The organism is Sphingobium sp. EM0848, from assembly GCF_013375555.1.
GTDB lineage: Bacteria > Pseudomonadota > Alphaproteobacteria > Sphingomonadales > Sphingomonadaceae > Sphingobium.
The window spans coordinates 1,447,672-1,678,357 of sequence record NZ_JABXWB010000005.1 but is presented as its reverse complement, the minus strand read 5'-3'; the positions used below and the strand labels follow the sequence as shown (position 1 = coordinate 1,678,357).

Annotated in this window: 195 protein-coding genes, 8 pseudogenes, 2 riboswitches and 1 other annotated feature (2 of these 206 running past the window's edge); of the genes and pseudogenes, 94 read left to right on the top strand and 109 right to left on the bottom strand. The window is 61.3% G+C overall.

The features are described 5' to 3' along the window. The 10 genes from cobT to HUK73_RS25630 form a co-directional block, all read left to right on the top strand. Window positions 1-989: the 3' portion of a nicotinate-nucleotide--dimethylbenzimidazole phosphoribosyltransferase gene (gene cobT, locus HUK73_RS25675; protein WP_176594548.1), read on the top strand. 28 nt of this gene lie to the left of the window's left edge; 989 of the gene's 1,017 nt are visible here — the last part of the coding sequence; its start codon lies off the left edge, out of view; its stop codon occupies window positions 987-989. Continuing rightward, the gene (locus tag HUK73_RS25670; protein WP_176594547.1) at window positions 986-1,552 is read left to right on the top strand and encodes a histidine phosphatase family protein; all 567 of its coding nucleotides are present in this window, start codon (window positions 986-988) and stop codon (window positions 1,550-1,552) included. Before cobT ends, HUK73_RS25670 begins: the two co-directional genes overlap by 4 nt. After that, complete coding sequence (locus HUK73_RS25665; RefSeq protein WP_176594546.1) at window positions 1,549-2,259, top strand: adenosylcobinamide-GDP ribazoletransferase; 711 nt, start codon at window positions 1,549-1,551, stop codon at window positions 2,257-2,259. Before HUK73_RS25670 ends, HUK73_RS25665 begins: the two co-directional genes overlap by 4 nt. Then, window positions 2,256-3,230, top strand: coding sequence for a threonine-phosphate decarboxylase (locus tag HUK73_RS25660; protein WP_176594545.1), 975 nt, complete (start codon window positions 2,256-2,258; stop codon window positions 3,228-3,230). Before HUK73_RS25665 ends, HUK73_RS25660 begins: the two co-directional genes overlap by 4 nt. Next, window positions 3,223-4,158: an adenosylcobinamide-phosphate synthase CbiB gene (cbiB, locus tag HUK73_RS25655; RefSeq protein ID WP_176594544.1), complete on the top strand. Its 936-nt coding sequence runs from the start codon at window positions 3,223-3,225 to the stop codon at window positions 4,156-4,158. The genes HUK73_RS25660 and cbiB overlap by 8 nt, the downstream gene beginning before the upstream one ends. Next, complete coding sequence (gene cobU / locus HUK73_RS25650) at window positions 4,155-4,664, top strand: bifunctional adenosylcobinamide kinase/adenosylcobinamide-phosphate guanylyltransferase (RefSeq protein WP_369805618.1); 510 nt, start codon at window positions 4,155-4,157, stop codon at window positions 4,662-4,664. Before cbiB ends, cobU begins: the two co-directional genes overlap by 4 nt. A gap of 331 nt (window positions 4,665-4,995) precedes the next feature. Next, complete coding sequence (locus HUK73_RS25645; RefSeq protein ID WP_150294189.1) at window positions 4,996-5,286, top strand: NAD(P) transhydrogenase subunit alpha; 291 nt, start codon at window positions 4,996-4,998, stop codon at window positions 5,284-5,286. Between the two features lies 1 nt (window position 5,287). Then, window positions 5,288-6,682, top strand: coding sequence for an NAD(P)(+) transhydrogenase (Re/Si-specific) subunit beta (locus HUK73_RS25640; RefSeq protein ID WP_176594542.1), 1,395 nt, complete (start codon window positions 5,288-5,290; stop codon window positions 6,680-6,682). 331 nt (window positions 6,683-7,013) lie between these two features. Beyond that, the gene (locus HUK73_RS25635; protein WP_369805617.1) at window positions 7,014-7,298 is read left to right on the top strand and encodes a type II toxin-antitoxin system RelE/ParE family toxin; all 285 of its coding nucleotides are present in this window, start codon (window positions 7,014-7,016) and stop codon (window positions 7,296-7,298) included. A gap of 12 nt (window positions 7,299-7,310) precedes the next feature. Next, a complete protein-coding gene (locus HUK73_RS25630; RefSeq protein ID WP_176594541.1) occupies window positions 7,311-7,598 on the top strand; it encodes a HigA family addiction module antitoxin in 288 nt (95 codons plus the stop codon). Between the two features lie 712 nt (window positions 7,599-8,310). Here the strand turns inward: HUK73_RS25630 and HUK73_RS25625 are convergent. From HUK73_RS25625 to HUK73_RS25615, 3 genes are read right to left on the bottom strand one after another with little or no spacing between them, the layout of a single operon-like run. Continuing rightward, entirely contained in the window at window positions 8,311-9,657 is a 1,347-nt protein-coding gene (locus tag HUK73_RS25625; RefSeq protein ID WP_176594835.1) for an efflux transporter outer membrane subunit, read from the bottom strand. Between the two features lie 26 nt (window positions 9,658-9,683). Continuing rightward, window positions 9,684-12,827, bottom strand: a complete 3,144-nt coding sequence (locus HUK73_RS25620; RefSeq protein WP_176594540.1) for an efflux RND transporter permease subunit — start codon at window positions 12,825-12,827, stop codon at window positions 9,684-9,686. A gap of 13 nt (window positions 12,828-12,840) precedes the next feature. After that, the gene (locus tag HUK73_RS25615) at window positions 12,841-13,971 is read right to left on the bottom strand and encodes an efflux RND transporter periplasmic adaptor subunit (RefSeq protein ID WP_176594539.1); all 1,131 of its coding nucleotides are present in this window, start codon (window positions 13,969-13,971) and stop codon (window positions 12,841-12,843) included. Between the two features lie 247 nt (window positions 13,972-14,218). On the opposite strand from HUK73_RS25615, the gene HUK73_RS25610 reads away from it, so the two are divergent. From HUK73_RS25610 to HUK73_RS25585, 6 genes are all read left to right on the top strand, one after another. Next, window positions 14,219-14,938 (top strand): response regulator, encoded by a 720-nt coding sequence (locus tag HUK73_RS25610; RefSeq protein WP_176594538.1) that lies wholly within the window; start codon window positions 14,219-14,221, stop codon window positions 14,936-14,938. A gap of 18 nt (window positions 14,939-14,956) precedes the next feature. Further along, entirely contained in the window at window positions 14,957-16,327 is a 1,371-nt protein-coding gene (locus tag HUK73_RS25605; protein WP_176594537.1) for an ATP-binding protein, read from the top strand. 346 nt (window positions 16,328-16,673) lie between these two features. Beyond that, window positions 16,674-18,617, top strand: a complete 1,944-nt coding sequence (locus tag HUK73_RS25600; protein ID WP_176594536.1) for a PrkA family serine protein kinase — start codon at window positions 16,674-16,676, stop codon at window positions 18,615-18,617. Between the two features lie 64 nt (window positions 18,618-18,681). Next, window positions 18,682-20,016: a YeaH/YhbH family protein gene (locus HUK73_RS25595; RefSeq protein ID WP_369805616.1), complete on the top strand. Its 1,335-nt coding sequence runs from the start codon at window positions 18,682-18,684 to the stop codon at window positions 20,014-20,016. Continuing rightward, a complete protein-coding gene (locus tag HUK73_RS25590; RefSeq protein ID WP_176594535.1) occupies window positions 19,940-21,481 on the top strand; it encodes a SpoVR family protein in 1,542 nt (513 codons plus the stop codon). Before HUK73_RS25595 ends, HUK73_RS25590 begins: the two co-directional genes overlap by 77 nt. A gap of 139 nt (window positions 21,482-21,620) precedes the next feature. Continuing rightward, window positions 21,621-21,827, top strand: a complete 207-nt coding sequence (locus tag HUK73_RS25585; RefSeq protein WP_176594534.1) for a hypothetical protein — start codon at window positions 21,621-21,623, stop codon at window positions 21,825-21,827. Window positions 21,828-21,846: 19 nt separating this feature from the next. On the opposite strand, the gene cobF is transcribed toward HUK73_RS25585, so the two are convergent. From cobF to cbiE, 5 genes are read right to left on the bottom strand one after another with little or no spacing between them, the layout of a single operon-like run. Then, entirely contained in the window at window positions 21,847-22,608 is a 762-nt protein-coding gene (gene cobF, locus HUK73_RS25580; protein ID WP_176594533.1) for a precorrin-6A synthase (deacetylating), read from the bottom strand. Further along, the gene (locus HUK73_RS25575) at window positions 22,605-23,918 is read right to left on the bottom strand and encodes a cobyrinate a,c-diamide synthase (RefSeq protein WP_176594532.1); all 1,314 of its coding nucleotides are present in this window, start codon (window positions 23,916-23,918) and stop codon (window positions 22,605-22,607) included. The genes cobF and HUK73_RS25575 overlap by 4 nt, the downstream gene beginning before the upstream one ends. Further along, window positions 23,915-24,697: a precorrin-4 C(11)-methyltransferase gene (gene cobM / locus HUK73_RS25570; protein WP_176594531.1), complete on the bottom strand. Its 783-nt coding sequence runs from the start codon at window positions 24,695-24,697 to the stop codon at window positions 23,915-23,917. Before cobM ends, HUK73_RS25575 begins: the two co-directional genes overlap by 4 nt. Then, window positions 24,694-25,059, bottom strand: coding sequence for a cobalamin biosynthesis protein (locus tag HUK73_RS25565; protein ID WP_176594530.1), 366 nt, complete (start codon window positions 25,057-25,059; stop codon window positions 24,694-24,696). Before HUK73_RS25565 ends, cobM begins: the two co-directional genes overlap by 4 nt. After that, window positions 25,056-26,261: a precorrin-6y C5,15-methyltransferase (decarboxylating) subunit CbiE gene (gene cbiE, locus HUK73_RS25560; protein WP_176594529.1), complete on the bottom strand. Its 1,206-nt coding sequence runs from the start codon at window positions 26,259-26,261 to the stop codon at window positions 25,056-25,058. Before cbiE ends, HUK73_RS25565 begins: the two co-directional genes overlap by 4 nt. On the opposite strand from cbiE, the gene HUK73_RS25555 reads away from it, so the two are divergent. Further along, the gene (locus tag HUK73_RS25555; RefSeq protein WP_176594834.1) at window positions 26,260-27,009 is read left to right on the top strand and encodes a cobalt-precorrin-6A reductase; all 750 of its coding nucleotides are present in this window, start codon (window positions 26,260-26,262) and stop codon (window positions 27,007-27,009) included. The genes cbiE and HUK73_RS25555 overlap by 2 nt on opposite strands. On the opposite strand, the gene cobJ is transcribed toward HUK73_RS25555, so the two are convergent. The 10 genes from cobJ to HUK73_RS25505 form a co-directional block, all read right to left on the bottom strand. After that, window positions 26,985-27,734, bottom strand: a complete 750-nt coding sequence (gene cobJ / locus HUK73_RS25550; RefSeq protein ID WP_176594528.1) for a precorrin-3B C(17)-methyltransferase — start codon at window positions 27,732-27,734, stop codon at window positions 26,985-26,987. The genes HUK73_RS25555 and cobJ overlap by 25 nt on opposite strands. Further along, window positions 27,731-28,450: a precorrin-2 C(20)-methyltransferase gene (gene cobI, locus HUK73_RS25545; RefSeq protein ID WP_176594527.1), complete on the bottom strand. Its 720-nt coding sequence runs from the start codon at window positions 28,448-28,450 to the stop codon at window positions 27,731-27,733. Before cobI ends, cobJ begins: the two co-directional genes overlap by 4 nt. Beyond that, complete coding sequence (locus tag HUK73_RS25540) at window positions 28,447-29,076, bottom strand: precorrin-8X methylmutase (protein ID WP_176594526.1); 630 nt, start codon at window positions 29,074-29,076, stop codon at window positions 28,447-28,449. The genes cobI and HUK73_RS25540 overlap by 4 nt, the downstream gene beginning before the upstream one ends. Next, window positions 29,076-30,134, bottom strand: coding sequence for a cobalamin biosynthesis protein CobG (locus HUK73_RS25535; protein WP_176594833.1), 1,059 nt, complete (start codon window positions 30,132-30,134; stop codon window positions 29,076-29,078). The genes HUK73_RS25540 and HUK73_RS25535 overlap by 1 nt, the downstream gene beginning before the upstream one ends. Window positions 30,135-30,306: 172 nt before the next feature. After that, window positions 30,307-30,536, bottom strand: a riboswitch (cobalamin riboswitch). Between the two features lie 66 nt (window positions 30,537-30,602). Then, on the bottom strand, window positions 30,603-31,232 hold the full coding sequence (gene bluB / locus HUK73_RS25530) for a 5,6-dimethylbenzimidazole synthase (protein WP_218036781.1): 630 nt from the start codon (window positions 31,230-31,232) through the stop codon (window positions 30,603-30,605). Beyond that, complete coding sequence (gene cobO, locus HUK73_RS25525; RefSeq protein WP_176594525.1) at window positions 31,229-31,834, bottom strand: cob(I)yrinic acid a,c-diamide adenosyltransferase; 606 nt, start codon at window positions 31,832-31,834, stop codon at window positions 31,229-31,231. Before cobO ends, bluB begins: the two co-directional genes overlap by 4 nt. Continuing rightward, window positions 31,831-35,565 carry a cobaltochelatase subunit CobN gene (gene cobN, locus HUK73_RS25520; protein WP_176594524.1) on the bottom strand — a complete coding sequence of 1,245 codons (3,735 nt, stop codon included), beginning with the start codon at window positions 35,563-35,565 and terminating at the stop codon, window positions 31,831-31,833. Before cobN ends, cobO begins: the two co-directional genes overlap by 4 nt. Then, window positions 35,565-36,605, bottom strand: a complete 1,041-nt coding sequence (cobW, locus tag HUK73_RS25515) for a cobalamin biosynthesis protein CobW (RefSeq protein ID WP_176594523.1) — start codon at window positions 36,603-36,605, stop codon at window positions 35,565-35,567. The genes cobN and cobW overlap by 1 nt, the downstream gene beginning before the upstream one ends. Further along, window positions 36,602-37,681, bottom strand: coding sequence for a HoxN/HupN/NixA family nickel/cobalt transporter (locus tag HUK73_RS25510; protein ID WP_176594522.1), 1,080 nt, complete (start codon window positions 37,679-37,681; stop codon window positions 36,602-36,604). Before HUK73_RS25510 ends, cobW begins: the two co-directional genes overlap by 4 nt. A gap of 154 nt (window positions 37,682-37,835) precedes the next feature. Next, window positions 37,836-38,066, bottom strand: a riboswitch (cobalamin riboswitch). A gap of 68 nt (window positions 38,067-38,134) precedes the next feature. Continuing rightward, window positions 38,135-39,058, bottom strand: coding sequence for a LysR substrate-binding domain-containing protein (locus tag HUK73_RS25505; protein WP_176594521.1), 924 nt, complete (start codon window positions 39,056-39,058; stop codon window positions 38,135-38,137). Window positions 39,059-39,349: 291 nt separating this feature from the next. On the opposite strand from HUK73_RS25505, the gene HUK73_RS25500 reads away from it, so the two are divergent. Genes HUK73_RS25500 through HUK73_RS25490 form a run of 3 tightly spaced genes read left to right on the top strand, consistent with a single transcriptional unit; the run spans window position 39,350 to window position 45,114 of the window. After that, complete coding sequence (locus HUK73_RS25500; protein WP_176594520.1) at window positions 39,350-42,541, top strand: efflux RND transporter permease subunit; 3,192 nt, start codon at window positions 39,350-39,352, stop codon at window positions 42,539-42,541. Beyond that, a complete protein-coding gene (locus tag HUK73_RS25495; RefSeq protein ID WP_176594519.1) occupies window positions 42,534-43,730 on the top strand; it encodes an efflux RND transporter periplasmic adaptor subunit in 1,197 nt (398 codons plus the stop codon). Before HUK73_RS25500 ends, HUK73_RS25495 begins: the two co-directional genes overlap by 8 nt. Next, window positions 43,720-45,114, top strand: coding sequence for an efflux transporter outer membrane subunit (locus HUK73_RS25490; protein ID WP_176594518.1), 1,395 nt, complete (start codon window positions 43,720-43,722; stop codon window positions 45,112-45,114). The genes HUK73_RS25495 and HUK73_RS25490 overlap by 11 nt, the downstream gene beginning before the upstream one ends. Before the next feature lie 42 nt (window positions 45,115-45,156). Here the strand turns inward: HUK73_RS25490 and HUK73_RS25485 are convergent, their stop codons facing one another. The 3 genes from HUK73_RS25485 to HUK73_RS25475 form a co-directional block, all read right to left on the bottom strand. Next, window positions 45,157-45,399: a hypothetical protein gene (locus HUK73_RS25485; protein WP_176594517.1), complete on the bottom strand. Its 243-nt coding sequence runs from the start codon at window positions 45,397-45,399 to the stop codon at window positions 45,157-45,159. Between the two features lie 22 nt (window positions 45,400-45,421). Next, complete coding sequence (locus tag HUK73_RS25480; protein ID WP_176594831.1) at window positions 45,422-46,345, bottom strand: formylglycine-generating enzyme family protein; 924 nt, start codon at window positions 46,343-46,345, stop codon at window positions 45,422-45,424. Between the two features lie 134 nt (window positions 46,346-46,479). Next, window positions 46,480-48,909, bottom strand: a complete 2,430-nt coding sequence (locus tag HUK73_RS25475) for a TonB-dependent receptor (protein WP_176594516.1) — start codon at window positions 48,907-48,909, stop codon at window positions 46,480-46,482. 346 nt (window positions 48,910-49,255) lie between these two features. Here HUK73_RS25475 and HUK73_RS25470 point away from each other — a divergent pair, with 346 nt between their 5' ends. From HUK73_RS25470 to HUK73_RS25430, 9 genes are all read left to right on the top strand, one after another. Further along, window positions 49,256-52,309 (top strand): CHAT domain-containing protein, encoded by a 3,054-nt coding sequence (locus HUK73_RS25470; protein WP_176594830.1) that lies wholly within the window; start codon window positions 49,256-49,258, stop codon window positions 52,307-52,309. Between the two features lie 2 nt (window positions 52,310-52,311). Beyond that, a complete protein-coding gene (locus tag HUK73_RS25465) occupies window positions 52,312-54,351 on the top strand; it encodes an adenylate/guanylate cyclase domain-containing protein (RefSeq protein WP_176594515.1) in 2,040 nt (679 codons plus the stop codon). Beyond that, window positions 54,338-55,084 (top strand): hypothetical protein, encoded by a 747-nt coding sequence (locus HUK73_RS25460; RefSeq protein ID WP_176594514.1) that lies wholly within the window; start codon window positions 54,338-54,340, stop codon window positions 55,082-55,084. The genes HUK73_RS25465 and HUK73_RS25460 overlap by 14 nt, the downstream gene beginning before the upstream one ends. A 150-nt stretch (window positions 55,085-55,234) precedes the next feature. Further along, window positions 55,235-57,028 (top strand): ShlB/FhaC/HecB family hemolysin secretion/activation protein, encoded by a 1,794-nt coding sequence (locus HUK73_RS25455; protein ID WP_176594513.1) that lies wholly within the window; start codon window positions 55,235-55,237, stop codon window positions 57,026-57,028. After that, window positions 57,028-63,909, top strand: coding sequence for a histidine kinase (locus HUK73_RS25450; RefSeq protein ID WP_176594512.1), 6,882 nt, complete (start codon window positions 57,028-57,030; stop codon window positions 63,907-63,909). The genes HUK73_RS25455 and HUK73_RS25450 overlap by 1 nt, the downstream gene beginning before the upstream one ends. 122 nt (window positions 63,910-64,031) lie before the next feature. Continuing rightward, window positions 64,032-65,423: a multiheme c-type cytochrome gene (locus HUK73_RS25445; protein WP_176594511.1), complete on the top strand. Its 1,392-nt coding sequence runs from the start codon at window positions 64,032-64,034 to the stop codon at window positions 65,421-65,423. Further along, entirely contained in the window at window positions 65,420-67,387 is a 1,968-nt protein-coding gene (locus HUK73_RS25440; protein ID WP_176594510.1) for a heme-binding protein, read from the top strand. The genes HUK73_RS25445 and HUK73_RS25440 overlap by 4 nt, the downstream gene beginning before the upstream one ends. Window positions 67,388-67,390: 3 nt before the next feature. Then, window positions 67,391-69,214 carry a hypothetical protein gene (locus HUK73_RS25435; RefSeq protein ID WP_176594509.1) on the top strand — a complete coding sequence of 608 codons (1,824 nt, stop codon included), beginning with the start codon at window positions 67,391-67,393 and terminating at the stop codon, window positions 69,212-69,214. Beyond that, window positions 69,214-73,233, top strand: a complete 4,020-nt coding sequence (locus tag HUK73_RS25430; RefSeq protein ID WP_176594508.1) for an LVIVD repeat-containing protein — start codon at window positions 69,214-69,216, stop codon at window positions 73,231-73,233. The genes HUK73_RS25435 and HUK73_RS25430 overlap by 1 nt, the downstream gene beginning before the upstream one ends. Before the next feature lie 107 nt (window positions 73,234-73,340). Here the strand turns inward: HUK73_RS25430 and HUK73_RS25425 are convergent, their stop codons facing one another. Genes HUK73_RS25425 through HUK73_RS25410 form a run of 4 tightly spaced genes read right to left on the bottom strand, consistent with a single transcriptional unit; the run spans window position 73,341 to window position 79,444 of the window. Beyond that, on the bottom strand, window positions 73,341-74,189 hold the full coding sequence (locus HUK73_RS25425; protein ID WP_176594507.1) for a metallophosphoesterase: 849 nt from the start codon (window positions 74,187-74,189) through the stop codon (window positions 73,341-73,343). Between the two features lie 4 nt (window positions 74,190-74,193). Beyond that, window positions 74,194-76,014: a cytochrome c3 family protein gene (locus HUK73_RS25420; protein ID WP_176594506.1), complete on the bottom strand. Its 1,821-nt coding sequence runs from the start codon at window positions 76,012-76,014 to the stop codon at window positions 74,194-74,196. An 8-nt stretch (window positions 76,015-76,022) separates the two neighbouring features. Further along, entirely contained in the window at window positions 76,023-76,919 is an 897-nt protein-coding gene (locus tag HUK73_RS25415) for a hypothetical protein (RefSeq protein ID WP_176594505.1), read from the bottom strand. Next, entirely contained in the window at window positions 76,919-79,444 is a 2,526-nt protein-coding gene (locus tag HUK73_RS25410; RefSeq protein ID WP_369805615.1) for a cyclic nucleotide-binding domain-containing protein, read from the bottom strand. Before HUK73_RS25410 ends, HUK73_RS25415 begins: the two co-directional genes overlap by 1 nt. Window positions 79,445-79,603: 159 nt before the next feature. Between HUK73_RS25410 and HUK73_RS25405 the strand changes: the two genes are divergently transcribed. Then, a complete protein-coding gene (locus HUK73_RS25405) occupies window positions 79,604-80,515 on the top strand; it encodes a tetratricopeptide repeat protein (protein ID WP_255326549.1) in 912 nt (303 codons plus the stop codon). A gap of 24 nt (window positions 80,516-80,539) precedes the next feature. On the opposite strand, the gene HUK73_RS25400 is transcribed toward HUK73_RS25405, so the two are convergent. After that, entirely contained in the window at window positions 80,540-81,472 is a 933-nt protein-coding gene (locus HUK73_RS25400) for a LysR family transcriptional regulator (protein WP_176594503.1), read from the bottom strand. Window positions 81,473-81,602: 130 nt separating this feature from the next. Between HUK73_RS25400 and HUK73_RS25395 the strand changes: the two genes are divergently transcribed. The 4 genes from HUK73_RS25395 to benD are packed head-to-tail and all read left to right on the top strand — an operon-like array spanning window position 81,603 to window position 85,271. Then, window positions 81,603-82,955, top strand: coding sequence for a Rieske 2Fe-2S domain-containing protein (locus HUK73_RS25395; RefSeq protein WP_176594502.1), 1,353 nt, complete (start codon window positions 81,603-81,605; stop codon window positions 82,953-82,955). Beyond that, window positions 82,952-83,452 (top strand): benzoate 1,2-dioxygenase small subunit, encoded by a 501-nt coding sequence (benB, locus tag HUK73_RS25390; protein WP_176594501.1) that lies wholly within the window; start codon window positions 82,952-82,954, stop codon window positions 83,450-83,452. Before HUK73_RS25395 ends, benB begins: the two co-directional genes overlap by 4 nt. A 23-nt stretch (window positions 83,453-83,475) precedes the next feature. Continuing rightward, window positions 83,476-84,498 carry a benzoate 1,2-dioxygenase electron transfer component BenC gene (gene benC, locus HUK73_RS25385; protein ID WP_176594500.1) on the top strand — a complete coding sequence of 341 codons (1,023 nt, stop codon included), beginning with the start codon at window positions 83,476-83,478 and terminating at the stop codon, window positions 84,496-84,498. Beyond that, complete coding sequence (gene benD, locus HUK73_RS25380; protein WP_176594499.1) at window positions 84,495-85,271, top strand: benzoate diol dehydrogenase BenD; 777 nt, start codon at window positions 84,495-84,497, stop codon at window positions 85,269-85,271. Before benC ends, benD begins: the two co-directional genes overlap by 4 nt. 6 nt (window positions 85,272-85,277) lie before the next feature. On the opposite strand, the gene HUK73_RS25375 is transcribed toward benD, so the two are convergent. Continuing rightward, window positions 85,278-85,544 (bottom strand): hypothetical protein, encoded by a 267-nt coding sequence (locus HUK73_RS25375; RefSeq protein ID WP_176594498.1) that lies wholly within the window; start codon window positions 85,542-85,544, stop codon window positions 85,278-85,280. A 284-nt stretch (window positions 85,545-85,828) separates the two neighbouring features. Between HUK73_RS25375 and HUK73_RS25370 the strand changes: the two genes are divergently transcribed. Further along, window positions 85,829-86,434 carry a class I SAM-dependent methyltransferase gene (locus HUK73_RS25370; protein WP_218036726.1) on the top strand — a complete coding sequence of 202 codons (606 nt, stop codon included), beginning with the start codon at window positions 85,829-85,831 and terminating at the stop codon, window positions 86,432-86,434. Window positions 86,435-86,436: 2 nt separating this feature from the next. Here the strand turns inward: HUK73_RS25370 and HUK73_RS25365 are convergent, their stop codons facing one another. From HUK73_RS25365 to cysD, 3 genes are read right to left on the bottom strand one after another with little or no spacing between them, the layout of a single operon-like run. Next, complete coding sequence (locus HUK73_RS25365; RefSeq protein ID WP_176594828.1) at window positions 86,437-87,183, bottom strand: 3'(2'),5'-bisphosphate nucleotidase CysQ; 747 nt, start codon at window positions 87,181-87,183, stop codon at window positions 86,437-86,439. A 17-nt stretch (window positions 87,184-87,200) separates the two neighbouring features. Beyond that, window positions 87,201-89,108, bottom strand: a complete 1,908-nt coding sequence (cysN, locus tag HUK73_RS25360) for a sulfate adenylyltransferase subunit CysN (protein ID WP_176594497.1) — start codon at window positions 89,106-89,108, stop codon at window positions 87,201-87,203. Further along, window positions 89,108-90,019 (bottom strand): sulfate adenylyltransferase subunit CysD, encoded by a 912-nt coding sequence (cysD, locus tag HUK73_RS25355; protein ID WP_176594496.1) that lies wholly within the window; start codon window positions 90,017-90,019, stop codon window positions 89,108-89,110. Before cysD ends, cysN begins: the two co-directional genes overlap by 1 nt. Window positions 90,020-90,150: 131 nt before the next feature. Here cysD and HUK73_RS25350 point away from each other — a divergent pair, with 131 nt between their 5' ends. Further along, the gene (locus tag HUK73_RS25350) at window positions 90,151-91,194 is read left to right on the top strand and encodes a helix-turn-helix transcriptional regulator (protein ID WP_255326547.1); all 1,044 of its coding nucleotides are present in this window, start codon (window positions 90,151-90,153) and stop codon (window positions 91,192-91,194) included. An 18-nt stretch (window positions 91,195-91,212) separates the two neighbouring features. Beyond that, window positions 91,213-92,157, top strand: a complete 945-nt coding sequence (locus HUK73_RS25345; RefSeq protein WP_176594494.1) for a LysR substrate-binding domain-containing protein — start codon at window positions 91,213-91,215, stop codon at window positions 92,155-92,157. 223 nt (window positions 92,158-92,380) lie between these two features. On the opposite strand, the gene HUK73_RS25340 is transcribed toward HUK73_RS25345, so the two are convergent. The 3 genes from HUK73_RS25340 to HUK73_RS25330 form a co-directional block, all read right to left on the bottom strand. Then, window positions 92,381-93,796 carry an ISNCY family transposase gene (locus tag HUK73_RS25340; RefSeq protein ID WP_176592847.1) on the bottom strand — a complete coding sequence of 472 codons (1,416 nt, stop codon included), beginning with the start codon at window positions 93,794-93,796 and terminating at the stop codon, window positions 92,381-92,383. A 221-nt stretch (window positions 93,797-94,017) separates the two neighbouring features. Continuing rightward, window positions 94,018-94,656 (bottom strand): 3-isopropylmalate dehydratase small subunit, encoded by a 639-nt coding sequence (gene leuD / locus HUK73_RS25335; RefSeq protein ID WP_176594493.1) that lies wholly within the window; start codon window positions 94,654-94,656, stop codon window positions 94,018-94,020. After that, entirely contained in the window at window positions 94,653-96,059 is a 1,407-nt protein-coding gene (locus HUK73_RS25330) for a 3-isopropylmalate dehydratase large subunit (protein ID WP_176594492.1), read from the bottom strand. Before HUK73_RS25330 ends, leuD begins: the two co-directional genes overlap by 4 nt. A gap of 122 nt (window positions 96,060-96,181) precedes the next feature. Between HUK73_RS25330 and HUK73_RS25325 the strand changes: the two genes are divergently transcribed. Then, entirely contained in the window at window positions 96,182-96,973 is a 792-nt protein-coding gene (locus HUK73_RS25325) for a GntR family transcriptional regulator (protein ID WP_176594491.1), read from the top strand. Here the strand turns inward: HUK73_RS25325 and HUK73_RS25320 are convergent. Beyond that, window positions 96,922-98,118 (bottom strand): CaiB/BaiF CoA-transferase family protein, encoded by a 1,197-nt coding sequence (locus HUK73_RS25320; protein WP_176594490.1) that lies wholly within the window; start codon window positions 98,116-98,118, stop codon window positions 96,922-96,924. The genes HUK73_RS25325 and HUK73_RS25320 overlap by 52 nt on opposite strands. Before the next feature lie 69 nt (window positions 98,119-98,187). Between HUK73_RS25320 and HUK73_RS25315 the strand changes: the two genes are divergently transcribed. From HUK73_RS25315 to HUK73_RS25300, 4 genes are read left to right on the top strand one after another with little or no spacing between them, the layout of a single operon-like run. Then, on the top strand, window positions 98,188-99,177 hold the full coding sequence (locus HUK73_RS25315) for a hydroxymethylglutaryl-CoA lyase (RefSeq protein WP_176594489.1): 990 nt from the start codon (window positions 98,188-98,190) through the stop codon (window positions 99,175-99,177). After that, window positions 99,174-99,854 carry an isochorismatase family protein gene (locus tag HUK73_RS25310; RefSeq protein ID WP_176594488.1) on the top strand — a complete coding sequence of 227 codons (681 nt, stop codon included), beginning with the start codon at window positions 99,174-99,176 and terminating at the stop codon, window positions 99,852-99,854. The genes HUK73_RS25315 and HUK73_RS25310 overlap by 4 nt, the downstream gene beginning before the upstream one ends. Continuing rightward, window positions 99,854-100,747, top strand: a complete 894-nt coding sequence (locus HUK73_RS25305; RefSeq protein ID WP_176594487.1) for a polysaccharide deacetylase family protein — start codon at window positions 99,854-99,856, stop codon at window positions 100,745-100,747. The genes HUK73_RS25310 and HUK73_RS25305 overlap by 1 nt, the downstream gene beginning before the upstream one ends. Then, window positions 100,744-101,661 carry a polysaccharide deacetylase family protein gene (locus tag HUK73_RS25300; protein WP_176594486.1) on the top strand — a complete coding sequence of 306 codons (918 nt, stop codon included), beginning with the start codon at window positions 100,744-100,746 and terminating at the stop codon, window positions 101,659-101,661. The genes HUK73_RS25305 and HUK73_RS25300 overlap by 4 nt, the downstream gene beginning before the upstream one ends. 43 nt (window positions 101,662-101,704) lie before the next feature. Here the strand turns inward: HUK73_RS25300 and HUK73_RS25295 are convergent, their stop codons facing one another. From HUK73_RS25295 to HUK73_RS25285, 3 genes are all read right to left on the bottom strand, one after another. Beyond that, complete coding sequence (locus HUK73_RS25295; RefSeq protein WP_176594485.1) at window positions 101,705-101,920, bottom strand: hypothetical protein; 216 nt, start codon at window positions 101,918-101,920, stop codon at window positions 101,705-101,707. Window positions 101,921-101,927: 7 nt separating this feature from the next. Then, window positions 101,928-102,524: a hypothetical protein gene (locus HUK73_RS25290; RefSeq protein WP_176594484.1), complete on the bottom strand. Its 597-nt coding sequence runs from the start codon at window positions 102,522-102,524 to the stop codon at window positions 101,928-101,930. A 323-nt stretch (window positions 102,525-102,847) separates the two neighbouring features. Continuing rightward, on the bottom strand, window positions 102,848-103,078 hold the full coding sequence (locus HUK73_RS25285; RefSeq protein WP_176594483.1) for a hypothetical protein: 231 nt from the start codon (window positions 103,076-103,078) through the stop codon (window positions 102,848-102,850). Window positions 103,079-103,107: 29 nt separating this feature from the next. On the opposite strand from HUK73_RS25285, the gene HUK73_RS25280 reads away from it, so the two are divergent. After that, window positions 103,108-105,486, top strand: coding sequence for a TonB-dependent receptor (locus tag HUK73_RS25280; protein ID WP_176594482.1), 2,379 nt, complete (start codon window positions 103,108-103,110; stop codon window positions 105,484-105,486). A 117-nt stretch (window positions 105,487-105,603) separates the two neighbouring features. On the opposite strand, the gene putA is transcribed toward HUK73_RS25280, so the two are convergent. Then, entirely contained in the window at window positions 105,604-109,212 is a 3,609-nt protein-coding gene (putA, locus tag HUK73_RS25275) for a trifunctional transcriptional regulator/proline dehydrogenase/L-glutamate gamma-semialdehyde dehydrogenase (RefSeq protein ID WP_176594481.1), read from the bottom strand. 98 nt (window positions 109,213-109,310) lie between these two features. On the opposite strand from putA, the gene HUK73_RS25270 reads away from it, so the two are divergent. Continuing rightward, entirely contained in the window at window positions 109,311-109,775 is a 465-nt protein-coding gene (locus HUK73_RS25270) for an Lrp/AsnC family transcriptional regulator (RefSeq protein ID WP_176594480.1), read from the top strand. A 106-nt stretch (window positions 109,776-109,881) separates the two neighbouring features. Further along, entirely contained in the window at window positions 109,882-110,532 is a 651-nt protein-coding gene (locus tag HUK73_RS25265) for a protein-L-isoaspartate(D-aspartate) O-methyltransferase (RefSeq protein WP_176594479.1), read from the top strand. Between the two features lie 49 nt (window positions 110,533-110,581). Here HUK73_RS25265 and HUK73_RS25260 read toward each other — a convergent pair whose 3' ends face one another. Together HUK73_RS25260 and HUK73_RS25255 are read right to left on the bottom strand one after the other, a co-directional pair. Continuing rightward, entirely contained in the window at window positions 110,582-111,445 is an 864-nt protein-coding gene (locus tag HUK73_RS25260; RefSeq protein WP_176594478.1) for an SDR family NAD(P)-dependent oxidoreductase, read from the bottom strand. A 13-nt stretch (window positions 111,446-111,458) separates the two neighbouring features. Continuing rightward, window positions 111,459-112,538, bottom strand: a complete 1,080-nt coding sequence (locus tag HUK73_RS25255) for a Rieske 2Fe-2S domain-containing protein (protein WP_176594477.1) — start codon at window positions 112,536-112,538, stop codon at window positions 111,459-111,461. 251 nt (window positions 112,539-112,789) lie between these two features. On the opposite strand from HUK73_RS25255, the gene HUK73_RS25250 reads away from it, so the two are divergent. After that, window positions 112,790-113,578 carry an SDR family oxidoreductase gene (locus HUK73_RS25250; protein WP_176594476.1) on the top strand — a complete coding sequence of 263 codons (789 nt, stop codon included), beginning with the start codon at window positions 112,790-112,792 and terminating at the stop codon, window positions 113,576-113,578. Window positions 113,579-113,607: 29 nt separating this feature from the next. Here the strand turns inward: HUK73_RS25250 and HUK73_RS25245 are convergent, their stop codons facing one another. Further along, window positions 113,608-114,075 (bottom strand): nuclear transport factor 2 family protein, encoded by a 468-nt coding sequence (locus tag HUK73_RS25245; RefSeq protein ID WP_176594475.1) that lies wholly within the window; start codon window positions 114,073-114,075, stop codon window positions 113,608-113,610. Between the two features lie 261 nt (window positions 114,076-114,336). Between HUK73_RS25245 and HUK73_RS25240 the strand changes: the two genes are divergently transcribed. The 6 genes from HUK73_RS25240 to HUK73_RS26605 all read left to right on the top strand — a co-directional run bounded on the left by HUK73_RS25240 (window position 114,337) and on the right by HUK73_RS26605 (window position 118,740). Continuing rightward, window positions 114,337-115,503, top strand: a complete 1,167-nt coding sequence (locus HUK73_RS25240) for a sulfotransferase (RefSeq protein ID WP_176594474.1) — start codon at window positions 114,337-114,339, stop codon at window positions 115,501-115,503. Window positions 115,504-115,550: 47 nt separating this feature from the next. Continuing rightward, window positions 115,551-116,312 carry an SDR family NAD(P)-dependent oxidoreductase gene (locus tag HUK73_RS25235; protein WP_176594473.1) on the top strand — a complete coding sequence of 254 codons (762 nt, stop codon included), beginning with the start codon at window positions 115,551-115,553 and terminating at the stop codon, window positions 116,310-116,312. Between the two features lie 15 nt (window positions 116,313-116,327). Next, window positions 116,328-116,726, top strand: coding sequence for a hypothetical protein (locus HUK73_RS25230; protein WP_176594472.1), 399 nt, complete (start codon window positions 116,328-116,330; stop codon window positions 116,724-116,726). A gap of 220 nt (window positions 116,727-116,946) precedes the next feature. Next, the gene (locus tag HUK73_RS25225) at window positions 116,947-117,663 is read left to right on the top strand and encodes an EthD domain-containing protein (RefSeq protein WP_176594471.1); all 717 of its coding nucleotides are present in this window, start codon (window positions 116,947-116,949) and stop codon (window positions 117,661-117,663) included. 80 nt (window positions 117,664-117,743) lie between these two features. After that, complete coding sequence (locus tag HUK73_RS25220) at window positions 117,744-118,013, top strand: hypothetical protein (RefSeq protein WP_176594470.1); 270 nt, start codon at window positions 117,744-117,746, stop codon at window positions 118,011-118,013. Window positions 118,014-118,353: 340 nt separating this feature from the next. Beyond that, window positions 118,354-118,740, top strand: a complete 387-nt coding sequence (locus HUK73_RS26605; RefSeq protein ID WP_218036725.1) for a hypothetical protein — start codon at window positions 118,354-118,356, stop codon at window positions 118,738-118,740. A 71-nt stretch (window positions 118,741-118,811) separates the two neighbouring features. Here the strand turns inward: HUK73_RS26605 and istB are convergent, their stop codons facing one another. The 3 genes from istB to HUK73_RS25200 all read right to left on the bottom strand — a co-directional run bounded on the left by istB (window position 118,812) and on the right by HUK73_RS25200 (window position 121,754). Next, window positions 118,812-119,579: an IS21-like element helper ATPase IstB gene (istB, locus tag HUK73_RS25210; protein ID WP_054944222.1), complete on the bottom strand. Its 768-nt coding sequence runs from the start codon at window positions 119,577-119,579 to the stop codon at window positions 118,812-118,814. Beyond that, window positions 119,576-121,072 (bottom strand): IS21 family transposase, encoded by a 1,497-nt coding sequence (istA, locus tag HUK73_RS25205; protein ID WP_082430708.1) that lies wholly within the window; start codon window positions 121,070-121,072, stop codon window positions 119,576-119,578. Before istA (HUK73_RS25205) ends, istB begins: the two co-directional genes overlap by 4 nt. 508 nt (window positions 121,073-121,580) lie before the next feature. Continuing rightward, complete coding sequence (locus HUK73_RS25200; RefSeq protein ID WP_176594469.1) at window positions 121,581-121,754, bottom strand: DUF6771 family protein; 174 nt, start codon at window positions 121,752-121,754, stop codon at window positions 121,581-121,583. A 701-nt stretch (window positions 121,755-122,455) separates the two neighbouring features. Between HUK73_RS25200 and HUK73_RS25195 the strand changes: the two genes are divergently transcribed. Beyond that, on the top strand, window positions 122,456-123,511 hold the full coding sequence (locus HUK73_RS25195) for a cytochrome P450 (RefSeq protein WP_255326546.1): 1,056 nt from the start codon (window positions 122,456-122,458) through the stop codon (window positions 123,509-123,511). Between the two features lie 111 nt (window positions 123,512-123,622). Here HUK73_RS25195 and HUK73_RS25190 read toward each other — a convergent pair whose 3' ends face one another. Together HUK73_RS25190 and HUK73_RS25185 are read right to left on the bottom strand one after the other, a co-directional pair. Continuing rightward, on the bottom strand, window positions 123,623-124,465 hold the full coding sequence (locus HUK73_RS25190) for an NAD(P)-dependent oxidoreductase (protein ID WP_176594467.1): 843 nt from the start codon (window positions 124,463-124,465) through the stop codon (window positions 123,623-123,625). A gap of 129 nt (window positions 124,466-124,594) precedes the next feature. Then, window positions 124,595-127,057 (bottom strand): TonB-dependent receptor, encoded by a 2,463-nt coding sequence (locus HUK73_RS25185; RefSeq protein ID WP_176594466.1) that lies wholly within the window; start codon window positions 127,055-127,057, stop codon window positions 124,595-124,597. A gap of 459 nt (window positions 127,058-127,516) precedes the next feature. On the opposite strand from HUK73_RS25185, the gene HUK73_RS25180 reads away from it, so the two are divergent. Beyond that, a complete protein-coding gene (locus tag HUK73_RS25180; RefSeq protein ID WP_176594465.1) occupies window positions 127,517-128,401 on the top strand; it encodes a helix-turn-helix domain-containing protein in 885 nt (294 codons plus the stop codon). Between the two features lie 103 nt (window positions 128,402-128,504). On the opposite strand, the gene HUK73_RS25175 is transcribed toward HUK73_RS25180, so the two are convergent. Next, complete coding sequence (locus tag HUK73_RS25175; protein ID WP_176594464.1) at window positions 128,505-129,728, bottom strand: cytochrome P450; 1,224 nt, start codon at window positions 129,726-129,728, stop codon at window positions 128,505-128,507. Between the two features lie 116 nt (window positions 129,729-129,844). On the opposite strand from HUK73_RS25175, the gene HUK73_RS25170 reads away from it, so the two are divergent. After that, window positions 129,845-130,210, top strand: coding sequence for a hypothetical protein (locus tag HUK73_RS25170; RefSeq protein ID WP_176594463.1), 366 nt, complete (start codon window positions 129,845-129,847; stop codon window positions 130,208-130,210). Window positions 130,211-130,246: 36 nt separating this feature from the next. Here HUK73_RS25170 and HUK73_RS25165 read toward each other — a convergent pair whose 3' ends face one another. The 3 genes from HUK73_RS25165 to HUK73_RS25155 all read right to left on the bottom strand — a co-directional run bounded on the left by HUK73_RS25165 (window position 130,247) and on the right by HUK73_RS25155 (window position 134,547). Then, on the bottom strand, window positions 130,247-131,047 hold the full coding sequence (locus HUK73_RS25165; RefSeq protein ID WP_176594462.1) for an SDR family NAD(P)-dependent oxidoreductase: 801 nt from the start codon (window positions 131,045-131,047) through the stop codon (window positions 130,247-130,249). A gap of 79 nt (window positions 131,048-131,126) precedes the next feature. Beyond that, window positions 131,127-133,520, bottom strand: coding sequence for a TonB-dependent receptor (locus HUK73_RS25160; RefSeq protein ID WP_176594461.1), 2,394 nt, complete (start codon window positions 133,518-133,520; stop codon window positions 131,127-131,129). Window positions 133,521-133,668: 148 nt separating this feature from the next. Beyond that, window positions 133,669-134,547 (bottom strand): AraC family transcriptional regulator, encoded by an 879-nt coding sequence (locus HUK73_RS25155; RefSeq protein WP_176594460.1) that lies wholly within the window; start codon window positions 134,545-134,547, stop codon window positions 133,669-133,671. Between the two features lie 159 nt (window positions 134,548-134,706). Between HUK73_RS25155 and HUK73_RS25150 the strand changes: the two genes are divergently transcribed. Further along, window positions 134,707-136,080 (top strand): MFS transporter, encoded by a 1,374-nt coding sequence (locus HUK73_RS25150; RefSeq protein WP_255326545.1) that lies wholly within the window; start codon window positions 134,707-134,709, stop codon window positions 136,078-136,080. Window positions 136,081-136,133: 53 nt separating this feature from the next. On the opposite strand, the gene HUK73_RS25145 is transcribed toward HUK73_RS25150, so the two are convergent. The 4 genes and pseudogenes from HUK73_RS25145 to HUK73_RS25130 form a co-directional block, all read right to left on the bottom strand. Then, the gene (locus HUK73_RS25145) at window positions 136,134-136,529 is read right to left on the bottom strand and encodes a carboxymuconolactone decarboxylase family protein (protein WP_176594459.1); all 396 of its coding nucleotides are present in this window, start codon (window positions 136,527-136,529) and stop codon (window positions 136,134-136,136) included. Beyond that, entirely contained in the window at window positions 136,526-137,374 is an 849-nt protein-coding gene (locus tag HUK73_RS25140; protein ID WP_176594458.1) for an NAD(P)-dependent oxidoreductase, read from the bottom strand. The genes HUK73_RS25145 and HUK73_RS25140 overlap by 4 nt, the downstream gene beginning before the upstream one ends. Window positions 137,375-137,501: 127 nt before the next feature. Then, on the bottom strand, window positions 137,502-137,735 hold the full coding sequence (locus HUK73_RS25135; RefSeq protein ID WP_255326544.1) for a hypothetical protein: 234 nt from the start codon (window positions 137,733-137,735) through the stop codon (window positions 137,502-137,504). A 17-nt stretch (window positions 137,736-137,752) separates the two neighbouring features. Beyond that, window positions 137,753-138,534 (bottom strand): annotated as a pseudogene (locus HUK73_RS25130) (IS5 family transposase). Between the two features lie 319 nt (window positions 138,535-138,853). Between HUK73_RS25130 and HUK73_RS25125 the strand changes: the two are divergent. Then, window positions 138,854-139,501, top strand: coding sequence for a spermidine synthase (locus tag HUK73_RS25125; RefSeq protein WP_255326543.1), 648 nt, complete (start codon window positions 138,854-138,856; stop codon window positions 139,499-139,501). On the opposite strand, the gene HUK73_RS25120 is transcribed toward HUK73_RS25125, so the two are convergent. From HUK73_RS25120 to HUK73_RS25110, 3 genes are read right to left on the bottom strand one after another with little or no spacing between them, the layout of a single operon-like run. Continuing rightward, window positions 139,484-139,651 (bottom strand): hypothetical protein, encoded by a 168-nt coding sequence (locus tag HUK73_RS25120; protein ID WP_176594457.1) that lies wholly within the window; start codon window positions 139,649-139,651, stop codon window positions 139,484-139,486. The genes HUK73_RS25125 and HUK73_RS25120 overlap by 18 nt on opposite strands. Window positions 139,652-139,653: 2 nt before the next feature. Then, the gene (locus tag HUK73_RS25115; protein ID WP_176594456.1) at window positions 139,654-139,896 is read right to left on the bottom strand and encodes a hypothetical protein; all 243 of its coding nucleotides are present in this window, start codon (window positions 139,894-139,896) and stop codon (window positions 139,654-139,656) included. Next, window positions 139,893-140,108: a hypothetical protein gene (locus tag HUK73_RS25110; RefSeq protein WP_176594455.1), complete on the bottom strand. Its 216-nt coding sequence runs from the start codon at window positions 140,106-140,108 to the stop codon at window positions 139,893-139,895. The genes HUK73_RS25115 and HUK73_RS25110 overlap by 4 nt, the downstream gene beginning before the upstream one ends. Before the next feature lie 93 nt (window positions 140,109-140,201). Between HUK73_RS25110 and HUK73_RS25105 the strand changes: the two genes are divergently transcribed. From HUK73_RS25105 to HUK73_RS25095, 3 genes are all read left to right on the top strand, one after another. Further along, on the top strand, window positions 140,202-140,450 hold the full coding sequence (locus HUK73_RS25105; RefSeq protein ID WP_176594454.1) for a hypothetical protein: 249 nt from the start codon (window positions 140,202-140,204) through the stop codon (window positions 140,448-140,450). Window positions 140,451-140,509: 59 nt separating this feature from the next. Next, window positions 140,510-141,196 carry a CDP-alcohol phosphatidyltransferase family protein gene (locus tag HUK73_RS25100; RefSeq protein WP_176594453.1) on the top strand — a complete coding sequence of 229 codons (687 nt, stop codon included), beginning with the start codon at window positions 140,510-140,512 and terminating at the stop codon, window positions 141,194-141,196. 65 nt (window positions 141,197-141,261) lie between these two features. Next, the gene (locus tag HUK73_RS25095; RefSeq protein ID WP_176594452.1) at window positions 141,262-141,444 is read left to right on the top strand and encodes a hypothetical protein; all 183 of its coding nucleotides are present in this window, start codon (window positions 141,262-141,264) and stop codon (window positions 141,442-141,444) included. 112 nt (window positions 141,445-141,556) lie between these two features. Here HUK73_RS25095 and HUK73_RS25090 read toward each other — a convergent pair whose 3' ends face one another. From HUK73_RS25090 to HUK73_RS25070, 5 genes are all read right to left on the bottom strand, one after another. Then, window positions 141,557-141,790: a hypothetical protein gene (locus tag HUK73_RS25090; RefSeq protein WP_218036724.1), complete on the bottom strand. Its 234-nt coding sequence runs from the start codon at window positions 141,788-141,790 to the stop codon at window positions 141,557-141,559. Next, entirely contained in the window at window positions 141,783-141,989 is a 207-nt protein-coding gene (locus HUK73_RS25085) for a hypothetical protein (protein WP_176594451.1), read from the bottom strand. The genes HUK73_RS25090 and HUK73_RS25085 overlap by 8 nt, the downstream gene beginning before the upstream one ends. 491 nt (window positions 141,990-142,480) lie before the next feature. Continuing rightward, entirely contained in the window at window positions 142,481-142,687 is a 207-nt protein-coding gene (locus tag HUK73_RS25080) for a cold-shock protein (protein ID WP_176594450.1), read from the bottom strand. Between the two features lie 294 nt (window positions 142,688-142,981). Then, window positions 142,982-143,221, bottom strand: a complete 240-nt coding sequence (locus HUK73_RS25075) for a hypothetical protein (protein ID WP_176594449.1) — start codon at window positions 143,219-143,221, stop codon at window positions 142,982-142,984. An 81-nt stretch (window positions 143,222-143,302) separates the two neighbouring features. Next, window positions 143,303-143,701, bottom strand: a complete 399-nt coding sequence (locus HUK73_RS25070; protein ID WP_176594448.1) for a YegP family protein — start codon at window positions 143,699-143,701, stop codon at window positions 143,303-143,305. Window positions 143,702-143,954: 253 nt separating this feature from the next. Here HUK73_RS25070 and HUK73_RS25065 point away from each other — a divergent pair, with 253 nt between their 5' ends. The 4 genes from HUK73_RS25065 (at window position 143,955) to HUK73_RS25050 (ending at window position 146,427) form a co-directional block, all read left to right on the top strand. Next, the gene (locus HUK73_RS25065) at window positions 143,955-144,185 is read left to right on the top strand and encodes a hypothetical protein (protein ID WP_176594447.1); all 231 of its coding nucleotides are present in this window, start codon (window positions 143,955-143,957) and stop codon (window positions 144,183-144,185) included. Between the two features lie 173 nt (window positions 144,186-144,358). Further along, window positions 144,359-144,613, top strand: coding sequence for a hypothetical protein (locus tag HUK73_RS25060; RefSeq protein ID WP_176594446.1), 255 nt, complete (start codon window positions 144,359-144,361; stop codon window positions 144,611-144,613). Continuing rightward, window positions 144,606-144,962 (top strand): hypothetical protein, encoded by a 357-nt coding sequence (locus tag HUK73_RS25055; RefSeq protein WP_176594445.1) that lies wholly within the window; start codon window positions 144,606-144,608, stop codon window positions 144,960-144,962. Before HUK73_RS25060 ends, HUK73_RS25055 begins: the two co-directional genes overlap by 8 nt. A gap of 236 nt (window positions 144,963-145,198) precedes the next feature. Beyond that, window positions 145,199-146,427, top strand: a protein-coding gene (locus HUK73_RS25050; protein ID WP_176594444.1) for an IS3 family transposase whose coding sequence is annotated in 2 segments (ribosomal slippage) — window positions 145,199-145,487 and window positions 145,487-146,427 — 1,230 coding nt in all. Because the reading frame shifts where the segments join, the coding sequence is not laid out codon by codon here. Beyond that, window positions 145,480-145,596, top strand: a sequence feature (AL1L pseudoknot). It overlaps the preceding gene by 117 nt. Before the next feature lies 1 nt (window position 146,428). Here the strand turns inward: HUK73_RS25050 and HUK73_RS25045 are convergent. Beyond that, window positions 146,429-147,277 (bottom strand): recombinase family protein, encoded by an 849-nt coding sequence (locus HUK73_RS25045; protein ID WP_176594443.1) that lies wholly within the window; start codon window positions 147,275-147,277, stop codon window positions 146,429-146,431. A gap of 95 nt (window positions 147,278-147,372) precedes the next feature. Between HUK73_RS25045 and HUK73_RS25040 the strand changes: the two genes are divergently transcribed. Beyond that, the gene (locus tag HUK73_RS25040; protein WP_176592148.1) at window positions 147,373-148,572 is read left to right on the top strand and encodes an IS256 family transposase; all 1,200 of its coding nucleotides are present in this window, start codon (window positions 147,373-147,375) and stop codon (window positions 148,570-148,572) included. Between the two features lie 30 nt (window positions 148,573-148,602). Here HUK73_RS25040 and HUK73_RS25035 read toward each other — a convergent pair whose 3' ends face one another. Further along, the gene (locus HUK73_RS25035) at window positions 148,603-149,181 is read right to left on the bottom strand and encodes a recombinase family protein (protein WP_218036723.1); all 579 of its coding nucleotides are present in this window, start codon (window positions 149,179-149,181) and stop codon (window positions 148,603-148,605) included. A gap of 184 nt (window positions 149,182-149,365) precedes the next feature. Further along, complete coding sequence (locus HUK73_RS25030; RefSeq protein ID WP_176594442.1) at window positions 149,366-149,764, bottom strand: type II toxin-antitoxin system VapC family toxin; 399 nt, start codon at window positions 149,762-149,764, stop codon at window positions 149,366-149,368. 205 nt (window positions 149,765-149,969) lie between these two features. On the opposite strand from HUK73_RS25030, the gene HUK73_RS25025 reads away from it, so the two are divergent. After that, window positions 149,970-151,004 carry a hypothetical protein gene (locus tag HUK73_RS25025; RefSeq protein ID WP_218036721.1) on the top strand — a complete coding sequence of 345 codons (1,035 nt, stop codon included), beginning with the start codon at window positions 149,970-149,972 and terminating at the stop codon, window positions 151,002-151,004. On the opposite strand, the gene HUK73_RS25020 is transcribed toward HUK73_RS25025, so the two are convergent. Beyond that, window positions 150,991-151,413 carry a hypothetical protein gene (locus HUK73_RS25020; protein WP_176594440.1) on the bottom strand — a complete coding sequence of 141 codons (423 nt, stop codon included), beginning with the start codon at window positions 151,411-151,413 and terminating at the stop codon, window positions 150,991-150,993. The genes HUK73_RS25025 and HUK73_RS25020 overlap by 14 nt on opposite strands. A gap of 54 nt (window positions 151,414-151,467) precedes the next feature. On the opposite strand from HUK73_RS25020, the gene HUK73_RS25015 reads away from it, so the two are divergent. The 7 genes and pseudogenes from HUK73_RS25015 to HUK73_RS24985 form a co-directional block, all read left to right on the top strand. Beyond that, window positions 151,468-151,803: an Arc family DNA-binding protein gene (locus HUK73_RS25015; RefSeq protein WP_218036720.1), complete on the top strand. Its 336-nt coding sequence runs from the start codon at window positions 151,468-151,470 to the stop codon at window positions 151,801-151,803. After that, window positions 151,803-152,222: a type II toxin-antitoxin system VapC family toxin gene (locus tag HUK73_RS25010; RefSeq protein WP_176594439.1), complete on the top strand. Its 420-nt coding sequence runs from the start codon at window positions 151,803-151,805 to the stop codon at window positions 152,220-152,222. Before HUK73_RS25015 ends, HUK73_RS25010 begins: the two co-directional genes overlap by 1 nt. 11 nt (window positions 152,223-152,233) lie before the next feature. Then, window positions 152,234-152,778: pseudogene (locus tag HUK73_RS25005) on the top strand (hypothetical protein). Window positions 152,779-153,045: 267 nt separating this feature from the next. Then, window positions 153,046-154,260, top strand: coding sequence for a TetR/AcrR family transcriptional regulator (locus tag HUK73_RS25000; protein WP_176594438.1), 1,215 nt, complete (start codon window positions 153,046-153,048; stop codon window positions 154,258-154,260). A 303-nt stretch (window positions 154,261-154,563) separates the two neighbouring features. Beyond that, entirely contained in the window at window positions 154,564-156,714 is a 2,151-nt protein-coding gene (locus tag HUK73_RS24995) for a TonB-dependent receptor (RefSeq protein ID WP_176594437.1), read from the top strand. Window positions 156,715-156,722: 8 nt separating this feature from the next. Further along, entirely contained in the window at window positions 156,723-157,790 is a 1,068-nt protein-coding gene (locus HUK73_RS24990; protein WP_176594436.1) for a tyrosine-protein phosphatase, read from the top strand. Between the two features lie 381 nt (window positions 157,791-158,171). Next, window positions 158,172-158,627 (top strand): annotated as a pseudogene (locus tag HUK73_RS24985) (transposase); the annotation flags it as partial. Window positions 158,628-160,031: 1,404 nt separating this feature from the next. Here HUK73_RS24985 and HUK73_RS24980 read toward each other — a convergent pair. The 6 genes from HUK73_RS24980 to HUK73_RS24955 all read right to left on the bottom strand — a co-directional run bounded on the left by HUK73_RS24980 (window position 160,032) and on the right by HUK73_RS24955 (window position 162,888). After that, complete coding sequence (locus tag HUK73_RS24980; protein WP_369805613.1) at window positions 160,032-160,706, bottom strand: spermidine synthase; 675 nt, start codon at window positions 160,704-160,706, stop codon at window positions 160,032-160,034. A gap of 36 nt (window positions 160,707-160,742) precedes the next feature. Next, the gene (locus tag HUK73_RS24975) at window positions 160,743-160,964 is read right to left on the bottom strand and encodes a hypothetical protein (protein WP_100238911.1); all 222 of its coding nucleotides are present in this window, start codon (window positions 160,962-160,964) and stop codon (window positions 160,743-160,745) included. Between the two features lie 349 nt (window positions 160,965-161,313). Beyond that, complete coding sequence (locus HUK73_RS24970) at window positions 161,314-161,649, bottom strand: DUF6481 family protein (protein ID WP_176594434.1); 336 nt, start codon at window positions 161,647-161,649, stop codon at window positions 161,314-161,316. A 63-nt stretch (window positions 161,650-161,712) separates the two neighbouring features. Beyond that, on the bottom strand, window positions 161,713-161,919 hold the full coding sequence (locus HUK73_RS24965; protein WP_176594433.1) for a cold-shock protein: 207 nt from the start codon (window positions 161,917-161,919) through the stop codon (window positions 161,713-161,715). A gap of 279 nt (window positions 161,920-162,198) precedes the next feature. After that, entirely contained in the window at window positions 162,199-162,426 is a 228-nt protein-coding gene (locus tag HUK73_RS24960) for a hypothetical protein (protein WP_176594432.1), read from the bottom strand. 243 nt (window positions 162,427-162,669) lie between these two features. Continuing rightward, window positions 162,670-162,888: a hypothetical protein gene (locus HUK73_RS24955; protein WP_176594431.1), complete on the bottom strand. Its 219-nt coding sequence runs from the start codon at window positions 162,886-162,888 to the stop codon at window positions 162,670-162,672. 397 nt (window positions 162,889-163,285) lie between these two features. Between HUK73_RS24955 and groL the strand changes: the two genes are divergently transcribed. The 3 genes from groL (at window position 163,286) to HUK73_RS27060 (ending at window position 166,243) form a co-directional block, all read left to right on the top strand. Beyond that, window positions 163,286-164,944, top strand: coding sequence for a chaperonin GroEL (groL, locus tag HUK73_RS24950; protein ID WP_176594430.1), 1,659 nt, complete (start codon window positions 163,286-163,288; stop codon window positions 164,942-164,944). 597 nt (window positions 164,945-165,541) lie between these two features. Next, a complete protein-coding gene (locus HUK73_RS24945) occupies window positions 165,542-165,769 on the top strand; it encodes a hypothetical protein (RefSeq protein ID WP_218036719.1) in 228 nt (75 codons plus the stop codon). Between the two features lie 345 nt (window positions 165,770-166,114). Next, on the top strand, window positions 166,115-166,243 hold the full coding sequence (locus HUK73_RS27060) for a hypothetical protein (protein WP_255326542.1): 129 nt from the start codon (window positions 166,115-166,117) through the stop codon (window positions 166,241-166,243). A 1,302-nt stretch (window positions 166,244-167,545) separates the two neighbouring features. On the opposite strand, the gene HUK73_RS24940 is transcribed toward HUK73_RS27060, so the two are convergent. Both HUK73_RS24940 and HUK73_RS24935 read right to left on the bottom strand, forming a co-directional pair. Then, window positions 167,546-168,598 carry a TonB-dependent receptor gene (locus tag HUK73_RS24940; protein WP_255326633.1) on the bottom strand — a complete coding sequence of 351 codons (1,053 nt, stop codon included), beginning with the start codon at window positions 168,596-168,598 and terminating at the stop codon, window positions 167,546-167,548. 113 nt (window positions 168,599-168,711) lie between these two features. Continuing rightward, window positions 168,712-170,379: a class I adenylate-forming enzyme family protein gene (locus HUK73_RS24935; protein ID WP_176594427.1), complete on the bottom strand. Its 1,668-nt coding sequence runs from the start codon at window positions 170,377-170,379 to the stop codon at window positions 168,712-168,714. Between the two features lie 93 nt (window positions 170,380-170,472). Between HUK73_RS24935 and HUK73_RS24930 the strand changes: the two genes are divergently transcribed. Next, window positions 170,473-171,233 (top strand): IS5 family transposase gene (locus HUK73_RS24930; RefSeq protein WP_100238421.1). Its coding sequence is split into 2 segments (ribosomal slippage): window positions 170,473-170,797 and window positions 170,797-171,233, totalling 762 coding nucleotides; the frame shifts between segments, so codons are not numbered across the junction. Window positions 171,234-171,347: 114 nt separating this feature from the next. Here the strand turns inward: HUK73_RS24930 and HUK73_RS24925 are convergent. Continuing rightward, window positions 171,348-171,938 (bottom strand): SMP-30/gluconolactonase/LRE family protein, encoded by a 591-nt coding sequence (locus HUK73_RS24925; protein ID WP_176594426.1) that lies wholly within the window; start codon window positions 171,936-171,938, stop codon window positions 171,348-171,350. 72 nt (window positions 171,939-172,010) lie between these two features. Between HUK73_RS24925 and HUK73_RS24920 the strand changes: the two genes are divergently transcribed. Both HUK73_RS24920 and HUK73_RS24915 read left to right on the top strand, forming a co-directional pair. Further along, entirely contained in the window at window positions 172,011-172,271 is a 261-nt protein-coding gene (locus HUK73_RS24920; RefSeq protein ID WP_176594425.1) for a hypothetical protein, read from the top strand. Between the two features lie 98 nt (window positions 172,272-172,369). Beyond that, entirely contained in the window at window positions 172,370-172,720 is a 351-nt protein-coding gene (locus tag HUK73_RS24915; protein WP_176594424.1) for a hypothetical protein, read from the top strand. A gap of 79 nt (window positions 172,721-172,799) precedes the next feature. Here the strand turns inward: HUK73_RS24915 and HUK73_RS24910 are convergent, their stop codons facing one another. From HUK73_RS24910 to HUK73_RS27050, 4 genes and pseudogenes are all read right to left on the bottom strand, one after another. Further along, window positions 172,800-173,012 (bottom strand): hypothetical protein, encoded by a 213-nt coding sequence (locus HUK73_RS24910; protein WP_176594423.1) that lies wholly within the window; start codon window positions 173,010-173,012, stop codon window positions 172,800-172,802. A gap of 42 nt (window positions 173,013-173,054) precedes the next feature. After that, on the bottom strand, window positions 173,055-173,408 hold the full coding sequence (locus HUK73_RS24905; RefSeq protein WP_176594422.1) for a hypothetical protein: 354 nt from the start codon (window positions 173,406-173,408) through the stop codon (window positions 173,055-173,057). A gap of 142 nt (window positions 173,409-173,550) precedes the next feature. Continuing rightward, window positions 173,551-173,760, bottom strand: coding sequence for a hypothetical protein (locus HUK73_RS24900; RefSeq protein ID WP_218036718.1), 210 nt, complete (start codon window positions 173,758-173,760; stop codon window positions 173,551-173,553). A gap of 34 nt (window positions 173,761-173,794) precedes the next feature. Continuing rightward, window positions 173,795-173,983: pseudogene (locus HUK73_RS27050) on the bottom strand (IS110 family transposase); the annotation flags it as partial. Window positions 173,984-174,183: 200 nt separating this feature from the next. Between HUK73_RS27050 and HUK73_RS27350 the strand changes: the two are divergent. From HUK73_RS27350 to HUK73_RS24870, 5 genes are all read left to right on the top strand, one after another. Beyond that, complete coding sequence (locus HUK73_RS27350) at window positions 174,184-174,717, top strand: PHB depolymerase family esterase (RefSeq protein WP_176594421.1); 534 nt, start codon at window positions 174,184-174,186, stop codon at window positions 174,715-174,717. Between the two features lie 19 nt (window positions 174,718-174,736). Further along, window positions 174,737-176,011: a sodium:proton antiporter gene (locus tag HUK73_RS24890; RefSeq protein ID WP_176594420.1), complete on the top strand. Its 1,275-nt coding sequence runs from the start codon at window positions 174,737-174,739 to the stop codon at window positions 176,009-176,011. 573 nt (window positions 176,012-176,584) lie between these two features. Then, window positions 176,585-176,797 carry a hypothetical protein gene (locus HUK73_RS24885; RefSeq protein ID WP_176594419.1) on the top strand — a complete coding sequence of 71 codons (213 nt, stop codon included), beginning with the start codon at window positions 176,585-176,587 and terminating at the stop codon, window positions 176,795-176,797. A gap of 237 nt (window positions 176,798-177,034) precedes the next feature. Next, the gene (locus tag HUK73_RS24880) at window positions 177,035-177,364 is read left to right on the top strand and encodes a hypothetical protein (protein ID WP_176594418.1); all 330 of its coding nucleotides are present in this window, start codon (window positions 177,035-177,037) and stop codon (window positions 177,362-177,364) included. Window positions 177,365-178,441: 1,077 nt separating this feature from the next. Next, a complete protein-coding gene (locus tag HUK73_RS24870) occupies window positions 178,442-179,377 on the top strand; it encodes a helix-turn-helix domain-containing protein (RefSeq protein WP_176594416.1) in 936 nt (311 codons plus the stop codon). On the opposite strand, the gene HUK73_RS24865 is transcribed toward HUK73_RS24870, so the two are convergent. Then, the gene (locus tag HUK73_RS24865; protein ID WP_176594415.1) at window positions 179,301-183,710 is read right to left on the bottom strand and encodes a chemotaxis protein CheB; all 4,410 of its coding nucleotides are present in this window, start codon (window positions 183,708-183,710) and stop codon (window positions 179,301-179,303) included. The two genes, HUK73_RS24870 and HUK73_RS24865, sit on opposite strands and share 77 nt — an antisense overlap. A gap of 402 nt (window positions 183,711-184,112) precedes the next feature. On the opposite strand from HUK73_RS24865, the gene HUK73_RS24860 reads away from it, so the two are divergent. The 6 genes from HUK73_RS24860 to HUK73_RS24835 all read left to right on the top strand — a co-directional run bounded on the left by HUK73_RS24860 (window position 184,113) and on the right by HUK73_RS24835 (window position 187,068). Next, window positions 184,113-184,472 (top strand): response regulator, encoded by a 360-nt coding sequence (locus tag HUK73_RS24860; RefSeq protein ID WP_336953247.1) that lies wholly within the window; start codon window positions 184,113-184,115, stop codon window positions 184,470-184,472. Between the two features lie 103 nt (window positions 184,473-184,575). Continuing rightward, window positions 184,576-184,974, top strand: coding sequence for a glycine zipper 2TM domain-containing protein (locus HUK73_RS24855; protein WP_176594414.1), 399 nt, complete (start codon window positions 184,576-184,578; stop codon window positions 184,972-184,974). A 72-nt stretch (window positions 184,975-185,046) separates the two neighbouring features. Next, window positions 185,047-185,211: a DUF3309 family protein gene (locus HUK73_RS24850; RefSeq protein ID WP_176594413.1), complete on the top strand. Its 165-nt coding sequence runs from the start codon at window positions 185,047-185,049 to the stop codon at window positions 185,209-185,211. Between the two features lie 81 nt (window positions 185,212-185,292). After that, window positions 185,293-186,075 (top strand): SH3 domain-containing protein, encoded by a 783-nt coding sequence (locus HUK73_RS24845; protein WP_176594412.1) that lies wholly within the window; start codon window positions 185,293-185,295, stop codon window positions 186,073-186,075. Window positions 186,076-186,129: 54 nt separating this feature from the next. After that, window positions 186,130-186,270 carry an entericidin A/B family lipoprotein gene (locus tag HUK73_RS24840; protein WP_176594411.1) on the top strand — a complete coding sequence of 47 codons (141 nt, stop codon included), beginning with the start codon at window positions 186,130-186,132 and terminating at the stop codon, window positions 186,268-186,270. A gap of 183 nt (window positions 186,271-186,453) precedes the next feature. Next, complete coding sequence (locus HUK73_RS24835; RefSeq protein WP_176594410.1) at window positions 186,454-187,068, top strand: DUF1003 domain-containing protein; 615 nt, start codon at window positions 186,454-186,456, stop codon at window positions 187,066-187,068. A 111-nt stretch (window positions 187,069-187,179) separates the two neighbouring features. Here HUK73_RS24835 and HUK73_RS24830 read toward each other — a convergent pair whose 3' ends face one another. The 4 genes and pseudogenes from HUK73_RS24830 to HUK73_RS24815 form a co-directional block, all read right to left on the bottom strand. Continuing rightward, window positions 187,180-188,157, bottom strand: coding sequence for a cation diffusion facilitator family transporter (locus tag HUK73_RS24830; protein WP_255326540.1), 978 nt, complete (start codon window positions 188,155-188,157; stop codon window positions 187,180-187,182). A gap of 72 nt (window positions 188,158-188,229) precedes the next feature. Next, a pseudogene (locus HUK73_RS24825) lies at window positions 188,230-189,087 on the bottom strand (IS630 family transposase); the annotation flags it as partial. A gap of 42 nt (window positions 189,088-189,129) precedes the next feature. Continuing rightward, window positions 189,130-190,342 (bottom strand): annotated as a pseudogene (locus HUK73_RS24820) (IS256 family transposase). A gap of 55 nt (window positions 190,343-190,397) precedes the next feature. Then, a pseudogene (locus tag HUK73_RS24815) lies at window positions 190,398-190,646 on the bottom strand (helix-turn-helix domain-containing protein); the annotation flags it as partial. A gap of 353 nt (window positions 190,647-190,999) precedes the next feature. On the opposite strand from HUK73_RS24815, the gene HUK73_RS24810 reads away from it, so the two are divergent. Next, window positions 191,000-191,197, top strand: coding sequence for an AlpA family transcriptional regulator (locus HUK73_RS24810; RefSeq protein ID WP_176594408.1), 198 nt, complete (start codon window positions 191,000-191,002; stop codon window positions 191,195-191,197). Here HUK73_RS24810 and HUK73_RS24805 read toward each other — a convergent pair. After that, window positions 191,182-192,468: an integrase arm-type DNA-binding domain-containing protein gene (locus HUK73_RS24805; protein WP_176594407.1), complete on the bottom strand. Its 1,287-nt coding sequence runs from the start codon at window positions 192,466-192,468 to the stop codon at window positions 191,182-191,184. The genes HUK73_RS24810 and HUK73_RS24805 overlap by 16 nt on opposite strands. 518 nt (window positions 192,469-192,986) lie before the next feature. Between HUK73_RS24805 and HUK73_RS24800 the strand changes: the two genes are divergently transcribed. After that, the gene (locus HUK73_RS24800; RefSeq protein ID WP_176594406.1) at window positions 192,987-193,184 is read left to right on the top strand and encodes an AlpA family transcriptional regulator; all 198 of its coding nucleotides are present in this window, start codon (window positions 192,987-192,989) and stop codon (window positions 193,182-193,184) included. Between the two features lie 90 nt (window positions 193,185-193,274). Further along, window positions 193,275-194,232 (top strand): IS630 family transposase gene (locus HUK73_RS24795; protein ID WP_176591283.1). Its coding sequence is split into 2 segments (ribosomal slippage): window positions 193,275-193,616 and window positions 193,618-194,232, totalling 957 coding nucleotides; the frame shifts between segments, so codons are not numbered across the junction. 4 nt (window positions 194,233-194,236) lie between these two features. Here the strand turns inward: HUK73_RS24795 and HUK73_RS24790 are convergent. Further along, the gene (locus HUK73_RS24790; RefSeq protein WP_176594405.1) at window positions 194,237-195,499 is read right to left on the bottom strand and encodes an integrase arm-type DNA-binding domain-containing protein; all 1,263 of its coding nucleotides are present in this window, start codon (window positions 195,497-195,499) and stop codon (window positions 194,237-194,239) included. 233 nt (window positions 195,500-195,732) lie between these two features. On the opposite strand from HUK73_RS24790, the gene HUK73_RS24785 reads away from it, so the two are divergent. Then, a complete protein-coding gene (locus tag HUK73_RS24785) occupies window positions 195,733-196,053 on the top strand; it encodes an EthD domain-containing protein (RefSeq protein WP_255326538.1) in 321 nt (106 codons plus the stop codon). A 148-nt stretch (window positions 196,054-196,201) separates the two neighbouring features. Here HUK73_RS24785 and HUK73_RS24780 read toward each other — a convergent pair whose 3' ends face one another. The 23 genes and pseudogenes from HUK73_RS24780 to HUK73_RS24665 form a co-directional block, all read right to left on the bottom strand. Further along, window positions 196,202-196,849 carry a TetR/AcrR family transcriptional regulator gene (locus HUK73_RS24780; RefSeq protein ID WP_176594404.1) on the bottom strand — a complete coding sequence of 216 codons (648 nt, stop codon included), beginning with the start codon at window positions 196,847-196,849 and terminating at the stop codon, window positions 196,202-196,204. A gap of 2 nt (window positions 196,850-196,851) precedes the next feature. Further along, window positions 196,852-199,173, bottom strand: a complete 2,322-nt coding sequence (locus HUK73_RS24775) for an arylsulfatase (protein WP_255326537.1) — start codon at window positions 199,171-199,173, stop codon at window positions 196,852-196,854. 410 nt (window positions 199,174-199,583) lie between these two features. Then, window positions 199,584-200,471: a Coq4 family protein gene (locus tag HUK73_RS24770; RefSeq protein ID WP_176594403.1), complete on the bottom strand. Its 888-nt coding sequence runs from the start codon at window positions 200,469-200,471 to the stop codon at window positions 199,584-199,586. Continuing rightward, complete coding sequence (locus tag HUK73_RS24765; RefSeq protein WP_176594402.1) at window positions 200,468-201,577, bottom strand: Gfo/Idh/MocA family protein; 1,110 nt, start codon at window positions 201,575-201,577, stop codon at window positions 200,468-200,470. Before HUK73_RS24765 ends, HUK73_RS24770 begins: the two co-directional genes overlap by 4 nt. 92 nt (window positions 201,578-201,669) lie before the next feature. Then, window positions 201,670-202,329, bottom strand: a complete 660-nt coding sequence (locus HUK73_RS24760; RefSeq protein WP_176594401.1) for a TetR/AcrR family transcriptional regulator — start codon at window positions 202,327-202,329, stop codon at window positions 201,670-201,672. Window positions 202,330-202,607: 278 nt separating this feature from the next. Further along, window positions 202,608-203,516, bottom strand: a complete 909-nt coding sequence (locus HUK73_RS24755; protein WP_176594400.1) for a phosphodiesterase — start codon at window positions 203,514-203,516, stop codon at window positions 202,608-202,610. 59 nt (window positions 203,517-203,575) lie between these two features. Then, window positions 203,576-204,286 (bottom strand): hypothetical protein, encoded by a 711-nt coding sequence (locus tag HUK73_RS24750; protein ID WP_176594399.1) that lies wholly within the window; start codon window positions 204,284-204,286, stop codon window positions 203,576-203,578. A 25-nt stretch (window positions 204,287-204,311) separates the two neighbouring features. Further along, window positions 204,312-206,351: an adenylate/guanylate cyclase domain-containing protein gene (locus HUK73_RS24745; RefSeq protein ID WP_176594398.1), complete on the bottom strand. Its 2,040-nt coding sequence runs from the start codon at window positions 206,349-206,351 to the stop codon at window positions 204,312-204,314. Further along, a complete protein-coding gene (locus HUK73_RS24740) occupies window positions 206,348-209,437 on the bottom strand; it encodes a CHAT domain-containing protein (RefSeq protein WP_176594397.1) in 3,090 nt (1,029 codons plus the stop codon). The genes HUK73_RS24745 and HUK73_RS24740 overlap by 4 nt, the downstream gene beginning before the upstream one ends. After that, window positions 209,434-215,934, bottom strand: a complete 6,501-nt coding sequence (locus HUK73_RS24735) for an MBG domain-containing protein (protein WP_176594396.1) — start codon at window positions 215,932-215,934, stop codon at window positions 209,434-209,436. Before HUK73_RS24735 ends, HUK73_RS24740 begins: the two co-directional genes overlap by 4 nt. Next, window positions 215,934-217,577 carry a ShlB/FhaC/HecB family hemolysin secretion/activation protein gene (locus HUK73_RS24730; protein ID WP_176594395.1) on the bottom strand — a complete coding sequence of 548 codons (1,644 nt, stop codon included), beginning with the start codon at window positions 217,575-217,577 and terminating at the stop codon, window positions 215,934-215,936. Before HUK73_RS24730 ends, HUK73_RS24735 begins: the two co-directional genes overlap by 1 nt. Before the next feature lie 437 nt (window positions 217,578-218,014). After that, window positions 218,015-218,610: pseudogene (gene istA, locus HUK73_RS27035) on the bottom strand (IS21 family transposase); the annotation flags it as partial. 19 nt (window positions 218,611-218,629) lie between these two features. Next, window positions 218,630-219,244: a TetR/AcrR family transcriptional regulator gene (locus HUK73_RS24715; RefSeq protein ID WP_176594392.1), complete on the bottom strand. Its 615-nt coding sequence runs from the start codon at window positions 219,242-219,244 to the stop codon at window positions 218,630-218,632. Window positions 219,245-219,406: 162 nt separating this feature from the next. Continuing rightward, window positions 219,407-220,549: an acyl-CoA dehydrogenase family protein gene (locus tag HUK73_RS24710; RefSeq protein ID WP_176594391.1), complete on the bottom strand. Its 1,143-nt coding sequence runs from the start codon at window positions 220,547-220,549 to the stop codon at window positions 219,407-219,409. A 26-nt stretch (window positions 220,550-220,575) separates the two neighbouring features. Next, entirely contained in the window at window positions 220,576-221,751 is a 1,176-nt protein-coding gene (locus tag HUK73_RS24705; RefSeq protein ID WP_176594390.1) for an acetyl-CoA C-acetyltransferase, read from the bottom strand. Between the two features lie 25 nt (window positions 221,752-221,776). Then, window positions 221,777-223,030: an acetyl-CoA C-acetyltransferase gene (locus HUK73_RS24700; protein ID WP_176594389.1), complete on the bottom strand. Its 1,254-nt coding sequence runs from the start codon at window positions 223,028-223,030 to the stop codon at window positions 221,777-221,779. Between the two features lie 17 nt (window positions 223,031-223,047). Beyond that, window positions 223,048-225,090, bottom strand: a complete 2,043-nt coding sequence (locus HUK73_RS24695; protein ID WP_255326536.1) for a 3-hydroxyacyl-CoA dehydrogenase NAD-binding domain-containing protein — start codon at window positions 225,088-225,090, stop codon at window positions 223,048-223,050. A 60-nt stretch (window positions 225,091-225,150) separates the two neighbouring features. Next, window positions 225,151-225,933, bottom strand: coding sequence for an SDR family NAD(P)-dependent oxidoreductase (locus tag HUK73_RS24690; RefSeq protein ID WP_176594387.1), 783 nt, complete (start codon window positions 225,931-225,933; stop codon window positions 225,151-225,153). Window positions 225,934-226,201: 268 nt separating this feature from the next. Further along, window positions 226,202-227,155: an alpha/beta hydrolase gene (locus HUK73_RS24685; protein ID WP_176594386.1), complete on the bottom strand. Its 954-nt coding sequence runs from the start codon at window positions 227,153-227,155 to the stop codon at window positions 226,202-226,204. A gap of 10 nt (window positions 227,156-227,165) precedes the next feature. Then, entirely contained in the window at window positions 227,166-227,939 is a 774-nt protein-coding gene (locus HUK73_RS24680) for an EthD domain-containing protein (protein WP_176594385.1), read from the bottom strand. A gap of 33 nt (window positions 227,940-227,972) precedes the next feature. Continuing rightward, window positions 227,973-228,977 (bottom strand): NAD(P)-dependent alcohol dehydrogenase, encoded by a 1,005-nt coding sequence (locus HUK73_RS24675; protein ID WP_176594384.1) that lies wholly within the window; start codon window positions 228,975-228,977, stop codon window positions 227,973-227,975. Window positions 228,978-229,020: 43 nt separating this feature from the next. Continuing rightward, entirely contained in the window at window positions 229,021-230,211 is a 1,191-nt protein-coding gene (locus HUK73_RS24670) for an amidohydrolase family protein (protein ID WP_176594383.1), read from the bottom strand. A gap of 87 nt (window positions 230,212-230,298) precedes the next feature. Further along, window positions 230,299-230,686, bottom strand: the 3' portion of a protein-coding gene (locus HUK73_RS24665; RefSeq protein WP_176594382.1) for a VOC family protein. Its footprint extends 56 nt past the window's final position; only the last 388 of its 444 coding nucleotides appear in the window; the start codon falls outside the window, past its right edge; its stop codon occupies window positions 230,299-230,301.

The following is a 230,686-nucleotide window of genomic DNA, read 5'->3' as shown; positions in this document are numbered from 1 at the left end:
TTGCCGCGGCATTGGCGCATTTGCCGGAGCCGGATGCGGCTGCGACGGAGGCTGCGGCGGCCCGGCAGGCGGTGCTGACCAAGCCGGCTGGGTCGCTGGGACGGCTAGAGGAGATCGCGCTGTTCATGGCCGGTTGGCAGGGGAGGGAACGGCCCCGTGCGGATCGGCTTCGGGCGGCGATCTTCGCGGGCAACCACGGCGTGGCGGCGCGGGGGGTCAGTGCTTTCCCGGTTGAGGTGACGGCGCAGATGGTCGCGAATTTCCGCAATGGCGGTGCGGCGATCAACGCGCTGGCTGGCGCATGTGGCGCCGAATTGTCGGTGGTGGCGCTCGATCTGGAGCGGCCGACCGGGGATATTTGCACCGAACCGGCGATGAGCGAGGCGGAATGTCTGGAGGCGCTTAACGCAGGCGCAGCAGTGGTTGAGCGGGGCGTCGACCTGCTGATGCTCGGCGAGATGGGGATCGCCAATACGACGCCGGCGGCGGCGCTGTGCGCCCAGGCTTTTGGCGACTCGGTGGATCAATGGGTCGGGCACGGCACGGGCGTCGATGCGCATGGACTGGCGCGCAAGGCGGAGGCGGTGACGCTGGCACTGGCCTTGCACTGCGGGGCGTGTGGCGATGCGTTCGAGACGCTGCGGCGGTTGGGCGGCCGGGAAATAGCGGCGATGGCGGGCGCCGTGCTGGCGGCACGGATGATGCGCGTGCCGGTGATGCTGGACGGCTTTATCGGCTGCGCGGCGGTGGCGCCTTTGGCAAAGGAGGCTCCGGCGATCACCGCGCATTGTCTGGCGGCACATGTGTCGGCTGAGGCCGGTCATGGACGATTGCTGGAAGCTCTGGGGCTGGAACCGCTATTGCGGCTTCAGATGCGGCTGGGAGAAGGGAGTGGGGCGGCGGTCGCGGCGCAGATCGTCCGGTCCGCGCTGGCGATGCATGACGGCATGGCGACCTTTGCCGAAGCGGCGGTGGCGGGAGCGCTGTGAGCGCTTTCATACTCCACCTCATGCGTCATGGCGTGCCGCAAGGGGCCGGGCGTTTGCTGGGGCATCTGGACGCGCCGCCCGAGGCCGAAGGGGTCGCAGCTTGTGTCGGGCGGGCGCAGGAGCTGGTTTTTTCGCGGGTGGTGACGTCGGACCTGTCGCGAGCGATGGTGCCCGGCGCGCTCGTCGCCAATGAGCGGGGCGTCACGCACGATGTCGATGCGCGCTGGCGGGAATTGCATTTCGGGAACTGGGAGGGCGTCGATCCGGCGGATTTGCCGGGCGAGGCGCTGGCGCGCTTCTGGGACGATCCGGACGGCTTTCCGCCGCCGAAGGGTGAGCGATGGGCCGATCTGCAGGCGCGGGTGGCGGCGGCGCTGACCGATTGGACCGATCCGGCGCTGGTGATCTCTCATGCAGGTGCGATGCGGGCGGCGTTGTCGATATTGTGCGGCTTTGATCTACGGCAGGCCTGGGCGATTGACCTGCCCTATGGCGCGCTGCTGAGTCTGCGTCTCTGGCCGGGAGAGCGGCTGTCCGGCCAGATCATCGGACTTGCGGCGTGAAGCGGCTGGTTCTTGCACTGCAGCTCATGACACGTCTGCCCTTGCCAGCGGTCGATGTCGATGAAGCGGACTTTGCCGCAGCGATCCGCTGGTTCCCGGCGGCAGGCATCGCGGTGGGACTGATCGTGGCGGGGGCGTCGGGTTTCGGCCTGCGGGTCGATCCCTGGATGGGCGCTTTGTGCGGGCTGATGGCATGGGTTGCCGTGACGGGCGCGCTGCATCTGGACGGGCTGGGCGATATTGCCGATGGCGTGGGCGCGGCGCATGGTGACAGAAAGCGACTGTCGGCGGTGCTGGCCGATCCGCATATCGGCAGCTTTGGCGTTGTCGCCATCGTCCTGCAATTGCTGGCGAAGCTTGTGTTCCTGCGTTTTTGGCTGGAATTCTTTCCCGTCTGGATGCTGGTGCCTCTGGCGATGACGGCGCGGATCGGACCACTGGTCTGGACGCGCTGGCTGCCTCCGTTACACGAGGGACTGGCAAGCCGTTTCCGGGCCGGATGGCGGGTCGGTCCCCTGCTTCTCTGGTCTGCCTTGGCACTGCTCTCGAGCCTGTGGGTGCCGGGCCTGCTGGCGGCGATAGTCCTGATTCCGCTCTGGGGATGGTGGCTGCGGTCGCGCATCGGCGGGATTTCCGGAGACGGGCATGGCGCGGGCATCGAATTGCTGGAGAGCGTGCTGCTGTTTGTCATGATGATGGCGCGATGAGCGGCTTTACATGGCATGGCGGGCGGTTGGCCGAAGCACGGGCACTCTATGGCGGGGAAGATTGGCTCGACCTGTCGACCGGCATCAGCCCGCTGGTCTGGCCAGGGGTGGAGCAGATCGCGCTCGATTGGCGGGCCTTGCCGGAGCCGGATGATCTGACGGCTCTGGAAGCAGCAGCGGCTGCGCATTTCGGGGTGGAGCCGGATCATGTCTGCACCGTTCCGGGGAGCGAAATGGGGCTGCGGCTGGTGGGAAGGATGCTCGCCATGCCGGCGCGCTGGCTGGTGCCGAGTTACCGGACGCATGGGGAGGTGTTCGCGGATGGCGCCCCCGTGGAGCATTGGGATGGCGCGGCAGAGCCGATCGCACTGTTGCTTGCCAATCCGAACAATCCCGATGGCCGCATGATCACACCCGAACGCCTCCAGCAATGGTTGGCGGCGCTGGAACAGGCCGGCGGGTGGCTGGTGATCGACGAAGCCTATGCCGACGCCGCGCCCTCATGCAGTCTGGCCCGTGAAGTAGGGGATAGGCGGCGACTGATCCTGTTGCGGTCCTTCGGCAAGTTTTTCGGGCTGGCGGGAGTGCGGCTGGGCTTTCTGGTCGGGCCGAGGGCGATTGTCGCGCAGGCCAGGCGGATGATGGGGGAATGGCCGGTTTCGGCAGCGGCTCTTGGCTTCGGACGGGCGGCCTATCGGGATCGGGAGTGGATTGCGAAGGCGCGCGGATCTCTCGATGAGCGGGCTACGGAACTGGATGCGGTGCTGGCGCGCCATGGTCTGGATGCACGCGGAAACTGCCCGTTGTTTCGGCTGGTAGAGGTTGAGGACGGGTTCTGCCTGTTCGATCGGTTGGCACAGCGCGCGATCCTGACTCGGCCTTTTGAGGAAAATCACCGATGGTTGCGGCTGGGGCTTCCCGGCGATGAGGCAGCGTTGACGCGGCTCGACCGAGCCTTGGCAAATGGCTGAGCCAGTCGCCCTCGCTGCGTTGGTGCTGGATGCGGCGCTAGGCTGGCCGGGGTGGCTCCATGCGCGGATCGGGCATCCGGTGGGGGGCTTCGCGTGGATCATCGACGCAATGGAGCGGAGATGGAACCGGCAGGAGCGGCGTGACCTTGCGCGGCGATGGGCGGGGGTCGGACTGCTGGCCATGCTGCTCTGCATCGGTGGAGGCGTAGGTTTCGCGATGGATCGGACGATCCGTGGGATCGCCGGGAATTGGCTGTGGTTCTGGCTGGCACTGGCCGCTTGGCCGGCTTTGGCGCAGCGTAGCCTTTATGCGCATGTCCTGCCGGTGATGCGCGCGCTGACCGCAGGCGATCTTGGTGCGGCGCGCCGGACGGTGGGCTGGATCGTCGGGCGGGATACGGAGCCGCTGGATGAAGCAGGGGTGGCTCGGGCCGGTATCGAGAGCCTGGCGGAGAGCTTTTGCGATGGCGTGGTGGCGCCGCTTTTCTGGCTGCTGCTGCTCGGGCTGCCGGGGGTATGGGCTTATAAGGCAGTGAATACGGCGGACAGTCTGATCGGGCATAAGGAAGCGCCATTTACCGATTTCGGTTGGGCATCGGCGCGGTTCGACGATCTGTTGAACTGGATTCCGGCGCGACTGGCGGGGTTGTTGCTTTGCGTTGCGGGGGGTGGAGGATGGGGCGTGCTGTGGCGAGACCATAGGCGACATGCCTCCCCCAATGCAGGCTGGCCGGAAGCGGCCATGGCAGGGGCGTTGGCTGTCAGGCTTGCCGGACCGGTGCGCTATGACGGGATGCTGCATGACAAGCCGTGGATCGGTGAGGGTGGCGAGGCGGATGCGCGCGCGATGCAGGCTGGCCTGCGCATCTATATGAGGGCATGCCTGATCCTGTGGGGGCTGGCGGCGCTGTGGGAGGGAATAGGGTGACGACATTACTGGTGCTCGGCGGCGCGCGTTCGGGCAAGAGCCGCTATGCGCAGTTGCGATGCGAGGCGGTGGTGGGGCAACTCGCCTATATTGCCACGGCGCAGGCCTTCGACGCGGAAATGACTGAACGCATCGCCCGCCACCGGGGCGAACGCGGAGCACGCTGGCTGACCGTTGAGGCACCGCTGGATCTGGCCGGAGCGATCCGCGACGCCGGACACCGGACAGCGGGGGTGCTGATCGATTGCCTGACCCTGTGGCTGTCCAATCTTATCCTGGCGGAGGCGGATGTGGTCACAGCGCGATCCGAATTGATCGACGCCGTGGCGACCTGTCCCGCGCCTGTCACATTGGTGGCCAATGAAGTGGGCCTCAGCATCGTGCCGGACAATGTGCTGGCGCGGCGGTTTCGGGATGAGGCGGGCTGGCTCAATCAGAAAATGGCTGCATTATGTCAGGAAGTTGTGCTGGTGACGGCAGGGTTGCCCCTGACGCTCAAAGCTTAATATTGCACAAATGTGCATTATTAAGCTATTCAGCAATGTCAGCGAAATGTTACGCCACGGCAATGTTTGAACGGAAACGCGACCTAGACGGGGGTATAAGAAAACTTCGTTGCGCGAACTGCCGGGTTGATATTTGGGATTGTACGTCTTGCCTGTCCAAAGTGGAGGCAATAGGGGCAACGCCGCTGAAGAGCTGTGGAGGGGATCATGGGCAACAGCCGGTCCAGCGAAGGATCAGGGCATTGTGAACTCTACCATCCATTAGGATTTGCTCATCGTGAAGAGCGGCTTTTCCGCCTTGCTATGGATATGCTGAATCAGGGGATTGTCGGTGAGCGCACTTAATCCGGATTATTTGTTCGTCTTCATTCTGGCGGGCTTTGTAGGTTTTCAGCTGATCAAGAAGGTGTCGCCGCTTTTGCACTCGCCTTTGATGTCGCTGACCAATGCGATCGCGGCGGTGGTGATTGTCGGCGCGATCACGATCACGGGTGAGGAAGGCGCGACGCCGCTGGCCAAGACGCTGGGCTTCATCGCGGTCTTCTGTGCGACGGTGAACCTGGTTTCGGGCTTCATGATCACCGACCGCATGCTCAAGATGTTCAAGCCGCGGGGGAAGTAAGATGAACGCGTTCGTACCCTTCGCCGCGATCCTCTCGTCCTCGCTGTTCATCCTCGCGCTCATGTGGATGAGCCACCCTTCGACCGCGCGCCGGGGCGTGCGCGCCGGTGAGATCGGCATGCTCGTCGCGATTATCGGCGCTTTGGTCCAGCATGAGGTCGTCGACTATAACCTCATCCTCATCGCCATGATCGCTGGCGCGGCGGTGGGCATTCCCATGGCGCTGCTGATGCCGATGACGGCGATCCCGCAGCGGACGGCGATTTCCCACGCTTTCGGCGCGCTGGCGGTCGGCCTGATCGGCGCGGCGGAATATTACAAGCATGCCCATGCGCAATATGCGGGCAGCTTCATCCTGTGGGCGCTGATGTTCGAGATGCTGCTGGGTTTCCTGACCTGCACCGCCTCGGTCATCGCCTTTGCCAAGTTGCAGGAACTGATGGGCAGCCGTCCGGTGTCCTTCCCCGGTCAGCGCATCGTCAATGGCGGCGTGGCGCTGGCGGCGGTGGTGATCGGGACGATGCTGGCCATCGATCCGACGCAGACTTACCTGTTCCCGGCCTTTGTCGCGCTGGCGCTGCTCTTTGGTATCCTGCTGGTGATCCCGATCGGCGGCGCGGACATGCCGACCGTGATCGCGCTCCTGAACAGCTATGCTGGTCTGGCGGCGAGCGCCATGGGCTTTGCGCTGGGCAACAAGCTGCTGATCGTGGCGGGCGCGCTGGACGGGGCTTCGGGCTTCATCCTGGCGGTGATCATGTGCAAGGCGATGAACCGCAGCTTCGCCAACGTCATGTTCGGCGGCTTCGGCAAGGTCGTGGCGGGCGCGGCCGGTGGCAAGGACGACCGCGTGGTGCGTTCCGCCTCGGCCGAGGAAGCGGCGATGCAGCTGGAGAATGCCAGCAATGTCGTCATCATTCCGGGCTATGGCATGGCCGTGGCGCAGGCCCAGCACAAGGTCAGCGAACTCTATCAGGCGCTCACCAAGAAGGGCGTGGACGTCAAGTTCGCGATCCATCCGGTGGCGGGTCGCATGCCGGGGCATATGAACGTGCTGCTGGCAGAGGCGAACGTGCCCTATGAGCAGCTGGTCGAGCTGGACGACATCAACCCGGAACTGCCGCAGGCGGACGTGGCGCTGATCATCGGCGCGAACGACACGATCAACCCGTCGGCGCGCGACGATCCGCAGAGCGCGATCGCGGGCATGCCGATCATCGAGGCGGATCGCGCCAAGTCGGTGTTCGTGATCAAGCGCAGCATGAATGCGGGCTTCGCCGGGATCGACAATCCGATCTATTACAACAGCAACACCCAGATGCTGTTCGGCGATGCCAAGGACATGGTCGGAACCATCGCCAAGGAACTGGCGGGAGGCGGATCAGGGCTGCACTGAGCCACGGCGGATGGGAGTATCCTCGTCAACGTCATCAGCCCTGGAGCGTTCGGGGGGCCTTGTCCTCGAACGCCCGATCCAGGCACCACCAAGATGGATGAACTCGCAAACATACCTTCACCGGCTTATAGCATCGTGCTCGATCTTCGACCGAGCACATGTGGGTTTCGTTCAGGCGCCGCGCGGGCTTTACCAAGGTCTCCGGGTGATAATAAATCCTTGGCTGACGCAGATTCCGCCGTCACGATCAGGCCGTCCCGCCCAGCGGGCTTTTCGTGCCTACCTGTAAAAAAGCACCTTGCCTGATGTATCGTGGAATGATACGTATCATATGATGATACAGGTCGTCAAAGGGAAGCTAATCGAACAAGTGCTGGCCGGTAAAGCTGCCAAGGGCTTCCCGGCCGATCTGTTCAGGGTTGCTGTGCGCAAGGTCGCGATGCTGGAGGCTGCGGTGAAGCTGGACGACCTTCGTGTCCCACCAGCTAATCGGTTGGAAGCGCTGTCCGGCGATCGGGCGGGTCAACATTCGATCCGCATCAACGGTCAATGGCGCATCTGTTTTGTCTGGACCGATAACGGCCCGGATCAAGTCGAGATCGTGGATTATCACTGAAAGGACAACGCCATGACCATGCTGCAAGTGCCGGTCCATCCCGGCGAAATCCTCCGCCATGAATTTCTGGAGGAAATGGGGATTAGCGCCGGGAAGTTGGCCAAGCATATCCATGTACCCCGCACGCGCATTGAGCGTCTGTGTTCGGAGAATACCGCGGTGACGGTCGATACCGCCATGCGGCTGTCGCGGGCGCTGGGCACGACGCCAGAGTTCTGGCTGAACCTCCAGGCGCATTATGATCTGCTGATAAGCCGCCCCGCCGATATAGAGGATATAGAGCCATTGCTGGCCGCCTGAACAGCAGACGTTGCAAAAGATGGGGCGGGCTTCGGCTCACCCTCTTTCATGCCCAGCAAGAGAGATTGCGGAATGCTATCGCCTAGGGCCAATATCGTTCATTTAATAATTTGAATGGCTGCTTGGATATCGCCTGTGCAATCGGCCACGCGAGCAGGAACGTAACAAAGAGCAAACCGATAAGAAGCAAGGTAATGACCGTTGAAACGATTATGCCGTCGTCCAACCCGGCGCGAGAAGCATAAACTAAAACAGCCAAGCTGGATAATATCAGTACGAACATCAAGATCGTCACGGCCGTAGATTTGACAAAGCCAACTACAGATGACGGCTATCGAACCATCGTCATCGTCATTGTATATGCTGCTGCCAGCCACGGCATATTACGACACCAAGAAGGGCGTAGTCCAATCCGCCGAGTTTCGCGCCCAAGCCCCAATGCATTAGGTCAGTTATTGCCGAGAGCACACCTGCTATCCCAACGTAGATCAGCCCACGCCTAGGAACAGCGCCAAACTCTCTCATCGTTTGCGTGAAGAAGTCTTGAAATGGCCCCCCCGATCATTTCGGTAGCATGAACGACAACGTCTGCGCTGCAATCCGAGCTTTACCGAATCTGTCGAAACCTCCTTTCCGGTTCCTGTTGGGAACCCGGCCTTCCATGTCGGCTCACCCGACGCCATCGCCCCATAGCGGACCGTCCTTAGTCCAGTCACGCACCCGCAAAATCAGCCCCGATCACGCGGTAGAGCAAAATGCGGTTCTGGACCAGCGCCAGGTTGGTCACGATGGCGCTTTGCTGGGCGCTGTAGAGGCTACGCTGGCTGGTCAGGCTGTTGAGGAAGGTGTCTATGCCCGCGCGATAGCGTTGATCGGCCAGCGCGTAGCTGCGCTGGTTGGCGAGGACCAGCCGTTGCTGGGCGGCTTGCTGACCGTCGATCGTGCCTTCGCGGGCGAGGGCGTCGGATACCTCCTGAAAGGCGGTCTGGATCGCCTTTTCATATTGGGCCAGATAGAGGTCGCGCTGCGCCTTGCTGTAGTCGAGGTTGCCGCGCGCGGCACCACCGAAGATCGGCAGGCTCGCGGACGGCGCGGCGGACCACACGAAGGCGCCACCGGTGAAGAGCGAGGACAGCGCCGAACTCGCGACGCCGATGGCGGTGGTGAGGCTGATCTTGGGGAACATGGCCGCACGGGCTGCGCCGATATCGGCATTGGCGGCCTTGAGCTGATGTTCCGCCCGGAGTACGTCCGGGCGCTGGAGCAGAACGTCGGAGGACAGGCCTGCGGGCGTCTTGGCGATGCTGGCGGTCAGGCTTTCCAGCGATTGGGGCAGGAGGCCATTCTCGACCGGCGCGCCGACCAACAGGTCGAGGGCATTCCGGTCCTGCGCCACCTGCGTCACATTGGCGGCGATATCGCTGCGCGCCTGTTCCACCGTGGTTTCAGCCTGATGGACGTCGAGCTTGCCGATCAATCCCGAGCCGTTGAGCGACTGGGTGAGAGCGAGCGTCCGTTCGGCGCTGACCAGGGTCTGGCGGGAGAGGGTAAGCAGTTCCTGATCGGCGGCGAGAGTGGCATAGGCGTTGGCCGTTTCCGCGATCAGGGTGATGCGGGTGGCGCGGGCACCTTCCTCCGTCGCCAGATAGGATTCGAGCGCGGATTGGGTCAGATTTTTCACCCGGCCGAACAGGTCGATCTCGAACGCGCTGAAACCGATATCGGTGCTGTAGCTGTTCTGTCGCTGGTCGTTCTGGCGAGAGAAACTCGCGGCGGCGCTTCCGGCGATGACGGGAAGCTGGGCGGCGCGCTGGACCCGATATTGGGCGCGGGCCGACTGCACATTGGCCAGGGCTGCGCGCAGGTCGCGATTATTGACAAGGGCGCGTTCGATCACCGTCTTGAGGCGCGGGTCGCCGATCAGCGCGGTCCAGGGCAGGCCGGGCTTTTCCGTGGCCGCTGCTGGGGCGTAGGCCGGACCGCTGGGGAAGTTTGTGGGAACCGGGGGCGTCGGACGGACATAATGCGGCGCCATGTTGCAGGCCGACAGCGCCGCCATGGAGGTCAGGGTCAGGAGAGCGCGCTTCAAGCCGGAACCTCCTCGGCAGATGTGGTGGCGGGCGGCTGCCCCTTGCGGTTGAAGAGGCGCATGATCGTCAGGAAGAAGAGAGGAACATAGAAGATGGCGAGTATTGTCGCGGTCAGCATCCCGCCGATGACCGCCGTGCCGATGGCAACGCGGCTCTGCGCGCCCGCCCCCGTGGCGATGGCGAGGGGGATGACGCCCGCGACGAAGGCAAGCGAAGTCATCAGGATCGGGCGAAAGCGCAGGCGTGCGGCCTCCAGTGCGGCGGTCATCGCATCCTTGCCCTGCAGATAGGCGAGTTCGGCGAACTCCACGATCAGGATCGCATTCTTCGCGGCGAGGCCCATGGTGGTGAGCAGACCGACCTGGAAATAGATATTATTCTCCAGCCCGCGCAGCGTCACCGCCAGCACCGCGCCGATCAGGCCGAGCGGGATGACCAGCAGCACCGCGAGCGGGATCGACCAGCTTTCGTAGAGCGCGGCCAGGCAGAGGAATACCACCAGTACCGAAAGGCCGTAGAGCAGGGGAGCCTGTCCGCCGGACAGTTGCTCCTGATAGGACAGGCCGCTCCAGGCGAAGCTGGTGCCGGGGGGGAGCTGTTTCTGAAGCTTCACCAACTCGTCCATCGCTTCGCCGGAACTGGCGCCGGGCGCGGCCTGGCCCTGGATTTCATAGGAGGACTGGCCGTTGAAACGCGACAGGGTGGTCGGTCCCATCGTCCAATGGGCGGTCGCGAAGGCGGAGAAGGGCACCATCTCGCCCGTGGTGGATGATCGCACCTGCCAGTTGTCGAGATCGGTCGGCAGGGCGCGGAAAGGCGCATCGGCCTGCATATAGACGCGCTTCACACGGCCGCGATCGACGAAATCGTTGATATAGGTGCTGCCCCAGGCGGCGCTCAGCACATTGTTCACGCTGCTCTGGGTGAGGCCCAAGACCGCAAGTTTCTCGGAATCTATGTCCACCTTGAGCTGCGGGGTATCCTCCAGCGTGGCGGCACGCACCCCGGCCAGCTTCGGATCGTCGGAGGCAGCCTTCATGAGCTGGTTGCGCAGTTCAAGGAAGCGTTCGCGACTGAGGCCACCCGTGTTGAGCAGTTCGAAGGTGAAGCCGTTCGATTGACCAAGGCCCCGAATGGGCGGAGGGGTCATGGACTGAGCCTTGGCGTCGCGGATCGCGGCGAGTTGCTTGGTCGCGCGGTTCGCGATGCTGGTCGCGGTGTTCGTCGCCCCCTTGCGCTCATCCCAGGGTGCAAGGTTGATGAAACCCTGCGCCGTGTTTTCACCTTGTCCCGCGAAGCTGAAACCCTGCGTCACGAAGATGAAGGCGACATTGTCCTTCTCATCGTTGAGGAAATAATTCTGGATGCGTTCCAGGGCAGCGCTGGTGCGTGAGGATTTGGCGCCGGCGGGCAGCGTGACCTGCACCATCACCTGTCCCTGATCCTCCACCGGCAGGAAACTGGTGGGCAAACGCACAAACAGCAGCCAGAGCAGGGCGAGCACTACGGCATAACCGATCCAGAACAGGGTCCGGCGGCCGATAAAGCCCCTGAGCCGCGCCATGTAGCCGTGCGTGACCCCTTCGAAGAAGCGGTTGAACTTGCCGGCCCAGCCACGGTCGCGATGTTCCTCCGCTATGGGCTTCAGGATCGTGGCGCACAGCGCGGGTGAAAGGATCAGCGCGACCAGCACGGAAAGCAGCATCGAGGACACGATGGTGATCGAGAACTGGCGATAGATGACGCCGGTCGAACCACCAAAAAAGGCCATGGGTAGCAGCACAGCGGACAGGACGAGCGCGATGCCGACGAGCGCGCTGCCGATTTCCTCCATCGACTTGATCGTGGCCTCTCGCGGAGAAAGGCCCTCTTCCTCCATGAGGCGCTCGACATTTTCGACCACGACGATCGCGTCGTCGACCAGCAGGCCGATGGACAGCACCATGCCGAACAGCGTCATGGTGTTGATCGAATAGCCAAAGAGCGCCAGCACGCCGAACGTGCCGAGCAGCACCACCGGCACGGCGATGGCCGGCACCAACGTCGCACGCCAGCTTTGCAGGAAGACGAACATCACCACCACGACCAGTGCCACGGCTTCGATCAGCGTCTGGACAACTTCCTCGACCGACAGTTTGATGAAGGGTGTGGTGTCGCGCGGATAGTTGACGACATAGCCATGGGGGAGATTGGTAGAGAGCTGCTGGACCTTCGCTTTGACCAGTTCCGCGGTCTTGAGGGCGTCGGCACCAGGCGCAAGCTGGATCGCCATGCCGGATGCGGGATGGCCGTTCATGCGGGCCGAAGAGGTATAGCTTTCATTGCCCAGCTCGACCCGTGCCACGTCGGACAGGTGGACGACCGATCCGTCGCTCTGCGTCTTGACGACGATGTTGCGGAATTGCTCGGGTGTTTGCAGCCGGGACTGAGCAGTGACGGTCGCGTTGATCTGCTGCCCTTCGGGGGCGGGATCGGCGCCGATCTGGCCGGCGGACACCTCGACATTTTGGGCGGCGATGGCACTTTGCACATCAGACGGCATCAGTTTGACGGTGGCGAGCTTATAGGGGTCGAGCCAGATGCGCATCGCATATTGCGATCCGAAAATCTGCGACGATCCAACGCCATCGATACGGGCGATCGGATCCTGGAAATTATTGACCAGATAGTCAGCAATATCGGTCTGGGACGCCGTGTCCGTCTTGTCATAAAGGCCGACCAGCATCAGGAAGTCGGTCTGCGACTTGGTGACCGTCAGCCCCTGCTGCTGCACGGCATTGGGCAGGCGGCTCAGCGCCTGTTGCACCTTATTTTGCACCTGCACCTGCGCGGTGTCGGGGTCGGTGCCCTTCTTGAAGGTGACGGTAATCCGCGCCTGGCCGTTCGCGGTCGACGAGGAGGAGAAATACATGAGTCCATCGATGCCGGTCAGCTGCTGCTCGATGACCTGAGTGACGCTGGTTTCGACCGTTTCGGCTGAAGCGCCCGGATAGTTGGCGTTGATATTGACGGAAGGCGGGGCGATGTCGGGATATTGGGCTATCGGCAGCGTCAACATCGCGCCAAGGCCCGCCATCATGATACCAATGGCGATGACCCAGGCGAAGATCGGCCTTTCGATGAAAAAGCGGCTGAGCAAGGTCCGGCCTCCCTTACTTCGCGGCCTGATCGACCGGGACGGCCTTCACCGCGTCGCCGGGCTGCACCTTGTCGGTGCCTTCGACGATCAGCCGGTCGCCCTTTTGGAGTCCGTTGGTGATCAGCCATTTGTCGCCCACAGCCTGAGCGGCGTTGACGACGCGGCGTTCGACCTTGCCCGCCTTGTCGACGACCAGAGCGGTGGCGTTGCCCTTCGGATCGCGGTTGATGCCCTGTTGCGGCGCCAGGATGGCATTCGGGACGATTGATTGCGGCGCAACGACGCGCACGAACATGCCGGGCAGCAGCAGGCTGTCGGGATTGGAGAATCGGGCGCGCAGCGTGACAGTGCCACTGTCGGGATCGACAATCGGTTCAGCAAATTCGATGCGGCCTTCCAACGGATAGTCGGTGCCATCGTCCAGTTTCAGGCGGATGGTGGCGCTGGCGGGCAGGGCCTTGCCCGCTGCGAGCGCGCGGCGCAGCGCCAGCAGCTTGGTGCTGGACTGGGTGATGTCCACGAAGATCGGGTCGAGTTGCTGGATGGTGGCGAGCGCGGTCGCCTGGCTGGCCGTCACCAACGCGCCCGGCGTGACCGAGGAGCGGCCGATGCGACCGCTGATGGGGGCACGGACCTGCGTGAAATTGAGGTTGATGCCGGTCGTCTGGAGCGTGGCGCGGGCCTGTTGCACGGCGGCGGCGGCCTGCCGCGCGGTGGCGATCACATCGTCGCGGTCCTGCGCGCTGACGGCCTCGCTTTGGCCCAGTGTCCGGTAGCGGCTGGCCTTGGCCTGCGCAGCGGCGGCGGTCGCCTGCGCGCTGGCCAGCGTGGCCTGCGCCTCGTCGCGGGAGGCGCGGTAGAGCGAGGAATCGATCTGGTAAAGTGGCTGTCCCGCCTTCACGAAGGAGCCTTCGGTGAAGAGGCGCTTCTGGACAACGCCGGCGACCTGGGGCCGGACATCGGACATCATGGTGGAGGCGGTTCGGCCGGGCAATTCGGTCGACACTGTCACATCCTGCGTCGTCAGCGTCACCACGCCAACTTCGACCGGACCTTTTTTCGGTGCTTCCTTATGGCCGCAGGCGGCGACCAAGACACAAAACGCAACGGGAGCGGTCCGAAGGGCAGGGATGCGGCTGAACATGGTCGGCTGACGGGTCCACTATCATGAAACAAGGAAACTTCGCCCGGCGCAGGGGGAGGGGAAGGGCGCGCCGGGCGAAGGTCGGCTCCATCGCAGGGCGCCGACCTTGTCCTCATGATCTTTTGGCAGGGTGCGTGATAGCGCAACTTATTGTCGCCATGGATCAGTCTGTAGCGGATTGTATCTTTATGTATCTGCACGGGCCGCAGGCGCAGACTTGGCCGGGAAATATGGTTAGAAGAGCGTCATGCCCGATCTTTCCCGTTCGCCCTGCGTGATTGTCGTCGACGATGATGAGGATATTCGGGACCTGATCGTCGGTCAGCTTGCCCAGGAACAATATGAGATGCTGGCGGCGGGCAGCCTCAGCGAACTGCACGCAGCCATGGCGGCGCGGACGATCGATCTGATCGTGCTGGACCTCAATCTGCCCGATGGCGATGGCCTGTCGCTGTGCCGGGAATTGCGTGCGCAGGGCAAGGCTACACAGATCATCATGGTGACGGCGCGGGGCAGCGCCATCGATCGGGTGCTTGGGCTGGAACTGGGCGCCGACGATTATCTGACCAAGCCCTTCGAACCGCGCGAATTGCTGGTGCGCATCCGCAACCTGCTGCGCCGGTCGCGGGGTGAGGAGATGGCGCAGCAGAAGACGGCACGGATCGCACGCTTTGGTCCCTGGCGGCTGGATTTGTTCCAGCGCCGACTGATCGCCAGCGACGACCGGCTGGTCATGCTCTCCTCCGCCGAATTCCGGTTGCTGTCGCGCTTCATCGAGGAGCCCAATATCGTACTCTCGCGCGAGGAGCTGGTGCCTGAAAGACGGGCGACGGCGGCCTTCGACCGTTCCATCGACCTGCAGGTCAGCCGGTTGCGGCAAAAGCTTGGCGAAGGATCGGGCGGCGGGCTGATCCTGACGGTACGCGGTGAGGGCTATGTGCTGGCCAGTACGGTGACATATGAGTGAGGGGCGAGAGAAGCGCGCATGATCGCGTCGGTGCTGGCGCGCGCGCGCAATTTCTTCCGGTCTCTGGTGGGGCATATCTTCCTGCTGCTGACGGTTGGCATGACGGCGGCGGCGGTTGTGGCGTTGGCGATCGCGGAACAGACCCGTCATCTCGATTTCGAGCGCTGGCGCCTGCAACGCGTCGTCGCGAGCGCCGCCGATATCGCCCAGCGGCTCAGCCACGATCCGGTCAGGATCGAGGCGATGTTGAACGACAAGCGGATCATGGGGGCCAGGATCGCGCCCGGCGGCATTGCCCTGACCGATCCCGATCTGGCGTTGGCCGGCGCGTTGAAGGCGCGTTTCGGTGAGCATTCAGATCCGGAGGCCGGCCAGGTACCCACGGGGCTGTGTTTTCCCTCCAACAAGGCCGACCCCGATAATCGGGCGGCGGGCCTGATCGGCGCTCCGCGACCGGACTGCTGGGTGGTGCGCTTCACGGACGGCACGGGCGAGCGGCGATCTCTGGCGCTCTATCTGCCGCGCCTGGTCAAGCCGCCCAGCACGCTTGCCAACCCGGTCTATCTGTTGCTGATCCTGCTGTCCTCGGCCGGGCTGGCGATCATTGTCGCGCGTTTCGTCGCCAAGCCCTTACGGCGGCTGGAGCAGGCGGCAGAGGCCTTTTCCGTGTCGCTGGACCCGGAGGAAATTCCCGAGCGGGGGCCAGAAGAGGTGCGGGCGGCGCTTTCCACCTTCAACCTGATGCAGCGCCGGGTCAGAGCGGGTTTTGCCGAGCGGACGCAATTGCTGGCGGCGATCAGCCACGACCTCCAGACGCCGCTCACCCGGCTGCGGCTACGGTTGGAACTGGTCGAGAATGAGGAACTGCGCACCCGGCTGTTGCAGGATCATCAGGCGATGATGACGCTGGTGCGCGAGGGGCTGGACCTGGCGGCCAGCACGGAATCGCAGGAGGACTGGTCGGTCATCGACATCGATTCGCTGCTGACCAGCATGGTGGAGGATGCGCAGGATCTGGGCGCACCGGTGCGGTTCCTGTCCGGCTGTGGCGGCACCGTAAGGGTCAAGCCCAATGCCCTCACCCGCTGCATCGCCAATCTGGTGGACAATGCGGTCAAATATGGCGGCAGCGCCGATATCCGTTGCAAGCGGCAGGCCGGACGGGTGCTGATCGACGTACGCGACCATGGCGTGGGCATTCCGCAGGATCAACTCGACCAGATGTTCGAACCCTTCACCCGCGGCGCGGCCGGGCAGCCGGGCGGACGGCCGGGGACGGGCATCGGCCTTACCATCGCGCGGTCGCTGGCGCTGAGTTTCGAGGCGTCGGTCAAACTGGCGAATGCTGCCGGCGGCGGGCTGATCGCCACCATTGACATGAAGGCCTGAGGGAAGTTCGGCGGGGTTGGGGGCAATTGTTCCCAATACCCCCTTTCCTCGCACGGCTTCAGGTGACACTATGCGCAAATCGCGGCGGGGGTTCGTCGCGCCGATTTGAAGATGCTGCACGATGGCGGCGTGGCAATGACGATGTCGCCCGCATGATCGCCAGTCGTGCACGAACCGGAACTGCTCTTGCATGGCCGGATAAGCATCGTGCGTTCTTTTGACAGAACTTTGCAGATTAAACTTTGGACAGTTTTGGATTTTTATCTTCGCAGCTTTCTATTTCACTGTTTTTACAGGCCATAAGGGTCTATATTCATTTCCATGGCTACTTTAGCGGGAGTCGCCAGTGACGAAAAATGAGCTGTTTTCCAGCTTCACGCGGAAATATGACGACCGGCGTCAGGCCGAAATGTCCGTCGAGGATTATCTGCTGGGATGTCGCAACGATCCGCTGATGCATGCATCGGCACCGGAAAGGCTACTCGCCGCGATTGGCGAGCCGCAGATCATCGACACCTCGCGCGACCAGCGGTTGGGCCGGATTTTCATGAACCGGACGATCCGGCACTATCGCAGCTTCGCCAATTTCTACGGCATGGAAGGGACGATCGAGCACATCGTCAGTTTCCTGCGCCATGCCAGCCAGGGATTGGAGGAGCGCAAGCAGATTCTCTATTTGCTGGGGCCAGTGGGCGGCGGCAAATCCTCCCTGGCGGAGCGGCTGAAGGCGCTGATGGAAGTCCATCCCATCTATGTGCTGAAGGCAGGGGAGGAGATCAGCCCGATCTTCGAAAGCCCGTTGGCGCTGTTCGATGCAGAAACGCATGGCGAGTTTATCGAGGGGAATTACGCGATTCCTCGTCGGCGGCTGACCGGCATGATCAGCCCCTGGTGCCGCAAGCGGCTGGACGAGTTTGGCGGCGATATTTCCCAGTTCAAGGTCGTCAAGATGATGCCCTCGCGGATGCGGCAGATCGCCATCGCCAAGACCGAACCGGGCGACGAGAATAATCAGGACATCAGCTCGCTGGTCGGCAAGGTCGACATCCGCAAGCTGGAGATGCTCTCCCAGAACGATCCCGACGCCTACAGCTATTCGGGCGGCCTCAACCGGGCGAACCAGGGGATGCTGGAATTCGTCGAGATGTTCAAGGCGCCGATCAAGATGCTCCACCCGTTGCTGACCGCGACGCAGGAGGGTAATTATATCGGTACAGAAAATATCGGCGCCATTCCCTTTAATGGGATCATCATGGCCCATTCCAATGAATCGGAATGGGCGAATTTCAAGAACAACAAGAATAATGAAGCCTTTATCGACCGCATCTATGTCATCAAGGTGCCCTATAGCCTGCAGGCGACCGAGGAGCGGCAGGTTTATGAAAAGCTGCTAAGGGAATCCGATCTCAGCAAGGCGCCCTGCGCGCCGGGGACGCTCGACATGTTGGCACGTTTTTCGGTGCTGACGCGGCTGCGCGAGCATGAGAACAGCAATCTCTACTCCAAGATGCGTGTTTATGACGGCGAGATGCTGCGGGAGATCGATCCGCGCGCCAAAAGCATGCAGGAATATCGCGATGCGGCGGGCGTGGATGAGGGCATGTCAGGCATTTCCACCCGCTTCGCCTTCAAGGCGCTGTCGGCGACCTTCAACCATGACACCAATGAGATTGCCGCCGACCCTGTGCACCTCATGTATGTGCTGGAAGGCATGGTGCGGCAGGAACAGTTCCCTGCCGAGGTCGAGGCCCGTTATCTAGAGTTCATCAAGGGCGAACTGGCGCCACGTTATGCCGAGTTCATCGGCAATGAGATTCAGAAGGCCTATCTGGAATCCTATAATGACTACGGTCAGAATCTCTTCGATCGCTATGTCGCCTATGCCGACGCGTGGATCGAGGACTTGGACTTCAAGGACCCCGATACCGGCCAGTTGCTGGACCGGGAGGTCATCAACCAGGAGCTGACCAAGACCGAAAAGCCCGCGGGTATCGCCAATCCCAAGGATTTCCGGAACGAGGTGGTGAAGTTCGCCCTGCGCATGCGGGCCAGCAATGACGGACGCAACCCGAGCTGGACCAGCTATGAGAAGATCCGCGAGGTGATCGAGAAGCGGATGTTCAGCCAGGTTGAGGATCTGCTGCCGGTCATCAGCTTCGGGACGAAGAAAGATGGCGATACCGCCAGCAAGCATGACGAATTCGTCGCGCGGATGATCGAAAGGGGTTATACTGAGCGGCAAGTGAGACGGCTTGTCGAATGGTATATTCGGGTCAAGCAGGCCGGTTGATGGAGGGCAACTGAGCCCCATGCACATAGTCGACAGACGTTTGAACCCGGGAGGCAAGAGCCTGGTGAACAGGCAGCGCTTCCTGCGGAGGGCAAGGGCTTATGTGCAACAGGCCGTGCGCGACAGCCTGAAGGACCGCAGCATCAAGGATCTGGACAAGGAAGGCCAGGTCACGATCCAGCGAGATGTCATCCACGAGCCGACGCTGCATCGCGCCGCGCAGGGCGGCAATCGGGAACGCGTCTTTCCCGGCAATCATGACTATATGGAGGGTGACCGGATCAAGCGGCCCGATGGCGGGCAAGGCGCCGGGTCGCAGGCCGGGCAGGGCGAGGGGAATGACGATTTCCAGTTCGTGCTGAGCCGGGAAGAGTTTCTGGGGCTGTTTCTGGACGATCTGGAATTGCCCGACCTCGCCAAGCGGCGGTTGATCGGCGGAAAGGTCGACGGGATCAGACGGGCGGGCTATTCAGTTGTCGGCAACCCGTCCAATCTCTCCGTGCCGCGCACGATGCAGAAAGCGATGTCGCGACGGCTGGCGCTGCGGCGGCCGAGCAGCCGCGAACTCCAGCGGGTCGAGGATGAAATTGCGGAGATCGAGGCGCGCGAACCGCCGGGACCCGACGATGCGGTGCTGCTGGAAAATCTGCGCGAGGAGCGATCGACGATCATCCGGCGGCGCAATCTGATTGCCTATATAGATCCGGTGGACCTGCGCTATCGCCGTTTCGAGACGGTGCCCAAGCCTGTCGCGCAGGCGGTGATGTTCTGTCTGATGGATGTTTCCGGTTCCATGACCGAGCATATGAAGGACCTCGCCAAGCGCTTCTTCGCGCTGCTGCACCTGTTCCTGTCGCGTTGCTACGAGCATGTTGAGGTGGTGTTCATCCACCATACCGACCGCGCGGCCGAGGTCGATGAGCAGACTTTCTTCTACAGCACGGTCACAGGTGGCACGCTGGTGTCGAGCGCGCTCGACAAGCTGCTGGAGGTGGTCAAGGAACGCTATCGGCCCGACGACTGGAACATCTACGTCGCGCAGGCCTCCGATGGCGACACGATGCAGTCGGACAATGGCCGGGTGGTCAGTCTGATGCAGGACGAAATTCTGCCTATCAGTCAATATGTTGCCTATCTGGAGGTCGGCCGGGAGGAATTTGCCGATATAGAGACGGTCGGCACGATGACCGGTCTGTGGCAGGCCTATGCCCCGGTTTCGGAGGCACGCCGCAATTTCGTGATGCGCAAGGTGCACCACCGGCGGGAAATCTACCCGTGTTCCGCGAACTGTTCCAGCGCAAGGGTGTGGCGGAGCGGACTGCATGACGGGAAAGCACGCAAAAGCGCCGCTGTTCACCGGGAGCGATTGGGACTTTTCGCTCATCAACCGGATCTATGAAACGATCGAGCCGATCGCGCTCAAGGAAATGAATCTGGATATCTATCCCAATCAGATAGAAATCATCAGCGCGGAGCAGATGCTGGACGCCTATTCTTCCATAGGTATGCCACTTTTCTACAAGCATTGGTCCTTCGGAAAACAGTTTGTTACCAATGAAATGATGTACCGTAAGGGGCTGAGGGGACTCGCCTATGAACTGGTCATCAACAGCGATCCCTGCATCAACTATCTGATGCAGGAAAACAGCGCGACGATGCAGACCCTGGTCATCGCGCATGCAGCCTTTGGTCACAATCATTTCTTCAAGAATAATTATGTCTTCCGCCAATGGACCGATGCCGAGGGCATTCTCGATTATCTGGAGTTTGCCAAGCGATACATCGCGGAATGTGAGGAGCGCCACGGCCAGTTGGCGGTCGAGCGGGTTCTGGATGCCGCCCATGCGCTGATGAACCAGGGTGTACATCGCTATCCGCGCATCCGCCCGCGTGATCTGAAGGGCGAGGCGGCGCGGGAGGCGGAGCGGCAGGCCTATCGTGACCGCATCTATGACGATCTGTGGCGCACGGTGCCCGTGGGAGCGCGGGCGGACGCCGTGCCCAATGAGGAACGGCGGGCTGCGCTCGGGCTACCGCAAGAGAATATCCTCTATTTCCTGGAGAAAACTGGCCCGCGCCTGCAAAGCTGGCAGAGGGAAGTGCTGCGCATCGTCCGGCTGATCGCACAATATTTCTACCCGCAACGCCAGACCAAGGCGATGAATGAGGGCTGCGCGACCTATACCCATTATCGGATCATGACGCTGCTGCATGAGCGCGGGTGGATCACCGACGGCGCGTTCATGGAATTCCTGTCGTCACATACCAATGTCGTCTATCAACCCACTTATGATTCAGGGCATTTTGGTGGTTTCAATCCCTATGCGCTGGGTTTCGGCATCATGTCCGATATCGAGCGGATATGCCTTGAGCCGACCGAGGAGGACCGGGAATGGTTCGGCGACATCGCTGGCTCAGGCGATCCGGTGGAGGTGCTGAAGGATATCTGGGCCAATTACCGCGATGAAAGCTTTGTGTCCCAGTTCCTCAGCCCGCACATGATCCGGCATTGGCGCCTGTTCAAGATCAACGACCGGGCAAGCGAGTCGGAGCTGCGCGTCGATGCCATCCATGATGAACGCGGCTATCGGCGGATAAGGCGGGCGCTGGCGCGGGAATATGATATCGGGCGGCAGGAGCCGGATATTCAGGTGGTCGACGTGGATCTTGTCGGGGACCGCAAGCTGATCGTCGAACATGGCGTGGTCGACGGGGTCCTGCTCGATCCGGCTGATGCCGCTATGGTGTTGCAAAATCTGGCAAATCTCTGGGGCTATGAGGTGATGCTGAAGGAAATCGACACCGAAAGCCGTAAGGAATTGAAAAGCCACGCCGCACAGCCCAGGGAGGGTTGGCTGCGCTGAGCCGGTTCGGGGGATCGACGGATACCGCCGCCCTGGAAGATTCCATTTTCATTCGGACATTGGAAAGGCTAAGTTGTGCACCGATTTTCGCGGGCGAAGCTGGCTTGCGGGCTTCGCGAACAAGGCAGGAGTTCGATTCATGACGAATACTCTTACGCGTGAAGAGTGTCTGGAACGGGCGAAAATGCATGAGCAGTTGGCGGCGACGACCGCTGACGCTTCTGCACGCATGATGCATCAGGCGATGGCGGCGGAATTTCGCCGCCGGGCCGATGGTGAGGCGGATGACGGCATCAGGCAGGCGGTCAACAGGCCCATCATGGAATTGGTTTCCAAAGTCGCGTGATCGCCTGAGGCGGTAGCACTCAGGCTTTGCCATCTCCGGGTCGGCCGCGTCGGCGCAGCAAGTAAATGTCCATGATCCAGCCATGCTCCTGCCGGAGCGTGGCGCGCTGGTCGATGATCGTCGGTCCGACGATGGCGAGCGGACCCTGGGCGATGGCCTGCTGCGGCATGCCGAGATAGGCGCCCCACCATATATCGACCCCCTCGGACGGCAGCGTCCGAAAGGCGCAATGCCCGTCCAGCATGACCACCAGGCTGTTCGTGCAGACCGGCCATCCCTCTTCGCGCAGGCGGCGGCCCGTGGTGATGAGCACGGGTTCCGCCAGATCGTTGAGGCATATGCCGTGGGCGGCGGTCAGCGCCTGGATGCTGGTGATGCCGGGGATGACCTGAACCTGCATGTCCGGAAGTCGTTCTGCGATACGCAGGCTGCTGTCGTAGAGCGAGGGATCGCCCCAGACCAGCAGCGCCAATGTTCCGCCCTGCGGCAGATGGCGGGTGATCTGATCCTGCCAGAGAGCGGCGATGGCATCGTGCCAGTCAAGTACCGCATCGACATAGGCAGGCTGGTCGGCTCGGCTGGGCATGTCGAATTCGACCAGCCTGACCGGGCGCGTGAGCAACTCGGCGCAAATGGCACGGCGCAGGTCGATGAGGTCGGATTTCACATCGCCCTTGCGCGGCAGCAGGATCAGGTCTGCCTCGTTCATCGCCCGGATCGCGGCGCGGGTCAGATGATCGGGATTGCCCGTGCCGATGCCGATGAGGTTGAGTGTGATCATGCTGCGCTGCCCTCGGCAATGAGGTGGAAGAAGCTACCCGTGACAGGGCCGCGATGCGATCCGGTAGAGGAGACGGCTTTGCCCTCGGCATCGGTGACGGTTGCGAGCGGGCTGTCCGGCTGGGCGAGGATGGTGGAATAGTGGAATTCATGGCCGTTGAGCGACACGCCAGCGGGAAAACCAGCCATCGGGGCCAGCAGCCGGGCGCGGCGATAGCCCAGATGCAGACGGCGTTCCGCAAAGCTGGTGACGAGACCCAGCAGGCCCGCCATGGCGTGACTGTGGCCCTGTGCGTCGATCAGTACCTCTCCCAGCACCATATAGCCGCCGCATTCGCCGTGGATCGGGCGGGTCTCGGCATGGCGGCGCAGGGCCGAGAGAAAGCGGCCCGCCTGCGCTATGCGGCCAGCGTGAAGTTCGGGATAGCCGCCGGGGAGCCAGATGGCGTCGGCTGTGGTATCTGGAACCTCGTCCGCGAGCGGGGAGAAAGGAAGGATTTCCGCGCCTGCCGCCCGCCAGTCCGACAGAAGATGGGCGTAGGTGAAGGAAAAGGCGGCGTCCCGCGCGATGGCGATGCGTTGGCCGGGAGGCGCGCCGGATTTTGCGCTCTGTGTTTGCAGCAGCGTGGGCCGGGCGGCGGCGTGGATCGCCGACAGGTCCAGATGGGCTGCGATGATGTCGGCTATGCGATCCATGGTTGCGTCCAGATCAGCCTGTTCGGTCGCCTGAACGAGACCGAGATGCCGTTCGGGCAGACTCAGCGCCTCGCTGCGGGGAATGGCGCCGAAGACCGGGATGTCAGCTTCAGCCATCGCGGCGCGGATCAGCCTTTCGTGGCGTTCGCTGGCGACACGGTTCAGGATCACGCCCGCCATCACAATGTCGGGGCGCAGGCTGCGGAAGCCATGCGCCACGGCGGCGGCGGACTGGCTCTGACCGGACACGTCCATGACCAGCACGACGGGCCAGTTCAGGGCGGCAGCAATGTCGGCGCTGGAGCCGTTCCCGCTTTCCCCTGCCATCGGGGCGCCGTCGAACAGGCCCATCACCCCTTCCGCAACGATCAGGTCAGCATCCCCGGCATGGCGGGTAAGAGCGCCGATCATCGGGGATGGCATCGCCCAGCTATCAAGGTTGAAGGACGGGCGACGGCTGGCCGCCTGCTGGAAGGTGGGGTCGATATAGTCGGGGCCGGATTTGAACGGCTGTACGCACAGGCCCTTGAGCGTGAATGCGCGCAGCAGGCCGAGCGTCATGATGGTCTTGCCCGACCCGGACCGGGGGGCGGTGATGAGGAGGCCGGGAGTCATTCCTTGCCGATGAACTGCGAGTCGGTGCCGGACGGACGGAAGCGGCGGTCATAGCCGGGGGCGTAGAGGCTGCTTTCGGCGAAATCGCCGTTGTCGAGCACGGGACCGACCAAGATGATGGCAGTGCGCTCCGGGCCGTGGGCTGCGGCCTCCTCGATGGTGGCTAGGGTGGCGCGGACGATGCGCTGGTCGGGCCAACTGGCGCGCCAGATCACCGCCGCCGGGCAGTCCGGGCCATAGTGGGGGATCAGATCCGCCACGATCTTCGCCAGATTATGGATGGACAGGTGGATGGCAAGCGTCGCGCCGGTGGCGGCGAAGGCAGGAAGATTTTCGCCCGGCGGCATCGAGCTGGCGCGGCCTGGCGTGCGGGTGAGGACGAGCGACTGGCCGAGTTCAGGCAAGGTGAGTTCCACCTCCAACGCGGCGGCGGCGGCGGCGAAGGAGGGAACGCCGGGGGTGATGCTGTAAGGGATATTGAACGCCTTCAGGCGACGGATTTGTTCGCCCATGGCGGACCAGACCGACAGGTCGCCCGAATGAAGGCGGGCTATGTCATGACCTGCTTCATGGGCTTCGCGGATGATGGCGACGATCTCGTCGAGGGTGAGCGGGGCCGTGTTCACGATCCACGCGCCGGGCGGGCAATGATCGAGCAGGGCGGCGGGAACCAGCGATCCGGCATAGAGGCAGACCGGGCTGCTCGCGATCAGGTCGCGTCCGCGCAGGGTGATGAGATCGGGTGCGCCGGGGCCTGCGCCGATGAAATGAACGGTCATATGGGGTTTCCTTCGGCAAGGGCGCAGGTGGCGAGGCGGTCCTGCGAGACAGCGCGGGGCGCGAGCAGGCGAGCATGGTAGCCTGCTGCGGCGAGGGCAGCGGCTTCGGCGACGCTACCCGTGTGGTGGGCAGCGAGGCTGACGGGTGAACAGGTGAGCGTGGTCTGGCCTGTGAGCCGGTCGGATGGGATGGCGATGAGTGGGAGGCGAAGCTGCTGGGCCAGCGGGTCGAGTTGGGGTGCCTTATGGTCGAGCGTTGCCAAAGCCGCCGGGGCGAAGTTTCCCTGGGTCGCCCTTTCCAGTGCGGATCGAAGCGAGGCAAGCGTGGCGCTTTTCCGAAAACCGAAACCGGCGACGATCATAGGGTGATGTTCCACTGCACCAGCGGATAGGCAGAACGCCAGCCATGGCGGCTGCCGAGCGGGACTGCCTGCGCCAGTTCGATGCGGAGGAGGTCGCCTCCTTTGCGGGCGTGCCATTGATTGAGGAGAGCTTCCGATTCCAGCGTGACCGCATTCGCCACCAGCCGGGTCGGGCCGCCGGGAAGCACGAACAGCGTTTCGAGCAGTGCTTCACAGAGTCCTCCGCCAATGAAAATGGCGTTTGGGCGGGTACGGTCGCGGAGGATGTCGGGGGCCTTGCCTTCGATTACGGTCAGACGATCGGCACCAAGCGCTGCAGCATTGCTGCGGGCGCGGGCGGCGCGGACCGGGTCGGCTTCGAAGGCCGTTGCCTGCGTTGCGGGATGAGCAAGGAGCCATTCGATGGCGATGGAACCCGAACCAGCGCCGATGTCCCACAGCGCCTCACCGGGACGCGGGGCGAGCGCGGAGAGGGTCAGGGCACGCGCGGGGCGCTTGGTGATCTGGCCGTCATGATCGAACCAGCCGTCGGCTATGCCGCTGGCTCGGGGAAGCGTTCTGCCATTGCCCGCCACGGATAGGGCGACGGCAACGGGATGGGCGATGTCCGCAAAGTCGAACCTTTCAGCGGTGGTCGTGCGGATGCGTTCCCGCGGGCCGCCAAGCGCTTCCAACACATGGATCGAAGACGCACCGAAGCCATTTTGCGCCAGATAAGTGGCGAGCGCGCTGACCGCAGCACCATCGCGCAGCAGGATGATAGCGCGGCGGCCGGGGATGAGGCCGGGACGCAGGCGGGTGAGCGGGGCGGCGTGGAGGCCGTGGCATTCCACCTCCTGTAACGGCCAGCCAAGGCGCGCGGCGGTGAGGGCGAAGGTAGAGGGGGCAGGATGGGCGACCCACTCTTCCAGCGCGAGTAAACGGGAGATGCTGGCGCCCCCGCCAAACCAGAACGGATCGCCTGAGGCCAGCATGACCGTGGGTTGGCCACGACGGGCGAGGAGGAGGGGAATGCCGTCCTCGAACGGGACTGGCCATGGGTGGCATTCCGCCTTAAGGGCTGGCAGCAGCGACAGGTGGCGCGGCGCTCCGGTAACGAACGTTGCCGCCGCCAGCGCCTGACGGGCGGCGCGGGACAGGCCATCGGGGCCGTCCTCCCCGATGCCGATGATCGTCAGCCAGGGATCAGGAGTTTTCGACATTTCCCATATCCTCATTCTGGGCGGGACCACGGAGGCGAGCGCGCTGGCCAGAGCGCTGGCCGAAGGGAGCAAGCGTGCTGTGTTGAGCTATGCCGGGCGCACGGAAAAGCCGCGCGCCCAGCCTGTGCCGGTGCGCGTTGGCGGCTTTGGAGGGATTGGCGGCCTTGTCGATTATCTGCGGAGAGAGGGCGTGACCCATCTGGTGGACGCGACCCATCCCTTTGCTGCGACGATGAGCCGACATGCCGTTGCGGCAGCGCGGGAGGCAGGGGTCGCGCATATCATGCTGACGCGGCCCGGCTGGGTCGAGGCCAGTGGGGATAGCTGGACCCATGTGCCGGATATTGCAGGAGCCGTGGGAGCGCTGGAAGGGCATGCCCGGCGCGTGATGCTGGCGCTGGGACGGATGCATGTCGATGCCTTCGCCGCCCAGCCGCAGCATCATTATCTGTTGCGCTTCGTAGATGTGCCGGATGAAGCGCCGGGGCTGCCCCAACATCATCTGGTGGTGGACCGCGGGCCGTTCACGGTGGAGGGAGACATGGCCCTGATGCAGGCGCACCGGATCGAATTGGTCGTATCGAAAAATGCGGGCGGCAGCGGCGCGGAGGCGAAGCTGATCGCCGCCCGGAAGCTGGGGTTGCCGATACTGATGATCGACAGACCGCCCTGTCCCGCCGCGCAGGTTACGCATGACATTGCGGGCGTGCTGGAGTGGCTGGGTCATTCGGCAGAGCGCGGGGTGTAGAGGATCGGGCTGCCGGGGCGCTCGATCAGGCAGGTGCGGCTGGAGCCGAGGATGACCATGGTACGCATGTCGGCCATGTCCGGCGTGGCCTGGCCGAGCGGGACGATGCACAGGCTTTCCTCCGGCGTGGATACGGCGCGGGCGAAAAGGATCAGGCGGTCGTCGCCGCATTCCTCTCGCAGGATTTCCAGGGTGCGGGTGAAACCATCCGGGCGGGACTTGGATCGCGGATTGTAGAAGGCCATGGCGAAGTCGGCCTGCGCGGCAAGGCGCAGACGGCGTTCGATGAGTGCCCAGGGTTTGAGATTGTCCGACAGGTTGATGGCGCAGAAATCATGGCCAAGCGGTGCGCCAGCCTTCGCGGCGGCGGCAAGCATGGCGGTGATGCCGGGAAGGACACGGATATCGAGGGCGCGCCAGTCTGAGGGGCCAGCTTCCAGCGCTTCGAACAGGGCTGACGCCATGGCGAAGACGCCGGGGTCGCCGGAGGAAACGATCACGACCTTCCGGCCCTCTGCAGCCAGCTTCAGGGCATGGGTCGCCCGGTCCAGTTCGACACGATTGTCGGAAGCGTGGAGGGTTAGGCCCGGACGTTCCGCCACGCGGGCGACATAGGGGATATAGCCGATGACGTCGGTGGCGACGGTGAGAGCTTCCGACACTTCCGGGGTGATCAGCGCTTGCGCGCCGGGGCCAAGGCCTGCGACTGCGATCCAGCCGGTCATGGGCGGCGGCCCTGACCGTGGATGAGCAGGATCGAGAAATAGGCGGCGACGGCCTCCGCCTCTGCAAGCGGGGTGATCCGCTGGTCCGCCATGGTCGCATATTCGACCAGCCAGGCGCAGTCCTGCTTGCCAGCAGCGGCGACCGCGCGACGCAGCTTCGGAAGGTTGCGACCAATCTTCATGACGACCAGCGCATTGGTGTCCTGGATGCGGCGGGCCAGCTCCTCTTCGGGCAGGGTCGCCATCAGCACCGTCAGCACATCGTCGCCCCAACTGATGGGCGTGCCGCTGGCGGTCCAGGCGCCGGACATGCCGGTTATGCCGGGGACGATCCTGACCGGCGCGGTGAGACGACTGTGCAGGTGCATGAAGCTGCCGTAGAAAAAGGGGTCACCTTCGCACAGCACCACCACATCCTCACCGCTGGCGCACAGATCGTCGAGATGGCCCGTGCAATCGGCATAGAAGGCGGACAGGAGTTCATTATAGCGCGGGTCGGACAACGGAATTTCGGTCGTCACCGGATATTCCATCGGAAATTCGACGGCGTCCGGGTGTATCATGCCCTCCACGATCCGGCGAGCCTGGCCGGATTTTCCCCTTTTGCGGAAATAGGCGATGTGGCGGGCGTTGCGGATCAGGCGGTCGGCGCGAACGCTCATCAGATCCTGCGCGCCGGGGCCGAGGCCTACGCCATGAATGGTGCCTTTGGTCATTCTGCGGGGCTCGCTATGGCGTTGACGGCAGCGACCGTGATGGCGCTGCCGCCCGGGCGCCCCTCCACGATGCAGCAGGGGACCGGCTGGCTTTCCCAAAGGGCCTGTTTCGATTCCGCTGCGCCGACAAAGCCCACGGGGCAGCCGATGACCGCGGCCGGACGGGGGCAGGCCGGATCGTCCAGCATGTTGAGCAGGTGGAAAAGAGCCGTAGGCGCGTTGCCGATGGCGACTAGCGCGCCATCCAGATGCGGGCGCCAGAGTTCGAGCGCGGCGGCTGAGCGGGTGTTGGACATGCGTTCGGCCAGTTCGGGAACCAGCGCATCGTTCAATGTGCAGAGGATCGGGTTGTTGGCGGGCAGGCGCTTGCGGGTGATCCCCTCGGACACCATGCGCGCGTCGCAGAGGATCGGGGCGCCAGCCTCCAGCGCGGCGATAGCGGCCAGGGCGAAGGTTGGGGAGAAGCGGATGTACGGCGCAAGACCGACCAGCCCCGCCGCGTGGATCATGCGGACGGCGATGCGCTCCTCTGCCAGCGAGAAACGGTCGAGATCGGCTTCGGCACGGATGGTGCGGAAGGATTCCCGGTAGATGGCGGCGCCGTCGGTTTCGTAGATATAGGGCATTATGGGCTTCCGAAGAGAGCGAGAATCTGGACGGGGGTAAGGCCCGTTCGTTCCGGGGGCGATCCGGCGCGGGCCTTGCGGGCGAGGTCGAAACGGCCTTGGCGACCTGTCAGGACGATGTCGGCGTGCCTTGGGCGTGCGCAGCCCTTGGCACAGCCGGCAATATGGAGAGACCCGCTGACGAAAGGGGCGAGGCGGGTGGCGAGGTCGCGAGTGGCGACGCTTGCCTGTGGACATGCGGGCGCGCCGGGGCAGGCGTCGATCAGGAGCGGCGGTTCTGTAGGAACAGGACTGATCGTGCCTCCTTCGAGGATCAGGCCACGCCACGGAGTGAGGCGAAGGCCTATGACGCCTGGCGATTCGGCCAGGGCGGCAAGGCCGTCCGCATCGATCTGACCGAAAGGAAGGCCGTGAAAGGGGCCTGGGGCTTGCGCCAGAAGCTGTTGCAAGGTGCGGGGATGGGCGGGCGCAATTGTCGGGGCCAACGGCAACGGGGCCTTGTGCCGCGCGATCCGACCAGAGCTGGCGCCACCCGTATCGAGGAACCAGCGGGCGAGCGCTGTCAGGTCCTGCGCCGCTGTTTCGATACTGGTCGGCGTGCCGAATGTGCGTCCCTCCGCACGGAGCAGGAGGGCGCCGGTTTCGCTGCGCTCGAAACGGAAATCGGCGGGGACGTGGGTGAGGGCGGGGGCTGGGCCGATGTCAATGGCAATGCCGATCTTGGGAGGAAGATCGGGGAGATCATCGATGCGGCCGAGGAGGTTTTGCGCGATGCTTTCCGTATCATCGCCAGTCGACCAGTCCGGGTTCAGCAGGAAATTCCGGCGGCTTTCGCGCGCCGGGTCGGGATCTGTGAGACCGAGGGCAACCAGCCGTTCGAGGAGAGGACGGTGGCTTTGCTCGGTCACGCCCCGGATCTGGAGCGCGGCGCGATTGGTGAGATCGACAAGGCCATTGCCGTAGCGGTGAGCGGCTTTGCTGAGGCCCAGCGTCTGGGCAATGCTCAACCGTCCAAACGACGGACGGACGCGGACCAACAGCCCGTCGCCCGCAGCCATCGGGCGCCATGCCGTGGGGCACCAGCCGCGAATGGCAGCGTCGGCGCTCTGCGCGTCTCGCACTGGACTTCACCTCCCACGTCGCAACGACGACTGGAAGATTGCCCTTCCAGCCGCTTAAACCGTCGCTCGTGCGGAGAACCGAGCCGTGACCATCCCCTGGACCATGGCAAGAGCGACCTTTGCGTACGGCAGGTCTCCTGGCTTGCGGGTCATAGCATGGGCAGGGGGCCTTCCCGGATCGCTCCAGTGGCTGACCTTCCCCGCTTGAAAAGGGGGCGGTCGGTCCTTGCCTTGCTCGCCGCTCACAGTTGCAGGGACAGCCGCGGATTTGGGAGTCTCCCTCCCGCACCGCATTCCCATTCAAGCCCCTTGCAGGGCACCGACGCGATCGAATGGAGCGGGCACAGACCCGTTCCAGGGCAGCTTCATACGCGCAGAGAGTGGGAAAGGAAAGGGGGCGAAGCTTCAGCGCGTCACGATGGTGGAGTGCCAGTCGGTCCGCCGCTCCCAGCCGCGCCGTTCCAGTTCGGGCGTCGCTTCCTCGCTGACCGGATAGCCAAGGCACAACAGACCAAGGCAGCGCCAGTTTTCGGGAATTTCCAGCATGGCATCGACGGTCGCCGGGTCGATGATCGATACCCAACCAAGGCCGATGCCGTGGATACGCGCGGCGAGCCAGAGGGTGTGGATCGCCATCACGCAGCTGTACCGGCGAGCTTCAGGCATGGTCATCGCGCCCAGACGATGGCCGGTTTCGGTGCCTTCGTCGCAATAGACGGCGAACAGCACCGGCGCTTCGCGCAGGCCGTGCAGTTTCAGGCTGCGATAGAGCTTGTCTTCGTTGCCGTCATAGATCTTGCCCGCCTTTGCGACCTGATCATCGACGTGAGCCGCGAGCCTTTCACGCAATGCAGGCGTGACGATCCGCACGAAACGCCAGGGTTGCGACAGCCCGACCGAAGGCGCGCTGTGGGCGAGAGCCAGCAGTTGCTCCACCTCTGCTTCATTCAGTGGATCGGTTCTGAAATGCCGTACGTCCCGGCGGGCATGGACCAGATCCTCGAAGGCGGCGATGTCGAAGGTGGAGCGGGTCAGAATTCGATTCCTGCCTGAGCCTTCACGCCGCTGCGGAAGGGATGTTTGACAAGGGTCATTTCCGTGACGAGATCGGCCGCCTCGATCAATGCGTCGGGCGCGTTGCGGCCGGTGATGAGGACATGTTTCATCGCGCCGCGGGTGGTCACGGCTTCAACCACCTCCTCCACCGGCAGATAGTCGTAGCGCAGGACGATGTTAAGCTCATCGGCAAGGACCATATCATAGGCGGGATCAGCGATCATGCGTTTGACTTCATCCCATGCTTCGCGTGCAAGCGCAATGTCGCGGGTGCGGTCCTGTGTATTCCAGGTGAAGCCTTCGCCCATGGGTTTGAATTCGACATTGTCGGGAAACGCGTCGAACACCCGTTTTTCTCCGGTGGTCATGGCGCCCTTCACGAACTGGACGACACCGACCTTCTTGCCATGGCCGATGGCGCGCACGACCATGCCGAGCGCGGCGGTCGTCTTGCCCTTGCCCTTGCCGGTGTGGACGATCAGCAAGCCCTTTTCCTGAGTCTTGGTCGCCATGATCTTGTCATGGGCGGCCTGTTTCTTCTTCATCTTTTCGGCATGTTGTTCGGGGGTGCGTTCGATCATGGGTGGTTTTCCTTGAGGCTTGCGAGGAGCATGGCAGCGCTGTTCGATTTGGGTTTCCAAAGGGCGCGGTCGAGCGCTTCGTGGAGGCGGGTGGCGGTTTCGCGCAGGGCGGCGGGATTGGCCTTTGCCATGAAGGCGCGGACTGTCTCATCCTCGATGAAGGCGGCATGGACCGCGTTGAAATGATGGTCCTTCACCGCATGGGTGGTGGCGGCGAAGGCAAAGAGATAATCGACCGAGGCGGCAATCTCGAACGCGCCCTTGTAGCCGTGGCGCATCATGCCCGCTATCCATTTGGGGTTGGTGACGCGGGCGCGAACGATGCGGCCGATCTCATCCTCCAGCGTGCGGATGACCGGGCGTTCGGGACGGCTGTGGTCATTATGATAGGATAGCGGCTTGCGACCCGAAAGATGCTCGACGGCGGCGGCGATCCCGCCCTCAAACTGATAATAATCGTCGCTGTCGAGCAGGTCATGTTCGCGATTGTCCTGATTCTGGATCAGGGCGTCGGCTTGCGTCAGGCGCTGGGCGAAGAGGCTGCGTTCGGCTTCGCCTTCAACTCCGCCGCCATAAGCATAGCTGCCCCAGTCGAGATAGACATTCGCCAGATCCGATCGGTCGTGCCAGATTTTTTCATCGATCATGGCTTGCAGGCCCGCACCATAGGCGCCGGGCCTTGAGCCGAAGATGCGGGCGCCCGCGCGCCGGGCGGCGACTTTTTCGGATGTGCCCTCCGCGATCAGGGCGGCGGTTTCCGCACGGTGGCGGGCGGCGGCAGGGTTATCCTCCTCCGGCTCGTCCAACGCCATGACGGCGCGGGCGGCACTGTCGAGCAGGTCGATCTGTTCCGGGAAGGCGTCGCGGAAAAAGCCGGAGACGCGGAAGGTGACATCGACGCGCGGGCGGTTCAATTCGGCGATCTTCATCACCTCAAAACCAATGACGCGGCCCGACGCCCAATCCCAGCGGGGCCGGACGCCCATCAGGGCAAGGGCCTGGGCGATGTCGTCGCCGCCCGTGCGCATATTGGCCGTGCCCCAGGCGGAAAGGGCAATGGTGCGGGGATAGTCGCCCTCACGCTGGAGATAATCCTGCACGATGAGGTCGGCGGAACGCTGGCCTAGATTCCAGGCAGCGACCGTGGGGACGGAGCGAGTGTCGACCGAGTAGAAATTACGGCCCGTGGGGAGGACGTCGGGGCGGCCTCGGGTGGGTGCGCCGGAGGGGCCGGGGAGGACGAAATTTCCGTTGAGCGCCTTGAGCAGGGCGGTCTTTTCCGCTGCTCCGCAAGCAGTGACGCGAGGGGAAAGGTCGGTTTCGATCGCACTCAGGACAGCCCCGCTTCTGGGGCCGGGTGGCGGGTCGCCGCTGTCGAGCAGGTGAATGGCGCAGAGTTCGAGACGTTCCACCATATCACCCGTGGTGCGCCATGGCGCATCGGTGAGGTTTTCGAGCGATTCCGGGCGGGGGCCGGCCCATGGCGCACCCATATTGCAGTCAAGCGGGTCGAAGTTCAGGTCAAGGTCGTCGGCAAGGGCGCGGAGAAGGGATTGTTGACCCTCATGATCCATGCCTCTGGGGCAGCGTGCGAGCGCCAGGAGGAGGTCACGGCGAAGAGACGCTTCAGGGCTTTGGGTGAAGACATGCAAACCGTCCCTGATCTGCATTTCCTTCAGTTCACACAGATAGTTATCGATCGCTGCTAAAGCATCGTCTCCACTGCCTTGCGCGCCTGCATCCTTGTCCAGACCCTGGCTTGCGGCGAGGGCGAGTATGTCCTTGCGCAGCGTTTCCAGACGGCGGGGGTCCATGCCGGCGGCGAGATAATATTCATCGACCAGCGCCTCCAGTTCCTTGAGCGGACCATAGGTTTCCGCACGGGTCAGCGGGGGTGTCAGATGGTCGATAATGCAGGCGCCGAGGCGGCGCTTGGCCTGAGTGCCTTCGCCGGGATCGTTGACGATGAAGGGATAGATTTGCGGGATTGGTCCGGCGCAGATTTCAGGGAAGCAGTTTTCCGCGAGCGCGATCGCCTTGCCGGGCAGCCATTCGAGATTGCCATGCTTGCCGACATGGACGACGGCATGGGCGCCGAATTCCTGCGCCAGCCAGATATGGAAGGCCAGATAGGCGTGCGGTGGCGGCAAGGCCGGGTCGTGATAGCTGCTTTTCGGGTCGATATGATAGCCGCGCGAGGGCTGAACGGCGACGGCGATATTGCCGAAACGGTGGACGGGAAGGTGGAAGGCGTCGTTGCGGAAGAAGGGATCGGCTTCGGGCGTACCCCAGCGGGTTTGCACGGCTTCCCGGGCAGTTGCGGGCAAGGCGGCGAAGGCGGCATGGTACAGATCGAGGGGCAGCTGGACTTCGGCTGGGCGATCCGGCCCGGCATTAGTGACGCCTGCGGTCATGAGACGCATCAGGGCTGCGCCGTCGCCGGGTGCGTCGGCGGTGGTATAGCCCGCTTCCGTCAGAGCATTGAGAATGGCGGCGGCGCTGGCCGGCGTGTCGAGGCCGACGCCATTGCCGATCCGCCCATCCTTGTTGGGATAGTTGGCGAGGACCAGCGCGATGTGACGGTTGGCCGCTGGTGTTTTACGAAGTTTTGCCCAATTTACAGCCAATTGCGCAACAAAGCTGACACGATTATCCAGCACCTGAGGAACGATGATGCTGCATTCTGTGCGTTGATCGAAGCGGGCGGCGGCCTTGAAAGCGACGGCTCGGGAGAAGAGACGACCGTCCACTTCGGGGAGCGCGATGTGCATGGCAAGGTCGCGGGGCCCCAGTCCTCGGGCGCTCTCTTCCCAGGCGCTTTGCTCTGCGCTGGCGAAGATGGTTTGGAGGATCGGGCAGTCGGCTTGCTCAAGGACCGAGGGCGTGCGCGGTTCTCCGGGCGCGCTCGCAGCGAAGGCGGTGGCGTTGAGGATGACGTCGGGCGGTGTTTCCGCCATGACGGTCTGGAGGAAATCTCTGGCAAAGGGTTCGCGCAAGGCGCGGACATGAACGGGGATGATATTGAGACCCGCCTGTTCAAGACCCATGATCATGGCGTCCACGGCTTCGAGCGTGCCTGCAATCAGGAGTGCCCGGTAGAAGACGAACAAGGCCGTTGGGCGACCCGGGGTCCAGCGGGACTTGACCTGCCCCATTGTCGGGCGGTCAGTGCCCGGCAGATATAGGCCAGCGTCGGCGACCGGGATTGGGGCGTCGGGCGTGCCCGCATCGAAGCCAGCAAGTCGGGCGGCGGTCTTGAGGAAGGCGATGGCGTTGGGAATGCCCCCCTGACGGAGATAGTTGCGAAGACGGCCGCAGATTTCGGCGGGCAGGGTCGAAGCGGTATGGAGGTCGGGATCGTCCTCATGGCCATCGACTATGGCGGCGAAAGCGATGCCCTTCTCGCGCGCAACATTGGCAATTTCATCAATGCCATAGGGCCAGTAGCTCTTACCACCTAATAGGATTACGCAGACGAACTTGGCGTGGGCGACCACCTTTTCGACATAGAGGTCGACCGAATAGGGATGCTTGAGTTGAAGGAGGTTGGCGAGGCGGATCGCCGGGCCGCCTTCGCCCACCCCCTCTGTCAGCGCTTGGGCGGCACTGGCAAAGCAGGCGAGCTCGCTGTCCGCCACAGTCAGCAGCACAATATCGCCCGGCGATTGGCCAAGGTCGATCGCTTCGTCGCCGTTGGAGACGGTGCCGGGCGTGGCGGTCAGCAGATGCATCAGGCGACCACCGTCTGCACGCCGAGGGCGGCTTCGATGGCAGCACGGTCGAGGCCGGTCTGGCCGATCACGACCAGTCGGGAGGCGCGGCGCTCCTCAGGTTGCCAGTGGCGGTCATAATGATGCTGGATACGCGGTCCGACGGCCTGCACGACCAGACGGGCGGGACGGCCCGCGACGGCCAGGAAGCCCTTTACCCGCAGGATGTCGTGCGCGGTTATGGCGTCGGCAAGGGCCGTCAGCAGCGGTTCGGGATTACCGAGTTCTCCCAGATCAACGATGAAACTTTCGAAATCGTCGTGATCATGATCCTCCTCATCATCATGATGGGATGGGCGGGCGTCGATCTGGTCTTCCACGCCCACCTCCAGGCCGAGCAGGATGGCGGGGTCGATCTGTCCCTTCGCGGTGCGGATGATGCGGACGCCGGGGCGGGTTTCGCTGCCAAGCTCCTGTTCCAGCCCGGTCAACGTGTCGGCGTCGACCAGATCGGTCTTGTTGAGCAGGACAAGGTCAGCACAAGCGAGCTGGTCCTCGAACAGTTCCTCTAAGGGACTATCATGGTCCAGTGTCGGGTCGGCGGCGCGGGCGGCGGCAAGCGCAGCTTCGTCATGGGCGAAGCGGCCCGCCGCCAGCGCATCGGCGTCGATCAACGCGATCACGCCATCCACCGTGGCCCGTGTACGGATGTCGGGCCATTGGAAGGCTTTCACCAGCGGCTTGGGCAGGGCGAGACCGGAGGTTTCGATGATGATATGATCGGGCGGCGTCGGGCGATCGAGCAGGCGCTGCATGGTCGGCAGGAAGTCGTCGGCCACCGTGCAGCAGATGCAACCGTTCGCCAGTTCGATGATATCCTCATCAGGGCAGGCCTCTTCGCCGCAGCCCTGCACCAACGCGCCGTCGACGCCGACATCCCCGAACTCGTTGATGATGAGGGCGAGGCGGCGGCCGGCTGCATTCTCGATCAAGTGACGGATCAGCGTGGTCTTTCCGGCGCCGAGAAAGCCCGTGATGACGGTGGCAGGAATTTTGCTCATGCGGGATTTCCTTGCGGTTGATGGCTGGGGATTGGGGTGACTTCGATCTCGTCAAAGCCTTTCCAGCGGTAGACGGCCCAGCTCACCACCCAGCAGGCGGCGAACAGGCCGATGATGAGAAAGCCGAGACTGTTGAAATGCTCGCCCAGATCGGCGGCGAGCGTCCAGACGCCGCCCGTCAGGCCCAGTCTGTCGCCGAGCAGCGCGGCCGCCTCGATCCCGCCGATCAGCAGCGCGACGAGGGCGGAAACGAGTGTGATGGTGATGTTGTAGTAGAGTTTGCGGATCGGCTTCACAAAGGCCCATTGATAGGCACCCATCATCAGCGCGCCATCAGCCGTGTCGATCAGCGCCATGCCCACGGCGAAGAGCAGCGGGAAGATGAGCACGGTCGAGATGGAAAGGCCGCTTGCGGCCTGTCCCGCCGACAGGCCGAGGATCGCGACCTCCGTGGCGGTGTCGAAACCCAGGCCGAAGAGGAAGCCAAGCGGGGCCATGTGCCAGCTGCGCGTCACCAGCCGGAAGAGCGGGCGGAAAAGGCGAGCGAGAAATCCGCGATTTCCAAGAAGAATATCCATATCTTCATCAACATAGACACCACCATTGCGAACATGGTTGAATGTCCTGAGAACAGATCTGAGGATGATCAGATTCATTGCCGCGATGGCGAAAAGGAAGGTTGCGGAAATGATCGTCGCAATGACGCCGCCAATCGCGCCTATGGCCTCTACCCGGCTCAGTGCATTGGCGGCGATAGCGATGGTGACGGCGGCGATCAGGACGATGCCGCTATGGCCGATGGCGAACCAGAAGCCGACGGTCAGTGGGCGCTGGCCGTCCTGCATCAGCTTGCGGGTCACATTGTCGATGGCGGCAATATGGTCGGCATCGACCGCATGGCGCAGGCCAAGGCTCCAGGCCAGCAGCGCCGTGCCCAGCATCATGCTGTTGCCCGCGAAGAGGGTGAAAGCCCAGATCCAGGCGGCCAGATTGGCGCCGATCAATGCGGCGAACATTCCGGTCGCGCGGCGGCGCAGCAAGGCAGGCGGGGCCAGTGCGTTGGAAACAGATGTCATCAGGGTCAGTCCCCCGTCGGCGTCAGCGAAACCGGACGGAAACTGCCTTCATGCCGGACGGACGCTCTTGCGCCCGGCATGCGGACAGCAGCTTCCGCTGCGTCAAGCGTCGCTCAGACGGAGTACCGTGCCGCGGCCATCCCCTGGACCAAGGCAAGAGCGACCAGACGCAGGCAGGTTTCCTGGCTCGCGGGTCGCAGCTCGACACATGGCCTTCCCAGGCCTCGCAGGATTTAGCGTCCGGCCCAGTGGCTGATCCTTCGGCGGTCCGAAGAATCGATATGCGTCTCGCTCACCGCTTACAGTTGCAGGGACAGCTGCGGATTCATCACCGCATTCCCTATTAAGCCCCTTGGCACGGGGCACCGGCGCGATCAGCGAAAGCCAGCCAAAGGCCGACTTTCGCAGCCGTGCATAGTGGCTGAGGCAGGAAATGGGAAGGGGGATGCGCTACTATATCGGCGCAAGCGCGGGCGCGGCCTCGATCGTCTGACGTTCCTCGAGCAGGGTGTTGAGGAAAGCCTGACCGGTTGGCGACAGATCCCTGTTATGGATCAGCCAGAGTGAGCTCATCACCGGCACGTCGAAGGCGCGGTTGATGACATTGTCGACATGCAGCCGCGCCATGGACCGGGCAAGCACCGTGGGACCAAAGCCCGCCGCGACAAGGCCAAGCAGGGTCGCGAGGCTGCGGGCTTCATGGGAGACCTTGGGTGTGAAGCCAGCTTTCGCGCACAGGGTCAGGAAATGTTCGGTGAAGCCTGTCCCATTGGGGGCACCGTAAAGCACCAATGGCTCGTCACGCAGATCGGCAATGCCGGGAGGAGCCGACCGCAGCGCCAGCGGATGATCGGCGCGCAGCGCCAGCACCATTTCTTCCTTGAGAAGGCATTGCGACACCATGCCTTCGGGCAGGACCGGCGCGGCATAATCGCGCACGATGCCAAGATCGAGCTGGCGACTCCCTACGCTTTCCAACTGTTCGTCACGGCCCTGTTCACGCAGGATCAATTCGACATGGGGATGGGTCTGACGGAAGCGATAAAGCGCCCGCGCCACCGTGGGCACGAAAGGGCCGGAGGTGGTGAAGGCGAGGCCGAGACGGCCGATCTGCGCGCGTTGCGCCATGCGGGCGATCTGGGCGGCCCGTTCGGCCTGAGCCAGGGTTTGCCGTGCCTCAGGTTCAAACAATCGGCCGGCTTCGGTCAGGCGAACGCGGCGGCTGGTGCGGTCGAACAGGCGGACGCCCAGTTCCTCCTCCAATGCGCGGATCTGTTGGCTGAGCGGCGGCTGGGAGATGCCGAGGCGCTGCGCCGCGCGGCCAAAATGCATCTCCTCAGCAACGCACAGAAAATAGCGCAAATGGCGCAGGTCCATGGATCATGTCGTCCAAGCTATCGATCATGCCATATTATATATTAGACGCAGAATGTCCAAGGGCGCATGGGCAGAGCGAATGTGGCGGTGTCTCATGGCCGTTGGCGGATGTGCGCGGGCTATGCCCCCTCATTGCCGCAGCACTTCGCCTGAAGGCTGAAAGGGCACCGTCACATTCTAGCGCGTTTCCGGCGCCGGTTCGTCTCTGGTTCCAGACGGCGAGAGATATCTGAAGAGATTATGCTTTCATGCGCCGGGGGAGCGTCTGGCGGTGCATGCTTGGAGTGGTGAATGATCGGTATCGTCAAGGTTGCCCTGCATCGCCCGCTCACATTCATCGTGATGGCGATCCTGATCGCGATCGCGGGCGTGCTGGCGGCCGCGCGCACGCCGGTCGATATCTTTCCCAACATCCGCATTCCGGTGGTCGCCGTCGCCTGGCAATATTCCGGCCTGTCGCCCGAGGACATGGCGAACCGCATCGTCAATCCCTATGAGCGCGTGCTGACCACCACGGTCAACGATATCGAGCATATCGAGAGCCAGTCGCTCCAGGGCATCGGCATCATCAAGATCTATTTCCAGCCGGGAGCCGACATCCGCACCGCGACGGCCCAGGTGACATCGGTGTCGCAGACCGTGCTACGCCAGATGCCGCCCGGCATCACGCCGCCGCTGGTCCTGAATTACAGCGCCTCGACCGTGCCGATCCTTCAGCTTGCGCTGTCGGGCAAGGGGCTGTCGGAACAACAATTGTTCGACATGGGCATGAATCAGGTCCGTCCGCCGCTGATCACCGTGCCGGGCCTTGCCATGCCCTTCCCATCCGGCGGCAGGCAGCGACAGGTGCAGATCGACCTCAATCCGCTGGCGCTCCAGTCGAAGGGACTGTCGGCGCAGGATGTGGGCGCGGCCATCGCGGCGCAGAACCAGATCAACCCCGCCGGTTTCGTGAAGATCGGGGAAACGCAATATAGTGTGAAGCTGAACAATGCGCCGACCTCGATCGAGGCGCTTAACGACCTGCCGGTCAAGGTGGTGAACGGGGCGACCATCTATATGCGCGACGTGGCCCATGTCCGCGACGGCAGCGGACCGCAGCAGAATGTCGTGCATGTCGAAGGCAGCCGGTCGGTGCTGCTGACCATCCTGAAGAATGGCGCGACATCCACCCTGTCAATCGTGGAGGGTGTCAAGGAAAAGCTGCCGCAGATTGCCGCCACCCTTCCCGATACGCTGAAGATCCTGCCGATCGGCGACCAGTCGCTGTTCGTAAAGGCGGCGGTCGAGGGTGTCGTTCATGAGGGCGCCATCGCGGCGGCGCTGACCTCTCTGATGATCCTGCTGTTTCTGGGATCGTGGCGGTCGACGGTCATCATTGCCTTGTCGATCCCGCTGGCGATCCTTGCGGCCATTGCGGCGCTGGCGGCTTTCGGCCAGACTCTGAACGTCATGACGCTGGGGGGGCTGGCGCTGGCGGTCGGCATATTGGTCGACGACGCCACCGTGACCATCGAGAATATCAACTGGCATCTCGAACAGGGCAAGGGCGTCATCGATGCGATTCTGGACGGCGCGGCGCAGATCGTGACACCGGCCTTCGTGTCGTTGCTGTGCATCTGCATCGTGTTCGTGCCGATGTTCTTCCTGCCGGGCGTGGCGGGTTTTCTGTTCGTGCCCATGGCGCTGTCGGTGGTGTTCGCGATGATCGCATCCTTCGTCCTGTCGCGGACGCTGGTGCCGACGCTGGCCATGTATCTGCTGAAGCCCCATGTCGAACATGGCGACGGGCATCTCGCCGGGACCGCCGCATCCCGCAATCCGCTGGTCCGGTTCCAGCGCGGGTTCGAGCGGCGGTTCGAGGCGATCCGCAAGACTTATATCGGCCTGCTGCATCGGACGCTCAATGCGCGAAAGCCCTTCCTGCTGGGCTTCATGGCGATTGTGCTGCTATCCTTCGGCTTGTTGCCGATGTTGGGCAGCAACTTCTTCCCTTCGGTCGATTCCGGACAGATCGCGATGCACGTCCGGGTGCCCATGGGCGCGCGGATCGAGGACAGTGCGGCGCGGTTCGACCGCATCGCACGGGAGGTCCGCACGATCGTCCCGGCGGAGGAACTGGCCTCCATCACCGATAATATCGGTCTGCCGGTCAGTGGCATCAACGTCATCTATAATAATAGCGGGACCATCGGGCCGCAGGATGGCGACATGCTGATCGCGCTGAGCAAAGGGCATCGGCCGACGGACGAGATCGTCGCCACGCTGCGCCGGGAGTTGCCGCGCCGTTTTCCGGGCGCGAGTTTCGCTTTCCTCCCGGCGGATATTACCAGCCAGATCCTGAACTTCGGTGCTCCCGCGCCGATCGATGTTCAGATTTCGGGCAAGGACGCCGCAGGCAACCGCGCCTATGCCCAGAAGCTGCTGGCGAAAATGGCGGCCGTTTCGGGGCTGGCCGATGCGCGCATCCAGCAGCCTGGGCGCTCGCCTCAGCTCGATGTGGATGTCGACCGTTCGCGCGTCGGCCAATATGGTCTGTCGGAGCGTGACGTGACCACCAGTCTGGCGAGCCAGCTCGCCGGTACATCGCAGACCGCGCCGGTTTTTTTCGTGAATCCGGAAAATGGGGTGCAGTATCCGGTCGTGGCGCAGGCGCCCGAATATCTGGTCGGGTCGATGAGCGACCTTAGCAATGTGCCGGTTTCCGGTTCGGCGGGCGTTTCGGTGCAGCCACTGGGTGGTCTGGCGACGATCAGGCGGTCGAATACCGCGCCGGTCGTGTCGCACTATAATATCGCGCCCGTGCTCGACATTTTCGCGACGACACAGGGGCGTGACCTGGGCGCGGTCGCCGGTGACGTCCAGCGCGCCATCAAATCGCTGGAAAAGCACCTGCCCAAGGGCACGACCGTCACCATCCGCGGCCAATATGCGACCATGAACACGGCCTTTTCGGGGCTGGGCTGGGGGCTGGCGGGGGCGATCGTGCTGATTTACCTGCTGATCGTCGTCAATTTCCAGAGCTGGGTCGATCCGTTCGTCATCATCACCGCTCTGCCGGCGGCACTGGCGGGGATCGTGTGGATGCTGTTCATCACCGGCACGACGCTGTCCGTGCCCGCGCTCACCGGGGCGATCATGTGCATGGGGGTGGCAACCGCCAATTCCATCCTGGTCGTCAGCTTCGCGCGGGAGAAGCTGGCCGAACTGGGCAACGCCAGCAGGGCGGCGCTGGAGGCGGGCATGGTCCGTTTCCGCCCGGTTCTGATGACCGCGCTGGCCATGATCATCGGCATGGGGCCGATGGCGCTGGGCCTGGGCGACGGTGGCGAGCAGAATGCGCCGCTTGGCCGGGCGGTCATCGGCGGGTTGATCTGCGCGACCATCGCCACCCTTTTCTTCGTTCCGACCATCTTTGCCTTCGTCCATCGCAAGCATGGGCAAAAGGCGTCTTCCATGGAAATGCAGCCGAGCCATGTCTGAGCATAATCCGCCCATCGAAAATCCCGAGGCACAGGGACCGGACAGCCGCACGCTGAAGCACGTCGGGATTGGCGCGGCGGTCGTCGCGGTCGCAATCGTCGGCATTGGCGTGGCGTCGCGGATCAATGCCACCAACGAACTGAAACATGTTGCGGCAGATGCCTCTGTCCCCACCGTGGCCGTGGTGACGCCCGCGGCCAATGGTGAAGGCGACGCGCTGGCGCTGCCGGGCAATGTGCAGGCCTATAACAGCGCGGCGATCTTTGCCCGGACGAATGGCTATGTACGGCGCTGGCTGGCGGATATCGGCGATCATGTGAGGGCAGGCCAGCCGCTTGCCATCCTCGACGCGCCGGAAGTCGACCAGCAACTGGCGCAGGCACAGGCGGATTATCAGACCGCGCTCGCCAATGAGCGGCTGTCCGCGACGACGTCGAAGCGCTGGGCTTCCATGCTGGCGCAGGATGCCGTGTCGCGGCAGGAAGCCGATGAAAAGGCGGGTGATCTTGCCGCGCGCAAGGCGCTGTCCAACGCAGCGCTCGCCAATGTGAAGCGTCTGCAGGCCTTGCAGGGCTTCACCCGGCTGTCGGCGCCGTTCAGCGGTGTCGTCACCAGCCGATCAGCGCAGATCGGCGCGCTGGTGGTCGCTGGCAACGCGGCGGCCCAGCCATTGTTCACCGTATCCGACACCCACCGGATGCGCATCTATGTTCGCGTGCCGCAGGGCTATTCGGCGGCGATCAGGCCGGGCATGGCGGCAACGCTGTCTCTGCCGGAATATCCGGGTCGCAGCTTCAACGCGACGCTGACCAGCAGTTCGGGCGCGGTCGATGCGCAGTCGGGCGCAGTGCTGGTGCAGTTGCAGGCGGATAATGGCGACGGCGCGCTGAAACCAGGCGCCTTCGCGCAGGTGCGGCTCAAGGTGGCGGCAGGGTCAGGCAGTGGCATGACCCTGCCCGGCAGTGCGATCCTTTATGGCAATGACGGGCCGACGGTGGCGGTGGTCGGTGGCGACGGCCGCGTGACTGTGAAGCCGGTCATCATCGCGCAGGATCAAGGCAATGCCGTGCAGCTTTCCGGCGGTGTGCTGCCGACCGACAGGGTGATCGACACGCCGCCGGACGCCATCCGCAGCGGTGACAGGGTGCGTATCCAAAGCGCCGCGAAGGGTGCCGCCCATGGACGTTGATCGCAGGGCGGCGGCCCTGTTGCTCGTGGGACTGACGAGCTGTTCCATGGCACCGGCCTATCAGCCGCCTGCGACCACCGTGCCGAAAAATTTCAAGGAGGTCGAGGGCTGGACCGCCGCGACACCGATGGATCAGGCGTCGCGGGGCAAATGGTGGGAAGCCTTTGGCGATCCGGTGCTGAATGATCTGGAGGCGCGGGCGGAGCAGGCCAGCCCAACGTTGGCAGCGGCGCTGGCGCGGTATGACAAGGCGAGGGCAGCCGCGCGGGTGGAGACGGCGGATCTCTTTCCGCAGGTCAGTGTCGGCGGGGATGCCAGCCGTCAGCGGCTGTCGGGCAATCGCCTCGGCGGCAATGGGATCGGACCGACCTATAATGATTTTTCCGTGGGCGCGACGCTGGACTACGAGCTGGACCTGTGGGGCCGCATCCGCAACAGCGTGAAGGCCGCGCGGGCGGACGCCCATGCGAGCGAGACCGATCTGGCATCGGCGCGGCTCAGCCTTCAGGCAGCGGTGGCGGATGCCTATGCGCGGCTGCGCGGGCTGGATGCCGAGGCGGAGTTGCTGCGGCAGACGGTGGAGGCGTTCGGCAAGGCCTATCAGTTGACGACCACGCGGCATGATGGCGGCATCGCGTCGGGAATCGACGTCAACCGGGCGAAGACGGTGCTCGACAATGCGCGGGCGCAGATTTCCGCCGTCGCCAATGAACGGGCGGCAACCGAGCATGAGATTGCCGCGCTGGTCGGCGCGGTCGCTTCCGATTTTTCGGTGCCTGCGCGCGTGCAGCCTTTGTTGGCGCCGGAACTGACCGCCGGTGCGCCTTCGGAACTGTTGCAGCGGCGGCCGGATATTGCCGCGGCCGAACGGCGCATGTTCGCGGCCAATGCGCGGATCGGAGTGGCCAAGGCGGCATTCTTCCCCACGCTCACTCTGGGGCTGTCGGGTGGATATCAGACGACCCATGGTGATTTGTTCAGCAAGCCCAGCAGCTTCTGGGGGCTGGGTCCGGCCCTGGCGGTGCTGTCCCTCCTCGATGGCGGGCGGCGCAAGGCGGAAGTGAAGATGTCCCGCGCAGAATATGAGGAATTGAGTGCGGGCTATCGGGAAACGGTACTGGACGCGTTCCGGCAGGTCGAGGATGCGATCGCGGCCAACCGGCATCTGGCGGATCAGGCGGTGAGCCAGCGGGGCGCTGCAACCGCGGCGGGGCGGACCAGTGAACTGGCGCTGACCCGCTATCGCGACGGAGCATCCGACTATCTGGAGGTGGTGACGGCGCAGACCGACGCGCTGGACGCGCAACGGGCCTTGCTGGCGGTGGAAACGCAGAGAATGCGGGCCAGCGTTGCGCTGGTCAAGGCATTGGGAGGGCCCGCCTGAGGGTCGTGCTCCTGCGAAGGCAGGAGCACGACGTCCGTCTGATCAATGCACCTCGGCGTGGAGCCGTTCGACCAGCTTTTCGATTTCCCAGGGTTCGAGAATCCAGGTACGCGTCTTGCGGCCTTCGCGATGGACGGGCTGGGTCAGCAATATGCGCGCCTGTTCCTTCGCATGGGGCTTGAAGATCGCGAAATGCTGGGCGCAATCGCGGATCGTGCCGATGATCGGCGCCTTGCCGTCAAGGTCGATCATGGTGGCGGGCTGGTCCCAGGGCATGTTGAGCATGAAGTCGTCCTATGTTTGAAAGTCAGCGGCCCGGTTCACGGATGATGCAGCGGAAACCGATATGGCTGGTGGAACTGTCCACCGCCTGCGGATGGCGGGCGGCGGGGCGATAGCGCTGGCAATAGCTGGGGGCGCAGAGATGGGAACCGCCCTTCAGCACCTTACGGGCAATCGGCACATGCGGCATGGCAGGATCGAGGCTCTCGCGCTTCGTGCCGCCACGCGGGTTGGAGGGGACGCAGCAGCTTCCCTTCGCCTTGCGCTCGACCTTGGGCTGCGCATACCAGTCGGTCGTCCATTCCCAGACATTGCCGATCATGTCGTACAGGCCATAACCATTGGGCGCATAGGTGCGAACCGGCGACGTCCGTTCATAGCCGTCCTCCAGCAAATTGCTGTAGGGGAACATGCCCTGCCAGTAATTGGCGAGCATCGCTCCGCCGGGCGCCAGTTCGTCGCCCCAGGCATAGTCCGCGCCGTCCAACCCGCCACGCGCAGCGAATTCCCATTCCGCTTCGGTCGGCAGCGTCTTGCCCGCCCATTTGGCATAGGCTTCCGCATCCTGAAGCACGACATGGACCACCGGATGGTCCCACAACGCGTCCAGATTGCTGTCGGGACCATGCGGATGGCGCCAGTCGGTGCCGAAGCTGAATTGCCACCATTGGCTGAAATCATTGAGATCGACCGGAGTGGCCGTGCGCTGGAACAGCAGCGAACCGGCCCGCGCCATTTCGGGCGACATGCCCGGATAATCCCTGGGATCAGGCGCGATCTCGGCAAAGGTGCGGTAGCCGGTGGCGTCGACAAATTCCGCAAACTGGCGGTTGGTCACGGGCGTTTCGTCAATCCAGAAACTGTCCACGCGGACCTGCCGCACCGGGGCTTCCTCTGGATAGAAGCGATCCGAACCCATGGCGAAGGCACCGCCTTCGATAAAGCGCATATCCTGCGCGAGGACATTTCCGGTCTCGATCATCGGCCGACCATAGCGAGGGAACGGCCGGCTGTATCGGGCAAAAAGAAAGACGCCGGAAGCGGTTTGCTGCCGGCGTCTTTCCCACTTTTCCGGACGATGCTTCAGAAGTCCTTGCGGACTGTCACGCCGATCTTGCGCGGCGTGCCGATATTATAGCCAAGCCGTCCCCTGCCACCGCGCTCGCGGTCCAGCGAATAGAGCGCATTTTCATCGAACAGATTGTTCACATACAGGGTGATGGACAGGCCGCTGTCCCAGTTCACGCCCGTCGACAGGTTGACCAGATTATAGGCGCCGAGCTTATAGGAACCGAAGTTGAAAGCGCCCGTGCCATAGGCGCCCGTGGCCGGATTGTAATAGATGGAATTGGTGAAGCTGCCCGCACCTGCTTCCTGATCGCCAAGCTGGGTGTAGCGGTTGCCGACATGCTGGTAGCTCGCCGTGAAGGACCAGTCGGTTTCCGCCGCAATCTGCATCGTGTAGGTCGCCGCCGCCGCCATCTGGAATTTCGGCACGGTGGGCAGGCGGTTGCCCTTGCGGATGCCCGCGATAATCGCGCCGCTGGCGTCGGTGACATTGCTGTCGATCTTCGAGTCGATATAGCTGCCGCTGAGCGACAGATCGAGGTTCGGGGAAAGGCGGGTGCTGAGTTCCGCTTCCACGCCCGTCGTATGCGCCTTGGGCACGTTGAAGATGACGCGCGAGGAGCAACTGCCCGCATCGGCCGTGACCTGCAGGTTCTTGATGTCGTTGTGGAACACCGCCGCGTTGAAGGTCACGCCGCCGCCGGATGCCTTGACCCCGGCCTCATAGTTCCAGAGCGTTTCGTCGTCGAAGGTCGGACGGTTGCCATAGGTCGCTGCATCCGGCCCGGTCGCGCCGCCCGAGCAGAGCGGCAGGTTCAGCGGATCGTTCACGCCGCCCAGACGGAAGCCCTTGGACGCCTGGACGTTGAAGGTCAGGTCGTGATTGGCTTCAAAGCTGGCGATGAAACGCGGAGAGAAGCCATTTGAGCTGGTCTTGTCGCCCACGCGGTTGTCGCCATTGGGGAAGACGCCACCGGTCTTGAAGTCGCGTTCTTCCTTGAAGTCGTAATAGCGCCCGCCGGCGGTCAGCTTGAACTGGCCGAGCTTGTAGCTCGCTTCGCCAAAGGCCGCATATTGTTTGATGATATAGGGAATATCGGCATTATAGGGCGAATTAAGCGGGAAGCCATTGGCAGCGGCCGCAGATTTGCCGGCGCCGAGCGCCGCATCGATGAAGGCATCATAGCCGGGGGTTGGCAGCCGCTGTTTATAATCGCGATCGACATGGCTGTAGAAACCGCCGATTACCCACTGGAACGGGCCACTGCCGGTCGAGGCGAGCCGCAGTTCCTGCGTCCATTGTTTGAGTTTCGTCGTGTCTCGCAGATTGGACGGCAAATTGGCAATGGCGGGGTTGACGCCCAGTTGTGTGACGAACGGCGTCACCGACACGGAGCCAGTCAGTGCCGAAGCGTCGCGGCTGACCAAAATGTCGCGGTGAATATAGGTAGTGATCGACGTCAGCGTGATATCGGAACCGAGATCGACGCTCCCCGTGAAGTCGGCCAGCGTGGTCTTGTCGCGAAACTCTTCGCGCAGTTTCAGATATTGGGTGCGCTCGGGCAGAATATCGAAGGGGCTGATCAGTTCATTATAATAGAGATGATAGCTGTCCTCACGGTTGAAGCCGTTGGTCTTGATATCCTGATAGATGATGCGCGGGGTCAGCTTGATACCTGGGGCCGGTTCCCAGAGCAGGCTGAGGCGCCCGCCATAGCGACGGCCGTCATTGATATTCTTGCCTGCCGCCGGGCCGATGGCATCGATGAAGCCGGCATAATGTTCACCATAGCCGACCGCGCGGATCGCCGCGTTGTCGCCCAGCGGCAGGTTGATCGCACCCTTGCCCGAATAGCCGACATCGCCGCCCTTCAGCACGTTGACACCGCCTTCCACCGTGCCTTCGGTCTGGCCGAGCTTCGGCTGCTTGGTGATGTAGCGTACGGTGCCGCCTTCGGAACCGGAGCCGAACAGCGTGCCCTGCGGCCCGCGCAGCGTTTCCACGCGGTCAAGGTCGAACAGGTCGAAATCCGGCGTGAACAGGGACATGGAAATGACGGATTCGTCGAGATAGACGCCCACCTGTTCCTTGACGCCCGGCTGGTCGCGGACAACCTGGCCTGCCGATACGCCACGCACGGACACCTGGCTCTGGCCCGGCCCGAGATTCTGGACCGTCAGGCCGGCAACGCTGCGCGATACGTCCTCGATCGAGGTGGCGCCCATGCGCTGCATCGCCTCGGCTGTTTGTGCGTTGATGGAAAAGGGAACGTTCTGAATGGATTCGTTGCGTTTCGTCGCAGTGACGATGATCTCATTGCCGGTCCAATCGGACGCGGCACCGTTTTGCTGAGCGAAAGCGCCAGACGACAGCGTCATCATTGCCAGCGCTAGACATGAGGCCGACAAGCGATAGACGGATTCCTTGCGTGGAAATCGGTTCATTGCATCCTCCCTTAGTGAACATCTCGTTATTTTTATTCGAAACAATCGGCGTTTATCTTGTATTGCCGATGAATATTCACTTGCCGCTAATCTAGATCAGCTCTTTTGCCTGATGCAATAAAAATTGCGCGGCAGAGATCGAATCTTACCAACTGTAGCTTCCGTGCCTCACTTCGGTTCAGATGAAGTATATTGGCATTTCATCTTGCGGCGCACCATGCGGCGGCGTTATGACCTCGGCAATCATGCTAAGGGGGGCTTTGCACGGGGTAATCCGGCAGGGTCGGGGGATAAGCCTTTGAGCGCTGTGGGGAAGATCATTTGCGGGCTGGCCGGTGCGGGCGCCCTGAGTCTGTCGGTCGCGCTACACGCTCAGGCGGACGACCATGCGCTTTTGCGGGACAGCTTCCGCGTCGGTACCGAAGGCAGCGCGCTGTGTCAGGCGCAGAGTGCCGCCGGTGATCCGGCTTCCCGAACCATGTTCGACCGCGCGTGGACGATGGTGTGCCGGGATGCGGCGCGGCCGGTCGGACAAATCTATGCCTTGCGTTCGGGCGAGGATGCGGGGTTGCTGGAGCGGCTGACGGCATCGCGCAGGGTGGCGGTCGAATGCAGTGCGGCGGGCGGCGCGACCTTGCCGGAGATCGGACCTGCGCTGATACGCAACTGTACCGGGGCGTTGGGCACCTATCGCATCGTCACGGTAGCGCGCGGCAGGACTCTTTATGTCGCGCAAGGCTATGCCGCCTATGCCAGCGCGCTTGATCTGGGCTTGCGCTCCGTCATGGCGGGACGGACCGTGCCGGGCAAGGTCGATATCGCCACGGTCGGCAGCAGCGACGCCGGTTTCGCGCGCCTGCAGGCGGCAACGCTGGACCCGCAGACGGTGCTGGCCGAGGGGTACAGGCGCAACGCGTCCGGCAATTATGCCGAAGCGGCGGAGTTTTTCGACAGTCTGACCGATCGGCTGGCGCGCGATCCCGAAACCGGCAAGCTGACCCCGGCAGAGCGGACCAACCGGGCACATGAATATCTCGTCAATCGTGGGCTGCAATTGTCCAATCTGGGCCTGTTCGATCAGGCCGACGCGGCCTTTGCCAAGGCGCGGACGATGGCCACAGGCGATGCCGTGCAACTTCGGTTGCGGCGCAATTTCGAAGCAATGCACCATATCAACCAGCAGGACCTGCAAGGCGCGCTGGCGATATTGGACCGTCCGCTGGCGGGTGGCGGGACTGCCATCGCGGAAGGGGATGCCGTGACCCTGTCGCCGGAAGTGGCCGCGGAAATGAGCAGCGGCGCATCGCAGGCACGGGCACTGGGCGCGCGCCAGGATACGGCGCTGACCCCGGCCGAGCGCGCCGCGATCATCGATGCGCAGGCGCAGCAGTTGCGCGGCACGATCCTGCGACTGTCGGGGCAGCCTGGCCCCGCGCGTGAGGTGCTGGACAAGGCGATGGCGAGCGCAGTGGCGATCCGCGACGGACGGGTGACTTCAATCGCCCGGCTGCGCGCGCAGTTGCTGGGCGAGATCGGGCTGGCCTTCGAGGATGAAGGCAATTTCGAACAGGCTGAAAATAATCTCAACCAGTCGGTGGCGCTGCTGGCGGCGCAATATCCCGAGACGGTGGCGCTGAACGGTGCCAGGGCGCGACTGGGGGCGTTCCTCGCGCGACGGGGACGCAGCGAGGATGCGTTGAAGGTCTATCGCGGCATCATGGCGTCAGCCACCGGGAATCGCGCGACGCTGACCGGCATGGCGAACCAGTTGCAGCCCTATTTCGCGTTGCTGGCGCGGGATATCCCGCAGCGGCCGGAACTGGCGGCGGACCTCTTCACCGCGATGCAGATGCTGGTGCGGCCGGGCGCGGCCGACACGCTGGAGCAGCTTTCCCGCGAATTGTCGGCGGGTGATAGCGAGGCGGCGCGGCTGTTCCGCCAGTCCGTTTCCCTGTCCCGCGACATTGAGCGCGGACGGATCGCGCTGGCGCAATTGCGGCAGGCGGCGGAGACGGACGCGACTTTGGGAGAGCAGGTCGCGCAGGCACAGGCGGATGTCGACCAACTCGCCACTGATCAGGCGAACACGCTGGCGTCACTCACAGCCTATCCGCAATATCGGGCGGTCAGTCCGCAGGGCCTGACACTGGCCGAGATGCAGGCGACGCTGAAGCCGGGTGAAGGCTATTTCAAGCTGGCTCAATTGGGTGATGCCTTCTACGCCTTGTGGATCGACGGCAGCGGGGCAACCGGCTACCGGCTGGCCGCCAGCGCGACCGAGGTGGCGCAGAAGGTGGCAACCCTGCGCGAAACGATTTCCATCGATGTGAACGGCGCGCAAACCACTTATGCGCTGGATGTGCCGGTGGCTCGCAGCCTCTATCTCGACCTTTTCGGACCAGTGGAGCAGCGGCTGTCGGCTGCGCGCCATCTGATTTTCGAGCCGGATGGGGCGATGCTGCAACTGCCGGTCAATCTGCTGATCGCAGGGCAGGCGGGCGTCGATGCCTATCAGGCGCGGGTGGCGCAGGGCGGCGACGAGTTCGATTTTCGCGGGATTCAATGGCTGGGGCGCGATCATGCGGTGAGTACGGCGCTATCGGCGCGTGCGTTCCGCGACGCGCGAGCTGCGGCACCGTCGAGCGCCGCGCAGAGCTATATCGGCTTTGGGGACAATGCACCGTTGGCAGGGCCGAAAATGACGGCTTCAACGCGTGGCGTGTTGGCGGACGGCGGAACGGACGATTGCGGCTGGTCGCCCTTGCAATGGAACCGGCCGATCCCGGCGACGGAGTTGCGCGAGGCAGCACAGGCCATCGGCGGACAGGGTAGTGAGCTGGTGACAGGTGCGGCCTTTACTGATGAGGCCGTGATGGGGCGGCGCGACCTTGACAGTTTTCGTATCCTGCATTTCGCGACCCATGGGTTGGTGACGCCGCCGCATCCGGGCTGTCCGGCGCGACCGGCGCTGTTGACCAGCTTTGCGCCGGACAAGTTTTCGGACGGGCTGTTGCAGTTTGGGGAGATTTTCGACCTGCGGCTGAATGCCGATCTGGTGGTGCTGTCGGCCTGCGATACGGCAGGTGCAGCAGGCGTGGAGACGACGCGGGCTGCGGGGCTTTCGGGCGGCGGCGGGGCGTTGGACGGACTGGTGCGTGCCTTCATCGGGGCGGGCAGCCGGGCGGTGATCGCCAGCCATTGGCCTGCGCCTGAGGATTATCATGCAACTGAAAGACTGATGGCCGGACTGTTCGCCGCCGCACCCGACCAGCCCATGGCGGAAGCACTGCGGGAGGCGCAGGTGAAGCTGATGGACGATCCCCAAACCTCCCATCCCTTCTATTGGTCCGGTTTCGCAATCATCGGTGACGGTGCGCGCCCGCTGATCGTGCACCGTTAGTCATGACTGCCGGGCTGTTGCACCGCAGCGCGCGGGTGGTTCGGGATGCCGGACGCTGGCGGCTGGCAGCGACGCTGGTGATATTGTTGCTGGCGCTGTTCGTTGCGGGCTGGGACTGGAACCGGCCGCTGGGCGAGGCGGGCTCGCAGCGGGAAATCCCAACCGCGGATGCCGAGCGGGGGCTTTACGACTGGCGTGCGGCCACCTTCGCACCGCATGTGGCGCAGGACCAGCGCATCCTGATGGTGGTCTATGACGACCAGACGCTTATCGCGACCCGCAAACGGTCGCCGCTGGACCGTGGACTGCTGGCGCGGGCGCTGCGCAATATCGACGCGATGGGGGCGAAATCCATCGGCATCGATATCCTGTTCGACCAGCCGCAGGACGAGGATGCGGAATTGCTCGCCGCGCTGCACACGATGCGCACGCCCGTCTGGCTGGGATATGCCAGTCTGGGGGACAATCGCGAGCAGATCATTTTCGAGCAACAGCAATTTCTCGACCGCTTCACGGCGCAGGCGCGAACGGCACATGTGCATCCGGCGAGCATCCGGCTGGAAACCGATGCGGACAATGTCGCGCGAAGCTGGCCTGCGCCGACACCCGGACAGCCGCCGCTGCTGACGCTCGCGATGCAGCCATCGCCGTTGTTCCGCGACTATCGGGGCGCGATCCGTTTTCGCCTGCCACTCAAACAGGCGGACGGGTCGGAGGAGCCGGTGATCCCCAGCCTTCAGATCGATATGCTGGCCGATCCCGCCATGGCGCCCGCGCTGGCGTCGATGGTCCGCGGGCGCCATGTGCTGATCGGGGGGGATATCGTTGATATCGACCAATTCGAAACACCGCTGTCCGGACGACAGGCGCGATCGACCATGATCGGGCTGGAGGTTCATGCGACCATGCTGGCGCAATTGCTGGACGGCGCGCGCCTGCCGGCTGTGCCGGAAGGGTCGCGCTGGCTGGCGGCGTTTCTGGTCATACTGGCAGCGGCGATCACCAGCCTTGCCGAATTGCGCTGGTTCACCTTGTTGCCGGCGCTCGCTGTACAGGCGGGGGCAATTGCCGGGCTGCCGCTCTGGTTACAGGCGCGGGGGTGGGACACCAAGGGGCTGCCCGCCGTGGGCTGGGGCCTGGGCTGGGTGCTGGCCTTCACCGCCATCGGCGTCGCGGCGCGCGCGGTGACTTCGCAACAGCGGCGTTTCGCGCAGGCGGCGCTGGGGAAATATCTGCCGCGTGATATTGCCGCACAGATATTGGCCGAACCCGAAAAGCTGGCCTTGCATGGGGAGAAGCGGCCGATCTTCACCCTGTTCAGCGATCTTGAGGGCTTTACGAAACTCAGCCACTCTATCGCGCCGGAAATGGTAGCGCAATTGCTCAACCGCTATCTCGACATGCTGAGCGATGTGGTGCTGGCCCATGGCGGGACCATCGACAAGTTCGTGGGCGATGCGGTCGTCGCATTCTGGGGGGCGCCGATTGCGCGGCCGGACGACGGACGCAATGCGGCTCTGGCCGCCTATGCGATGTGGCAGGCGGGGGAAGCCTTTCGCCGTGACCTGCCCCCCGGCGTTCCGCCGATCGGACGCACTCGGGTGGGGCTGCACCACGGCGAGGCGATCGTCGGCAATTTCGGTGGCGAGGGGCGCATCCAATATACCGCGCTTGGCGACAGCATGAACACGGCCTCCCGGCTGGAAGCAGCGAACAAGGCATTGGAAACAAGCGTTCTGGTGAGCCAGGAGGCCATGGCGCTGTCCGGGCTGGACTGGTGGCGGCCAATGGGGCGGGTGCGGCTGCGCGGACGGTCCACTCCGGTCGATCTGTTCGAACCGGCACCCGATTTCCCGGTCGCGGACCGGGCGGCGCTGGCCGGAATCTTGGCGGCTTTCGAGGATGAAGATGCCGATGCGCAGGCCGATGCGTTGAATCGTCTCCAAGCTCTGGTTAACCATTATCGCGATGATGCGGCGATCGCCAATCTGCTTTATCGTTATGAATCTATTGGGGAAGGATCAACCTATGCTTTGGGCTAGAGTCGCCACGCGTTGCGCGCTGGCAGCGGGGATGGTGGCAGGTCTTGGCACAGCCGCCTTTGCAGAGACCATGGTGGTCCGGGTGACCGGGCCATCTGCCGCCACGTACCGGCCCGGCAGCAAGCTCGCGGACGGCGGCATGATCGCCCTGAAGGCGGGCGATGTGGTGACGCTGCTCGACGCGAAGGGCACGCGAACCCTGCGCGGGCCGGGCAGCTTCAGCGTCAGCGCTCCGGCTGGCGCGGCAGCGGCCAATGGCGTCATGCTTTCCGCGCTGCTCGACACCAAGCGGGTGCGGCGGGCCCGGACCGGGGCCGTGCGCGGCAATGTGGGCAATACACCTGCCGCGCCGCCGCACCGACCCAATTTGTGGATGGTCGACATGGACCAGTCAGGGACCTTCTGCGTGGCCGATCCGGGAGCGGTGCGTCTCTGGCGTGCCGATGCAGCCAAGCCCGCGACGGTACGGATCAGCGGCAACAATGTTAACGCAAGCGCGACTTTTGCCGCCGGCGAGTCCGTGACGGCCTGGCCCGTTGCGGCGCCGGTGAAGGAAGGGGCGGCTTATCGCCTGAGTGATGGCGGGCGTAACACAGAAGTTCGTTTTGCCCTGCTCGGAAACGCGGCGGCACTCGATGGCGTGGCGACTGGCCTGATCGCGCATCAGTGCACGGCGCAGCTCGATCTGTTGGTGGACACGGCGGCGTTGGCCGACGGGGCAGCGCGAAATTGATAGCGCTTGTGGGCGCCCGGACGCGCTGATAACGGGCAGACACGGTCGCAAACGGGGCGGGGGTGACAGGCCAAAAGGCCTGCGCTTCCGAAAATGACAGGGCAGGGACCAGGCGGCTGCAGGGCTACGCCGGACGGTTTGGGGACGTCTATGCGCGATAAGGGGTTGGTGAAGGCATCGAGGCTGGGAAGCCTGGCGCTGGCGGCGACGATGCTGATGCCCGTGGCGGCGTTGGCGCAGGTCGCGCCGCGTGCGCCGACGCGCGAGGAATTGACGCGTGGACAACTGCCCGGCGATGCGGCGCGGGAGCATAGCCGCCTGAGCGTCGTGGGCGGGGTGGAGCGGGCGCCCTGTCCGCTCGCCGATCCGCGTTATGCCAATGTCACCGTGAATTTTGCCGATGTGCAGTTCGACGGCCTGCGCATCGTCGACCCGGCCATGCTCAAGGACAGCTGGAGCGATCTGGCCGGGCATGATGTGCCGATAGCGAGCCTTTGCGAGATACGCGACCGGGCGGCGACGGCGCTGCGGGCCATGGGGTATCTGGCAGCGGTGCAGGTGCCGCCGCAGCGCATTGAAAAGGGCGGGACCGTCCGTTTCGACATTTTCATGGCGAAGCTGGTCGCGATCGAGATACGCGGCAATGCCGGCTATAGCGAGCGGCTGATCGCCGCGCATATGGAGGCGCTGAAGGGCCAGCCGGTGTTCAACGTGCATGAGGCCGAACGGCACCTGCTGCTGGCGCGCGACCTTCCCGGCTATGACGTGCGGCTGGCGCTGCGTCCAGCGGGGACGGCGCCCGGCGAGGTCGTGGGCGAAGTGCAGGTGGTTCGCCAGCGGGTCGAGATGGATGTCAATGTCCAGAATCTCGGCAGCAATGCGGTCGGGCGTTTCGGCGGGATGGCGCGCGTGCGTTTCAATGACATGATCGGCATGGGCGACAGCACGGTCTTCAGCATCTTCAACACCGCCCAGCCGAGCGAACAGACGGTGCTGCAAGTCGGGCACAGCATGGCGCTGGGTCATGACGGGATGCGGCTGTCGGGCGATCTGACTTATGCGTGGAGCAAGCCGGGCATCGTCGGCGCACCATTGTCCTCCGAAACAATGATCGCGACGGCAGCACTCAGCTATCCGATCGCTCGGCGGCAGGCACATACGCTGCTGGCGACAGGCGGACTGGACGTAGTGAACCAGGATCTCCGCTTTGGCACGGGGACGGTGAAGGTGCCACTGTCGCGCGATCGATTGCGCGTGCTGTTCCTGCGGCTGGAGGGCGAGCTGATCGATCCGGAGAGCGTCGTCAGCACCGCCGGCTATTCCGGGATTGAGCCGAAATGGCGGATCGGCGGCGCGCTGGAGGCCCGGCAGGGCTTCAATGGGCTGGGCGCAAGCGAAAAATGCGGCGCGACCTTTGTAAATTGCGCCGTTCCAATCAGCCAATTGGATGGCGATCCCACAGCCTTTGTCCTGCGTGCGAGCGCGCAGGCGGAATATCGGCCAACGCCGGTTGTCACCTTCGCCCTTGCGCCGAGGGCGCAATATAGCCCGGACGTGCTGCTATCCTATGAGCAGATGAGCGCGGGCAATTATACGGTCGGGCGGGGCTATGATCCGGGCGTGCTGACCGGCGACAGCGGAGTCGGGGTGGCAGCGGAACTGCGCTATGGCCGGATCACGCCCAAGGGGCCGGGCGCTATAGCCTTGCAACCCTTCGTTTTTTTTGATGCGGCCTGGATGTGGCACCAGAGCGCCAATTATGCCGGGCTCGATCCGCAGAAACTTTATTCGGCGGGCGGCGGCGTGCGCGCCACATGGTCCAACCATGCACGGCTGGACCTGACGGTCGCGACGCCGCTGCGCAAGGCCGGATTCCAGACAGAGCGCGGCGACACGCGGTTGCTCTTTTCGATCACCACGCAGCTTGTGCCGTGGAGGCGTTGATGATGAACAGGTCCGGTTCTCCTGCAAGGCTGCTGCGCGGTTGCGCCAGCGTGATTGCGTTCGCCGCCATATGGCATGCGCCATCCCATGCGCAGACGGGTTTTCAGGGCACGGGAAATGTCGTGACGCCGGGATCGGCCTCTATTTCGGCGGGCAACAACGTCATTACGGTGAATGCCACGGAAGCCGTCATCAACTGGACGCCAAGCGACACCAGCGGCACCGGCGCCGTCAACTTCCTGCCGGCGGGGAACAGCGTCCAGTTCACTGCGGGTCCCAGTCCGTCATTCAGCAATTATACGGTTCTGAACCGCATCCAGCCCGTCAACGGCAGCGGCGTGGCAGTGTCGCGCATCGTGGCCCTTAACGGCACGGTGCAGTCGGATATCTTCGGCAGCACGGGCGGCAATATCTGGTTCTATGCGCCGGGCGGGATCATTGCCGGACCAAGCAGCGTCTTCAATGTCGGATCGCTGGTGCTGACCAGCAATGACATCAACACGAACGGCGGCCTTTACGGCAGCGGCGGCGAAATCCGCTTCCAGGGCACGGCGGGGAGCAGTTCAGCGGTCGAGGTGCAGGCAGGCGCACAGATCAACGCGCTGGCAGCGGGCAGCTATGTTGCGCTCGTCGCGCCGCGCGTGGTGCAGGCGGGGACCGTCAACGTCAATGGCTCGGTCGCCTATGTCGGCGCCGAAACGGCCGATATTCGCATCAATAACGGGCTGTTCGACATCACGATCACCGCCGGGACGAGCGACGCAAACGGCGTGGTGCATAGTGGCACGACGACCGGACCGGGTTCTACCGGGAGCAGCGATCCACAGCGCGTTTATATGGTCGCGGTGCCCAAGAACAACGCACTGACCATGCTGCTGTCCGGCACCATCGGCTATACGCCTGCTGTCTCCGCGATTTCCGACGATAATGGGGTCGTGCTTTCGGCGGGCTATGACATTGCGGGCGGTTTCATCGGCGCCACACCCAATGGCAGTCAGGGCGCCAACGCCACGGGCGGGATTCGGATAGAGTCGGCATCGGGCACGCCGACGCATTTCCTCAATAGCGTCACCGCATCGGCTGAACAGGGCATCACTCTGAACGCGGATCAGTTCGGTTCGATCGTCGCGGACGGCGACATGAACCTGAGCGCGGGGATGGGGGCAAATGGCGGCCGGATCGACCTGCTGACCTTCGGTGGCAGCGGTGACGCAACGACCAATGGGCAGATCAATATTGCCGGCAATCTGGCGTTGAACGCCAATGGCTATGGCGATGCCGGGATCAGCGCGCCACCACTGGTCGGGCAGGATGCGAGCGGGGGTGTCATCAATCTGGTCGCGACCGGCGGGTTGATTCAGGCCGCATCGCTGACCGCCACGGCTTCAGGTTTCAGCGGCTATGGCAACGACCGATCGGGCAATGCCACGGGTGGGACGATCGCCTTGTCCGCGTTGACCGCCACCGGGCCGATCGGGACGGAAGGCGGTACGCTGCGTTTCGGCAGCACGACGCTGAATGCTTCGGCGGGGGTCGGAAGCTCCCAGTTGCCTGCGCCGCCGGTTAATGGCGGCAACGCGATGGGGGGCAGCATCGCGCTGACGGGCACCGCCGGAACCGCCAACATCGGTGCAGCCGGGGGGCTTGATCTGGGAGCCGTGAATCTGTCGGCACAGGCATCGGGTGGCGATGCAGGATCGGGGCTGGCGGGGAGCGCGACCGGCGGCAATATCAGTGTCGCTCTCTCCAGTGGTACCCATGGCTGGGCCAGCTTCACCGCCAATGTATCCGCGACGGCAGGCTCTGCGGGCGATGGTGGCAGCTATGGTGGGGTGACTCCGGGCGCGACCGGTATTGATATCGATGTCAGCGGGACTGGCAGCCTTGGCGTCGATGGCAGCATGTCGCTTTATGCCAATGCTTCCGGGGCGGGTGGTCTTTCCTCGGGCGCGGTCTTGCGGGGTGGCCGGATTGCCGTTGCCGCGCATGATGGCGGTAGCATCAACATAGCGCAGCTTCTTTATGCAACGGCTGATGCGCAGAGCTATTCAACGGATTCCTTGTCGCTGCCGGCGCCGGGCACGCCGGATGCCATCGGCGGAACGATCAGCATCGGCGCAGCGGGCGGCAGCTTCAGCGCGGCGGCGCTCCACGCCTATGCCGACGGATCGGTGGGTCGTGCGCCGGGCATGGCGGGCAACGGTACAGGCGGCAGTGTAACCCTGTTCGCCAGTATATCGGGTGGCCAGCGGGGCCGTTTCTCCCTCACGGATTGCAGCAGTTATTTTTGCAACGCTTCGGCCAGCGGCAATGGCGGCTATGGGCTGAATGGCGGCAACGGCACGGGCGGGTCGATCCTGCTCTACGCCAGCGACGCCGATTTCTCCGCTCTGGGCGAACTGGACCTGCGCGCGGAAGGCGTAGGCGGCGGGACCACCTATGGTGTTGCCGGACGGGGCGGTGACGGACTGGGCGGCAGCGTTACCGTGGAAAGCCGCCTGGGCAGCGGATCACTGAGCTTTGGCAACCTCTATCTTTCAGCCAATGGCAATTCTGTGCCTTCTATCGAGGGCATTTCCTTCAATGACGGCAATGGCGGCAACGGCACGGGCGGGACGGCGAATGTCACGGTGCAGGGCGGCAGCCTGACAGCCAATCTGGTGGATGTTCAGGCCCTTGGCGTGGGTGGCGCTTCGGCCAGCAATTGCCCGACCTGCATAGGTGGTGGCCTGACGCCATTCCAGGCCGGGAGCGGGTTTGGCGGATCGGCAGGATTTCTGATCTCGGGCGGTACGGCGAGCATTGGCGCGCTCACCATCGGCGCGATCGGTACCGGCGGCGTGGCGGAAGGGGCGGGGACAGCCCCGTCCGTGGCGGCTCTGGCCGGAACCGGGCAGGGCGGCACCGCGCAGCTGGCATCACAGGGCGGCACATTTCAGGTCGCGACGCTCAGCATCGATGCCAGCGGTATCGGCGGTGACGGCGCTCAGGGCTATGGGATCAATGGCGCCAAGGGCGGAACCGGCGTCGGCGGAACCGCTGGTTTGCTGATGACTGCGGGCAGCAGCGGACAGCTTCTGGCCGATGGCGGTGTTGTTGTGCGGGCGCTTGGGCAAGGCGGTCAGGGCGGGGAGACCTATACTAACGATCAAGGCCTCTACAGTGCGGGCGCGGGCGGCAATGGAACGGGCGGTACGGTCAATGTGACGCTGGCCGGGGGCGCGCTGACCGCACCGTCGCTGTTCGTGTCGGCGGAGGGCGTCGGCGGAACGGGCGGCAGTGATGGCTCCGGCGGTGCGGCGGGCGACGGCATGGGCGGCACAGCGCGCTTCTCTTATCTCAACGAAGGGCATGCGATTGGCGATGTAACCGTCAAGGCTGACGGACAGGGCGGACAGGCAGGCAGCAGCCGCACCTTCACCGGCACCTATGACAGCAACGGCAATCCCATCTTCGATCTGGGCAATGGCAGCGGCGGTGCGGGTGGCCGGGGCATCGGCGGCAACGCAACCATGCTGGTCGATGTCGATCCATCCTTCGCAAACCTGATCGTCAGCGCCGATGGTATCGGCAGTGCCGGCGGTAGCGGTCTGGCGGGCACAGCGGGCGGTGTGGGCGCGGGTGGGATCGCGGCGCTGAACATCAACTTCGGCGCGACGACGGTGAGCGGCGCCCTGCGCGTGACGGCCAATGGCCTGGGCGGACTGGGCGGCGCAGGCTTTGACAATATCGGCGGAAATGGGGGCGATGCCTTTGGCGGGTCGGCCAGCATCGGCCTGTCCGGTTCGTCAACTCAATTGAACGCGGGCGATATCGGCGTGCTGGCGGAAGCGCTGGGCGGCGCGGGTGGCGTCAGCGGCCTGCGCAGCGGCACGGAACTGCCCGGCGCCAATGGCGGCAATGCCGTGGGCGGCACCGCCCTGTTCAGCGTCGGCGCGGATGCGACGGCTATTGCCGGTAATGCACTGCGGGTCAGCGGCAATGCGACAGGCGGTGTGGGCGCGTCCGGCACAGCCGGTCTGGTCGGTGGGAACGGTGGAGCGGGCGGCTATGCTCGCGGGGGCACCGCGACCCTACAGATCAACGGCGGCCATCTGACCTTTGCGAGCGGCCTGCCCAAGACGCCGGGCTACAGTATCACGGCGGTGGGTCAGGGTGGCGCCGGTGCCGATGGCAGCGCGGGCAGCGATGTGGGCCTGAGCGGAGGCCTTGGCGGGCGCGGGGGCGATGGCACGGGCGGAACCGCTGCTTTCGATGCCGCTAACGGCGACTATATGCTCGGCGGCATCACCCTGCTGGCCGATGGACTGGGCGGCCTTGGCGGGATCGGTGGTAGCGGGCCGGGCGGTGTTTCGGCGGCCGGGATGACGGGCCTTGGCACGGGCGGCGCGGCCGGCTTCGCCAATGGCGATGGCGGGACGCTGATGCCGGGCGCGCAGCGCCTGATCGACACGCTGTATATGAGTGCGAGCGGCACGACGGGCGGGCGTGTGACCATTTCCGACAGCAGCACGGCGGTTAACGGCGGACTGCACGTCAACGGATCAATCGCTCTGGTCAGCCTGGGGACGCCGGTCGCGGGTTTTTCCGGCATTTCCGTCAGCGCATCCAATGCTGTGCAAATCGGCGGAAGCGCTGATTTCACCAGCGATGGACCGCTTTCCTTCGCCTTTACCGGAGCCGGCGGCTTGACGGTGGCTGGCCCGCTGACCGGCACGTCCGGCACCGGCATTACGCTGAGCCACAGCGCGCGCCCGGCGGGCGGCGACAGCCTGTCCGCCGACAGCATCCTGTTGAGCACACCGGGCGAAGCCAGTCTGCTTTCGGCCGGATCGCTGCATGCGACCAATGGGCTGACAATCCTCAGCCAGGGCGGCAATATCAACCTTGCCAGCGGCAGCGTGCTGGATGCGGGCACCGACCTTCGCCTCTATGCGTTGGGAAGTCTCAACGGCGCGGGCGCGGGCGTGCGGGCGGGCGGATCGGTGGCCATCGGTCTGGGCAGCGCGGGCAATATCCTGCTCGGTGATCTGACCTCGGGCGGATTGCTGGACCAGACAGACGCCAGCGGCAACGCCCTGGGTACGGGAGGCATCGCGATCGGTGGGGCCTTCTCCGTTAGCGGACAATTGAGCATCGGTACGGGCAGCGGGACAATTTCCGCCGCGAATATCGGCATCGGCACCTTGCTTGCCGGTAGCCAGCAATTGACGGCGACCAGCGGCGGAATACAGATTGGCAATGCCGCCATGGCCGGGCTGTTGCAGCTTCGTGCGTTGAATGGGCTGGCGCAATTGACGGGGCAGGTGACTGCGGGCTCCATCGACATCGCCGCCAACGGCATCGCCAGCAATGGCCTTAATGCGTTGAGCGGCGACCTGCTCCTGCAATCCGCGACCAGTCTGAGCGTTGCCGATGCGCAGGCGGCGGGCGCCATTGCCATGACTGCCAGCGGAGGCGGGCTGACTATCGGCAATGCCATCGCAGGCGGTAACCTGACCTTGATTGGCCTGGGGATCAGCGCCCAGAGGCTTGGCGCGGGCGGGTTGAGCCTGCTTGACGCCGGGACGGGCGCGCTGAGCGTTGCCAACATTGCCTCGACCGGGGCGATCACCGCGAATGGCGGAACCGTGAGCCTGAGCGCAAGCGGTGCCATGATCGTAGCGCGGGCCAATGCAACAGCTGGGACGCTGACGCTGAGCGCGGGTGGCAATCTGAGCGTCTCCAACGCCGTGGCTGTCGGCCCGATGACCCTGAATGCGGGCGGATTGGCCAGCGTGACAGGGACGCTAGACGCCCCGACCATCAACATCGGGTCGAGCGATATTGTTATCGGAGGAGGGGCCCGGATCGGCAGCCTGAGTGGCACGACCGGCATTAGCTTCCAATCGGTGAATGCACAGCAGCCCGCCTATATTGGCGGCGGCGACGTGAGCGGCGCCTATAGCCTGTCAGCGGCGGAACTGGCGCGCGTCGTGGCGGATAACATTGCCATCAACGCGCCGTCCCATGGCACGGGAACGCCTGACCTCATTGTTCAGGATCTGACGTTGGGCACTGCCAATCTGGCGAGTGGAGGCGTACTGAGCATTGGCACGAGCGGGCGGTTGCGGGTGCTGGGCGCTGTGCGTCTCACCGGGCGCTCGGGTCAGGGGGGACTTGCCTTGTCGGCGGGGCAGGCGATGGAGATTGTCGCCGGACCCGGTCTGATCGACATCAGCGATGCCAATGGTGGGCTGGCGGGTGTGCTGACGCTCAGCAGCCCCAGCATCATCGCCGCGACTTTGTCGGCTATTTCCGATGTGGCGGCGGCATCCTCCCTGAACGAACGGGACGCGCGGCTGGCGCAGAATGACGAACTGCTCAACGACGCCGGTATCCTGCGCGCTGGCATCATCAACGCTCATGTCAGCAATGCCTTCTTTATCCAGAATAGCGGGATTTCGGATCTTTTTGCCGACAGGCGCGGCTTTACCGCCAATGTTCTGACAATCGCTTCACAGGGAAGCAGGCCGCAGATCGCTATCAACGGACAGCTTGTCCGGGCGACGGCCGGTTTTGCAACGGGGTTGGAGACGATCCCGCTGGTAAGGATCAGCGGTGGCTTCGCACCGGGATCGAAGATCAACGGCTGCCTGATCGGCGGTGCTTGCCTTGGTTCCGCGCTGGAAAATCATGATACGCTGAATGCGATGGTCGATCCGTCGGTGGCAGTGGGGCGCATTTTCACTCTTTCGCTGATCGAATTGCGCGATATCGCGGCGCAGGGCTATCCGCCGCTGATCGACGAGCCAGTGACCGGCGCGGGCAATGAAGATTTGTGGGAACGCCCCTGTGGTGGACCCGATGCCCGCGCCTGTAGTGACAGCGGCACACGTTGAGCTCATCTGCGAGCATCAACAAAACGGGATTGAAACAACGGGTTGAACCCGTAGAGAGAAACGCACGGTGGGATGTCAGGGGAATGAAGGCATCCGAATCAACCGGCACGGGGGCGTGACAGATGGGGGGCGGTAACGGCAAGATGATCGGCAGGTCCGTGGGTGGCATGGCGTTGGGCGTCCTGCTGCTGGCGGTGCTGTTGCTGTGCGGCTTGCCGGGCGGCGGGTCGAACGCTGCTGATGCGGCGTCGGCAGGCCGCGTCTATGTCGGCGTCGCGTCCTGCGCCGGGTCTACCTGTCATGGCCGTATGGAGGGCGATGGCAAGGTCGTTCGCCAGGATGAGCTGATGCGCTGGCAGGAGCCGTCGACACCGGGCGGCGCGCATAGCCGGGCCTTTGCCGTGCTGGGTGGCACGCGCGGGCGGCAAATTGCGGCGACGCTGGGGCTGGGCGATCCGACTTCGGCGCCGGCTTGCCTTGGGTGCCATTCTACCCCGGCGACGGCCCGCGGCGCCCGTTTTCTGCCGCAGGACGGTGTCGGTTGTGAGAGCTGCCACGGTGCAGCGAGTGGCTGGATTGCCTCACACTATGCCGTGGGCGCCAGCCATGCCGCCAATGTCACGGCGGGGATGACGCCGCTGGACCGACCGCAAATCCGGGCATCGGTCTGTCTCGACTGCCATTTCGGCAGCGCGCGGGACGGGCAATTCGTCACCCACCGGATCATGGCGGCGGGGCATCCGCGCATTTCCTTTGAACTGGACCTCTTCTCTTCGATGCAGGCGCATCATGACGAGGATGCCGATTATGCCGCGCGCAAGGGGCGGACCGACAGCCTGAAGCTCTGGGCCGTCGGGCAGGCGATGGCGGTCGAGCGGGCGCTGACTCTCTATGCAGGGGGCAAGGGTGCGGAGGGGGCTTTCCCCGAATTCTATTTCTTCGACTGCCAGAGCTGCCATCGCCGCATCTATGATCAGGCGGAGCGCAGCAAGACATGGGAAGCCAATCCTGGGCGGCCGATCCCGACGGGCATGCCGCCTTTCAATGATGAGAATATGATCATGCTGTCGGCGGCGGCACGCGTGGCTGCGCCGGGGCTGGCGGGACGGTTCGATGCCGACAGCCGGGCTTTCCATGCGGCGATTGCTCGGGATCGGCCTTCGGCGGTCGCGGCGGCGAGCAAGCTCGCGCAAAGTGCCCGCGCCTTGGCCGATGGCTTTGCGGCGGGCGGGATGCAGGGCGACATGGCTTTTGCCATCGTGCGAGAGATTGCGGGCAGCGCGATCGCGCCGCGCTTCACTGATTATGAAGGGTCGGTGCAGGCGGTGATGGCGGTCGACACGCTGCTCAACAACCTGGTGAAGTCCGGTCGCGTGACCGTGGGCGCAGCCGCAGGTATCCGCGCCGATGTCAATCGCGCCTATGCGGCGGTAAAGGAGCCGAACAGCTATCGGCCCGGCGACTTCCGCTCCGCTCTGGGCAGCGCGGCGCGCAGCATCGGGGCGCTGCAATGAAGGGGCGGCATCACCGGCTGAGCGCGCTGGCGGCGAGCGCGGCGCTGATCCTGTCCTCCTGTGGCGGGGGAGGGAGCGGCAGCGGCACGCCGACGCCCAGCCCGACACCAACACCCACGCCGACCAGCCTTTATACCGTGCCCGCGCAGGAATCGCTCACGGTCGCGGACGTCGAAACGGTGGTGGCGCATGCCGTGGCGGAGGCGCAGAAGCGGAGTCTGCCCGCCGTCATCGCCGTCACCGACCGGGTCGGCAATGTGCTGGCGGTGTTCCGCATGACCGGCGCGCGGGCGAACGCGACCACCAGCGCGGCGCCCAATGGCGACAATATCGACGCGCAGAATCTGGCTGTCCCGGCGGAAGCGGGCGCCATCGCCAAGGCGATCACCGGCGCCTATCTGTCGAGCGGGGGCAACGCCTTTTCGACGCGCACGGCGAGCATGATCGTCCAGCAGCATTTCCCGCCCGCGCCGACCACCGCAGGGCTGGAGAGCGGGCCGCTGTTCGGCGTGCAGTTCAGCCAGCTCCCCTGTTCGGACCTGAGCGTGCGCTTCGTTTCATCCGGCTCGCAAGCGATGATCGGACCGAAGCGCTCTCCGCTGGGGCTGGCGGCCGATCCGGGCGGCTTTCCGCTGTACAAAAATGGCGTGGTGGTCGGCGGCATCGGCGTGATGGCGGACGGGGTCTATGGCTCCGATTCCAATGTCCTCGACGATGACAATGATCCCGAGGAATATATTGCGCTCGCCGGGACGCTGGGTTTCGAGGCGCCCGAAAGCATTCGCGCCGACCGCATCCCGGTGGACGGCACTTTGCTGCGCTATTCCGATGCGGCCTATAGCGGATTGCTGGCGACGGGTTCGGTCAGCTTTGCCGCAATCAACGGCAGCGCGGGGAGTTTGGTCGCCGTGCGCGGCTATTATGGCGATCCTGCGCCGATGATCCTTGCGGGCATTGCCTATGGCACGGAAGCATCCGGTGTGCGTCCGGCGCGGGCCGGTGAATTCTCCAAGACCGATGCCTTCGTCCTGACCGATGGGTCGGGTAATGATCGCTTCCCGATCCGCGCCGGGACCGATGCGGGGGATGTGGCGCAGCCGCTGACGGCGACGGAAGCGTCCGCGATCCTCGAAGAAGCCTTCACCATCATGAGCCGGGCACGGGCGCAAATCCGCCAGCCGCTCGACAGCCGGGCGCAGGTGACGATCAGTCTGGTCGACACGCGGGGGCAGGCGCTGGGCATTGTCCGTTCGCCCGACGCGCCGATCTTTGGCACGGACGTCAGCTTGCAGAAGGCGCGGACGGCGGCCTTTTTCTCCGGTTCCCATGCCGGATCGGACCTGCTGGCGAGTTCAAGCGCCGACGTGGCTGCCTTTGTCGGCAAGGCGCGAACGTTTCTGAACGATCCTTCGGCGTTGACGGGCAAATATGCCTTCACCGACCGCGCCAATGGTAATCTGTCGCGGCCCTATTTCCCGGACGGTGAAGTCGGGCGTCCCAACGGGCCGTTCTCGCGGCCGATTGCGCAGTTCAATCCTTTCTCGACCGGACTACAATCGGCGCTGGTGGTGGGCGACCTTGCCGCTCATCTGGCCTATGTGACCGGCACCAGTGCGAGCGATACGCCACAGCGCTGCTCCGCCGTGCCCATGGTTTCGGGGCAGAACCGGGTGCAGAACGGCATCCAGATCTTTCCCGGATCGGTGCCGATCTATCGCGGCAACGTGCTGGTGGGCGCTATCGGTGTATCCGGCGACGGCATCGATCAGGACGATATGATCGGCTTCCTTGGCCTCAACAATGCCGGGACGCGGGTGGGCGGGATCGGCAATGCGCCGGCTGCGATCCGGTCGGACCAGATTGTCGTTGACCTCGGTAATGCGACGGTAAGGCTACGTTATGTGAGCTGTCCCTTTGCGCCCTTCCTCGACAGTTCATCGCAAAATGTCTGCGCGGGGCTTTAGGGGATGGGTCTGGTCTCGCTTCTGCCGCTCTTCGCGCTCGCCCAGCCGGGGGAACCGGTGCCTCCGCCTCCGCCGCGAAACTGGCAGGAGATATTGGACGCCGACCAGCAATCCATCGAGGGCCGACGCCGCCCCGGCTATGAAGCGCCGCTGCCCGAAGCTGTTACGCAGGACAATAAGGGCGCCGTCCGCGCGCCGCCGCCCGAGGCTTTCCCGACCGATCAGGTGCCGATCCCGGATCGCTGGCGGCTGATCGAAAGCCTCGGCGTGGTGAAGGAGCGCTGGTTCGATCCTTATGGTCAGAACACGCTGAAGGGCGACCGGCCGATCGACCGTGAAAAGGTGAAATGGCTGCCGATCAAGGGCGACGACTGGTTCTTCGTCGCCAATGCGGTGAGCGACACGGTGCTCGAACCGCGCACCTTCCCGATCCCGGTCGGCGTCCAGACGACCGAGCGGCCCGGTAGTATCGATGTGTTCGGCAAGGATGCCAGCTATGTGCTGAGCCAGACCTTCATCGGCGGCGTGGCGCTGATCAAGGGCGCGACCGCCTTCAAGCCGCCAGAGATCGAATATCGACTGACGCTGGCGCTCAACGTCAATCATGTGAATGTGCCCGAACGGCGCGTGCTGTTCGTCGAGCCCTCCAAGCCTTCGCACCGCACCGATCATTTTCTGGGCGTGCAGGAAGCCTTTGTCGACTATCATCTTGCGAACACGTCGGATCGCTATGATTTTCGGTCGCTGCGTGTCGGTATCCAGCCCTTCCAATCAGATTTTCGCGGTTTCCTGTTCAATGACCAGCAGCTTGGTATCCGGCTGTTCGGCAATCGGGACAATAACCGCTTTCAGTTCAACCTGGCGGCCTTCTGGCGGTTGGAGAAGGACACCAATAGCGGCCTCAATTCAGTCGTGCACTCGCCGCGCAATGACTGGGTGTTCGTCGCCAATCTCTACCGGCAGGATTTCCTGATCCCAGGCCTCACCAGCCAGGTCACTGCCGTCTACAATATGAACCGCGAGAAGCATGACGTCGAGATTGACGACAATGGCTTCCCGGTGCGTCCGGCGCTGATCGGGGATTTGCGGGGGCGGGAATATGATGTCGTCTATCTTGGCTATAATGCCGATGGGCGGATTGGGCGGATGAACCTGACGGCATCGCTCTATGGCGCGCTGGGGGAAGACCGGAACAGCTTCTTCACCTCGAAACCCGCGCAGATCCGCGCCTTTTTCGCGGCGGCGGAGGCCAGCTATGACAAGGACTGGATGCGTTTCCGCCTGTCGGGCCTTTATGCCAGCGGCGATGGCAATCCTTATGATAATCGCGAAACCGGCTTCGATGCGATTTTCGAAAATCCGGTCTTCGCAGGCGCCGACACCAGCTATTGGATCAGGCAATCCATTCCCTTTGCCGGGGGCGGTCGCGTCATCAGTATCAACGGGCGCAATGGCATTTTGAATTCGCTCCGGTCCTCGAAGGAACAGGGGCAGTCGAACTTCAACAATCCCGGCACGATGCTGCTGGGAGCGGGTGCGGATTTTGATCTGATGCCGCAATTGCGCCTGTCGGCCAATGCCAACCATCTCTGGTTCCAGAACACGGCCACGCTTCAGGCGCTGCGCAATGAAGGCAGCATCCCCAAGTCGATAGGCTGGGACCTGTCGACCGCTGCGATCTGGCGACCCAAGGCGACGCAGAATATCGTCTTCCGCCTGTCAGGCGCGACGCTGCTGCCGGGCGCGGGCTTCCGCGATCTCTTCACCAATAGCGAAGGCAACCGAAATTATTATTCGGTGCTCGCCAATCTGATCCTGAGCTACTGATGCGTCCGCTTTTTGCCTTCCTGCTGCTGATCCTCGCCGCATTGACGGTGCCGGTCGTCATCCTCCACGCCTCCGATGCGGAAAAGCCGGTGGCGCGCATCTATACGCCTGCGCCGCCCGCGCCGATGAGCCAGACCGCAACCCAAGTCGCGGCCAAATCGGACGGCTGCTATAGCTGCCACACCAAGACCGACGAACCGTCCATGCATGCGACCCCGGCGGTGATGCTGGGCTGCACCGACTGCCATGGCGGCAATGCGGCGGTGCGGGGTGATCCGGCGCTGGGCTTTGAAGACCCCGCCTATGTCGCCGCGCGGGAGAAGGCGCATGTGCTGCCGCGCTATCCCGAAAGCTGGCATTATCCATCCTCCGCCAATCCGCAGCGGACTTATACGCTGCTCAACCGGGAAGCGCCCGAGTTTGTGCGCTTCGTCAACCCCAGCGACTATCGCGTGGCGCGGGACGCCTGCGGGTCCTGCCATATGCAGGTCATAGAGGCGGCCGAGCGTTCGCTCATGGCTTCGGGCGCGATGCTGTGGGGCGGAGCGGCCTATAATAATGGCATCGTCCCCTATAAAAATTACATTTTTGGCGAGGCCTATACCAAGGATGGCAAGCCCGCGAAGATCGTCTCGCCGGGCAGCCCGCCCGGCACGCTGACCGGCGAACAAAAGGCGCGGGGCGCGCTGGCCGAGCTTTATCCGCTGCCGACCTGGCAGGTGACGCCGCCCGGCGACGTCTTCCGCGTATTCGAGCGCGGCGGGCGCAATATCGGCACGCAATTCCCTGAAATCGGCCTGCCCAACCCGACCGGCTCGATCCAGCGGCTGGAGGAGCCGGGTCGCCCCGATCTCAAGCAGTCGAGCCGTGGTCCCGGCACCGGCCTGCGCGTGGCAATCCCGGTGCTGAACCTGCACAAGACCCGCCTCAATGACCCCTATATGTGGTTCATGGGGACGAACGACCAGCCGGGCGACTATCGCCATTCGGGCTGTTCGGGCTGCCATGTCGTCTATGCTAATGACCGCGAACCGCGCCACAGCCTGATCTATGCGCAATATGGCCGCGACGGGCAGACCGCCACGGTCGATCCCACGATCGCGGCCAAGCTGAGCCATGGCGGCCTCAAAGGCCCGCATGGCGAGGTGGTCGAGCCGGATCACCCTGTCGGGGTAGTTGAGGGAAGCGGCCATCCGGCCGCGGGGGTCAAGGAAAGCGGACACCCGATCCGTCACACATTCACCCGCGCGATCCCGACCGCCCAGTGCATGAACTGCCACATGCATCAGCCCAATATCTTCCTGAACAGCTATCTGGGCTACACCATGTGGGACTATGAGTCCGACGCGCCGCTGATGTGGCCGGATCGCCAAAAATATCCCACCGCTGCCGAAGTTCACCAGACGCTGGAGCGCAATCCCGAAGGGGCCGGACCGCGCGGCAAATGGTCGGACTTGGAGTTTTTGCGCAACGTCTATGACCTGAACGACAAGGCCAAGGATACGCAGTTCGCCGACTATCACGGCCATGGCTGGAACTTCCGCGGCGTGTTCAAGCGGGACCGCGAGGGCAATCTGCTCGACGCGGACGGCAAGGTCGTCTCGCCCGACGATCCGGAAAAATGGCGCAGGAAGGGGGAGGGCAAGTTCGTCCCCGTCGGCACCAATCCCGGCAAGGCGGTCCATCTGATGGACATTCATGCGGAAAAGGGCCTGCAATGCGCCGACTGCCATTTCGCGCAGGACAGCCATGGCAATGGCTTCATCTATGGCGAGGTGGCGAACGCGATCGAGATCGGCTGCAAGGATTGCCACGGCACGGCAGATGCCTATCCGACGCTGTTGACCTCTGGGCCAGCGGCGCCGCCCAAGGGCACGAACCTTGCCCTGTTGCGCAACCCGGACGGCAAACGGCGCTTTGAGTGGTTCTTTGACGCCAGCGGACGACGCAGACTGATCCAGCGCTCGATCGTCGATCCCAATCTGGAATGGGAAGTGTCGCTGGTGAAGGATTCGGTCGATCCGGCCAATCCACACTTCAATGCGAAGGCAGCCCGCGCCAAGCTGATGAGCCGTTCGGGCGCAGAGGATGGCAGCTTTGCCTTTGGACCGGGCGTCGCGAAGGAAGATCGCGCGCATGGTGACGACACTATGGCCTGCTTCACCTGCCATCTGAGCTGGACGACCAGTTGCGGCGGTTGCCACCTGCCGATCGAGGCGAACTGGAAGACGACGCTGCACCATTTCGATGGCGAGGAGACGCGCAACTTCGCGACCTATAACCCGCAGGTGGCGCGCGATGAAATGTTCCAACTCGGCAAGCATATGACGACCAAGGGCAATGAAACCGCCCCGGTCAGGTCGACATCGGCGCTGGTCTTATCTTCGACCAACATCAACCGCGAGCGTATCTATATCCAGCAGCCGCCGGTATCTGGCATCGGCTTTTCGTCGCAGGCTTTCGCGCCGCATTTCCCGCATACGGTGCGCAGAACCGAGACCAAGACCTGTTCGGACTGCCATCTGTCGGCCAAGGACGACAATAATGCGGTGATGTCGCAGTTGCTGTTGCTCGGCACCAATTTCGTGAACTTCGTCGGCCTGAATGCCTGGACTGGTCTGGAAGGCGGGTTCGAGGCGATCCGCGTCACCGAATGGGATGAGCCGCAAGCAGTGATCGGCAGCTATCTCCAGAAATATGCCTATCCCGACTATTGGAAGCTGCATGTCGAGCAGAACAAGCGCGAACTGAAGGACTGGGTGCGCGGCAAGACCTTCGACAAAAAGGCTTCGGGCGAAACCCATCCGGTCGAAGAGTTCCGCAACGTCGTGAAGGGCACGGCGGATCGGGTCGGCTGCCTGCAACTGCGCGGCGAATATATGTATGTGGCCGAAGGAAAGGGCGGGTTCCGCGTCTATGACGTGGCCTCCATCGCCAACAAGGGCTTTTCCGAGCCGATATTGAGCGGGCCTTTTTCCAAGCTTGGCCATAATACGGGCGTGCCGTCGAAGAATGCGACCTGCATGGCGCTGCCCACCAATCAGCCGATCAACCCGCTGCGCAACACCAAGGAACTGCGCGAGATCAACCAGGAGCAGGCCTTCCTGCCGATCTACAGCTATGCGGCGGTGACGGACAGTGTTGAGGGCCTGATCATGGTCAATATCGAGACCATGGCCGATGGCGAGTTCCGCAACAATTTCCTGAAGCGGGCCGTGACCTGGAACCCCAATGGCGTGCTGAATGGGGCGCGGCATATTCAGTTGGCGGGGCAGATCGCCTATATCACCGCCGATGCTGGGTTGGTGGTCGTTGATCTCAGCGATCCGTTGCACCCCCGTCTCGCCGCCGTCCGTCCGCTCAAGGGTGCGCGGGCGAGTGCGATCCAGTTCCGTTATCTATGGGTCACGGATGCCGAGGGGCTGAAGCTGTTCGATGTGACGCGGCTGACCGATCCGGTGGCGGTACCGTCCGCGACGGTGCCGCTGGCCGATGCGCGGCGTATCTATCTGGCGCGTACCTATGCCTATGTCGCAGCCAAGGCCGAAGGGCTTGCGATCATCAACATCACCAATCCGCTGCGGCCGACCGTCTATGCCAAAGAGACGTTCGGCGGGCAGATGACCGATGTGGAGGATGTGATCGTCGGCACGACCAATGCGTCGCTGTTCGCCTATGTCGCGGACGGGCGGAACGGGATGAAGGTCATCCAGCTCACCAGCCCTGCCAGCCAACCCAATTTCTACGGCTTCTCGCCTGCACCCAAGCCTGAACTGATCGCCTGGGCGCGCACGCCTTCGCCGGCGCTGGCGCTGTCCAAGGGGCTGGACCGTGACCGGGCGGTGGACGAAACCGGCGGGCAGATCGCGGTGTTCGGGCGGATCGGCTCGCGGCCCTTCACCCGGCCCGAGATGGAGCGGCTGTTCCTGACCTCGAAGGGGATACCCTACAAGGTCAACGATGAGGTGGATATGCGAGGCTGGCGGCCGCCATTGAAGGTGCCTCTCGCCCGGGAATGAGAAAGTGGTCTATTCTGCCGACGACTACTTGCGGTCAGGGGTAGACGTCCTGTCCTTGCAAGGAACGTCAAAAGATCAACCTGTTATGGGACCCTGGATATCCTGTCTCAGGCCGGTCGTTCGCCGATCAGTGCACGCACCAGAGGCTGCATGCTGGCATCGAACCTCGCAAGCGCATCATGGTCACCGGTCGTCTCAAAATGGGAGATGAGGCCATGTTCCGTCCAGCGATGCAGCGCAAATGCGGGCAGGTCCGCGACGATCATCGGGCGGTCGTCGGGCGTCTCCGGGTCCATGGGCCGCAGGTCGAGCGCGAGTTGCGGCGCGGTCGATGAACAGATAGCGATGGTCGTGCCGTTCCACGGGGCGGCGATTGCGCGATGAATGTGGCCGCAGAGGATCGCCTGGACATTGGACCGGCCCGCAACGACCGCCGCGAAGCGTTGGACCCAGGGTTCTTGCGGATGGGTGTTCATCCAGTCGATTCCAACCTCGACCGGGGGATGATGCATGACGATCAATGTCGGCGTGGCGATGTCTTCGTCCAGTCTGGCGGTCAACCATTCCGCGCGGCGTTCGCAAAAGGCACCGCCGTGGCGATCCGGCTCCAACGTGTCGAGCACGACGATCCGTCGCCCTTCCAGCGGGATCACATATTGAACGAAGCCTTCCTCCTGCGGAATATGCGGGAAATGCGCGGCGAAATTGGCGCGGTCGTCATGATTGCCCATGCAAGGCCAGACCGGAAACTCGCACTGGCTGAAGGCATCGGCCAGCCGCCGGTAGCTGTCCGCATCGCCCCGTTCGGTTAGATCGCCAGTCGCCAGCAGCAGGTCGGGCCGGTTTGGGCCGTGGTTCAAGGCGTGCAGCACCTCGTCCAACCGCTTGCGGTTGAATTCGTCGGGGTTATCGGGCTCAAACCCCAGATGGATGTCCGTGACCTGCGCGATCAACATGGCCTCACTCTCCCCCTATGTTTCGCGGCCGGTTTGGCTCATCTCTCCTGGCTGAACGATCCACGGGCATCCATGGAGCGCCATCGCCGACATGATAGCTGTGGCACATCGCGCAGCCCGAAGGCACATCTGCTCTTGATTTTTCTCCACCATGGCAGGTGCGGCAGCTGTCAATGCCGGGCAGCAGCAATTGCTTCGCATCGTGCGACTTGGGCGCGGCATGGCAGCTTTCGCATTTTTCGGTACGGTGCGCAGCGTGATCGAACCAGCCGTTCATCATATAGCGCATCGGCTGATGCACAGGGAGCACTTGCCAGCTCGCATTGCCATTGGCGCCGGGGGGCGTGACCGTGTGGCAGTCATAGCAGGCCCCGCCCTTGGAAAATACCGAACGAATGGTGTCGTCGGCGCGGGAGGGACGCGTTGCCACCGCGCCGAAATAGGCGTGGTAAATCTGCCCCTGCGCATAGTCGCCGGGCCGCCGCCGCGCCATGCCGCCCAGCGCAACCGGCTGCACCGGCCCGGTCGAACGGAAATAAGCGCGCAGATCAGCAATCACCTGATCCGGCTGGCCGTGCCGCAGCGTGCGGACGGTGCCGCCGATCGTCTCGAAGGCCAGACTGTGGCACATCTGGCAATCGCGCTCCATGGTCACCGGCAGGAAGCGCACGCCGTCGGCCGTTGGCTTGTGGCAATCCTTGCAGGCGAGCGCGTCCCCAAAGCCATATTGCGCCTTCATCGTCCGCGCCATCTTGGCGACGCCTCCGGTCGCGGACAAATGGATGTCGTGCGGGAATTTGAGGCCGCTATCGTCCGTCGGTTTCAGGTCGAGCGAGGCGCGGGAGAAGCGGGGATGCTTGGCCGGCAGGGTCTGGACCAGAGCCGAGAATTGCGGATGGCTGGTGCCGAAATCTCCGGCATTGCCGAGCTTCGTGTCCTTCAACCGATCCTTCAGCGTGCCGTGGCAATCGGTGCAAAAGGCTTGTGGCGCGGGCTGCATCGGGCCGGCGCCTTCATGTTCACGGTGACAATCGACACAGGCGCCTTCAGGCGGCTTGCCAAATGCCGATGCTACCCCGGCCAGGAACTTGCCGCCCAGCCTCGGCTCGGCGCGCGCCATGGCAATGCGGGCGGCGGGCGCGTGGTCGTGGACGTCCTTGTGGCAGGTCTGGCAGGCGGAATCGCGAACCGAGACGAAGGCCTTTTGATGGCAGCTTTCGCAGCGCCCTTCGAGCGCATGATGGGCCTGGCTGAGCGGACCCGATGACCAGGCCTTGTCACCCACCATCTTGTAAATGTTGCGCGTGTCGTTCGCCGGACGGCTGGCATAGCTCCAGATCGGGATGGCGAGGAAGCCGATCAGGATCGCCAGCGCCATGCCCCATGCCGTCAGCCGCTTGCCGGGCAACAGGCCACGCAGGGAGAAGACCTTGGTTTCTTCCTTTTCCTCTGAGGCCTCGGATACGGCATCGACGCGGCGGATCGACAATATGGTGGCGCCATCTTCGCCCGGCGAAACGGTGACGCGATGGCCGCCGAAGCGCAGTTCCGCGCCCTTGGCGGGGTCGATCTCGGCGCGCAGGACGGTGCGGCCGTCAAGGCCGAAGCCTAGCGTGCCGGTGGCGCGAACGCGTATCGTGCGGTCATCGACCTGTTCGAACCGGGCATGGTCCGGTTCCAGCGCGAGGTCGGGAAGGTGGATGTCATTTTCTGCCGCACGGCCAAGCGAGAGCTGGGTTTTGGCGAAGCTGGCGGCGCGGACGATCTCGCGGCCATCGGCGGTGAGGCTGATCTGACGGACGATAAAGGTTTTTGGGAAGCTCATGGATGCGCTCACCAGTAGAAGAAGACGCTGACGATATGCGCGGTGAGCGCCGCCAGCAGGGCAAAGGTGGCGGGCACATGGACATAGAGCCAGATTTCCAACAGCGCCTTGAGTTGGAGGTGCCGTCGCAACCGCGCAAGCATCGCCTGCTTGCGTTCCAGCAGGGCATCGATCCGCTCCAGTGGGTCGTTACCGGTGTCGGGCTGATCCCCGGTCCAGTGGCGCAGTGCGGCCTGTGCCTTTGCCGTGGCGCAGCGCGGATAGCGGCCGGACAGGCGGTTGAACAGGCTGCCGCCGAACGGGTCCTGCTCCAGCGACTGGCGGACCAGAGAGGCCTTGTCGTGGGGCAGGGGCTGGGCGGCATCGTGCAGTTGGCGATCGATGGCGCGCACGGCGTCCAGCATCTGGACCTGCGTCATTTCCGCGCGATTGTTGCTGAGCGCGGCGGGCAACGTCGCATAGACCGTGATGCCGAACATGCCCGACAGGATCACCAGCATCATGAGCGCATAGGCCAGCGTATGGACATTCCAGCCCAACTGGAAACCGGTGTGCAGAGTGGCGATCACGATCAGGCTGAGACCGAGATAGACATGGGCGGAGGTCCAGGCCTTCAGCGACCATCGCCCGCGCGTCATCGCCCGCTTGCGTAAGCCCAGCAGAGTCAGCCACAGGATCAGCAGCACGCCGATCGTGCCCATGGTATAGCCGTACCAGCTGCCGCCATTATGATGCGGCGTGACGTCGACCAGCATGTAACTGGCGATCGACAGGACGCAGATCAGCGTGGCAATCTTCAGCCAGCGGAAACCGGCATGGCGCAGAAAGCCGTCATGTAGCACGTCCTGGGGGCGGTTGGGGCCCTTGGCGCGACGGTTGCGGGTGGGGGCTGCTCTGGTGGCCATCAATTCGCCTCCCGATCAAGGCGGGCGACAGTGAGAAAATCCTCGGGAGCGACGCGGATAGCGGCGCCTGTCGGGCAGGCACGCACGCAGGCGGGGCCGCCTTCAATGCCGGAACACATGTCGCATTTGATCGCCTTTTTTGGCTTTTCCATGCCGGGTTCGGCATTTTTGTAGCGCCATTTCTTCGAAGGTTCGCCCGGCCCCGGTCCCGTACCGAAGAACATCCAGCTGAGCAGTCCCGGCTTTTTCGGCGGCACGCTGTCCATGCGAATCACGCCATAGGGGCAGTTGCGCTGGCAATTGCCGCAGCCGATGCAGGTCTCATCGATGAACACTTCGCCGTCGGGGCCGCGATGGATGGCGTTGGGTGGGCAGTCGGCCATGCAGTGCGGATGCTCACAATGCCGGCAGCTGGTGGGGACATGCAGATGGGCATAGGTGCGCCCCGCCTCCCGGTCGAGGCGGGAGAGGCCGTCATGGCTGTCAGCGCAGGCCTTTTCGCAATTATCGCAGCCCACGCAAAGATGCTCGTCAATCAGCAGCACATCGGTCGCTTCGCCAATGCCGTTGTCGACCAGGAATTTGGCCGTTTCCGAATACATGTCGACAACGGTGGAGAAACTGTCCTTGCGACTTTCGATGAAGGCGTTGACGTCCTGCCGCGAAGCCATGTCGCGGCGGGCGCGTTCGAGGAGGGCTGGCTTGGCGGCCATCAGCCGGGCGAAGGCGTCGCCCTGCAATTTGATGACCTCGGACTTGACCGTCGCCTTGACCGTAGCGGTGCGCGGACCGCCCCCGATCAGCGCCATTTCGCCGACATAGCTGCCGGCGGGGAGGTAGGAGAGGAAGACATTCTTCCCCCCGATCTTCTTCTCCACGATCATGGAGCCGACCCGGATGACATAGATGTCGTTGCCAAGGTCCCCTTCGGTCAGGATCGCCTCGCCCGCCTTGACCGTCAGGATTTCGGCGCTGTCCAGCACTTCGGTCAAGTCGGCGGGGGTCAGGCCTGCCCCGAACATCTGGAGCAATTGACGCTCGGTTGAAATGCGCGTGATGGCGCGCTTGGCGGGAGGGTTGGAGGACATGAGCTTGAGCGCCGCCGTGCGCGACACCTCCACCATGATCGACTCCGCACCTGCCCGCACCGTGGCGCCGCGACGGCGGCCGGAAATCAGGCCGACCTCTCCAAAGATCGAGCCTTGTTCGATGGGCACGTCCACGCCCGGCGCAACCTCGACCAGCGCCTGCCCCCTGGCCACGCCGAACAGCGAGGAACCGGGGTCGAACTTCTCGAAGATCACCTCGCCCGCGCGATAGGCCCGCACTTCGCTGTCGAGCATGAATTCACGCATCTGGAGCGGGGAGAGTCCTTCGAGGATCGAGACGTTGGAGCGGAGGAACTCCAGCCATTCCGCGACGCTTCTCTTCTCGGGCAAGGCGGCGAATTTGGCGGCGAGGATCGGTTCGTCGGCAGGCTTCAGGTCGCGATTACCGTTGATATATTCAACGACGTCATAGCCCTGATTCATGCAATGCTTGATCAGCGGATAGCCCGCCAGCGCACCAATCACGAAGATGCCGGGCGCCGTGCTTTCGAAAACCGGCGACAGCTTCGGAAAAGCCAGCCGGTCGGCGCTGGTGAACTCTATGCCGCAGCTTTCCACGAAGGCGCGCGGCGGCGCGGAGCCCATGCGGGCGATGATCCGGTCGCATTTCAGCTTCACCTCGCCATCACGGCTGTCGAGCGTGATGAAACCCGGCTCGATCCTCGCCGTGGTCGCTTCGGTCATAATGGTGAGGCGGCCCGCTTCGGACGCGGCCATCAGCGCCTTGACGTTCGCCGCCTTGGCACTGGCGAACTCGGTCGAGCGGTTGAGGATGGTGACGACATTGCCCTGAGCCTCGTCGACAGCGAGGCCCAGCGCATTTTCGATGCCCGCATCGCCGGTGCCTACGATGAAGATATGCTCGTCATTATATTCGGCGGGATCGTCGAGCTGATACTGGACATGCGGCAGGTCAGCGCCGGGCACACGCATCAGGTTGGGATTGCCCTGCGTGCCGATCGCCATGATGACGGCGTCGGCGACAATTTCCCGCCCGTCGGTCAAACTCAGGCGATAGGGTGGAGCGAGGCGCTGGATTTCCTTCGTCTCGCTGCTGCCATCCCGCTTGCGCTCGACGATCTTCTGGATGCTGCCGGGGATGGGATCGCCAGTGCCGGTAATTGCCTTCACCTCGGCATTATAGGCGACGTTCACGCCCTGTTCGGCAGCCTGCGCGTTCCAGCGATCGAGAATCGATTCGCGTTTCCCTGCCTCAAAATCGCAGTCGGATCGCAGCACGAGCTGGCTGGGCGTCGCCATTACATGCTTGCCCTTCTGATATTTGAAGATGGTGTCGGACAGATGGTCCGTCTTCTCTATCAGCAGGTGAGAAAGCCCCAATTGCGCGGCGCGCGCGGCCGCGCTCAGCCCCGCCGGCCCCGATCCGACGATCGCGATACGCACGCGCTCAGTCACTCTAACAACCCCCTAAAAATGCCCTTTGCTCCGAGCCTTAGACCGGCCGGATGCTTGTCCCCGGCCGCACTCTATCATTTCCGCAGCGTCACGCTAGAGAGGATTGGAGGGAAGTATCCGGGGAGCGATGGAAAAATGAATTGGGGGATGGGGCGCCTTATGCTGTTAGGCGCGGTCGGCATAGCCGCTGTATCGATCGGCTATAATGTGCTGCTGACGCCGGAAAAGGCGAAAAGCCCGGCAGTCCCGACTCCCCTGACGAGCAATCAGGCCAGTGATCCCGAAGCGGTCATAAGAGAATTGCAGGACCGTGTCGGAGCCAATCCCAAGGATGCGGAGGGATGGCAGCGGCTGGGCTGGGCCTATTTCGAGAATGGGCGTCATGCCGACGCCGTGCGCGCCTATCGCCATGCGACGGCACTGGTGCCGGACAATGCGACCTTCTGGTCCTCGCTGGGCGAAGCGGCGGTGATGGCCAGCGAACATGATCCTATGCCGAAGGAAGCGGCCGATGCCTTTGACAAGGCGATCGCGCTCGACCCGAAGGACCCCCGCGCGCGCTATTTCCTGGCGGTGCGCAAGGATCTGGCCAAAGATCATAAAGGCGCGATCCGTGACTGGCTGGCGCTGTTGGGGGATACCCCGCCCGGCGCGCCCTGGGAGGCCGATCTGCGCCGGACCATCGAACAGGTAGGCAAGATCAACGGGATCGATGTGACCGGGCGGCTGGCGGCGATGAAGCCCGTTGCGCCGCATCCGCCGATGGGCGGCGGCATGTCGGTGGCGGCTGCAGCGATTCCGGGGCCGACCAGCGAGCAGATGCGGGCGGCGGCGCAGCTTCCCAAGGGGCAGCAGGACGCAATGGTCGAAGGGATGGTATCGGGGCTTGAGGCGAAGCTGAAGGCGAATCCCGCGAATGTCGACGGCTGGATCATGCTGATGCGCAGCCGCATGACGCTGGGCGAGACGGCAAAGGCGGCGTCGACTTACAAGGAGGCACAGGCGGCCAATCCCACACAAGCTGGGCGGATCAGGGATGAGGCCCGGATATTGGGTGTGCCGGGGATTTGAAGGGGAAGGGCCGCTTCCCGATCTTCAATCTTGCGGCAGGCGTCGCTTCATGCTGGCGGGCACCGGCCAATTCCATTCTTCGTAGATCGCGACGACACTGGCAGCCATTGCCGCCAGATTCGGCGAATTATCATCTTTCCGGTGACTCATGATGATGGGCGACACCGCTCTTTCGGTCAGTTCGCGGAACACCAGATCGCGCCTGCCCATCGCATGAACCGAGGAGGGGACAATACAAATCCCCACCTCTGCGGCGACCAGCCCCAGTGCAGTCTGCAATTCGCGGACCTCATGCACGGCAGCCGGCGTCACGCCATGATCGCGCAGCAGCGATAGCACCTGGTCGGCATAGCTGGGGCGCGGTTCGCGGGGATATACGATCACCGCTTCATCAGATAGCGCGGTGAGATCGATAGGACGTTCGCCCTTGAGCAGCCGATGCCCGAGGGGAAGGGCGGCGACCAACTCCTCCTCGCGCAACACCTCCCGTTCGATGGCGGGATCTTCGAAGCGGAGACGGCCGAAACCGACATCGATACGCCCCTCCTTCAGCGCGACGATCTGCTCGATACTCATCATCTCGACCAGACTGAGCTCGACATTCGGCACTGTTTTACGAAAATTGCGGATGATGTCGGGCAGGCGGGCGTAGAGTACCGACGGTACGAAACCGACGACGAAGCGCGGCCGGTTGGCGCTGACGAAGCTGCGCATCGCATCCTTCAATTCCTCCAGGCGGCGGGTAACCTGGACGGCATGCTCGTAGAACAGGCGACCGGCACCTGTCAGAGCCATGGGGCGGGCGTCGCGGTCGAAAAGGGTTGCGCCGACCTCCTGCTCAAGCTGCTGGATTTGCCGGCTGAGCGGCGGTTGCGCCATGTTCAGGCGTTCGGCAGCACGACTGAAATTACGCTCCGCTGCAACGGCGAGGAAATAGCGTAGCTGTCGAATATCCATGAGCAATACCTTGAGGGTATGACGCCGAACCCACTTAGTCTTTCCCAGGACAACCCGCAAGGCATATCACTGGCGGCAGGGAAGTTTCATGGCTGGGAGCGGATTCGCTTCAGGGCCAAGGAGAGAAGATATGGGCATGATTGATCGCATCGCCAGCGCCGTGGTCGAGGATCCGGCCAACGGCATTTATCGCTGCCGTCGGGACGTCTTTACCGACCCTGCGATGTTCGACCTGGAAATGAAGCATATTTTCGAGGGCAACTGGGTTTTTCTGGCGCATGAAAGCCAGATTCCGGAACCGAACGATTATTTCACCACCTGGATCGGCCGCAAGCCCGTCGTCATCACCCGTGATAAAAATGGCGAGCTTCATGGCCTCATCAACGCCTGCGCACATCGCGGCGCGATGCTGTGCCGCCGGAAGCATGGCAACAAGGGCAGTTTCACCTGCCCATTCCACGGCTGGACCTTCAACAACGGCGGCAAGCTGCTGAAGGTCAAGGACGGCAAGACCGGCGATTATCCGGCATCCTTCAATACCGAAGGATCGCATGACATGACGCGGATGGCACGCTTCGAAAATTACCGCGGCTTCCTGTTCGGCAGCCTGAAGGCGGACGTGCCCTCACTGGAGGAGCATCTGAGCGGGACGCGGGCCGTCATCGACCAGATCGTCGACGGCGCTCCCGAAGGTCTGGAAGTGTTGCGCGGCAATTCTTCCTATACCTTCGATGGCAACTGGAAGTTACAGATGGAAAATGGCGCGGATGGCTATCATGTCAGCTCCGTCCACTGGAACTATTCGGCTACCATGGGGCATCGGAACTATGAAGCCGACGGCACCAAGACTGTCGACGCCAATGGTTGGTCGAAGAGCGTGGGTGGCATCTATGCCTTCGAAAACGGACATATCCTGCTATGGACCAATTTGCTCAATCCCGAAGTGCGGCCGATTCATGCGCATCGTGAGGAGCTGGAAGCGCGGCTGGGCAAGGAGCGCGCCGCGCCGATCATCGGGCAGACGCGTAACCTTGGCCTTTATCCCAACGTCTATCTGATGGACCAGTTTTCGACGCAGATCCGCGTCGTGCGGCCGATCAGCGTCGATAAGACCGAAATCACCATCTATTGCTTCGCGGCCAAGGGCGAAAGCGCCGCCGAACGTACGCTGCGCATCCGTCAATATGAGGATTTCTTCAACGTCTCCGGCATGGGTACGCCCGATGATCTGGAGGAGTTCCGCGCCTGCCAGACCGGCTATGCGGGGGCGGACGATCTGTGGAACGACCTCAGCCGGGGGGCAGTGCACTGGATCAATGGGCCGGACGAAAACGCTGTCGCGATCGGGCTGAAGCCGCTGTTGAGCGGCGATCGCAGCGAGGATGAAGGGCTGTTCGTGCGCCAGCATGAATATTGGGCACAGGCCCTGACCAAAGGGATCGGCCAGGCCGAAACGGCCAAGGAAATGGGAGAGGTGGCATGAGCACGCTCACGCGCATCACGATGGAGCAGGTCACGGCCTTTCTCTATCGCGAAGCCCGGCTGCTGGACGACCGGCAGTGGGACGAATGGCTGGCCTGCTATGCGCCCAAGGCGGTATTCTGGATGCCTGCCTGGGACGATGACGACCAACTGGTCGAAGACCCGCAGAGCCACATTTCGCTGATCTACTATCCCAACCGCGAGGGTCTGGAAGATCGCGTCTTCCGCATCAAGACCGAACGGTCGAGCGCCAGCATGCCCGAACCGCGTACCTCCCATTTCGTCAGCAATGTCGAAATCATGGAGCAGCGGAATGAAGTTGTCGACCTACGGTTCAACTGGCAGACGCTCAGCCATCGTTACAAGAAGACGCAAAGCTTCTTCGGCACGTCCTTCTACACGGTCGATTTCAGCGGGGACACACCTCAGATCACATCGAAGAAGGTCATTTTGAAAGACGATTACATTCACCAAGTCATCGATATCTATCATATTTGACCTTGGCGGACTGGAGAGGTATCATGGCTTTTCGCATTGCCCTCAATTTTGAAGACGGCGCCACCCGCATCATCGACTGCAATGATGGCGAGAAGGTGCTGAACGCGGCCTATCGCAACAAGATCAATCTGCCAATGGATTGTTCCGACGGCGTGTGCGGCACCTGCAAATGCCGTTGCGAGCAGGGCAGCTACGATCAGGGCGACGAATATATCGAGGACGCGCTGAGCGAGGATGAAGCGGCGGAGGGCATGGTCCTCACCTGCCAGATGGTGCCTTCGTCGGATTGCGTCATTCAGGTGCCGGTGCCATCGAGCGCCTGCAAGCTGAAGCCCGCCGGGCATGAAGCCGCCGTGGCATCGGTCGAACTGATGTCCGATAGCACGATCATCCTGACGCTGGATCTGGACACTCCGGAAGCGCTGGCCTTCCTGCCCGGCCAATATGTTAACCTGACGGTGCCGGGCACCAGCGAGAGCCGGGCCTACAGCTTCAGTTCCAAGCCAGGCGCGGAACAGGCGAGCTTCCTTATCCGCAATGTTCCCGGCGGCCTGATGAGCGGCTGGCTGTCGGATCAGGCGAAGGGCGGCGACCGGATGCGCTTCGCCGGCCCCAATGGCAGCTTCTTCCTGCGTCAGGTCGAACGGCCGCTGGTGATGCTGGCGGGAGGCACCGGACTGGCGCCGCTTCTCTCCATGCTGGAAATTCTGGCGGACCGAGGGACAGATCAGCCGATCCACCTGATCTACGGCGTGACCCATGACGGTGACCTGGTAGAGGTCGATCGGATCAACGCGCTGGCCGCGCGGCTGCCGACGATGACATGGGCAAGCTGCGTCGCGGACGAGGCAAGCGCACATCCGCTCAAGGGCTACGTCACCCACCATCTGAGCGACGACCATCTGAACGCCGGCGATTGCGACGTCTATCTCTGCGGTCCGCCGCCGATGGTCGAAGCGGTCCGGTTGTTCCTCAAGGACAAGGGCGTTGAGCCTGCGCACTTCTATTATGAAAAGTTCGCCGCCAGCGAACCGGTGCCGGCATGATCTTCGCAGGACGCTTTGCGGGCAAGGCCATGGTCGTAACCGGCGCTGCGCAGGGGATCGGCCGGCTGGTCGCCCTGCGCGCCGCTGCCGAGGGCGCCAGGGTGCTACTGGTCGACCGCGCCGATTTCGTCGGTGATGTCGCGGCGGAGGCGGAAGGAGAGGCCCATGGCTTTTCCGCCGATCTGGAAACCCATGAAGGCGCGGTCGCGGCCATGTCGGCGGCGGCGGAGCGTTTCGGCGGCATCGACATCCTCATCAACAATGTCGGCGGCGCGATCCGTATGCGGCCCTATGTCGCGTTCGAACCCGCCCAGATCGAGGCGGAGGTGCGCCGGTCGCTCTTCCCAACGCTATGGTGCTGCCATGCGGTGCTGCCGCACATGCTGGCGCGGGGCGGGGGCACGATCGTCAACGTCTCCTCCAACGCCACGCGCGGGATCAATCGCGTGCCCTATTCGGCGTCCAAGGGCGGGGTGAACGCCATCACCCAGAGCCTGGCCATGGAGTATGCGCAGGCCGGCATCCGTGTCGTCGCCACCGCGCCCGGCGGTACTGCTGCGCCTGAACGCCGCGTGCCGCGCAACCCGGACGGCAACAGCGCGCAGGAAGATATCTGGATGAGCGACGTGATCAATCAGGTCACGGAGTCATCCTTCATGAAGCGCTATGGCACGCTGGAGGAGCAGACAGCGCCGATCCTGTTCCTGGCATCGGACGAAGCCAGCTATATCACCGGCAGCGTCCTGCCCGTGGCGGGTGGCGATCTGGGCTGAACCGGCTCAACGCTTCTTCAGCCGCCGCCGGTTCTTGTCCACGGCCTGGCGATAATGGGTGGTGGAGCGCTGCATCATGGATAGCGGTGTCGTGCCAAGTGCGCCCGTCATCGCCTTCCAGTTGAGCAGCGCCACCGCTTCGATCTTTTCGGCCACCATCCTCTGCGCTTCGAAGGCGGCCGCGGAATCGCCGGTCATCAGTTTCGGCAGACGGAGGCTGATGACCTCCGCCGCCTCCAGGCTGAGTTGCCAATAGCCGAATGCCACTGTCATCAGGTCGATCCGTTGCGTCACAAAACCGCCTTCCTGTACCAGAGCATCGTGCGGAAAAGTGGGAACCGGTTTTCCGCTTAAAACGATGCAACAACAAAAAACTTAGAGCGTGCCCCCTGCGTCCGAATTAACGCAGCGCGCTCTAAGATGCGCTCCGACTCCGGCGCAATATCGACCGGATCATGCCCCATTGACGGCGATTGCGCGAGCAGATGGTCGATTTGCAGGAACCTGATAACGAACGATGGGTTTCCCTGATATAGGACCGGGAGAGTAAAGCCGCCATGGCAGCATCGTTCGAGAAGCTGTTGATTGCAAACCGCAAGCCGGTGCTTTCCGGCCTTGCTGTCCGCGAATTTTTCAGAAATCCGCTGGCAGTTGGTTCGGCCTTTCCGGCTTCACGTCATCTGGTGGAAAGCATGATCGCGCCCATCGACTGGAGCGGCATGGCCCGTGTCATCGAATATGGACCGGGAACGGGCATTTTCACCCGTGCCCTGTTGGCCCGATTGCCCGAACATGCGCAATTGCTGGCGATCGATACCAGTGCAGCCTTCGTCAGTGACCTGCGCAAACGGATGCATGACCGCCGCCTCATCGCTGTCAGAGGATCGGCATATAATGTGCTGAACATCATGGCGGATCAGGGAATGGACCGGGCCGACTGCATCCTGTCCGGCTTACCCTTTTCCACCATGCCTCCGGGCCGCGCCGAGCGCCTGATGGACAGGAGTTGCCGCGCACTGGCGCCCGATGGCCGGTTTCTGGCCTATCAGATGCGCAGGGCGGTAGGACCGCTTCTCGCCCGTCGCTTCACCAGAGTGGCGACGGGCTTCGAATGGCGGAATATTCCGCCCTGCCATCTCTATTGGGCCGGAGAACCCCGTTAAACTCAGGCTGCCTCCGAAACCTCTGCGATAAGTGCCAGCACCTTTTCCGCATGTTCCTTTCGGCAGATGAGGAGGTCGGGGAGGTAGACGTTGCTCTGGTTGTAGACGAGCGGCGAGCCGTCGATGCGCGAGCAATGGAGGCCATGGGCCTGCGCGACCGCGACCGGGGCCATGCTGTCCCATTCATATTGGCCGCCCGAGTGCAGGTAGATGTCGGCCTGACCCAGGATCACCGCCATTGCCTTGGCACCTGCCGAACCCATGGGGACCAGTTCGGCGCCCAGCCGTTCCGCCACCGCGACCGCCTCGGCAGCAGGCCGGGTGCGGCTGATCACCATGCGCAGCTTGTCCGGGGCAGGAGGCAGGTCGCGGGGCTTGTCAGAGCGCAGCACCGTGCCGCCATCCAGACCGGGGAGGGCGACCGCGCCGATGCTGGGCTGGCCGTCGATCGCCAGCCCCACATGCACCGCCCAGTCGCTCCGTTCCTCACCATATTCGCGGGTGCCGTCGACCGGATCGACAATCCACACCCGGCTCATGGCGAGCCGGTCGGCATTGTCCTTTTCCTCCTCGGAGAGCAGCCCGTCCTCGCCCCGCACTTCGCGCAGGGCATGACACAGGAACTGGTTGGCGGTCTGGTCCCCGGCCTTGCCCAGCGCCTTGGCGCTGAACAGGCCGCTTTCCCGCACATCGATGAGGATGCGCCCGGCAATCTCCGCCAGATGGGCGGCGAGATCGGCGTCGGTCATGCTGTCCACCGCCGCGCTCATGGGATGATCCTCGCGACGATGGCATCGGCCGCTTCCTCGGCGCTCATGCCGGTGGTGTCGATGCGGATTTCCGGGTCCTCCGGCGCCTCATAGGGGCTGTCGATGCCGGTGAAGTTCTTCAGCTCCCCGGACCGCGCCTTTTTGTAGAGGCCCTTGACGTCGCGGGCCTCGGCCTCGGCCAGCGGGGTGTCGATATGCACCTCGATGAACTCGCCCGGCTGCATCATCTGCCGCACCATGTCCCGCTCGGCCCGGAAGGGCGAGATGAAGGCGGTGATCACGATCAGCCCCGCATCGGTCATCAGCTTGGCCACCTCGCCCACGCGGCGGATATTCTCCACCCGGTCGGCATCGGTGAAGCCCAGATCCTTGTTCAGCCCATGACGCACATTGTCGCCGTCGAGCAGGAAGGTGTGGCGGTTCATCCGCGCCAGCTTCTTCTCGACAAGGTTGGCGATGGTCGACTTGCCCGCGCCCGACAGTCCCGTGAACCACAGCACGGCCGGCTTCTGGTTTTTGAGATTGGCGTGGAAGTCGCGGCTGACGTCGGTCGCCTGCCAGTGGACATTCTGCGCCCGCCGGAGCGAGAAGTGCAGCATCCCCGCCGCCACCGTGGCGTTGGTGATCTTGTCGATCAGGATGAAGCCACCCAGCGTCCGGTTCGCCTCATAGGGTTCGAACACGATCTGCTTGTCGGTCGACAGGTTGGCGACGCCGATGGCATTGAGCTCCAGCGTCTTGGCCGCCAGATGCTCCATCGTGTTGACATTGACCTGATATTTGGGGTGCTGGACCGTCGCGGTGACGGTCTGCGTGCCGATCTTGAGCCAATAGGGGCGGCCGGGCAGCATCTCCTCGTCCGCCATCCAGACGATGGTGGCTTCGAACTGGTCGGCGGCCTGCGGCGGATTGTCCGACGCCGCGATCACGTCGCCGCGCGAGCAGTCGACCTCATCGGCAAAGCAGAGCGTCACCGACTGACCCGCGACGGCCACATCGAGATCGCCGTCCAGCGTGACGATGCGGCTGACCGTGCTGGTCTTGCCCGAGGGGAGGACGCGGATGGCGGCGCCCTTGCGCACCGTGCCGGTCGCGATCTGGCCACTAAAGCCACGGAAGTCGAGATTGGGGCGATTGACCCACTGGACCGCCATGCGGAAGGGCTTTTCCTGATCGGAGACCTGATCGACCTCGACCGTCTCCAGATGCTCGATCAGCGCCGGACCCTTGTACCAGGGCGTATTCTCCGACGGACCGGTGATATTGTCGCCCTTGAAGCCGGAAATGGGCATGGCCGTGAAGGCCTTGATGCCGATCGAGTTGGCGAACTCGGTATAGTCCTTGACGATACCGTCATAGACCGCCTGATCATAATCGACCAGGTCCATCTTGTTGATGGCGAGGACGATGTTCTTGATGCCGATGAGGTGCGCCAGATAGCTGTGGCGGCGGGTCTGCGTCAGCACGCCCTTGCGCGCGTCGATCAGGATGACGGCAAGGTCGGCGGTGGACGCGCCGGTCACCATGTTGCGCGTATATTGTTCATGGCCGGGCGTGTCGGCGACGATGAACTTGCGCTTTTCAGTGTTGAAGAAGCGATAGGCGACATCGATGGTGATGCCCTGCTCACGCTCGGCGGCGAGGCCGTCGACGAGGAGGGCGAAGTCGATGTCCTGCCCCTGCGTGCCGACGCGCTTGCTGTCGGCTTCCAGCGCAGCCAGCTGATCCTCGAAGATCATCTTGCTGTCGTAGAGCAGGCGGCCGATCAGCGTCGACTTGCCATCGTCCACCGAGCCGCAGGTGATGAAGCGCAGCATCGTCTTGTGCTGGTGCGTTTCGAGATACTGGTCGATGTCCTCGGCGATGAGGGCGTCGGTCTTATAGATGACATCCGCGTCCGACATTAGAAATACCCCTCCTGCTTCTTCTTTTCCATGCCGGCGCCGCCGGCGTCCTTGTCGATGGCGCGGCCCTGCCGTTCCGATGTGGTGGTGAGCAGCGTTTCCTGAATGACTTCGGGCAGCGTCTTGGCCTTGCTCTCGACCGCGCCGGTCAGCGGATAGCAGCCCAGCGTGCGGAAGCGGATCGAGCGCATCACCGGCGTCTCGCCTTCCTTCAGCGGGAAGCGTTCATCATCGACCATCAGCAACATGCCGTCGCGCTCCACGGTCGGGCGTTCCTCGGCAAAATAGAGCGGCACGATCGGCACGTCGTTCAGGTGGATATATTGCCAGATATCCAGCTCGGTCCAGTTGCTGATCGGGAAGACGCGGATGCTCTCGCCCTTGTTCTTGCGGGCGTTGTAGAGGTTCCACAGTTCCGGCCGCTGGTTCTTGGGGTCCCAGCCGTGCGAGGCGGTGCGGAAGGAGAAGATGCGCTCCTTCGCCCGGCTCTTTTCCTCGTCGCGGCGCGCGCCGCCAAAGGCTGCGTCGAAGCCGTAGAGGTTGAGCGCCTGCTTCAAGCCTTCGGTCTTCCACATGTCGGTGTGCAGCGCGCCGTGGTCGAACGGGTTGATGCCGCGTTCCTGCGCTTCGGGGTTGTGATAGACCAGAAGTTCCATGCCGCTCTCGCGCGCCATGCGGTCGCGCAGCTCGTACATCGCCTTGAACTTCCAGGTCGTGTCGACGTGCAGCAGGGGGAAAGGCGGGGGCGAGGGATAAAACGCCTTGCGCGCCAGATGCAGCATCACCGCGCTGTCCTTGCCCACGGAATACAGCATCACAGGCTTCTCAGCCTCCGCCACTACCTCCCGCAATATATGGATGCTCTCCGCCTCCAGACGCTCCAAATGCGTCAGCCTTTTCGAATCGATCATCGTTCACCCACCTTCTTTTATGACAGCCTGATGGCAGAAGAAGGAGAAGGCTGGACCTCCCATATGGGAGGCTGTACATATTAGTCATGCGACTGGACGATGGCGGATTATTGGCGGCCCTTCATGAGGGCATGTTCGAGCAACCCCTGTGGAACGGGTTTCTCGAAAAATTGCGTGCGCGCACGGGGGCGATCTATGTGACGCTGATTTTCCGCACCATCGACGAGGATACGGTCATCGAACTCTATGCGGGCGTGACCCCGCCCGCGCATTTTCGGACCCTGTTCCTCGAAAAATATGCCCGGGACCCGCTGGCCTATCGCCACATGCGCGAGGGGCGCGTCTATTCGCTGGAGGAACTGATCGATCCCAATGATCCGGTTCATCGATCCTTCCACGAAGAGCTGATGCTGCCGCAGGGCATGACGAACATGCGTTCCGTTCGGGTGACCGAGCCAAGCGGCGTCGACGCCTGGCTTGGCTGCGTGGGCGGGCGGGAGATCGGCACCGCGGTCGGTTCCCTGCTGACCGCGCTGGTTCCGCACCTGCGAATCGCGCTACGCAGCTTCGTGGCCTTCGAACGGGAACGGTTTCGTTCATCGGTGACATCGGAGGCGTTCGGGCGGTTGAATTTCGGCTGGCTGACGCTGGACGCCCGCTGCCGGATCATCGACATGACCCCTCATGTCGAACAGCTTTTCCAGCGGAACACGGTACTCAGGCGCGGACGTTACGACCGGCTGACGCCTGCTTCACCGGCGTTGGATCGCGAACTGACGGCACTGGTGAAGCGCTATGCCGAGGATGGAGACAGCCGCCCCAAAGCAATCAACCTCAGCCGCGATCCGTGGATGGACATGCTGATCGCGCCCATTCACAGCCAATCGGTCTCATCCAGTTCCAAGCCGGTGGCCATCGCCTATCTGAGCGGCGATCGCTGGTCACAGGCCGACCGCTGCGAACAGTTGACGGACCTGTTCGGCCTGCTGCCCAGCGAAGCTCGGCTGGCATGGGCGATTGCCGGCGGACTCTCGATCCAGGAAGCAGCGCGGGAGTTGGGCATTACGGTGGAAACCGCGCGCAATTATTCCAAGAAGGTCTATTCCAAAACCGGCTCGCGGGGGCAGGCGGAACTGGTCCGCAATATTCTGACCAGCGTGCTGGCTATTGCGTAAAAGGCGAGGGACAGGTTTTTGCAAAGGGTTCAGGTGCGGATCACGCTTCGTCAGCTTGCCGTGTTCGAAGCGGTTGCACGGGAAGGCAGCATTGTCAGGGCGTCCGAGGAATTGGGACTGAGCCCCTCGGCGGCGAGCATGTCGCTGAAGGAACTGGAAACCCATCTGGGGATCAGCCTGTTCACGCGAGGGCGGCGGCGGATGACCCTATCGGACCGTGGGCGGACGATGCTCGAAATGGCGCGAGCGGTTCTGGTGCAGGTCGCCGATATGGAGGCACTGTCCATGCCGGAGGAACTGCGCGGACGGCTGCGCATCGGTGCCGCGGCGCCAGTGGGCAATTATGTATTGCCGCGCCTCTGCGCCGATTTCATGCGCCGCCATCCACAGGTGCGGATCGACCTCAAGATTCTGCCGTCGCAGGATGTGTTGGAGGGCGTGAGGAAAATGGCACTCGACATCGGTTTCGTCGGGGCGCCGGTCAATTCCAGCTATCTGGATGCCCGTCCGTGGCTGCGCGACGCGCTGGTTATCTGCGTTGCGCCGGGCAGCCCGCTGGCGCAACTCGGCACCGTGCATCTCGCCGATCTGGCGCAGGAGGGCTGGGTGCTGGAAAAGACGCTGTCGAGCGAGCGCATCTCTTTCACCGTCGAAGCGCTCAAATATATCAACTCGCTCAATATCTTGCTGGAAACCGACAGTGTGGAGGCGGTGAAACGAGCGGTCGCGTATGGCGCTGGCCTTGCCTGCCTGTCGCGGCTTTCGGTCGAGGATGAAATCGGGCGTGGCGAGCTTGTGGCTCTTGACGTGCCGGAATTGCGCTTCACCCGCGTTTTCAGCCTGGTCAGCCGTCACGACACGCAACAGAGCCATGCCTTTCAGGCTTTCCAGACCTTTGCGCTGGAGGCGGCCGAGAAGGGTGATCCGGACACGCTCGAAGAAAAATATCCTCCTTGTCGATGATTTTCGCACTTCGATTTGGAAACCACCGCTTATGCTCGTTGTTCCTGCTGTTTAGAAAAGGCACTTTCTGTCCCCGATAGAAATGACACCTTTGAGGACAGCAGGGGCTGCGTGGAGCCATCGGCTTAGCGCAGCGCAGGCCCTGCTGTGAGCGGAACATGGAGGGGAGGGGCATGGACCCGCTGCGCAGGCAGCGGGCTCGGTCAACGCCGGTCGGACAGGCTCAGCGGGCCTTCACAAACTCCAGCGTGCCCCGCGCCTGCAACTCGGCCTCGCTGAGCCGGGGGCCACGCTTGAGCTTGGGACCGCCCAGGCGACGGCGATCGACCTTTGCCGGCGCTTCCGGCTCGGGGAACAGATGCATGGGCTGGTCGCGGCGGGCAGGCGCATTATTGTTCCGCTGCCGGTGATGCGGCGCCATCGCCTGGATCTGCTTCGCCAGCATCAGTGCCGCGTCGAGATGCTTGTTGTCGACAATGGCAGGTTGATTGATCCGGGGCATCTTGTCGAACAGGCGATAGGGAAGGGAGCGCTCCTCATGACGGATCTCGACCTGGCCATCAGGATATTCGCAGATGTGGACACGCTTACCTACCAGGGCCTTGCTGATCGCAGTCGGCTCCAGAATGAACAGAATCTTGTTGTAATGCAGCGTCAGTGCCTTTGACACCTTCCGCTTTTCGCGCCAGACCATGACGGAGTGCAGATCATCCCGCGGCGCCAGAGGGCGGTGCAGATCACGACTGCCTGCCGCCGGGCGCGCAAAACGCGCATTGTGCGTTAGGCGATAGCTGCTCAGAAAGGCGTTGGCGTCCGCAATCGTCGATATGCCTTCCAGGCGCATCGCCTTGACCAGGCGATCCTGCAAGGTGCCGTTCGCCCGTTCGACCCGGCCCTTGGCCTGCGGCGAGTTGGCGCAGATGATCTCGATGTTCAGCGCATCGAGCGCGCGCCCGAAATGCGTCATGCCATCACCCTTCGCCGTCGCCTTGGCGTTGCGGAACACCGAATGCTTGTCGGAATAAAAGGCCACCGGCTTGCCGTGCCGCTCGATATATTCGCGTGTCGCCTCCATGTAGGAAAAGGTGCTTTCACTCTCGACCATCTTGAGATGCAGCAGCTCGCTGGTCGCGTCGTCGATATAGACAAGCAGCGTGCATTTCGGACCACGCGTCTCGAACCAGGCGTGCTCCGAGCCGTCGATCTGGACCAGCTCGCCACGGCACTCCCGCCGATGGCGTGGCTGATAGGGCCGAGAACGACGGGCAGCGCGATCCTGCCAAATGCCCGCCTCGATCATCAACTGCCGCAATGTCTCGCAGCCGATGCTGATAGCATGACGTTCCGCCAGATATTCTCGGGCCAGGGTGGGTCCGAAGTCATGATAATGTTCGCGCACGATCGATAGAATCCGCCCGCGAAAGGCCTCGCTGTGACGCCGGTTGCTCGGCCGGCCACGTTTGCGCGACACCAGGCCTGAAGCACCATCGGTCCGCAACCGTTCCAGCAACCGGAAAATCTGCCGGCGCTGCAATCCCAGCAGAAGCGCCGCATCCTCAACCCGAAGTTCGCCGCGCTCCACACGTGACAATGTATCAAACCGCAAAAGCTCGCCATCGCTCATCGCAACCACCGGCATAAGCGCGTCCTCCCGAACTGCCAGGAGGACCATGCCACCGAGCTCTGCTAAGGACGCCCGACGGTGTCATTTCTATCTAGCAGAGGGGTGTCATTTCTATCCGGCGCTTACATTCGTTTAGATCGATAATATTCATTATGTTAAATATACTTGCTGGCATAGCTCCATGCTGAGAGCAGCCGGCATTTCAAGCAGAAATATGGCCGGAAGCAGTGTTTCGGTCATCGGCCAGCCTTCAAATAGATCCAGGGGCGACGCTGACGATCGGCATCGCGCCAGCCGTCGATCGCACCCTTGTGCTGAAGGCTGAGATCCACGGCGTCCCAGCCATTGCAGAGCATCAGGCGGGCATCATCCTCCAGCACGAAGGCGAAGGGGCCGGTCGCGCCGCTGCGCACGGTCATGGCGTCGAGATCGACAATGACCGGCTCCGCGCCATCCGCGGCCTGTATCGCCTCGCCCAGTGCACCCGCCTGGTCGGCGGGAAGTTGCACAGGCACGACGCCGTTGCGGACGCAATTATTGCGGAAGATCGGGTTGAAGGACGGCGCGACCACCGCGCGGAAGCCATATTCATGCAGCGCCCAGACCGCATGTTCGCGGCTCGACCCGCAGCCGACATTCTCACCTGCGATCAGGACGACCGCCTTGTCGAACGGCGGACGGTTCATCAGGAAATCGGGCTTGGCCTCCCGGCTGCCGACCGCGACATAGCGCCAGCCAGCGAATAGCCCGTCGGCAAGCCCTGTCTTGCCCACCGATTTCATCTCACGCGAGGGGATGATGATGTCGGTGTCGATATTGTCGAACAGCAGCGGCAGGGCGCTGCCCTCTATCGTCTGGATCGGATCGCGGCTCATGCGGGCGCTCCTTCACGCGGATCGGCGATGCATCCGGCAATAGCGGACGCGGCGACCAGTTCGGGCGACGCGATATGGGTGCGCGTCTCCGGCCCCTGCCGGCTTTCGAAATTGCGGTTGGTGGTGGAGAGCACCCGCTCTCGCAGACCGAAGCTCTCTCCCCCAGCGAAAAAGCACATGGAACAGCCCGGCTCACGCCATTCGAAACCCGCCTCGATCAGCGTCGCGGCAATGCCTTCCGCTTCAGCGGCTGCCTTGACCGCGCCCGATCCGGGCACGCAGATTGCCCGCACGCCTGGCGCGACCTTGCGGCCCGCGACCTGCTTCGCCGCGCGGCGCAGGTCCGACAGGCGGCTGTTGGTGCAGGAACCGATGAACACGGCATCGATGGGCAGTCCCTTGAGCGCTACGCCATCTTCAAGCCCCATATAGCTGAGCGAACGGGCATGGTTGGCGGCGGTGCCGCGCGAACGCCCCTCCTCATAGGCGGGAACAACGGCCGTCACCGGCACCGCCTGCTGGGGACTGGTGCCCCAACTGATCATCGGTTCCACATCAGCGGCATCGACGGCGATTTCCCTGTCGAAGCGCGCATCGGCATCGCTCACCAGTTCGCGCCATGCCTCGACCGCCTGATCCCACAAAGCTCCGGCAGGCGCCAGCGGTCGTCCCGTGAGCGCGGCGAACGTCACCTCATCAGGCGCGATCAGCGCGCTGAAGGCAGACATTTCCGTCGCCATGTTGCACAGCGTCTGGCGCTGCTCGATGTCCAGCGCGGCAATCCCCTGACCCGCGAACTCGACCGCATAACCCTGCGCCCCGTCCGATCCAATCCGCGCGATCAGGTGCAATGCCAGGTCCTTGGCACTCACCCCCGCAGCCAGCCGCCCTGACACCGTGATCCGCATCGTCAGCGGACGGCGGACACGCAGTGTGCCGGTGATGAGTGCATGTTCCGCCTCACTCGACCCGATCCCCCAGGCCAGTGCGCCGAATGCGCCCTGCGTGCCGGTATGGCTATCGGGGCAGACCAGCGTTGCGCCGGGCAGCACTATACCCTGCTCAGGTGACACGACATGGCATATGCCCTGCCGCGGATCGCCGAGATCGAACAGGGTGATCCCCGCCGCCTTCGCGGCATCGCGCGTTTCAATGATAAACGCCTTACCCGTGGGCATCAACGTGTCGTCGCTGCGTCCGGGGAGCGTATCGACGATATGATCCATCACCGCAAAGACGCGCTCCGGGCTGGCCACCGCGCGTCCCGCTTGAGTGACGGCCTTGAGCGCGACGCCCCCCGTCCGCTCGTGCAACATCAGGCGATCGATCGCGATCAACGCGACCCCGTCACCCAAATCCGCGATCACATGGTCGCGCCAGATTTTTTCGAACAGGCTACTCATTCATCCGCCATCGACTTTATTTGTTCTATTTATATAACATTAATGGTTGAACTGGTACCGGTCAACAGCGTCGGCCAAAATGCTCGCACTGCAACCACCGATCCGATAAAGCTCGCCGGAGAATGACCCTGATCGACCGCGACGACGCCATCCCGCTCTACCACCAGCTGTTCCTTCAGCTGCGCGACGAGATCATGTCGGGCCGCCGTGCCTTTGGCGATAGCATGCCCACGGAGGCGGAGCTGTGCGACCAATATAGCGTATCCCGAATCACTGCCCGTCGCGCGCTGGCGGAGCTGGCGGAAACCGGCCTTGTCGAGCGCCGCCGCCGCACCGGCACGCGCGTCATCTTCCAGTCACCCGCCCGCCCGCTGGAGGCCGATGTCGATCAGGCGGTCGAGGCGCTGGTCGCCTTCGGCCGCAAGACGGAGGTGCGCCTGATCGGACTGGACGAAGGCCCCGCTTCTTCCGAGGTCTGCGCCCTTCTCAACCTTCCGCTGGATGCGCTCGTCGTCCATGCCCGTCGGCTACGTTCGCTGGACGGGGAGCCGCTAGGCCTTGTCAGCAGCTGGATGCCGGCCGCCGTCGCCGCCCATGTCCCGTTGGCAGGTCTAGCGACCACGCCGATACTGGAGTTGCTGCGTGGCGCGAACCTGACCATCGGCTCAGCGCACCAGACGATCGCAGCCGAACTCGCCAATGCTGAACTGGGCGACTGGCTGCAAATCCCGCAGCGCAGCGCCCTTCTCATGATAGAGCGCCTCGTGCGCGACGGCGCGGGTGCACCCATGCTCCTCACCCGCGCCCATTATCGTGCCGACCGCTATCGCGTCACGCTCGATCTGGGGTCGAGCACGACACTTCACCCCAGCGCGCCAGCCGCCCGCAGCGCGGACATCTCCTCAGCCGAATAGCCTGCTTCTACTAGGACGTCGACGCCATCGACACCCGCCTGCGGAACATCGTGGCGAATGCCGCTGCGCTGGCCGTCAAACTCCAGCGGCAAGGCAGGCATATGAGCCACGCTCCCGTCCTTCAACGTGATCGGGACCAAGCCGCCCTCGGCATTAAGGTGCGGATCGTCGAACAGGTCGCCGGGCTTGGCGATCGGCGCAAAGGGCAGTCCGGCGCGCTCCAGCGTCTCGACCAGTTCGCTGCGCGACTTTGACGTGAACAGCGCGCGCACCACGGGCAGGATCTGGTCCCGCGCCAGCACGCGCTGATTATTGGCCGCAAAGTCGGGATTGTTGCCAATGTCGCCCAGATCGAACAGCTTGCAGAAGGTCTGCCACTGGCTGTCGGTGACGACGCCGACGAACAACTGTTCATCGGCATGGGCAGTCTCGAACACATCGTAAATGGCCCAGGCCGACACGCGCACGGGCATCGGGGCAGTCGGAACGCCGGTCACAGCCTGCTGCGCCATATGCTGACCGACGAGGAAGGCTGTCGTCTCGAACAATGAGCATTTGACCGCGCCGCCCTTGCCCGTCTTCTGCCGACGCTGAAGCGCGGCTAGAATGGCAATGGCGCCGAACATGCCGCCGGTAATGTCCACAACAGAACTGCCCGCGCGCAGCGGCCGTCCTGGAGGGCCGGTCATATAGGCAAGACCGCCCATCATCTGCGTCACTTCATCCAGCGCGGTGCGATGGCCGTAGGGTCCCGCCAGAAAACCCTTGGCAGAGCAATAGACGAGGCCGGGATTGCTGTCCTTGAAGCTATCCGGCCCTAAACCCATTTTCTCAAGCGCGCCTGGACGGAAATTCTCGATCACCACGTCCGCACCCTCGATCAAACGGCGGGCGGCGGCAAGGCCCGCCTCATTCTTCAGGTCCAGGCAGATGCTGCGCTTGTTGCGGTTGAACATCGGGAAATAGCCTGCGCCTGAACCCAGCAGATTGCGGGTATGGTCGCCGCCCACCGGCTCCACCTTGACCACATCGGCGCCCAGATCGGCGAGCACGACGCCCGCCGTCGGCCCCATCACCATATGCGTGAATTCGATAACCCTGATCCCCGCCAACGGCAGGTCAGCATCGGAAAGTGTCGCTGACATTTGGTACTCCATCTCGACAGGCAATTTTATTTGGTATAGTTTTAATACAAATTGATCCGCGAGGTGGCAATGGCAGATAATCACAGTGCGAATAACGGCGTTGACAGCAGCCCTGTCGATATATTGGTGAGCGAGGTCGGCCCGCGCGACGGCCTGCAGAGCATCATTCCGATCATGCCCGTCGCCGCGCGCAAGGCATGGATCAGCGCCGAGGCCGCCGCCGGCGTGAGGGAGATCGAGGTCGGCAGCTTCGTTCCGGCCAAGATCCTGCCCCAGTTGGAAGGCACGGCGGAGATCGTCGCCCATGCCTGTTCCATCCCCGGCCTGACCGTTGCCGTGCTGGTGCCCAATGCCAGGGGCGCGCGGGATGCCATCGCGGCGGGCGCACACAAGATCACCATCCCGCTGTCCGTTTCCGAAACTCACAGCCTGCGCAATCTGCGCCGCACCCATGAGCAGGTACTGGCCGAAGTCGCGGAAATCGGCGCCGAGATTCGCGCCCTGTCGCCTGTGAAGCGTCCGCATTTCGAAGGCAGCCTCTCCACCGCCTTCGGTTGCACGCTTGAAGGCGCGATTCCCGACGCGCAGATCCTGCGTCTGGCCGAGGCACTGATGGAGCGCGGTTGCGACGAGGTCGGCATTGCCGATACAACGGGCTATGCCGATCCGGCGGCGGTCAAGCATCTTGTCCGCATTCTGCGCGATACGGTTGGCGAAGCGGCTGTGCAGGGCATTCACCTGCACAATACCCGCGGTCTGGGGTTGGCCAATGTACTCGCCGCGCTCGACGCGGGCCTCACCACCGTCGATTCGTCGCTGGGCGGCCTTGGTGGCTGCCCGTTTGCACCAGGGGCCAGCGGCAATATCGTGACGGAAGACCTTGCCTTCATGCTGGAGGCCATGGGCCTGCGCACGGGCATCGATCTGGAGAAACTATTCGCAGTGCGAGAAATCCTGAAGCAGCATCTGCCGGGCGAACCCCTTTACGGGTTCAGTCCCGATGCGGGTTTGCCGCTGGGATTTGCCACGGCGGATGAAAAGCGGAAGGAAGCAGCATGACGATAATCGGAACCAGGATGATTTGCGAAGACAGGACCGCGCGCCAGTTGTTCGAGGACGTCATCGCCAATCCCGCGCGCAAGAAATTCGGCTTTGGCGAGAAACTCGCGATCGTGAATGTCGATTTCCAGCAGGCCTATACGCGGATCGACATGTTCAAGACCGCCTATGAAACCAATCCGCGCCAGATCGAATATACCAACACCATATCCCGCCTTGCCCGCGAAAAGGAAATGCCGGTGATCTGGAGCCGGGTCGCCTATAAGGATGACGCCGGGGATGCAGGCGTCTGGGGCACCCGCACCGATACGCCGGACTCGCTGCAGAACATCAAATATGACAGTGAACGCCACACCTTCGACCCGCGCTGCGAAATCGATCCCAACGACCTGCAATATACCAAGCGGATGCCGTCAGCCTTTTTCGAAACACCGCTGGGCAGCTATCTGCGCTGGCACAAGGTCGATACAGTGGTTGTCACGGGTGGCAGCACGTCAGGCTGCGTGCGCGCCACGGCAGTCGATGCTCTGTCCTACGGTTTCCGCACCATCGTCCCGATCGAGACCTGCGCCGACAAGCATGAAAGCTACCATTTCGCCAACCTTACCGATCTCGCCATCAAATATGCGGATGTGGAGCCGGTGCAGGCGGTGATCGACTGGCTGGAGGCACGCTGATGCAGGAAGGTGCAGCCGATCCCGGCCTTTACGATTTCCAGCGCTATCGCGGCCGTCAGAAGATCATCTGGCCGCGGGGCAAGACTGTCGCCGTCTGGGTCGCCCCGAATCTGGAATATTATGAACTGGACCCGCCCGCCAATCCAATGCGAAAAAGCTGGACGCGGCCTCATCCCGATGTGGTTGGCTACAGCCATCGCGATCATGCCAATCGCGTCAGCCACTGGCGAATGGCCGATGTGATGACGCGCCACGGCTTTCCGGGGTCGGTCAGCCTGTCGGTCGCGCTGTGCGACCACATTCCCGAAGTGGTGGAGGATGCGCGCCAGCGCGGCTGGGAATTCTTCAGCCACGGTATTTACAATACCCGCTACAGCTACGGCATGGATGAGGCGCAGGAGCGCGCTATCATCGAGGACAGCATCGCCACGGTCCAGCGCACCACCGGCCAGCGCATTCGCGGCTGGCTGGCCCCCGCTCTGACGCACACGCCACGCACGCTCGACCTGATTGCCGAATATGGGCTAGATTACACCTGCGACCTCTATCATGACGACCAGCCGACGCCGGTGAAGGTGAAAAGCGGTCAACTGACCGCCATCCCCTATAGCCTGGAGGTCAACGACCATTACGGCTTCTTCGTCTATAATATGAGTCCTCGCGACTATGCCGACACGCTGATCCGCCAATTTGAACGGCTGGCGAAGGAAGGCGAAAATTCGGGCACTGTGATGTGCATCCCGCTGCACAGCTATCTGATCGGCCAGCCCCACCGCATCGGCCCGTTCGAAGAGGTGTTGCGCCATATCGCCGCGGACGGCCGGGCATGGATCGCCCGCGCCGGTGAAATTGTCGATGCCTATCGCGCACAGACCGAAGGGAGCGCCGCATGAGCCTCGACCCTACCTATCTCGAATACCCCCGTCGTGCGCGCGGCATGGACCATGACCTCTATCCCTGGTCCCATTTCTTCAAGCGTCCGCCGGTGCAGTGGCCTGACGGCAAGTCGGTCGCGATCCTGCCGGTCGTCAGCCTGGAATGGTTCCCCATTCTGCCCGCCGACAAGCCGTTTCGTGCGCCCGGTCACATGCAGACGGCCTATCCCGACTATCGCCACTATACCGCACGCGAATATGGCACTCGGGTCGGCTTCTATCGCCTGCTCGACGCGTTCGATAAGGTCGGCGTCCGGATCAGCGTCGCCTGCAACGGCGCGATTGCCGAACGCTATCCGGAATTGGTCGCGGACATCGTCGCCGGCGGGCATGAGATCATCGCCCATTCAACCGACATGAACGGCACCATCGACAGCAGCCTGCCGCAAGAGGAGGAGCGCAGCCTGATCCTCTCCTCGCTCGCGATGATCGAAAAAACGACCGGACGGCGGCCGACGGGATGGCTCTCCATCGCCCGTTCGCAAAGCTTCGCGACGCCGCGCCTGCTTGCCGAAGCCGGCGTAGATTATATGTGCGACTGGGTGCATGATGAACTGCCCGTCCGGTTCAGCACACCGGGCGGCCCGATCGTGAACCTGCCGCTCAATCATGAACTGTCCGACCGGCAGATCATCAACGTGCAGCAGCAATCGGTGGACAGCTACGCAACGCAGATGCGGGATGCCTATGCCTGGCTCGCCAGCGAGGCGCAGAGCCATGGTGGCCGGATGCTGCCCATGCACCTGACGCCCTATATCATGGGCCTGCCCTATCGCATGGATGCCTTCGACGCGCTGATGGAGTGGCTGGCGGCGCAACCCGGTGCATGGTTCGCGACCGGATCGGAAGTCGTCGCCCGGTCGGGCGTTTGACTGGATAAAAAGGGGCGGCACGCAAACGCCGCCCCGCCATCATTCAGACGAGGAAATCCTCGACCAACCGGGTAATGTGGTCCGTTTCCAGATCGAACAGGCCATGCCCCAGTCCTGGCAATTCAACATAATGTGCGTCTTGGGTCCGCGGCGCATTGGCCTTCGTCACCGCATAAAGATCATCTTGGGGATTGAGGATCAGCGACGCGCTTCTTCGCCTGCTCGACCGGCTGTGGACATCGAGCGGGCCGACCTCCACGGCGTGCTCATCGCCTGCAAGGCCGCCGCGCGAGCGCTTCGCCAGCGTGATATGCGTCGGCCATAATCGCCGTCACTTCATCCGCACCCAGCACATAGACCGGCTCATAAGACAGCCCGCGACGGCGTGCCAGGCGCCAGTCATCGACATAGAGGGCTTTGCCCGATCCGAATTGCAGATTGACGAAATGCGCCAGTTGCGCCGATCCCTCCGCCGAATAGGCCGCGCGGAACAGCGCGATATCGACGATCTGCGAGCCGATCATGATCCAGAGATGGTTGCAATCGCCTGACCACCCCTCTGCGCCTTTCAACTTATCGACGCATGACAGAGGTTCGACGAAAGCATCACCTCCTTCGACGCGCAGCCTGCCCGCGACCACCTGCAAAGGCGCATCCCAGTCCCGTAGGAGATGGACAGCATAGGCGCCGGTCAGCGCGGAACGGTCGAGCGATTTCGGCATGACGCGCAATATATCGAGCGCCTTCCTGGTCAGGATCGCACCGGCAGCCTCATCGGTCTTCCAGGTCTTGAAAGCCTTGGCCGCAGGCCAGCCATGCTGCGCCGCAACCCCCTTACCCAACTCGCTCAAATCCTTCATCATGGCCGCCCATCTAACGCATAGTCCGCCCTCAGGCCAGTGCAGCCAAGAGAGGTTCATCGCAGGGGGCCATGACGCTTCCGGCTATCTGCGCATCAGGCCCATTTCACATTCACCGGCCTGTCATATTTACGCAAATCGATACCATTTTTGACCATTATCCATTTTCTGACTCGAAATTTGACATTATCATTTCGCATATATCAACATACTGCGTCATCGAACTGTATGCAGGATAATATGTTGATAATTCGACAGGCATATCCGCGATCTCACTAGTTATATGCCTTTTTTGCCACAGTTATCGTAGAATTTTTACACATCTCTCACGCATCCACTTGTGCAAAGAGATGATTCATGGTTGAAAATACAGGCTGCTGGCCAAGGACTGTATATTGATGGGAAATGACCTGTCGGTTCAACGAATGGCGGTCGGTCCCGATAATATTCGGGTCTGCTGAATCTTGGTAAAACAGCACCACCAGCGATCGGGCCAGGAACAGGAAGGGAGCAGAGCTTTCCAATAAATAAGGCAGGACCCAGCAAAGACGGGCCAAGCAGAAATCTAAAAAATGGGGAGAATGAGATGTCGAGGGATAAGCTTTCGCGGTTGCTGCTGATAAGCGCAGCCTGTGTCGCCACGCCTGCTGTGGCCCAGGAAGCACAGGCGAACCGGGGTCAGCTAGAGGATATTGTGGTCACCGCCCGGCGCACGGCTGAAGCCTTGCAGGACACGCCGGTCTCGATCAGTGCATTCTCACAGAATTTCCTTGAACGGCAGAATGTGCAACAGGTCGACAAGATCGCCCAGTTCACGCCCAATCTGGTCATTTCCCGACAACCCTCCAGCCTTTCTGCCGCGTCGATCCTGATCCGCGGCATCGGCCAGACCGAACCGTCCGCCGTCGCGGAGCCGGGGGTCGGCATGTATCTCGACGGCGTCTATATCGCCCGTACCGGCGGCGCGATCCTCGACCTTGTCGATCTGGAGCGGATCGAAGTGCTGCGCGGACCGCAGGGAACGCTGTTCGGCCGTAATACCATCGGCGGCGCGGTACAGCTCGTTTCGCGCACCCCGACCGACGATTTCGGTATTCAGGAGAAGCTTGGCTATGGCAGCTTCAATAGCTGGTACACCAAGACGACGCTCAACACCGGCCATCTTCTGGGATCGCCGTTCAAAGCGACGATCTCCTATCAGCATCGTGAGAAGGATGGCTGGGTCGACAACAAGCTCACCTCCCACGATCCCTATGGGCTCAAGAGCGACGCAGTCTGGGCGCGGCTGCACGGCGATCTCTCCGACTCGCTGAAACTCGACTACAGCTTCGACTGGAACAAGCAGAAGGGTCAGCCCCCCTATTTCCAGCTTGTCGCAGCATCGGCCGATGTCCTCAACTATTTCAGCCGATCCGCATCGCTGGGCGGCGATCCGCTGATCTTCAGCCGCGAACGGTTGCGCGACGGCCTGCAGGAAGGCTTTACTGACACCAGGGGCAATTATCGCTGGGACTCCCGGTCGAAATCCGTCGGGCACGCGCTGACCCTGGAATATGATGCGTCCAAGGCCCTGACGCTCAAGTCGATCACGGCCTATCGCAAGTTTGATCAGGATACGATCCTGGGCCTGAGCGGCAATGGCAACTTGCGGGGTGTTGTATTCGATGCCACTTCGCCGACTTTGACGTCGGTACAGCGTGTAACGACTTATCAGGGCAATAATGCTCCCCAGACACAGGAACAGTTTTCGCAGGAATTGCAGGCGACTGGAGAAGTTGGCGATTTCAAATATGTACTTGGCGCCTATTATTTCTATGAACGGGCAGAAGAGTTCAATCACCAGTTCCTGACGATTGTCACGCCGGTCACGGGTCTGACCAACTTCGGTTTCCCGGCGGCGGTCGTCGGTGCGGTGCAAGCGCTTAATCCGGGCCTCGACCTGATCGGGATCAACGCTTTCCCGCCCGCCCATTTCGGCGGCACGGCGGATTCCTATGCCCTTTTCGGCCAGGCCAGCTGGCGGCCGTCGGCGCTGGACGGCCGGTTGGAAGTGACCGGCGGACTGCGCTATACGTGGGACTCGAAATCACTGTTCATCGACAATGACGGCAATGGGACGCCCGACGTTCGGGGCAAAACACGATTTACCAACCTGTCCTGGCTGGGATCGGTCAATTATAAGATCACCGATGAAATCATGGTCTATGGTCGGGTATCAACCGGGTACAAGAGTGGCGGCTTCAATCCGCGCACGACCGTGCTCAACAGCTTCAACCCCGAAAAGGTGCTGTCCTATGAAGCCGGCCTGAAGGCCGACTGGTTCGACCGTCGACTGCGGACCAACCTTGCGCTTTATTACACTGATTACAAGGACAAGCAGATCAATCAGTTCGCCTCCGGCACGGGCGGCGCAACCTCGATCATTTTGAACGCGGGCAAGGCACGCATCCAGGGCGTCGAGTTCGAGGCGACGGCAGTCCCGGTCGAGGGCCTGACCCTGACCGGCTCGCTGGGCTATACCGATCCCAAGTTCAAGCAGTTTGCCTTCCGTGACCCCGTGACCAATATGGTTATTGACGTTGCGCATGAGGCCCGCTTCTCCAACGTCCCCAAGTGGAACTGGAACGCCGGTGCGCAATATAGCTTCCCCTCATTCGGCTTTGGCGAATTGTCCGCGCAGGTGAACTATTCCTACAGGAGCAAGATGTATTTCTTCCCGCTCGACCGGGTGAACATCTTCAACAAGGATGTGGCCTCCCCCGGCCAGGGCACATTGTCGGCACGGCTGACCCTGTCGAATGTCGAGTTGGGCACACGGAGCAAGATGGAAATCTCGGCCTGGGGTGAAAATCTCGCGAACAATGACAAGCTCGCCTACGGCATCGACTTTGGCGGTCTGGGATTTGGCGGTGCCTATTTCGCCGAACCGCGCAGCTTCGGCGTCGACGTGAAACTAACATATTGAAACACATCAGGATCGAACCCTGATGCCCTGAGACCGAGGCCCGCCGTCAGATCAATGGCGGGCCTTTGTGCAATACCCCACCGGCAAAAGCTGCAGATTCACCGCGGCTGAGACTTCTCAGCCGATCATCATCAAACTGGCGTTGCCCCCGGCGGCGGTTGTGTTGATGGAGGTCGACACCTCTTCCAGCAACCAGTTGCCATGATAGGCGAGCCCCCGGCGCGGATCGGCGGCGTGGACCGAGACGATCGGGCCGGGCATTTCCACGGCGGCGGCCACCGCTGCCGAAACGCGATCGACGCCGCCTTCGACCAGAACGACGGCAAAGGGCCGGTCCACCCGGATCGGGAAGACGGCCGCCACGCTTGCGGGCAAACCGCCGGGCAGTGCCATGCCCTCGACAAAGCCGCGATTGCCGGTCGCAAGCACAACAGCCATCTGCTCGATCAGCCCGGCAGGGGTCTGCGGCTTCATCTGGACCAGCCCGCGTGGATGTAGCGCGTAGAGATTGCGCTCCCCAACCGGCCCTGTGAGTTCCAGCGACACGCCCAGCGCCGATTCCTCCCCATGGCGGCGAGCAATGGCGGCGGCTTCTCCATCACCTCTTGCTTCAAGCCAGGCGACGAAATCATGCAGCGGCGAATCCAGATACCCGGTGCGGGCCATGAACACTGGCGGCACCGCAACCAGCCGTCCCAAATATAGCGGGCCGCCCGCCTTCGGCCCGGTGCCCGACAGACCGCAACCGCCAAAGGGCTGAACCCCAACGATCGCGCCGATGACATTGCGGTTCACATAGATGTTGCCGACCTTCACCCGCTCGGTGACATGGGTAATCGTCTCGTCCAGCCGGGTGTGGAGACCGAAGGTCAGGCCATAGCCGGTCGCGTTGATCGCCTGAATAAGCTGGTCCAGCCCTTCCCGGCGAAAACGGATAACATGCAGCACCGGACCGAAAATCTCACGCTTCAGATCAGCAATATCATCAATCTCGATGATCGTCGGCGGCACGAAAGTCCCGTGCTGCGTCTCAGCGGGCAGGTCCAGTTGCTCAACGGGTCGGCCAAGACCGCGCATGGTGCGGATATGCGCGTCGATCTTGGCCTTGGCCTCGGCGGTGATGACCGGGCCGATATCGACCGCCAGCCGGTCCGTGAGGCCGATGCGCAACTCCCTGAGCGCGCCCTTCAGCATCGCCAGCGTGCGGTCGGCGACATCCTCCTGCAGACAGAGGATACGCAGCGCCGAACAGCGCTGCCCCGCACTGTCGAAGGCGGAGGCGATGACATCGGCCACCACCTGCTCCGCCAGCGCGGAGGAATCGACGATCATCGCATTCTGCCCGCCGGTCTCCGCGATCAGCGGGATCGGCTTTCCATCGCGTGACAGCCGCGTGGAAAGCTGGCGCTGGATCAGACGCGCCACCTCGGTCGATCCGGTAAACATGACGCCCGCCACCTCTGGCGCAGCGACCAGTGCGGCGCCGATGGCGCCATCGCCCGGCACCAGTTGCAGCGCATCAGCGGGAACGCCCGCCTCATGCAGAAGACGCACCGCTTCGGCGGCGATCAACGGGGTTTCTTCGGCGGGCTTGGCCAGCACCGGATTGCCCGCGACCAGAGCAGCGGCGACCTGACCTGTGAAGATGGCGAGCGGGAAGTTCCACGGACTGATGCAGACGATCGGTCCCAGCGCCGTCTGCGCCGGGCCAAACGTCGTGCGCGCCTGCACGGCATAATAGCGCAGGAAATCGATCGCCTCGCGCACTTCGGATATGGCGTTGGGCAGCGACTTGCCCGCCTCTCGCACGATCAGGCCGAGCAGGACCGGCATCCGCGCCTGCATCACATCGGCGGCCCGCTCCAGCGCCGCTGCCCGATCCGTAACGGGCACGTCCATCCAGTCCGAACCGCTGGCCCGGCGCACGGCAGCACTCGCCTGTTCGGGTGAGACCTCGGTCACGGTGCCAACCCGGTCGCGATGGTCGGCGGGATTGCAGACTGGACGCGGCGTGCCCTCACCTCCTTCCGGCGCAGCGGTCCATTCGATGGCCGCGCTATGCTGAAGCGCAACGGTCAGTTCGGCCAGCGCGGCTTCATCACTGAGGTCAATGCCATCCGAATTGCGGCGATCGGGATAGAGGTTCGCAGGCAGTGCGATCTGGTCATGATGCGCGCCGGGGCGGGTCATGGCGCGGACGACCTCGACCGGATCGGCGATCATCTCCTCGACCGGCACCAGCGGATCGGCAATGCGATTGACGAAGGAGGAGTTGGCGCCATTTTCCAGCAGGCGGCGCACCAGATAGGCGAGCAGCGTCTCATGCGTGCCCACCGGCGCATAGATGCGGCAGGGACGGTTCAACCGCGACGCGCCAACCACCTGCTCATACAACGGCTCACCCATGCCGTGCAGGCACTGGAACTCATATTGGCCGACCGCGAAATCCGGCCCGGCCAAATGATAGATGGTCGCCAGCGTCTGCGCATTATGGGTCGCAAATTGCGGGAACACGGCATCGGGCGCAGCCAGCAGCTTGCGCGCGCAGGCGATATAGGCAACGTCGGTGTGGACCTTGCGCGTATAGACCGGGAAGTCCGGCAGCCCATCCACCTGCGCACGCTTGATCTCCGCATCCCAATAGGCGCCCTTGACCAGCCGGACCATGATGCGCCGCCCGGTGCGCCGGGCGAGATCCACGATCCAGTCGATGACATAGGGACAGCGCTTACCATAGCCCTGCACGACGAAGCCAAGGCCGTTCCATCCGGCAAGCTCAGGATCGAGCGCGAGGCTTTCCAGCAGGTCAAGCGAGATTTCGAGCCGGTCGGCCTCCTCCGCATCGATGTTGAGGCCAATATCATAGGCTTTCGACAACAAGGCCAGTTGCCTCACCCGCGCCAACAACTCGCCCATCACCCGGTCGGCCTGCGCGCGGGCATAGCGCGGATGCAGCGCCGACAGCTTGATGGAGATACCCGGCCCTTCATAGATGCCGCGCCCGTCTGATGCCTGGCCGATGGCATGGATGGCCCGCTCATAATCCTCATAATAGCGCGCCGCGTCGGCTGCCGTCGTCGCGGCCTCCCCGAGCATGTCATAGCTGTAGCGGAAGCCCTTCGCTTCCATCTCCCGGGCGCGCTTCAGCGCTTCGGTGATCGTTTCGCCGGTGACGAACTGCTCTCCCATCATCCGCATCGCCAGATCGACGCCCCGGCGGATGACGGGCTCCCCGGCCCGCGCGACCAGCCTGGCCAACGCCGCGCCCAGACCCCGGTCATCGACACTGGCAACCAGCTTGCCGGTGACGACAAGCCCCCAGGTCGCCGCGTTCACGAACAGCGACTTGCCGCCGCCCAGATGCGAACTCCAGTCGCCATCGGCGATCTTGTCACGGATCAACGCGTCGCGGGTCGCAGCGTCCGGAATGCGCAGCAACGCTTCGGCCAAACACATCAACGCCACCCCCTCCTGACTGGAGAGCGAATATTCCTGTACCAGCCCTTCGACACCGCTGCCCCGATGGTTCGCGCGCAGCGTCGTCACGAGCCCGCGCGCCGTCTCACGCGCTTTCCGTCGGGTCGGCTCGTCCAGCGTGGCCGCTTCGATCAGAGCAGCAAGGCATTGGGTTTCGTCCCGGCGATAGGCGGCGGTGATGGCCTGACGGAGCGGCAACTGCTCGCGAATGGGCGGGGCGAAGGCGGCGAAAGGGCGCTGACTGGTCATGGGAACAGATTATCGCACTTCCCCCTGTCAATCAGACCTAAAATTCCCTAAAATTAGACATAATTGACTTATTTACGGACAATTTTCGGACGAATGATATGAATAATGACGAAGATCAGGTCGAATTGGACGGTTTCGATCGCAAAATCATCGCCCTGTTGACGCAGGACGGCCGGATCACCGTGACCGATCTTGCCCGGCAGGTCGGGCTTTCGAAAACCCCCTGTCAGGTCCGGTTGAAGAGATTGATCGACACAGGCGTCATTCTCGGCTTCCGTGCCGTCACCGACGCCGCCAAGCTCGGCCTCGACCATGTTGCCTTTGCAGAGGTGAAATTGTCGGACACGCGCGAAAAGGCCCTCGAGGAGTTCAACGCCGCCGTCCGCCGCATAGCCGAGGTCGAGGAATGCCATATGATCGCCAGCAGCTTCGACTATCTGTTGAAAGTGCGGACGGCCGACATTCGCCGCTATCGCATCGTGCTGGGGGAGAAGATATCAAGCCTGCCCCATGTCGCCAGCACTTCGACATTCGTGGCTATGGAGACGGTCAAGGAGCGCTAGTACATTATACGCAAACGGGGGACCGATAGGAGCAGGCAAATGTTGTCCGTTTCGACGAGAAAGGGAGCGGATGGGATGATCCCCTCCCGCACATGAGCACCGTGCCATGACCGACTATGCCCGATTGCGCGACCAGATGGTCGACCGCCAGATCGCCCGGCGCGGCATCCGCGACCCCAGGGTACTCGCGGCCATGCGGACCGTCCCGCGCGAATGCTTCGTGCGCGAAGGCCTGAAGGAAGCGGCCTATGAGGATTGCGCCCTGCCGATCGAGCAGGAGCAGACCATTTCCCAACCCTATATCGTCGCAGCCATGTTGGAAGCGGCGGAGATCGGACCCGATGCCCGCGTGCTGGAGGTCGGCGCGGGATCAGGCTATGCGGCGGCCTTGCTGGGCCAGCTCGCCGGCCGGGTCTTCGCGATCGAGCGGCATGAGGCGCTGGGCAGGCTGGCGGAAGAGCGGCTGGCGGCGCTGGGCTATGCCAATGTCGAAATTCGCGTGGGGGACGGCACAAAAGGTCTGCCGCCCGAAGCGCCCTTCGACGCCATCCTTGTCGCGGCCGGCGCACCCGCCGTGCCAGAGGCGCTACGGGAGCAGTTGAAGGTCAGCGGGCACCTCATCATCCCGGTCGGTGGTCCCGGACGGCAAAGGCTGTGCCAGATCACACGGGAAAACGCGGACCGCTATACCGAGCGAGATTTGGGCGCGGTGGTTTTCGTGCCGCTGATCGGCGAACAGGGTTGGCGGGAGGATTGACCGCATGCGGGAAGCCGAACTCCGGCTTCCCGCATTTTGGACATCCCCCTCAGGCGACGATAGCGGGATGCGCTATGCGTGGATCGCCCAACATGGCACGGTAGGAAGGTGGCCTGCGCCCACCCGCCTCGGTAATGCCATAGCGTTCCGCGATCTCGGCGGCGATCAGGGTCTGGCCGTTCAAATCCGCAAGGTTCGGATCGTCATGGATCGCGGCCAGGATACGGCCGTTAAATTCCGGCGTTTCGGCATCGGCCATGAACTTTTCATATTGCTCGGGATGTTCAGCCAGGGTCTGCTTGCTACGCTCGGTCAGCAACGGACCCATCCAGAGCGAGACGGCCGCCGCGCCCGTACCGCGCAAGTCGACGCCCATATCGGCGGCGAACTTGTCCACGCCTGCCTTCTGCGCGCCATAAGCCGGGCCATGCATATAGCAGACCGATCCGAAAGAGGAGGTGAAGGCGATAAGACCGCTGCCCGCCGGAACCATCATCCGCGCTGCATGCCAACTCGCAAGATAATGGGAACGCAGGCCGACATTCAGAATGTCAACCAGATCAGGCGACTTTTCCCAGAAGGGACCCGGCTTCACCAGATCGTCGTGCAATGCCGCGACATTGTTGACGAGCAGGTCGAGGCGGCCGCTTTCATCGCGGACCCGTTCGAACAGGGCGGCGATGGCAGCGCTGTCGCCATGGTCGACCTGCACTGCCCTGCCCTCCCCGCCTGCAGCATCGATCTGCGCGGCGGTCGCGCCGATGGTGCCCGGCAACGCGGCGTCGCCTTCGCGCACCGTGCGGCCCGTCACATAGACGCGATAGCCCTTTTCCCCCAGCGCCGCCGCGATCCCGCGGCCCGCGCCCCTGCTGGCGCCGGTGACGATAGCCACCGGACGTTCACTCCGACCCATGTCTCTCTCCCTCTTATGCGGCTGCGGTGGAGTTGCGCTTGTCAAGCGTCACATGAGACCCGTTAGCGCGCTTTTGCAGTTCAGGCGCCTTGTCACGCGGGTTGTAGAACTGCTTGTACCACAGGCGAACCTTGCCATAGGGTCCGTCATTGGGGACCACCAGCGGGTTGAGGCAGGCGCGCTTGTTCTGCCAGATCTCCACATCCTGGGCGAAGGCCAGGCGGCTGCCTTCCTGATATTCCAGCGCGGCGGCGCGCAGTTCATCGGTGACGGGCGCGGAGCCGTCGTTCACCTGCACCATCAGACCGTGCCAGACGCGGATCTTGCCGTCCTCGATCGGCGTGTGAGTGATCAGGATGAAGGAGTTGAACGTTCCCTCCATCTCCGACTGGAGGATCGACGGGCCGGTATACCAGGTATCGAGTGTCAGCACGTCTTCCGGATTGAGCGTCAGCGTGCGGTGCCCGGCGGCATAATATTGGTGGACGATGTGATCCTTGAACTCATTGGCGAAATAGACGAAGTCCTTCGCGCCATGGATCGGGACGAAATGACCATAGTCGGCCATATTGTCGACCACCTCGATGGGATGGATGTCAAGATCGCCCATGAAGTCGATCTTCCAGTTCACCCAGCCCGGCTGGTCCCAATGGCCGCCGAAATCGGGCAGATCGAAATTCGGCTCCAGCCCTTCGGGATCGTGCCAGACCCAGATGGTGCCGGCGCGTTCGATCACGGGGAAAGTCTTCAGCTTCGCCGCCTTGGGCATGAAGTCCGAATAGGGAATGTGGTTGCACTGGCCGTCCGGGCCATAGCGCCAGCCGTGGAACGGGCAGCGGATCGATTCACCCTCCACCTGCTCGCCGTCGCGCACGATATAGGACGTCGTGTTCTTCGCCAGATGCGCGCCCATATGCGGGCAATAGGCCTCCACCACATAGGGCTTGCCGCTTTCGCCCCGATAAATCACCAGATCCTGTCCGAAATATCGGATCGCGGTGGGTGTCGACGTCGCTTCCGCGCTTTCGCCGATCATGAACCAGCCGCGCGGGAAATCATATTCACCCAGACGGTAGTCCGCAGACTTTGCCATGCTCACATCCTCTAGACAGCGTTCGTGGTCTGCCCATGCCTTAGCATGGTTGGGCAAAGGGCGCCAGAGAAGAGGTGCCATCCACATCGGAAAAATCGGCATCATTCTACGCAAATGATAAACTAATGCGCAATTTCATTGTTTATTGCGTCCTTGTTATCGCCAAAAATCCTGCGCATTAGGATTTCCAGGAACTGAACCGGCGGGCGAATCGCGCCTTGCCCGGCCAGATGTCAAAAGGAGAGGAAGAGATGCTGCTGAAGGACAAGGTCGTGATCGTCAGCGGGGTCGGGCCCGGCATGGGTCAGGCACTGGCGCGGATCGCGGCACGTGAGGGCGCAAGCGTGGTTCTCAGCGCGCGCAATGCGGGCTTTCTGGAACAGGTGCGGAGCGAAATCGTCGATGCGGGCGGCAAGGCCATCGCCGTTTCCTGCGACGTGTCGGACGCGGACCAGTGCGCAGCGCTGGCACGACAGGCAGCCCAGGCCTTTGGCGGGCGGGTCCATGGCCTGATCAATAGTGCCTATTTCCATGGCGACTGGGCCTTTGTCGAAAATGGCGACCCGGCCGATTTCGCCAAGACCTTTGACGTCAATTGCGTGGGCGCGCTGCGGCTGACGCAGGCCTGCATTCCCTATCTGAGGGACGGCGGCGCAGTGGTGAACGTATCGACCATGGCGTCGGTTCGCCCCTTTGGCACCGAACATGGCATGGAAATGAGCTATGCCGTTGCGAAAGGCGCACTCAACACGCTCAGCAAATATATGGCGACCGACCTTGGCCGCTATGGCATTCGCGTCAACACCTGCCGTATGGGCTGGATACACGGCGCGCCGGTGGAGCAGCATATCCAGTCACAAGTCGATGCCGGGCTGAACCGCGAGGATGTGGTGCGCGGCATTACGAAGGATATTCCGATCGGCATCATTCCGCCCGAGGATGACTGCGCCCGGGCAGTGCTGATGCTGGTGTCCGATTATGCCCGCGTCGTGAGCGGCGCAACGCTGGATGTGAATGGCGGACACTGGATGGCGCCCTGAACGAAGGTGAGTTGCCCCCTGTACACCCGTCAGCGGTCGGTTTCGGCCAATGACGGGATGGGCGGCATGGGCGGGGCGTTATGGGCATAACCCATTTCCTCATAACGTTCCGCGATACGCCAGCCGCACTCGGTGCGGACCAGCCGGTCGCGATACCAGAGGCCGACGAAGAAAAGCTGTTCCGTCCCATCATCGGCGCGGTGAAGCATGGGATTGAACAGAATCGAGCGGCAGCGCGCACTGTCGCCGTCCAGATCAAGCTTCGGGGTCGCGACCATATGCTGGAAGAAGGGAAAGCGCTCCATCGCGACAGCCAGCCAGCGCTTAATCTGCGCCACACTGCCCCTGGCACCACCCGTCTCGCTATAGTCGATCACCGCATCATGGGTGAAGATGTCGTCCAGCGCATCCCAATCCCGCGCATCGATCGCATGGCTGTAACGGGCGAGGATATCCTGAATCTCCAGCCGATCGGACATTTCCTGCAAGGACAGCATGGCCCCTCCTCTCAGATGAACAAACTCATACGCAAAATAGTGACAATTTTATATTTCTTGCCATTAACGCGTAGCTATATGACAGATTGCCTCATTCCAACAAAAAAGAGAACAAGGCAGGTTCGTTGAAAGATTCATGGCATCATGACATGGTAGCGATGAGCTGCCCTCCCATATGGGATTATGCAGATTAGATTTGGGTTATAAATACGCATAGAGACAGTTTGCACTATGCATCACCCATTGGAGAGGAAGAATATCATGGTCAGCCCGCCCCAGACCCCGCTCGACCGCGAAGCACTGTTGCAAGCGGCGCGTGAGCGCGCGGGCCTCAGCGATTTTGGTGACCCGTGGTTCCTCGAACCCATGGATTGCTTTCTGGAGGCAATCAATCGCGAAGGGCGGCTGACCCCGGCGGGCCAAAGCGCGCAGACCGAAACCATCGTCAAGGGGCTGGTCAGCCGCCTGCGCATGGTGGAGGATATCAAGCGTCATCCCGAAATATTGGACGAACAGGTGGAAGTGGCGGGCATCATATTGGGCCTGCCGCGCACAGGGAGCACGATATTCCAGCGCCTGCTGGCCAGCGCCCCCGGCATGACCGGGATCAAATGGTATGAAGCGCAGAATTTCGCCCCCTTCCCCGGCGAGCAGCGCGGCGAGCCCGTCGAGCGGCGCGCCTATGCGGACGCGATGATCGAGGGATGGTTGCAGGCGGCGCCGGAACTGGCCTCCATCCACCCGCTCGAGCCCGATGCGCCGGATGAGGAGATATTGATCCTGGGCCAGATGTTCGTCAGCACCATGGTGGAGGGGATGAGCTTCGTGCCCAGCTTCGCGGCGTGGCTGAACGATTATGACCAGTCGCGCGGGCATGAGGACCTGAAGACGATCCTGCGCTATCTGCAATGGCAGGACCCGTCGCGGCGCGGGCGCAAATGGATCCTGAAAAGCCCGTCCAACCTGCCTTATACCGAGGTGGCGGCAAAGGCCTTTCCCGATGCGCTGCTGATCATGACGCATCGCGATCCGGTGCAGACCGTACCCTCCTATGTCTCGATGCAGGCGGCGCTCTACAAATTGAGCGCAACGATCAGCGACGAGGAGGTGGGCGGCTTCTGGTTCCCGCGCCTGGTCGAATGGATGCGCCGGTTCGAGGCTGCGCGCGAGCGGATCGGTGAACATCGCTTCATCGACATCGATTATCGCGAGGTCGCCGCCCATCCCATGGCGCAGGCCGAACGGGTGCTGGCGCGCTTCGGCATCGCGGTCGATGAGCATGTCGAGGAGGTGCTGCGCGAATTTCTGGCGGGGAACCGGCGCGAACAGCGGCCGATGCACGATTATTCGCTGGAACGCTTCGGCCTGGACGAAGCGGCGATCAAGCGGGAATTCGCCGCCTATCGGGCGCGCTATATCGGGGAATAACGGATGGGCAGCGCTGTCCTGCCCGGCAATTTAATAGAGAGGACGAGATGACGGATTTGAAGGGAAAGACTGCCCTGATCACCGGAGCCGGGCAGGGCGTGGGCCAGGGCATTGCACTGGCGCTGGCGAGCGAGGGCGTCAGCCTGGTACTCGCGGGACGCACGGTGGAGAAGGTAGAACAGACCGCACGTCTCGCCGCCGAACGCGGAGCGCGGGCCATCGCCATCGGCTGCAACGTCAAGTCCGCCGAGGATCTGACGGCCGCCGTGGAGCGGGCTGTGAGCGAATTCGGCGGCCTCGACATCCTGGTCAACAATGCGCAGGAAGTCCCGCTGGGTCCTTTGGACAAGGTGACGGACGAGGCATTTCTGGCCGGGTTCGAATCCGGCCCGCTGGCATCCTTTCGCCTCATGAAGCTGGCGCGGCCGCACATGGCGGCGCGGGGTGGCGGGACGATCATCAACTTCGCCTCATCGGCGGGCATAAGATGGGACATGGCGGGCTATGGCTGCTACGGCGCGGTCAAGCAAGCGACCCGCGCACTGACCCGTGCCGCCGCGTCGGAATGGGGCGGTGACAATATTCGCGTGCTCACCATCGCGCCCCATGCCGAATCGCCCGGCCTGAAAGGGTGGATCGAGAAGAACCCGGAAGAGGCCGCCGCCTTCTTCCGCACGATCCCGCTGGGCCGGGTCGGGGAACTGGAACAGGATATCGGCCGCGCCATCGTCGCCCTATGCGGGCAGGACCTACGCTATCTGACCGGCGCGACGATCCCGCTCGACGGCGGGCAAGCAAATTTCGACTGAACGGAGCGAGAGAAAATGGAGAAGGTTGTTGCCGCCCTGTGGGCACCTGAAGGTGAAAGTCGCGAAGCCTATGGTGCGCGCATCCTCGCCAGCCTGCCGCAAGCGCTGCGAGCGGCGGGAGCGCGCCATGTCCGGCTCAACGTGCGCGATGAAACGGTGGCGCCAGCCGAGCAACTCATCCAGCGTTGGCAGGCGCCGCAGCAGGCGGCGGTAGCTCAGTTCTGGATGCCTTCGAGCAACCGGCGCTTCCGGGGAGAGGTGGATGCGGCGCTGGCTTCTCATAGCGCGCACTTCGCCGCGTGGTTAGTCTGTGAGTCAACGATCATCGCGCCCGACGCCCGTCCCGCATCGGCCCAACCCAGCCGCAGTTCCGGGTGGAGCCAAGCCAGCCACACCAACCCAATAGCAAATTGATTTTAATGGATTTTTCCAAGAACCTCAGTCGCCACTACCAACAATTTTCCAACGGCAACCTTATGAGGCATTCTGAGGCTCATTGGACCGATTGTCAAATCCAAAGGCTGGACCAATCCGTCATTATTGCCAGCGTGTATCAGGCGGGCAGCCATGGAACAGCAAAACCATTCCGCTGCAGAGCGGACAGCCAAATTTCGAAAAAACGGAGCACGAGAAAATGGAGAAGGTTGTTGCCGCCCTGTGGGCTCCTGAAGGTGAAAGTCGCGAAGCCTACAGCGCGCGCATCCTCGCCAGCTTGCCGCAGGCGCTGCAAGCAGCGGGCGCGCACCATGTCCGGCTCAACGTGCGCGATGAAACGGTGGCGCCAGCTGAACAGCTCACCCAGTGCTGGCAGGCGCCCCAGCAGGCAGCGGTAGCTCAGTTCTGGATGCCTTCGAGCAACCGGCGCTTCAGGGCAGCGGTGGATGCGGCCCTGGCTTCTCATAGCACGCGCTTCGCTGCCTGGCTGGTCTGCGAGTCAACGATCATCGCCCCCGAGGCGCGTCCCGCATCGGCCCAACCCGGCCGCAGCACTGGGTGGGCCCAAGCGAGTTTTATCAGCTTCCGTTCCGACATGACGCGCGAGGCGGCGATCAGCCACTGGCATTCTCACCATACGCGCGTGGCCATCGAAACACAGGCCAATTTCGAATATGTCCAGAACCTCATCGTCAAGCCGCTGACGGACGATGCTCCCGCCTATGACGCCTTTGTCGAAGAATGCTTCGCACTGGAGGCCATGACGGACCCAAGCGCCTTCTTCGACGCAGTTGGCAATGAGGAGAAGCTTGCCGCCAATCAGACAGCGATGATGGACAGTTGCGCGGGCTTTATCGACTTCTCGCGCATCGATATCGTTCCCACATCCCAGTTCGATTTCCACTATCTCGACTGAAGGATGATCAATGATGCAATAGTCGTTTGGCCAAGATGATTTATTGTCAATCTTCTTGAAACAGCGCTCTTGATCCATTAATGGAATATTCGCTCAAATTTTATCAAGATTTCGACCAAGACGTCGTCATGAAGTATTTTTACCCCGGCATTGACATCTCCTACCTTCGCCTCACAGAACTGTTTGGCATCGGCGAAGATATGATGTTCAATGCCGGAATCGAGACATTCAATATTCTCGATGATTTGATCCTAAATAACCGCTGTGCAAACTCCTGTTGCGATCACGAACAAGGCAACCAACATCGTCATAACGATCAGAGCTTCATGAGATTTCCCACCCCCTCTTGAGACGGGAGCAGGATTCCAAATATACACGCACATCACTGGATATTAAAAACAAGTTATCAATAAAAAATGTAGAGACCAACAAAATAATCAACAACCATATTGGACTCTTAACAACCTTATGAAACCACATGATACCAAAGTCAATATTTTCTCGTGACCCGATCTTCAAGGTTGCATTTTTGATATGCAACGATATTCAAATTCCACCCTCCGACTGCCTTGCTTGAAAAGCTGGGTGATTATACCGAATTAGCGCTATCCAAACGCCTAACTTGAACCGCTGCATGACGAGGTTGTTCATCTACAGGATCAGTCCACCATTGCAGTACCAAAAACCGCTATGGCGCAAAATCCGCCGAATATCAGTCAGCCGAAAACCGCAGATTTTTGCGGCTTTCGCGATCATGTACATAGGCTGCTGAACGATCAACGAAAAATCGCGATAAAAATCGCGATAAATGAACGAGGAGGAGACCACTCTGCAGCAATTACACTATGCAAAATTTCCGAGCACGCGGCGGCGGCCCCGATCTGCGGTTGCAACCCTGGCGAGGTGTTTGCCGATAGCGCGTATCGCGGCAATCACTTTTGCGATGCCGTGCGCGCCAAGGGCGGTATCCCGCGGATCGTCGCTACCGGAATGTCGGGCCGCGACGAGCAGGAAGCACTGCGTGTCAACGGCGGAGTAAAAGTCGGCCATTGGGCGGCGCAAAATCAGGCCGGGTGATCCGTGTGCTGGCGAGCGCCGCGAGGGCGTAGCCCGAGTGGGGGTCGCCAACACACGGATGGTCTTTTCTGTCAGGGGTTGGAGCGTGCCTTGCGCGCCTGGCTTTGGGCCAGACGATAGCTCTCTCCGTTCATCTCGAGTATGGAGACGTGGTGGGTAAGCCGGTCGAGGAGCGCGCCTGTCAGGCGCTCGGAGCCGAACGTTTCGGTCCACTCGTCGAACGGCAAGTTGCTGGTGATCAGCGTCGAGCCGCGCTCGTAACGCTGCGAGATCAGCTCGAACAGCAGTTCCGCGCCGGTTTTCGAGAGCGGCACGAACCCCAGTTCATCGATGATGAGGAGCTTGTATCCGGCCATTTGCTTGTGGAGGCGCAGAAGGCGGCGTTCGTCGCGTGCCTCCATCATCGCGCTGACCAGCGCGGACGCGGTGGTGAAGCCGACCGTCAGGCCCTTCTGGCAGGCGGCAAGGCCGAGGCCGATCGCCACATGGGTCTTGCCGGTTCCCGAGGGACCAAGGGCTATGACGTTCTCGCGGCGGTTGATCCAGTCGCAGCGTGCCAGTTCCAGCACCTGCATCTTGTTGAGCTTGGGGATCGCGGCAAAGTCGAAGCTGTCGAGGCTCTTGGCGGCCGGGAACTTCGCAGCCTTGATCCGGCGCTCGACCATCCGGCGTTCCCGGTCGATCAGCTCCAGTTCGACAAGCCGGGCAAGGTAGCGGACGTGATCTGCGCCCTCGGCCGCGCATCGCCGGGCCAGCTTGTCATGCTCGCGCAGGAAGGTTGGTAGCTTGAGCGTCTTGAGGTGGCTGGCCAGTAACAGCTCGGGGGACGGACTGCTCATGCCGCATCCTTCGCATCGCCCGAGAGCAACTGCATGTAGGAGCGCGCCGATGTCGTCTCCACCCTGGCTCTGGGCAGATAGGGATAGATCGCCATGTCCAATCGGGGTGGTCGGCGCTCCACCCGGCACAGCAGGAGATGCTTCACGGCATCAAAGCCGATCGCCCCGATATCGAGAGCCTGCTTTACGGCCGCATGCAGATCGGCAAGCGTGAAGCTCTCCAGCAGACGCAGCACCTGCACATACTCGCGCCGACCATGCTTGCCCATACGAGCTTCCATGAGGCGGCGCAGCGTTGCAAACGCTTCGGGCAGGTGCCAGCCTTGCAGGGGCGCTGCCTGATCGAGCGCATTGATCTTCTGTTCGATCAGGGGAAGGTAATGGATGGGATCGAAGATCACGTCCTCGCGCTCGTAGCTGCGCACATGACGGGCAATGACCTCGCCCCGGCAGCCGATCACCACCTCGCCGACATAGCCCCGGATCCATACCTCCTGATGGCCGAAGCGCACCGGCACCGAGTAATCATTGGTCCGGTAACGCACCAGCGCCTGCGACGAGACCTGGCCGCTGGTCTGGTCACAAGCCTCGAACGGGGCAGCCGGCAGTTCCTGCATCGCCGCCAGATCGCGCTTCAGCCTCTCGCCGATCGTCTCGCTCTCGCCCCGCAGCCGGTCGTTCTGACGCTTGCGGCATTGCTCCTCGAGCCACAGGTTGAACGCCTCCCACGTCGCGAACCGGGGGATCGGCACCATGAAGTTGCGGCGAGCATAACCGACCAGCCCTTCAACACTGCCTTTGTCGTTCCCCCTGCCGGGACGGCCGTAACGATCGCGGATCAGGTAATGCGACAGGAAGCCGCTGAACAGCCGGGCGCGCTGCCTCGTGCCGTCGGGCAGGATCTTCGAGACCAGGCAGCGGTCGTTATCGTAGACGATCGACAGCGGCACCGCGCCGAAAAACGCGAAGGCGTGCACGTGGCCGTCCATCCATGCCTCGGCAACGGCAGCGGGATAGGCGCGCACGTAGCAGGCGTCGCTGTGCGGTAGATCGAGCACGAAGAAATGCGCCTTCTGCACAACACCGCCGATCTCGACCATGGCCTCACCAAAATCTGCCTGGGCATGGCCGGGCGCATGCGCCAGCGGCACGAACATCTCCCGGCTGCGCTGCTCGCGCTGTCGGATGTAATCCTTGATGATCGTGTAGCCGCCGGTGAAACCGTGCTCTTCGCGAAGGCGGTCAAATACCCGCTTCGCCGTATGACGCTGCTTGCGCGGAACCTGACGGTCACCATCAAGCCATGCATCGATGATCGGAACGAACGCTTCCAGCTTGGGCCGCCGCACCGCCGCCGTCCGGCGGTAACCGGGGGGCTCCGAATACGACAGCATCTTGCGGACCGTGTCGCGCGATACGTTGAAATGCTTCGCCGCCTCACGCTGGCTCATGCCGCCCGCGCAAGCAAGACGCACCTTCAGGTAAAGATCCACGGTATATATCTCCACGCCCTCCCTGCTCGCGCAAAGAAGGCAAAGTGGACGACTTTTACGCCGCCCGCAGCAGCACTTCGCCGCCGCCACCGTGGTCTAATTTTGCACCGCCGTTCTCAACTGCGCAAGCTCCATGAGTGGAATCAACCGATCCATCGTGTGCGTGGCCGGATCGAGAAGATCTTCGGGTGTCGATCGGCGTCGAAGCGGGACCACACCACTACGATGCCTACTACATTGATTTATTGACATAAGCGACCTCGATGCCGGGGTCCTGATCTGCGCCTATGGGAACCCCGCCGAGTTCGTTATATTCGCGGTTTTTCAGCATTTTAGCAGAGAATAGGTGGGGTCCCGTTTCAATGCATATCTACATGCAAATCGACCGCCGATCTTGCTGCGACTGGGTGAAACGGGAATAGGAGCAGTGCAGCCATAACGGAGCAGAGAAATTGCCTGGAACCGACCACTACTCGCACCTTTCATAGCTTCGAAATAGCGTTTCGCCTTAATCCCCGAACGTTTCAGGGGTGCCATTCGCCAATGCATCCACAATCATGGCTGCCAAGGTTTCTTCTGCTCGACTGCGTACGCCGGCGTCCTTGGAAAGCAGGTCGCTGCGCACCCATTGTGGCGCACGCTCCACCATGCGCAATATTATCGCCTGTGTCTGATCGCCCATTTCATACGCCTATGACCGCATGGCGTGCTTGACGCAACAAGGCATTACTATTCAAACTAAAAGACATCCGCAAATCTGCGATCGCCTCGGCCCTTATCGCCGAAAGCTGCTGACCACAGGTTCCCACTCATTTTATCCAGTGCCCCCGCAAGGACCGCGTCTCTCGAAATATTATAGCCCATAAGAACGAATCGGTGGCCCTTGCGCGAGTTAGCTCGATGCCAAGCTGCGCCGTACAGAGGATAACATCCATAACGAGCATCACGCTGTGACCACTCCAACCGGTAGCCAGCTTTTTTGGCGCTTTCGAGACAGCCTGTCATGCTGAAATATATTGTCGCGATTTACGGCTTATCGGGCACAATCTATGATCTGCGTGAGGCAGCAACGACGTTTCCCAGTTTGCATTCCCCACTTTGTCTCGTGAGAGATACTGAGGCAAAGGTGACATTGGAGAAAATGGTATCGCTAGCTCTATATTGAAAATAATCTGATAAAATAATATATATTTAATTATAATAAAATAGGTAAATTCAATGTCAACTTGCGAACATGATCTCATTCCTCCCCATGTCCCCGAAGAAACGGCAATATCCCTTCGACTATTCGACCGGGTCACAATTTCGGAATGTCCGCAGGAAACCCTTATTCCTCAAATACATGATACTTTAGGTCCTATTACCTGGGTAACCAATATCTTCATGGCCCATCAAGGGGGCTGGCTGCTGACCCGCATGGAGGACATACAGGCAATTTTGCGGGATGGAGAGAATTTCACAAAGCGTGGAATGGGCAAATTTGCGCAATCCATTGGCGAAGATTGGCTGGTTATCCCGACCGAGACAGACCCTCCCGCTCACGGGCAGTATCGCGAAGCGCTCAATCCCTATTTCGCGCCCCAACGCATGGCCGCGATGCGCGACAATCTGCACGAGCGTGCCATCACGCTGATCAACAGTTTCAAGGATCGCGGCCATTGCGATTTCGTGCATGAATTTTCCGAAAAATTTCCGATTTATATCGTCCTCGATTTACTCGGCTTGCCTCAGGAAAGATTGAAAGAGTTCCTTCAATGGGAGAAGGAGATCCTGCACACCAAAACGCTGGAAGCTCGTGCGAACGGCGTGCGTAAGGTAAAGGCCTATCTTGAAGAACAAATCGCCGACTGGCGCGCTAATCCGCGCGATGATTATATCAGTCGCATTTTCGACTATGAGATAGACGGCCGAAAATGGAATGATGACGAAATTTTCGGCCATTGCTTCAACCTTTTTATTGGTGGGCTCGACACGGTCACCTCGATGCTCGGCAATATCTTCACCTTTCTTGCCCGTTATCCAGACCGGCAGAAGGAACTGCGTGAGAATCCAGGCAAGATCGTGCTCGCCGTCGAGGAGTTTTTCCGCGCCTTCGCGCCGGTCAGCGTTTTCCGGATCGCGGCGCGCGAAATGGAAATCCACGGGCAAAAGATCATGCCGGGCGATTATGTGGCGGTTTCTACGCCCGTCGCGGGACGCGATCCAAACTTCTACGACAATCCCAATGAAATCCGCTTCGATCGCCGTGGTCAGCATATTTCATTGGGCTATGGCATCCACAAATGCCTGGGCATGCACCTCGCACGGCTGGAGCTTCAAACCGCTCTTGAGGAATTTCTCAAGGCGATCCCGCCATTCCGTATCAAGGACGGCTTCGAGGTCGGCTATTTCGTCGGAAACATTCTTCATGTCCCCGATCTTCATCTTCAGTGGGACTGAAAGTGAGATAGCAATCATTAAAAATGAAATAAAACGATGCCGGCTTCATAGCCGGCAGCGTTTTTACATCAAACGAAAATTCTCTAAATTCGCGGCCGATTTTGGGAAAATCTAGCTCTCGCAGATTGCAAGCAGCGTCTTCTTGAGCAGCGTCTTGGTATGGCTGGTGATCGGCGATGCCGCATCGGCGCCCGCCGCCAGTTCTTCAGCCAGCGCGAGATCCTTTTCGCCGATGCCGGCCTGGCTGGCGAAGAAGGCGCGCCGGGCTGCATCCCCCGGATTATTGCGGAAATCGACAAAACCCGCCATTGGCGGGGTCAGATTGCCGTTGCGCTTCATCACGGTCAGCAGCTTGTCCATCGGCACACCCGAGGCCTCCGCCACATTGGCAACCTCGATACCCAGCATGATGCTGCACCAGGAAACGAGATTGTTGCAGATCTTGAGGGCCATTGCCGATCCGAGTGGACCGATATGCATCGTGTTCGTCGAAAAAGCGTTGAGCACCACCTGGACGCGAGCAGCGACGGATTCCTCGCCACCGGTCATGCAGAAGACAAAGGGACCGTCCTTGGTCATTTCGGTGCGTGTAACCGGAGCGTCGATGACGTCGATACCCAAGGGGGCAGCGCGTTCGGCGATGTGCTGGGCGGTTTTCGGCTTGATCGTGCTGTGGATGAGCAGGATCGCGCCCCGCTTCATCGCGGGCAGCAGTGCATCGACGCATTCCAGTACCTGCGTGTCGTCCCGCACGCAGATGCCGACGGCGTCGGCATCCACGCCGACCTCCGCCATGGAAGCGGCGAGCTTCGCGCGGCCCTCGAATTTCGCCAGTGCCTCGGGAAACACGTCGTAAACGGTTAGGTCGAGCGGCAGTTTGGCAAGTTCCCGCGCCTGATCGCCGCCCATGCTGCCGAGGCCGATGAAACCCATTTTCCTGATACTATCTGTCATGAAATATTCCTCAGGCCTTCTCCAAGTTCACGAATGAGGTAACCACTCCGAACGCCCTTCGTAAATCCCAAACGGGGCCTGCATGAATGCCAAACCATTGCGAGAGCGCCAAAGCAGGTCGCTCCGGGCCTAGCTTTTCGGTCCGAAACGAAAAGTCGCGCCGATGCCCCACGTAAAGGGATCGCCGATATAATCGATCGCGGTGCCCAATGTCGGCAACTGATCGGCGAAGGCACGGGTTACATATTTCTTTCCGCCGATATTGCGGCCGAAGATCGACAACTCAAGATTGGGATCTTCGATCTGCAAGGCGATACGCCCACTCAAAAGCCCATATCCCGGAATGCTATTGATCCGGTTGGCGATGGCAACCGCATCGCGATAGGCTTGCGGACGCCGCGGATCGGCGGTGAACAGACCGAAATTCTGTTTTCCGATATAGGCGTAGTTTGCGTAGATTGAGAGTTCGCCAAATGGGGTCGGCACCTTCTGCGTGGCCGATATGCCGAACTGCTTCTTGGGCATTTGCGGCAGAGCCTCGCCGCTGCGATCGACCGAACAGCGGACCGAACCTGCGGCGGTGCCGGTGACGCAATCCGACACGTTGGCGCCGGCGACGGGAACGAACTGCTGCTGTTCGACGAAAGTGCCGGAGACATATTTGCCGTCGAGCAGGGCGAGATTGCCGGAGAGCAGCATCCCTTCCCAGGGAACGGCGCTTATTTCAAGTTCGCCGCCATAGACACGCGCATCGCCCGAGTTGCGGAGAAATTGCGTGGTTGTACAGGCGAGCGCGCCCGGTGGGGTGATGCAGTCGGAAGCATTGCGCTGAACGTCCGACTGCCAAGAATGGAAAGCGGCGGCATTGATGCGCAACCGGTTATCCAATGTACTGAACTTGACGCCGAGTTCAACGTCCCTGACCTTCTCAGGCTTGAACGGCGGTGTCGCGGCCGAACCGTTGCGCATATTGAAGCCGCCAGCCTTGGATGCGGCGCTCGTCTTCACATAAGTAAACAGGCTGTCGGTGATTTCCACATCGATACCCGCCGTCCAAGCGGGGTAATTATATTTGACCGAACGCGGCAGGCTGCACGGCGTAACGAAGTCGGGATTCGAGACCAGTTCGGGCGCGCAGGTGTTGGCGGCAAGGTTCGTTCTGTTCATCAAAACAACCTCTCGCTTATCCCATGTCCAGCGGACGCCGCCGGTGAGACGGATCTTGTCGGTCAGACGGTAATAGCCCTGGCTGAACAGGCCGACCGAGACATTCTTCACTGTGCCGTAATTCAGGCCGAAACCGAAATTGGGTGCGGGGGCTGCGGGCGCGAACGACCCGAAGGTCTGCGATACGGACGATTCACGGCCGCTTTCCGTCGAATAATAGCCGCCGAGAATATAGCTGAAGCGGTCGCCCAATTCCCCGGAGAACTGAAGTTCCTGCGAATATTGATCGGACTTGTAGGCGCTTTCGGCCGCCAGAATCTGGGCAGGTGTGCCATCGAGTTCGTTCAGGCCGATCGCGTTGCTGTAGCGATAGGCAGAGATCGATTTCACAGTGACGGAACCGATTTCGCCATCGATCGTGAGATTGCCGCCATAAGCCTCCAGCCTGTTATAGGCGTTTCGGCCGCCTGCGGTCAGAAAACCGTAATTGGACCCGACTGGCGGATTGGTGCTGAACGGAATGCCATAGGCATCGTACCAACGGGCCTTGCTGTGCAGATAGGGCGCGAGAGGGGTTGCCGCATTGATCGCGCCGATCGCCGCGCTGGCGCCCGGGTTGACCGCCGCAAGGCCGACGAACTGGCCATGATCCTTGATGATGTTATAATCGCCGCTGAGCGTGGCGGTCCAGTTGCTGCCGGCGGGCGCCCAACGCAATTTGGCGCGGGCATAATGGCTGTTGCGGTCCTTGAGTTCGCTGTTCGAGGTCACATTCCGGGCATAGCCATCGTGATCCACGAAATCATAGACGAAGCGCGCCGCCAGTTCCTCGCCCATCAACGGCACGTTGAGAACCGCGTCGACATTGCGATAATCATAGTTGCCGCCCTGAATGCGGAACTGCCCTTCAAAATCACCCGTAGGATTAGCCGTGACGATGTTGAGCGCGCCGCCGGTGGTGTTGCGACCGAACAACGTGCCCTGAGGGCCTCGCAGAACCTCAACCCGTTGCAGGTCGATGAGATCGGCCGAACCCTGCGAGGGACGCGGAATATAGACGCCGTCGACATAGGTCGCGACGGAAGGATCGTTGGCAACGCCCGGATTCAATGCCGGCATGCCCCGGATGGAGATATAGACGAAGCCCGAACCGCCCGGCGCGCCGGTCGCGATCGACAGGCTGGGCGCGGTGCGCTGCAGACCTGCCACATCGCCGACCTGCGCCTGTTTGATCATTTCGGTCGACAGTGCGGTGACGGCGACCGGCGTGGTCTGGATATTTTCCTCGGTCCGCCTGGCGGTGACCACAATATCCTCAATCCCCACAGGTCCGGCCTGGTCCACCGCCATTGCCGGCGCACTGGCTGCGAAAAGAGCCGGCAAGCTCGCCAATGCAGTCGTCTGGAGCCATTTACCTGAAGCCATATCATCCCCTCCCTGGGCGCTGAATTCGGGCAGGGTGCTGTTTCACCTCATGCCCATGCGACAGAGCGCTAACATCAGGAAGGGACGCGGAGAACCAGCTTGAGCGCCATGTCATGCCAGCGATCAAACTAATGTCCTCTTCGCGATGCTTTGGAGACTTTTCGACCACTCGGCCATGAACGCGATGACGGTTTCGCGATGGGATGTCCGGATTGCGCGATATGATTGCGAGTCGACGTGCTGCGGACAAGGCCCCATAATATCCGCTCATGACCGGGGTCAATGACCAGCATGGAAGGCAAGCTCTGAACGCAGGCGCGACACACATGGATCGGTTACTGGCGCAGTCGCCTTTGCATGCTCCGCGTTCGAAGCTGCCGGTTTTATCATATCGTGCTTTGCGGCGCACACAGGCGTGAATGGAAAGGGACGGAAGGTGCAATGGCAGGCGGGCGACCTATGATGCAGTCAACGGGCACCATCCTCCCATGCCAGCCGCTCACCGTATCCTATTTCCATGTCGAGAACAGCATCATCGCAAACGGCATTCGTGCCGATATCCGGCATTTTGCGTGGGAACGCAGCTGTGACGCCAGGTTCGAGCCGAACAGTCACTATCTCGACTATTCGCTCGGCCCGCGCGCGCGCGAGGCGCGTCTGCTGCCCGACGGCAAGCGCCATGCGCCACCCTTTGGCGAGGTTTCCTACCTGCCAAAGGGGAGCCAGTTTGAAGCGCGCTGCGAACCCAGCGAATATCGCATATTCTGTTTGACCTTCGAAAGCCTGACAGCCGATCAGCTCTTTCAGAATGAGGCAATGCCTTCGTCATTGCCCCCCTGTTTCGACGTCAAGGCGCCGTGGGTCCGTCAAGGCCTCGCCCGCCTCGCCCAGGAAGTGCGCAATCCCGGTTTCGCGCCCGACATCATGGTCGAAACCATTGCATTGTCGCTGGTCATCGACCTGTGTCGCCACCTTCAGATCCCTCACAAATCCGATGACACCGCCGATCCACGAATGGCGGGCTGGCGCCTGCGCCGCCTTCAGGAGCGTATCGAGGCCGGACTGGCGGGGCCATTGTCGATCGTCGATCTGGCCGAAGAATGCGGCGTCAGTTCACGGCATCTGATGCGGACCTTCAAGAACACGGTCGGGAAGACCTTGGGCAATTACATTGCCGATGCGCGGATTGCGCAGGCCAAGCGAGAACTGGTTCAGGATGGCACCCTCATCAAGGTCGTCGCGGGCAATTGTGGTTTCCAGAGCGTCGCGGCCTTCAGTGCCGCCTTCCGCAAGGCGACCGGCCTCAGCCCCCGGGGTTTCCGGCAGGAGATGCTGCGCGGCTGACGCTGGAGCGGTTATCCGATGCAATCAGATAACCGCTCCAGAACCAATTTGACCGGTCAGACCTCATGCGCCCGCAGATCACAGTCCCGGGCCATGGGAATATTCAGTCCCATTGCAGGTGGAGATCCGGCACATGCAGAATATTGCCCACGAAATATGGCACTTTGAAGCCGTCCTTGATCCGGAATTCCGGCAAAGTCGTGACAAATTCCTCAACCGCGATTTGCAGTTCCAGCCGCGCCAGATGCATCCCCAGACATTTGTGAATACCGCTGCCCAGCGACATATGCGGCGCCTTACGGTCGAAGCGAATGGCCTGAGGATCATCATAGAAGGCCGGATCGCGACCGACCACGGGTGAGCTGAAGGCCACATAATCCCCAGGCATAATCTTCTGCCCCTGAATTTCGATGATCTTCGTCGCGATGCGGAAGGCCGTGACCGGCGCGAAGGCGCGGAGGAACTCTTCGACCGCGAGGACGATCAGCGACGGATCAGCGCGCAATTCATTCTGCTTGTCCGGGTGAGACGCCAGATAGTTGAAGATATTGCCGAGCAGCGACGTAACCGTGTCCAGTCCACCGATATACAGGTTGAAACAGTGCCCCAGCACCTCGTCATCATTCCACAGGCGGTCATCCACCTCAAAGGTCAGAACCTTGCTGATATAGTCATCGCGCGGCTGCTGGCGGCGGGCCTCAATCTCCTCCAGCAGATAGTCTTTCACACAGCGCACGGCATTGCCGCGGACTTCCCAGTCATTGGAGTGGAGCATTTCCTTTTCCCATTTGAGGAATTGCGCCATTCTTTCCTGTGGCAGTCCAAGCAGATCGAGGACGATGAAGATAGGGAATTTCTCCGAAAATTCCTCGATGAAATCGCACTGTCCCCGGCCCTTGAAGGCATCGATCAAGGTCCGCGCACGCTCACGCACCTGTTCCTTCATCGCGAACATCTTCTGCGGCGCGAAATGACTGTTCAGCGCCTTGCGGTAACCGGTATGAATGGGCGGGTCGGCTTCGGTCGGAATGACCAGCCAGTTCTCGCCGATATTCTGCGCCCATTTGCCCATGCCGTTCTTGGTGAAATTGTCGGCGTCGCGCAGCATCGCCTGCACGTCCTCGGCATTTTTGAGCAGCCAGCCGGGCTGGTCACCGGGAAAGATGTTGGTGACATAGGTGATCGGCGGCAGGTCCGCATGCATGGCCGGAATCAGCACCTCCTGCGGATTGTCGTAGATCACCTGCCGGGAAAAGAGCGGCAGAGCCATCGCCAGTTCGGGCGGCACATGATCCGGAAGGGGCTGTTGCGCAGGTTTGGTCATCATATTCTCCGAAGCAAAAAGAGATAATTTCCACCCTTGCCAAAGACAGGTGTGGTCCTGGTCATCCGATCGAGACTGGCGGCCATGCGGATGATCCGCACTGACAGGAGGCGATGCGCATGAGCGAGGCAGAGGTGCCGGATCTGGAACAGGCGATCCGCGACAATTACCGGCTGTGGAACGAGGGGAAGCGTGACGAACTCGACCGGCTTTTTCGGGCGCTCGGTCCCCAAGGCTTTACGATCGAATATGTCGGATCGCCTGCCGTCGACGGTAGCATCGCGATGGCGGAGATGTGGGCGGAATATGGCGGAAAATGCACGACCGAGCCGCTGGAGGTGATCGTCAACGGATCGGAGGGCGCGGCCTATGTAGCCAATCGCCTGCAAACCAAGGATGGCATTGTGACGCTGCCGAGCCTCGAAACCTACAAGGTCGCCGATGGCCGGCTGACGATCCGCTATTTTCATCGGACCGCTCATTAACCCCCTAAGAACCGAAGTGCAGGCGTTGGACACAGCTTAGTCCTTCGCCTGCATGAAGGCCAGCAAATCGGCATAATGGGGCTGGTGGACAAGGCCGCCGCCAGAAATGGATATATTCTCGCCCGTGATGTAGCGCGCCTCGTCCGAAGCAAGAAAGGCGACCAGCGCGGCGATATCATCGGGCGTGCCGAATTCCGGTGTCAATATATGCCGCTGAATGATCTCCTTCAGGCCCGGCACGGTTTTTTCGAGGGCTTCGGTCAGCACCACGCCCGGCGCGATGCTGTTGCAGCGGATATTTTGCCGCCCATGCTGGGTCGCCACATATTTGGTGAGGCCGATGATCGCCGCCTTGGACGAGCCATAGGCAATGCGCGCAAGATCCCCGGCGGTGCCTGAATTGGACGCTGTATTGATGATCGAACCGCCGCCACCGGCAACCATATGCGGGATCGCATATTTGCATCCCAGCAAATAGCCGGTGAGATTGACGTCGAGAATCTCGCGCCAGATCCCGATCGGAATGTCGACGGCGGTGGTATCCTGCGGACTTTTGTCAGGATCGGTCATCGCCGCATTATTGTGTAATATGTCGAGCCTGCCGAAATGGTCGACGGCGCGATCAACCATCACCTTTACCGACTGCGGATCGGCGGCATCGAACTGGACCGCCAGCGCCTTGTCCCCCAACGGGGCGGCCGCGCGGACGGCCGCCTCCTCGAACAGATCGGCGATCACGACGCGAGCCCCCTCCGCAACGAGGCGCCGCGCGACAGCGGCACCGATACCACCGCCGCCTCCGGTGACGATCGCCACCCTGTCTACCAACCTCATCATCTTTCAAAATTCCCCGGTCATGGGCTGGCGGGAGAAGGCCGTATCGACCACATATTCTCCCGCCATCCGCTTTATCCGATCAGAATTTAAACGTCGTTTCCACGCCATAGGTGGCCGGCTGGCCAACATAGGCGGCCGTGATGCCCAATGTCCGATAGAGATCGGGGAAGCGCCGCAACAGATACTTCTTGTTCGTGATGTTGCGACCATAGACGGCGATTTCAACATTGGGATTTTCAAGCTGGAAGGCGATACGGCCGTTGAAAATGCCATAGCCGGGCACACGGCCAAAGCGGTTTTCCGTGTCATAGGCGGCCTTGGTCGCAGCCGACGCCTGGTCCGCCGCCCTGACGGCATCGAAATGCTGAGCACCGACATAGGAATAGGCGCCGGTGACAGCAAGCGTGCCCCCTCCCAACGGAATTTTCTGCGTGGCGCTGATATTGAGCTGCTTCTTGGGCAATTGTAGCAGCGGCAAACCACTCAGGTCGACGACGCAGCCATTGACGACCCCAGCGCCGTTCGTGCAGCCACTACCGGCCACCACCTGAATCTCACTGAAGCTGCCCTTCACATATTTACCGTTTTGCAGCGAACCGTTGACGCTGAGCGTCATGCCTTCCCACGGCACAGCCGTGATTTCATTTTCCATACCCCATATACGGACCTTGCCGTTGTTCTGAATATATTGGGTGACGCCGATGCCGGTGACGAAGCTATTGACGATCGCCTGATTGTCGTCCTTCCACGTGTGGAAGACCGCGGTGTTGAAGCGCAGACGGCGGTCGAAAAGATCGACCTTCAAGCCTGCTTCGACGTCTTTCACCTTTTCGGGGGCGAAGGCGGGCAGACCCCCTGCCCGCAGGTTCCAGCCACCGGCCTTGGCCGCGCCACGGGTCGCGAGATAGAGGAAGAGATTGTCGCTGGCCTGCCAGTCAAGACCCAGATTCCAGGCCGGATAATTGAATTTGGCATTCTGCACCTGATTACAGGTGGTGGCCGTAACCGGTTCCGTCGGAGTCACCGTACAGTTGATGCCCGTCGGCGTTCCCGCCACGGCGACATTATAGGGTCGGCCATATATCTGCGCATTATGCAGCACGCTGTCGCGGGTGTCCCAGGTATAGCGGAAACCGCCCACCGCGCGCAGCTTTGGCGTCAATTCATAATAGGCCTGGGCAAACAGGCCGAAAGTCTTGTTGGTGACATCGGCGTTCGAATCACGGATCAGTCCACCAAAAATCTGCGACCGACTGAATTCATAGCCGCTCTCCTTGCCCGCATAGGCGCCCGTGATGAAGCTGAGGCTGTCGGTGATATTCCCGGAAATCTGAAATTCCTGAGAAACATAATAGGAACCAGACCCCGCGAAGGTCGCCAGCAACGGGGCGGCGGTGCCATCCGTGTCGTTCTGACCATAATTCATCGAGTGGCGATAGCCGGTGATGGACTTGAAGTTCAGGCCGCCCAATTCGACATTCAAAGTACCGGAAAAGCCATATACTTCGAGCGTATTAAATGGCCGCACGCCATAAAGTGCCTGCGCTTGCGGAGTCAGCGTACCGATGGTGGCCGGGATCGACGTGCCGGTCGTTGTATTACCCCACCAGTTATCCTTGGTCAGGAGGCCCGCAGTAAGTCCCGGCTGGAAGGCGGCTGGAACAATCGCCGGATTGAAGGCCCAGAGCGCGATCTGCTGACCATGGTTGGACTGGCGGTTCCAGTCGCCCGACAGGGTCAGATCCCAGCCATTGCCCTCATATTTGAGCTTGCCGCGAACGAACTTGCTGTTGTTGTCGGAAAAGTCGCGCTTGGTGAGAAGATTGTCGCCATAACCGTCCCGATCGTTGATCGCCCCGCTCAGACGGATCGCCAGGCCTTCCGCAAGCGGCACGTTGATATTGGCCTGCGCGCCCAGCGTACTGTAATTGCCAAATTCTGCCTTGAACGCACCGCTGAGTTGATCATTCGGGTCGTTGGTAACGATGTTGATGGCACCGCCAGTCGTGTTACGGCCGAACAAGGTACCCTGCGGTCCGCGCAGCACTTCCAGCCGCTTGACGTCCTGAATATCGGTCATGCCCGTCGATGGACGGGGAATGTAGATACCGTCGATATAGGTGGCGACGGCGGGATCGTTAGCGAGGATCGGCTGGAGATTGCCCTGACCGCGAATGGCGACGAAGACGATACCGTCGCCGCCTGCCGAACCACGACCGATGACAAGGCCCGGCGCGGTGCGCTGAAGATCGACGACATTTTCGACCTTGGCGGTCGTCAGCGCTTCGGGCGTAAGCGCAGTAACGGCGATAGGCGTGGTCTGAAGACTTTCCTCGGTACGGCGCGCGGTGACCACGATATCCTGAATGCCTTCGCTGGCACCCGATTGCGGCTGCTGCGCATAGGCAGGCTGTGCCATTGCAGCAATCAGCGCGCCTGTGGCGATCGCACCTAAAGTAGCGGTCTTGCTCATTTTTCCCTCCCCATCATTTTATCCAACTTCGATTTGTAAACGCAGAATGCGTCTAGCTTGGCGATACTATGCTCCATAGTGGCATGCTCCCGATTGACTGTGCGGCGACAGAATTTGGCCGCCGATCGATAGTTTCCTGTTTGCCGGGTCAATGGACCTGCGGCGGCTGGCAGCGGAAATCCTTGGGCGTCTGGCCCGTCGCGACGCGAAAGGCAGCGGAAAAGGCCGAGGTGCTGTTAAAGCCGCACCGCCAGCTGATTTCCTTGATCCGCGCACCGTCGTTCCGCAGCAATTCCTTTGCCAAAGCGATGCGGCTGCGCGCGACAAACTCGCCCAGGCTGACGCCCGTTCCATCCTTGAACACGCGGGCGACATGGCGCACGCTCATGTTGCAGTCGCGCGCAATATCCGCGACGCCAAGGGGCGCGGACAGATTGTCCATCACATAGTCGATGATATTGCGCACCTGCCGCGCACCGCGCGAAGTCGCGCTGCCCAGTTCCCGTGGACACATATGCCGGACCAGTTCCACCGCCAGCCCCATGAGCATCGATTCGACAAGAGTCTGGCTCGCAAAGCCGGGTGCCCGCAATTCCGCGGCCAATCCCGCAAAAAGGCGGCGCATGGAAATATTCTGGACATCGCCGCAGGGCTCCACCCTCTTCAGCGGCTGCTCGCCGTCGAACAGTTCTTCCAGAAATTCTTCCCCCAGCGCGACACACACAAGATGCCGTTCCTGCAGCGCGGGTTCACCGACATATTGGCGATGCGGCGGCATGTAGAGAATGTCACCCGATGCGACACGCCGATCCGGCCGGCCCATGCTGACCATGCTGCGTCGCGGCTGACCGTCGAGCGAATAATCCAGATAATGCTTTTCAGGGCTGAATATGCCGCTGCTGGGCAAAACCCAATCGAAATGACGCAAATCCACACGGGCATCGCGAACGGTCGCCACCGCTTCGATGTAGAAATTCTTGACCCCGAACCTGTCCTGGCCGGTCCAATCGCTCTCCGGACGAAACATCGCTACCTCTGCCTGTTTCTCTTCTCTCCCTGCATCAGATAGGCGCAGCATCCACTTTTACTTCTATCTTCGGATAGGTGGTCAAGACACCAGGGGGAGGCACATCCATAAGCCGTACTCGATACAATCTGGCCGAGGGCGGCATGGGGAACATATGCCATGCGTTTCTCACGCACTCAGCCTGATATCCAAAAACAGGAGGCGCTCAATGTCCATCGCACCGCTCTTGCAGCAGCGGACGCCATGAGAGCGCTGTCGGAAAAACCCGCCGCCGTCAGCCATTATCCTTGGTATGTGCTGGGCATATTGACGCTGGCGCAGACCTGCCATGGCATCGATCGTGCCATCATCGGGCTGGTGCTGGCGCCGGTCGGGCATGAATTTGCCCTGTCGGACGGGCAACTCGGAATATTGGCGGGCTTTGCCTATGGCATATTTTTCGCCCTCGCCGCCCTGCCCTTCGGCGTAGCGGTCGACAACTGGAACCGTCGCAACCTGATGGCTGCGGCACTCACGCTGTGGAGCGGCGCGACCGCACTGTGCAGCCTGGCGACCGGATTCTGGACATTGCTTATAGGCCGTGCCGCGGTAGGGACGGCCGAAGCGGGCGGTTCACCGACCGGCATGTCGTTGCTGAGCGACTATTTCGGGGAGGACCGACGCGCAACCGCCATCGGCATCTGGTATCTGAGTTCAGGTATCGGCCTTGCCATCGCCTTCATCGTGGGCGGCGCGATCGTGCAGAGCGCCGGATGGCGCTGGGCATTTGTGGCCGCCGGCGTGCCGGGACTGGTGCTGGCGCCCCTGCTGCTGCTCACCGTCAGGGAACCGTTGCGCGGCGCGCATGACGGGCCGGCCCCGCTGCAAGGAGAGACGCTGAGGCTGGTGCAGCGTATCCGCCTGCTCGCGGCTCGTCCAGGACTGCTTTACTGCATCTTCGCCATCGTCCTGATCGCGGCGGGGATTTACGGCATGAGCACATGGCTCACCACTTTCCTGATCCGGGTCCACGGCATGCCCATTGCGCGGGCGGGTCTACTCATCGCCATTGCCTATGGCGGCCTCGGTTCCCTGGGCGGATTTCTCGCGGGCTGGGTGATCGACCTCATCAACCGGCGCCGTGGCGGCTTCGATCCGGCGCGCACATCCCTGTTCGGCGCGGTGATCCCCCTGCTGACGGCAGTGACCGGCGTCGGCACCGTGCTGTTCCGAGACCTTGATCTGATGCTGGCGCTGCTGATGGCCTGCGGTTTCCTCAGCGCTTCCTATAACGGGCCGATCTACGCCGTCATCGTGACGATCGCCGGGCCGCGCCTGCGGGGCCTTGCGGTATCTCTGGTACAATTGGGGGCGAACCTGATCGGCGTGGGCGCCGGCACCTATCTGATCGGCGCCGTCAGCGATTATATCGGTGGTACAGCGGGTGTCGCCTGGGGGATCGGCACCGCCATGCTGTTCACCTTTGCCGGGGGATTATTGTTGCTGCTGGCGTCGCGCGCGATCCGCCGTGCCCAAAATAGCGGCGAAGCATAAGAAAAGGGCGGCCTGGTTCTTCGACCAGACCGCCCTTTGTCATGCACGCCCAGTCATTTGGACGCGGCGTTGCGCTCCTTGCGCCGTGCCTTGGCGGCTTCGATCCCCCGGAACACGGTGGTCGTGTTGCCCGCCCCGGCATAGAACAGTATGAAGAGCGGCAGGAAATCCAACTCCTCATCGGTGAATTCATCATTGATAAGAGCGCCGTTCATCTGGATCTCAACCAGATCGGCGCGTCCCAGCATTGCGGTCGCGCCCAGAACCAGCAGTCGCTTCTCCCGCATCGAGAAGATATCGCTCGCCCACAGATTGGCGAACTGGTTTCCGACGATTTCCTGATTGAAGGAAGAGTCCCGATACGGACGGGTCATCTCCGACGATCCTGGTCCATAGACCTTGTCGAACACTTCAAGGCCCTTCTGCCACTGCGCTTCGTCGATACTCATGCCTTTTCTCCCATTACATTTTCAAGGCCGACGACCGCCTGATCGGTCCGGCGTGTCAGTTCAACCAAGGGCAACGCGATGCCATAGCTGCGCGCCAGATCGATGGCCGCATCCAGATCCTTGACCATCAGCCCGCGCGTATATTCGCGCACCGCCGCTTCCTGCTCGCTGGACGACGGATCGTCGCGTACCGCCAGCATCAACGGTCCGCCCACGCTGTCCGAACTGGCGTCGATCACTTGCGCAAGTTGGCGGACATCCACCCCGGCATTGCGACACAATACGGACGCTTCATAGCCGGCGCGCAGGCAGCCAAAGACGATGACGTTGCGGGCGATCTTCGCCGCCATGCCCGCGCCGGGGCCACCCATATGCGCCACCAGCTTGGCAAATCCGTCCAGCACCGGGCGCACATTCGCAATGGTCTCATCCGTGCCGCCGACCAGGCAGACGAGGCCATGTTCGCGGGATTTGGGGCCACCGGTCACGCCGCAATCGACCAGTTCCACGCCTGCCTCGTCGGTCAGGGCGCGAATGGCGTCCAAGTCCTCGATCGAGACGGTCGCCACCAACACCACGACCATGCCCGGCCGCGCGCACGACAGGACACCGTCGGGGCCTGACAGCACCTCGATCGTCTGTTTTGCGTTGACGACGGCGATAATCACAACATCAGCCTGCGCGGCCAGTTCCGCCGGACTGGCGACGACGGGCGGCACCCCTTCCAGCGTGTCGGCTGCATCGGCACGAATATCATAGACCGCCGCCAATTGATTCGTCCGCGCGAGGCATATGGCGACACCCGCGCCGATCTGCCCCAAGCCGATAACCCCTGCTCTTCCCATCCTCATCATCCTTTCCGCCGCCTGCACGCGGTCCTGTAATCGACAGGCCGGAAAGGTGGCATAGCCAAGACCGACGCGTCATCCCGTTCAGGGCTGCATGGCCGAACCTCGACAGCTTTCCCGTCCTTCACGACGCATTTGCCTCCAGCGGCAGATTTTTCGCGGCGAGAAGATAGTGGAGAACCGCGATCAAAAGCACGGATGCGGATAGCTGCATGCTCAGTTGCAGACCGCTTGCCGCAGCCGAGAGACAGGCCGCCGGCGGTGGCACCCTCCCCGCAGCAAGCCCCGAAGCGAGACAGTCGGCGGCATAATTCCCATCGTAGAGAAACACGGCCAAACGATCGCTGAGATAGCCCAATACCACCGATCCCAGTCCTAGGTCGCGTTGACAAAGTGAGGCAGCCATTTGCGGATGGCTGCAAGGTTCAGGAAGCTGGCGAAAGATAAGGCGGTTTTATCATATCGGGTGGCGATACGGCGGAACTGCTTGAGATGGCCGAACATGCGTTCGATACGGTTTCGGTCACGATAGCGCCGGAAGTCGCAGGGGATGGGCTCTCGACGATTGGCCTTGGGCGGGATGATCGGCAGGATGCCCTGCATCAGCAGATTTTCGCGGACAGCGTCGCCGTCATAGCCTTTGTCGGCGAGCAGGGCCTTTGGCTTGGCGACAGGGATCGCCATCAGGGCATCGACAGCGCCATAATCGGAGGCTTCTCCGCCGGTCAGGATGAAGCCGAGAGGGCGTCCTTGATTGTCACATCGGGCGTGGACTTTGCACGTAAAGCCGCCGCGTGATCGACCAAAAGCCTGCGCACAAGCCCCCCTTTTCCGCCCACTGCCGAAACATGGCCGCGAACTATGGTGCTGTCGATCATGTGTTGCCAGTCGTCGGTCAGCCCCAAATCCACCAATGTCGCCAGGATGGCATCCCATACGCCCTGTTCGGCCCAGCGCCGAAACCGCACATAAACCGAGTTCCACAGACCGTACCGCTCATGCATGTCGCGCCATGGGCAGCCGACCCGCAACACATGCAGCATGCCGTTGAGAAAGCGCCGGTTGTCATGAGCAGGCCGCGATTTACGGCCTCGCTCCGACGGCAATAGCCCCGCGATTACATCCCATTCCTCGTCCGTCAGATCACCCCGAGCCATTGCCACTCCCTGCAAAGAGAAGCTCTGAATCAGAAATCAGGTCGTTTGGGAATCCACTTTGTCAACGGCACCTAGCCTTGCAAAGAGGATAAAGGCCGGGCATTGGGTGGCGTCACCGCGCAATGGACGCCACGCTGGTTTACGTCGCGATTGATCTGAAAATGCGACAGGAACAGCATGAATCGCAACCACGCTTCATCGGAGCGGTCCTCTGACATGCAGGCCGACATCGCCGATAAACGGCAAAGCAGCCCCCCCCCAAGCAAGCCACCCGCCGATTGAAACGGTAGATGTCGCGGATATTCCGGGTAGTGGCCAGTTGTACCTGCTTAAATGCGGCAAGGAATTTTCCATCCAATTCGGCAACGACGAGTTGATGGGAAGTCAGGACCATGTCTCGGAAATGGCGCTGGCCACCCTGACGAGCGAGCGTCTGGCCAAGAAAGACGGCCATGTGCTTGCAGGTGGGCTTGGCATGGGCTTCACCCTGGACGCAGTCCTTGCCTCCTGGGCTTCCGATGCCTTCGTGACTGTCGCGGAACTGGTCCCCCAGATCATCGTCTGGGCCAAGGGGCCGTTGGCGCATTTGTTCAAGGAAAACCTCATGGACCCTCGCCTCAGCCTTCACTTACGCGACGTCCACAATATCATCGCGGAAACATCGGAGCACTTCGACGCTATCCTGCTGGATGTCGATAACGGGCCGGACGGATTCATCACGCCCTTGAACGACCGGCTCTATTCCCATGCCGGTATTGCCGCTGCTTACGCCGCATTGCGGCCGGGCGGGCTCCTGTCCGTCTGGTCGTCCTATACGGACGATTGCTTTGCAGGAAGGCTTGAGGCGTCAGGTTTCAAAGTCGATGAAATCATCCTGCCAGCCTATATCGGCAGTACGGAGCGGTGGCATAATATCTGGTTCGCGGCCAAGCCAGATAAGCCCGCCCATCTATCGAATATGCAGTGACCCCTCCTCCTCCCGGCGCAAAACGGAAATGATCTTGGCATAGGCCCTTGCCTGCTCTTCATGCTTCCTCTTCTCGTCAGGACAGGTGGCGAGATCGGCATGGTTCAGTTCCGCCTGCCGGCGGCGGTCGAGATAATCGAAGCGGTCCATGCCTATTTCCGATTGAGCGAGGGAGCCCATTGTCGAGCCATGTGAGACGCGGAACGCGTTACGGCGCCCTCTATCAGCTTGTCCTTCATCAATATGCGGAAGGCGTCGGCATCCCGGGGATCGAGCATCACGACCCTCGCCCCACCGGAAACAAGAGCCTCCACAGCGGATATCCGGAATGCGTGCTTCGCGCAGGCCGCCTCGATGACATCCGTGGTGGCCCAGACATTGACGACCCTGCTCATGCCGCACCGCCTTCCACGTTGAATGGGAAAGGGTTGAAGGACATCGAGCCATCGGGCCGTGAGGAGCGGTAGGGATGGGGATGACGGCGGATGCGCGCTGCATAGCCCTGCGCAAGCCGTTGATGGGCGCGACGTGCGACGGGGCAGTGCGCGAACCGAGCGCGCAGCAATTCCTCCTGCTCACATTTCAACAGATAATTCAGGTCTTCCATGACGAAGCTCCTCGGCTGGCAAGCGGGAGCACGACGGTCTCTCTGTCACGGCGAATGCTTGCGGCAAATTTCGCGCAATAATGGCTAAATAGCATGGAATATCCTTCCCGTCTCGCGGTAAAGACGCATGGATTTTATAAACTTCTGTTCGGGTCGGGTAAGGGCTGCTACGAAAGATTATCGGGTTTTTCGTCCGCGCGATCCGACAGAGAGACCATCGTGCTCCCGCGCATGAGGGAGTACGGCATGCAGGAAGGAGATCTCTCTTTTCAGGCAGCACTGATCGCATCGGTCGTCGTGTTGATTTTTCTTGGCTGGCGCATCTTCGGACGCGGCGGCTGAAACCTGAATATTATGCCGCCGCATGTGCGTCGGTTGTTCCAGACTATGATCGAAGGCCTATGACGATCCAGCCTCAATCCCCCCAATCGCTCTCCAGGATTCAACAGAACTGGCTTGCCGCCAATGAGCGGCGACTGCTCAACTGGCTGTGTCACCGGATGCCGTCCTGGATAACGCCGGATCGCCTGACGGCGACTGGCATGGTGGGCGCGATCATGATTTTTGCGGGATATGTCGCCAGCAACATCGCCTCATCCTGGCTGCTGCTCGCCATTGCGGGCTATGCCGTGCAATGGTTCGGTGACTCCATGGACGGCAGTCTGGCGCGATACCGTCATATCGAGCGCCCGTCCTACGGCTATTTCATCGATCATAGCTGCGACGGATTGGCGACGCTGCTCATCCTGGCTGGGATCGGCCTCAGCCCGTTCGTCACGATGGACGTCGCCCTGATCGCACTCGCGGGCTATCTGTTGCTGTCGATCCATGCCTTTCTGTCGGCGCGGGTGTTGGGCGAATTGAAGCTGTCCTATCTTTCTGCCGGACCGACCGAACTCAGGTTTATGCTGATCGGAATGACCATCATGATGATGGCGCTGGGGACAGCGCCCGGACTCTTCGGGCACTGGTCGGGCTTCGATATATTCGTGGGGACGGTCGGATCGATCCTGATCGTCCTCTTCATCGGCCAGACGCTGGTCACAGGCAGAAGGCTCGCCCTCGCGGAAACGGAGCGCCGCATCTAAAAGTGAAAGACAGGGGCATCATAGCCCTTATCGCCATGGGACCGCATATTTGCTGGGAGACCGCCATGACCGCCCGCCTTGCCCATTTCTCCATTGAAGCCGAGGACGAAAACTATCGCCTGAGACTGGTCCTGGGCGACAGTACAATCCTCGACATAGGCGCATCCTTCGACCAGCTTGATCGACTGGGTGAAGAGATAGACCGGCGCCTCGACACCGATCAGGATTTACTGCCACCCGAACTCTAGAGCGCGCTGCGTTAAATCCGACGTGGGTTACGCGCTCTAAGTTTTGGTTGTTGCATCGTTTAGGCTCCCACTTTTCCGCACCATCCTCTAAAAAGGCCTGCGGTGGAAGATGTCAGGCGTCGGTCCGCTCTTCCAGGCGCTGCTCCACAGTGCGCAGGCCTTCGAAGCTCTCTATGGCCAGGTCTAGCGGCCTTCCGCCCAATTTCTCGTCATTCCCGTTGAGAAACGCGATGGCGTCCTGTGCACCTAGCCGGGCGATGGCCAATTGGGAAATACGGCCTTGCCGCGCCGCCTGTTCCGGAGAAAGGCGGGGCCCATTGAAATGTCTGCCTGATTGTCTAGCCAATGCGCCGCTCCTGATAGGCCATTTTGTCGGTTGCCTGTTGTTTTCGGTCGGCCTCGCCCTTCAGGACCCGGTCGGCCATAGCCTGCCATGCCGCCTTTGCGCGCAAGCAACGGTCGCGCACATTGGCCAGATCGGTCTCCCCCGCCTCGCGGTCGCATTGGGCGACACGCGCCAGGTAGAAATCGCTGGTGACGGACATGGGCAGTCTCCCGGATGTAATCGAACCGCGGCGTTTCAGCCGACCATTTCGGCCACGATGCGGCGCAAATCCGGAACCGAAAGAACGCCTGCGGGCACAGGCCGATGTTCCGGACGGCGCATCTTGCGAAAAGCGGAAGGGCCATTGGAAAGGCCGGAGATATTCGGAAATTTGAAATTCATGATGATCCTGATGAGCGCGTATGGGCGCACAATGATTAAAGGTGGCGCGCATATTCGGCGCTGCCTATGCCCGCCGCGACAGGGGCGGGCCTGGTGTGTGTGGACGGCTTCACTCATCCAGCGCACGAAAATGCCGGACAGAATCCGGCTCGAAGGCAGGAGGCACAGCATAGCCCCCTCAAACCCTTGAACATTCCCCGCACTCTTGCCAGCCGTATCGACAGGAAAGCGGGGAATGCCACCCCGGCATCGACATAGACCATGCCAGGAAACGCTGGTTCCACGCGGACGATCCGCCTGGCCGTCCTGTCAGACGCTTGCGAGATTGATGGCTGACTGTTTGCCGCGACGATCGGTCTCGACCTCGTAGCTCAGCCGCTGATCCTTCTGCAGCGTCGCCATGCCCGCGCGTTCGACGGCGGAAATGTGCACGAAACTGTCGCCGCCGCCGTCTTCCGGCGCAATGAAGCCATAGCCTTTGTCGGCGTTGAAGAATTTTACGATGCCGATGGGCATGGGGATGTTTCCTTTCACGAAAACAGGATACCCGCCCGCAAAAGCACGAGCGGAGCCGATAGCGCGAGAAGGGAAGGAGCACCCAAAGGGGCAAATTCCGTCGCAGGCGACGTTTAGCGCGCCTCATATGGCAGTTGACAGGGCAAAAGTCAATCCGCCCTCACCTGATGCGTTCGAAAGCCTTTAATTCTCGGGCTAAGCCATAACAAAATTAACGCGAGACAATATGAATGAAGTCCATCCCGATCAATGGACGGCACAGAAACAGGCTCAGTGAATTGATCGTCAGCCTAGTTATTGTGTCAGACCATCCAACGCTTCGTTAAGCTGGAGAACTTCCTCTGCTGAAAGATCAAAGCCGCTTTCCAGTTTTTCCTTTGCCATGTGCAAAAGATAGGCAAGGCGTTCGAGTTTCATGAGGGAGCCAGCATCATCCGACTCCAACTGCCGGGTCGCCCCGATCAACATATGGGCGGGGTCGAGGCCTTTTCCAGTAGGACCCATCATACACTCCCACTTGATGAGGGAGCGCATATGTCTCTCAGTCGCTTGCAATATACAGCGATGCCTTGATCCTAACATGGCGGCGATGGCACTTCTATATCGGCTATCGTTTCAACCCTCGCCTATTTGCCTGACCCGTGCACCCCCGGCAGTGCGGCGCAGGGCATCGATGGCATTCCGGCAGTCACTTGCATTGGTGTAGCTGCCGCTGGCGGCTTGGACATGGCCATCGGCCGTGCAGAAACGCCACCGCCAATCCTCAGGCCCGGCACGGCTGGCCAGCATATGGGCGGGCATGACCCGATAAATTTCGAAATAGGGTTCAGCGCGATCGTTGGAAACCCATAAGGGTATGGAACGCCAGGGAACCGATCCCAACAGACCAGCGTCATTCCGGGCCGATGAGGCATAGTCCGGCTGCGATTGTCGGTTGGCCATATCCCGTTCGACAGGCTTCCCGGCGAGAATCCCAAAAGCTTCAAAAAACGGATGGTCCAGAGAACCGGACATTGTCATCCTCCAGCTATGCAAGCGGGAGCGCATAAGTCTCTCTGTCACAGGAAGCTTGCGGCGGAAAATCGCGTGATCCCGTTCCATAGCACATCCTGCCATGAACCGCGCATCGATTCGCGATGCGTGCGGATCAAAGGCTGGCTTCATGCCTACCGTTCCTATACTGTCCATGGATCGGTAGCGCGTTCCCGCAGGCTTCGACCGGCTGAGAGACCGGATTGTGCTCCCGCTTGCTGACGGGATAATGAAAATGGCCGAACCTCTTTCCCATCGAAACATTGTACGCAGTTGGCACGAGTGGGAGATCGACGGGCGCGAACGGCGTCTCATCCTGGTGATTGAAACCGATGTCGAGATGCGACCGGAAGCTGAGGATTATGACGCGATCCTGATGGAAGAGGTACGAACGGCGGCGGTTGCACTGTTACGCGCCACCCCCAGTGCAATCGACCGCATTCGGATCGTTCCGGTGCGCTATTGATCACGCTGGCCGCGCCACGGCTTCCATCCTCGACGATCAAATCGCCAATTTGGCAAATATCGACATGCGACAGGGACGTTCGGTTATGGTAGATACTTCTATCACTGCTTCATCCCCGAAGGCGTAGAGTGACTGAGAGACATTGCGCTCCCGCCTATGAAAGGAGGAGCGTCATGCATATCACTGGTGCCGGGTTAAGCCTCATTCAAGCGTGGGTTGTTGCCGAAGGTCGATTTTCTCCCACGAGTCTGCCGCTTATTGAATTGCAGGACCGCGTGTTCCTTGCCTTGGGAGGCGTTCAAAGGAAACTTGTCGAAGGGCGTCGTCTTACCAGGGCGGACAAGCGCATCCTGGAAAGCTCCATGAAGGCGTGGGGACAAGCGTGGGATTGGGGGACCGCGCATCCTGTCGGTGACTGTCATGAATGACCTGTGGTCTTGGTTTCGAGACTTCGCACCAGTCATCGTGGGCGTTGTGCTCCTGCTCGGTCTCATATTCAGGTACAGAAGGAAGAATATTGCCCAGCAATTAACGCTAGAAAATAGGAAAATCGATTTGCAGACAGATCCAATGTCTTCCGCTGAAATATCTCCCATCGATCTCGATGAAACACATAGAAATAATTTTCCAAAGAAAGATAACATTGAGCATAATGATTTAATGAAAAGATATGAAATCAAACATGTTATTGTTGATCAGTATGAATATGGCCGATTCCGATATTCAAATCTTGATGATGCCGTTGCGCAAGCTCGGCGGGATGATAAAATCTCTTGAGCGATGTTGAGAATGTCAGCTCGACTTGGTGATACTTCCAGAACCTGCCAGGTCGCAAATCGCCAGCTTTGGGTGTCCAAGATGAAAAACAGTCTGTCCGCGCCTGGGGGCAGGCATTCATCGCCTGAACAATGGCAAAGAGTCGACGGCAACGATACCGATAACGAGGAATTCATGCCATCGTACTGAACCGCCCCGGCATTGCCGGAGACCCCAACTCCTGAGAGGAAGGGTCAATGAGCAAGACGACGAACAAATTTGCGCCCGAGGTTCGAGAGCGGGCCGTGAGGATGGTTTTCGATCACGAGAAGGAACATCCGTCTCGCTGGGCGGCGATGATTTCTATCGCCGAGAAGATCGGGTGCTCGGCGCACACGCTGAACGAGTGGGTAAAGAAGGCGGAGGTGGACAGCGGCAAGCGCGCTGGCGTGCCTACCGAGATGGCTGATCGCCTGAAGGCGCTGGAGCGCGAGAACCGCGAGTTGCGCCAGGCCAACGAGATCCTGCGAAAGGCATCGGCGTATTTTGCCCAGGCGGAGCTCGACCGCCCGTTCAAGCGATGACCGCGTTTATTGACGCACATCGCGCGGAATATGGGGTCGAGCCGATCTGCCGGGTTCTGCCGATCGCCCCTTCCACTTACCATGAGCGTGTCGCGCAGCGACGCGATCCTTCGCGATTGTCGGCGCGTGCCCAGCGCGATCAGGCGTTGAAGCCTGAGCTATTGCGCGTGTTTGCCGAGAACTTCGGCGTCTACGGCGTGCGCAAGGTTTGGCGGCAGATGAACCGCGAAGGCTTCGACATCGCGCGATGCACGGTGGAACGGCTGATGCGCGATCTGGGTCTGCAAGGTGTGATCCGAGGCAAGCCGGTACGCACGACGATCAGTGACAAGGGGGCTCCTTGCCCGCTCGATCAGGTCAACCGGCAGTTCTACGCCCCGGCGCCCAACATGCTGTGGGTCTCGGACTTTACCTACGTCGCGACCTGGGCGGGGTTCGTCTATGTGGCGTTCGTGATCGACGTTTTCGCCCGCTATATCGTGGGCTGGCGCGCCAGCAGGACAGCGCATGCCGGCTTTGTTCTGGATGCCTTGGAACAGGCCATTCACGACCGCAGGCCGGTCCATCGTGGCGGCCTCATTCATCACAGCGACCGCGGATCCCAATATGTGTCCATTCGATACACCGAGCGCCTTGCTGAAGCTGGCATCGAGCCCTCCGTCGGCAGCGTTGGCGATAGTTATGACAACGCCTTGGCCGAAACCATCAATGGCCTTTTCAAGGCCGAGGTGATCCACCGGCGCGGGCCATGGCGTTCATTCGAGGCGGTGGAATATGCCACGCTCGAATGGGTGGACTGGTTCAACCACAGGCGACTGCTGGAGCCGATCGGCAATATCCCTCCGGCGGAAGCCGAAGCGCAATATTACGCCATGCTGGACGACACACCCCTGGCAGCGTAACTCAAATCAAATGGGCTCCGGCAATGCCGGGGCGGTTCATACCGGCACTTTGAATTATTGCATAACCTGCTGCGCACGACCGTCCTTCTCCCTGGCAACCTTCCGTCGTCCAGGGGCAGCATCGATACCGTGTGAGCCTGTCCAGTCGCATCTGACCGTATAAGGCCTTCAAGACAGGCTGATCTTCGTAGATAATCCCCGTGGCATGATGCTCTGCTACCCGAACGGCTCTGGACAATATTTCGGATATTGTCTGTTCCACCATTCGACGAGAGACCAATCTTTCATTTTCACAATTCTTGTCACGATAGTGACCAACGCAACCATAGCGCTCCTTGCTGAGGTAGCAAAAATCGCTGCCGCAATTCCCGCAGATCAGCAGGCGAAAATGGTGGGACGGAGGCGGCGCAAGACCAAGAGATCGAGCCTCTCTCGACGTTCGCACGCCATCAATCAGAGGCGCATGGCGCCGTTCCAACAAAACCTGGCGTTGCTTCACCTGTAACCACAGCGCCTCATTCACAATCATCAGGTCTGGAACGTCTTTCCAAATCCATTCAGATTCCGGATTCTGGCGCGCCAGGCGCTTCCCTGTGTGGGGATCCTTCACATATCGCTGCCGGTTCCAAAGGAGCTTGCCACGGTAGAGTTCATTATTAATGATACCAGTTCCCCTGGCTCTATGACCTCTGATCGTACTCGCGATCCATCGGCGTCCACCCGGTCCCGGAATGGCTTCTGCATTCAGGCTTGCGGCGATGATATTGGGAACTTCCCCTGCGGCAAAGATCGTGCCCCGCCGAGTGGTGTAGGTTCTGAGGGTAGCGAAACTGACCGGACGCGCGCTCATCGATAAAGCGCTGTAGCGGCCGGTCAGTTTTGCGGGTGGCCATCGGCGAACTTCGGATAAGCTTGGGTTGCGAAACTCAACTTACGGAGACACCGATGACCAAGGACATGATGGACGTGCAGTCGTTGATTGGGAAGAGCGCCGATGGCAATTTCCTGCGTGAGATGATTGGTTTTGCGGCGCAGCGGCTGATGGAGATGGAGGTTGGCGGCCTGACGGGCGCGGCGTACGGGGAGAAGGCTCCTGAACGTCTCGCCCAGCGCAACGGCTATCGCGAGCGGGACTGGGAGACGCGGGCCGGCACGGTGGAGCTGCGGATTCCCAAGCTGCGTAAGGGAACCTACTTCCCCGGGTTTCTGGAGCCGCGCCGGATGGCGGAGAAGGCACTGACCGCTGTCATCCAGGAGGCGTACATTCAGGGCGTCTCGACGCGGTCAGTCGACGATCTGGTCAAAGCGATGGGCATGAGCGGGATCTCAAAAAGCCAGGTGAGCCGCCTGTGCGAAGAAATCGACGTACGCGTGAAAGCTTTCCTCGAGCGGCCGATCGAGGGCGACTGGCCGTACGTGTGGCTCGATGCGACGTACATCAAGGTTCGCCGGGAAGGCCGGATCGTATCGGTTGCCGTGATCATCGCAGTCGGCGTGAACAGTGACGGCCGCCGCGAAGTGCTCGGCATGACGATCGGTCATTCCGAGGCGGAGGTTTTCTGGACCGAGTTCCTGCGCAGCCTGGCGCGCCGCGGCTTGCGGGGCGTGAAGCTTGTGATCTCCGATGCCCATGAGGGTATCAAGGCTTCTGTCGCCAAGGTGTTGAGCGCCACTTGGCAGCGGTGCCGTGTGCACTTCATGCGCAACGCCTTGGCGCACGCCGGAAAGAGCGGCCGCCGCGTCGTCTCAGCGTTCATCGCAACCGCCTTCGCCCAGGACACACCCGAAACGGCAAAAACCCAGTGGCGTGCGGTCGCAGACCAGTTGCGCTCTTCCGTCCCGAAGCTGTCCGCCTTGATGGACAGTGCCGAGGAGGACGTCCTGGCGTATATGACCTTCCCGGCTCAGCATCGCACCAAGCTTCACAGCAACAACCCCATCGAGCGCCTCAATGGCGAGATCAAGCGCCGCACCGAGGTAGTCGGGATCTTCCCCAACGAAGAAGCCATTACCCGACTCGTCGGCGCTATCTTGCTGGAACAGAACGATGAATGGTCGGTCCAGCGGTCCCGCTATATGACGCTTGAGAGCGTCGCGGGATTGAGCGATAATAGCCTCATCACGTTGCCCAACATGGCAGCGTGATCAACCCGGCCTAGCCGGAGATCGACGTGGCTACGCCCGCGATCCTACACCACGCAATGGGACACGATCGCGGCAAACGCGCGAAATATCCGCCGAATGACTGTAGCTTGTGCTTCCAGCCTCCCCGGTTGCATCTCTTGCAACATCATATCCATAGGCAAGACCACCACCTGATCGCCCTTTCTCGACACGGCCCTGTTGTCCACGCCGTGTTTTAGCGGCCAGATCTCGAAGGAATAGGGCATTCATGGTCCCTTTAAAACCTATGTGAAGGTCATCGATCGGACCTTCCGCGACAGTGTGCAAGGCAATTCCAAGAAAGCGCAATAGCTTGTGGATATGCGCCATGTCTTCCTGATCGCGTGAAATGCGGTCCAGGGCTTCGGCGCATATAATGTCAAATCGCCCGCTTTTGGCATCACGCAAAAGACTTTGCATACCAGCCCGCCCGTGAATACTTGCCCCTGATACGGCCTCGTCCTGATAGCGGCACACAACATCCCAGCCTTCGCGTTGCGCCATCTGATGGCAGACCACGAACTGGTCGTCCAGGGAACGGGCGCTTTGCAGGTCAGACGAGTAACGAGCGTAGAAGGCAACGGTGGACATGCGACTCCATGGCAAAAGTCGCGGCTTCTGGCAGGGATCACTGGGGAAGAGAAGGCCTCGCCAATGGTCCGGTTTCCGCCAGCTCGACCGATGATGCGTCAGGCACCAAACAGCAGCGGGCCGACCGATGATGAGCGCGCCCTTTCCTTTGAACTCCACTCAATGGGCTGTGCGCATATCCCTCTCAATCGGGGTGGGCGGCGTTATGCCCTGTGGCCTGCAGAAGCTTCACGGCCTTTTTGTCAAAGCTCATGAAGACATCGGCGCCCAGCCACTGGCCATCATGCGCGATGACGCCATCGGCAAAGTCGCCGCCAGCATCGAGCAGGGCCAGGCCAGCTTCTGCCGCTCCGCGATCCATGACGACATTGCCGGCGTTCAGCAGCAGTCGGACAGAGTTCGCGATCTCCGCAGAGGTCAATTTGTAGCCGACCTTAAGAACCCAGCAGAACTCGCAAAGCGCGGACAGCGGCACAGCGATCAGTTCCGCGCTCGACACGAGCTTACGAGCAATTGGTCCCTGTTTCGCATCATCCTGGGTGGCCGCGCGAACCAGAATGTTGGTGTCTGCCGTGACCTTCACAGCTCTCCAGCCCAAGCTCGACGCCCAGCGGGAGGTCGGCCATGACGGCACGCGCGCCGCCGCGCGCATCGGCGAGCAGCGGCGTCAGTCCGACAATTTCGGCTTTGCCGAAGGGGCACAGGCCGCCGGCACCTCAGTCCGGGGAGCTGCTAATCTCGACGCCTTCATCAAGACCTTGAGCCAAACCGCCGGGAATCAGATCGACATGGCTGAGGGCGGCACCGAGAGCATTGCCGACCGGGCGCGGAATGACCGCCTCACCCGGATCGTGGATGCCGAACGCCTCACGCGCATGCAGGGTCTGCTCCGCGCGAACGGCATCGCCATGTCCAAACGGCAGCTCGCAATGGATCAGAATGGCGACCTCAGCCTCAACCTGACGCCACAGACCGCCGCCCAGATGTGGCGGGCCGGCCTCATCAATGAGAGCCAGCTTGGCGCGGTCGCCAATGGCGGCCATGCCCGCTTCAGCTTTGCAGGGAACGACCTGTTGGTCTCGTCGAGCGCGGGATTTCAGCAGAGCGCACGCAGCGACACCAGCACCCGGTTCGAGGCCGGCAAGCAGGCTGGGCCGGACACGATCGAGCATTTCCTGGGCGGCGGCCAGGAAGGCCACGATATGATGGCGAGATGGCTGAAAGGCGGGTTCGAGATGGACCGCCATGGCCAATGGCGTTTGAAGCCACAGGTGGCGGACACACTTCAGCGCGACGTACAGGCAGTTATGTCCCAAACAGGATGGACCCGCTCCCTTGCTCGATCCGCCGACCACCAAATTTCGGACTCGATCACTTTCGGGGCAAATATCTCAGGCCGCAGCGTCGAATTTGGACGATCGGACAGTCCAAAAGGCGCAAAATCCGGTGCGCAAGCAAGCGGCCAAAGCGGCTTTCAGCTGTCTGGGAGGAGTTCGGACACAGGAACTGGTTCGACACGAGCTTCCGCGACTATCGACATTGTGAATTATGATGTGCGAGCAGCAATTGCCAAGGCAGAGCAGAGGGCAGCTCGATCAAATGATCCCCATCAAGCGTTTACACACGAACTGAGCGAACAAATCTTGGGGACGAACGGCATGCGTAATCGATATCTCGGGCAGGCTGATGCCGGTCGGAGTACGTTTGACCCTACTGCGCCCGTGACAAGTTTCGAGCAATCGAAGGTGTTGGACAATGGCCGCTTCTCAGGCGACCTAAGCATCGGACCTGGAGATGGCGACCCGACCTTCAAAAAGCGCTAGGTTCATCATACAGTCGACGCCGGAAAGCATCACTCATTGGGTTCGACGGATGCCAAAACCAGTCGGGGTCGGAAGGATCGGTTGGATCATTGCCTCCCTGCAGGTGATGCCACTCCCATTCATCCTTGGTCAGAGGCCTCATTGGACCAAAGCTGTGCTTCCATGCGGCGCGGAAATAGCCAAAGCCGAGGCCGCCGATGAAGAGATAGGGGTTCAGGACAAGCACCATCGTTAGCGTGGCGGCGCCCTCGTGAGAGCGAAAAAGGTCGTGCGGAGTAAGATAACCGAGCAGCAGAACCAGAAGAATGAGCGCGATCCACAGTTTAGCATACCAAGGCCGCCAGAACCAATCGCGAATTCTCGGCCGTTCTATCGGCTCAAGATTCAGGGCTTTGTCTGTTTCATCCATGCTTCGCTGCCTCACGCAAACATTGACAGATTTCCGCCTGTTCCGCGCAATGAGATGTCGCCGATATGGCGCATCTTCCTTGCAAGTGATAGCATAATCGGTAAAGTGATATCAATCTGTTTGTGCGATGAGGAGGCCGAAGTGCCATCGGTGACTGTGAGGAATCTGCCAGATGAGGTTCATCGGGCAATTCGGGCGCGTGCGGCGTCCCATGGGAGAAGCACCGAAGCGGAAATCCGCGACATCTTGGAGCAAGCCGTAAAGCCGTCCCACCGCCTTCGCATGGGGGATGCCCTTGCCCAGATCGGCCGCGACGCAGGTTTGACCGACGCCGACGAAGATTGGCTCACCCAGAAGCGTGAACCGGCCGCCCCAATGAGCTTTGATTGATGGTCCTGCTGGACACTAACGTCGTTTCGGAGGCGATGAAGCCATCGGCGGACCCTGCGGTAATCGACTGGCTCAATCGCCAGCCTGCCGAGACGCTCTTTCTGACCAGCGTGACCCTCGCTGAACTGTTGTTCGGCATCTCAGCGTTGCCGGAAGGCAAACGCAAGCATGCTCTCGCCTCGACATTGGACGGTCTCCTGGAACTGTTCGGCGAACGAATCCTGCCGTTCGAAACCAAGGCCGCGCAAACCTACGCCGCCCTCGCCTCCCATGCCCGGACGGTCGGCAAAGGCTTTCCTACTCCAGACGGCTACATTGCCGCGATTGCAAAGGCGACCGGCTTCTCCGTGGCGACCCGCGATACCGCTCCCTTCGACGCGGTTGGCGTTGCCGTAATCAACCCCTGGATTTCGCGTTGACGGCACCGATTATGCGAACAAGCCTTGATCACCTCCCACCTTCGAAGCAGCGCGAACTAGAGCGCGTGGTGCAGATCATCTTCGAGGAATTCGGGGATGCCAACAATCTCGCGACCGGCAAGCGCAAAACGGGCCGGATCCACAAGATAATCCTCTACGGCAGCTACGCGCGGGGCGGATGGGTGGACGAGCCGCACACCGCCAAAGGCTACAAATCCGACTATGATCTGCTCATCATCGTCAATCAGAAGGAACTCACCGACCGGGTCCAATATTGGGAGAAGACCGATGAGCGGCTGACGCGCGAACTGGCGATCACCCAGACCCTCAAGACCCCAGTGAATTTCATCATGCACACCTTGCAAGAAGTGAATGACGGTCTTGCCCATGGGCGCTATTTCTTCATGGATATGTGAAGGCGCGCTACTCGAAACATTATACCATCAGCGAGGAAGAGCTGACCTGGCTCGGCACCCAGGTGGAGGAGTTGGGCCGCGTCGTGCATATCCTTTGCAGTGAGAAGATCGGGGAGTTGGAGGCGACTGTCACTGCCTGATCGCACCTGCGAGAGAAAGTGGTCTGGCAGGTTTTCGGCTGACCATGGGACTTTCGCGCCAGTCGGCTTCGGAGCGCGCCTATGGCCAAAGCTGCCGTTGGCGCGGTGGCTCCCATCTTCTGCTTTGCGGCAATGCCGCCCATCACACATTTGTAGAATTTTGCCGATGATGTGTAGAGGGCCGTGTCATGGTGTCGGGAGACTCGCTCACCAGCAACCGAGGCGCTACAGCTGGCAAAGACCGCTATGGATGATGCGTTAGGTGTAATGGTGAACGAAGGTGTGGGCTTGGGGGATTGGTCGGCGCTTGTCTCGGCTGCTCGTTCGCTAGTGGCCGGGCGGGGTCTTCGTGGCCTCAGTCTGCGCTCCGTGGCTGGAGCCAGTGGCTGGACGATGGGCGAAATCGGCTATCGCGTCGGCAATAAGGAGCAATTGATCGCCATCCTGGTCGAGGCTGAGCGAGCTTCCAGCCTTGCTCTCGATCGGCAATGGCTCGACCGGCTTGCGGCCCTACGGCATTTCGATGTTGCGACATTGGCCGCGGTGGTGACCGGATATCTCGATGATTATGCCACCAACCGGCGCGAGGCGGCGATCTTTTGGGAGGAAATGCTGCTCGAAGCGGGAATCGATGGCGGCCTGAGAGCGTTCGTAGCGCCATGGCTCGACGAGCGCGAGTGCTTCTGGCAGCAGTTGCTGTCCGGTCGCCATCCGAAGTCCAACGCGCTCGCCCGCCTGATCGTGAAATATGTTGTCGCCGAACAGCTCTACAGCGTGGTGCTCGGTCATGAGCCCACCTATCGGTTGATGCGCGATATGGGCATCCGGCGACTTTGCAATGGCGTATTGGCGGACGTCGGAACGGCGGACAGCGATCTGTTCGAAAATTTCATCGCCGGTCTTGCTCCGTCCGAGCCGATCGCAACCCCGATTAAATCGAGCGCCTGGCCAGTCGCGGAAGCGACTGCTTCGCTGATGCGCGACCGAGGACCTTCGGCAGTTACACACCGCTCGGTCGCCGCCGCGCTTGGCATATCGCCTTCGGCGGTCGCCCATCATTTCCGCACGCATATGGACCTCGTCCGGGCCGGCAATGAGGCGCTTTACGAAGGGTTTCGTGCGACTCTCGACGTCGACCTCATCCGCAGCCGGCTGGTCTCTGATCCCGCCGCCCGTGGCGGGTTGATTGATCCGCAGAGAGCCGCCAAGGGGCTGTCGCGAGCGACGCACATGATCGCACTCGCCGGCGCACGCGACCCGGCCTTCGCGCCATTGGTCGCGCAGCGCCGCAAGGATCGCGGGCGATCTTCCGGTCTGTGGATCGACCAACTGTTCGCTGCGCCAGAACGGTACGATCGCTGTGCAGCGCAAATCACATCCATGGTGCTGGGGGGCGAGTTGTTCATCAATCTCGCCCGCGGGATAGACTATACCGGCCACAGTTCCGCCACGCTCGGCGACCTCCTGGCGCTCGCCAACTAAAGCTCCCTTCCCGACCAGCTTTGCCGACCTCACCCGTGTCGCTACGGAAAGGCTATTTACACCTCCCGGTCCTGAACAGTACATATGTCATGTTCATCGTTTAAGGCCGACAGAGTCGCGATGAAACTTGGGAGAGGGGATTTCATGTCAAAGCCAATTAATGAACGAATTTCAGCCATTATGCCGAAATCCAATCAAAATATGCGGACCATTTTGCTGGCAGGATCAGCGCTATTTGTCGGCATAATCGTCGATGACGCCTCCATCGCTCACGCTGAGATTGCGTCAAATGATACAGTACAAATGTTATCTTCGGATGGTTTGGCGGACATCGTCGTTACCGCACAGAAGCGCGAAGAGTCACTTCAGAGCACGCCGATTTCTATCGATGTGCTGAGTGATCGCGCGCTCGAGCAGCGCGGCATCGCCACCATCACCGATTTCATCAGTGGCGCAGCCCCGTCGTTGCGTATCGCGCCCTTTGCCGGTCGCGCCTCGGCGGTGACGATCGGCATGCGCGGCCTCGTGCCGACCGATGCTACCCAGATCAGCCGTGATCCCACCGTCGGCATCTATATTGACGGCGTCTATCTCGGCCGTGTCCAGGGGCTTGGCACCGAACTGGTCGATGTCGAGCGGATCGAGGTGCTTCGCGGGCCGCAGGGCACGCTGTTCGGCCGAAATGCGGTGGGCGGTGCGCTCAGCATCATCACCAAGAAGCCGACCGGCAAATTCGGGGTCGATATGACAGGCGGTCTTCGCAATTGGGATGGCCGCAGCATTGCAGCGCATGTCAACCTGCCCGAAGTGGCGGGGATAAGCGTCAAGTTGGACGGGGTGTACAATAAGCGCGACGGTTGGGTGGAAAACCCGCTGGCCGGCGCATCAGACTGGAACGCGATAAAACGCTACGGTTTCCGTGCCGCGGCGCTGTGGAAGCCGGCCGCCAATCTGAGCATCGAATATGCCTTCGACACATCGACTGACAAGAGCACGGGAGGTTATCCCCATATCGAATATATGCTGCCGGGCGCTCCCCCGCTCGCGCCGATCTTCTCGGTCGACGGCAGACGCACGCGCCATGCCCGCGGCGGCTTTGCGCTGGAGCCCAGCGTCGGCAAGGTCAAAGGCCATGTGCTGCATGCCGAATGGGACATTGGCGACGCACTGACATTGCGCTCGATCACCGCCTATCGCGAACTCGACCAGACCCAGCATGACAATTCATCCGGTGCCTTCCTGGCCTTCCGGCCCAACGGTTTTGAGGGACGGGCCAGCTTCGCGGGCGTTGACCAGGATCAGTTCAGTGAGGAACTGCAACTCGTTGGCACTACCGACCGACTGAACTATGTGCTCGGGGCCTTCTATTTCGACGAGAATGCGACCGATGTCGCCTTCGCGCCATTCACCTCTCAGTTCAACGCCAACGGAACCGCGATCAACACGCTGCCCGTTCCGGTTTCCGCGACGCCCTATCCCGATCGCGCGAGTGAAGCGCATGCCAAATCCAAGGCCCTTTACGGCCAGGCGACATGGACGCCACCCGTCCTGGATGATCGGCTGCACCTGACCGGTGGTCTTCGCTACACCGGCGACAGCAAGCATGGGCGCATGACCAAGCTGCGCGGAGCCGATGCGCCGCCGGCGCTGCGATTCGAGTTCAGATCGAAACGCGTCGACCCCGCCGCCACGATCGCCTTCGACATCAGCGACAATGTGAACAGCTATCTGCGCTGGGGCAATGCCTATCGTGCGGGCGGCGCCAATTCACGCTCGACGATCTTCCGGCCCTTTGCCGAGGAGACGGTGGAATCGTGGGAATTGGGCCTGAAATCAGACCTGTTCGACCGGCACGTCCGACTCAACCTGGCGGCTTATGCCAGCCGACTGAAGGACATGCAGCTCGACTTCACATCGCCTGCCAATCCCTCGGCGACCGAGACGATCAATGGCGATCGCGACGCCAAGATCAAGGGGGTAGAGGCTGATCTGACGATCGCTCCGGGTGGCGGCTTCACGCTCACCGGCAATTATGTCTTCACCGACGCCGATGTGCCACCGCAGATCAACCCGTTCACCAACCGGTCGGAACGGATCAAGGTTGCGCAGACGCCGCGTCATGCTGCGACGATGGCACTCGACTACCGCTTCCCTGCGCTGCCGGATGGCACGCTTTCGGCGCATGTCGATGGCAATTGGTCGAGCGGATATTATTCGTCCGCTACCGACCCAATGCTCTCCAACAAGGTGCTGCTCCTCAACGCACGGCTGACGCTGGGCGACCTGAAGGTGGGGTCGGGGAAGGTCGATGTTTCGATCTGGGGCAAGAACCTGACCGACCAGGAATATCAGCTGTTCGATTTCGAGCTGGCATCGCCTGGCCTGATCAATGCCAACCAGACCTATTTCAGCGAACCGCGCACCTATGGCGTGGACGTCCGGTTCCGGTTCTGAGAGTCGACATGAGAAATATCCTGAAGATGGTGCTGGCGACGATTGTCGCCAGCACCGGCATTCCGGCCAACGCCCGCCTGACCGTGCCTCCGGCGGCAGACAGCAAGGTTGAGCGCATCGCTGACGGCGGCTATCGGGTGAGTTGGCCTGAATGGGCGGATGAGTCCGTTAACCTCTTCGTCGCTGATCGTCCTGATGCGCCCGCCGCAGCGCGGCGCAAGCTTGTCGATGACGACCGCGACGGCATGGCCGAGGTGACGCTGAACGACGCCGGTCGGCCCTATTTTTACGTCCAACCCGCCAAAGGCGAGGGCCGTTGGGTTGCCGAGCGTGTGCTGCCGCTCGAGGGCGGACGCAATTTTCGCGATATCGGGGGCTATCGCACCGCCGATGGCAGAACTGTCCGCTGGGGCAGGGTCTATCGATCGGGATCGATGGCGCGACTGACGGCGCATGACTTCGATTATCTCGGTCGGCTCGGCATTCGTTCGGTCTATGATTTCCGCACGGGGCGCGAGCGCCGGGACGAACCGAATCAATGGGTCGCGGTCGCGCATATCGGCTATTGGACGCGGAATTATGCGATGAGCGGTGGCGATCTTGCCCGCCTGTTCAATCGCAAGGTGACCGAGGCCGAAGCGCGCGGTCTAATGGTCGCAGCCTACCGCACACTTCCCTATGAGCAAGCACCAGCCTATCGCAAGATGTTCCGGCAGCTTATCGCCGGCCGCTTGCCGCTCGCCTTCAACTGCAGTGCGGGCAAAGACCGGGCAGGCCTCGCTGCGGCGCTGGTGCTGACGGCCGTTGGCGTACCACGAGAGACGGTGTTTGCGGATTATGCACTCACCAATCGTTACCTACCTGCGGCGCTGGCACGCGACAACGCGTCCGATCCGATACTGACGACCCTGTCCAAGTCGGTGACCGACGTGCTGCTTGCCGCCGACCAAGCTTATATCGCTGCAGCGTTCGATGAAATGGCAAAACGCAACGGCTCGCCAGAAGGCTATCTGCGCGATGTGGTCGGTCTGAGCACGGCGGATCAGGCGCAGTTGAAAAAGCTGCTGCTCGAGTGACCGTAAAGTTGCGTCACGACCTGAGAGGCGGACGCCATGTCGGATAGCTCGGGGACTCAACTCCGTCCGATCCGGCTGGCCGGGTATAAAGCTTCTAGCCGGGATTGGGGTATCCAGAACGGAATAGCCGCCGGTCAGGTTCTGGGTGCCCAAAATTCGGCGTTGAACGGCCGGCAAGGTGAAGGGTTTCGGGCGCTTGCGTACGAAAGCCTCCCATGCAGGAACCCGCGATTCCAGCAGGTTGCCCTATGGGGATTTATGCTTTCGGTTGGTTCGGCTGGATAAGAGAGTCGCGATGGTCGACGCGCGACAGCGGCGGAACGGCGGGCATTGGGATGCGCCAGAGGCATGTTCGGCGCTCTGACCGTGATGATGCCAACTTTTACTGGACCCGAGGCGGTGCTCGCCTATCTCTCGCGCTACACCCACCGCGTCGCCATCTCGAACCGGCGCCTGGTCGCGTTCGACGAAAACGGCGTCACCTTCCGCTACAAGGACTATCGCCGCGACGGCGCTGAACGCCACCGTCTCATGACCCTTACCGCTGACGAGTTTATCTGTCGCTTCCTGCTCCACGTCCTGCCGCGCGGCTTCCACCGCATCCGCCATTACGGCCTGCTCGCCAGCGCAGCGCGTAGGGACAATCTCGCGCTCGCCCGGAGGCTGCTGGCTGTCCCGTCGGAACCAAAGGTGCCAATGCCCGAAACTCCGCTCGACACCTGCCCACCATGCCCGTGCTGTGGCGGGCGCATGATCGTCATTGAGACCTTTGCGCGCTGGGGTCAGCCACGGGCGCCACCCCAGCCGACCCTGCCGATCCGGGAACTTGCGTCATGACCCGGCATGATCGAACAGCCACCATGACCCCACATCTGCTGCGGTGGCCAAAGGCAAGGCCTGCGTCCGTCTCCAAAAGGGCCGGTGTCAGCTCCTGGCATCATCACGGTCAGAGCGATGAACACGCCTCTGGCACATCCCAGAACCTGCCGTTCCGCCGCCCTCGCGCGTCCATCAGCGTGCATCTCTGGTCCAGCCGAACCAGCCGAAAGCATAAATCCCCATAGGGCAACCTGCTGGAATCGCGGGTTCCTGCATGGGAGGCTTTCGTACGCAAGCGCCCGAAACCCTAAACCTTCTTTGCCGTTCCGGGGCCAATTTTCGATACCTAGGTCCGGAAGGGCAGCTATTCGAACTTCGCACCCAAATGGCCGATTCCAGAATGGCGGGTCGGCAACGGGTGACTCGGCAAACCTGCCAATCCATCGCGAGGAACCTACCACGCCCTGTTCGACCATTTTGGAATAGACTTTCAGTCTTCCGCCAGCATGACGTCGATCATGGCCTGCCAAACATGTTTTGCCGTCGCACGGGGGTCGGCACTCTCCTCGTAGATGGCCGCGTCTATCATCTGTTGGGAGGGTTCTCGCAAGGAGGTGACGACGGATCGGACCAACTCTGTAGCGCTCAAATGAAAGTCACCTTCAGGGTCATAGAACGCCAGACGGGTTGCTGATTGCCTTTGAACCTCTGCGACGAGGGCATTGGCGGCTTGTTCAATCGGAGGAGGAGCCATAAAGGCTATAACGCCGCTCAGCGTCCATCGTTCATATGCCGAGAAGGATCGATGTGACCGTTAGGCAACCGAGTCCATGCGTGTACACGCTGCCGTCGCGGCTTCGATCTCACTGCTCGCCGGGAGCGAGAGACAATCGCGCTCCCGCACAAGAGGAGAGCGGCCATGTTCCCCCTTCTACGGATCGGTCAGGCGGTCGAACGATTTAATGGCCCATTTCTCCTGCATCTCCGGAGGATGAGTCCGTTAGGTTCCTGATGTATTATGTGGTATATTAACGTATCCCAGTTCTGATTTCCAAACATGCTGTGACTGAGAGAGACTTATGCTCCCGTTTGGCAAGGAGAGCGACATGTCCATCTCAATATATTCTCCCTCTTCATCATCGCGGGAGCGTGGTTTGCACGCCAACGTCGAGCGACAGGGGCTCGCCCTGGGCGCGGCACGGGAACGGACACGTCGCGCGGCATCCCTTCCGCGGGAGCGTGAACGGCGACTGGAGGCTGCGATCGATGATTGGGAAAACGAAGGTGGCGCAGTCGCCGGAGTCCACCCCGGCATCAAGGCCCAACCTTCTACGAAAGCTCAGCATTCCTGTTCTGACACCCGATTCTGGCGCCGAGCAGATTAGCCACGGAATGTCGCCGGCTCATCGTTAGCCGCCGACCTCAATCACCCTTGGATGCAAGCCAGATCGTGTGAATTACATGTTCCTCGCCGGCCAGCGCAGGGATGCTCACCTCTTCCACATCGAAACCGGCATTCTCCAGGCGATCGACAAAGTCATCATCCGTATAGGCGGACCATATGGCGAGAATGCCACCGGCCCTCAGCGCGTCACGCGCCGAACGCAATCCCCAGTCGCAGTAAAGCCGTTCGTTGGGAAGGTGGATCATCCCGTCGGGACCATTATCGACGTCCAGAAGAATGGCGTCGAATGCGGCCTCCTGCCTGACGATCACGTCATGGACATCGGCCATCTCAAGCGACAGGCGGGGATCGACGAGATGGTCCTGAAACAGATGGGCTAGCGGCCCCCTTGCCCATTTGACGATCTCAGGCACAAGTTCGGCGACGATGACCTCAGCCGACGATGCAAGCGATGAAAGTGCCGCCCCCAGCGTGAAGCCCATGCCCAGCCCGCCGATGAGGATGCGGGCATCCCGATGGGGCAGCCGTTCGCATACCAGTGTCGCCAGCGCTTCTTCCGAATGGCGAACCTGATTGCCCATCAGTTCATCTTCGCCGAACCGGATCGAATAATCGTCTCCTCGACGCCACAGGAGCAATTCACCTCCGTCGGGAAGTTGTGCGGTGTCAACCAGCTCTACCGGAATTGCCACCCGGTCATCCTGTGGGGCCAGTACGGTCATTCCGGTTTACGACCGAGACTTCGTCTGGTCATATTGGCCAGGTTCGGCCTTGAACACGTCGCGAGCGAAGGTACGGACTGCGGCCGCGGATTTGAATGTCTCCTCCTGCATATGCGATGTGACCAGCGGATAACCTTGGGAATTGTAGCGGGTCTCGCGTACCGTGAGCCGGAAATTCCCATCATCATCCTTGGAGATGAGATAGGGACGGATTGCTTCTCGGCTCATGGAGATTCCTCACTGTAACTTGGATGATCGCACGGCGAATAATCTGCCGGGAAGTCGGCCCACCATCGCTATGACGACGCGCTTCAATTCACTGCTCGACAGCGTCGTCGGGCGGCCAAGAGCAGGAAGGCGCGACTCCGGCCTGCGCAAGGAGGAGGAGCGGGTTGCGTGTTTATCGGGTTTGGAAAATATATTCATAAATGTCCTCGCGGCGCGAGCCGCATTTGTATAGTTGTCCCTCGCTGCACGGCGCGGCCTTTGATCAGGCGCTTGCGACGATGGCGGCGACGGACATGGGGTTGTATCTGCAAGGGTGCCGCACCAGCCGAAAGGCTTTGCAGCATCCCGCTCAAGACGATAGCCGGTTCTTGCGGGCGAGATATCGCGCATCGCGGGCTGATTTGCGTTCAGCCTCACTGAGTTCGGGCTTTTGCTTGGCCGCCTTCGCCGCGGCAATTTCATTGGCCTGCGCACGTTTGGCGGCTTTTTGCTCTTTCGCCGCGAGCAGGGCCGCCTGGCGCCTTTGCCGCGCCGCAGCTTCCTTTGCCAGACGGCGTTCTGCTTGGTCGGGCGTAACACCCCGAACTACGGGCACTTTCGTCCGCAGTCGCTCGAGAACCTCTGTCCGGGCGCTCGCCGCAGCGGCTATGCGCTCCTGGAAATGCGGTTCCTTATATCTTTTCATTAAGAGGAAAGTCCTGTTTCAAATTCGCGTGGGGGGCGGCGGCGGAAGCCGCCCGACCCTCCGTCAGGCAGGCTGAAGGTTGGTGGCCGATGCCTTGCCGCGCTGATCCGTTTCCAGCGTGTAAGACACGCGCTGATCCTTCTCGAGCGTGCGCATGCCCGCGTGTTCAACCGCGGTTATATGCACGAAGGCGTCGCCGCCGCCGCTTTCCGGCGCGATGAAGCCATAGCCTTTGTCGGCATTGAAAAATTTGACTGTTCCGATGAACATATTGGAGCTCCTTGTCCAAGTTTCATGGGCGCACGCGACAATGCGGGCATCCCGGCTTCAAGAGGCAAATGTGGGACAAGGGAGAGCCGAAGCGGCCCGATATCCGTCGAAGCGCGACGTTCAGCAAGGCGTTGATAGCACAAATCGACGGAAATGCAAAAACCGATCCGGGCTAATCGAGCGAATACTCTTCCATCTGCCCGGAACTCCGTCTTCAGTTTCCTTCGATTTCGCACTGCGATCGCACCCGTGGCACGACCAAATGCCGCGGCGCGCTGCTCATTTCGAGCGCGCCGCCTCATCGCGCCTGGCTTGAGCAAGCGCATCGTTCAAGGTCGAATACCGCCAGTCACGATAATGGTAGCGATATGCCGGCACCTTGATGATGCCATAGCGAGCCATGAGTTCCGTTTCCTCTGCCGGGACACCTGCCATCTTCTGTCCAATCCTGGTGAGCATGGGTTGACGAGCAAGATTACTGCCGACCGCCGGCTGCGGGTCGGGCAAGGAGCTGGACCGCACCTTCCACCCTTGAATATCCCGCTGGATCGGCGATCGCCAAATCGAGGGGCCGTGCGCCAAGCGAGGCATTGTGGGTGTTCAGAAAGCGGATTGCTTCCTCCTGCCCCAGAAGGACGAATGCAAGATGCGTGATCAACCCCTGCCGCCTCGCCTGGTCAGGAGAGATCCGTGGCTCGCGGCTAACGAACGCTCGCCTTCGCGGGCGGGCCGGTGTGGTCGAGTCCGCTGTCATGCCGACGCAACCATGTCTGTGGCCAGGCCGGACTGATCCGTCCAGGGCAGCCAACTCCCCGACGCATCCGCCTTTTTCGAGGAAAGCAGGTCGAAGATCTGACCGCCGATAATGCCCGCTGCGGCCAAATGCTTGCGGCGTGCCGGCTCACTGATCGCGTCGGCGGCGTTCATGAGCAAAATCTGATGCTCAAAATAAAGTTGATTGAGATCCATGTGTCACTCCCTTGGTAAGCGGGAGCGCGATGGTCTCTCAGTCAAGAGCGCCTACGTTGCTATGCACTTGATGACTTCCATATAGGCTTAATCGACGATCATACAACATTGCCGTGTCACCAAAAATTCGAGAGAAATATCCTTGGGAAGTGCCCGGTATTCCACCTGCGACACGATATTTCTGCTCATGGCTTGTAATAGAGTCACGCGTTCCAAGGGATCGCTGATCGGCACCGACATATTGCGTCCAGCTTGTCTTTGGCTGCCGCAGGGCGCATATCAGGTTCATCGGCGGTCCGCATTCAGGCCTGCCAGTTCGCAATTTGGTAGCGCTGGCTTCCGCTTGTGAAAGCGACATTCCGTCGCGGACCAGCGCCAGGAAAGTCGGACCCAAATCATGACTGCCAAGGACCTGAAATTCGCGCACGAGGCCCGCGAAGGGATCGCGCGCGGTGTCGATATCCTCGCCAATGCCGTCCGCGTGACGCTGGGCCCCAAGGGACGCAACGTCCTCATTGGCAGGAGCTTTGGGGCGCCCCGTATCACCAAGGACGGGGTCACGGTCGCAAAGGAAATGGAATTCAAGGACAAGTTCGAGAATATGGGCGCGCAGATGATCCGTGCCGTGGCGTCCAGAGCGCATGACCATGCAGGAGACGGCACCACGACAGCAACCGTCCTTGCGCAGGCGATCATTCGGGAAGGGATGAAGTCGGTATCGGCGGGCATCGATCCGATGGACCTCAAACGCGGCATCGACCTGGCCGTCGCCGCCGTCGTCGCCGAACTCAAGGCGCGGTCCAAGTCGGTATCGAACAATCAGGAGATCGCCCAGGTCGGCATCGTTTCGGCCAATGGCGACGAGGTGGTGGGCAACCGGATCGCCGAGGCGATGGAGAAGGTCGGCAAGGAAGGCGTCATCACCATCGAGGAGGGAGCGAGCGTCGGGTTCGAACTGGAGGTGGTCGAGGGCATGCAGTTCGATCGCGGCTATCTCTCGCCCTATTTCATCACCAACAGCGAGAAGATGGCGGTCGAGCTGGAAGACCCGGTCATCCTGATCCATGAGAAGAAGATGGGAAATGTGCAGGCGATGCTTCCTATTTTGGAAGCGGTTGCCAAAGCGCACCGGTCGCTGCTCGTCATTGCCGAGGATATCGAGGGGGATGCGCTGTCGACGCTGGTCGTCAACAAGCTGCGCGGCGGACTGAAGGTCGCCGCGGTCAAGGCGCCGGGCTTTGGCGATCGGCGCAAGGCGATGCTGGAGGACATCGCCATATTGACGGCAAGCGACGTTGTGACGGAGGATTTTGGCATCAAATTGGAGGATGTTACGCTGGACAGGCTGGGCACCGCCAAGCGCGTGACGATCACGAAGGATACTAGCACGATTGTCGACGGTGCCGGCAGCGCGGAAGCCATCAAGGCGCGCGTCGCCGCGCTCCAGGCGCAGATTGAGACCAGCAGCAGCGACTACGATCGCGAGAAGCTCCAGGAACGTCTTGCCAAGCTATCCGGCGGCGTTGCCGTTATCAAGGTCGGCGGATCTTCGGAGCTTGAGGTCAAGGAACGCAAGGATCGGGTGGAGGACGCTCTGCATGCGACCCGGGCGGCGGTGGAGGAAGGCATTTTACCCGGCGGCGGCACCGCCCTTCTTTATGCTTCGAAGGCATTGGACGGCCTTGATCCGGTCAAGGCCGACCAGCGGCGGGGCATCGAGATCATCCGCCGAGCGCTTCAGGCGCCACTCCGCCAAATCGCGGAGAATGCGGGATATGATGGCGGCGTGGTCGCCGGTCGTTTGTTGGACGAGCGGGACGAAAATCTGGGATTTAACGCGCAGAGCGAGCAATATGAAAACCTCTTCCAGTCCGGTGTCATCGATCCTACCAAGGTTGTCCGTACGGCCTTGCAGGACGCGGCCTCCATCGCCGGACTGCTGATCACGACCGAAGCGGCGGTTGCAGAGTGGGTCGCCGACAGCGACGTCCCGCAGACCCGGCAGGGGGGGGTGAGGGGCCTCTCAAGCCCATCGTTCACCGTTCACCATGCCTGACGAATTAATGCGTGTGTTCGGGCGTTTCGTGTTACAATCCCTCATCACCCCGATCATGCCGCAGGCATGTTGTGACAGAGAGACCGTCGTGCTCCCGCCTGCAACCGGGAGCAGCTTATGCCTGACGATCTGACCCGAATCCCCCCCGCCGGGGCGAAGCCGTCATGACCATTCGCTCGACGCGGAAACCTGTGACATTTTCGGCCCCTTTCCGCCTGTCGGGTTTCGAGGAGCTTCTGTCTGCGGGCACCTATGTGGTCGAAACGGACGAAGAAGCTCTGGAAGGTCAAGCTCATACAGGCTTCCGTCGGATTGCGACGACCATACGTATCCGAACAGGCGCGACCATCGAGCATCACCAGATCGATCCTGGGGAACTTGAGGCCGCGTTGCAGCGAGATCGGGACGCGGCCCGAGACGAGCCCGGTCGAGTTGAACAGCCAGCTGAGCCGTCCGGGCGCTCCGATGGTCCCCCGCCAACAGATTGGCGTTGGGTGCCTTTGTGGGTCCGTAACACGCCCTCCCACCGCCGTCGCTAGACCAGCCATGCTCAACAGTTCAGCTGTGTGCAGGCAACAGGCAGCTTATCATCGGCAGGTGGCTGCCGCCTCTGACCTTGAGAAGGTGCGGAGGATCGCGCTCGCGGCGGCCAAGGCATGGGACATTCAGGCTAGGGAGGCTGAGGCCCGCGAAGCGGGAAAGCAAGGCATGCTCAGCGCTGAAGACGCAGCGATCGCTCTGGAATTTAGGCGAGAGGAAGAGGAGCAGATGCTCATCAGCGACAAGTCGGGCGAGGTTGATTTCGATCCCCAGCAAAAATTGTGATGGATCAGAGCATGAAGGTTCAGGTCGAGCAATTTGGTAGCTGGTTGATATGTCAGCACAGCCGGCCGGGATGGATTGGAGATCTCGCGCGGGCAGCGGCGACCGATCGGACATTTCCTCGCTCAGGAGACCCCGACACGGTACGCAGTCATCTCAATCGGATGCACGCGGAAGCAGATATGTTCGAGGCATTGGAGGACGCCGAATCTCTCTGGTTTGGATTTGGACGGAGCTGATCGCAGCCCCAGCGGCTTCGGCCAATCCGGATTGATGCACACGCCGTATAGCACACGATTCATGTAGGGTCACAAAATCACAGCGCATTCATCTGAAGGAATATTCAAAATGGCTAAAAGTCAGAAAAGATCTAACCGCGAAGTGCGCAAGCCCAAGGCAGAAAAGCCGAAAAAGCAAAATGTCTCCAATCCTTCACAAAAGCCTGGAGGAGTGAACCTGGTCACTTTGAAAAGCTGAAATCTTGAACAACCTCAGAAGCGAAAACCATCATGGTATTTCGACTTTTCCACCCTGCTCACAATGCGCCATCGCCCTAGCTGGTAACAGCCCTATAATGAGAGCCTGAGCACCCTTGCTCGCGGAGGGTCCCGCGTTGCCGACACGACGCGGGGCTTTTCTTATGTTCACCGAGGGGCCAACATTCAGCAAACAACACTGCTCTGCTAGACACCGGCTCGGCGCTCCATAAGTCCTACAATCCCGGACTTGTGATCTTCAATTATGGCGATCTCATCTAAAGCATAATATAGACAAGATGGTTGGAAATTATAATGTCATAAATGAAAATCACTTTCGACCCTCATAATCCATTCGATTCGGTCGAAAATTTATAGGCGACACCCAACCGGAAGTCAGCTATACGGTCCATATTGCGCGGAAACTGATGCAGGCATCCGCCGCGACTGAGAGACCATCGCGCTCCCGCTTGCCAAGTCGAGGTGCAGATCATGGAACACCTTAACGCTCGTTTGAAACGTAAGCAGGAAGAGCTGCTGCATTCGCAAGCCGCTGCGCGCGCTTCAACGCTATTCCCTTTCGGACCGTTGGGACATCGGGCATGAGCCGGGCTATACATATCGATCAAACCCCGACGGCCGTCGAGGATCTGTGCAGAAAACATTCGTTCCGAGTTTCTACCGTGGAAGCCCTTTTATCAGGCGGATCAAGAGTCGTGCTGCTGGACCCCCGCGATGCCGAGTCATTGCGCATCCTCATGAAGCACAAGCTGATCCTTGGCGCGGTAAGACGATCGCCCTCCCATATTGCACGCCAGTTGCCGCCCTCCCGTTCCCGGAGATAAGGGATGGAAAGATCCCGCTTGTTGGAACGGAGCAGAGTGATGGCGTTGAAAGAAGCGCTTTTAGCCAGTTGCCCCCGTCAAAGGAACCTGCATGAGGAGCAAGCCCGCGCCTACGCAAAGATCATAGACGTGCTGATCCGCGAAAGAAAGCAAGCGGTCGCAGGCGTTCGCCCCCGCTAATCACCCGGGCTATTCGGCCAATCTGCAACGTTGCGGTTTGTCGGAACAGTAGCCAGTTCCGGATGTTGTCTGGATGCCGGGGCGAAGGCTGTGCCAGCCAGATCAGGATATCGAAGGCGCCTTCAGGTAGAAGCAAGGATCGCCTATCATGCCGCACACGAACGATGTGCTTCTGACTGTAGAAGGCGCGCAGGCGGCGGAACAGCGATTGGTGAAGGACCCGCTCACCGTCAGCGGCTCCGAACCGTTGCGCACCGTTCCGGGCGATGACGGGATGGTCACAGAACCCATGCATGCGCACAGGGCGATTTATGGCGGAATACCGCGTTCGAATGGCTAGGTTTGGCGATAGCAGCCGCAATCCAGGTTCTGGCGCTGAAGCCGTCGGTCGACGGACGGGTTCGCCGTGGACCGATCTCGTCCGCAAGCTCCACCTGCCGCCGGTACACGTCGCACGACACGCCGATAGGACCCGGAACGCCGTTGGAACAGAAGCCAACTCCTTGAAGGAGATCAAGATTGAAACCTTCGAGGATATGGCCCGCGCCGTTGTTCGACGACTTGCTGTAATAAGCCGTCAAATAGTTTTCGACCCGATCGCTGGGCTTGAACATGATCCCGATGCGGCCAGTATAATAATGGATGTCGTCGCGCCACTTGTCCCAGACGGTGTCCTTGGTGTAGCCGCGCCGGTCCTGGTAGGCGGCCGCCGCGCGTACCATCAGCACGTCAGGGATGATCGGGATATTGATCGCGCCCTCGATCCCGCGAAGGTCGTAGTTACCGACACTGCCCTCGACATAGCCCTCGAACTGGTTGGTCGGCTTGTGCGGAACGAGCAGCACCGCACCGCCGGTCGTGTTGCGGCCAAACAGCGTGCCTTGCGGCCCCTTGAGCACCTGAACGTTTTCCAGATCAAGGAATGCCCCCGGCGCTCCCTGTATAGGGAGGCTAAGCGATGCCGGGAGTGGAACCTCGGCGAAATAGACCGCGACTGCCGGCGAGGAGAGGAAGCCGGTCGATTGGCCACGGATCGAATAGGATTGGACGTCGCGGTTTGCCGCGCCCTGGTTGCCGACGACCAGCGACGGAACCTTGCCGTAGAGGTCCTGCGGCTGGGCAACGGCCTGCCTCTGCAGTTGCTCTTGGGAAAAGGCGCTGATCGCGATCGGCACGTCCTGGCTGCGCTCTTCGCGGCGCTGGGCGGTGACGACGATATCGGTACTGATAGAGGTGGCTTGGGCGGCCTGCCGCAACGTTGGCTCGGCAGATGGCGGCGGCGACGCACCGGGGGCTTCAGGCTGCTGCCTGGCGGCTGCCACTGCCGGCATCGCCAACAGCGCCACTCCGCTCAGCAAGGCGGCTAGTCGATCGATCCTTCTCATAATTTTCTCTCCTCCTTGACTATTTTTCAGCGGCTACTCTGGACTCGCGCTAGCCCCCGTTAGATCAGCCCCAGTTCTTGGCGGAGCACCTGCCGGTCCACTTTGCCGGTTGCATTGCGGTGGATCGGTTCGTGGCGCAGGAACACCTCGGCAGGCATCTTGTAATCCGCAAGTTTGCTACGCACCTGTTGGCGTACCGTTTCCTCGGTAACTTCGCGGCCCGGATGCGGCGTCACGGCAACGACCAGCCGCTCCCCGATCCGTGCGTCGGGCACGCCGAAGGCGGCGACGTCGGCAATATCGGGGTGTCCCGCGATTGCCCGCTCAACCTCGGCGCAGTAGATATTCTCGCCTTTGGAGATGACCATGTTGGTCTTACGATCAACAATCGCAACATACCCGGTCTCGTCGATGGAGCCGATGTCGCCGGTCTTGAGCCATCCTTGGGCATCGACCGCAGCCGCAGTTTCTTCCGGTCTGCCCCAATAGCCCGACATGATCATCGGCCCGCGAATACAGATTTCACCAACCTCGCCCAGTGCAAGAACGGCACCATCCTCATCGATCACACGCACTTCCACAACATCGTGCGCAACGCCCGAACACTCCGGACGCGAAGTGTAGAGCTCCCCCATCGCCAGGCTGATCGAACCGGCAGTTTCGGTCATGCCGTAGCCGCCGCCGAACACCCGGCCAGGAAAGGCTTCCTGCATGGCTGCAAGCAGGCTGGGAGTAAAGGACTGGCCGCCGCAGGCAATCGAACCGAGCGAGGATAGGTCATGCTCGTGGCGGCTCGGCTCGGCAAGCAGGTCCCATAACGTCATCGGAGGGCCGGTAAATTGGGTGATCTGCTCCTTCTCAATCAGACGCACAGCTTCCGCCGGGTTCCAGCGCCTGTGAAACACGATTTTTCCACCGTTCGCCATCACAGTCAGAAAGACTGCCTGACAGCCACCTATGTGAAACAGCGGCATAACGAGGAAAGCCGCCGTTCTCTGGCGAGCAGCCATCAGCGTAGCCATGTCGACGCCGAGCTTTTCCGCCATGCGAGCAGCGAAACGAGCCCCCGCGTGCTGGGTCATCATGATCCCGGTCAACATCGCCCGGTTGGTGATGATCGCCGCTTTGGGTCGGCCGGTCGTACCAGATGTAAACAGGATGCAAGAAGGATCGTCCGTTTCCATCTTGCTTTCCGGCAGCGGACTGCTGGCGTAGTCCCTCGCCATCGCATCCAGCGTCGCCTCGTCGAGAACAAGGATCTTCCCTTCATAGCGAGCCTGGACCAATGCATCCGCACGGCGCGCATCGGCGATCACCAACGATGCGCCGACATCCTCGATACAGTAGCGCATCTCATCGCCCGACCCGCGACTATTGATCAGCGCTGGGATAGCGCCGAGCGCCGAACTGGCGGTGAAGGCAACCATCCATTCCGGGGTGTTGTGCATGGCGATCGCCACGCGCTGACCGTGCGTAACGCCAAATTCCGCTGCCAGCCCCGCAGCCGCGGCACCTGTCAGTGCATGGAACTGGGCATAAGTAATGCGCCGGTCGCCATCGACAATGAAGTCCATATCACCACGCCCCGGCATGGTGGCATAGAGGGAGGACAAACTGCCCACGGCCCGCGCAAAGACGCGCATGGTCCGTCCGTTGACCACCTGCTCACAGATTTCAAACGGTTCGCCAGGCCCCGAAAGAGCGGGAGTGTGCGGATCAATTTGCACGCTCAGGATACTCCCCAATCTAGGCCGTAGTGACATTTTAGGGATTCACGACGGTTTGGATTTGTGATTCAAGGCTGGCTTTGGGAGGCTGGCGTGGAAGGCGAAGTGCTGCGGGATGATCAGTGGGAGCGGCTGCGCGAGTTCGTTCCGGGAGGGCGCAAGGGCAAGCGCGGTCCTCGCAGTGACGGGCGGTTGTTTCTTGACGCCTTGCTCTGGCTGGCGCGATCGGGCGGGCGCTGGCGCGATCTACCGGAGAAGTTCGGTCCCTATCAGACCGCCAAGCGGCGTTATTATCGCTGGGTCGAGCAAGGCGTGATCGACCGGATCTTCGAGGCTGTGTCGGATGATCCCGACATCGAATGGCTGGCGATCGATGCGACCGTGATCCGCGCCCAGGCCCAGGCGGCTGGGGCACGGGTAAAAAGGGGGGCGCTCAAGCCCAGGCTCTCGGGCGCTCGCGAGGCGGGTTCGGCACCAAGATCCATGCCGTAGTCGATGCCTTGGGCTTGCCGATCCGCTTCATCCTCGGCCCCGGACAGCAAAACGACATGGCGCCCGCCTGCGATCTGATCCGCGGCATCCCGGCTGGCAAGGTGCTGGCTGATCGGGCCTATGACGCCGACAGTTTGCACGATCTCATCTACGAGCAAGGCGGCGAGCCGGTCATCCCACCTCGCCGCCATCGCAAATATCAGCACCGTTACGATCGCATCGCCTACAAGCAGCGATGGGGCATCGAGGGCTTCTTCGCCAAGCTCAAGCAGTGGCGCCGTATCGCAACCCGCTATGACAAGCTCGCCGCAAACTTCCTCGGCTTCGTCAAACTCGCCAGCATCATGCTATGGATCAAATGATTAAATCGTCACTACGGCCTAGTTCGTTTTGTGATATCATCATTAAATCCAGCCGCAGGAGCGAAGCCTCGCGACAGTGTACTGCGCGTATCGCGGTCAAGTTCACGGCCACCCTCAGGTCGAACGAAAGGGACCGCGGATCGTCTCGATCCTCGCCGCAGGATGCTGGACGATGACAGAAGTCTCATAGGGGCCGCCCGTGCAGAGAAAGAGCGTCTGGCGATCCTCGCCGCCAATAGCGCAGGCGTAAGCAAAGCGTCCCTCATCGAGCGTCAGCCGGTGCGTGATTTCGCCACCTTCAACCACGCGGACAAACTTGCCCGTCACGCACGCGACCCAAATCCCCCCGGCATCATCCCCGCAGATCCCATCCGGAAAATGTTCGGGCGGCAGCTTGGCGAAGATCCGGTAGTTGGACAGTCCGCCTTTTTCGTCGACGTCGAACGCCGACAGAAGACAGGCCCAACTTTCAGCAACGATAAGGGTGCGGCTGCCGGGCCGGAATACCATTCCGTTTGCTACGGCGAGCTTGTGCTCCGTGGCAGGTGAAGCGCGCTGCTCCAGATCGATCGTCAGCAGAGGCGCTTCTGGCGCAGGATAGTCGTGCGAGAACTGCCCTACGTAACAATGCCCACTCGGGGTCACAAGCAAATCGTTTATCGCCGGAACGAAAGCGCTCAGGTCTATGATATAGTTACCTATCACTCGATTTTGACCGCAAGCGTCCTGTGACAGAGAGACTTGGCCACCCCCGCTTGCCTGACGGGAGTTACGCCCATGATCACTATGAACAAAGTCAAAGCAAGGACTGTTGATTGGGTGGACGACATCGTCGGCGCAGTGGCACGGATCGCTTACGCCGGATCAATTCACGGCTTTGAGAAAATCGTCGCTGCCAGGATTTGGCTAGCCACCCATATTCAGCGAGAGGCGAAGCTCACAGAAGGAGAAAATGCTTCTCAACGATGGAGCGCTGCACGGAATAATGAACTTACCGGCGCGCTCGACGATTGGGAAAATGAGGGCGGTCGTTGCTAGGCGAACGTCACCTGCGCTGCGCGTCCGGCATCAGTATGATCAGATAGCGACCTTACCCGGAAGCATTTAGACCTGCCCCCTGCGAAGGCTACCATCCGTTGAAGGGCTTGTTTCCTGCTTTTTTTCCTTTGCTCTGGTTGGCGGGATGCGAAGGCCCCGCTGAGCAGGCGGGAGAAAGGCGAGATGAGGTTGCTGCTAACGCATCGGGCGTAGCTTATGAGGACTCCGGCCCTACAGAAAAAGCGGGGAAGGTACAGGATCGAGCAAATAATGCCGCTCGGAAAGCCAGGCAGGCTTCTGCAGCAGCGCTGAAGGCCGAGGGGGAAAACTACCAGCGGCAAGCCGATGTTGAGGCCGAGGGCCTCGAAGCGAAGGCGGCTCAGTTACGCGATGCGGCGCGTGACCGGGCCAGAGCTCTTGATAAAGAAGCTGCCGCGATTAACCCGTGAGCGAAGTTCGCTATTCAAGCAAAAACAATCACGTGTCGAAATTCGCGGCAATTATGATCGATGAGAGCGGCAGGCGCCGTTAGCGCGCTGCCAGCTCATCAAAGGCTTTATTGAGATGACGTATGTCAGTGCGGGTTAAAAGTTCACCGCAAGCTACCTGATCTCGTGCAGTTGTTAGCAAAATCTCAAGATTTTTCAATTTGATCTGTGTTTGGTTTTGAACCAGTGGCAGATTTAACTGAGCTCTGATCATTACGGCGGCGAGATCCAAATGACTAGGGGTTGGGTTCATTGTTCTCTCCATCTTATTTTTATTCGTTTCAGAAACGTTCCATCAATTGAAGAGAACAACGAAAATAGTCGCAGCAATCAGTACCAGAACTGCGTTCAGAATGACCGCACGTCCCAACGTGTCATCGCGAAATAAATCAGCCGAAAACTGAAGGATGCTGGTTTTCTGTCCAGTGGTGAGCTTTGGTGTTGGCGAAACGCCGGTGGCAGTGCCGCCTTCGTTCTCCCAACAGTTCATAGCGGTTTGCAGATTGCGTTCGTTCTGTTGCGATAAGACACGGGCGCGGAACGTTCGTTCTCGTGAAACGCCTAGTGCAAGCCCCTGCCGCTCGATCCTCTCATGCAGAACAGTCTGCCGAAGTGGTAATGGGAACGGTATGTTTGGTGAGGTGGACATGTCACTCTCCTCGTCGAGCGGGAGCGCGCTTGTCTCTCAGTCACGGCATGCCCGCACAGAGTCGGAGCCGGGATGAGTCAGTATAACACGCTTAACCCGGGCTACCTAACGCCGCCTGGCGCATATCAGGATTCCACCTTACTCATTCGTCTTCTTCGCCCCGCTCTTCCTTTTCGGCGTCCGCACAGGCCTCCGGACCTTGATCCCGTTGCCAATCGGTGTCCCAATACCGCCAAACCGCATCGTCGGCGTAGTCCGCGACCTCCCTGCCGTCGGCAAATCTTTCCCCATTGATGGCGATCATCCTGGCCTTGAACCGCCGATAGAATTCTTCCTTCGTGATGCCACCCATAGCGACTTCCTTGCAGGTTCACGTCCTTGGCAAGGCGAACGGCGTGCCAGGCCTCAAGCAGCGGGCGAATGATCCGGCCCAAGCCGGCGTTGTCGGCCAGCAGGGCTTCCACATGACGCTCGAACTTGCTGCCCATGGCAGGCGGAACAATGAGACCAAACGTCTTCATCAAGCCCCTGATCTGGTTCGACAGTTCCGTGCCAATCCGTATCAGGCGAGGGCGCGTCTGTTCAGCTTATGGAACTCGCGACCGTTGACCGAAGATCCCGAACAAAGCGCAACATTAACTGCGCTCAATATGATTGTGGCTGGCCTTACCGACCGTTTTCCGATGAATGGAGAATCAAAGCCTACTTATTGTGCGGTGCAGCAAGATGGTCGTAGCCACGCCTGTGCAGGCCCTCTCCATCAAAGGATACTGCAATGCGGAACCTCTCGGACACGATCGCCCGTCTGGCGGCGCTTCGCCTCGACCCCGGCCAAATGCCCGACGACCATGGACGCCTGAGCGAACTGACGGATTTCGAATCCAACCCCGGCGCTCTTCGGGCGCGAACATATGTTCCCGAAAAGCTCGATGACGGGGCCGCGCTGGTGGTCGTTCTGCATGGCTGCACGCAGACGGCGGCAGGATATGATATTGGGTCGGGCTGGTCGCAGGTCGCTGATCGCCATGGATTTGCGCTTCTTTTCCCTGAAGCGGTTTCGGGGTATCTGTTTGATCCCGATGTTGGTGTGCGCGATCCTGGATCGACACATGCCTGGGCAGAAGTCTATCTTCCGACGGCAGGTTGGATCGCGTTTGATCCCACACACCGCCGCGTTGGATCGTCTAACCTGATTGCCATTGCCGTTGGCCGGTGCAACAGTCAGATCATGCCCATCCGCGGCGGCTTCACTGGCGCGCCGGACGATTTCCTCGGCATGGACGTTCGCGTGAGCGTCGTGCCGCTCTGACGGGGCGCAGAAAGGGTTTATGCCTGACGCCACTCTTTACATCCAGATACTGGCGGGCCTCGGTGCGATCATTCTCATGACGGCCTGGGTTCCGATGATCATGCGGAAAATGCCACTTTCGCTACCGATCGTCTGTGTCGTGGCCGGCGCAGCCTTGTTCACGCTGCCGGCGTTGCGTCCCTTTGCCGTTCATCCGCTGCAACACCCGATCGCTGTCGAACGCCTGAGCGAACTGGTCGTGGTGGTTTCACTGATGGGCGCCGGCCTGAAGATCGACAGGCTTATCGGGCTTCATAGCTGGGCGCTCACCTGGCGTCTTCTTGCGATTGCGATGCCGATCACCATCCTGCTTGTCGCCGCCCTCGCCTCGTCCCTTCTGGGCGTGGGGCTTGCGACCGCCCTGCTGATCGGTTCGAGTCTCGCGCCGACTGACCCCGTACTGGCCAGCGACGTTCAGGTTGGCGCCCCCGGCGAGGGAGAGGAAGGCGAAGCCCGCTTCGCGCTCACATCCGAAGCGGGACTGAACGACGGGTTGGCCTTCCCCTTCGTCAATCTGGCGATTGCCCTGACAGGCCTGTCGTTTGGGATCGAGGCGTTCGGACGCTGGCTGCTGATCGACCTGATCTGGAAACTTCTGGTGGGGCTCTGCATGGGCTACGGCATTGGCAGGGCGCTCGGCTATCTGACCTTCCACCTTCCCAATGTGGCCAAGTTGTCGCGAACCGGCGACGGTTTCGTCGCCCTGGGCGCCGCGCTGTTTGCTTACGGGCTGACGCAATTGGCTGGCGGCTACGGATTTCTTGCTGTGTTCGTGGCGGCGCTCGGCCTTCGTCATGCCAGCCGTGACCACAGCTACCAGCATCGGCTGCATGAGTTCGCGGAGGAAACCGAACGCCTGCTCATGATGATGATGCTCGTCCTGTTCGGCGGCATGGTCATGCATACCGGCTTGCTGGCAAGGCTGGACGCCCGGATCATTGTGTTCACTTCCCTCACCATTCTTGTCGCGCGTCCGCTCGCTGGCTTCATCAGCCTCAGCGGATCGCAGATACCCAGATGGGAAAAGGTCGTGATCTCTTTCTTTGGAATTAGAGGAATGGGCACGATCTATTATCTCGCCTTCGCCCTCAATCAGGCAGATTTCCCTGACCCGGCGAAGCTTTGGAGCATCGCCGCCTTGACGGTGCTTGTTTCGATCCTGCTGCATGGCGTCACCGTCACTCCGGCTTTGCAATTCCTCGATAAATGGCAGGCGCGGCCAAATACCGATGCTGGAAGGCCACCGTCAATGTGAGGAAGCGGGCTTCTTCGACGACTTTCTGGCGTTGCTGCAAGGGGGCTTCTTCGAGACAAGCCGTTAGGTGGCCTGAGCATTACATGCTATCATGGCGCATTACGGCTCAACTCATCCAGACAGGCCGTGGCTGAGAGACCAAGAGCGCTCCCGTTTGGCGAGGAGAGCGACATGTCTACATCGCAAGATTCACATTCATCATTGTCGCTGCGACAGCGCGCACGACATGCTGACGTAGAGCGACAGGGGCTTGCCCTCGGGGCGGAGCGAGAACGCGCACGTCGCGCGGCTTCCATTTCACAAGACCGTGAACGTCAACTGGAGGGCGCGATAGACGATTGGGAAAATGAAGGAGGCACGGCAATCGGGATGCCTCCTCCGTCAAGGCCCCATCTCCAGCGCAAACTTACCACTCTCCAATTGTCCGCCGACCTGTTTCGCGACGACACGTTGATCCGGGCCGTCATTCTGAACGGCCTACTGGTCCTGTTTGCGGGAGGAGCGGTCATTTTGTGGCTGAACAATTGAGGTCAACGCCACCGGTGCCGCATCTGGATAATGGAAAGAAGCAACATGAATGTGTCCCAGAACAGCGTTGGCCTGGCGGTTTCACTGATACAGGCACAATCTCGCCTGCCGTCTGTGCCGGCAAGCGAACTGATAAAATTACAGCGGCTGGAATGTCTGCTCACGACTGCTCGCGACAAGCTTGCGCGCGGGGGTGCGCTGTCCCGGGCCGATATGCAACGCCTCAACGGCGCCCTCGACGACCTGCAAGCCACATGAGCGTCGCTGGCGGGTCGTGTGGTGAAGAAGGGCCAGCGGCGGCGTTCCTTTCCGCTCTTTCCCGTCCACCTCGATTAGGTGCAGCCCTGAGCCATATCTGTGCTACAATGCGCGATCACCCGGATTTTTGCCCCAGGCATGTCGTGACAGAGAGACCATCGTGCTCCCGCCTGCAAATGGGAGATAATCGATGTCAGACGCTTTGCTGCCTACCTGCCCTTCTAACGAGTAGCCGTCATGATCAGCCAGACCACCCACAAATCGGTGATATTTTCCGAGCCATTCCAACTGCCGGAATTCGAAACGCCTCTTCCCGCCGGCACCTATGATGTGGAAACGGAAGAGGAGGTGCTTGAGGGCAATGTCCATGCGGCCTTACGCCGGATAGCTACAACGCTGCGCATCAGAAATGGCGCGGCCATCGAGCGTCACCCGGTCAACCCTGAGCATCTGGATGCGGCCTGGGAACGCGATCAAAGGGCAGCGCGAGCGGGCCGGGGCCCGCCCGCGAATCGGGCCTCGGTTCCCCTCTGGGTCCGAAACACACCCTCCGACGGCAGCCGGTAGACCAGCCGTGCTAAACAGTACAGTCATGTGCAGGCGGCAGGCAGCGCATCATCGGCAGGTCGCGGCCGCCTCAACCGTTGAGAAGTTGCGCAGGGTCGCGCTCGCGGCCGCCAGCGCCTGGGAGGTCCAGGCCATGGAGGCGGAGTCTCAGGAAAGCGGAGAGCGGGGTAGGTTAAGCGCGCAAGACGCAGCGATCGCTCTGGAATCGCACCGGGAGGGAGAGGAAAATGAACGCGCCCCCGCGGCAGACAAGACCGATTTCGGTCGTCTGCAACGCCCAATAGACGATTGAAAGACGCACCCGCTCAGCACCGATAATGTAATCAGCTTTTCAGCGTCACGATGCTCAATATACCCGGCTTTTGCGAGGGGCTGGAGGCATTGTGCTTCCGGGGCTTTGCGGCCTTGGGTTTACGAACCTCGCGGTTCGATCTTTTCTGACTTTTGGCCATCGGAACGCTCCTTCAAGATAAGAGTGGACAAATCGCTGAGCAGAAACGGTGCAACCGGGATCAGCATTCCCGCTGAACCAAGCCGCCACCCTCATTCTCCCATTCGTCTAGTGCATCCTCGAGTTCAGCCTTTCGACCCGCAGTCCATGTATCGTCACTGGCTCTACGTATATGGCCTTTCAGCCAGATTCTGGCAGCGACGATTTTCTCATAGCCGTGTATAGACCCCGCATATGCTACGCGCGCGACCGCCCCGACAAAATCATCTTTCCATTGTGGATTTCTCGTCTCGTATTTACGCATCGTAATCATGGGAGGAACTCCCGTCAGGCAAGCGGGAGCGGATGTCTCTCTGTCACAGGATGCTTGCGATCGAAATCGAGTGATGAAGAACTATACCATATATCCGGTCGGATGGCGGCATCGTTTCCATCCTCATGACCGATATTTCTGCAGCCCCGAGAAAAACCGCGAGATCACCGCATTCGGTTCGCCAAAACCGACTGAGTAGTTTCCGAGGCTTCTTTGCGAACAATGAACCCGACATTGTCGGCGAAGCGCGCTCGGAAGTGCGGCTGGTTGCAGCAGTACGGGGCGAGCGAAGCGGAAACCTCGGGGAATTGCCATGACAAATGTGGGTCTGCACCGAAAGGAAGCGGTTCCGGGAAAGATCTCGCCTTCCGACATCCTGACCGGACAGGATTTTCATTCATCCGGCAGTCCCAATTCGACCCGTCTGCGATATTTCGCCCCGCCAGCCGACCTGCGATTGCACATCGGGTGCATATATCTGGTCACGACGGATACTGACCATGCCACTGGCATGATGCGCGCAGACTTTCCTCAATTGCGCTTCATGCTGTCGGGCAGCGGCCACTATATCTTTGCCAATACCCTCACCTATGCGACGCCGATGGTCTGCATGCTCGGCCCGACCATGGGGGCGACCCGCTTTCTGTTGGACGGGCCTCTGCAAATGTTGGGGGTCGCACTGCTTCCGTTGGGCTGGATTGCACTGACCGGGCGTGACGCATCGGACCATATTGACCGCCTTTACGACATGACGGCGAGTGCTGATGGCGCCGCCTATAAGGAGATTCTCGGTCGGCTGAAGGCAATGAATGAGCCGGAAAAAGCGGTGACCTTGCTCTGGGATTATCTGCGAGCGAATATGGCCGCGGTGCGTCCCGCGATAAGGGCGTTTGTCGCTGCGGTAGACGACTGGCTGGCCAGCGAGACATCGCCGCAAGTGCGGGACCTTCGGGACGCGACCGGTCTGTCGGAACGGCAAGTAGCGCGGCTGACCAACCGTCTCTATGGTGCACCGCCCCAATATCTGGCGCGCAAATATCGGGCACTCCGCTTTGCCGCGCAGATCGCACGCGATGGTCAGGACCGGAACGGGCTTTGCTACGACAGTTTTTATGACCAGTCTCATTCCATCAGGGAAATCAAGCAGTTCCTTGGCCGCACGCCCGGTCAGATCAGGAAACTACCGATGGCAACGCAAATGCCAGACGGGCCAGTTCAGGAAGCGACCTTGCCCCCATTTTGCGCATGATCGATGCCCGGTGATTTTCTACGGTACGCTGGCTGATGCCCAAATCCGCCGCGATATTCTTGCTGGGATGCCCTAAAAGCACCATGTCCATTATTTGATGCTGCCGCTTGGTCAGAGCAGCGATCCGGCGTGACGTGGCTTCCTGGACCCCGGATGATTTTCCGGCATCATGAGACTGTTCGAGCGCACCGCCAATGCTGGCGAGCAGTGCCGCGCGTCCGACCGGCTTTTCGATGAAATCGCAGGCACCCGCTTTCATCGCCTGGACCGCCAGCCCGATTTCGCCACTGCCCGTGATGATGATGGCAGGCAATCGATCGCCTCCGTCCCGCAGCTTTTCCAAAAGTGCGATACCGCTCATACCGGGTAGGTTGGCGTCGATCAGCAGGCATCCCTCGCCTCCCGGCAGATATCCGGCGAGAAACGCCTCCGGGCTTCCAAAAGCCTCGACATGGTGGCCGTCGGCTTCCAGTACGTCGCGAAGGGACGTACAAATTTCCGGGTCGTCATCCACGACGAACACAGTGGAAACCGGATCGGCGCCAGGAGGCCCATCTATCGAGGCGCCATGTGGCGCACTGTCCGGCAAGAGCCGCTCAATCACCGCAGCAAGTTCGCGCGCCTGCACCGGCTTGCTCAGTTGCACACAATCCTGAAGCGCGATCTCCGCAAGAGAACTCGTCGAGATGTCACCGGTCAGGATGATGCCGGGCACGGGATGATGAAGCAGATTGCGGAGCTTCGCCAGCAGTTGCAGACCGTTCATGCCGTTCGGAAGATTATAGTCAGCCAGGATGATGTCCGGCCGGATCGCTCCGCCAGACACCAACTTCACGGCGGCGTTTCCGTCCGATGCGATCCTGACGATATGCCCTTCAGCCTTGAGCAGTTGTGCGAGCAGGTCGAGGACGTCGGGATCGTCTTCAACAAGGATGATCGCGCAACCCGATCGGGCCGTTTGTTCGGCATCATGCCGGTCCCTTTCGGGGACCAGCGCGGGGTGTGATCCGCCGGTACCTTGTCTGACACCGATCGAAAAAAAGGACCCTTTGCCCGGCATTGACCGGACTTGCACCTCATGACCCAACAATGCCGAAAGGCGCTGGACAATCGACAGGCCGAGGCCGAGGCCATGACTGCGCTCCCGCGCGGCATTGTCGACCTGATGAAATTCATCGAAGATCGCATGGAGCTGGTCCCCCGGTATACCGATCCCGCTATCCCAGACTTCGATTCGCAGCCCACCGCCATTCCGCCGGCAGCCCAGCACTATGCGACCTCGCTTGGTATATTTTATGGCGTTGGCAAGTAGATTTCGAAGCATCTGTTCCAGCAGGCGTGGGTCGCTTTCGATTATTGCAGAACTCGGCTGGACACGCAGAGACAAGTGCCTTGCCTCCGCCAGATAGGTGAATTCGTCCCGAAGCCGGTCGAGCAATTCCATGATCGGGAAGGCGACGGGCCTCACCGTGATGACGCCAGCTTCGATCTGGTTGATGTCGAGCAAAGCGTTGAGCATGCCCGACATCGCGCCGACGGTCTGATCGAACCGGGCGATCAGTTTCTGGGCATCCTCTCCTTCAACCATCTGCGCCAGAAGCGCCTGTAGCAGTGTCAGCGATTGCAGCGGCTGCCGCAGGTCGTGGCTTGCCGCCGCCAGAAAGCTCGATTTTGCGAGGTTCGCCCGTTCAGCCTCCTGCCTCGCCGCGTCCACGGCCGATACGGCCAGCTTGCGCTCGGTGATATCGACGAAGGTAATGACGACGCCTTCGACCCGATTGTCATGGGCAAGATAGGGAAGAATGCGCCGCACGAACCAGACACCGTTCTTCGCGCCGATTTCGCGTTCAATGGCATCCTTGCCCGCTAGGACCACCTGGGCATCGGGGAGCAGATCTTCATCCGTCGCGAGCGCATGGAGGTCAGCAAGCGGGCGGCCAACGTCGCCGGGGATGACATTGAAAATGGATCTGGTTGCGGGCGTGAAAAAGCGAATCCTGAGTTCACGATCAAGGAACAGTGTCGCCACATTCGTACTGTAAAGCACGTTCTGCAAATCGTCGGCGGTCGTCCGCTGACGGTCAAGCGTTTCCTGGAGCTGGGAGTTCAGCGCTGTCAACTCCTCGTTAAGGGATTGCAACTCCTCCTTGGATGTCAGCAATTCTTCGTTGGTCGACTGGAACTCCTCGTTGACGGACAAGGCCTCCTCATTGATGGCTTTCTGTTCCTGGGTCGACATTTCCAGATTCTGAAGCGCATTCTGCAATTCGGCCTGGGTTTCTTCCAGTTCGCGTTCCAGATCGGCGACGCGGGACCGATCGACACGCGCCAGGGTCGAACCCGGCATGCGGTCCCGGCTGGTCTCTTCGATGAAGCAGACGAGCAACAGCTCCTCACCCTCATGCGTCAAAAACTGGACATCGATGTCAAACCAGATCGTCGCGCCATCGCGGTTCTGTCTGCTGCGTCCGGCGCTGACCCGCGGCCTATCATTCCCGGTCTGTTCAATCGCGAGCCTCAGCTTCGTCCGTAAGGCCGGCGTCGCCATCGCCAGCAGGTCAAGCGAGGGATAACCAGGCGCCACGCGCAGATAACGGTCCGTGGGGCCAAGCGAATAAAGGCATTGGCGTTGACGATTGATCAGCACGGCGGCCGGCGCATGCGTTTTGAGCACGGCCTGACGACATAGATCAGCAAGCGTGGTTTGCCGCGACGTCAGTGGGGGACCGATTGACGCAGAAAATGTGGGAATGCTCTCGTCGAAACTCAACGGAAAGCCCGCATCGCCGGGTCGGCTCCGCGCGATATGCCGATAGATTTTCTCGGTCTTCGCGATCAGTTCGAAGCGGTCGTCGATATTGCCGGCGGCATCCGAAGGCCCGAGGAACAATATCCCCTGTTCGCGCAGGGCGAAATGAAACAGCGCGACGGCCTTCGACTGCGCTTCGGGGTTCAAATAGATCAGCAGGTTCCGGCACGATATCAGGTCGATCCGCGAAAAAGGCGGGTCTGCCAGCAGATCCTGGACCGTGAATATGACGTCGCCCCGCAGATCGGGAACGACGCGATAGCCGCCGCCATCCTCCTTTTTGAAAAATCGGGCCAACTGGTCGGGCGGCACGTCCTCCGCGATGGTTTCGGGATAAAGCGCTTCGCGGGCCGCAGCGATGGCATCCGGCTCAACGTCGGAGGCAAATAGCTGGAGCTTGATATCGCGCTTGGCAGCCGTGATGGTGTCACGGCAAACCATTGCAATGGAATAGGCTTCCTCCCCCGTGCTGCAACCCGGCACCCATATTCGCAGCGCCTGATGCTCTTTCAATCCCCGGATGAGGTCTGGAATGATCGTCCTGCCCAAGGTCGTGAAGACCTGCGGATCACGAAAGAAGCGGGTGACGTTGATAAGCAGGTCCTTGGCGAGTTGGTCCCGCTCCCGCGGGTCATTCCGCAACAGCTGCAAATAGCTGTGCATATTCTTCGCCTCGATCGGGGCAATGCCGATCCGCCGCTCGATCCGCCGTTCCAGCGTGCCACGCTTGTACAGCCGGAAATCATGCGCGGTCGTCTGCCGGAGAAAGTCGATGACATCGGGCAAGCTGGCCGATTCCGGTTGCCGGTCCGCCGATCCCAGCCGATCGGGCAAAGCGGCGACCCGTTGGCCGAATTTCGCAAGCGCCTCCGGCATCCGCCCCACAGGAAGCACCGCATCGACCTTGCCCGTGAGAATGGCACTGCGCGGCATACCGTCATAGTCCGCTTCGTCCGGGTCCTGCGCGATGATGAAGCCGCCCTTTTCCTTGAGTACAGGCAGGCCGACGCTTCCGTCCGCGCCCGTGCCGGAAAGGATCAGACAGGCGGTGCGTGGACCGCAATCCTGCGCCAGCGATTTGAGCAGGAAATCGAAGGGAAGACGCGCACCGTGCCGAGTCTGGGGCAAAGACAGATGAAGCGCACCGGAGCGTACCGAAAGATAGCGCCCAGGCGGAATGACATAGAGGCAATCGGGCTCAAGCAGCGCGCCGTCGCTCGCCTGGACGACGTTCATCGCGCTATGTTCGGCGAGCAGTTCTACCATCATGCTCTCATGCGTCGGGGCGAGGTGCTGGACCAGAATGAATGCCATGCCGGAATGGGCGGGCAATCCGGCGACGAGTTTGGTGGCGGCTTCGAGCCCACCGGCCGAGGCCCCTATGGCGACGATGGGAAAACAGGGGCTACTCAGCAGCGCGCGCGCTGGCGAAGGCCGTTCGGTGACTGACGGAGTCGCATGCCCTTCGACCGAGATGCCGCGGTGTCGTTGGTCGACACCCGACTCGGGAGTAAATGCTGCCATGGATCGGATTATAGCACGGGGGCCAGCGCAACCCTTTACGCCCAATTGATATGGCATATGTGAGATTTGAGTAATTTCCGACCCTGATCGGTCTGGTGATATCTCTGTAAGATCGGTAGCAAGCCTCTGAATTGGACCGCTAGTGCGCGCGCAGTACATCTGGCAGACCCAAAGATCGTCCAGAGGCGCCCGCTTGGAGGACCGAACAATGCCCCCGATTGTTCCGCCGCACGCTGAAGCCGATCGTCGGCCCCCGCCAAATGGCGTGAAATGCGGTCGGGCAGAACCCCCGGCGGGGCAAGCGCGTCCCACGTCCATCGACACGAACAATGGCCCTTTGGCATTGCGGGCGGATATCGCCAGATGGGTCAACGAAGGCGGCGCATGGGAGGAGGCTGCATCGTGAAGCCGCTCCAGATAATGCTCGTTGAAGACGACGCGGTCATCGCAATGTCCCTTGCAGATCTGCTAAGCGGCATGGGGCACGCAGTCTGCGCGTTTGCCGAGACCGAGGCGGAAGCGGTGGCCGCCGCCGTTCGATGCAGGCCCGATCTGATGATCGTCGATGCTAACCTGTATGAAGGCAGCGGCATCTCAGCTGTTGCCCAAATCCTCCTTGCGGGCTTCGTGCCACATATATTCATGACAGGCGATCCCTATCAGGTGCAGGAGTTGGCACCAGGCGCGGTCATCCTGCGCAAGCCATTCAAACTCCATGATCTCATCTGTGCCATCGAACTTTCCAGTCAGTCACCGGACTGATCCGTTACTCTATAAAGTGAGTAGTTTCCGATACTCACGATATATTCTTAAGTCGTATATGATCATCTCTAATGATTAAGACAATAAAGGCTGGAGAGAAAATATGCGCATCTTCATAGCAGGGGCAATGGCTGCGGCTATGCTTACGGGCTGTATGAGCGACGGCAATGATCGTCGTCCGCGCGCGGAATGGCGGCAATATGACTATAACCGGCCAGATCCAAATTATAGCGGATATTATGCCGATCGATATTATCGCGAGGACCGTCGCTACGGCGAGCGCCGCCTGGCGCAGAATGACCGCATCTATCGCGGTCAGGACGGACGCTATTATTGCCGCCGTTCGGACGGCAGCACAGGGCTGGTCGTCGGCGCCATCGCGGGTGGCGTACTCGGCAATATGATCGCGCCAGGTGGATCGGAAACGCTCGGTACAATCCTTGGCGCCGGTGCGGGCGCGCTTGCTGGCCGCGAGATCGATCGCGATACCCGCTGCCGCTGAGGCAGCAACCGCATGGGATCGAACATTGACGATTCCTCCGCAGTGAGGGGAGGGATCGGCAGGAGATAGATTATGACCATCGGGCTTATCCTCGTCATCATCCTCGTCATCCTGTTGCTGGGCGGTTTCAGTGGCCGCTTCGGCGGCTATGGCTATGGCTTTGGTCACGGCGGAATAGGGGTGATCGGTGTTATTCTGATCATCGTTGCCCTGCTGTTTCTGACCGGTCGGCTGTGAATACAGTTCCCGGCGAGCCCGCAAGGGTGAGGGCCTTCAGCTTCATTGATGATAACAGACCAGCATCAAAGGATATTTTTCATGCGCGCATTCATGCTCATGGCGTCTGTAGCCGCACTGGCAGTGCCGCTCGTGTCGCTTGCTCCTGCGGCCCAAGCCCAGTCAGGATGGTCGCGGCATGGCCGGACATCGACCGGCTATACCTTGAGGCAGGTCAGGATGTGGGCCGGGCCAGACACGGATTATCCTGTCATACGCTTCATCCCCGGTAACCGCCGGGTCGATATTTACGGCTGCCTGAATAACTGGAGTTGGTGCGATGTGGGCTACCGTTCGGATCGCGGCTGGGTTGCCGGTCGCCTTCTGGGCGCCGATTACCGGGGGCGGCGACAGTCGATTATCACGATTGCGCCCTATATGAGCATCCTTGTGTTGTCGTTCCGGTTCGACGACTATTGGGACAATCATTATCGCAGCCGTCCATTCTATTCCGATCGCTCTCGTTGGGAGAGCCACTATTACGACAATTACAGGCCTGAATGGGGACCCTGGCCCACCACCCCGGATCGGTATCGTCGGGGGAACGACCGGCAGCGTCCGCAGATGGCGCCGGACAGGCGTGAGTCTGAGTACAGGGATCAGCCGGTAAATCCCTACCGCCGCGACGCTACCCCTCAGGCGGTGCCGACGCCCGACCGCCCCAATGTCAGCCCCGGTGCGATGCGGAATCGTGATCAGCGGCCTTGGGAAGCCGCGCCCGATGCGCAAGGAAAGAATGACTCCGCTGCCGCGAAGCATGGCGATGCCGAAGAGCGCGCCAGGAGAAAAGCCGAGGCCGAAAATATGCGCAATGACCGGCAATAACGATCCGCACCGTCAAATGGGATGTCGCCTCATGAATGAATATGGAGACCTACTATGAGAATTTCACGCTATATTCGATTTGCAATTTTGCTGGGCGGCCTGGCCGTTGCGAGTTGCAACACTGTCGAAGGCGCCGGAAAAGATGCGCAATCGGCGGGTAGAGCTGTTGAGCAAACCGCACAGGATGCGAAGTGACAGCGCGCAACAGGAATTCATGAAACCAGCCCGCTGGTACAGCGGAGGCACAGGGTGCGTGAAGCGCGGGCTGGTCCTCGCAATAAGCGATGAAAAAGCGGCCGTTCTTGCCGTCTCAGGTGCAAAATTGCGCACGGTTTCCAATGGATTGCAACAAGATTTGGTTGCGCTAGGGTAGACTGAATGAGCGAAATTCGGGTTCAACCAGCGTCTAGGACGGTTGCAGCCAAACCAGACGCACGGGTTGCGGATCTTGCCCAGCGACTGCTGGAAGGAGGGCTATCCGAGCTTTCGGTGCGCGAACAGCGCGTCATCTCCACAATCGCCGATCGGCATCATGTCACGCGCAGCGTCAATCGCGCGGTAGACGATGACCAGACCATTGGCGACCGTATCGCGGACCGGGTCGCGCGCTTTGGGGGTTCCTGGACCTTCATCATCATTTTCGTAGTGGCGCTGGGTGCGTGGGTAGGACTCAACACGCTGGCGCTGATATATTTCGGTCCAGCTTTCGACCCATATCCCTTCATTTTCCTGAACCTGATTCTCTCGATGATCGCCGCGTTGCAGGCACCTATCATCCTGATGTCGCAGAACCGGCAGGCTGCACGCGATCGTATTTCGGCCGGTCTCGATTATGAAATCAATCTCAAGGCTGAATTGGAGATCATGGCCTTGCATGAAAAGCTCGATGCTCTGCAGATCGACCGATTGGAAATGCTGCTAAGGAGGCAGGGCGAATTGCTTGAACTGCTTGTCCAATACCGGCTAATCGAGCGTGCTTCAATTGTCTCATGAATCTGGATTGAAGCAGGAGAAGATAAGATTTCTACCGCAAGAGTAGGTGATGATTTAGTTATGCATAGCCTACCACCGTTGATGGCGTCAACTCCAAGAGTGTGAGGAATACTATCCTACGTCTGGATGGGATATCTGGTCGAACGATTGACTTGGCTTTGCCAATCCACGTGTTACACCAAATTTGACCCCGGCATCTTCGTGTGGCCGGATATAGACACGATAGATGCTGGGAAAGTCTATTCGTAAGATTTGCTCGATCTCACCGATGATACGCTCGACATCTCCCGCTGAAATCCGATTATCGAAATCGACATTTACAGTGGCAATGATTTCGGTCGGTCCATTGTGAATCGCAATGATCTCGCCGACGCCCATCACGCCTTCCCGGGTCGCGGCGCGACGAATGCCGGCGATAAGTTCAGGATCGGCCGCTTCACCGATAAGTAGACCTTTCGCTTCCCTGGCCAAAAAGATAGCCACGGCCCCAAGCAGGAGGCCGATCAGGATCGACGCAGCACCGTCAAACCGTGGTTCACCGGTCGCCTGGGAAAGGCCGAGTCCAATCGCGGCGATAACAACACCGACCATTGCTGCACCATTTTCCAACAAAATGATGACGGTCGCCGCATCCTTGGTAGAAGTAAGAGCCTGCCACCAACGCTTGTCGCCCCGAGCCGCGTCGAACCGGCGAAACGCTGCTGCGGTCGAGGCTCCTTCCAGAAAAAAGGCTATTGCCAAAACGGTGTAAGCTATCAGCGGTGAGACAGCTGGTTCGGGGGCCAGTAGATGAACGATTCCTTCATAGATCGCCACGCCCGCGCCGAGCGCAAAGACAAGGAGCGCCACGACAAAACTCCAGAAATAAAATTCGCGGCCATAGCCTCCAGGATGAGCGGCGTCCGGAGGCTTGGCCGCCCGCTTCTGGCCATAGATCAATAATAACTCATTGCCCGAATCGACGAGGCTATGCACACCCTCGGTCAACATCGCGGACGATCCCGTAATCGCCGCCGCAATGAACTTGGCGATTGCGATCCCCCCGTTCGCAACGAGCGCGATTACGAGAATCTTTGTTTCTGAATTCATCCCACCTGCCATAGCAGTCGTTCTCAGATATTGGTCATTCTTGTTACCATAACACGCCCTAGTCACCTGAATCTAAAGTTCGGTGCATAATGTTTGCTCGGTCTTTTGGCAGAAGCGTTTGACTGAGGCGAGAATATCGTCGGCGGATTTGGTCCATCGGAAGGGCTTGGGCTCGGCATTGTGCTGATCGATGAAGCTGCGGATGTCGGCTTCGAGCTGGGCTGTGGAGGTATGGACCCCGCGCTGGATCTGCTTCCGGGTGAGTTCGGCGAACCAGCGCTCGACCTGATTGATCCACGATGCGGACGTCGGTGTGAAATGGACGTGATAGTGCGGCCTGCGCGCCAGCCATGCCTTGACCATCGGCGTCTTATGCGTGGCGTAATTGTCCATGACGATATGGACGTCGAGGCCGTCGGGAACATTGCCGTCGATCTGTTTGATAAAATCGAGAAACTCGGTTGCGCGATGCCGCTTGTAGCATTTACCGATAACGGCGCCAGTGGCGACATCGAGGGCGGCGAATAGCGAGGTCGTCCCGTGCCGGATATAGGACGGGGTGCGCCGCTCGGGCATGCCGGGCATCATCGGCAAGATGGGCTGCTCGCGGTCGAGCGCCTGGATCTGCGACTTCTCGTCGACACACAGGACCAGCGCATGGGTTGGCGGCGATAGATAAAGGCCGACAATATCCCTGACCTTGTCGACAAACAGCGGATCGCGCGACAGCTTGAAGGTCTCTGCCCGGTGCGGCTGCAGCCCGAACGCGTTCCACATCCGCCGGATCGTCGTGTGCGAATGGCCGGCAGACGCTGCCATCGAACGGATCGACCAGTGGGTCGCATCAGCAGGGAGCGTTCGCAGCGTTCGTTCGATCACCGCTGCCACTGCATCGTCGTCGATCGAGCGCAGACGACCGGAGCGTGGTTCGGGGACTGTCAGGAATTTCGTGTGCGGCGAGGCGGTTGACCATCAGGCCGTCATGGCCCTGATGAAACGTTCGCCGAAGAGCAGGGCAAATTGCGCCTTCGCCATGTTCCATTCGCGCGGTGGCATTTTCCACTCTTTCTCCGATCGGTTCAAGATCAGATAGAGGAGCTTGGTGGCGGCCTCATCATTGGGGAAATGCCCCCGGGCACGAACAGCGCGGCGGAGCTTGGAATTGAGGGCCTCGATCGAATTTGTCGTATAGACGATCCGCCTGACCTCGTCGGGAAAGGCGAAAAACGGGATGACCTCGGGCCATGCCCGGCGCCAACTTTGGCCGATGGCCGGGTAACGCTGCCCCCAGAAGCTGGCTTCGAACGCTGTCAGGGCTTCTAGCATCGACGGCACGGTAGATCGCTTTGAGGGCGGTTCCAAGCGCCTTGCGATCTTTCCACGCCACGAAATCCATCGAGTTGCGCAGCAGGTGGACGATGCATGTTTGAACCATCGCTTCGGGGAAGACGGCGGTGATGGCGTCGGGGAAGCCCTTGAGGCCGTCGACGACGGCCAGCATGATATCCTCAACGCCGCGGTTGCGCAGTTCGTTCATGACGCGCAGCCAGAATTTGGCGCCTTCATTCTGCTCCAGCCACAACCCCAGGACCACCTTGGTCCCGTCGGCCATGACCCCTAGGGCAATATGGATCGCCTTGTTGCGGACCATGCCTTCGTCGCGAATCTTGACCCGGATCGCATCGAAGAAAACCAGCGGATAGGCTGGATCCAGCGGCCGTTGCTGCCAGGCTGCGACTTCCTCCAGCACCGCGTCGGTGATCGTGCTGATCAGATCGGGCGAGGCGTCGATCCCATACAGGTCGCGCAGATGACCGGTAATCTCCCGCGTACTCATGCCCCGCGCATACATCGAGATGATCTTGTCGTCGAGGCCGGGGAAGCGCCGCTGGTACTTGGCGATCAGCTGCGGGTCGAAACTGCCGGCCCGATCCCGCGGCACCTCGATCTCGATCCGTCCTCCATCGGTCGTCACTGTCTTGCGGCCATAGCCGTTCCGGCTGTTGGTCCCTTGCTCCTCCTGGCCAAGATGGTGATCCATCTCCGCATTGAGCGCCCGTTCGGCAAATGCCTTCTTCAATGTATCGAGCAGGCCGCCCTGGCTGAGCGCCGATGCCGCGTCAGTGCCGGCCAGCAACTGGTCGAGAATGTCGTTCGGTATCGAAGGTTCTTTGCGTCGCGACATAGTGGGTCTCCTTGTTCCCCATTATGCCTCGCCGCACACGAAATTCCTGACAGTCCCGTGGCTCGTCGAGTAAACCGTCAATGCGATCGTGCAAAAACCGCGCGCGCCACTTGCCGACCGTGCGCTCGCTCACGCCAAGATCGGCGGCCACCTGCTTGCTTTGCATGCCATCGGCGCAGCGCAAGACAATACGGCAGCGCTCCGACAGCGAGCGCGCCACCCGATGACGCCGCACTTGCCGTTCCAAATAGGCACGCTCGTCCGCCGTCAAAATCAGGGCCTCAAGAGGCCGACCTCGCGCCATCTCGCTCGCTCCCGTCGTTCCGACAGGATCAATCTACAATATAACTTACTTCAGTTCCAGGTGACTAGCATGTCGTGCTTCTCTCCGCGCGTACCTTCAGACCAATAGCTGTTCTCGAAGAGCAAACAGGCGTGAAGGCAGGGTCGACGTTGGAAAATTGTATAACCGGCCTGCGCACAAGCGAACGGCAAATTCTTGCGGCCTAGTTCCGTAACCGGACAGTCGGGAATGTCCCATTCCCGGTCACAGATGATTGGGTCAGGGCTGGTTCCTGCAGGTCCCACTTGAAATCCTGATGCCAGATCGGCATGATGGTGAGGCGGGCAGACCAGGCGTAGGTACTAGGTTTGCACATGACTGAAAAAGACGAGCAGTTTCTGCGGTTGCGAGCCGTGATGGACAAGACCGGCAAGCCCAAGGCATCGATCTATCGCGATATCCATCTGGGCACATTTCCAGCACCAGAGAAGATAGGCGCCAGGGCGGTTGCCTGGCGCCTATCGCAGATATTACGCTGGATGCAGGCGCCCAGCGCTTACCAGGACGACTGAAACCATTCCAGTGTACCCACAGCAGGCTTTGCCGGCATCGCCTTCTCGATAGCGATTGCCGCTGACGCCTGTTCGACCTGGTCAAGATAGTCCGCCCACCATTCGAGCATCTTGCGACGATGGGGCAGATAGTGCGCGGCATTGTAAACGGCGCGCACACCGCCAGGCACATGTGCCAGTTGAAGCTCGATCCAGTCGGCCTTGAACAGGCCGCTCTCGTTGAGCACCGTACTGCCGATCGAGCGGAACCCATGCACGGTCGCCTTGTCCCCGACGCCCAAGCGCTGAAGCAACGTCAGCATCCTGTTAGCGCTGATCGTGTCGCCCTGATTGCCGATCACCGGAAAGAGATATTGGCCGAAACGCTCATTGCCATATTTGCCATAGACGTTGAGTTCCTTGATCTCCCGAAGAAGAGCGACGGCCTGAGGGGGCAAGGGCACCAGATGCTCAACCCGCATTTTCATACGCTCAGCCGGAATCCGCCATAATGGTTCAGGTCCACCGAGACCTTCAAACTCGGACCATTGCGCATGCCGGGTTTCCGTTGTCCGAACCATCGTGAGGATGGTCCAACGCAAAGCGAGATGGCTGAGCCTGGAGCCGGTATCAGCGTTCAGGGCTGCGTAAAAGCGCGGCAATTCCTTGATCGGGATCTTCGACCGATGGTTCACCGCCGCTCGCTTGCGCATCACTGTCGCCAGGTCACGGCAAGGATCGGATTGCACTCTCCCATCGGGAATACCGAACCGAAAGATTTCGCTACAATAGGCCCGGACCCGATGCGCCATCTCGATGGCGCCCCGGTCCTCGATGGTCTTGAGCGCATTGAGCATGTCGCGCGGCAGGATCGCGCGGACAGACAGTTTGCCGATGGTCGGAAAAATATCGGCCTCAAGCCGCCTTTCTATCACGCCGGCATAGCGATCGGACCATCCCGGTCGCTTGACAACCATCCATTCCTGAGCCAGTTGGCGGAACGTCGTGCGTTCCGCGTGATCGTCATGCTTTTGCTTCCGCCTGATGTCAGCGGGATCATGGCCGGCCGCGAGAACCGCTTTCATCTCTGCACGCCAGACGCGGGCGCGATCGATGCTCATCAGCGGATAGTCGCCGCCGGTGATGCTCTTCTGTTTATGATCGAGGCGATAGGAGAGTCGCCATTCACGTCGCCCATTGGGCAAGACGCAGATATTGAGGCCTCTGCCATCGGCTTTCTTGATGGGACGATCGGAAGGGAGAATCGCTTGGATAAGGGTGTCGGTCAACACGGATCAGGACTCCTGAAAACCGTGCGCGGGACTTAAAATCCTGACTTTCGAACCAACAAATTTACCAACAAATCTCATGGTAACCACCTGGGCGGTTATGATCCTGTGTGAGATCATATTACATGAGGTAACCGCTTGAAAGAAGCGGATTTTTTCACGTCCATTTGAGACTTTGTTGGTCCATCTGGACCGAATTTTGGTTGCGGGGCAGCCTACTTCAAAGTTATTTAACATATTGCTATTAAATGATTTTTTTCATATTGACAAAAGTCAAACCAACAGAATGTTGAAATTGGCGCCCGGGTTCCAAGCCACTCTCCATGAGGTCGAAGTCCAACGCGGGCTATCACATCTAACATCTCCGCTGCAGTTTCTCTATGAAATGGGACGGCCACAATCGGTGAATGCTGCGACATAACCGAGCGCCCCCAATCGGGCCGGATTGATCACGCTTGCAATCTTCTTACATGGCAGGCATGATCAACTTTGCGGGCAGACCAAACAGGGAATTGGTTTGCATGATAGAAGAAAGTGAAAGATTCCTTCGAATTGGTGACGTGATTGCCAAAACGGGCAAATCCAAGGCATCAATTTACCGAGAAATGCTTGTTGGTGCATTTCCTGCCGCAATTAAAATTGGCGCCAGAGCTGTTGCGTGGCGCCAATCCCAAATAGCGGAATGGATGGTCTCCCCTATCGATTACCACTCTGACTGAAGCCAGTTTAGAGCAGTGAGCGCAAAGTAGGAATCGCGGACGATTCCTTTTTGCGCGGATTTGTGATTCATGTGCCTGTGGAGGTGAACCATGGGCAGAGCATATTCGGCTGATTTGCGGGAACGGATATCGGCGCACGTAAGGGCGGGACACTCGCGCCGGGCGGCGGCCCGCCATTTCGGTGTGAGCGCGAGTTGCGCAGTGAAGTTGTTGCAGCGAGTGGAACGAACAGGTTCGGCTGCTTCTTCACGAATAGGGCGGCCACGCGGCGCTGGTAAGTTGGCGCCGTATATGGCCCGGTTGACGGGCTGGGTGGATAGGGAACCAGACATCGGCATGTCGGAGCTGTCCAACAAGCTTGCAGCGGAGACGGGCGTAGTTGCCCATCCGGCATCCCTCTCGCGGGTGCTGATCCAGGCTGGCTATCGGGTAAAAAAAAACGCTGCTGGCCAGCGAGTGCGGACGCGATGATGTCGCTCATGCGCGACTGCGATGGCGCCTCGACCGGCAGCCGCAGATGCGCGCAAAGCCTCATCACCTCGTCTTTCTGGATGAGACGGCGACCACCACGAAGATGACCAAGCTTCGTGGCCGGGCGCCAAAAGGAGAGCGTCTCAAGGCCCGCGCTCCGTTCGGTCATTGGAAAACGCAAACCTTCATCGCGGGGCTGCGCTGCGATTGCTTGGTTGCCCCGTGGGTGATCGACCAACCGATGAACCGGCGCCTGTTCGAAACCTATATCGAAACCCAGTTGGCGCCAACGCTCAGCCCCGGCGATGTTGTGATCGCCGACAATCTGTCGAGCCACAAAAGCGAAAAGGTCAAAGCCTGCCTTAAAGAGCGAGGTGCGTGGATCCTTTTCCTCCCCGCTTATTCACCCGATTTGAACCCAATAGAAATGGCCTTCGCTAAATTGAAATCGCACCTGCGACGGATCGGGGCGCGGACCATCGATGAGCTATGGAAGGCTCTCGGACATATCTGCGACCTCTATTCTGCCGAAGAATGTTGGGAATATTTCAAGGCCGCCGGATATGCGTCCAACTAATCGCTCACCGCTCTAGCACTTCTGCTTTCTGGGGGCGTACAACCGCCAAACTTTCGGATCCGACGGTCGTTTCTGCTCGATCAAGGTAACTTGCCCACCAAATAAGCATCTTGCGCCTATGCTCAAGATAACGCGCCTTATTGTAAACACCCCTTACGCCGGGCGGCTCGTGCGCCAACTGCAGTTCGATCCAGTCAGGGCTAAACAGTCCCGATTCATTCAAGATTGAACTGGCGACAGCACGAAAGCCATGGACCGTTATGTCACCAACATCCAATCTCTTGAGCGTCCCGATCATCGAGCCTTCAGCAATGACGCCATCATTGCTCAGCGGACTAGGGAAGAGGTATTTCCCATACCGTTTGTCACCTGCCTGCCCCGCAATATTCAAGGCTTTTATTTCACGTAGAAGTTTGACCGCTTGTGGTGGAAGCGGAATTATGTGTTCATTCCGCTTCTTCATCCGTTCTGCCGGTATCCGCCAGATTGGCTCAGCGCTGTTAAGGTCCTCAAATTCTTTCCATTGTGCAAAGCGTGTTTCTTTAGAGCGAACCATTGTAAGGATGGTCCATCTGATTGCCAGATGCACTATCTGAGATCCTTGATCCGCTTTCAACGCTGCGAAGAACCGAGGGAAGTCACCGGGCAAGAGCCTTGCAAAATGCTTTCTTCGCGGGCGTCGCTTCATAGCGACGTCTAAATCACGGCATGGGTTTAAGACCACGCGCCCGTCCGGGATACCCGAACGAAAAACCTCACTGCAACATGTTCTAACAAGGTGCGACACAACCGTAGCACCTCTGCTTTCTATTCGTTGAAAAACTTCCAGCATTAATGCGGGTGTGATCGATCTCACGGCAAATTTCCCGACAATCGGAAAGACATCATTTTTGAAATAGCGCCCGATTTGCCGAGCAGTGCGATCGGTCCAGTCGCATTTCTTATTTTGCATCCACTCACAAGCGACCTCTTCAAACGTCACAACATTTTCGGAATCACTTTTCTCGAATGGCGTTTTGCATATTCCCGGGTCGACACCATTTTCGAGCATCTTGCGGATTTCCTCACGCCACACGCGGGCACGATCAATGCTAATTTCGGGATATTTCCCGCCAGATAATGTCTTTTGCTTCCCGCCATACCGGTAGGCGATGTACCATCTTGCACCACCTTTCGGGACGACCGAAATATACAGCCCTCCCCCATCCGACTTTTTTATCACCCGATCTGTCCGTGCCAGTGCGCGAATAGTTTCATTTGTTAACATTGACCCAACCCTTTTTGGGGCTTGCACCAGGCTTGGGCACGCCGACCCCTTCCAACGTTTCTGCCAACAAATGCCAATGAACCCACCCGGTCCTGCCTGAAACCGCAGGCAACAATTATATCGCATAAGCATCTGTTATTAAAACATTTTTTTGTTCTTTCTGCGACCTCTTGAGGCCCCATGATCAAACTTAGAGTCTAAGCCAAGCCAGCTTCATCAGCTTCCGTCCCGACATGACGCGCGAGGCGGCGATCAGCCACTGGCATTCTCACCATACGCGCGTGGCCATCGAAACACAGGCCAATTTCGAATATGTCCAGAACCTCATCGTCAAGCCGCTGACGGACGATGCTCCCGCCTATGACGCCTTTGTCGAAGAATGCTTCGCACTGGAGGCGATGACGGACCAAAGCGCTTTCTTCGACGCAGTTGGCAATGAGGAGAAGCTTGGCGCCAATCTGAAGGCCATGATGGAGAGTTGCGCGGGCTTTATCGACTTCACGCGCATCGATATCGTTCCCACATCCCAGTTCGATTTCCGCCATCTCGATTGAGGGAGGATCGTTGCTCAAAAGGGCGCCGGGCTATCGGTGCGCGGATAACGGCACGCGTGCCGGCTTTGCGCAACCAGCACTGAAGCCTGGACTTCCTGCCTGGAATGAACTGAACAGCAGCCATTCCGTATCTCACGGAGTTCAAGGCTCAGGTCTGTTGCAATGGCGCCTGAATTCCTGCCACCGTCATGGCTATCGCATCCTGAATTTGCATTGCGAGCAGCAAGCATGGTTGATTGCTCAAACGTGCCTGATCGTGGCGCGTCAGCATGGCGAGATAGGACAGGTTGAGCATTTCCAGCCGCCGCCGCACCAGCGCCGGAGGCAAATCGGGCAGTTGCGCCTCGATCCGGTCCAGCAATTGATGCAGCGCCTCTGTCTGGTCGTTGCGCGCATCACTGGCATGGGGTGTGCCGGCTGGCCGATGCCGGGTGAGATATTGCACCATGAACTGGGCATAGGGATGGCAGCCCCGCTCATCGGCCATTGCCAATTGCGAACGGAACAGGATTTCGATCAGCGCCCGCAATCCCGGTTCACTGCCCTGATGCATGAGATCATCCAGCATCTGCGCCCGGATGCGATCCAGTTCGGCGATGCGATAGGCAGAAATCGCTGCGACCAGTGCTTCGCGCGATCCAAAATGATAATGCACGGCGGCATTATTCGCCTGGCCAGCGGCCAGAGCGATCTCTGTCAGCGGCACATTGTCGATGCCATGCTCGGCGAAAAGCCGTTCGGCAGCGAGGATCAGTTTGATCTGGCTGGGTTTGAAGGCTTTGGCGGCGGTGTTCATATTCAGCGCAAATGGAAATGGACGGAACGGATGTCTCCGGGGAAGATGTTGGGCACGGCATAGTCCGGGCTGACGGGTGTAAGCAAGTCCTTGCCGACATCGAGCCCCTCCGTGAACCAGAAGCGCGGGAGCGTTATCGGAATATGGCCTCCGCCAGCCTCCATACCGTCGATGGAGAAGCGCAGATCGCCGCTCCGGTCCCGCCCACCGTCCAGGGTGAAGCTCACGCTGAGCCGATGCTGGCCCGGTTCCAAGGGCCGGTCTGCGCGCAAGGTGAAGACGCGCGGCGGGACGGCATTATAGGTGAAGCTGGGCACGCCATCCTTCAGATACAGGCTGAAGCCGTTGAAGCGTCCGCCCTGCGCTACCAGAACGCCATTGCCTCTATCCGCGCGGACCACGGCATCGATGGTGATCTCATAGGAGCGATTGCCAAGTGGAGGTGCGGCCGTAACATGGACATTGCTGGCTTCTGGCCCGAAAATATAGTCGGTCCGGATATAACCACCGGGTCGGCCTGCGACGCCTTCGCCCGGTTCGTGCAAGGGGAAGACATTATTGCGGCTGCCTTCCTCCAGGAAAAGCTGTTGCAGCGCATGGAGCCGGCCCGGTTCCTCGGTCGAGAGGTCGTGAAACTCACTGAAGTCCTTGTCGACATGATAGAGTTCCCATTGCCTCTCGTTGAAGGCAATGCGTGGACGGTCGGGCGAGAAAAGCTGCCAGGGCATATAGGCAGGGCGCGTCGCGGCGATCCACCCATCCTTATAGATCGACACATTCTCCAATATCTCGAAATATTGGGTCCGCCGCCGGGACGCGGCCTTGGCATCGGTGAAGCTGTAGTTGAGGCTGATCCCATCCATCGGCTTTTGCGCGACGCCGTTGACCATGGTCGGAGTCTGGATACCGGTCGCGTCAAGAATGGTCGGGACAATGTCGGCGATATGGCTGAACTGGCCGCGCACGATAGCACTGTCCTTGAGATGACCCGGCCAGCGGATGATAAGACCATTGCGAACGCCGCCGAAATGGGACGCATTCTGTTTGAACCAGCGGAAGGGCGTGTTCATCGCCCAGGCCCAGCCGGCCGGATACATATTGTCGGATAATGGCCCGCCAATCTGGTCGATATGGGCGCGTTTGAAGGCGTCGCTTTCAGGCAGGTTGAAATTAAGGCTCTGCTCAAAAAAGCTGCCCTGAACCCCGCCTTCACCGCTGGCGCCATTGTCGCCCTGGATCAGGATGACCATGGTCTTGTCCGCCTTGCCGGAAGCGTCCAGTTCATCAAGTACCCGGCCGATCTGGGCATCGACATAGGCAAGCTGAGCGGCATAGGCTTCCATGAAGCGGGCGGCGATACGCTTCTGATCGGCGGACAGGCTGTCCCAGGCCGGTAGCTCGGCAGGACGCGGCGTCAGCCTGGTGTCGCGGGGAATGGTGCCCGAGGCCTTCTGCCGGTCGAAGATTCGTTGGCGCAGGACATCCCAGCCTGCGTCGAACTGCCCCTTGAAGCGGGCAATCCAGTCCGCCGACGCGTGATGCGGCGCATGCGTAGCGCCAGGAGCATAATAGATGAAGAAGGGGCGCTGCGGATCGGCCTGATCCTGTTCGCGCAGCCAGTGGATGGTGCGATCGGCCAGATCTTTCTCGAAAAAATAGGCCGGATCGGTGGGCGGTGAAATATAGCGTGTGTTCTCGACCAGATTGGGCGCGAACTGATTGGTGTCCCCTTGCAGGAAGCCATAGAAATATTGGAAACCAAGCCCGGTCGGCCATCGATCGAATGGCCCTGCTGCGGTCAGTTCCCAGGGCGGCGTGATATGCGCCTTACCGAACATGGCCGTGCCATAGCCGCCTTCTTTCAGGATTTCCGCAACGGTGGCCGTTGAGGCGGGGATGACGCTGCTATAGCCATCATATCCCGCCGCAATGTCACTCAGCGCCCCCATAGCGGCGTTATGCGGATAGCGGCCGGTCAGCAGCGATGCGCGCGACGGCGAGCACATGCCGGTGGTGTTGAAATTATTGTAGCGCAGCCCCTGGCGCGCCAGCCGGTCGAAATTCGGCGTGGGGATCAGACCGCCAAAGGTACTGCTCGCGCCGAAGCCCTCATCATCGGTCATGATCAGCAGGACATTGGGCGCATCGGGCGCAGGGCGGGGTTGAGAGGGCCAACCGACGGGGAATTCGGCGCTGTTGGGGAAGAGAACCCGCCCGTGAGGATTGGCCGATCCTGCATGGCTGGGCGACGACGACAAGAGCGAACAGCCTGCCAGCAGCGCCAAAATGTATCGCAGCCTCATCGCGCCGTGCATCGCGGCCATGCTCCTCTCCCTCTCGCTCGGGAGAAACACATAACACCAGAATTAAATAGAGTCATTTAAAATCTATCACCGCCCCTCGAAATGCAGGGCACCGGGCATTTGATCGGCAGAACATTGCCGGATTAAGCGGCTACGGCCGGCCCTTCATGGCAGGGCATTTTGTCCTGGCGTGGCCGTTCATCGGTGCATTCGGTATGTCAGGGCGGACGATATTTAAACGACGCATCCGCTGATCCCGCCGTCTCCGCTCATGCGCCCTTAACGGCAAAGGGCACGCGGATCTGTCCGGCCGCGATCGGCCTGGACGTTCCGGATCGTTCCGCCCGCCCGCATTCAATGGCCAGCCTCTTTACCTTTTTCGATGCGAAAGAGTAACTCGGTTTTGCGGGTGATAGGTCTCATCATAACCCTCAGGGAATGATTTCGCGCCCCTCACCGAATATCAGCGACGCCTCCCGGCTGTCGACATCCTCCCGATGCCCACGCCAGCCCAGTGCCTCGCGCGCCTGCGCTGGCGGCAGGTGCAATATGTCCTCGAAACGGGCAGAAAATAGCATATCGGATTGCTGCCCAACCTCATAGCCATAGCTCAGGTTTCGCCATAGCGTCGGCCAGGCGCCAGGATAATGCAGCATGGTCCGTGTCATCCAGGGGAACATGATGAGCGTGTTGACCGTCATCAACGCCCCGGCCAGCTCAGGTCCCAAATGGCGGAAGGCATTGCCCGTCACCACGCCAGTGATGAAATATTCCGCGACCGACCCGAAACCGACTTCGCCCAATATATGATAGCAGTCATGGGTCTGCCCCATGCGCAGGTTCCAATAGTCGAGTGTGTTGGCGGGCTTCCAGTCAGGATCAGCCAGGATGCGCGAATTGAGTTCGGGCGAAAGGTCAAATTCGTCCATATAGTCGAACAGTTGCCGCCCGACTGATCCTTCGGGACAGGTGCGCAGATCCTCCTTCGAATAGGTCGACACGAAAGCTTCGCTCAACCAGCGATCGAAGGCGGGATTGCGCACGCGCTCCTGCTCCACCAGCCGTTCGGCATGATCGATGTCGCGCACCTGATCGACCGCCTCCATCAACATCGGCAGGCCGTAGAGCAGCGGATAGTCATGGCCGTTGCGGCGCAGGCTTTCGGTCGCCATCCATTCGCGCACGCGGGCGTCGTTCAGCCAGCGGGAGGAACTGATCGGCACGCTGCTTTCCGTTCGGATCCTGCTACGGCCATTCAGGTAGAAGACGGGACTCCCGGCAGTGACATCATCGATTTGCGGGTCTGCATCGGCACTCATGCGGCAACTCCGGTAACGAGGGGGGACGGGGCGTCCAGCCGCGCCAGCATCCTCTGGATGGCGACGGCGCGATGGAAATCGGGCGTGACGGGCGTATCGGCGCGGATTGCCATGCCCAGTTCGGCATAGAGATTGCCGATGGACGAAAGTGCCTCGCGCGAGGCGAAGCTGCCCGGATAGGCGCTGTAACGATCCGGCTCGGCAGGGATGACCGCGCAGTCAAATTCGGGCGCGATAGCGATCGGCTCGAACGGCCCGCCATGGCGCGCACCGTGCAGGACCAGTGACTCGATTGCGGGCAACGTCGCATCGCGTGTCGACAACTGCAGCGCGCCCTCGCTGCCCTCGATCCGCCATGTGCAGCCCATGCCGCTCAGCGACACGCCCGCAAGATCCAGGTTGAACAGCGCCCCGCCCCGCAACGTCCCATGGACTTGCAGATGATCGAACGCATCGCGCTCGACCGCAGCACCAGTTTCATCGACCGCGGGCAGATGGATGGCGCTGCGCATCCCACATTCGGCAATCCCGCCGCCAACATGGTCGATCGCGTCGATCAGGTGACCGCCATAGATGGACAGCAGCGTCGTTCCCCCGGCCCGCGTCGCCATGGCGCGCATGATCGGTCCGAACATCCGGGCATGGACGCTCACGCCATAGAGCCGCCCGACATAGCCTTCCTCCATCAGCCGCGCAGCCTGCCGCAGCGCAGGCGATCCGTGCAGGTGCAGGCCGATCATCGCCTTCACCCCCTGACGCTCTGCAAGCGTTGCCAGTTCCTCCGCCTGCGCCACGCTGGTCGCCAGCGGCCATTCGCAATAGACATGCTTGCCCGCCGACAGCGCTGCATGGGCGATGGCATGATGATGGGGCGCCTTCACGCAAATGGCGACAAGATCGATGTCGGCATGCGCCGCCAGTGCGCGATGATCGGTGAACCAGAGCGGCGCGCCGAACTGCTCCGCGGCGCGGCGGGCGCTGTCCTCACGGGTCGTGCAGACACCCTGCAAAGTGAAGTCGGGCAGTTGCTGGATCACCCGGCGATGCACGCCCGATCCCCAGCCATAGTCCGGATTCGCTCCCACCATAGCCACGCGGATCACCATCAACGCCTCTCCTCAACCGCTCATTTTTTTAAACCATACTCTGAGTCTAGTTTGGAGTCCAGCGTTAGAGGAGGAGCAATTAATTGACCGGATCATTCATGGAGAAACAGCGCGATCTCCTCCCCCACCAGTTCCAGGCTGATCCCGGCATCCTCCGGCGACAGCTCGCCCCTCGCCACTTCGGCACACAACATCGCCACCCGGTTGAACAGCAGGCGAACCCTCGCCCGCTCTCGCCGGGCCGCATCTCCCGCCCCCTTCGCACTGGCAAAGCCCGTTCCTTCCGCCGCGGCGACCAGATCGATCAGCGCTTCGGAATCGCTCAGGATACGGATACGAAAGCTCCGCTCGAACAATTGAAGTTGCGCGATCAACGAGGTCACGTTGCGATGCTCCAGATGGATGCCGACAAAATCCTCCAGCCATTGCCCGATTCCCGCCCGATCATTTCGCGCTAAGGTCGGGAGCCGGGCGAAAAGAGCGGCCGTTTGTGGCGCGATCTCATCATAAATCGCGCAGGCCAGTTCGAACTTGGATTCGAAATGAGCATAGAAGGTCGCCCGACTGACTCCCGCCGCACGGATGATATTGTCGATTTTGGCATCGTTGTAAGTCGCATCTGCGAAAACCCGTCGTGCTGCGAACAGGATGGCGGCGCGCGTAGTCGCCCTCCGCCGCTCCAGATAAGCCGCCCGCCCCGCCGTAAGCTGGACAATGCCCTCTTCCGTCCTGCTCTTCGTCACCCCTGTCATCTGTTCCCTCATCCTGGCGAGATCTGTCCGATCAGATTGACAGCCATCGCGGCACCTGTTGCATATTGCGACACGCCATGGATCAGCACAACGATCTTACCTCCGCCCTGCTCCGCCGCATCATGGACGCAAATAGTCTGCAATGTCCAAATATGGACCTTGTTGGTTGCTATGACTGCGGACCAGCTCCAACCATATCCGACTGTCGAGTGGGCGAGGGTCGGCAGAGGGTAGCTTGCAGTTCAGGGCCGCTGCCGGAATAATAATGATATTGAAAACTATGCAGTGTGCGATTGCGCGGGATACGTCCAATGAAGGGACGAGGCCGGATCGCCTGCTTCAGCGGGACGTTCTTCAAGCAAATGCCGAACCAGTGCCTGCATGTTCGCATCATATTGCGCCAGGATCTGGCGCTGGCCGCCAACGTCGAAATGCGTGATCAGCCGTTCGCCATCCCAGCGGTGAAACGCCAGTCCCGGCGCCTCGGCAACGATCATCGCGCGCCCGTCGGTCGCATCGGGATCGATTGGACGGAAATCCAGCGCGACTTCGGGAGAAGATGAGGCACAGACGGTCAACTGCCGCCCCTGCCAGAGCGTCATGATCGGCCGATGGACATGACCGCAGACTATAGCCTTCACCTGATCGGCGCCCCAAACTGCTTGGGCAAAGCGGGCGACCCAGGGTTCCTGGGACACGGTGTCCATCCAGTCGATCCCCATCTCGGTCGGCGGGTGGTGCATGGCGATGACGGTGGGCACGTTCGGCTTTTCGGCCAGCCTGGCGCGGAGCCATGTCGCGCGGGTTTCGCAGAACGCCCCACCATGACGCCCTTCCTCAAGCGTATCCAAGACCAGAATGCGTAGCACATCCAGCTCGATCGCATATTGGATGAAGCCCAAGGCGTCGGGAACATGAGGGAACTGCGCCCGGAATGCATCGCGCAGGTCATGATTGCCGACACATAGATGCACCGGAAACGGGCATGGCGCCAGCGCCTCTGCCAGGCGAGCATAGCTCTCGCTATCCCCCCTGTCGGTGAGATCGCCAGTGACGAGCAGCAGGTCCGGCCGGTTTGGCCCCGTCGTCAAACGATCGAGCACCATGTCGAGCCGCTGCCTGTTCAGTTCGCCGGGATTGCCCGGATCGAAGCCGAGATGAATGTCGGTGATTTGCGCTATCAGCACCAGTTGCCCCTACCCAAGTGCGGTTGCATTGGCCGGGTCCCCAACCCGGCCAATGCGCGTCAATTCGTGCCCAGCGCCGATCCGGATTCCTGCTTTGAACCTTCGACCAGAACGTCCATCTGGTTGCTGCAGCCCTTGGCCAGCAATGCCGCAGCGACACCATCCAGATCGGCGTTGGCCGGGCTCACCATACTGAACTGGACCGTGACGGGCTCCGTCATGCCGGCCAGCGCGATCTTGAACCGCGCACCTTCGGCAACGGGCAGCTCATCGACCGGCCAGGCGCGAACCGACTGGCCCGCGCGGAAGTCCACGACCGCGCTCTTGCCGTCGCCCTCACGGGTCAGTGTCGCCGAACCTTCCGTGGCGTTGTCTGGACGCCAGATCGCCGTCAGACTGGCATCGGCGAGGCATTGCGCGCCGCCGCGCGAGGCATCGACATACCAGACATTCGGGCTGCGCGCAGGACCACCGCCAATGGCGCTGCGGGTGGCCCCGGTGCGCGACTGGCGCGCGCCGGCATTGGCGAGCAAGGCGGTGAAGCCCGAACCCGTCGCCGCGCCCGAACCGGCAACCGCAACCTGACCCGGTCCCTTGAGGACATGCGTGCCACTGGCGTCGAGCACGGTGATCATGTCACCAGGCTTCAACGTCAGCCTGGCATCCGCCGCGAGCGACTTGCCCACCGGATAGGAGGCCGCCGAAGGGCCGGTCGAGCGGACCACCATGGTTCCGGCGAGGGCCACATCGGCGGTGGCCAGGGCGATCATAGCGCCCGCAAGTGCCGTCAACTTCCTAGTCGAGAACAAAATACCCTCCCGTTTCCTGATGTTTCAGCCTGTAGACGAGCTGCGTTAAGGCCCTGTCATCCGCTATGGTTTCCGATTTCTTTTCAAGCTCGCTCAGGGCATTGGCGCAGCCGCCAATGGCCTTGTCCGCGACCTCGCAAAACCGCTTGCGCTCCGCCTCGGGCATGTCGGGTACCGGCTCGAAGATGCCGATCGACGAAGCCCGGCCGCGCAGCACGACATTGCCCATCGGCCGGAAGATATCGAGGCCGGAACGGTCCTTCGCGCTCTCGCTGACAAGGACGGCGGACTTGGTCTGCTTGTTGGCGGATTCAAGGCGCGCAGCGGTATTCATGCTGTCACCCAGCGCCGTATATTGGATGCGTCCTTCGCCGCCGAAATTGCCGACGATCGCTTCGCCATGATGCAGGCCGACGCGCGTCATGCCGATCGGTGGCACGCCTTCGGGCACGGTCCTGCGGAATAGCTCACCCGCTGCGTGCATCGCGAGCGCCGCCTTGACCGCGCGCTCGCCATCGTCCGGGCGGCTGATCGGCGCCCCCCAGAAGGCGACCACGGCATCACCGACGAACTTGTCGATGGTCCCGCCATGGGCAAGCACGACGTCGCTCAACATGTCGAGATAGCGGTTGAGCAACCTGGCCACCATTTCCGGCTCGATCGCGTGGCTGAGCTTGGTGAAACCCTCAAGGTCGGAAAAGATCACGAATATCTCGCGCTTCTGTCCGCCGAGCTGAAGGGAATCCGGGTCCTTCATGATCTCTGCGGCAATGTCGGCGGGCAGATATTTGCCGAGTGCTCCCTGTGCGAACCTGCGCTGCTCGGCGCTCAGCGCCCGCGCTGCGGAGCCGGCAATGATGAACGCCGCCAGCCAGCCGACAATCCAGCCGAAAGCGGGCAAATCATAGGTCTCGATGTCCTTGGCGGCGAGCAGGAACGGGATGCCGCCCAGCGCGGCGATCTGAACCGCCAGAAGCGAGCCGGAAAGCAGCGGCTTGCGATTGAAGGAGGCGGTAAAGGCCCCGGCGAGCACAGCGGCGATAGCGGCCATCCAGAGCGCTGCGCCGGGTATCGGCTTCAGCAACCGGCCGTCCATCATCTGGGCCAGCATGTGCGCGAACAGCTCCATTCCCCAGATATTCTTCGCTTCATCCTTTCCAGCACCGCGGGTCAGCGGCGTCTGGAAGATATCGATATCCTGGATATTACCACCGATGAGGACATATTTGCCCTTGATCTGCTGCGCGAACATCGCTGCCGCCTCGGGAGAGTGGAACAGATCGTCGTTGGCGAAGGTGTCGATCGGAATGGCCGCGAAGATCGGCTGGTCCTTCAGCGCCGGCCGGCGATAGGCCAGACTGCCGGTGTAATGGGCGAAAACCTTGTCGCCCGGATTCAGCGCATTGGGCATGCGCGGCGGGGCGCCGGGGATGATGTCGGCCCATTTGCGCATGACATTGTCGGAATCGGTCTGAATGACGATGCTGGTCGGGTGAACATGACCGCCCTTGGCGATTTCCTTCTGGAAGGTCTCCAGGAACTGCTGCTGTTCGTAGAGAATCTTGTCGCTCGCCGTGTCGATCGAGGCATGGGCGAGGAAGGTCGGGGTCTTCATCGACTGGAAGGTCTTGATGAGGAACGCGTCGTCACTTTGCGGCTGGTCGATCAGGATATCGATGCCGATTCCCCTGGCCCCCATGGTGTCGATCCGCGCCAGCGCCTTGGCCAGCGTCGTGCGGTCCAGCGGCGATCGCTTGCCCGTCCTGATCAGCGTCTCGTCGGTGTAGGGGACCATGACAACGCGATTGTCCTGCTCGACAGTGGGCGCGGTGGCGATGATGCGCGTATCGAACAGGGCATGTTCTGCATCGACGGCGAACGGCAGGTGCCAGCTGAAGCGAGCGACAAGCACCGCCAGGATCAGCCCGATCAGCGAGAGTGCGATCCGGCCCCGGCCGATCTGCGTCGCCAGCTTGCCCAGCCTCCTGGCATAGCCGTTGGCCGCTTTTCCCTGACTGTCGCTCATTGTGCTGCTTCCTTCTGGTATGCGGCCTTTTTCGCGTCGGCAAACTGATCCGTGGGTCCGCTGGACAGCGGCTTGGCAGCATCGCCGACAATAGCGAAGGCAGCCCAATAATAAGGGTGGGAAGTCAGCGGATCGTCCATCAGCCGCTTTTGCGAAAGCCGCATGGATTCGCCGACCGGGCGGGTGCTGCTGTCCTCGTAGATCAGCGACATCAGCTTTTGGGTGGCGCCATAGTCATCGGGCACCGGCCAGTGACTGGCGATGACCGATCGCGCGCCCGCGCCGACAAAGGCACGCACCAGCCCGTCCAGCGCGAAATTGCCGCCGGTGCCGATCCCCGCTTCGCGCGTCGCCGCTGCCGTCGCTGCGCCAGCCGTGTCGCAGGCCGAAAGGATCACCGTATCGGCGTCGAGCCTGAGGTCGAAGATTTCCTTGAAGCTCAGGAGGCCGTCCGACTCCTGCTTGCCAAAGGACGTCACCAGTGCCGGACGCGCCGGACAACCTGGATGCGGCGCGGTGACCAGGCCATGGGTCGCGAACTGGATGATGCGGAAATCCTTTAGATTGCCGCGCTCGCGCAGGGCGGTGTCAGAGAAGCCCTCTTCCGTCACCACCTCATTGCCGGCCCCGCCCAGACGTCGCGCAGCGAGCTTGAGTTCAGCCGAGGAGATCGGCTTGTTCCAGAGCGAAAGCGCCCAGTCGCAAGGGTCGCGGCCTTCCTCGCTATGCGGTGCCCATTCCAACCGGGCCGTGGGTGTGTTCTGGCCCATGCCCAGATAGTGCCGCGCGGCGCGCGAGGCTGGCAGGCGACGGACATCAAGGAACGATTGCACGGAAACAGCGGTGGAGATCATGCGGTCGCGACCCAGCCAGGCGGTTCCGGTGAAGTCGAATTCGTCCGGATTCTTCACCTTCTGGCGGGCGGCATAGGCATCGACGCTTGCCTGATCCATGACCAGCACATTAGCGGGCAGCTTGAGCAGCGGCCCGTCAGGTTCGAACACCAGATGCCTGATCGACGGAATCTCCCCGGCTACCGCACCGAAGAGAAGCTCATACATTCTGTGCGAGGCGACAAGATTGAACGGATTGGTGGTGAGCTGGTTCGATTCCTCGATCACGATGGAATCGCGGATCGTGTCGGTCAGTTTTTCCAGCTCGGTGCGCGTCGCCGGGATCTTGAAAATCCGCGCGCTTCCCGGACGCACGAGGATGCCATAGGCCGTCTCATCCACGATCAGCAGCTTGTAATAGCCCTCGTCGGATTTGAGCGCGGCCTGCATCCCTTCCAGTTCGAGGGTCGAATTGGCCATAACGCGAAATTTGGGAAATGCGCCCAGTTGGGCAAGCAGCGCGGTCTGATCGGCGCCGACCTGCTGGCGATGCGCCTGCGCTGCGGCAAGCGCCGCATTTTCCTGCGGTGTGCGCGCTTCAATCGCACCGAGGCGAGAGATTTCAGCGTCGGTGACGACGATATCGCGGGTCAGGCTGATCGACTGGCGAAACAGGCTCGATGCCTCATCGCTGCCGCCAGACAGCTCCCGCGCGAATACCGCCTGCGTCTGGGCGACGCCGGGACGCACCAGCGCCTGGCTGGCCACGAAAAAGTCCTTGGCGGACTGGATATCGCCTTTCGCAGCGAGCGCATCGAAATAGGGCTTGATGAGTGGCCGCAAAGCTTCACTGCCGCCCGGAATGCGCGCAGCATCGCGCACAAGCTGGCGGTAGGCAGGGATAGCGTCGCTCATAGCACCATGCCTTGCCTGCAACGCGGCCAGTCTGCCTCTGGCGGCCAGCACCGTAGCTGATTCCGGATAGTCGGCCTCATAGATAGCAAGCGCATCGCGCAGATGGCTTTGGGCCACGCTACCCTTGCTTTCAGCCTCAGCCAGCCGGGCCTGCTCCGTGAAGATGCTGGCGATCATCCAGTGCATCGATCGCACCGCGCCGCCACGCACAGAGGCATAGTCGGACATTGCCGTGGCGAATTCGGACCTGGCCGCATCGGTTTCGTTTTTCATGCGCAGGGCGACACCACGCAGATAATGCGATTGAGCGTCCAGCAATGTGCCGCGTTCGGCTTCGGACAGGTGCGTCGCTCCGCCGCCCAGCTTGATCATGGCGTCGTCATCGACCTGAAGCCGCTGCGAAAGCTGCTTGTCGATGAAACCGCCGGTCAGCCGTTCGCTCGATCCCGCCGCCTCGGCGATGGCCGCGACCGCCGTGTTGAGCGCGGCAAGGGCACCGTCGGCATCGCGCTGATTGAGCCTGTGCATGGCCTTCAGGTTACGGAACAGGCGGCCGAACAAGGCGTCCGATCCGTCAGCGACCTTGGCCGCATCAGCAAACAGGCGGTCGGCCTCGGCTCTGTTGCCGAGGTTCGACTGCTGCATGGCGGCGTTGGCGTAATATTCGGCGGCCTTGCCGGTGTCGCTGTCATTGATGCGGACCCGACCGACCAGCGCCTCGAAAAATTCCGACGCTTCGGCATAGCTGCCTTCGATATTGCGGCCATAACCGGCGGCGAGCGCCTGAGCGGGGTCCAGGCTGGCCGCCTGAACCCGAGCAAAGGCGGCGGGATCACCGGCATTGGTGGTCGCCACCGAGATTTCGCCACTGACGGGGCGATCAGCCGCAAGCGCTTGCAACCCGATCTGGAGGGCACTGTCATAGGCAGTCAGGCCTTGCGCGATGAGCGTTTTGCCGCCACGCCGCAGACTGTAAATGGTGTAGTTGAGGTCAGTGCGATTACGGCACTCGGCTTTTTCGACGCTACCGAGGTCGGCTATTGTCGTTTCTGTCGGACCGGCGCAGGACAGGTCCTTGTCCGTACCGCCCACGCGGGCCTTGAGCGCATAGAGCCGCGCGACCGGCGTTGCAGCGTCGCGGCAGACCACATCATAGGCCCGGTCGAACATGGAGGTGAACCGATCGTCCTCGCTTCGCCTCTGCGCGGTGCATAAGACGCCACGGTCGCCGACGCGAAAGCTGTCGGAGGCTGAAACAGCGGCCGGCGATGCAAGAATGGGCGCATGGACAAGGGCGAATGCCGTCGCGGCCAGAAATTGGGCAATGCGCTTCATCATTGATCTCCCGGAATCCAGAGAGAGGAATTGCCGGTGCCGGAAACCGGTTCGTTCACGGGTGGCGGCTGGCTGACGTTCCTGGTGTCGATGACGCTGTTGACCACCACTTTGGGATTGCCAGTGCTTTCGGCCGCGGCCTGTTCCTTTTGTTCCTCTTCGGTTTGCGATGTCGCGCTCTGCTCCTGTTGCTGCACCGAACTGCTCACCTGATTTGCGATCATGGGCACGGTCGATCCCGCACAGCCATTGGCGGCGCCGCAGGGAAGGACCGTCAGGTCATTGCCCGTGAAGGTCACGGCGTAGTTGGCAGAAGCGGCCAGCGTCCCCTGTGTGATGGGGTAGACGCCAGCGAGCGAAGCGATCGTCGCGGTGGTGGCCAGTACGCCGGACAGGCTGTCGCTATTGACCAGACCATTGCCGCCCACCGTGTAGGTCAGCGACGGATTGGGGTCCGATTGCAGGCGGCTTGCGGGATCGGCCGTAATGATCAGGGGTCGGGGCGTGACGCCCAGTGAACCATTGACGTAGGTCAGAGCGTAATTGGGTGAAACGGCCAGCGTGCCCTGCATCACCGCATAGGAACCGATGCTGGACAGGCCATTGGCGGTGGTCGTCAGCGATCCGGTCAGCATGTCGCCATTGACCAGCCCCGCACCGCCGATGGTGTAGGTCAGGGCCGGGTTCGCATCGCCATAGAGCCGGCTGAGAAAATCGCCGGTTACGGTAACCGCGCGCGCGATAATCGAATAGGCGGTGGCGTTGGTCGGGGCCTGGACAAAAGAGAAGCTGTAATTCGCCGAATTGCCGGCAAGGCCCGAGCCGGTGACGGCATAACTGCCGACACCGCTCAACGCATTGGCGGAGGTCGAATAGACTGCGGTGCCGGTCGTTACCGTGGCCAGGCTGTCGGAACCGAACAGCCCGCTGGCGCTTTCCGTGCCGGTCAGGACGCCCGGCGCGTTGCCGTAGGTGATGCTTGCCGGGTTTGCGGTATAGGTGATTGTCGCGGCGGCGGGCGTAATGCTGCCGCTGGCACTGGCGAGCGTCACGACATAATTCGCTCCACCATTGCCATCGTTGATCATATAGCTGGAATTGACGGAAAGCGTGCGCGCACCGGCATTGGCGCTATCGAAGGACTGGGCAAGGCCAGTGATGCTATCGGTGCCCTGCAGACCGATAATGCCAACGGTTCCGGTCGAACCCGTCGTGGCATCGTAGGAGCGCGCATCGGGTGACGCGCTCAGGAGGAGCGCTGCCGGAGAGATTGTGAGCGCCCCATCGACATAGGTGATCGAATAGTTACCAGAGGTCAGTCCGCCCGGCGTGATGACGTAACTTCCCGCGTTGACGGCACCCTGCGAACTTCCAGTGTAGCTGAGCGCACCACCCAGGACTGTCGAGGTTTCTCCGTTGACGAACCCGCTGTAGGTTACGCCATTGCCACCGGAATAGGCGACAGCATTGTAGGTCCGCGCATCGTTGTTCGCGGCGATGGACAGCGCGACTGGCGCGATAGTGCCTGATGCCGTGTTGAAGGAGATCGTATAGTTGTTGCCGCCATTACCGTCGTTGATCGTGTAGCCGGTATCGACGACAAGCGTGCGTGCGCCTGCATTGGCGCTGTCGAACGACTGAGTGAGGCCGCCCACCGTGTCGCCCGCTTGTAACCCCGCAACGCCGACCGATCCGCTCGATAGCGCCGAGCCATCATAGCTGCGCGCATCGGCTGCGGCACTAAGGATCAGCGAGGCAGGCGTGATCGTCAGCGTCGCCGCAGGCGCGGCAATGATATTATAGCCAAGCTGATCGGACGAAAGGCCGCCCGAATAGCTGACGGAATGGCTGCCCGCGTTGCGGCTGATCCCGCTGATGCCCGCAGTGCCGAATATATGGGTCAGGTCCGTGCCTACCGGAATAGCGTTGAGCACCGGCACGGTGCCATCATAAGCAAATGTTGCGTCCGTGGGCCCGACCATAAGCGGACGAAGGAAAGATTTGAGCAATGGCGTCGACAGCCCCTCATAGATACGCCAGATCGCAGCATCGCTGCCGGTCGCGTCGAGTGACCAGCCCGCATAGCTGGAGGCCAGCCTGGATTGGGCCGTGGTCAACATGACGGCGTTGGTGCAGCTGGCTCCGCCGTCGATGGAGCAAGCAACCGAAACGCCTGACGCTTCACCGTCCCAATAGCTGTTAAGGATTGATCCTGTTGGAGAATTGGCACCGACGAGGCCGCCTGCGCCGAGGCCCGTAACGGCTCCATTGGCGAAGGTGAAGGCAATCGTTCCGTCATTGAAACCGGCAATCCCGCCGACATAATTGGAGCCGCTGACGGTCACGCCGGACCAGCTGTTGTCGATGATGCCTGCGCTCTGATTCATGCCGACCAGACCGCCCGTATCCGACCCACCCGAGTTGATGGAGCCGGTTACGAAGGAGCCTGTGATCAACCCCGCATTGCTCGCCGCCAGTGCGCCGACCCAGCCTTGACCGCCAAGGATGTTGACATTGGCAAGGCCAAGGTTGCGGATCGTGCCGTCATTGTAACGGAACAGGCCGATCTCGCTTGTGGAGGGCTGGTTGAAACTCAGGCCGGAAATGACATGGCCCGCGCCGTCGAAAACCCCTGTAAAGGAAGGCTCCGTGCCCAGTGGGATGAAGCCATCCATGCCCCACACACCGCTCAGGCGTGCGGTTTCGGTCGCGTCGATATCGTGGGACAGACGATAATTGCCGTCGAGCACCAGGCTGATCAACTGCATTTGATGAATGCTGCCGATCGAGGCGGTGCCGGACTGGAACTGGGGCTGCTCCCAGATGCCGATAGGGCGGGTGCCAGCTCTGGACCCGGTCATATCTTCGATCCAGATCCAGTCATTGGAATTTAGGTTGGCATAGGCCATCGGGCCGAAGGCATAGTTGCTTGCCCCCGATTGGCTGGGATCGCTGGTGACGGACAGCAGGTTCGTGATCGTGCCGGTATCGGCGCCAAAACCAGCCGACAGGCCGCTCGTGAAATCGTCCCAATAGCTATTGGTGATGACGCCGCCCGCATTGTTGCCGACGAAACCACCAACATTGGTGCTGCCCGGCGCGATGACTGCTCCGCTCGAATAGCTTGCGCTGATGGTGCCATAGCCCGGCCCGATATTCTGCCCGACGAAACCGCCCACGCTGTCGCTGCCGGAACCGGCGATCACATCCCCCAGCGCATAGGAGCGGGTCACCGAAACCCAGTTGGTGCCTGTCAACCCGCCGACGAATTGCGCCCCGCTTCCGGCCACGACGTTGCCGCTGGCATAGGATTGATCGATGCTGCCATAGTCGTGCCAGCCGATAAGGCCACCAACTTCGCTGCTGTTGTTCGCAGCGGTGACATTGCCCGTCGCGAAGGAACGGGTGACGATGGCATGATAGGCGCTGCCGATCAGGCCGCCGATGCGGTTGCCGCTGCCGGTCACCGATGCGGTCGAATGTGAGCCGTCAACGAACGTGTTCATGGCGCTGCCGCCGATCAGGCCGCCGACATTGTTCTGGCCCGCCACGGTTCCGGTCACGAAACTGTTCGATATCTTGACGGCGCCGCAGAAGCCGCAATTGGCAGTTGCGCCGATCAGGCCGCCGGCATTGTCCCCGCCAATGATGTTGGCGTTGATCAGGCCGATATTGCGGATCGCAATGGCTGGCTGGTTCGCCGGGCCGCCAACTGTGGCAAAGAGACCGACTGGCCCCACGCCCGGGCTGTTAACGGTCAGGTTGGTGATGACATGTCCCAGGCCATCGAAATTGCCCGAATATGTCGAACCCGTGCCGAGCGGCACGAAGCCCGCTCCGCCGTTCCATCCGGCTGTCTGCGTCGCATCGATGTCGCGGTTAAGCGCAAAGCTCTGGCCAAGGAAATTGTTGATCGCCTGAAGATCGGCAAGGCTGTTGACCAGTTGATAGCCGGTCCAGTTACCGGCGACGACGCTGCTGGAGAAATCCTTGGGCGTGCCGAAGCTGGCCGGATTATAGTAGATGTCGATCTGGCTGCCCGTGCCGGTGAGATTGAACAGGCCGGACTGGGCCGTGACCGTTCCGACCGCGTTGCCGTCTGAATCCGCCTGCAACGTGAGCAAGGTGCTCGCGCCGCTGCCGGTGACCGTACCCGCCACATTGATCGAGCCTGCGGCCAGGAATTTGAGCTGGCTGTTGCCGCCGATCGCAATCGGCGCGCTGATGGCGATATCGCCCGGCGATCCGCCTGCCGACGTGCCGAGGATGGTCGTGGCCGCCGTAGCGGCGCTGACCAGTGCAAAACCGTTCAGGGCAACGCCGTTGGTGGAACCGGCTCCGGCCTGAACACTGGTATCGAAGGCAAGCGATCCCCCTGCGCTGGCCAGTTTGAGCGTGCCGGCATTAGCAGCGACCAGTATCTTTCCGCTCGTCGCGTCGCCGCCGGGGCCGCTGGCACCGTTCCCGCCAATGGCCGAGGCATTGAACCCGACGCTGGAGTGCAGATCCATGGTCGTCGCGCTGTCGCCGACATCGGCGGAAACCGTGCCCGCAATCGCATAACCGCCGGACCCGACGGCGCCGCTCCCGCCGCGCGCCGATGTGTCGAACAGGGAGGCGCCCGTCGCCGTCAAAACGCTGCCGGGATTTGGTGCTATGCTGAAGGAGCTGGCAATCGCATTGCCGCCGATGCTGCCGCTCCCGCCTTTCGCGCTGACGTCCAGCAAAATGCCCCCGGTCGCGATCGCGCCCTGAACCAGTAGTGCCGCACTATGATCTGCTTCATAACTGGCTCTGGCTTCGCCGCCCACACCGTTCGTTGGCCCAGCATCGCCAGCAGTGGCGCTGCTGTTGATGGCAAGGGCGCCGGCTACGGTTATCGCGCCGCCTGCGGTTTCGACCCGCGCCAGCCCGCCATAGGCGTCACCGCCGTAAAAGCCGGAAGAATCGCCGCCGGTCCCACCCTTGGCGGATGCATCGACCGTCAGCGAACCACCCGAAACGAAAAGTCCGCCACCACCGGAAATCGTCACCGAAGCGTTGCCGCCAAAGGCGGTGCCGCCGCTGCCGAAGCTGGTGTCGTAACCGATGGCGTTGGCGGCAATGACAGCCGATCCGCCAACCGTGATGAGGCCGCCGTCGCTCAACAGTTGAGCCGTGCCACCCGAGGCAAATTGGCTTGTCGTGCCGACCTCGCTGGCGGAAACAAGAAGATTGCCGCCGATATTGACGGCGGTTCCGGCCAGTCCCGTTTCGAGCGAAGCCATCCCCGCTGACGTACTGCCGGCATCCGCCTCCAGCATCAGGTCGCCGCCAACCGAAATGGTGCCCTGTTCGGCGCGCAGCCTTGCAGTGGAGTCGGCGTGGATCGAGAGACTGGAGGCAAAAACTATGTCAGGCGAACCGCCCGTATTCGTGTCGGTAACGGTGACGTTCCCGACCGCGCTGACATAGCTGTTCGATGTGTAGCTGCCCCGAGCGATGCTAATGTCCGCCGGGCCCGCGCCCGCGGCACCAACGGCAATCGGATTGCCCGTGCCGCTGTCGGCGATATTGTGCCCGGCCGACAGGACGATGGTGTTACCGTCAAGGCTGGCCGCGCCCGCAATGTCGAAGCCGATCGAGCCGCTCGATTCAATCGCCATCGTGATCGCGTTGTTCTTGGGAACCGCCACCATATAGACCCGGCGCTTCTCGCCAGCCGCGGCGGCGTCGGGGCCGCCGGTCGAGCCGGTGTGGGTGAAGGTGTTGCTCGAAACCTCGCTTCCGGCCGTAACGCTGATGTTGAACAGGCCCAGATTGTCGATCGCAAAATCTGCGCTTTCCGCCGCGACCAGCGCCACCGAGCCGCGCGCACTGAGCAGGCCGTCCTGCTGGATGCGCGGCGCGATGGCGACGATATAATTATTCTGCCCCACGGTTTCGGCACGCACTTCGGCCCCGGCCTCGACCACCACGGCCGATGTGCTCCCCGTTTGTCCAGCGATGCTGAACTGGCCCGGAGTGGGCATGAAATCGCCCGACCCGTCGACCACCGGATCTCCCGTGCTCAGCAGCAGGCTGCCGACATTGATCCGTGCTGTGCTGCCGACCAGCAGGCCACCCGGGCTGTAGAACCAGACGCTGCCTGCCGCATCGCTGTTGATGTTGCCGTCCAGCCGCACCGCGCGCGTCTGGTCGGTTGGCACGATGCGGTTGAGCACGACATAATTGCTGCCCAGGCTGCCGTTCGCCACGAAATTGACCGTAGCGCCGGTGGTAAGGAAATTGATCGCGCCACCGCCCGTCGCCGTGTCATTGGGCGTCCAGGTGATAGTCGCATGCGCGCTATTGACTGTAATGTTGTCGACGCCCGGGGTCGTGGAATCGATCGTCGCGCTACCGAAATCGACGGTGCCGACACCCTGAAAGGCCTGTGCCCGCACCACCTGCGGCATGGCTGCGAGCAGCGCGACGAGTGAGGCGTTGCGCAGCAGGGCGAGAGATGAACGGGCGCGCATCAGCGGTTGCTCCAGGGCAGAAGATTCATCGACAATGTGGCAAGAAAGCGCGGATCGCGACGCCCCGCCTCGCCGGGCAGGGTATTAAGCGGAAAGGCGACGCCAAGGTCGAGACGCGCCCGGCCGCCGATGTTGCTTCGCATTCCGCCGCCCAGCGAATGGAGCCGCTGCGCATTGCCCGTTGCCGACGACCGGTCCCATGTCCAGCCATTGTCGACAAACAGATAGGGCTGGAATTCCAACTTGCTGCGCGGATTGAGTCGGAAGCCTTCATATCGCAGCTCGGTCTGAATGCCGATGCCATCGTCGCCGGTCACCGTGCCCGGATCAAAGCCGCGCCCGACCGTATAATTGCCCAGGGAAAAGCGCTCGAAGGAGAACAGCCCGGCAGTGCTGACCTGCGTGCGCGGCGAGAATGTCACGGCAAAACGACGTAACGGGTATAGCTCAACATTGGCATTGAAGCGGAAAACCGACGCATTGGGATCACCGCCGGGCAGGCTGGGTGGGACGAACCCCGCCGCCAGACAGGTCGCCTGCCGGGTGATGCAATTGGGACTGGCGCTGAAGATCGAGAGCCCCTTGCGCGCCTCCAGCGATCCGTTGACCTTCCAGAGAATCGATCCGCCCGGCCCCATGCCCTTGAGATCGATCGCGTCCAGATCGAGCCGCAAATATCCCACCCGCAAACGATCTTCGCTGAGCGGGAGCCCCCCGAAATCGACTGTCTGGTTGACGAAGTCCAAGCCGGCGGCGGCGCGGATGGTGATCGCCTGCTTGCGGACCAAGGGGTAGATGGTCTCGAAATTCGCGAACAGCGTGCGCGCCGAGACATCGGGGACCGCGGGGCCCAGATCAGGCCGTGTCCAGGCATAGGTCAGGTGTCCGCCGAGCCGCAGGCCATCGCCGCCCAGCGCCATTTCATGACCCACCTGCAGGATATTCTGTTCGTGGACCTGCGCCGTCGTATAGAAGGACAGCGTCGTGCGATCGCCCATGCCGGTAAGGCCATTGAACACGGCCCGCAATTGCCCGCCATAGCGGCCAGTGCTCGGTCCAGCATAATTTTGCGCGTTGAAATCGACCATGACCGGTGTGTAGTCGATCCGCACTTCCCCGATCATTTCACCCGCGCCGGTGCCTGCGGGCTTGAGCGAAAGGCGCACCTGATAGCCCGGAATGTCGCGGGCGAGTAGCAGATAGCGCTCGGCCTGGAAGCGGTTGAACAGCTGCCCGTCGGCCAGATTGGAAAGGTAACTCTCGATCAGCCTCTCGTTACGGCCAACCTTGCCCACCACGCGGATCGACGTGACCCTGGCATAGAGTATTTCGAAATTGACCGCGCCATTTTCGATGCGCTGGGCGGGGACCTGAACCGCGGCTATATAGCCCAGTTTGCGAAGCTTGGTCGCGGCAGCGTCGCGAATGCGGCACACCACGCTGATCGGCTGTTCGGTACCGACGAAATCAGTGTAGGTGCTGTCCAACTCGCTGGCATCCACCGGACCCAGGTTATGAAATGTGGCCGTGGTGATCCTGATCTTGATCGAGGAATAGGCCGGATCTTCCAGTGCGCACGGCGCGCGCTCAATACGGTCATCTACCGTCAGCCGGGGACGTGGCGCAATCTTGGCCTGGGGCACCGGCTCCAGATCGCTTCGTGCCGGCGGCGTCAAGGGGGCGGACTGAGCAATGGCGACTGTGGGGACGGCAAAGCCGATCGCTACGGCAAATTCTACAACCCATGAATATCCTCTGCCCCGAACTAGCCGGAGGTCCTGCCGTGTAGCAGTCACCATAATTGCCCCTGTTCACTCGTCCCAATCTGGAGATCGGGCGTAAGAATAGATGGTAAATATTGAGTGAATAGAATGTGCAGATTAGGATTTCGTACCTATAAATGTTTATCGTGAATTTTCATTATAACTTTGTAAAATAACAGAAATTTTGGATATATTCCGAGCGACCGGGCTGGTTTCCGAACGCAAATGCTGAGAGGTAGGCGGCGGATGTTTGAGCTGACCCTTCAAGAGGCATCGTGAGATGGTCTCGCCTTTTCGTCGAGCAAGGTGTCGAGTTGGTCGCGGATCGCGCTGAGCTTGAGCCGGCTCAGCCAGCCATCCAGGGGCTTGAGCTTGCTCGCCTCGTCACGGACAAAGCGCTGGAGCGGAGGTTCACCCGTCGAGCCATGGCAATGCAGATCCGCAATCTCGCGCATCCACCAGGCGAGATGCTGCTCCAACGCTTCCATGCTGGTAAAGCTGTGACCCGCCAGCGCGTTGTTCTTCACATAGTCGACGCCGCGCTCATCCTTGCCTTTCGTACACGCTCGATAAGGCGCGCACGCTCACGGCTGGAAGCCCCTGTAACGTGAGAAGGCATGTAGCCGATCATTGAACACAACTTCCCGCGTCACCGCGTCATGGCGGGTGACCAGCGCCGCCGCATTCTCCAGCAGCACCTCTTCGGTCACGCCGCCAAATGGCGAAAAGCTGCCTCCATGCCATCGGACCAGACCGACTGGCGCTCATGGCGGAATGCCGTCGTGAAGGGGCGGCGCGAATAACCCAGGGTCGCGACAAACACATATATGCGGACTATATCACCGCCGATGCAGACGCGCTTCTCGCCGAAATCAATCTGCAACTGATGACCCGGCGGCGTCTCGAAGCGCATCATATTATCCACAAATTGCTCAACGTTCTCCAAGCAAGACGAAGACACTATCGAGCGCTTCCTGAAGGGCATCGAGATTCATTTCCGGATCTATTTGGGCTTGAACCGCTATCCCGATCGCGAGGCATCCAATCAAAGATGCGAGGTTCTTCGAGTTAATATCTGATGGAATATATCCATCCATTTGAGCCTTTGAGATGAGTTCCGTATATATTCTGTTCTCTCTACGATGATATTCCTTGAAGTTATCCGTCTGGGGGAGGCGATTGGCGACACTTGCACATAATAGGACGAAATATGCCTGCATGTTGGGATTCTTGATCGCCCAAAGAGCCGTGTCGATTTTCGCCCTGATTGCCCCAAAAGGTGTCCTGCCGCTTTCGGTCAGTTCGTCATAGTGGGAGGCCAATTCCTCCGATGTCGACCGTATGGCCGCCTCGACAAATGCTTCCTTCGAGCCGAACCGCTCCCTCACCATCCCCCGGCTATAGCCCGACCGCTCACTGATCCGATCGAAGGTGGCTGCGGTAAAGCCTTCCTCAATCAGGATTTCCGTGACGGCATTGAGCAAACTCTGTTCGGAAATCGCCCTTCGTTCGGCCTGTGTCAGGCGTTCGGCTTTCCGCTGTTGCATCGATCTTCCTCAAAAGTTGCTGGCCAGACATCAACTATGATCAATGGTGCAACGCTGCAAGAACGGCCGCGCAATGACAGATCGGCTATCGCAATCGGCGGACGACCCGCCGACGAATAGCGGCATCCATCAGCAATCCGCAGCCTATTCCCTTGAAGAGACTCAAATGGACCGGCTGATGACCTCTTTCATGATCTCACTCGTTCCACCGAATATCCTTGTAACGCGCGCATCCCGCCAAAAACGGGCTATAGGATATTCATTCATGTAGCCGGCGCCACCATGCAACTGCAACGCCGCATCACATATGCGTCCCTGCAATTCGGTATGCCACAGCTTCGCTGCTGACGCCTCGGCGGTTGTCAGTGCGCCTCGAATGTGGCGCTCGAGCGCCCAGTCGATATGCGCCCAGCCAATTTGCAGTTCAGCCTTCATGCCAGCGAGCGTGAACTTGGTATTCTGAAATTCGAAGACAGGCTGCCCAAATGCCTTACGCTCCTTCGTATAGCCGACTGCTTCATCGAACGCGCGCTGCGCGGCAGCCTGCGCGCTGATTGCGATCGACAGGCGCTCCTGCGGCAACTGGCTCATCAAATAGATGAAGCCTTTCCCTTCCTCGCCCAGACAGTTGGAGCGCGGAACCCGCACATCGTTGAAGAACAGTTCCGACGTGTCCGCCGAGTGCTGACCAACCTTGTCGAGATTGCGTCCTCGTTCAAATCCAGGCGTATCGGCGTCCACCAATAGGATCGATATGCCCTTGGCGCCGGCGGAAGCGTCGGTCCTCGCCACGACCAGAATAAGATCGGCATTCTGTCCGTTGGTGATGTAGGTCTTGGAGCCATTGATAACATATTCGCCGCCATCGATCTTCGCGGTCGTCTGGATCGATTGCAGATCCGACCCCGTGCCCGGTTCCGTCATGGCAATGGCGGTAATGACTTCACCGGTGATCATCCCGGGCAAATATTTGTGCTTCTGCTCTTCTGATCCATAGAGTTCGATATATTCGGCCACGATGTCGCTCTGAAGCAAAATACCCGCAGCCGACCCGGCATAGGTCAATTCCTCACCGATCACAGCATTATAACGAAAGTCCAGACCCAAGCCGCCAAATTCCGGCTTCACGGTCGGACAAAGCAAGCCTGCCTTTCCAGCGGCGAGCCAGAACTCGCGCCCGACAATGCCTTCCTGTTCATGCTTGTCGAGATGGGGAAGCAGTTCGCGCGCGAAGAATTTGCGCACCTCGTTGCGGAACATCTCATGGTCTTCGGTGAAGACGGTCCTGTCTGCAGTTTCCAACATAGTGATTTTTCCGTTCTCAGGCAGAGTTACAGAGCTTCGATGATGGTGACGTTGGCAATGCCGCCGCCTTCGCACATGGTTTGCAGGCCATAGCGGCCGCCGCGTATCTTCAGCGCATGGATCAGCGTCGTCATCAGCTTGGTGCCGGATGCTCCGAGCGGATGGCCGAGCGAAATCGCGCCACCATTGACATTCAGCCTGGCTGGATCACCGCCCAGCGCTTTCAGCCATGCCAGCGGGATCGGCGCGAAGGCTTCATTGACTTCGTAGAGATCGATCTCATCCAGCGTTCGGCCGCCACGTTCGAGCGCCCGTCGCGTTGCCGGAATGGGCTCTTCCAACATGATGACCGGATCGCCGGCCGTTACGGTCATAGTGTCGATCCGCGCCAACGGTGTGAGACCATGAACCTTTAGCGCACGTTCGTTCACGATCAGTACGCCCGAGGCGCCGTCGCAAATCTGGCTGGCCGTTGCCGCCGTGATGGCGCCGCCTTCGACCAGCAATTTAACGCCCGCCATCGATTCCGGCGTGACGTCGTATCGGATGCCCTCATCGCGATCATGGACGACCGTAGATCCCTCGGCATCATGCCCTTCCACGACGAGAATTTCGTCGGCAAAGGCCCCTTGCCCAGTCGCGGCCGCCGCGCGGCGATGCGATTCAAGGCCAAACGCATCAAGATCCGCGCGGGTAAAGCCATATTTGTCGGCAATCATCTGTGCGCCGCCAAATTGACTGAAGCCTTTGACGCCAAAGCGCGCCAGCCCTTTCCCAGACCATGGATCAGCGCTCGCGCCCGCCGCAGCCGCCCCCTGAACCGATAGCCCCAGCGGAACGCGCGTCATGCTCTCGACCCCCGCAGCGATAACGACATCCTGCGCGCCGCTCATCACGGCCTGCGCCGCGAAATGGATCGCCTGCTGCGAAGAGCCGCATTGCCGGTCTATCGTCACGGCCGGAACGCTTTGCGGAAGGCTCGACGCGAAGATCGCGGATCGCCCGATCTGGTTTGCCTGTTCGCCGACCTGACTGACGCAGCCCATGATGACGTCCTCGATCGCGGCCGGGTCGATCCCCGAACGGCGCACCAGTTCATCCAGCACCTTGCCGGCCAGGTCGGCGGGGTGCCAGTTGCGCAGCCGCCCGTTGCGCCGTCCGCCAGCGGTGCGCGTCGCGGCGACGATATAAGCCTCTCCCATTGGTCGCTCCCTCGTCTCGTTCTGTTCAGATACGTTCGATGATGATGGCCGGCGCCATGCCGCCGGCGGCGCACATCGTGATCAGCGCATAGCGTCCGCCGGTGCGCTCCAGTTCATCCAGCGCCGTTCCGATCAGCATGGAGCCAGTGGCGCCAATGGGATGCCCCAGCGCGATGGCACCGCCGTTCGGATTGACCTTCGCCCTGTCCAGTTCGAGATCGCGCACGAACTTCTCGGCCACCACGGCGAAGGCCTCGTTGATTTCCCAGATATCGATATCGTCCTTCGTGAGCCCGGCACGTTCCAGCGCCTTGCGGGCAGCGGGAACCGGCGCGTTGAGCATCAGCGTCGGATCGTCGCCCATATTGACATAGGCGACGATGCGCGCCCGTGCCTTGAGGCCATGTTTTTCGATATAGGCCTGAGATGCCAGCAGCACAGCCGCCGCGCCGTCGACAACGCCGGAGCTGTTGCCGGCATGATGGACGCCCTGCCATTCCAGATCGGGATAGCGTCGTTGGATCTGCTTGCGGTAGGTCTGCCCATTACCAAGGTCCGCATCGGCAAATGCGTCGAAGCTCGCCTTCAATTCGGTGAGGCCCTTCATCGTCGTTTGCGGCCGGGGGAATTCATCCCTGTCCAGCGCCACGCTCCGGCCATCAACAGCCATGACCGGAACCACGCCCTTGTCGAAGCGCCCTTCGTCCATGGCGATCCTGGCGCGGCGCTGGCTTTCGAGTGCGAGCGCATCGACATCCGCGCGCGAAATGCCTTCCATGGCGGCGATCGCATCAGCGCACACACCCTGATGGCTCTGTGGATGCAGTTCGTCCAGCGCCTCATGATAGGCGCCATACATGAAGGGGGGGAAGCCTGCGGCGGCTTCCTCGTTGCCGATCTGCGCGGTGAAGCTCATCATCTCGCAACCGCCAGCGATGACGCAATCCTCCATGCCGGACATGACCGCCGCGGCCGCGATGTTCACCGCACTGATCCCGCCGCCGCAGAAGCGGTCGAGCGACATGCCGCTCACGCGCGGGTCCAGTCCCGCAGCCAGGGCCGACATGCGGCCTATATCACCGCCCTGCTTCCCCTTTTGCGTCGAAGTGGACCAGATCACATCCTCGATCGTGGCGCTGTCGATGCTGTTTCGCTCCACAACAGCCCTGATCACCGTCGCCGACAGATGCTGCGGATGCAGATGCGCGAGGGAGCCCTTGCCGATTTTGCCGATGCCGCGCGGGGTCCGAACGGCGTCAATGATATAGGCGTCTGCCATGTGCGATACTCCTTGCGTCAGCGGGTGAAGGATCCGCCGCTGGCGGCTTTCTCGACGAGCGATTGAGCTGGCTCGATATTCTGGGCCTGGAGGCCGGCGACGATCTTCGAGAGACCGACGGTATCGGCCCAGAACATCGGCCCACCGGTATGGACGGGCCAGCCATAACCAAGGATGCAGGCGACATCGATGTCACTCGCGCGCAGGGCGATGCCTTCTTCAAGAACCTTGGCCGCTTCGTTCACGACCGGATAGAGCAGCCTTGCCACGATCGCCTCATCGGCAAGCGGCCCGCTCGGCTTGGCGCCCTTGAAAGCGGCAAAATCCGCAACCACTTGCGCCGCCGCACCACTAGGCGTCGGCTTTCTCCTCTCGTCATAGTCGTAAAAGCCGCCATTCTGCTTCTGGCCGAGCCGCCCAAGCTTGACGAGATCCGATGCGAGGGATCGCTCGGCGCTGTCGCGCCCGACCACATCCAGCCCGACCAGATCGAACATCTGGAACGGCCCCATCGCAAAGCCATAATCATAAATGGCCCTGTCGATGTCCGCCGGCGTCGGCCCCTCCAGAACAAGGGCGGTCGCCTCGTTCATCCGGGCTGCCATCACGCGATTGGCGATGAAGCCATAACCGACGCCGGAAAGAACCGGCACCTTACCGATTTTGCGGGCGATCGCCATCACCGTCGCCACAATCTCCTTCCGGGTTTCCTTGCCCCGAACGACCTCAAGCAGCCGCATCACATTGGCGGGCGAGAAGAAATGCAGGCCGACCACATCCCCAGGGCGAGACGTCGCGGCGGCAATCTCGTCCAGATCGAGAAACGAGGTGTTGGAAGCGAGGATCGCGCCAGGTCGCGCCACGCGATCGAGCCTGGCGAAGATATCCTTCTTCACCGCCATTTCCTCAAACACCGCCTCGATCACCAGATCGACTTCGCTCAACACTTCAAGCGAAAGCGCCGGTGTGATCAAGGCCATGCGCTCTTCAACCTGCGCGGTCGTCAAACGCCCCTTCTTCGCGCTATTCTCATAATTGCCCCGGATCACTTTCAGCCCGCGATCCAATCGGTCCTGATCGGCCTCCACGATCGTGACCGGCATACTCGCGTTCAGAAAATTCATCGCGATGCCGCCGCCCATTGTGCCTGCACCGATAACGCCGACCGAACTGACCGGAAGCATGGCGACATCCTTGCCAATATCCGGAATGCGTGTCGTCTCCCGCTCGGCAAAGAAATAATAGCGCTGTGCCGCGCTTTCGACGCTGTCGAGCAGTTCGTGGAACAGGTCCGCCTCCCGCTTCATGCCCTCCTCGAATGGAAGCTCTGCGGAAGCTTCGATAGCTTTGACGATGTTATACGGAGCCTTGAACCCCCGGAACGCATGGGCATTTCTGGCCAGATAGGCGGCATAGATTTCGGGCTTGCCGCGCGCGGCCGCGACCTTGTCGTCCCGATCGCGAACGCGCTGGAGCGGGCGCTGCTCGACGACCAGCTGCCGGGCGAAGGCCACCGCGTCATCCTTGAGCCTGCCCTCGGTGGCCAGCGCATCGATCATGCCAAGCTGGAGCGCGCGTGGGGCGCCTATGGGTTGGCCGCCGGTGATGATATCCAGCGCTGCTTCGACGCCGACGATCCGGGGAAGACGCTGCGTCCCGCCCGCGCCCGGCAACAGACCAAGATTGACTTCAGGAAGGCCCACCTTGGCGGAGGGAACGGCGATCCGATAGTGGCACACCAGGGCCGTTTCATACCCCCCGCCCAAGGCCGTTCCATGGATAGCCGCAATGACAGGCTTCGGGCTGTTCTCGATCAGGTCCAGAACCTCGTTGAGGTCGGGTTGCTCAAGCGGCTTGCCGAACTCGGAAATGTCGGCGCCTGCAAAGAATGTCCGCCCCGCGCAGAGCAGCACAATCGCCTTCACCCGATCGTCGGAAAGGCATGACGCCATCCCCGACTGGATTCCCTTGCGCACGGCTATGCCAAGCGCATTGACGGGAGGGCTGTCGATCGTGATCACCCCAATATCGTTAGCCAGGTCAATGCTGACGACGCTCATATCCATCTCCAAAACTTGTCTTCAAATGGGCCTGGCCTTCAGCGCAGCCAGCTGCCCTCGTCAGCGCGGAGCCATACGGATGGCGCCATCCAGCCGGACATCCTCACCGTTGAAATAGGCATTCTCGATCATGCAGAGGGCGAGCGCCGCATATTCCGCCGGATCGCCGAGCCGCTTGGGATACGGCACGGAAGCCGCCAATGCAGCCTTGACATGATCCGGCGCTGATTGAAGCAGAGGCGTATTGAACAGGCCCGGCAGGATCGTGTTGACCCTGATCGCCTCGCCCATCAAGTCGCGCGCGATCGGCAGGGTCATGCCGACCACCCCGGCTTTCGAGGCTGAATAGGCCACCTGGCCCATCTGGCCGTCCTCCGCGGCAACGCTGGCCGTATTGATGATAACCCCGCGATCGCCATCGACGAGGGAATCAAGGCCCAACATGCCCGCCGCCGACTTGGCGATGCAGCGGAAAGTCCCGATCAGATTGATCTGGATGATCTTCTCAAATGCGGCGCTGGGATATGCCTTGATCTCGCCCGTCGCCTTGTCGCGCGTCGCGGTCTTGATCGCGTTGCCCGTTCCGGCGCAATTGATCAGAATGCGCTCAACGCCGTGCGCGGCGCGCGCTTTCGCAAAGCCGGCATCGACCGAAGCCTCGTCCGTGACATTGACCTGACAGAACAGGCCGCCAACTTCCTGTGCGAGCGCCTCTCCCTTTTCGGAATCGAGATCGAACAACGCTACCCTCACGCCGCGCTCCGCCAATGCGCGCGCGGTTGCTGCGCCCAATCCTGACGCACCGCCGGTCACCACGGCCGCAATCTTCTCGTCCAGTATCATGGAACGCCCTCTTCCCTCGAATGTCGAAATATCTCGTCGGAAGGCGGGAGCCCCTGCACACCTCCGCGTAACAATTATATTTGCTATCCGGACAGATAATTAATGTCAATGTCGTTGATGCTTGGCGGTCTCATTATTTCTGCGACTTTGCCATTGTATCGAGGCGCCCGGCCCTTCGTGTGATGGAGAAACCATTTCTCTTCACGTCCGGGCGCTTCCACCGAGCGTTTCCTCCACCAACCAGACGGGCCGATCAGCTATCGCGCCTTCAACGCATGAGATGGCGCGCCACCCAGCTATCGCGCGCGGCAACCGCTGCCCGAGCAAGCCCGGTGTCCGGAGCAATCATGTCAAAGCCATGAAATCCGCCCGGCCACACATGAAGCTCAGCCTGAACTCCTGCCGCCCACAGCGCGGTCGCATAGGCCACATCTTCGTCGCGGAAGACTTCGGCCGAACCACAATCGATGAACGCGGGCGGCAAGCCCGACAAATCAGCGGCCCGCGCGGGTGCGGCATAAATCGACACGTCGTCGGTCGCGCGACGACCCCCGAGCAATGCTGTCCAGCCCATGACGTTGCTGGACCGGTCCCACACACCGATCCCGTCATACTGCGCCGACGAAACCGTTCGGTCGCGATCATCGAGCATGGGACACAGCAGGACCTGACCGGTTAGGCGCGGGCCGTGCCGATCACGCGCAAGCAAAGCGCATCCAGCCGCAAGCCCGCCTCCCGCGCTGGCGCCGACGATCATCAGTCTGTCCAGGTCAAAACCGAGTTCTTCGGCCTGTTCGGCCATCCAGAGGAGAGCAGCATAGCAATCTTCGACCGGATAGGGGTCGGGAAACTCAGGCGCGAGCCGATATTCGACCGTGACAGCCACAGCGTCATGCGCCACGATCCAAGGCAGAACGACGTGCATACCGGTCATCCGGTTGCCCGCGACCATTCCCCCGCCATGCGTATGAAATATCCCCGGACCGAACCCCGAATGATCCTTCCGCTTCATGACCGAAATGCCGATATCGCCGCCCCCGAAGCCCTGGATCGTGAAATCGTGCCGGGCGACGCCCATCGCTGACATGGCTTCATCGGTAAGGTCGATCGACGTCCCCTCACGCATCGCGGGGATCATGTCGGCGGTCATTGTCGGCGGCATGTCCGCGAGAGCGCCTTCACAGGCGCGGTCATAGGGCGGGCGCATAATGGTTTCAGGCATGGGACTTCCCTCAACAAGCGTCGTCGAAAATAAGATGTTCGCGTGTGATGAAACAATATGATCTGTCCAACTGGACGAAACGACGCTCGTCCTCCGCCAGAGCCGCGGCCGCTGCCCGCCCGTTTGCAGTCTCAACACCGCGCTTGAGGTCGGAAGCCGAGTTGAGCCAGATCACGGTCATACCGTCGAGCGGGGGCGCAAAGCCCCGCGACGCCCGGAGCATTTCATTGGCTTCCGATGCAATCGTATGGCTCTGAACATAGCGCGCGAGATGGGAAATTTCGGCAAAACCCGCCGCCATCTGTCCGTGGTCGTCCAGCCAGGTGGCGTGGCACTCGGCGGGCGACATCCCATCCTTGCGGGCGAGAAGATATGTGACCTTCACCGCTTCCGGCCCCAGCCCGGCGCCTCCTGTCCGATCAAAGACAGGATGTTCCTCCGTCAGGAAAGCGGATGAACGCCCAAAGTCGACGAAATTCTCCTCATCCTCTCTTACAGAGCGGCCGGCCTCAGCGCCCTCGGGCGTCGCGGCTGCCGCTAGCATGTCGGACAGCGAATCCCACCAGAGTTCCGCGATCCCGTCGAGCGGCGCACGCATCCCGCGAACGGCACGCAGCGCTTCGTTCGCCGGATGATCGACGCGATGGCTCTGGACATATTTGCGGATCTTGAGCGCCCTGGCGGCTCCGGCAACAATCGGGCCGTGGCGGTTCAACCAATAGTCACGAAACCCATCAGGGGTCAGCGTTTCCTTCCGTGACACCGCACATACAAGCTTAATCATCCGCCATGTTCCTTAAAGCGCCAGTACGGGTGATCAGAATTCCAGGCAGATCTTGCCGAAATGCTTGTTCGATGCCTGATGCGCAAAGGCGTCGGCTATGCGATCGAGCGTGAAACTGGAATCAATGACGGGACGAATTCCGCTTGTTTCCAGTGCCTTGATCATGTCTTCCTGATGTTCGCGCGAGCCGACCGTGACACCCTTGATGGCGACATTCTTGTTCATCGCGATGGCGGTCGGCACCTCACCCGCCCAACCTGTGAGAACGCCGATGAGCGAGATATGGCCGCTGACGCGGATCGCCTGAAGCGACTGCGCCATGGTGCCCGCACCGCCAACTTCGACCACCACGTCGACGCCTCGCCCGCCGGTCAAAGCCGCGGCCGCCGGTCCCCACTCGGCCTGTTCCCTGTAGTTGATGAGATGATCAGCCCCCAACCCTTTCAGCCGATCGAGCTTTTCCGCCGACGAGGAGGTCGAGATGACGGTCGCGCCAGCCGCCTTGGCAAACTGCAGAGCGAAAATCGAGACCCCGCCGGTGCCCTGGGTCAACACCACATCGCCGGGCTTGATCCGGGCTTCCACCATCAGCGCGCGCCAGGCTGTCAGCGCCGCACAAGGCAATGTCGCGGCCTCCCTATAACTCCAGCCGGCGGGCAGGCGGGTGAACGCGCTGGCAGGCGCCGCCACCAGCTCGGCCGCGAAACCGTCGGCATGATCGCCCGGCACGCTGCCCATCCGCTCGCGGCATGGTTCGCCAGCGACCCAGTTGGGGAAGAAGAGTGACAGAACCTGATCGCCGGGCTTCAACGTGGTCACTCCCGGTCCGACGGCAACGACCTCTCCCGCCCCGTCCGACATCGGAATACGGCCGTCCGCGACCGCAATGCGACCTGTAACAACCGCAAAATCGTGGAAATTGAGCGAACTTGCATGGACCCGCACCAGCACTTCGCCAGCGCGAGGGGTCGGGTCCGGACGGGTCTCGACGACGATATTGTCGAGCCCGCCGCCCGCTTTCACGGCAGCAATTTTCATTCTGCTCTCCTTTCTTCCGTATTTGTAATGCGTGAGGCTGCTTTCAGGGCAACAGCCATTCAGCATTGCTCCGGAAGAATTTGAGCGTGATATCTTCGCCAAGAGGCTCGACCTTCGCGAGCATATTCTTCATCGAATCCTTCGTGCCTTCGACATGCGGATAGTCAGTCGAGAAGCAGAATACATCAGCCAGATCAGGATCTTCGTTGAAATAGCGGTCGACCGGCTCAAAGTTGAATGGCGAAACACGAACATTGCGCGCGATATATTCCGAGGGCTTCATCGGGAATTTGGCGGCCGATGCGCCAGGGAAAACCTTGACATACATGTCCATCCTGCGCGCAGCGGGACCGACCCAATAGGCGCCGACTTCCATCAGGCCGACGCGCAACCGCGGAAAGCGTTCGAACACACCGCCCAGCACCATCGCCGAGAGATAATTTTCGATCGCCATATGGGCTGTCGAGAACATCTGGATGTTGGTGTTGGGAATTTCCGGCGACTGGAAGAGATCCTGGAAGGTCTCAGCAACGGCCCAACCTGGATCGAGGAAGAAGAATTCAGTGCCGATGTGGAGCGTGACAGCTATATTTTTCTCCTCGAACAGCTTCCACATCGGGTCGAGCGAGGAATGCGCAGGTGAGACGCCACCCGGCGGCACATCGGCATTCAGGTAGACCGCACGGATGCCGCCATCGACCAGTTTCCTGGCGTCATTGATCATCTCCGCCACGGTGTCACGGGTCCGGATGATGCCAACGACCCGAATCCGGCCGTCGATAGCCGAGTTGGCAATGGCCCACTGATTATAGGCTTCAACGAACCGCTCCGCGAACTCCGGACGCGACAGCCCGCCGAACACCGACGTATCGCCGCCGAAGCGCTGCTTGAAAGCGAAATCATTCATGCCGCCAACGATCTGCGCCGCAATCGCCGTGGTAGGGAAGATAAGCTGACGGTCGATCCCCATCACGTCCATCACCTCGATGCGACGCCCCATATCCACCGCGCTTGGTGCGCCGGGACCCTTGACCTTCCAGATGTTGTCAACGTCGATCGCCATCGTGTCCCTGATATCGGGCTGATGCATGTTGGTGGCGGTCGGGTCCGGGCGAAACTCGTGAGCAGCCGCGAAGAGCGCGCCCATCATCCGGCCCGGCTCGCCGAACGCCTCACCCAAGAGATGACTGGGGATCATTTCATGGGCATCGACATCGTGCACGAGAATATTCATGGCTCTCTCCCAATTATACCGCAGCGCAGGGCCGTCGGTTTTTTCATGTCCGGCGAAAACCGAGACCGCCGCCGGAAGTCTTCCTGTTTACAGCGATTCGAGATCGAGCGGCTTGAGATAGCCGACAAAATCATCGTTTGTGCGCCAATCATAACTGGGCACCTCGCAATAGATCTCGATCGCATTGCCGTCGGGATCGTAGATATAGAGGCTGTGCGTCATGCCGTGGTCGAGCGTCGACTCAACCTTCACGCCCTTCGCCTTCAGATGTTCATACATCTCGACGAGCGACTTCTCGCTGTCGACTACCAGCGCAATATGCAGCAGGCCTACCTGGTCCGCCAGCGCCGGCTGGGCGTTTTCACTGACTTTGAATACGCCGATATCATGGTGATAATCGTTGAAGCGGAAGAAAGTCGCGTGGGGAGATTCGGACGAAATCTTCATGCCGAGAACGCCGACATAGAATTGCTTG

Excerpts from the sequence above, each read along its gene's own strand:
- cbiE (WP_176594529.1), bottom strand. The coding sequence starts at position 26,261 with ATGTCGAAAACTCCTGATCCCTGGCTGACGATCATCGGCATCGGGGAG.
- HUK73_RS24715 (WP_176594392.1), bottom strand. The coding sequence starts at position 219,244 with ATGCAACAGCGGAAAGCCGAACGCCTGACACAGGCCGAACGAAGGGCG.
- HUK73_RS25150 (WP_255326545.1), top strand. The coding sequence starts at position 134,707 with ATGCGTTTCTCACGCACTCAGCCTGATATCCAAAAACAGGAGGCGCTC.
- HUK73_RS25225 (WP_176594471.1), top strand. The coding sequence starts at position 116,947 with ATGGAGAAGGTTGTTGCCGCCCTGTGGGCTCCTGAAGGTGAAAGTCGC.
- HUK73_RS25195 (WP_255326546.1), top strand. The coding sequence starts at position 122,456 with ATGGCCCATCAAGGGGGCTGGCTGCTGACCCGCATGGAGGACATACAG.
- HUK73_RS24770 (WP_176594403.1), bottom strand. The coding sequence starts at position 200,471 with ATGAGTGCCGATGCAGACCCGCAAATCGATGATGTCACTGCCGGGAGT.
- HUK73_RS24750 (WP_176594399.1), bottom strand. The coding sequence starts at position 204,286 with ATGATCGCCCTGGCCACCGCCGATGTGGCCCTCGCCGGAACCATGGTG.
- HUK73_RS25495 (WP_176594519.1), top strand. The coding sequence starts at position 42,534 with ATGTCTGAGCATAATCCGCCCATCGAAAATCCCGAGGCACAGGGACCG.
- cobJ (WP_176594528.1), bottom strand. The coding sequence starts at position 27,734 with ATGACCGGCTGGATCGCAGTCGCAGGCCTTGGCCCCGGCGCGCAAGCG.
- HUK73_RS25065 (WP_176594447.1), top strand. The coding sequence starts at position 143,955 with ATGGCCGAACCTCTTTCCCATCGAAACATTGTACGCAGTTGGCACGAG.
- HUK73_RS25400 (WP_176594503.1), bottom strand. The coding sequence starts at position 81,472 with ATGGATATTCGACAGCTACGCTATTTCCTCGCCGTTGCAGCGGAGCGT.
- HUK73_RS24885 (WP_176594419.1), top strand. The coding sequence starts at position 176,585 with ATGAATGTGTCCCAGAACAGCGTTGGCCTGGCGGTTTCACTGATACAG.
- HUK73_RS25260 (WP_176594478.1), bottom strand. The coding sequence starts at position 111,445 with ATGGGTCGGAGTGAACGTCCGGTGGCTATCGTCACCGGCGCCAGCAGG.
- HUK73_RS25165 (WP_176594462.1), bottom strand. The coding sequence starts at position 131,047 with ATGATGAGGTTGGTAGACAGGGTGGCGATCGTCACCGGAGGCGGCGGT.
- HUK73_RS24765 (WP_176594402.1), bottom strand. The coding sequence starts at position 201,577 with ATGGTGATCCGCGTGGCTATGGTGGGAGCGAATCCGGACTATGGCTGG.
- HUK73_RS24760 (WP_176594401.1), bottom strand. The coding sequence starts at position 202,329 with ATGACAGGGGTGACGAAGAGCAGGACGGAAGAGGGCATTGTCCAGCTT.
- HUK73_RS24910 (WP_176594423.1), bottom strand. The coding sequence starts at position 173,012 with ATGAACCCAACCCCTAGTCATTTGGATCTCGCCGCCGTAATGATCAGA.
- HUK73_RS25080 (WP_176594450.1), bottom strand. The coding sequence starts at position 142,687 with ATGCCCATCGGCATCGTAAAATTCTTCAACGCCGACAAAGGCTATGGC.
- HUK73_RS25035 (WP_218036723.1), bottom strand. The coding sequence starts at position 149,181 with ATGTCCACCGTTGCCTTCTACGCTCGTTACTCGTCTGACCTGCAAAGC.
- HUK73_RS24975 (WP_100238911.1), bottom strand. The coding sequence starts at position 160,964 with ATGAGCCGAGAAGCAATCCGTCCCTATCTCATCTCCAAGGATGATGAT.
- HUK73_RS24685 (WP_176594386.1), bottom strand. The coding sequence starts at position 227,155 with ATGCCTGAAACCATTATGCGCCCGCCCTATGACCGCGCCTGTGAAGGC.
- HUK73_RS24870 (WP_176594416.1), top strand. The coding sequence starts at position 178,442 with ATGACAAATGTGGGTCTGCACCGAAAGGAAGCGGTTCCGGGAAAGATC.
- HUK73_RS25320 (WP_176594490.1), bottom strand. The coding sequence starts at position 98,118 with ATGTCAGCGACACTTTCCGATGCTGACCTGCCGTTGGCGGGGATCAGG.
- HUK73_RS25010 (WP_176594439.1), top strand. The coding sequence starts at position 151,803 with ATGGTCCTGCTGGACACTAACGTCGTTTCGGAGGCGATGAAGCCATCG.
- HUK73_RS25070 (WP_176594448.1), bottom strand. The coding sequence starts at position 143,701 with ATGTCCGGTTCTCTGGACCATCCGTTTTTTGAAGCTTTTGGGATTCTC.
- HUK73_RS25075 (WP_176594449.1), bottom strand. The coding sequence starts at position 143,221 with ATGCGCTCCCTCATCAAGTGGGAGTGTATGATGGGTCCTACTGGAAAA.
- HUK73_RS25460 (WP_176594514.1), top strand. The coding sequence starts at position 54,338 with ATGCTTTGGGCTAGAGTCGCCACGCGTTGCGCGCTGGCAGCGGGGATG.
- HUK73_RS25255 (WP_176594477.1), bottom strand. The coding sequence starts at position 112,538 with ATGGCAAAGTCTGCGGACTACCGTCTGGGTGAATATGATTTCCCGCGC.
- cysN (WP_176594497.1), bottom strand. The coding sequence starts at position 89,108 with ATGTCGGACGCGGATGTCATCTATAAGACCGACGCCCTCATCGCCGAG.
- cobF (WP_176594533.1), bottom strand. The coding sequence starts at position 22,608 with ATGATCACACTCAACCTCATCGGCATCGGCACGGGCAATCCCGATCAT.
- HUK73_RS24785 (WP_255326538.1), top strand. The coding sequence starts at position 195,733 with ATGACGCGCGAGGCGGCGATCAGCCACTGGCATTCTCACCATACGCGC.
- HUK73_RS25445 (WP_176594511.1), top strand. The coding sequence starts at position 64,032 with ATGGGGGGCGGTAACGGCAAGATGATCGGCAGGTCCGTGGGTGGCATG.
- HUK73_RS25305 (WP_176594487.1), top strand. The coding sequence starts at position 99,854 with ATGCAGGAAGGTGCAGCCGATCCCGGCCTTTACGATTTCCAGCGCTAT.
- HUK73_RS25055 (WP_176594445.1), top strand. The coding sequence starts at position 144,606 with ATGAATGACCTGTGGTCTTGGTTTCGAGACTTCGCACCAGTCATCGTG.
- HUK73_RS25435 (WP_176594509.1), top strand. The coding sequence starts at position 67,391 with ATGGGTCTGGTCTCGCTTCTGCCGCTCTTCGCGCTCGCCCAGCCGGGG.
- HUK73_RS24705 (WP_176594390.1), bottom strand. The coding sequence starts at position 221,751 with ATGGGAGAGGCTTATATCGTCGCCGCGACGCGCACCGCTGGCGGACGG.
- HUK73_RS25640 (WP_176594542.1), top strand. The coding sequence starts at position 5,288 with ATGAACGCGTTCGTACCCTTCGCCGCGATCCTCTCGTCCTCGCTGTTC.
- HUK73_RS25185 (WP_176594466.1), bottom strand. The coding sequence starts at position 127,057 with ATGGCTTCAGGTAAATGGCTCCAGACGACTGCATTGGCGAGCTTGCCG.
- HUK73_RS25110 (WP_176594455.1), bottom strand. The coding sequence starts at position 140,108 with ATGGAAGACCTGAATTATCTGTTGAAATGTGAGCAGGAGGAATTGCTG.
- HUK73_RS25590 (WP_176594535.1), top strand. The coding sequence starts at position 19,940 with ATGACGGGAAAGCACGCAAAAGCGCCGCTGTTCACCGGGAGCGATTGG.
- HUK73_RS24710 (WP_176594391.1), bottom strand. The coding sequence starts at position 220,549 with ATGTTGGAAACTGCAGACAGGACCGTCTTCACCGAAGACCATGAGATG.
- HUK73_RS25155 (WP_176594460.1), bottom strand. The coding sequence starts at position 134,547 with ATGTTTCGTCCGGAGAGCGATTGGACCGGCCAGGACAGGTTCGGGGTC.
- HUK73_RS24890 (WP_176594420.1), top strand. The coding sequence starts at position 174,737 with ATGCCTGACGCCACTCTTTACATCCAGATACTGGCGGGCCTCGGTGCG.
- HUK73_RS24745 (WP_176594398.1), bottom strand. The coding sequence starts at position 206,351 with ATGAGCGACAGTCAGGGAAAAGCGGCCAACGGCTATGCCAGGAGGCTG.
- HUK73_RS25575 (WP_176594532.1), bottom strand. The coding sequence starts at position 23,918 with ATGACTCCCGGCCTCCTCATCACCGCCCCCCGGTCCGGGTCGGGCAAG.
- HUK73_RS25235 (WP_176594473.1), top strand. The coding sequence starts at position 115,551 with ATGACGGATTTGAAGGGAAAGACTGCCCTGATCACCGGAGCCGGGCAG.
- HUK73_RS24775 (WP_255326537.1), bottom strand. The coding sequence starts at position 199,173 with ATGGCCGCGATGCACGGCGCGATGAGGCTGCGATACATTTTGGCGCTG.
- HUK73_RS25585 (WP_176594534.1), top strand. The coding sequence starts at position 21,621 with ATGACGAATACTCTTACGCGTGAAGAGTGTCTGGAACGGGCGAAAATG.
- HUK73_RS24865 (WP_176594415.1), bottom strand. The coding sequence starts at position 183,710 with ATGGCAGCATTTACTCCCGAGTCGGGTGTCGACCAACGACACCGCGGC.
- HUK73_RS25200 (WP_176594469.1), bottom strand. The coding sequence starts at position 121,754 with ATGGGCGATCAGACACAGGCGATAATATTGCGCATGGTGGAGCGTGCG.
- HUK73_RS25605 (WP_176594537.1), top strand. The coding sequence starts at position 14,957 with ATGATCGCGTCGGTGCTGGCGCGCGCGCGCAATTTCTTCCGGTCTCTG.
- HUK73_RS24850 (WP_176594413.1), top strand. The coding sequence starts at position 185,047 with ATGACCATCGGGCTTATCCTCGTCATCATCCTCGTCATCCTGTTGCTG.
- HUK73_RS25020 (WP_176594440.1), bottom strand. The coding sequence starts at position 151,413 with ATGGATGAAACAGACAAAGCCCTGAATCTTGAGCCGATAGAACGGCCG.
- HUK73_RS25140 (WP_176594458.1), bottom strand. The coding sequence starts at position 137,374 with ATGGGAAGAGCAGGGGTTATCGGCTTGGGGCAGATCGGCGCGGGTGTC.
- HUK73_RS24690 (WP_176594387.1), bottom strand. The coding sequence starts at position 225,933 with ATGATACTGGACGAGAAGATTGCGGCCGTGGTGACCGGCGGTGCGTCA.
- HUK73_RS25510 (WP_176594522.1), bottom strand. The coding sequence starts at position 37,681 with ATGACATCTGTTTCCAACGCACTGGCCCCGCCTGCCTTGCTGCGCCGC.
- HUK73_RS25610 (WP_176594538.1), top strand. The coding sequence starts at position 14,219 with ATGCCCGATCTTTCCCGTTCGCCCTGCGTGATTGTCGTCGACGATGAT.
- HUK73_RS25350 (WP_255326547.1), top strand. The coding sequence starts at position 90,151 with ATGTTCGAGCAACCCCTGTGGAACGGGTTTCTCGAAAAATTGCGTGCG.
- HUK73_RS25440 (WP_176594510.1), top strand. The coding sequence starts at position 65,420 with ATGAAGGGGCGGCATCACCGGCTGAGCGCGCTGGCGGCGAGCGCGGCG.
- HUK73_RS24955 (WP_176594431.1), bottom strand. The coding sequence starts at position 162,888 with ATGGATCTCAATCAACTTTATTTTGAGCATCAGATTTTGCTCATGAAC.
- HUK73_RS24845 (WP_176594412.1), top strand. The coding sequence starts at position 185,293 with ATGCGCGCATTCATGCTCATGGCGTCTGTAGCCGCACTGGCAGTGCCG.
- HUK73_RS25325 (WP_176594491.1), top strand. The coding sequence starts at position 96,182 with ATGACCCTGATCGACCGCGACGACGCCATCCCGCTCTACCACCAGCTG.
- groL (WP_176594430.1), top strand. The coding sequence starts at position 163,286 with ATGACTGCCAAGGACCTGAAATTCGCGCACGAGGCCCGCGAAGGGATC.
- leuD (WP_176594493.1), bottom strand. The coding sequence starts at position 94,656 with ATGAGCCGCGATCCGATCCAGACGATAGAGGGCAGCGCCCTGCCGCTG.
- HUK73_RS25245 (WP_176594475.1), bottom strand. The coding sequence starts at position 114,075 with ATGCTGTCCTTGCAGGAAATGTCCGATCGGCTGGAGATTCAGGATATC.
- HUK73_RS25000 (WP_176594438.1), top strand. The coding sequence starts at position 153,046 with ATGGTGAACGAAGGTGTGGGCTTGGGGGATTGGTCGGCGCTTGTCTCG.
- HUK73_RS25565 (WP_176594530.1), bottom strand. The coding sequence starts at position 25,059 with ATGATCGTCGCCGGTTTCGGTTTTCGGAAAAGCGCCACGCTTGCCTCG.
- HUK73_RS25240 (WP_176594474.1), top strand. The coding sequence starts at position 114,337 with ATGGTCAGCCCGCCCCAGACCCCGCTCGACCGCGAAGCACTGTTGCAA.
- HUK73_RS25085 (WP_176594451.1), bottom strand. The coding sequence starts at position 141,989 with ATGTCCGTCACCAGCGATTTCTACCTGGCGCGTGTCGCCCAATGCGAC.
- HUK73_RS24830 (WP_255326540.1), bottom strand. The coding sequence starts at position 188,157 with ATGAATTCAGAAACAAAGATTCTCGTAATCGCGCTCGTTGCGAACGGG.
- putA (WP_176594481.1), bottom strand. The coding sequence starts at position 109,212 with ATGACCAGTCAGCGCCCTTTCGCCGCCTTCGCCCCGCCCATTCGCGAG.
- istB (WP_054944222.1), bottom strand. The coding sequence starts at position 119,579 with ATGAGCAGTCCGTCCCCCGAGCTGTTACTGGCCAGCCACCTCAAGACG.
- HUK73_RS24735 (WP_176594396.1), bottom strand. The coding sequence starts at position 215,934 with ATGCGCGCCCGTTCATCTCTCGCCCTGCTGCGCAACGCCTCACTCGTC.
- HUK73_RS25100 (WP_176594453.1), top strand. The coding sequence starts at position 140,510 with ATGACGATCCAGCCTCAATCCCCCCAATCGCTCTCCAGGATTCAACAG.
- HUK73_RS25485 (WP_176594517.1), bottom strand. The coding sequence starts at position 45,399 with ATGCTCAACATGCCCTGGGACCAGCCCGCCACCATGATCGACCTTGAC.
- HUK73_RS25630 (WP_176594541.1), top strand. The coding sequence starts at position 7,311 with ATGACCATGCTGCAAGTGCCGGTCCATCCCGGCGAAATCCTCCGCCAT.
- HUK73_RS25450 (WP_176594512.1), top strand. The coding sequence starts at position 57,028 with ATGATGAACAGGTCCGGTTCTCCTGCAAGGCTGCTGCGCGGTTGCGCC.
- HUK73_RS25300 (WP_176594486.1), top strand. The coding sequence starts at position 100,744 with ATGAGCCTCGACCCTACCTATCTCGAATACCCCCGTCGTGCGCGCGGC.
- HUK73_RS24900 (WP_218036718.1), bottom strand. The coding sequence starts at position 173,760 with ATGGGTGGCATCACGAAGGAAGAATTCTATCGGCGGTTCAAGGCCAGG.
- HUK73_RS25040 (WP_176592148.1), top strand. The coding sequence starts at position 147,373 with ATGACCAAGGACATGATGGACGTGCAGTCGTTGATTGGGAAGAGCGCC.
- HUK73_RS25015 (WP_218036720.1), top strand. The coding sequence starts at position 151,468 with ATGTCGCCGATATGGCGCATCTTCCTTGCAAGTGATAGCATAATCGGT.
- HUK73_RS25465 (WP_176594515.1), top strand. The coding sequence starts at position 52,312 with ATGACTGCCGGGCTGTTGCACCGCAGCGCGCGGGTGGTTCGGGATGCC.
- HUK73_RS27060 (WP_255326542.1), top strand. The coding sequence starts at position 166,115 with ATGGCTAAAAGTCAGAAAAGATCTAACCGCGAAGTGCGCAAGCCCAAG.
- HUK73_RS24780 (WP_176594404.1), bottom strand. The coding sequence starts at position 196,849 with ATGAACACCGCCGCCAAAGCCTTCAAACCCAGCCAGATCAAACTGATC.
- HUK73_RS24680 (WP_176594385.1), bottom strand. The coding sequence starts at position 227,939 with ATGATTAAGCTTGTATGTGCGGTGTCACGGAAGGAAACGCTGACCCCT.
- HUK73_RS25340 (WP_176592847.1), bottom strand. The coding sequence starts at position 93,796 with ATGCCGGTGGTTGCGATGAGCGATGGCGAGCTTTTGCGGTTTGATACA.
- HUK73_RS24855 (WP_176594414.1), top strand. The coding sequence starts at position 184,576 with ATGCGCATCTTCATAGCAGGGGCAATGGCTGCGGCTATGCTTACGGGC.
- HUK73_RS25500 (WP_176594520.1), top strand. The coding sequence starts at position 39,350 with ATGATCGGTATCGTCAAGGTTGCCCTGCATCGCCCGCTCACATTCATC.
- HUK73_RS24990 (WP_176594436.1), top strand. The coding sequence starts at position 156,723 with ATGAGAAATATCCTGAAGATGGTGCTGGCGACGATTGTCGCCAGCACC.
- HUK73_RS25220 (WP_176594470.1), top strand. The coding sequence starts at position 117,744 with ATGGAATATTCGCTCAAATTTTATCAAGATTTCGACCAAGACGTCGTC.
- HUK73_RS24740 (WP_176594397.1), bottom strand. The coding sequence starts at position 209,437 with ATGATGAAGCGCATTGCCCAATTTCTGGCCGCGACGGCATTCGCCCTT.
- HUK73_RS26605 (WP_218036725.1), top strand. The coding sequence starts at position 118,354 with ATGGCGCAAAATCCGCCGAATATCAGTCAGCCGAAAACCGCAGATTTT.
- HUK73_RS25280 (WP_176594482.1), top strand. The coding sequence starts at position 103,108 with ATGTCGAGGGATAAGCTTTCGCGGTTGCTGCTGATAAGCGCAGCCTGT.
- cobO (WP_176594525.1), bottom strand. The coding sequence starts at position 31,834 with ATGATCGAACGCACCCCCGAACAACATGCCGAAAAGATGAAGAAGAAA.
- HUK73_RS25160 (WP_176594461.1), bottom strand. The coding sequence starts at position 133,520 with ATGAGCAAGACCGCTACTTTAGGTGCGATCGCCACAGGCGCGCTGATT.
- HUK73_RS25415 (WP_176594505.1), bottom strand. The coding sequence starts at position 76,919 with ATGGCCACCAGAGCAGCCCCCACCCGCAACCGTCGCGCCAAGGGCCCC.
- HUK73_RS25060 (WP_176594446.1), top strand. The coding sequence starts at position 144,359 with ATGCATATCACTGGTGCCGGGTTAAGCCTCATTCAAGCGTGGGTTGTT.
- HUK73_RS25315 (WP_176594489.1), top strand. The coding sequence starts at position 98,188 with ATGGCAGATAATCACAGTGCGAATAACGGCGTTGACAGCAGCCCTGTC.
- HUK73_RS25490 (WP_176594518.1), top strand. The coding sequence starts at position 43,720 with ATGGACGTTGATCGCAGGGCGGCGGCCCTGTTGCTCGTGGGACTGACG.
- cysD (WP_176594496.1), bottom strand. The coding sequence starts at position 90,019 with ATGATCGATTCGAAAAGGCTGACGCATTTGGAGCGTCTGGAGGCGGAG.
- cobI (WP_176594527.1), bottom strand. The coding sequence starts at position 28,450 with ATGACCAAAGGCACCATTCATGGCGTAGGCCTCGGCCCCGGCGCGCAG.
- HUK73_RS27350 (WP_176594421.1), top strand. The coding sequence starts at position 174,184 with ATGCGGAACCTCTCGGACACGATCGCCCGTCTGGCGGCGCTTCGCCTC.
- HUK73_RS25625 (WP_176594835.1), bottom strand. The coding sequence starts at position 9,657 with ATGGCGGCGCTGTCGGCCTGCAACATGGCGCCGCATTATGTCCGTCCG.
- HUK73_RS25045 (WP_176594443.1), bottom strand. The coding sequence starts at position 147,277 with ATGAGCGCGCGTCCGGTCAGTTTCGCTACCCTCAGAACCTACACCACT.
- HUK73_RS25145 (WP_176594459.1), bottom strand. The coding sequence starts at position 136,529 with ATGAGTATCGACGAAGCGCAGTGGCAGAAGGGCCTTGAAGTGTTCGAC.
- HUK73_RS24840 (WP_176594411.1), top strand. The coding sequence starts at position 186,130 with ATGAGAATTTCACGCTATATTCGATTTGCAATTTTGCTGGGCGGCCTG.
- HUK73_RS25120 (WP_176594457.1), bottom strand. The coding sequence starts at position 139,651 with ATGGACCGCTTCGATTATCTCGACCGCCGCCGGCAGGCGGAACTGAAC.
- HUK73_RS24800 (WP_176594406.1), top strand. The coding sequence starts at position 192,987 with ATGATAGAAGAAAGTGAAAGATTCCTTCGAATTGGTGACGTGATTGCC.
- HUK73_RS25505 (WP_176594521.1), bottom strand. The coding sequence starts at position 39,058 with ATGGACCTGCGCCATTTGCGCTATTTTCTGTGCGTTGCTGAGGAGATG.
- HUK73_RS25370 (WP_218036726.1), top strand. The coding sequence starts at position 85,829 with ATGGCAGCATCGTTCGAGAAGCTGTTGATTGCAAACCGCAAGCCGGTG.
- HUK73_RS24670 (WP_176594383.1), bottom strand. The coding sequence starts at position 230,211 with ATGAATATTCTCGTGCACGATGTCGATGCCCATGAAATGATCCCCAGT.
- HUK73_RS25025 (WP_218036721.1), top strand. The coding sequence starts at position 149,970 with ATGGCTGAGGGCGGCACCGAGAGCATTGCCGACCGGGCGCGGAATGAC.
- HUK73_RS25480 (WP_176594831.1), bottom strand. The coding sequence starts at position 46,345 with ATGCGCTTTATCGAAGGCGGTGCCTTCGCCATGGGTTCGGATCGCTTC.
- HUK73_RS24995 (WP_176594437.1), top strand. The coding sequence starts at position 154,564 with ATGTTATCTTCGGATGGTTTGGCGGACATCGTCGTTACCGCACAGAAG.
- HUK73_RS25430 (WP_176594508.1), top strand. The coding sequence starts at position 69,214 with ATGCGTCCGCTTTTTGCCTTCCTGCTGCTGATCCTCGCCGCATTGACG.
- HUK73_RS25175 (WP_176594464.1), bottom strand. The coding sequence starts at position 129,728 with ATGATGACCAAACCTGCGCAACAGCCCCTTCCGGATCATGTGCCGCCC.
- HUK73_RS24695 (WP_255326536.1), bottom strand. The coding sequence starts at position 225,090 with ATGAGCGTCGTCAGCATTGACCTGGCTAACGATATTGGGGTGATCACG.
- HUK73_RS25290 (WP_176594484.1), bottom strand. The coding sequence starts at position 102,524 with ATGATGAAGGATTTGAGCGAGTTGGGTAAGGGGGTTGCGGCGCAGCAT.
- HUK73_RS25170 (WP_176594463.1), top strand. The coding sequence starts at position 129,845 with ATGAGCGAGGCAGAGGTGCCGGATCTGGAACAGGCGATCCGCGACAAT.
- HUK73_RS25270 (WP_176594480.1), top strand. The coding sequence starts at position 109,311 with ATGAATAATGACGAAGATCAGGTCGAATTGGACGGTTTCGATCGCAAA.
- HUK73_RS25395 (WP_176594502.1), top strand. The coding sequence starts at position 81,603 with ATGGGCATGATTGATCGCATCGCCAGCGCCGTGGTCGAGGATCCGGCC.
- HUK73_RS25455 (WP_176594513.1), top strand. The coding sequence starts at position 55,235 with ATGCGCGATAAGGGGTTGGTGAAGGCATCGAGGCTGGGAAGCCTGGCG.
- HUK73_RS24920 (WP_176594425.1), top strand. The coding sequence starts at position 172,011 with ATGATCACTATGAACAAAGTCAAAGCAAGGACTGTTGATTGGGTGGAC.
- HUK73_RS25330 (WP_176594492.1), bottom strand. The coding sequence starts at position 96,059 with ATGAGTAGCCTGTTCGAAAAAATCTGGCGCGACCATGTGATCGCGGAT.
- cbiB (WP_176594544.1), top strand. The coding sequence starts at position 3,223 with ATGGCTGAGCCAGTCGCCCTCGCTGCGTTGGTGCTGGATGCGGCGCTA.
- HUK73_RS25265 (WP_176594479.1), top strand. The coding sequence starts at position 109,882 with ATGACCGACTATGCCCGATTGCGCGACCAGATGGTCGACCGCCAGATC.
- HUK73_RS25190 (WP_176594467.1), bottom strand. The coding sequence starts at position 124,465 with ATGACAGATAGTATCAGGAAAATGGGTTTCATCGGCCTCGGCAGCATG.
- HUK73_RS25230 (WP_176594472.1), top strand. The coding sequence starts at position 116,328 with ATGGAGAAGGTTGTTGCCGCCCTGTGGGCACCTGAAGGTGAAAGTCGC.
- cobN (WP_176594524.1), bottom strand. The coding sequence starts at position 35,565 with ATGCATCTGCTGACCGCCACGCCCGGCACCGTCTCCAACGGCGACGAA.
- cobM (WP_176594531.1), bottom strand. The coding sequence starts at position 24,697 with ATGACCGTTCATTTCATCGGCGCAGGCCCCGGCGCACCCGATCTCATC.
- HUK73_RS24880 (WP_176594418.1), top strand. The coding sequence starts at position 177,035 with ATGATCAGCCAGACCACCCACAAATCGGTGATATTTTCCGAGCCATTC.
- benB (WP_176594501.1), top strand. The coding sequence starts at position 82,952 with ATGAGCACGCTCACGCGCATCACGATGGAGCAGGTCACGGCCTTTCTC.
- HUK73_RS25115 (WP_176594456.1), bottom strand. The coding sequence starts at position 139,896 with ATGAGCAGGGTCGTCAATGTCTGGGCCACCACGGATGTCATCGAGGCG.
- HUK73_RS25660 (WP_176594545.1), top strand. The coding sequence starts at position 2,256 with ATGAGCGGCTTTACATGGCATGGCGGGCGGTTGGCCGAAGCACGGGCA.
- HUK73_RS24970 (WP_176594434.1), bottom strand. The coding sequence starts at position 161,649 with ATGAAAAGATATAAGGAACCGCATTTCCAGGAGCGCATAGCCGCTGCG.
- cobW (WP_176594523.1), bottom strand. The coding sequence starts at position 36,605 with ATGAGCAAAATTCCTGCCACCGTCATCACGGGCTTTCTCGGCGCCGGA.
- HUK73_RS24700 (WP_176594389.1), bottom strand. The coding sequence starts at position 223,030 with ATGGCAGACGCCTATATCATTGACGCCGTTCGGACCCCGCGCGGCATC.
- HUK73_RS25180 (WP_176594465.1), top strand. The coding sequence starts at position 127,517 with ATGATGCAGTCAACGGGCACCATCCTCCCATGCCAGCCGCTCACCGTA.
- HUK73_RS25475 (WP_176594516.1), bottom strand. The coding sequence starts at position 48,909 with ATGAACCGATTTCCACGCAAGGAATCCGTCTATCGCTTGTCGGCCTCA.
- HUK73_RS25535 (WP_176594833.1), bottom strand. The coding sequence starts at position 30,134 with ATGGCTGCGGGCGACGGGCTGTTGGTCCGCGTCCGTCCGTCGTTTGGA.
- HUK73_RS24835 (WP_176594410.1), top strand. The coding sequence starts at position 186,454 with ATGAGCGAAATTCGGGTTCAACCAGCGTCTAGGACGGTTGCAGCCAAA.
- HUK73_RS25095 (WP_176594452.1), top strand. The coding sequence starts at position 141,262 with ATGACCGCCCGCCTTGCCCATTTCTCCATTGAAGCCGAGGACGAAAAC.
- HUK73_RS24965 (WP_176594433.1), bottom strand. The coding sequence starts at position 161,919 with ATGTTCATCGGAACAGTCAAATTTTTCAATGCCGACAAAGGCTATGGC.
- HUK73_RS25540 (WP_176594526.1), bottom strand. The coding sequence starts at position 29,076 with ATGCCCTATATCTACGAAACCGACGGCGCCGCCATCTACCGGGAATCC.
- HUK73_RS25375 (WP_176594498.1), bottom strand. The coding sequence starts at position 85,544 with ATGACAGTGGCATTCGGCTATTGGCAACTCAGCCTGGAGGCGGCGGAG.
- HUK73_RS25365 (WP_176594828.1), bottom strand. The coding sequence starts at position 87,183 with ATGACCGACGCCGATCTCGCCGCCCATCTGGCGGAGATTGCCGGGCGC.
- HUK73_RS25405 (WP_255326549.1), top strand. The coding sequence starts at position 79,604 with ATGCTGTTAGGCGCGGTCGGCATAGCCGCTGTATCGATCGGCTATAAT.
- HUK73_RS25105 (WP_176594454.1), top strand. The coding sequence starts at position 140,202 with ATGGAATATCCTTCCCGTCTCGCGGTAAAGACGCATGGATTTTATAAA.
- HUK73_RS24675 (WP_176594384.1), bottom strand. The coding sequence starts at position 228,977 with ATGAAAATTGCTGCCGTGAAAGCGGGCGGCGGGCTCGACAATATCGTC.
- HUK73_RS25310 (WP_176594488.1), top strand. The coding sequence starts at position 99,174 with ATGACGATAATCGGAACCAGGATGATTTGCGAAGACAGGACCGCGCGC.
- benC (WP_176594500.1), top strand. The coding sequence starts at position 83,476 with ATGGCTTTTCGCATTGCCCTCAATTTTGAAGACGGCGCCACCCGCATC.
- HUK73_RS25425 (WP_176594507.1), bottom strand. The coding sequence starts at position 74,189 with ATGTTGATCGCGCAGGTCACGGACATCCATCTGGGGTTTGAGCCCGAT.
- benD (WP_176594499.1), top strand. The coding sequence starts at position 84,495 with ATGATCTTCGCAGGACGCTTTGCGGGCAAGGCCATGGTCGTAACCGGC.
- HUK73_RS25420 (WP_176594506.1), bottom strand. The coding sequence starts at position 76,014 with ATGAGCTTCCCAAAAACCTTTATCGTCCGTCAGATCAGCCTCACCGCC.
- HUK73_RS24905 (WP_176594422.1), bottom strand. The coding sequence starts at position 173,408 with ATGTCCACCTCACCAAACATACCGTTCCCATTACCACTTCGGCAGACT.
- HUK73_RS24940 (WP_255326633.1), bottom strand. The coding sequence starts at position 168,598 with ATGCCGGCAGTGGCAGCCGCCAGGCAGCAGCCTGAAGCCCCCGGTGCG.
- HUK73_RS24790 (WP_176594405.1), bottom strand. The coding sequence starts at position 195,499 with ATGTTAACAAATGAAACTATTCGCGCACTGGCACGGACAGATCGGGTG.
- HUK73_RS25635 (WP_369805617.1), top strand. The coding sequence starts at position 7,014 with ATGATGATACAGGTCGTCAAAGGGAAGCTAATCGAACAAGTGCTGGCC.
- HUK73_RS25250 (WP_176594476.1), top strand. The coding sequence starts at position 112,790 with ATGCTGCTGAAGGACAAGGTCGTGATCGTCAGCGGGGTCGGGCCCGGC.
- HUK73_RS25615 (WP_176594539.1), bottom strand. The coding sequence starts at position 13,971 with ATGTTCAGCCGCATCCCTGCCCTTCGGACCGCTCCCGTTGCGTTTTGT.
- HUK73_RS24810 (WP_176594408.1), top strand. The coding sequence starts at position 191,000 with ATGACTGAAAAAGACGAGCAGTTTCTGCGGTTGCGAGCCGTGATGGAC.